Source organism: Hyphomicrobium sp. CS1GBMeth3, assembly GCF_900117455.1.
GTDB lineage: Bacteria > Pseudomonadota > Alphaproteobacteria > Rhizobiales > Hyphomicrobiaceae > Hyphomicrobium_C.
In genome coordinates this window covers 1-222752 of the sequence record NZ_FPHO01000002.1, presented here as the reverse complement: position 1 = coordinate 222752, position 222752 = coordinate 1, and the positions used below count along the sequence as shown (strand labels likewise).

Genomic DNA, 222752 nt, shown 5'->3' with positions numbered 1-222752 from the left:
TCGAGGCCGCGGCTCTTGAGGCCCGCATCGAACGCCTCGGCGTTGTCTCTGATCCACTTGATGTCGAACACGGCTGTTTCCCTGAAGCTCAACGGCAGCGGCCCGTCGACCGCTCAGCGAGAGCGGAATGCTCTCGCCTTGACCCGGACGTATCAACTGAGAGTGGGGCGCCGCTACGAACCGACGGCGACGGTATAGGCTGCCCAGTGCGCGCGGTCCAGAGACCTGGACCACGATCGTTGCGAACCCTACCAGTCTGCAGCGTAAATCCTGAAAAACGAGAGCGGGACTGCGCTCTAAGTCGCGGCCCCACCGGGCGCCGATCCATCCTGCTCGGCGCGCTTCGCCGCCTCCTGCTTTTCAACCCAGGCAACGGCCATGATAGCAAGCTCGTAGAGCAGCACCGTCGGCATCGCCATGATGACCATGCTGATGGCGTCAGGCGGCGTCAGCACGGCCGCCACGGCGAAGATGCCGACAATGGCGAACCGCCGCCCGCGGCGCAGCGTGTCCGCTGTAACGATGCCGACGCGCGCCAGCAGCGTCAGCACGACCGGCAACTGGAAACAGATGCCGAAGCCGAAGATGAGCGTCATGATAAGCGACAGATACTCCGAGACCTTCGGCATCAGCTCGATGGTCGCGGGTCCCGACGCGCTCGCCGTATGGGCAAGCCCGATCGAGAACTTGATCAACACCGGCATGGCGACGAAGTAGACCACAGCCGCCCCAAGCACGAAGAACACCGGCGTCGCGATGAGATACGGCCGAAAAGCCTGCCGCTCGTTCTTGTAGAGACCCGGCGCGACGAACTTATAGATCTGCGCCGCGACCACCGGGAACGACAGGAACGCCGCGCCGAACAGTGCGAGCTTCAAGTGCGTGAAGATCTGCTCGAGGAAGTGCGTCGCGATGAGGCGCACATGATCGCTACCGGACGCCCAGACGTAGGGCCACACCAGTATTTCGTAGATATAGCGTGCAACCGAGAAGCACAGCAGGAACGTGACGAGGAACGCGGCAGCCGAATAGATCAGCCGCTGACGCAGCTCGATCAGGTGGTCGAGCAGCGGCGCTTTCGAAGCGTCAATATCGTCCTGTCCTGGACGCGGCAGGCTTTCCTGCATCAAGCCGCCCCTGCCTTGGAAGTGGAGGAAACCGCCTCAGGCTCTTTGTCGGATTCTGTCGGTGCCGCAACCGGATCGGGCTCCACAGGCGTTGCGGCCGGCGGCGCATCCGATGCCACAGCCGGCACACTCTCCGCAGGCGAGGTGCCATCAGACGCGATCTGAGCCGGGGGAGCAGCGGCGGCAATATCGACCTTGGCCGCGTCCTTGACGCCTTCGACTGAGCGTGTCGCCTGATCCAGCGAAGCCTTCACGCCGTCGCGGACCGAATTGACCTCTTTGCGGATATCTTCCATCTCGGCTTCGCGCATCGCCTGCTCGAAGACCGCACGGAACTCGTTGGCCTGCCGCTTCACCACGCCCGCATACTTGCCAAGCGTATTGAGAAAACGCGGCAACTCCTTCGGCCCCACGACGACAAGCGCCACGAGGCCTAGAATGAGCAGCTCGCTCCAACTCACGTCGAACATCGGAACGTCCCGATTTCCGGCCGCACCGAAGGCGGTCAGCCCGCTTTCGACTTGTCGCGCTCGGCCTGAACCGTGTTGTCGATCACCTTCGGCTCGGCAGCGATCGGCGTCTCGTCCTCATTGAGCCCCTTCTTGAAGCTCTTGATGCCACGCGCAACGTCACCCATGAGATCCGAGATCTTATTGCGTCCGAACAAGAGGACGACGACGACGAGCAACAACAGGAGATGGGTCGCACTCAACCCCATGGAGGGCCTCCTTCTGGGCCAGCATCGACGCTAAGCGCCATTTAATTTTGCTGTCTTTTCGCGTGCACTATCGCAGAAACACTTGTGAGCTGCAAGCGCGCCACGTTCCCGCACGTGGGCATTACCAATTTGAAATTCAAGGTGTTTTGTCGTCATTTGACGGAAAGACGAGCGCCGCGACTGGATCGATGCGCACGGCGACCTCACTGCCCTCTTTGAGCTGCGGCCCCGAGACCGTTCGCGCGTTCAGCGGCGCATCGAAGCCTTCCACCGCCACCTCGTAACGCACGGCATCGCCCAGGAATTTTGCGCTCCGGATGCGCCCCTTGAGCGCCGTTCCCGCGTCCTTGCCGTTGCCGCTCGCTGGCACCAGCTCCACGCTCCGCTCACGGATGCAAAGCGTCGCCCGCGCCCCGTCCGCTAACCCCGGTGCCGACAACCGGCCGATCGGCGTGGCGATTTGCCCAGCCCGCACCGGCACCTCCACCTCGTTGATCTCCGAGAACAGCCGCGCGACGAACAACGCCGCCGGATTGTTGTAGAGATCTTCGGCGCGTCCTGTCTGCACGATCCGCCCCGCGCGCATCACGGCAATCCGGTCGCCGAGCCGCATCGCCTCCTCGGGATGGTGCGTCACGATCATGCACGTTGCGCGCGTCTCGCGGATCAGCGCCAGCGTCTCCTCCTGCATGGCGTCACGCAACTGCACGTCGAGACCGGAGAAGGGTTCATCCATCAGCATGACGGCCGGGCGCGGCACGATGGCCCGCGCCAGCGCCACGCGCTGCTGCTGCCCGCCGGAGAGAATGTGCGGATACTGGTCCGCATACCGCTCGAGCCCGACACGCGACAGGATGGAAAGCGCCTCCCGCCGCGCTTCCTCGCGCGGCAACCCCTTGAGCCCGAACGCAACGTTCTCGAGAATGCTGAGATGCGGGAACAGCGCGAAATCCTGAAACATCAGGCCAACGCTGCGATCCTCGGGTTGCACGAAACGCGCTGGCCCCGCCACCTCACGATCGCTGATCAGAATGCGCCCGCTGGTAAGGCGCTCGATGCCAGCTGCAAGCCGAAGCAGCGTCGTCTTTCCACAGCCCGACGGGCCGAGCAGGCACACGACCTCACCCGGCGCGATCTCGAGCGACAGCGCGTCGACCGCCGGTCGCTCCCCGTAGGTTTTCGTAACTGCGTCGAATGTCAGCTTAGCGGCGAACGTCGCCCCGGCACGCACGCGCGCCTTACCGGGCGCAGGCTCGCCCGAGCGCGTCTTACCCGATGTGCTGATGAACCAATTCGTCACGCGTGAACCCGGCCCGATCCCGAAGCGTGACCTCCCAGCCTCGCGCGCCGTGGCGCGCAAACGATCCGTAACGAGTCTAGACGTCCGTTCGGTGGATCGCGTCCGGATGAGGAGGACAGGACTACGGCCGCAGGAAATCCTGCAAAAGTTGACAAGTTCAGTCTGGCTTACTCTCGCCGTCGCCATCCGGCAAGTCGCCATCGGCGCGGCCCTCGACGGCCTCGTCCTCGGCCGTCTCCTCCTCTTCGGCCTCTTCGCCGGTTTCCGCCTCGTCAGGCGCATCCTCCAGCGGCAATTCGTCCGGCATCAGAGAGGCCGCGATCGAGGGATCGGGCACCGTAAATCCGGGCGGCAGATGCCCGTCGAGCAGACCCTGCGCCTTGAGGTCCGCGAGCCCCGGCAGATCCTTGACGCTGTCGAGCCCGAAATGCGCGAGGAAGCTCTCGGTCGTGCCGTAGGTCAGCGGCTTGCCGGGCGCACGCCGGCGCCCGCGAGGGCGAACCCAGCCCGCCTCCATGAGAATATCGAGCGTCCCGACCGAGGTCGTCACGCCGCGGATCTCCTCGATCTCGGCCCGTGTCACCGGCTGGTGATAGGAGATGATGGCCAGCGTCTCGAGCGCCGCCCGCGACAGCCGCCGCTCCTCGACGGCATGCCGCTCGAGCAGATAGCCGAGATCCTCCGCGGTCCGGAACACCCACTTGCCGGCAACGCGCAGGAGGTTGACGCCACGCGGCGCATAGATCGCCTTGATGTCGGCGAGCAGCGCGCCGATGTCGCTGCCGTGGCGCAAATGCTGTGCAAGCCAGGCTTCGTCGAGCGGCGTGGGAGAAGCAAACAGCAGCGCTTCGACGATGCGCTGATCCTCGAGCCGTTGCTCTGGCGTGGGCGCAAGCCCCGCCTCGGCCGCCTCGACCTCCGACAGCGCGCGCGCAAGCTCGACGGCCTCGGGCGCTTCCGTTTCATCGAGCGCGCCGTCGTCCTCGACGCCGTCGCGCGTCACAACTCTGAGTTTCGGCGGAACCATGTCGCCTTCCCTGTCCGGCGCAGCGGTCGTGCTGTGAAGCACGCGCTCGTCCTGCGCTCATGCTCATCCTACGCGGGCTGCATCACGTCTGCGGCCCGCCGAGAACCACCTCCACGCGCTCCCACTCGGCACCATCCTCGCGCCGGCGCATGTAGATCGGCGAGAACGGCGCCTCTTGTTTGAGCTCGATCATGCCCTCGCGCGCCATCTCGAGCGTGGCACCGAAGGAGCTTGCGAGAACCGTTTTGTCCTCCTCCTCCGTCGCGAGATACGTCTTGAGGCACTGCTCGAGCTCGACCCATTCACCGATCTCGTGCCCGACCAGACCCTCGAGCTTGGTTCGGGCCTGCTTGATCGACCACACCCGTCGCGCCTTGACGACGTGCGTGACCTTGACCGTGCGCCGACGCAGCTCGGAATAGGCTTTGAGCAGGTCGTAGATCTCGGCCGTCCAGCGCACTTCGCTCACGGTCTCGATGCGCTCGGGCATGCCGCGCGGAAACACGTCGCGACCGAGCCGCTTGCGCGTCATCAACTCGCCGATGGCGCGCCGCATCGCCTCGAGCCGCATGAGGCGGAACGCCAGCCGCTGCGCCATCTCGTCGGCGGAAAGCTCCTCGCCCTCCTCCTTCTCCTTGGGCAGAAGCAGGCGCGACTTGAGAAACGTCAGCCACGCCGCCATCACCAGATAGTCAGCGGCGATCTCGATTTTGAGCCGCTGCGCCTCCGCGATGTAGGCGATATACTGATCGACCAGGGCAAGGATCGAGATCTTCGAGAGATCCACCTTGTGCGTACGCGCCAGCGCCAGCAGGAGATCGAGAGGCCCCTCGAAGGTCCCGACATCGACGATAAGCGCTTCGGACGCTGCCGGCGCGAGGTCGCCATCAGGCGCTTCCCAGCCCGGTCCTTCGTCCCCGATCTGCTGTCCGATTTCGTCCGTCATTGGCCCTGCTGAACGGCGCCATCAAAGGCGCAAGCTGCACACCAGCTCTATCTCGTGCGCACACTACACTGATTCAGCATGCCGTCTGTCGGTTCCGATGGCCAGCCCGAGTTGCATCTCAGCCTTGGCCAAATCGTAAGGATCGCGCCGTCTGAGGACAGCCGCAGCCGCGTGGAATCGCCGCAGAGCATCCCCCGCAAGCTCCGGCACGGCGGCAGCCACCTCCTCCATCTCCGCGAGCACCCCGTTGCAGTGGAGGGCCAGATCCGAGCCCGCCGCCAGCACCGCCCGTGCCCGCTCGCCGAACGCCCCCGAGAGCGCCTTCATGCTGAGGTCGTCGCTCATCAGAAGGCCGTCGAAGCCGATCTCGCCGCGTATGATCTCCCGCGTCACCCGGCGCGACGTACTCGCCGGCTGCGCCTCGTCGATGGCGGTGAACACCACATGCGCCGTCATCGCCGCCGGCATATCGGCAAGCGCCTTGAAGGGCGCGAAGTCCGTCGCGGTCAGCACCGCGTGCGGCTCGGTCACGATTGGAAGATCGTGGTGGCTGTCCTTCGTCGCGCGCCCGTGTCCGGGGATGTGCTTGATGACCGGCAGCACGCCGCCGGCCATGAACCCTTCGGCCACGGCTCGCCCCAGCGCCGCCACTTGCTCAGGATCGGTGCCGTAGGCGCGGTCGCCGATGATGTCATGCGCGCCCGGGATCGGCACGTCGAGCACCGGCGCACAATCCGTGTTGATGCCAAGACTCCGGAGATCATCGGCGACAAGGCGCGCAACATGGAACGCCGCTTCGCGCGCCAGCGCCGGATCCTCCGCAAAAAGCCGAGCGTAGGATTGTGCCGGCGGCAGCGCGCGCCCGAGCGGCGGCCGCAGGCGCTGTACGCGCCCACCCTCCTGATCGATGAGCACCAGAAAATCGTCGCCTGCGCCGACGGCCTCGCGCACATCCGCGACGAGGCGGCGGATCTGCTCGTGACTGGTGCAGTTGCGCGCGAAGAGAATGAGGCCCGCGGGCGGGGCGGACCTCAGGAAGCTGGCTTCAGCCGGCGAAAGCGTCTCGCCTGCCAGGCCGGTGATGAAGGCATAGGCCATGGAGTTGGATCAGATCAGTATGCCGTCACCCAGCAGCCGCTGTAGCCTTCGGCCTTGAGCTGCGAGCAGAGCGAGCTGGCCGAATCCCGCGAGCCGGGCGGCCCCACGAGCAGGCGATGATAGGTCCCCTTCTCGCCAAGGTTCGCTTCCTGCACGTCCGGGGTCTTGTTGACCAGGATCGAGCTATACCGCTGCTGCATGTCGGCAAACTGCTTGAGCGCATCGATGCGGCTGCTGTCGGAGGCGGGCACCGAGGCCAGCACGGCCACGTAGCCGGCGCCGGTCGGCCGCGGCCCAGTGGACGCAGGCGTCGCGGCGGCGACCTTCTTCTTCGGCGGCGGATCAGCCTTCGGAGCGGCGGCAGCCGGCGCCCGAGCTTCGACCGCGCCCGTCTCGGCAGGCGCCGTGTCGACCATCTTCTTGGCGGGCGGCGAGACCGTCACCGGCCCGCTGCTGTCTGCCCGCGCCGCCATCTGCACCGGCGGAGAAGCCTGGCCCGGCCCGGCCGAACGCGTCGGCGAGGGGCCACTGCCAAAGCCATCGATCACCGTCAGGCCGGGGACCGAAACCGCGCCAGCCGTCTGCTGCTCGGGCTCCGTCGGTGGTGCCTGGATCGAGCCATCGCGACCGACCGTCATCACCGGCACGCGGCGCACGCCTGCAGGATCGGAGTTTGGCTCGCTGCCGCCGTCGCCGAGACGGCCCATGATCTTGCTGTCGGTATGAGCGAACTGCTTGCCGCCGGGCTCGGACGGCTTGACCTTCGACGGCCCGGACGCGCTCTTGACGAGCGGTGTCGTGTCACTGCCACTCGGCCCCAGGATGCTGTTGTAGGCGATTGTGCCGGCGCCACCGAGAAGCACGGTGCAGGCCACGAGCCCCACGACCTTCTTCCAGCCGCCGCGCCGCGGCTCATCCTCGTACTGCGCCTCGTCGTCGGCGTAGCTCTGGTCGAACGTCGCGTGCTGCTGGCCATTCTCATAGCCAGGCGCCGGGCCAAGCTGAGGATCGAGCTGCGGGTCGCCATAGGGATCAGCGCCCCATTGGTCCTGGGCCCCATAGCCTTGGCCGTAATCGTGCGTGTCGAGACCACCGAGGCTGGGCGAGCCCCACTGGTCGCCGGCAGCGCCATGCTGCCCGCCGGGTGCCGACGCGTATTCGTTGCCGTAGGAGAGCTGCGGGGACGGCGCAGGCGCCGACGTACCACCGAAGCTCGGCTCGTAGCCGCGCGTCTGAGGCTGGGCATAGGCCGACGATGCGCCGCTCGCATGGCCATAACCATTGGCCGAGGGTGCCGGCGAAGACGCTTGCCCCTGCCCGTATCCGTTGAGCGACGGCGCGTATGGATCGGCCGGAGTGCCGTAGGAAGGCTGCGGAGCAGCCGGCGCCTGCGGCGCGCGGGAGGCATAGCTCGGCGCCGGCTGCGGCGCCGTGTAGCCCGCGAGACCATAGGGATCCGAAGCCGGCTGCTGCGGCTGGGAATACCCATAGCCGTCCGGCCTCAAGGCCGCGTAGGGATCGTGGCTCTGCGACCCGCCGGCAGCACGCCCACCGGACTGAAGATCAGCGCCGTAAGCGCCCGCATCCCCATAGGCTGGGGCCGCCGGGCGAGCATTGCGATGAGGAGAAGCCGGCTGCGCGGGCTGCGGCCAGCCCGGCTGCTCGTAATGCGAGGCATGAGGCGCCTGAGGCTGAGCCCCAGCAGGGCGTCCCTGCGTGTTGGGAATCTGATTGTGCGGCAGAGGATTGCTATACCGTGTCATCTCTTCGGAACCCCACGTCGCGCTCTAGTAAGCACGATCTCGGCACCGGCAGCCGCTGCCCCGCCGGCAAGCCATTCGGCGGTAACTTCAACGCCAGCGGCACGGCCGCCAACGCTTCTTCTCTACCCCATGTCGAAGTTCGGTTGACCGATGCGTCTCGACACTGCCCCCGAATCGAGATTCTAGCGCATTGCCTCCGGCGCCCCGACTCCGAGCACCGTCAGCCCTGAGGATAACACCTGCTTGAGCGAAGCCACGAGCCCGCACCGAGCCGTCGTTACCCCCCGATCGTCCGGCTGGATAACGCGCAATTGTGGCAAATCATTGCCACGCGTCCAATGGGCGTGAAAAGCGGAAGCCAAATCATAGAGATAGAAGGCGAGCCTGTGCGGCTCATGCGCGCGCGCCGCGCCCTCGATCAGGGTCGGGAAAAACGCGGCCTTTTTGATGAGATCCAATTCGCCCGCGTCCGTAAGCCGTGACAGGTCGGCGGTGATGACGCCGTCGCGTATTACCTCGAGATCCGGAAACGCTTCGCGCGCGTTGCGCAGCACCGAGGCCGCACGCGCATTCGCGTATTGAACGTAGAACACCGGATTGTCCTTCGACTGCTCGGTCACCTTCGCGAAGTCGAAATCGAGCGGCGCATCATTCTTCCGGTAAAGCATCATATAGCGCACCGGATCGCGCCCGACCTCGTCCACCACATCGCGCAGCGTGACGAATGTCCCGGCCCGCTTGCTCATCTTGAACGGCTCGCCGGCTTTGAAAAGCTTCACGAGCTGGCAGACCTTGATGTCGAGGTCGGCTTGCCCGTCCGAGAGCGCCGCCACCGCCGCCTTCATGCGCGGGATGTAGCCGATGTGATCGGCGCCGAACACGTTGATCAGGTGCCGGAAGCCGCGCTGCAGCTTGTCGTAGTGATAGGCAATGTCGGCCGCGAAATAAGTGTAGCTGCCGTCGGATTTCCTGAGCGCCCGGTCTGCATCGTCCCCGAAGGCGGTCGAGCGGAACAGCGTCTGCTCGCGGTCCTCCCATTCCTCGTCGTCGTGGCCCTTGGGCTTATCGAGCCGCCCCTGGAAGATGAGCCCTTTGGCTTCGAGCGCCGCAATCGCCGCCTCGATCTGGTTCTTGCGACCCGTCGTCAGCGAGCGCTCCGAGAAAAAGACGTCGTGCTTGATGTTGAGAGCAGCAAGATCGTCCTTGATCATCGCCAGCATGGCATCGATGGCGAAGCTGCGCACCAGCGGCAGCCACTCGTCATCGAGCTTTTGCAGCAGCGCGCGGCCGTATCTTTCGGCGAGCGCCGAGCCCACCGGCTTCAGGTAGTCTCCCGGGTAGAGACCGGAGGGTATCTCGCCGATGTCGTCGCCGAGTGCTTCGCGATAGCGCAGGAACGCCGAACGCGCGAGCACGTCGACCTGGCCGCCGGCGTCGTTGATGTAGTACTCGCGCGCGACGTCATAGCCGGCAAACGTCAGGAGGTTGGCGAGCGCATCGCCGAACACGGCGCCACGGCAATGACCGACGTGCATCGGCCCGGTCGGGTTGGCGGAAACGTACTCGACGTTGGTGCGCGCATGCTCTCCGACGTCAGACGCGCCATACTGCGGACCCTTGAGCAGGATCGCCGCCACCACGTCGTGCCAGAATGCATCCCGCATGCGCAGGTTGAGGAAGCCCGGCCCCGCGACCTCGGCCGACACAACGTCGCCGTCGAGCCGAAGCGCCTCGGCCAGCGCCTCGGCAATGTCGCGCGGCTTCATGCGCGCGGGCTTGGCGAGCACCATCGCCGCGTTGCAGGCAAGGTCGCCGTGCGACGGATCGCGCGGCTGCTCGACGGCGACATTGGAGAAGTCGAGCTCCGCCGGCAGCACACCTTTTTCCTGAAGGCCTCTGAGAGCGGCGAGCACCCGGCTCTCGACCTCCGCGAACACGTTCATCGAATAGCGTCCTGATCTGATCATTACCGCGCTACCACCTCAAGGTCGTGCGCGTGGTTCGCCCGGAACGGGCAGAAAGGCATCGGCCCGGCTATCGCAATTCCGGCGTGGCGTCAAACAAGAGCCGGTGCTGGTCGATGGCGTAGCGATCCGTCATGCCGGCCACGAAATCGGCAATGACGCGGGCGCGCGTACGCTCCGAAAGCCCGTCCTGGGCCGCCCGCCACGCGTCCGGCAGCGCCGAAGCGTCCTCCAGATAGCGCTCGAACAGCCGCGCGATCAGCGCCTCCGCCTCATCCATGACGTGCATGACCTTCCGGCTGCGGTAGACGCGCTGCATCAGGAACGCTTTGAGCGCCTTGAGATCGGCCGCGACGCGGGGCGAGAAGGCAACCACCGCGTCGCCCGCCCCGCGAATGTCATCCGGCGAGCGGGGGCCAAGCGCCGCAAGCCGGGCACGGCTTTCCTGCACCACGTCGTGAATGAGCAGCGTGATCATGCGCCGCGTCACTTCGTAGGTGAGGCGGCTGCGTCGGCCCTGCCCCTCTCCCGCCGGCAGCGCCTCGACGATCGAGCCGGCGAGCGGCGCCTTGGCGAGGTCTTCGAGCGTCAACAGCCCGGCGCGCAAACCGTCGTCGATGTCATGCGTGACATAGGCGATATCGTCCGCCAGCGCCGCCGCCTGTGCTTCCCCCGAGGCCCAGCGCGCAGGATCGAGGCTCTGCCAGGCTTCAAGCTTGCGAATGACCTTGCGCACGGGCTCGTGCAAAGCATCCACGATCGGCCCGTTGTGCTTGGCAAGCCCCTCGAGCGCCTCCCAGGTGAGGTTGAGCCCGTCGAACGCCAGATACTTGCGCTCGAGCGCCATGACGACGCGCAGGCTCTGGGCGTTGTGGTCGAAGCCCCCGAAGCGCGCCATGAGCTTGTCGAGCGCCCGCTCACCCGCGTGCCCGAACGGCGGATGGCCAAGGTCGTGCGCAAGCGCCAGCGCCTCTGCCAGGTCCTCATCGAGTCGAAGCTGCCGCGAGATCGTGCGTGCGATCTGTGCCACCTCCAGGCTGTGCGTCAGGCGCGTGCGAAAATGATCGCCCTCGTGAAAGACGAACACCTGTGTCTTGTGGATAAGCCGTCGGAACGCCGTCGAATGTAGGATGCGATCACGGTCCCGCTGAAAGGGGCTGCGCGTCGGGCAGTCGGGCTCGGGAAAGTGCCGGCCCCGCGAGGCGACAGCGCTCGCCGCATAGGGCGCGGGGGAGCGCTCTCCGGGCGCAAGCGCACCGCCATACGCAGCCGGACTATCCGTTTGATCCTGCCTTGCCTTGCTCATACCAGCCTGAAAGACTTACCCAAATTCCGACTTCTCGCCGGCTCGCGACGGCATTTGACTTGAACCGGACGGCCACTATCTTCGTATCAGACTTTGCTTGCACGAGGCGACCTGCGCATGATGCGAAACCCCGCCTCGGAGGATATCGATGTCCGAGACCCTGACCCCGACCGCCAGCGTCACGCTGACCGACCGCGCCGCTGACCGCATCGCCGAGATCGTTGCCGGCGAGCCCGCGGGCACAATGCTGCGCGTCTCGGTGGAAGGTGGCGGCTGCTCGGGCTTCCAGTATAAGTTCGACCTCGTCGATGGGGCCGCAGGCGACGACGTCGTCATCGAGAAGAGCGCGGCAAAGGTGTTGATCGACCCCGTCTCCCTCGAGTATCTGGCAGGCTCCGAGATCGACTTCGTCGACGACCTGATCGGCGCTTCGTTCAAGATCCAGAACCCCAACGCCACCGCCTCTTGCGGCTGCGGCACCAGCTTCTCCCTCTGATCCCTTCTCCCCGCCCGCGGGCGGGGAGCGCGAGACCTCCATGAAGATCACGACCTGGAACATCAATGGCATCCGGGCGCGCATCGAGGGTGCGCTGGCCTACGTGCGCGAGGCGCGCCCCGACGTGTTATGCCTGCAGGAAATAAAGACCGTCGACGAGGGCTTCCCGACCGAAGCCTTCGCCGACCTCGGCTACAACATCGCCACCCACGGCCAGAAGGGCTTCAACGGCGTCGCCCTACTCGCGCTCAATCCGCTCGAGGATATTGTCCGCGGCCTCCCCGGCGACGATGGCGACGTCCAATCCCGTTACATCGAGGCCACCATCACCGACGGCCTGCTGTCGGTACGCGTCGCCTCTATCTACCTGCCGAACGGCAATCCCGTCGGCAGCGAAAAATTCCCCTATAAGCTCGGATGGATGGCGCGCCTCGACGCCCACGCCCGCGCCCTGCTCGCATCCGAGATGCCGGTCGTGCTCGCGGGCGACTTCAACGTCATCCCCGATCCGATCGACGCCAAGCGCCCCGACGCATGGCGCGGCGACGCGCTGTTCCAGCCGGAAAGCCGCGCCGCATTTCGCGCGCTGACCAACGTCGGCTACCTCGACGCCGTGCGTGCCTGTCATCCCGAGCCGGGCCACTACACGTTCTGGGACTACCAGGCCGGCGCCTGGCAGAAGGACGACGGCATCCGCATCGACTTCCAGCTTCTCTCGCCGCAGGCCGCCGACCGCCTGACCGCCTCTGGCATCGACCGTTTTACGCGCAGCTGGGAGAAGCCCTCCGATCACGCCCCGGTGTGGACGACGCTCACCTGAGCGGCGCGACCGAACGAAAAAGGCGGGTCCTTAAAGACCCGCCTTTGTTCATGAGACAAACCCGCGATCGTTCGGCTAGCGCGCGCCACCCGGCGCGTTGACGTCGCGCAGCTTCGGCGCGTCGCCCGACATGGTGCCGTACTCGAACGCGCGCGGCCCAACCGGCAGACGAGGCGTGGTCGGCGAACCCGAGCGGATCTGGATGACGTCCACGGGTTGGCCATCCTTGCAGGTCCGAACCGGGCCGGCAGGAAGCTGCGGCAGCCCGCTGCGATCGTAGGTGGCGGTCGGCTTGCGGCCGTAGCGGTTGCCCCACTGCGCCACGATGCCGGTCGCCTGCTTGCGCGTGCCGTCGGCCGCGCCGCAGAAAATGTTCTGGTAGATGTCTTCGATCCACATGGCGTCCTCGGGAGGCGCATTGTCGACCGCCACGGCGATGAGGGCCAGCGCCCGCGCCGGATCGGGCTCCACATGCTTACCGCGCCACAAGAGGTCCGCGAAGAACGCCTGCGCGCCCGCGTGCCCGTTCTGGCTCAGAACCGACAGCCAATGGCGAGCAAGCGGCACGTTGGCCTCGACGCCCTCACCCTTGAGCTGCAGCTTGGCGAGCTCGAACTGCGCGTCCTCGTCGTTGAACGTGGTCGACGCGTTGTTGAGATAGAACACCGCCCGCTCCGGATCGGCGCGAAGCCCGATCTCGGGCAGCCCGCGCAGCACGTAGCCCGCGAGCGCCGTCAGAGCCTTGCCCACGTAGCGCGCCCGGGGATCGTCGGGATCCACGTCGAGATGCTCGTCGGCAATCTTTTCGAACAGCGCGTAGGCCTTGGCGTGGTCCGTATAGGGCCCGGTGCTGTCCTGGTAGATCTTGGCGAGATAGTAACTCGCCATGAACTCACCCTTGTCGGCCGAGAACGTCAGCGCCGGCATGGCAAGCTCGTAATACCCGCCTTGGTAGGCGCTGACCCCCTGTCGGAGGGCCTCGCGCGGCGAGCTGAAGGACGTGTTTTGTGCCAGCGCTGCGGCCGGCACGCACGCAATCACGATCAATCCGAGTAACAGCCTAGATGTCCGCATAGCAAACAACTTCCGCCTTCCCGCCTGCGTGGGTGACGGCACCGAAACGGGCCGGGCCCACTTGATCCGCGAATTTTCTGATTGCCCCGCTCTGGTACGCGTTCGGCGGAGCTTTCCAGTCCTTGCGACGGCGCTCGAGCTCGTCCGCATCGACCTCGAGGTCGAGCGTGCCAGCCTCCGCATCCATCGAAATGATGTCACCGTCCTTGATGAGCCCGATGGGACCGCCCACGGCCGCTTCTGGCCCCACGTGTCCAACGCAGAACCCGCGCGTGGCGCCCGAGAAGCGCCCGTCGGTGATGAGCGCCACATTGTCGCCCGCGCCCTGACCATAAAGAGCGGCCGTCGTCGCCAGCATTTCGCGCATACCGGGCCCGCCCTTGGGACCCTCGTAACGGATCACCAGCACTTCGCCATCCTTGTAGGCGCGTGCCTCGACGGCAGCGAAAGCATCCTCTTCACAGTCGAAGCAGCGCGCCGGCCCGCGGAACTTGAGGCTTTTGAGCCCAGCGACCTTCACGATCGCCCCATCCGGCGCCAGCGTGCCCTTAAGGCCCACGACGCCGCCCGTCGGGCTGATCGGATTCGAGACCGGATAGACGACCTTCTGCTCGGTGTTGAATTTCACATCCTTCAGATTCTCGGCCATCGTCTTGCCGGTCACCGTCAGGCAATCGCCGTGCAGGATGCCGCCCTCGAGCAGGGCTTTCAGAATCTGCGGCACGCCGCCGATGGCATGCACATCGTTGGCAACGTACTTGCCGCCGGGCTTCAAGTCCGCGATGTACGGCGTTCTCTTGAAGATCTCGGCAACGTCGAAGAGATCGAAATCGATGCCGCACTCGTTAGCCATGGCTGGCAGGTGAAGCGCGCCGTTGGTCGAACCACCCGTCGCGGCAACCACGATGGCAGCGTTCTCGAATGCCTTGCGCGTGCAGATGTCGCGCGGACGGATGCCGCGCGCGATCAGCTTCATGACTGCCTCGCCGCTCGCCCGCGCATACTGGTCGCGGCTCTCGTAAGGCGCCGGCGTTCCGGCCGATCCCGGCAGCGCGAGGCCAATGGCCTCCGACACGCACGCCATGGTGTTGGCGGTGAACTGAGCGCCACAGGCGCCCGCGCTCGGACACGCCACACACTCGAGTTCGTGCAGCTCATCGTCGGACATGCGCCCGACCGAATGCATGCCCACGCCCTCGAACACGTCCTGCACTGTCACGTCGCGGCCCTTGAACGTCCCGGGCAGGATCGAGCCGCCGTACATGAACACGGAGGGAACGTTGAGCCGCAGCATGGCCATCATGGTGCCGGGCAGGCTCTTGTCACAGCCCGCGATGCCGACCAGCGCGTCGTAGGAATGGCCGCGCATGGTGAGCTCGATCGAATCCGCGATCACCTCACGCGAGACGAGCGACGACTTCATGCCCTGGTGGCCCATGGCGATGCCGTCGGTGACGGTGATGGTGCAGAACTCACGCGGCGTGCCGCCGCTTTCCTTGACGCCGGCCTTTGCCGACTGTGCCTGCCGCTGGAGAGCGATGTTGCACGGCGCGGCCTCGTTCCAGCAGGAAACGACGCCGACGAAGGGACGATGGATCTCCTCCTCCGTGAGACCCATGGCATAGTAATACGAGCGGTGAGGTGCGCGCGACGGACCTTCCGTAACATGCCGACTTGGCAACTTAGACTTGTCGAACGTCCTCGCGTCCATCAACTCACGTCCATTCTCTTATGTCTACGCCGGTCCCGCCCGCGAAACACGCAGGGGTCCCGTCAGAGCGGAAAGCAATGTCTTCAGATAAGGCCGCTTCGGAAACTTGGATCTGCGGTCGCCTGAAAATCGCGCAACCGCCCAGTCCGAACCTGAAGCCCCCGCAAGCTTCCGTTCTTCCATCTCTTCGTCGCGCCAATTTGTGGCCCAACCGAGGCACAACCGCCGAAATTCGTTGCACCCCGGCAACAACCTTTATTTCAGCCCTCCGATTTTAGGACTATTTTACCGGAGTGACCATCACACCACAGTACCGCAGCCTAGCCCGGTTTCGATATCCGCTATTTTAGCGTTTACCATCCGATCTCGGCCGATCTCTGGCTCCACTTGGGCCTTACGGCGACCAAGTGCAGGAAAGTTGGGCAGTCACCGCCAAACCAGCAAGCTTGCGCCCGGCCTGAACACGGCCCCAATCCTCCGCTCATGGTAAAGGACACGCCGGGCTCTGGAGGTCCCGACTTCGAACGATGAGGAAGTATCTGATCTCTTTGGCTGGCGCCCTGGTGCTGGCGACTGGCTATGTCGCCTACCCGCTGATAACGGTCTGGCACATCCGCGAAGCCGTTCGCACCGGCAACACCGCCTACATCGATGCCAAGATCGAATGGCCGACCGTGCGCGAGACGCTGCGGAGCTCACTGACCGAGTATGCCCTCGGCCCCACCCCTGTGGTGGCATCGGGTGCTCACCCGCCGAAACCCGGCCTCTGGCAGCGGATCAAGGCCGGCATCAGCCGCCGCGCCGTCGACAACATCGTCGAGAGCTATGTCACGCCGGAGGGACTGCCGCGGCTGTTCGGCGCCCGCGAATTTCATCGCGAGAACATCTCGGGCGAAGCCGCGGCACTCAGAGCCCAGCCCTGGCACGAGCGCGCGAGAGGCTTCTGGTCGCGCGTGAAGCGTGCCGAGTTCCACTCCCCGACTACCTTCGAGATCGAGATGGCCGACAAGAACGACCCGGCGCGCCACTACGTCGGTCTGTTGCGGCTGCGCGGTCTCGAATGGAAGCTCGCCGAGCTGCGCGTGCGCTCTGTGCAAACTGCGCCCGCATAGCCATCCGCATCACTCGAGCGGTGCACCACTATCCCTCGATGCGCTTGAGCGCCGCTTGAAGCCGCGCGATGCGATCGGTGCCCTCCGCGACACGCTCGCGATTGAGTTCCACCACGTGCTCGGGCGAACGCGCGACGTTGGCTTCGTTCGAAAGCCAATTGACCGCCTTCGTGCGGTCACTCTCGGCCTTCTCGATCTCCTTCTGGAGACGCCGCCGCTCAGCTTCCATGTCGATCACGCCCTCGAGCGGCAGCGCCGCTGTCGCCTCGTCGATCACGAGCAGCGCCGCGCCCTTGGGTGCCGTATCGGCAAACGCGATGGAATCGAGCCGAGCGAGCCGCCGGATGGTCTCCTCGTGGCGTTTGGCACGTGCCACCGTCGCCTCGTTGGCGCCCGTCAGCACGAGCGGAATTCGCGCGCCCGCCGGTACGTTCATTTCGGTCCGCACTGAGCGCACCTCCGAGACGAGCTTCACGACCCAGCCGATCTCCTCGTCCGCCGTCGGGCTCGCGAGCCCCTTCAGCTTCGGCCATTCGGACAGACAGAGCAGCGTCAGACGCCGTTCGCCGTGCTCCACCATATGCGCCCACAGCTCCTCCGTGATGAAGGGCATGAACGGGTGCAACAGCTTGAGGCACTGGTCGAGCACCCACGCCGCGCAGGCGCGCGTCTCGACCTTGGCCGTCTCGTCGTCACCGGCGAGGATCGGCTTGATCAGCTCGAGATACCAGTCGCAGTAGACGCCCCAGACGAACTCGTAGATGGCGCCCGCCGCCTCGTTGAAGCGATAGCCTTCGAGCCCCGCTGTCACCGCATTGGCCGCGCGCTCGGTTTCGCCCACGATCCAGCGGTTGAGCGTATGCGTCACCGCCGAAGGATCAAAATCGAACTGGCGAACGCACTCGTTCATCTCGCCGAAGCGCGCCGCGTTCCATAGCTTGGTCGCGAAGTTGCGGTAGCCCTCGACGCGGGCCGGCGCGAGCTTGATGTCGCGCCCCTGCGCGGCCATCGCGGCCAGCGTGAAGCGCAACGCGTCCGCTCCGTAGGTGTCGATGAGCGCCAGGGGATCGATGACGTTGCCCTTTGACTTCGACATCTTCTGCCCGCGCTCGTCGCGCACGAGGGCGTGGATGTAGACATCGTGGAACGGCACCTCCTTCATGAAGTGCAGTCCCATCATCATCATGCGGGCGACCCAGAAGAAGATGATGTCGAAGCCGGTAACGAGCACGCTCGTCGGGTAGTAGAGCTTGAGCTCCGGCGTCTCATCCGGCCAGCCGAGCGTCGAGAACGGCCACAACGCCGAAGAGAACCACGTGTCGAGCACGTCCTCGTCGCGCGTGAGCGTGACCGGCGCATTCGAGCCCGCGTAATGCTTTTCCGCCGCTGCCTGCGCTTCGGTTTCATCGTAGGCAACGAACACGTGCCCGTCGGGTCCATACCAAGCCGGGATCTGATGCCCCCACCACAGCTGGCGTGAGATGCACCACGGCTGGATGTTACGCATCCACTCGAAGTAGGTCTTCTCCCAGTTCTTGGGAACAAACGTCGTCTTGCCACCCTCGACGGCGGCAATGGCGGGCTTCGCAAGCTCTCCCGCGTTGACGTACCACTGGTCGGTCAGCCAGGGCTCGATGACGTCGTTCGAGCGGTCACCGTGCGGAACCGTGTGTGTGGTGGGCTCGATCTTGGCGAGCAGCCCCTGCGCCGCGAGGTCCGCAACGACGCGCTTCCTCGCCTCGAAACGATCGAGCCCGCGATACGCTGCCGGCACCTCCTCGTCGTCCACGATGCGGCCGAACGCATCCAGCACGTTGATCTTCGCGAGGTCGTGCCGGCGGCCGACCTCGAAGTCGTTGAAGTCGTGCGCCGGCGTGATCTTCACCGCGCCCGTGCCCTTTTCGGGATCGGAATACTCGTCGGCAACGATCGGAATCTCGCGCCCGACCAACGGCAAGCGCACCTTCGCGCCCGCCTTGATCAGCGCCGCGTAGCGTTCGTCCTCCGGGTGCACGGCGATGCCCGTGTCGCCGAGCATCGTCTCCGGCCGCGTCGTCGCCACGATGATGTAGTCCGCGTCGTACCCCGGCACCTTCTTCGCCAGCGGATAGCGGAAGTGATACATGTGCCCCGACGGGTCCTTCTTCAGAACCTTCGCCAGCGCATCCGCATCGAACGGCTTCTCAGGATCTCCGTCGACCCAAGCGAACGATCCCTTCTTTTCCACCTGCACGACCTCGAGATCCGAGATCGCGGTCTGGAACTTCGGGTCCCAGTTGACGAGCCGCTTGTCCTTGTAGATGAGCCCCTTGCGGTGGAGTTCGACGAACACGCGCACGACCGCACGCGAAAGCCCCTCGTCCATCGTGAAGCGCTCGCGGCTCCAGTCGCACGAGGCCCCGAGCCGGCGGAGCTGATTGACGATCGTCGACCCGCTTTCCTCCTTCCAATCCCACACGCGCTTGACGAACGCGTCGCGTCCCATTGTGCGCCGATCAGGCTCTTGCCGCTCCATGAGCTGGCGCTCGACGACCATCTGCGTCGCAATACCAGCGTGATCCGTACCCGGCTGCCAGAGAACGTCGCGCCCCCGCATGCGCTCGAAGCGCACCAGCACGTCCTGCAGCGTATTGTTCAGCGCGTGCCCCATGTGCAGCGAGCCGGTCACGTTCGGCGGCGGAATGACGATGGAATAAGGCTCGGCGCCGGCGCGATCCGCGCGCCCGGCGCGGAACGCCTCCGCCTCATTCCATGCCTTTGTAATACGCGGCTCGATCTCTGCGGGCTGGTAGGTCTTGTCGAGCATGGGGCGCGGAAGCCTTTGCGGTGTGGGATCGTCGTCTCGGAAGGAGCCGTCAATATCCGGCGAGACGCAGGGGAAACTTGAGGGAATTGGCGTCCTACGAACCCGCTCCGCCTCTGTCAATGTGCTGAAAATACGGGAGCCACACCCTGATCGGCGAGAGCTGGCCATTTTTCGAAGGCTCGGCGTGCAGCGCGGCCGGGGGATCAGGTGCCCGGCGGCTTCTGGCCCGGCTTTATCGTGTTCGCGACCTCGGTCCGAAGCGCGCGCTCGATAATGCGCGGCATGTTTTCCGCAACCCACTGCTGCAGCATCGGCCGCAACATGTCGGCAACCGCATCCTCGAGCGTACGCGGTGGCGCGTTTGTACCGTAGGACGGCACAGTCGCGGGCAGCGTCGAAGGTGTGGGCGCGCGCTCGGGTGCAGGCTCAGGCTCGACGATGGGCGTCAATGGAATGGCCGGTGAGTGAGCCTCCGGCGATACGGACGCCGACGTTACAGCGGCAGACGCGGCAAGCCCAAGCGCCAGCGCATCGAGTGCCTGGTGCGCGGCAGCGCTGCTCGTGGGATCGGCACCCCCTGTGAAGCGAGATTGCGATGAATAACCCGGTGACTCGGGCGGAATCCCCGTGATCGGCCCGGCGAACGGCCGCGGCTCCGCAGGCTTGCTCGCGGGCTGGTACGTGGGCTGCGGCCTCACGGCGGGCTCATCAACCGGCGCCTGCGGGGCGCCGAAGGGCCGCGACGATCCGAAAGCGGGCGACGACGCGGGCGCTGTGACCTCCGGACGCTCGGGCGTGGCTTGCGCCGTGGGCGCGGGAGAAAACGGTGCCGCGGTCGACGGCGCAAACGCCGCGAAAGGCGAGGCCGGACGGCTCGTATCGGCAGGCGCCTGAGACGACGGCGCAGGCTCCGCGCTACTGTTGCCGGCGGCGAACGTATCCGTGGGTGCCGTGCCCAAAACCGGCCCCGCGTTGGCAGCGGGTGTTGGCTTAGGCTCTGGAGCCGGCTGCGCCGCAGTCGATGCACGGGCTGCGCGCAGCGCTTCTTCGAGGCTCGCCGGTGTCGCCCCCGCACCCGGCGAAGGTGATGCAGTCATGTTGGCGCCGTTGATGACCCCGCCAGCCGGCGGCTGGTTGGCCCGCACGCCTGGCGCAGGCGCGGACGGAGCCGACGACTGCGGCGGGGAAAAGCTAGTCTTGCGCAACGGAGGAAAGCCATAGGAGGGAGCCGGTGCAGGCCCGGCCGCAGGCGATGGCGCGGCAGGTCGCTCGGTGCTGCCAAAGGGCGGCGGAGGAACTGCCGTCTCGGAAGGAGCAAGCTGCGGGGGCAACGCGGCGGCACCATCCGTGAAAGGCTTTGCCACTTCCTCCCGCGGCGGAGGCGACGGGACGAACGACTTGCGCGACATGGGATGCGAAAGCCCGGTCGGAACGCGCAGATCCGGCTTCGGCGCGCCGCCCGCACCACCGTTGACCGCGTCGCCCTCGTCGAACATATCGGCGAGGTCTTGATCGAACGAGAACGGGCGCTTCGAGCCGAACGGACTGGTCGGCGGCAACGGCCCCGACTTCAGCACGTTGCTCAACCGGTCCGAAAGCGGCTGCGGTGCTTCTACCTTTGGCGCGGCCTGAGACTGCGGCACCAGAGGATTGGCTTCGATGGAGGTCTCGGGCGGCTCGGCCGCCGGCTCGTCGGCGATGATCTGGCGGATCGACGCCAGGATCTCCTCCATGCTCGGCTCGCCGGCTTTATCCGGTTTGTTCATGCTGCCCTGCCGCCTTGGCCGCCTTCCAATGCACGCCGCGAGCACATCGGCGTCTGCAGCTCAGCAGCATGCAAATCAGAGCGAACGATTTGATGTTTCATCCGAAAGACGTACCTCGGCGCCGGCCGGGCATCAATGCGTCTCCGCACCTTTCCGCAAACTTCGCGCCATATGCTCAACGAAGCATGCGACGATTTCGAGGCGACGGGCCCAAGTTTAGGCCAGACGCACGAAATCCTGCTTAAGGCTTGCGGGGCGCCTTGATGCTCTCGGCCATCTCGATGTGAAGCGCCTTTTCGACCATGCGCGGCATGTTATCGGCGAGCCACTGGCGCAACATCGGCCGGAGCAGATCGGCGGTCGCATCCTCGATGGTGCCCGTCGGCTCGCCTGTGGGCGCTGGCGGAGCGGCGACGGGGGCAGGTTGCGGGTGCGCCGCAGCAACCGGAGGCAGCGGCGGAGGCGGTGGCATCGCGATCGGCTCTTGAGGCACCGCAGCCGGCGGCGGCGTGAAGACGGGAGCGTGCTGCTCCGGCACCTCGGAGATGATCCCGCTGAAATCCGGCGCCGCATACTGAACGGGCGGCGCCGCGGGCACAGGAGCAGGAGCTGCCGTTGGCTGCGGCGACGGCTCCACCGTTGGACCCGACATGCGCAAGAAATGCGTGTCCTTGAAAGGCGCCATGACACGATGCGGCTCCAGGCCACCGGACGCCGCCGCGGGGAATGGACCGCTTTGCTGACTTGCAGGCTGCGACGGAGTGTTGGCGACGGAAGCGCCATTCGCAGGCGCACTGCCAGCGGGGCGGCCGGGTTCGGAGGGGGCCGCCGCGGTGTGCAAGTCGGGGCGGACGGACTTCAAAGTGCTGAGCCCTGCTGACGGAGACGGCGTCCCGGAACCTGACGACGCCGACGCCTCTGCCGCATGCGCCTCGCCGTTGACGGCAGCCTCGGGCTGGACGGAAGACGTGGCGTGGCGGATCGCATCGGTGAGACGGCCAAGCAGCGGTATCTGTCGCTCGTTTGTAGACGGCGGAGAGGAACGGAAAATCGACGGAAGGTCGAACTCGCTGGCATCCTCCAGCGCGCCATCGCCCTTGAGCACGATCGGCGTACCGCGAAATTCGCCGTTATGCGGGTGAGTTGTAGGCTCCTCGGCAATGATCCTGCGGATCGATGCGAGAATTTCCTCCATGCTCGGCTGGCCGTTTTTCTCTGTCATGTTCATTACGCCACTCCCTACGCACTCCACGACAAGCACATCCGACATCCCACCCGCATAGGATGCCGCCCCGAGTGAGCACCGCGACGAAGTTATGCGGCCACCCCCCAGCCTCGGTGCGCGTAGGCAACGAGGCCTCTTCTGCTGACGTCACCGGCCACCACCCGCCGACCGACCCAGCTCCCGATCATTCAATTGTTGTGTGTGGGACTCCCACCGCGCGCCAAGCTAAGCGCCATAGTGGGCAACGATGTGGCAATGCCACAGGCCGACACAAATCGACAAGCAGGTCAGCTCAGCTAACCTGCCCTGTGCGGCAAGCTCAAGGAGATTATTTCGCGCTTCCGGAGTAATCCGACTCGGCCGGCACCTCTTCGATACGCCCGTCAGAGTGGGTTATCGAAGTGCCCCAAGGCTTACGCCGAACCTCCTGATAATTTGCTTCAGGATCGTAAGAAACTGACGTGAAGCCGAGATTCACAGAATCCAGGCGGCCAACGGCAGCCAACACCGCATAGCTCGCCACCACGAGATTGCGCCGCGTCGACACGAGCTGAACCTGAGAGTTCAAAAGCTCGACCTCAGCGTTGAGCACATCGAGCAGCGTGCGCTGTCCAACCCGCTCTTCCTCGCGCACGCCCGTTAGCGCCGTCGTATTGGCTTCCACCTGCGATTGATCGGACTGGATCTGGGCCCGAGCCGCCAGAAGCTGCGACCAAGCCGCAACAACCTGCTCCTCGGACTCGCTGCGCGCTTGCTCGATTTCCTGCAAACGGCTGACGTGAATATGCTTTTGCTGGCGAACGCGCGCGTAGACCTCGCCGCCCTCATAGATCGGCACGGTCAGACGGCCGGTTACGGTCACGCCTTCGGACTCGTTGATGGACTGGGTCGTCTCGAAGCGATCGGAATAGGAAGCTTCGAGCTGAACGCTCGGCAACAACTCGCCGCGGATCCGATCAACGGCAAACTTGGAGGCCTGCTCGAGATAGAGAGCGTTGACCACCGCCGGGTTCTCGTGCGTGCCGACGTTGACCGCCTCTTCCAGCGAGCGAGGAAGGAAGCGCTCATAGCCCTTCGGCTCGATAAGGTTCTGCGGCGCGTGTCCGACCACGCGCTCGTAGGCTGCGCGGCTGGTTTTGAGATTGGCTTTGGCAAGGTCGAGATTCGACACCGCACCGGCCCGGCGCGCCTGCGCCTGTGCCACGTCCGTGCGCGTCACTTCGCCGACGGCGAAGCGATCCTCGGTCGCGCGCAGTTCGCGCGTCAGCACGTTGACGTTATTCTCACGCAGCCGAACGATCGCCTGATCGCGCACCACGTCCATGAACGCGGTGACCGCCTGCAGGAGCACATTCTGCTCGACCGAGCGCAGCACCTCACGCCCGGCGCGGACGTTGGCCTCCTGCTCGTTCACTGCATTGATGGTGCGAAAGCCGCTGAAAAGAGGTTGCACGGCATTGACCGAGTAGCCGCCCGGCTTGAGCGTGTCCTCGGTCGTCGTGGTGCTGGTACGGTTCTTCTGCCAATCGTAATTGATGTCCGCATTGCCGGTGATCACAGGCCGGAATCCGGAGCGGGCGCGCGTCACCTCCTCATCGGTTGCCCTGAGGCGCGCACGTTCTGCGTCGAGCTGCGGGTTGTACTGGTAAGCGGCCGCAAGCGCTTCGTTCAGCGTCTCTGCCTTGAGCGCGGAAGGCGCACCGAGAACGGCGACACCGGCCACCGCTCCAGCAGCACCAACCGCAAGCCGGCAAATCCTTCTGAGATAGATCAAACCTAGCCCCGAACTTTGCCTGGTGTTTATTTTGACAACCACCCTGCAAGTGACGCCGCCCCGCAGATGCGGCACGGCGACTCGCATCGTTTTTCTAGAACACGGGCTCGATTCGCAGAAGTGAACACATCGTCCTGTCCAAGCATGGACTTGCGAGCGTTGCCGCATTCCCACACACCGGAGCCTGGACTTGCCGTGAAATTCCGAGAGCCGCGCTTACGTGCACGCGTTCAATTCATTGAAATATCGGAAAGAAACACAAAAACCGAGCACGGAGGCTCAGCCCGCCCCATTCTCGAAGAGTAAAAAAGCTCGAGCTATCCGCAAGGGGTAGGCGGCACTATTTTTCAAAATGCGAAGGTCCGCGCTTTTTCGAAACTCGGCAGGATATCGGCCGTAGCGTCGAAGATGCTCGCCTGCCCGAATGTGTTGCCATTGCGGCGCCAGAGCGTCGCCCGCCCGGCCGCAGGGGCACCGACGATAGCCACAAGCCGCCCCCCATCCTTGAGCTGATCGAGCAAATCCGGCCTGATTTCCTCGACAGCCCCCTCGATGACGATGGCATCGTACGGGCTCTCGGGTGACCAGCCTTGCGCGAGTTCGCCTTCGACCACCGTCACGTCGTCCGCACCGAGCTCGGGAAGAACCCTGCGCGCCACACCGAGAAGGCTTGCGTCGCTGTCGAGCGCGACCACGCGCCCCGCGAGACGGCCAAGCAACGCCGCCCCATACCCCGTGCCCGCACCGATATCGAGCACAGCCGCATCCGGGTCGATATTCGCGATCTGGACAAGCTTGGCGAGCGTGCGGGCGGAGAGCAGCGCCCGTCGCGCGCCGTGGCCCGCGGGCGCTGCGAGCGGCACCGGCCCATCCATGTAAGCGAGCGACCGATAAGCCTCCGGAACGAAGCGTTCGCGCGGGAGATCGAGCATGGTGCGAATGATCCGGCGATCGGTTACGTCGCTGGGCCGCACCTGCGATTCGACCATGTTCTTGCGCTGCGTCTCGTAGTCCACTGCGTCCTCCCGCATGCTTCCCTGCTAGGCCGAGATTGCACCGGCCGACGGAAGCCTCGCCTGACCATACTCAAACTCAATCCGGTCGGCCACCGCCCCGATACCTGGATAATACGACACCTGGACATGCGGTCACGACGCGCGCGGCCACAAGGCCCACGCGACCAGCCCCGCCAGGGCCGTCCACAGGATCACGATGAGCACAGCGCCCAAAGTGCTGCGCGGCCGCTCGGCGAGCCGCTCCGCCGCCGCACGCAACTCCGCCATCAGCGCTGGATCGACGAAGCGCGCCACCACCCCGACCAGAATGGGCAGGAGGATCAACTCGTCCAGAAACCCGATCACCGGGATGAAGTCCGGAATGAGATCGATGGGCGAGAGCACATAGGCCGCGACCAGCACCGCGAACAGCTTGACCGTCCACGAGACGCGGGGATCACGGGCCGCGAGGTAAAGCGCGAGGCCATCCCGCTTGGCGCGCTTGGCCAGCGTCTCGAGCTGCCCGAAGGCCCGTTTCAGTGCCTGCCGCATTCCACCGCGCGAGCCCCTGCTTCCTGGTTTTGCACGCCGAATGGCCCGAGTACGACCCTGCGCTTGTGCAAAGCTTTGTCTATATGATAGATGCCTGCGTGCGCACCGCAGTTTTGCGCCTCGGTCCGACGACGGCCGAGGTCCGATGACGAGACCGTCCGGGCGCAAATCAGAGGCCACATGGCGGAGTGGTGACGCAGCGGACTGCAAATCCGTACACGCCGGTTCGATTCCGGCTGTGGCCTCCAACTTACCCTTCCCGCTACGATCCACGACCACCCTCCTCCCCACACAGCGCCCGCCGCGCCACGGCGGCAGAGGTGCCCTAATTCCGTTCCGCCTCGCATTTACAGGATGTCAAAATTCTGTCATCTGGGGGCCTCGCCGAACAGGTGGGAAGAGGGATCGTGCCCAAGCAAACCCTGCTTGCAGTCCGGAACGTCGAAGCGTCGGGAGCCGCCGGATGAGCGCCCCTGCGATCACACCCTCGGCACCGAGCAGCGCAGCCGCGCCGCGCGAGTTCAGCTCATTCCGCGACCCGTCCGGTTTCTTGTTCTGGCAGGACGGAACCATCTACCGCTGGATTGAAGCGGCCTACGTGCCCGTGTTCCGCCGCGCCGAGGAGACGGGCCTGCTCGCCAAGGCAACGCGCGCCGGACTGCTGCTCCCGTTCGAGACCGCTCCCGCAGACCAGTTCTCTCCAGAAGGCGCCGACCCAGCCGGTGCGTTAGTGCTGAAGCCGCGCCAGCTCTCGCTGCTGACCTATCCCTACGAGTGGAGCTTCAGCCAGCTTCAGGACGCGGCGCTGACGACGCTGGATCTTCACCTGCTGGCCCTCGACCATGGCATGCTTCTGAAGGACGCCAGCGCCTTCAACATCCAGTTCGTCGATGGGCGCGCGACACTGATCGACCATCTGTCGTTCGATCCGTTGGAGGGACACAGCGCTTGGCCCGCCTACGGCCAGTTCTGCCGACACTTCCTGGCTCCGCTCCTGCTCATGTCGTACGTGGATCTGTCGCTCGGCCGTCTGCTGCAGGTCCATCTCGACGGCATCCCGCTCGATCTTGCCTCGCGGCTCCTACCGCGCCGCACACGGCTATCACCGGCTATCCAAATGCATCTGCATTTGCACGGCCGCATGACGCAAAAATACGCCGACGAACGTAAGAAAGTGGCGGTGACGCGCACGCTGTCAGCGGCCCAGCACAAAGCCATCGCCGGCTCGCTCAAGCGGCTGATCGCCAAGCTGAAGCCGAAGGCGCAGTTCACCGAATGGGGTGACTACTACAACGACACGAATTACTCGAGCGACGCCTTCGACGCCAAGAAGGCGATCATCCGCGACTACGTCACCCGGGTCGCCCCGCGCACGCTCTGGGATCTCGGCGGCAACAACGGCGAGATGTCCCGCGCCGTCCGCGACCTCGCAGGCGAGATCTTGTGCGTCGACATCGACCCGCGCGCCGTCGACCTGAACTATCGCCAGTGCCGCAAGGAGCGCATCACTAACATCGTTCCGGCTCTGTCGGATCTGACGAACCCGACACCGGCCCTGGGCTTCTTCAATCGCGAGCGTAAGGCGCTGTTCGAGCGGACAGCGCCCGACCTCGCCATGGCGCTCGCGCTCTTTCATCATCTCGCCATCGGCAACAATCTGCCGCTTCCGAAGGTCGCCGCGTTCCTCGCGGCGGTATCCGGGAATCTGATCATCGAGTTCGTGCCGAAATCGGATTCGCAAGTGAAGCGGCTGCTCGCCAACAGACCGGACATCTTCCCCGACTACACGCAGGAAGGCTTCGAGCGCGCGTTCACGACGCACTTCGACGTCGTCGAGCGGCGCGCCATCCCAGGCACCGAGCGCATCCTGTACCTGATGGCGAGAAAGCCGGGTTGAGGGTTTAGCGCAAAGGTTGCAGGGAAATGTCATCCGCCTTGAGCAGGATCGTGAAAGACGGCTGGGCCGGCTATGCGGCTTCGGTCGTTTTGGCCGCGCTCTATCCGACGCTCTTCGTACTGTCACAGAATTGGTACGCGCTGCAGGCCAAGCAGTCCGCGTTCCTGGTCGCGTTCGCGATCGTATCGGGTCTTGTAATCTACGCGATCGTCGAGGGCGCGCTGAGGCTCATCGATTGGATCGCGGCCAAGTGGCAGCGGCCGCCGGTATCTCCGGGGTTGCGCGCCATCGTGTTCGGCGTCGTCTGTACCGTCATCATCTGCCTTCTGCTGGCCAAGACGATCAAGGTCGCGGTCCCCGACCGTATCCTCGTCATCGCCGTCTACATCGCGATCGGCGCCGTGTTCGTGTGGGCGTTCCGCGCCGGGGCGCGGCGCCGCGTGAACGCTTTCCTCTCGGTGCTTTCGGCGGTTGCCGCTACGAGCTGGCTCGTGAGCACAATGGATACGTCTCAGTCCTGGATCGGATCGGTCCGGCAGGATTTCGAGCAGGCAAAGTTCACGCACAAGCCGAACATCTACCTGTTCATCTATGATGCCTACAGCAGCGCCGACGCCTATCAGAAGGTGTTCGACTTCGACAACTCGCAGCACTATGCCGATCTCGCCCAGCGCGGCATCAAGGTCGTGCACACCTTCAGCAACTACAATTCGACGCTACAGACCGCTATCAGCGTCTTCCTCGGCAAGCACCATTTCTACAGCACAGAGACAGGTCTCGCGGACAGCCAGAGCGGCCGCCCGCTGCTCGCCGGCGTCGTGCACAACCCGGTGCTCGCGACGCTCAAATCGAACGGCTACCAGCTCCAGTACATCCACGGTATCGACTACTTCGTAAACGAGCAGGGCGTGCTCGACTACGTGTTCCCGGACAAGCCGATCAGCAGCGCGCTGCGCGTCTTCGGCGCGCCGCTTCTGAGGATGAAGCGCAAGATCGGCCTCGAGCCGCAGATGGAAGTTCTGCGCACGAGGCTGCACGCAACGCCCAAGCCCGGCGAGCCCCCGTGGTTCACCTTCGCGCACGTCAACCTGCCCGCCCATTCCGATATGGACGTCCACTGGAGACAACTTGAGAGCTTCGAGGAGGACTTCCGGCAGAAGACGAAAATCGCCAACGTCAACATGCTCGACACCATCGACCGCATCCGTGCAGCCGACCCGGAAGCCGTCATCCTGATCTTCGGCGATCACGGAGCGCATCGCTACAATCGTCTCGCCGACGTCGACGATCCGAACGCCGCTTTCAAGGAAGCCGGCATTTCGCCCGAGGTCGCGGCTCTCGACGATTTCGGCATCATGATCGCGGTCGGCTCTGGCGGCCGGTGCGACGACGAAGTCTACGATGGCATGACACCCGTCAACATGATGCGTACGCTCTTTGCCTGCCTCGCCGATGACAAGTCGCTGCTCGACAACCGCGTCGAGGACATCGCGCTCTATCGCGGCAAGGAGCGTCAGAACGTCTTCCTCACGGCGCAAGACGGTCGCACGCTGCCGGAGTGGAAGCCCTTCGAAGCGCCGCGCGCTCCCGCCGAGTGACTTTTGGGGTCGACGCTCCTTACGCCTTGGCCGGCGGCACACTGGCAAACGACTTCGCAAGCTCCTTCATGAGCGCACGAACCTCGGGATGCTCGTTGCGGTCCCAATCGGCCAGCATATCCTCGAGATCCGCTTCGCGCCGGCGGAGCAGCCGCTCGTAGGCGGCCGCGCCCTCGGCCGAGAGCGTAAAGAGACCGTCGTCCCCTGCCCCGCTCGCCATGCCGGCGGCGACCAGGCGTTGGAGCAGCGTGCGGCACTGGCCGCCTTCGATCCACGAGCACGCCGTGATGTCATCTACCGTCGCGCGGCCATGCCGCTCGCCGAGCCGCGCCAGCATCCAGAGCGTATCCGGCTCGATCTTGAGGCCGATGCGCTCCGCCGCCCGCTGATAGACGCGCCAGCGGTTCTCGCGCGCCGTCATGCGCGTCACGATGCGCGCCAGCTCCTCAAGCGAGGTCGCATCGCGCGGCATCTGGAACGCATCGCTGACCGGCTCCGGCCGGATCGTCGTGCGGAGCGGCACCTCGCGAATGGAGAGCGTGATGAGGAAGCCGACAAAAGCCATCGCCGTCGCCGTATGAAACACCGGGTGCAGCGCCTGGACGAATTCGGCGAGATAGCGCGACCGCACGGCATCGGGAAGCGCGCGGATGGCATCCGGGTTCAACACCCCTTCGACACCCGGCACGACGAGTTGCGCGCTGTCCCCCAAGAAATAGGCGAAAATGCCGCCGAAGAGCGCCGCCCCCACGGAGCCCCCGATGGAACGGAACAGCGTCGTGCCGGAAGTCGCGACGCCGAGCCGCTCGTAAGGCACGGAGTTCTGCACCGCCATGACCAGGATCTGCATCACCATGCCGAGCCCAAGGCCGAGGAGCAGCAGATAAAAGGCGGCGCGGCTCGCAGGCGTCTCGGCGTCGATGGTGGAGAGCAGGATCAGCGCCGTCGTCATCAGCGCCGTCCCGCAGACCGGAAATAGCTTATAGCGCCCGATGCGGCTGATGATCTGTCCGCTCGTGACCGAGCTCGCGAACACGCCGAGCATCATCGGCGTCATGTAGAGCCCAGCGCTCGTCGGATCGAGCTCCTTGACCACCTGAAAGTAGACCGGCAAGAGCGTGATCGATCCGAACAAGGCCATGCCGACGATGAACCCGACCGACGTTCCGATAGCGAACGCGCGATCGCGGAAGAGTTGCAGCGGCAGCAACGGATCGGCGACGCGCGCCTCGACATAGACGAAGCCCACGAGCGCCACCGCACCCAGCGCCACGATGGCGCCAAGGCTGACGGGCGCAGCCGAAATCAGCGTCGCGCCGAGGCTTGTGATCAGCACGATCGCCGTCAGCGCCAACGCCAGGAAAGCCGCACCCACGTAATCGATATCCGCTGCCCCTTTGCGCGGCACGCCGCGAATGGTGCGGTTGATAACGAACAACGCCAAGAGGCCGAGCGGCAGGTTGATGAGAAAGATCCAGCGCCACGACCAGTTGTCGACGATGAAGCCGCCGATCAGCGGCCCGAGCACGGTCGAAAGCCCGAACACGCCACCGAAGAAGCCCTGATAGCGTCCGCGGTCGCGCGGCGCCACGATGTCGCCGACGACCGCGATGGCCGTGACGATGAGCCCGCCGCCGCCGAGCCCCTGCAGGAAGCGAAAAACGATCAGCTCCGGCAGGTTCTGCGCCAGGCCGCACAGCAGCGAGCCCGCGAGAAAGATGAAGATCGCCCCCTGCAGCACGATCCGCCGGCCGTAGAGGTCGCCGAGCTTGCCGTAGAGCGGCACCACGACGGTGCTCGCCAGCAGGTAGGCAGTAACGATCCACGAGAGATGCGAGAGCCCGCCGATCTCGTTGACGATGACCGGCAGCGCCGTCGCCACGATGGTCTGGTCCAGCGACGCCAAAAGCAGCACGAGTACCAGCGCCCCGAAGGTCGCGATGATCTCGCGCCCCTGGGTCGACGCATCGAAGATTGTGGAAGGTTTATCCTGCATACCGCCTGAATGCGCTTTCCGCCCCGCATGTTCGCGGAGCGGACGATACCTCTGCGATAGTGGACAGTCGACCGCTTCGCGTTCGACTTAAGCATAACCGCATCAACACGAAGATCTTTTCCTAGCCCAATAATCGGCTAAGCTCTCGCCACGCAAAGACGCCGCCGGCAGGTCCGGACAAGGCCCGTCATCGGGGGGAAAGAACGAATGAGTGCCGACATCGGCGCGCTGATCGAGAAGGTCAAGCGCGATCCTGAATTTCTTGCGCTGGAGCGCCGCCGCGCGCGCTTCGCGTGGGGCCTGTCCTTGGCGATGGCCGCCATCTATTTCGGCTTCATCCTGACCGTCGCATTCGCCCCGGATCTGCTGGCAACCCGCATAGGCGACGGCGTCACCACACTCGGCATTCCCCTCGGCGTTGGCGTCATTCTCGCCGCGTTCGTCCTGACTGGCCTCTATGTGCGCCGGGCCAACACCGACTTCGACCTCGCCACCGAGCGCATAATCGAGAGGCTCAAGTGAACGTCGAAGCCATTGTCATGTTCCTGCTGTTCGTGGCGTCCACGCTCGTCATCACACGATGGGCAGCAAGCCGCGCCAAGACAGCCTCCGACTTCTACGCCGCGGGTGGCGGCATCACCGGCACGCAGAACGGCCTCGCCATCGCCGGCGATTACATGTCGGCGGCCTCCTTCCTCGGCATCTCGGGCCTCGTCTTCGCGTCCGGCTTCGACGGCCTGATCTATTCGGTGGGTTGGCTTGTCGGCTGGCCGATCGTGCTGTTCCTGATCGCAGAGCGCCTCAGGAACCTCGGCCGCTACACCTTCGCCGACGTCGCCGCCTTCCGCCTACAGACGACGCCTATCCGCACGCTGTCCGCCGTTGGAACGCTGACCGTCGTCGCGTTCTACCTGATCGCGCAGATGGTGGGTGCAGGTAAGCTGATCGAGCTCCTGTTCGGACTCCCCTACCTTTATGCCCTGGTTATCGTCGGCGGTCTCATGGTGACCTACGTTGCCACCGGCGGCATGGTCGCAACCACATGGGTGCAGATCATCAAGGCCTGCCTCCTGCTCGGCGGCGCGACGTTCATGGCGCTCGCCGTGCTCTACCACTTCGGTTTCTCGTTCGAGGCCATGTTCCGCACGGCGACCGAGACACACCCCGACGGCCTCTCGATCCTCGCTCCAGGCAAGCTGGTCAGCGATCCGATCTCCGCCGTCTCGCTCGGACTCGCGCTCATGTTCGGCACCGCCGGCCTACCGCACATCCTGATGCGCTTCTTCACCGTGCGCGACGCCAAAGCCGCACGCAAATCCGTATTCTACGCCACCATCTTCATCGGCTACTTCTACATCCTGACCTTCATTATCGGCTTCGGCGCTATCACGCTGCTGATGAACGATCCGTCCTATTTCAAGGTCGGCGAAGGCGGCATTTATGATCACATCAACGGCCTGCTCGGCGGCACCAACATGGCCGCCGTGCACCTCGCCAATGCGGTCGGCGGCTCGCTGTTTCTGGGCTTCATCTCGGCCGTCGCCTTTGCGACCATTCTGGCCGTCGTCGCGGGTCTGACGCTGGCCGGCGCCTCCGCAGTCAGCCACGATCTCTACGCCAGCGTCTTCGCACGCGGGCGCAACTCCGAGGCAACCGAGGTGCGCATCTCGAAGATCAGTGCGCTCGTGATCGGCGTCATCGCCATTCTGCTCGGCTACGTGTTCGAGAACCAGAACGTCGCCTTCATGGTCGGCCTCGCCTTCGCGGTGGCCGCGAGCTGCAATTTCCCGGTGCTGTTGATGAGCATCTTCTGGCCGGGGACGACCACCCGCGGCGCCGTCGTCGGCGGCTTCCTCGGCCTCGCCTCGGCCGTCACCATGGTGATCCTGAGCCCGGCCGTTTGGGTCAAGACCTTCGGCTTCGAGCGCGCGCTCTTTCCCTATGACAGCCCGGCGCTGTTCTCGATGACGCTGGCCTTCCTCGGCATCTACATCGTCTCGAAGCTCGACCGCAGCCCCACGGCCCAGGCCGAGCGTGCCTCCTTCGAGGCTCAGTTCGTGCGCTCGGAAACCGGCATCGGCGCAGGGGCCGCCTCGAGCCATTGAATGGGCGGCATGCTCAACGCGATCGCGCTCAAGGCCCACTCTCGGCTGCGCAGTGCGATTGCCACCACCCCGCAGGACAACGCGCCCCTGTCCGCGACCATGTGCCCAGCCCGGGAGCCTGCAAATGTCATCGCGGCACGGGCATTTTTCGGCCAATCTGCCTTGCGCAAAGGGTCGGTGGCGCGAAAAATTCACGGACCCTCTGGCCCTCGCCGCAACCATCTGCTATGAGCGCGGCTCTCGGCATTCCGCGGTAGCTCAGTGGTAGAGCAATCGGCTGTTAACCGATCGGTCGTAGGTTCGAATCCTACCCGCGGAGCCAATGACTTAGTTCTCCGGAGCACCCCTGAAAATTCGATTTGGCCGACGTGCTGGGCTACAAACCCCAGGCAACGCGGTCTACGTACGTCCAGCGCCAGATAAAATTCTTGGTCCTCGCTGCGTGTGAGGAATTGAGCCTGAGACGGCAAAGCGCAGGCAAGGATCTCCAGCCCCCGTCGCGTCCTTCAACTTCTCAGAATGACACGATCGCCGCTTTGATCGCATGGCGGTCGAGAATTGCTGCGCTATCGCTCTCATCACTCGGCACTGCGGCCCGAAACCTGCGTAGCCCTCACTTGCCGTTGACGTTCGGCATTTCAATAATCTGCTTCATACGCGATATAAAATGGCTACGACTGAATTCCTGGGCGCGCTGCTCGCATGCCTTTCGCATCTCTAGAGCCGCCACGGGAGCCATCCGCCGCACGGCCGCAACCACGTCGTCCGCGGTAAAGTTCTTCGGCACGAACATACCCGTTTCGCCGGGAACGATCGTCTCCAACAGCCCTCCCTCTTCGACTCCAATGACAGGCTTTCCTGCCGCCATGGATTCTACGGGAGAAATGCCGAAGTCCTCGTCGATGGGCAAATAAATGGTCGCGATTGCTTCGCCGATAATAGTTTGAAGCGTGACATCATCGACCCAATCGAGAAACGCGATATTGGGTGCACCTTTGGCGCGCGCAATGAGGGCAGCACGGGCCTCGCCTCCAGACACGACGACCAGATGCTGGTCCGACATTTTAAGGAAAGCATCGACGATAAGGTCGACGCGCTTGAGGGCGGTCAAACGCGCTGTAGAAACGTAGTAGTCTTTCTGGCCGAGAAAGCGGAAGCGATCGATGTCGACCGGTGGATAGACGACGATGCTGTCCCGACCGACATACGTCTTGATGCGATTGCGCGTGTTCTCCGAATTCGTAACGATGACATCCATGCGCGCCGTTGCGCGGGCGTAGAGTCCTTCGAATATCCGCATCAAAGGAAGCGCAATTAGCTTTGCGGGGAGCTGGAATCCGGAAAGGAAACGCTTTCGCTGATCGAACAGAAATCGAGGCGGCGTGTGACAGTAGAAGATATTTAGGCCGCCCCCCTTCTTCGGCGCAGCGAACGGCGCAGCAACGCCAGAAAAGATCCTTACCTGGAATTTTCCGGCAGCTTGGCGCTGTCCGAGAAAACCAAGGACCAAGCGGATGAGCTTCAAGCCTGGAATGTTGAGCGTCCGCTCCAGCCCAAGCGACTTTGTGCGCGCAGGAAATAGCGTGTCGTCATGGCTGCTCGCAGTGCGGAACCCGTACACCAGGTGTGCTTGCAGGTCTCGCGCAAGAGTAAGGGCAAGCCGTTCCCCACCGCCGCGGATTGCGAAGTAGTCGTGATAGACGACGATGTCTCGGGGCTCAGCAGCACCTTCGGTTTCTTGTGGCCGCATGGTATCGCGTCGTTCGTTTCTTGACATGGGAAGATCGGCAGGCCGGGCCAACATGATGAGCGCAAGCTATCAGTTTGTTACGGACTTCAAGAACGTGATCAGATCCGCTCTATCCTGAGGATCGGCGATCCCTTGGAAGAGCATCTTGGTGCCGGGCGCAAATTTGCGCGGTCGCTCGATGAAGCGATCTAAAGTAACCGCATCCCACCGGGGGTCGAGCTTCAACATTGCCTCGGAGAACCGATAATCCTCAGTATCCGAGGGGCGACGACCAAACACCCCATGCAACGACGGACCACTACTTTGTCCGCCCTGCTCGAGCGAGTGGCAGTTGCGGCAGCGGTTGAATACGACCGCACCGCGCGCGGCATCCCCATCGAGCAAATTTCCAGAGGCGACTGGAACGTCCGTGCGCTCGGCACCAGCGCCTTTGGGCACGAAGGCGACCCGCACACCGGAGCTTAGAGGCCGAAACTTGCCGGCTGTTCGAACTTGCTCGGGGTAGAGAAACGCCACGACACCTTCATCCGAACCAATGGCAATACGATCATCAAGATCGACGATTGATCGCGGCCGGAAGCCGATATCGAGAGCCTCAGCGGTCAGCACTTTATGCCCATCGAAAACGATCCGATAAAGCGAGCCACGGGCCATTGCACCGACAATGAGATTGGCGAGGCCTGTATTTTCCCTCGGTGCCCAGGCATCAGAGAACGCCTCGCCGTGCACTTGGATGATAGGGCTGGCCGCCGTGCCGGATTCAGCAAAAAAATAGACAGGCCGCGTGCCGCTGGCGTGAAAGCGCTCGGATTTTGCAACGTAGCGATCCCTCTCGTCGTAGCGAGCACCAAATGTGGACTGGGGCCACCCATAGTCTTCGCCCGCGGTTATGATGTTGATCTCATCGCCGGAGTACGGACCTTGATCGGTACCGACCAATACCGGATCGGCAACGCCCGGCACGAAGACATTGGCGAGCCCCTGCGTATTGCGCATGCCCGTTGCGACGATGCGCGAATTACCCGGCGCGGCGACTCTGATCACCGCTGTGAATAGCTGCCGATCCGCTTCCGATAGCGTACCCAACCACTCCGTATCGTGGATCGCATGGAAGTGGCCGAGGCCGAGATAGAACTCAATCTTGGAGGGGTCTCTACGCGCACTGACCGGAACCAGCTCAAGACCGCCGCCGCTTTCCCAAGAGTGATTGGTTCCGATCTCCTCTGGGACGCACGGTGACTTGAACCAATCCTCGACGGCTTCAAACGTCGGCTTCTCATCAAATGTTATCTTGAGAGTTTTGACGAAAACCAACTGGCAGCGCTTGTTCTCGGCGCCGTCGAAGACAGATCCGGATATCAGAATATCAGCGCTAAGTGGGCGCTCGATATCGTCGGCGTCCCTCCCCCACGTGACCGACAATGTGCGAAGGTCCAGAATCCTCGGCCAGACGGACGCTTCGACCCCGCTGACATCAGCGATAGGCAACTTTCCAAGCTGCCACGCGAGCGCGCGGTCGAGATCGATGAGCTGAACATCAGCCTCATTTTGCAGGCTGATACCGAGAAGAAAAGCTCCGCCAAGCGGCGCGATGCGCGCCGGTGTAAACCCGTCCGCGCGCAACTCAACCAGTCTCAGAATATAATCCGAGCTCTGCACCTTTTTCGAGCGACCAGTGAGGGACTTTGGCGCCCGAAGTCTGGAGACAGATCCACCAATGGTCTGTACCGAAAAACCTCGACCGTCGTTTTCTTTAGCTTTCGCCAAAACGGACGTCGCGGCCGTCCATACACATAAGATGCATGAGGCAAATATGCACAGCTTGGTCAAGCCTTATTCCCCCTAACGTTGGACTTCAGAAAGAAATTCGAACGCGACGGGATCTGCCTATTTTCCCACCCGGCCGAACCCGCCCATCGACAAAGTTCATACCTGGCCGCAGAAGATAGAATAACACTCGCGATGTTTCCGGTTCCCATTCACCATTCAACAGAATTATTGAAGTTAGTATAATATCACGAGCATCCAGAATAAGACGCACGTCGTGCACAGAAGACGTCAGCACGCGATGATCGCCGAGATAAACTCCATCACCAACTGTTCGCTGGAAATCAACCAACCTCCCGCAATCGGGAAGCATGGCGTTGCTTTGAAGACGCGCAGCAAGCCTGGGGAAAAGAGCATGCCGAGGCGAGGTCAAATAATGATCAATGGGAAATCTCATCATCGATTTAAAACCTTTATATTTTACGCAGGACCGGCGCTCAAATACGCGACTTCATTGCGGCCCAAGATTCATTCGGAGATCAGAATTATTTGGGCGCCATTGCCGCGTTTATTCAGCGAATTTAACTTCGTTCGGCAATACAGCTCCGAACTCCACCTCGTAAGGCAGTGCCACCGCTCCCCAAAGCGATGCTTGAGCCGACGATGCCGGAACCGTGAAAGCCGCACCCCCGACGCAATAATCGTGAAGCTCGTCGACAAGCCAGATACTCGGATTGACCGGGTGACGGCTAACCGTGCTGCATCCGACAATGACCGCGAAGTCTCCGGGGCAAAACAAATTGACAAGTTGAAAGACGACACTGCCACGGACGCCTGGCGTTGTGCCGGCAAGATCGATGCCCTTATCCAGGGTGTTCATATGCACGAGTTGATTTCCGAGCCTGTCGCAAATTCCCACACCGATAGACGTGTGCGCCGCAGGCACAGACATGACGCGATAGCTGACCCGAACGGTCAGCGGCTCTCCGTGCGCCACCACGTCCGTCTGCCCACCCTCCGCATCGAGCACCTCGATGTTGGTGATCCGTACGGTCCCGTTGCCGCTGCGCATGGCTGCGACGCGACGAGCGAACTCTCGCTCCGATGGGGTCGCGTCGTCGCTCACCACATCCAGCAGGTGGCCGGCACTCGCTTCCCCCGGTTTCGTTTCCGTTAGCGCTTCGCCGTCCGGAGCGGACGCGCCCTGATAGCGGCTTGCCCGAATGAAGGCGCGCCGCTCGTATTCGCGCGCGACATCGATGGATGCGCCGTCGAGGACGACCCGCCCCCTCTCCATCAACACACCGCGCGTGCAGAGGCTCCGCACGCTGTCGGCGCTGTGCGAGACATAGAGAAATGTGATTCCGCGATCCAGCATGCTGCGGATCTTATGCAGGCATTTGGCTTGGAAATAGCTGTCTCCGACCGAGAGCGCCTCGTCGATGATCAGCACGTCCGGGTCCGTGAAAACCGCGCAGGCGAACGCGAGCCGCAGCACCATGCCGCTCGAATACGTCCTGATCGGCTGGTCGATGTACTCCGCGATCTCCGAGAAGCCTATGATCTCCTCGCAGCGCGAGGCGATGTCATCGCGCGTAAGGCCTTGCAGGATACCGTACTGGATGATGTTTTCGCGGCCGGTGAGCTCACCGGCGAAACCGATGCCGAGCTCCAACAACGCCGAGACGCGCCCCGCAACCCGGACCTCGCCCGCTGTGGGTGTCAGGACTTGGCTGATCACCTTCAGCAACGTGCTCTTGCCGCTGCCATTAGCGCCCAGAATGCCGACACGTTCTCCGGCGCCCACAGACAACGTTACGTCGCTGAGCGCACGGATCGTGTCGTGTCGAACGCGGCCATTGGGAGCAAACAGCTCGACCAATCGGTCGACAGACCGATGGTAAAGCCGGTACTCCTTCGTAATACCAACGAGCTCAATGCTGGCCGGGCGTACCTGCGCGTCCACGATCAGGCTCCATCGCTAGCAGCGCCGCGGCCGGGAAACGCGAGGAGGTTCCATTCCACGTCCGCCTCGCCGTCCCAATCGGGCTGGGCGCCGCGGCTCTTCCAAACCGGCGCCTCGCCACGCGATTGCAGCGCCTTGAGCGAGGCAACTCGTTGCCAATCGTTGGCTGAATCTGCCGGCGCGGCATGCGGGCGGGCGTCCGCGCTCAACAAGGTCCTGAAACGGCGAATTCCGCGTTGAATATCCAAGAGCATCACCGTCGGCCTCCGGCCGTCGCCAGAAGCCTTTGACTGTACTGAGGCGCGCATCCCTCCAATGCGCTTTCGAAAGCGTCTTCCACCGCTTCAGCCATCTGCTTGGCCGTGAACATCGACGTGACCGCAGCATAGCCCGCGTCACCGAGCCGGCCGCGAAGCGTCGGATCGGCAATCAGCCGCGATAACGCGGCGGCAAGAGCAGCCGGATCTTCGGATGGGACAAGCAGGCCCGTGACCTCATGCTCAACCACCTCCGGAATGCCTCCGACGTTCGTCCCGACGCAGGCGACACCGTGCATCATCGCCTCGAGGAAGATCAGCCCAAAAGATTCATAGCGGCTCGGCGCCACGAAGATGTCGGCGCGCGCGTACTCTTCGATCAGCGTTTCTCGCGACACGGCCCCCAGCATCTCGACCCTGCCGGGATACCGATCGACGACATGGCGCACGAGGCCGAGGTAGGTAGGTCCACGCCCGTCCTCATCGACGTTAGGATCGCCCACCAGCACGAAGTGCGCCTCGGGGTGGGTCGCCATGACCAGAGGGATCGCCTTGGCGAGAACGTCCACGCCCTTGCGCGTCTCGAACCGCCCGACGTAGAGAATCCGCGAGCCTGACTTCACCGGAGCCACAGCCGGCTTTTCCGGCACCAGACCATGAGGCACGATCCGCAATCGCTCGGGGTCAACGGTTAGCCCGTAGGCCTGCTCGATGTCGCGCACGATGGCATGGCTGTTGCCGAGAATGAGCGACGACCTCTCGAGCATCCATACCTCGGCGGCGATCAGCTTGTTCACGTGCAGCCGGCGATAATTCTCGTCGTTCAGCCACATCTTCTTGGAGGGCAGCACCAGCTGATATGTCGAATGCAGGCTAGTGACCGTTGTAAGGGTCCCGTCAGCGAGGCACGCGGCTCCCTCCACATCCCAGATGGGAGCGGACACGATGTCGAGACTGCGTCTGGCACGTATCCTCTGCACCTCGTCGAAAGCGGAGAAGCACCAGTCGGCGATCAACGGTGGAAGGTCCGGCAATCCTGGAAGGGTGCGTTCGGGGTGATGCCTCTGGGGAATGCGGTGAACCCACACACCGTGCTCGAGATCGACGCGCGGATGCTCCTTCGTGCGGGCGACCACGCTGACCTCGTGACCGAGAGCGGCGAGAGCGGTCGCAAGCGTGTGCGTCCACACGGCGATGCCACCCACGGGACCGGGCGGATAATCCTGGCTGATGAAACAGATGCGGAGCCGCTCGTCCTTTGGGAGCAGGATCGGGAAGGGCTTGAACGTTCGTTCCTCTTCGCAGCCGGGCTCGGCCAAACGGCCGTTGGGCCACATGAACGCTTCGGCGACTCCGCTTTCCGTCCCGCTGGCAATCTCGCGCACGAGCTTGGCATGCTGATCAGCGTCGATCAGTCCATTGTTCGCCAGCCATCGCTTGTCCTGCCGGCGGGCAATTCTGTAATCAGCGAGGTAGTCGACGGCCTTCCCGAGCCCAAAGGCATTTGCAGCATGCCGGATGACGAAATAGGCCTTGCTCCGCGCGGGAACATGGATGCTTGTTGGAATGCGATTGGCATCGCGCAAGTGACTGCTAGCGAATTTATGATGCACTTCTGCCGCCGGCTGATAGGCGACCTTCCATCCGGCATCGATCAGTCGAAGTGCAACATCCGTCTCGTCGAGGAAGTACGCGAAGACCTCATCGAAGCCCCCGATCCCAACGAGAGCGCGTCGTCGGAAACTGCTGTTGGCACCCGTCGGGCTGAGATATCGCGCACTCCCTGGACCGTGCATGACAGCCCCGCTGGCGAGCGCGGCCTCGACGTTGTCGTAGCCTTCGGCATCCCCAAAGCGGTCGCAGACAGTGACCTTGCACTGGAAACTGTAGCCCGTATGGTCGCGGATATAGCCGGCCACGCAGCCCACACGAGGGTCGGCATAAAACGCGCTCAGCGCGTTGAGCCAGTCAGGTTCGGGGATCGCGTCGTCATCGAGATAGGCGACGATCTCGCCCGAGGCCATCGCCAGCCCGACGTTCCGCGACATCGAGAGGTTGGCTTCGGGACAGGAGCCGATCTTGATGCGATCGGCATACGTGTCGAGGACCGCGGCGGTATCGTCGCTGGACGGGCCGTTGACGACAACGACCTCGAACTTTTCATATCGCAACCAGGAGAGGGACTCCAACGTCCGCGCCAGAGATTTGGCGCGGTTGTAGGTATTGATGATGATTGAAACATTCGGAACCATATCAAACTCGTACTGCAGAGACTTGCATATCCCTGCACTTTCCGTTTTTCCGGCCGGTAAATTTATATTCGACTTGATCGAAGCCGCTCTCGTTCAAGATCTGCTTGAGCGACGCTCGTGAAAACATATTGAAATGAAAATCGCCGTCGTATTCCTGCAGGCCAAAGGTGACCTCCCGCAGGTCGTCAAATGATAGCTGTTGGCTGTGAAAGTCAGAAATCATTGCCTCTGCGTCGGGCACAATTGCCTGGAAAATCCCGCCCGGCTTCAGCAGCGAGCGCCAATGGGGCATCAGCACCCTCTGGAGATACTCGACGGGGAAGTGTTCGAGCAGATGTGCGGAATGGATTTCGCAGAGGGTTCCGCTCTCGAACGGCAGAGCCGAGACGTCCGCTATAAGATCGACTCCGGGCAACGCGCGCATGTCGCTGTTGATGTAGCCGTCGAGCGGAACGTGGCCGCATCCCATGTTCAGCCGGATTTGCCCCTCCCGCTCCATCTGAGCAAGCTTGTCCTTGGCAATAAGCTTGCTCTGCAGCGGAGCGGCGGCCTGGGCTTGGCCGGGAATTACCGGAGACGCGCCGCTCATATTGGCGCGCATCTCGAACATGAGCTCTGCGCGTGCGAACTCGACGCGATTGGTCACTCCGTCAAGTCGTTGGCGGGTTTCGGCCAACTTGCCTTCCAAGGCCGATACCGATGCGGAGAGCAACTCGTGACGCTCGGCCGCAAACATGCGCGTCATGCCCATCTCGGAGCGCAAGCCTTCCAGTCCTGCAACGAGCAGGCTCAGCACCTCGTCCGGAGCGTTCCATCGTCTTTCCTGCCTCTCTCGCCACTTTCGCACCGGAACCCGGAGCGACGGACCAACGACAGGAATTCTGAGGAGCCCGCCATAGACCGCGCGGAGGTGTCCTTTTATGTCTTTAGTGCTGATCACAATCCCGCGCCCCATCACAAAACATCTGCGAAACCGGATTTGAGTTTTCTGAAAAGCAGAAGCCCCCCGATACAGACCAGAATGCTCACTGCTCCAACATAGAAAACCCCTCGGGGCTCAATGTCTGCGGCACCTATGATGCAATAGCGATGCGCCTCCACGAGATAGTGCATCGGATTCAGGTCGAGAATAATCACGCGCGCCCACGCAGGTGCATGCTCGACAAGGCTGGGCGGATAGAGGATGGGCGTGAGAAAGAAAGCGAGATTCAAAACCACAGGTATGATCTGCGCAATATCCCGGAAATAAACTGCGAGCGCGCTCAACACAAAGCAGGTGCCCAACACAAGGCAAGCCGTAATCGCCAGCAGCGGCAGGAGCCAAATCAAACGCGGAGTCAGTGGAAGCCCATAGAGCAGCATTAAGAGCATCGCGGTAAAAATCATCACGCCATAAGAGATAAAGGCGGAACCGACGACCTGCATACAGAACGTTTCCATAGGAAAACGGACGCGTTTCACGATTGATGCATTTTCGACGATTACGTTCGTACTTCTCGCAACGGATTCCGCAGATAGCGTCCACGGAGCGATGCCGGCGAAATAGAACACCGGAAACGGAACGCCGTCATAACGCAGCCCCATACGGCCAGCCATGAGCCACGAGAAGACAGTGCTAAGCACGGCAGCGTTGAGCAACGGGACGCCGACGCTCCAGAGCACGCCTGCACGCGACCCCGCATAGCGTACCTCCATATCGCGGCGGACAAGCTCCAACGTGATACGCGCCCAGGTAGCGAGCTTGAATCCTCCGTCGCCGAGTTTCGAACTCAATTGAACCCCCTCGCGGCACTTGGTTTGACGCCTTATCAAGGCACTATGCGATCCCCGAGGCTCGTGCTTTGCAGATTTGATCTCAAAGCCCTCAATGAGGTGGAGCGCATTGCATTCGCATTAGCGGCATATTCCGACCCTTCGACTGAAACAGCGACATGGCTTTGCGCCGCGAGATTGTGGATCTGGTCAGGCTGAACGAGTTGAATGATGCGCCGACCGGACGCGTCCGTCAGATCACCGCGATCCAACGCCGAATCCACACCCTGCCCATGCGGCTCATGAATGCGATCGATCCAATCCGTGTTGAAAAGCGAGGATCGATGCTTGATCTCGCGCACGCTGTAGCCTTTCGACGATGCGCCGAGCGCCACGCCCGGCTCGGGCGCAGGCGCGCGGACGCGGGTAGACGCAGCGCTCTCGGCAACCGTCCGGTAAAGCCGCAGGTACCGCGCACACATCTGCTCGGATCGGAAGTGATTTTCAAAGCGAGCACGGGCCGCCTGTCCCAGGCGCATCGCCATCTCCGGCCGATCGTCGATCGCGCGCATGGCTTGACCGAGCGCATCGGGATCCGCCGGTGGGATGACAAGCCCCGTTTCGCCGTGACGATTCACGAAAGTCGTCCCGGTTCCGATCTCGCAGGAGATCATTGGTCGAGCGGCGCGCGCCGCCTCAATCAACGCAACACCGAAGGCTTCCGAGCGGCGATGAGACGGAAACACGAACGCTTTGCACAAGGACAGTAGAGCGAGTTTGTCTTCGTCGGAAACGTCGCTGAGGTGCGTGACGCTCGGCAGCGCTCGGCGCTTGATTTCGTCCGCGTATTCGCCCTTTCCGACGATGACGACTGGAAGGCCGGTGCGCTCCGCGGCCTCCAGGAGAAATGGCAGTCCCTTGTAGTAGCGCAACGCGCCGACAAACAAAAAGAACCCTTCACCGACTGAGCGACGCCACTTGTCGATCAGGCTCGGATCGGCATTAGACACCTCGGACATCCCGATCGGTATGGTTTCGACTTTGTCGAGGTAGCACTTCAGAACTGGGCTTGTTTGAACGTAATTCGGCGACGTCGCTACGATGGAATCCGCGCTCGAAAGGAAGCGGTGCATAATGGGAAGGTATGGCACGAGCAGGCGGTGCTGGCGCACGACGTCGGAGTGATAGGTAACAACGGACGGACGACGTACACCGCTGCCCAAATGCAGCAAGTCCATCATCGGCCAGGGGAAGTGATAGTGGATGACGTCGAATGATGGAGCGAGAGCGCGGAAGTCCTTGAACAGCGACAGCGACAGCGGGGTCGAAGCGACGTTCAGGCTGCATCGGGACTGGCGGACAAAATGCCGTCCGATCGGACGCGGGCTGGCGCTCGCTTCCTTGCTGACCGTGAGTACGTGAGTTTCGACGCCCTCCGGCGCGAGACCTTCCGCGATCTCCCAGATCACCCGTTCGATACCGGTGAATGTATCGGGCAGATAGGTTTTGAAAACGTGCAATACTCTCATTGGGCGCTCCAAGCTTGGCCGCCCTGTCGAAAGGTGTGCGCTGTAAGCAGAAGATCGGGCATGAATTGTCGTTCGCGCGCGAGGGCTCGCGGCGGTCCCTTCTCTCATTGCTACCGTGGTGGCCGTCAGCGATGCCGTCGGCCGGCTGTTGTCAAAAATTGCTTGCGACCTGAGCGGTCTCGAAAATGAGGGCAGCGCCAATCAACGCCGCCCTTAAAAACGGCGGTCACTCGAAATCGATTGTGGGGCCTAGGGGCGTGCATTCTCGGCTGGATCAAACGCGAACTGGTCATGGCCATGCCGAGGATCTGCCCAACTGAAGTTCATGTACGAGCCGCCGCGAATGCGCGAATTATGTTTGCGACCCATTCTCTGAGTTCCACTCAGTCAGAAATATTCCGCGAGCACAACCTAAGATTTAAATTATATCACAGAACCGCGCAATAATTGTTGCCGACCTGCATCTGACCGTGCCACGCCGTTCCCAGCGCCTCGGAATTCATTGGCGAATTCCGGGTGCCGTACAGATATGTGTAAGATAGAGGACCTCTCGGACGAAGAATGCTGCGAGCCGCGAACAGGCTCGTCGACCTCGAGCGCTACGATGTCAGGGGCGGGACACCGAGCTACAAGTCGATCCCGGTGCGCATTGTAAAGTCTGAAGCCACCGCACCGAGGTATTTTCAGCCAGATTGAGCAACGTAGACCCAGTCGGTAAACGCTGCCGCTTGGCCGATCGGCTGACCGGTCGCGTCAGTCAGGCTCCACACGGACGCATTCGAAATACGAAAGCGCTTGCCCGTCGCGGAGATGCGCACGCCAGCGTAGTCATTGATGACCCCGTCTCGCGTCACACGTTCGAGGAGGCGGGTGCGCTCCTCACGCAGCGGCGGCTCGGCAGAAAAGCGCGAGGGCAGGCGCGTAAAGGCGGCGAAGTCCATCTCGAAAAGCGTCAAGGCGGTGCGATTGCCGAAAAAGAAGATGGGATCGGATTGCGTGCCATGGGCCACGATGGCGAGGGGCGCCGACCACAGTCTTTCGATCAAATCGCCTTCGCCTGATACGAGGGGGTGGCCCGTCAGCCGCTGATAGCTGTCGCCGATGAATTCGATGCTGCAGCGTTGCTCGTCGGTGAAATGCGGAAGGTCCATTGCGAAACTGACGTGGGTTGAGAGGTGTCGTGGTTTCGCCGCCAACGCTACGCCTTCCAAAAGACAACTGATAGATTGTTGGCTGGCATCTCGTGGATATCCGGCGTTCCAAAGCCATGCGTTTGCGCACAACGTGCGACATCCTCGAGATTGCGCACGCCCCACTCAGGGTTCTGTGCTCGCAGCCGGCGATCAAAAGCTGCGTTGCTGTCGGACGTGTGCAGGCCCTGGCGGCGAAAGGGGCCGTAGAGGACAAGCGTGCCACCAGGCTCAAGAATCTCGGCCGCTCCACGAATGAGCGCCTCGCCTGCTGACCACGGCGCTATGTGGATCATGTTCAGGCAGACGACAGCCGCAGCGGACCCAATTGGCCATGGTAGCTCCGTGACGTCGAGATGTATGGCCTCGCGAACGTTCGTAAGGCCCTCGCTCGCCACCCAGTGCGCAATCGACAGCAACGCGTCCGCGTCACGCTCGCTCGGTTGCCAGGTGAGATTGGGCATCGCACGCGCAAAATGCACGACATGCTGCCCGGTGCCGCTACTCACCTCGAGCACGGTCCCCTCACGAGGCAACACCTGCGCGAGGATCTGTGCCACCGGCTCCTTGTTTCGCGCCGCCGAGAGGCTAACGAGGCGACCGCCTGCCAGACTGCTCAAGACTTCACAGCGCATTTCCTCGTCTTTCGATACCTGATGGCTCACCGCCATTATAAGCCGATCGAACGAAACTATCGCGCTCTGCATGTGCGGAGTTTGAGAGCATATCCAATTTTCGTCTTTCTTAATAACTCCCTCAATTCAAGAGGCTGCAGATTGACGTTGGTAGCCCGGACATCACCTAAGGAACAGGTAGGGCGGAGCGGCGTTCGGCTGTGCGGGGACGCGGTGCTTACAGAGCTCGCCGGGGTCGCAACCATAAGGAGACGTCGGATGCATAAGACATCTTTCGCCACGCTTACCACGCTTGCCGTACTCGGGCTCTCAATGCCCGCACTTGCAGGCGATCGTGACAAGACGGCCAAAGATTACGCCCCGGGACAGGTCAAGACCGAGGGACAGAATGCGCGCACACATGCGCCCGGACAATTGAAGGACAGCGGCGAAAGCGCCAAGCAATACGCTCCCGGACAGCGCGCCAATGAAGGGGGTGGCGACGGAGCATCGGGCTCGGACAGCATGGGCTCATCCCGTTCAAGCGGAAGCACGCGTTAGCGCATTCACGCACCAAGGCCCCGGAGAGACAATCTTCGGGGCCTCCACCATGAGGCTTCCCGCGACGCATACCTAGAAACGCTGCAGGCCCTTCGTGAGCAGCCACAGCAGCGGAAACGCCGCCGCGAAGGCGGCCCCCCACACGAGATCTATGTTGGCGAGCGTTTCATGCTCGTCGAAAGCTATGAGATTTGCAGCCGAAATCGAGGCCGCGAGGACAATGAAAAGTCGAAACACCACACACCACGCACCGAAGGAAAAATCACCAAAAATGCATAATGCGGACAAATACCATACTTCGCTCGCTACGGGAACGGCCACTGCGCGACAGAGGCAATCGCGCGGTAGGTCGCGCCGCTAATAGCGACGAGACAGACCGACAAACACGTTGAGATCGTCCGCAGCTTCCGTCACACCGACATTGGCACCCGCATCGAGTTGCAGGTTGTTGTTGACTGCGTAGGTGAAGCCGCCGCTCAAAGTAACGATGGTTTCCGCGCCGCTTTCGGCGCTGCGCTCCACAAAGGCCTCGACATAGGCGCCCCACTTCTCTGTCAGATCAAACCCAAGCGCTGCGGAGTTGATGAATGTTGGCTCGTAACCCCGCCCTTCCCCGGCCCTGAGGATGTCGACCTCTGTCATGAGCCCGAGCCCAACACCGCTGCCGAGATCGATCGCGAGCGGAACGATGATGCCGCCCTCCACATCGTCGTTGAGATCGCTGAACGTGTTCGTCGGCAGCTTGACGAAGGGCATGATGGCGAAAGCCGTCTGTCCACCATCATTGCCCCAAACGTTGTGCTTCACGCGAACAGTGAGATCACCGAAGCCAGTCTCCCTATCCGTGACCCCTCCACCGGAGGTTCGAACACGGCCGTAGGCGCCATAGGCGACCTGAAGATCCGTGCTGTTGGTCAAACCGACTTTCAGATTGAACGGCAGCACGTCGAGAGCACGTGTCGTCACCCCGTCCCGGCTGTCGTACGTGTACCCCACGAGATCCGTCTCGATCTGGATCCGGCCCGCGTCCACCGTGTAGGGACTTTCCGTCTTGTCCGGCCGATCCGTCGACATGTCCCGCAGCAAGGCGTCCGGCGTCGGATTCCAAAGCGTGTAACGCTCTTTATCGCCAGCCCCCGCTGCCGATGTCGCCAACCCCAGCACCGCCCCGCTCACCACCGCAAGTCTCACAAACTTCATTCCCACCCGCCCCTTATTGCAAACAATTCGCATTTGCATAATGCACGCGAGCACACAAACCGCAAGCGTTTTTGCAACTCATTCGCAACTAAAATCGGATGTGCGGAAGCTCGGCGTGTCTGACGCTGGGCTGGGGCATCAGAGCCAAACAGGACTCACGTCGCGAGCGCGGCGAGAAGACGTCGGGGCTGGGTTATCAGACTCGCAAGCGTCACGTCATCGAGCACCGCGAGATAAGCATCGAGCGCTTGCACCAGCGAGCGCTTCAAGTGACACGCGGGCGTCAGGCGGCACGCATCGGCGGCACGGAAGCAGGCGACCATATCGAAGTCTTCCTCCGTCGTGCGGATGACGGCGCCGACCGTGATGCTATTGGGATCGCGGGCCAACCGCAGGCCGCCGCCACGCCCGCGCTGAGCCTCGACCCAGCCGTGCCGCGCCAGATTGTTGACGACCTTCATGAGGTGGTTCTGCGAGATGCCGTAGACGCGGGCAATCTCCTCTATGGTCGCGCGATGATCGGGTCGGGCGCCGAGATACATGAGAACGCGAAGGGCATAATCGGTATGAGTGGTTAGTCGCATGCGACACTTGCTTCTGTTTGACTCTGGGATACCACGCTATAAGATGTGAAAAAAATACATCTTATAGCTCAGCTCCGGAGCCTAGCAAACCATGTCCCGCGAACCACATCCCAAATCACCGGGATCGGCGGTCGGCGTCGATGAAGAGATGATCCGCAAGCTCGTGCACGCATTCTACGGCAAAGTACGAGCAGACGCGACGCTGGGCCCTATCTTCGCGACCGCGATTAAGGACTGGGATCACCATCTCGCCACCATGTGCACGTTCTGGTCTTCCGTCACGCTAATGACCGGACGTTACAAGGGGCAACCGATGCAGGCGCATGCCAAAGTAGCCGGCCTGGAGCTCGAGCTTTTCCCTGTCTGGCTCGCGCTTTTCCGCGAAACGGCAGCGGAGGTCTGCCCGCCAAGCACCGCCGCATTGTTCATCGATCGTGCGGAACGGATCGCGGAGTCGCTGAGCCTCGGGATCGTGATGCATCGTGGCGGCAGCATCGTGCCCGAGCTCAGACCGCATGCGGCAGCACAGCTATCGCAATCGTCCTCGCAGAGGACGCCCTAGCGAGCCGCCTCTTGTTGCGGCGCCGCTTCTCCTTGCACTCAATCCAGCCACGCATGCAGAAAAAGACTGGAACGTCCAAGCCAGCAGCGAGCGATCGCCTGAAGAGTCGCTTGTTTGTGCCGATCCTCGCCGGTGCGACGTTGCGAGAGCGGCTGCTCGCCTGCGTCGGTGCCCTGGCCGGCATCCTCCTCACCAGCTTGATCTGCGGCACGCTCTACGGCCAGATCTACCAGCTTCCTCTGATCGTGGCCCCCATCGGGGCTTCAGCCGTCCTGCTGTTCGCGGTACCGGCCAGCCCGCTTGCGCAACCGTGGTCCATTGTCGGAGGCAATACGATTTCCGCTGTTGTCGGCGTTACGGTCGCTCTTTTCATCAACGACCCGATCCTCGCCGCCGGCCTCGCCGTTTCGCTGGCCATCCTCACCATGTCGTTCACGCGATGCCTCCATCCACCGGGAGGCGCTGCGGCCCTGACGGCAGTTGTCGGTGGTCCCGCGATCACGGGATCAGGGTTTCTGTTCCCGTTTGTGCCGGTAGGCTTGAACTCGATTCTCCTGGTTTTGATCGGCATCGCATTTCACACGCTGTCGCGAAGGAACTATCCGCACGCCGTCACGGCGACACCGCTCAATACGCATGGCACTCAGGACCCTCCGGCGCAGGCCCGCGTGGGCTTTCAGCCTGCGGACATCGACGCTGCGTTGGCGCTGCTCGACGAAACCTTCGACATTGATCCAGGCAACCTCGAACGGCTGTTGCGGCAAGTCGAGCTGGAGGCGCTCGTTCGTGCCCACGCGAATATTCTTTGCGGAGAGGTCATGTCGCGCGATGTCGTTTCCGTAAGCGTAGATGACGAGCCGAAGCTCGCGCGTTCGCTCCTGCTCAAACACAATCTAAGGATCCTCCCCGTCGTCGATGACCGAAGGCGTCTTAAGGGCACCGTGGGACTGCGTGAAGTGATGGACGGTGCCGGACGGATCGGGACACTCATGTCGCCAGCTGTGACGGCATCGGAGACCGATCCAGCTCTCGCGCTGGTCCCCGCCCTGACCGATGGCCGGACGCATGCCGTCGTAACCGTTGACGAAAGCCAGCGCGTTCTCGGCCTCATCACCCAGACCGACTTGCTGGCCTTGTTCGCGCATAGAATGGGCAAACCCCACTATGCAGCGTGATCCAGGAGATAGCTGAAGCGCAATAAAGAAGGCGCTCTGAACGGAGCGCCTTCTTCAAATCAAACGCGAAGACCCGCTTCAGCGGCCCGGCGGATAAAGCCAGCTCGGCCCAACCGAGCTGCCGCGCGTCGGCTGAGAGGCCAGCCCGTTGTTTTGGGAGCCCGGTCCGAAGTCAAAACCCTTGTCGCCGATCGACTCGCCGATGGGCGGCAACACCGAGCGAGGATCCATTCCGGAGAAACCGATCTGAGGCGCGGTCTGCTGGGCATTTGCCTGCGGCGTCGTAGGCTGAGACCCTCCCTGCCCTTCGAAGGTGAATGCCAGGGCAGCCTGCGCACCAACCGCCATCGCCACACCGCCAACGGCGGCGAAAATCATTGATCTCATTGCCAATCCATCCAGATCATCTGGCCATTGCTCGTAACATGGACCATGAATCGAGGCATTCAAAGGGCGCCGCTGAACCCGTCCCGTCCCGGCAGCGCCAATTTGCGCGAGTGTTGCCCCAGCGCAACGCTCGTCACCGGCAAGCCGGTTAAGGCCAAGCACGTCTAGCGGCGACCCCGCCCGCCCTCATCCGGGCAATAGTCGCGCGCTGCAGGACTGCCGCTCAGGAACCGACACACCTCGTATTTCGTGTTCGGGTTCGAGCGCACCTCGTTGCCGGAGACCTTTGCGCCATGCTTGCGCGCAATCTGGGCCAGATACTCGTCGTTGCAATATGGTGTCGAGATCCAGTTGCCGCCGGAGAGCTGGAACCCATCCTTGCAGGCTATCTTGGCCGCCGCGGGTGGAGCCGTGGCCGCGGTGGCAGCCAGGGCGAGCCCAAGGGCGGAAAGGGCGACGAAGGCGACTTTCGACATGACGCGACTCCGCAAAATTTGATCGACGGCAGAGACGATCATGGAGGAGGTGGGGCTCACTAAGCATTCGCGCAAGTGAAACAGCGGCGCGCAGGCCCCTTCCCCCGCACCGCGCGGCACGCCATATTCCGCCCCATGGCATCGCCCCCGAAAAAATCAGGGACCTCTAAGGGTCCGCGGCCCTCCCGCGGCCGCTCCGGCAAGCCCACGCCGCCACCCGCGGAAACCGCCGCCGGCGTGCCGGCCCCGCGCGGCTTTTCCGAGGCGCCTCAGGCGCAGTTTGATGCCGAAAGCCGAGCTCCGGGCGACGGCGCAAAGCCAGCGCTGCCCGCTCTGCGTCAGCAAGGCCCGCTCCCACCGCGTGCGGCGGCAGGCGAAAGTCTCGGTGACAGCCTGACCGCGATCCTGACGCGCCCGCACGAGCGATCCGAGAAGGCCAACTCGATCCTGGCCCGCCAGCCGATGATCGCCTCGCACCCGCTCGTCTCAGGCAACATGCCGATGTTCATGCCGCATCGGCCGGAGCGCCCAGAGAAAAGCGAAGGCGGCCGCATCTTCGAGATCGTATCCGAGTATGAGCCCAAAGGCGATCAGCCGACCGCCATCGCAGACCTCGTCGCAGGCGTGAACGAGAACGAGCGCACGCAAGTGCTGCTCGGCGTCACCGGGTCCGGCAAGACCTTCACGATGGCGCAGGTCATCGCAGCCACGCAACGCCCGGCGCTGGTCCTGGCGCCCAACAAAACGCTCGCCGCGCAGCTCTACGGCGAGATGAAGAGCTTCTTTCCGAACAATGCAGTCGAGTACTTCGTCTCCTACTACGACTACTACCAGCCGGAGGCCTACGTCCCGCGCACGGACACCTACATCGAGAAAGAAGCCGACATCAACGAGCAGATCGACCGCATGCGCCACGCTGCGACGCGCGCCCTGCTCGAGCGCGACGACGTGATCATCGTCGCGTCCGTCTCCTGTATCTACGGTATCGGCTCGGTCGAGACCTACACGGCGATGACCTTCGCCGTGAAGCTCGGCGAGCGCCTGTCGCGGGACCAACTCCTGGCCGACCTCGTCGCGCTGCACTACCGGCGCAACGACGCCGCCTTCGTGCGCGGCAACTTCCGCGTGCGCGGCGACACGGTCGAGGTGTTCCCGGCCCACTACGAGGACCGCGCCTGGCGCATCTCTCTGTTCGGCGACGAGGTCGAGAGCATCACCGAGTTCGACCCGCTGACGGGGCAGAAGACCGACGACCTCGCGCTGGTGAAGATCTACGCCAACTCGCACTACGTGACGCCGAAACCGACGCTGCAGCAAGCCATCAAGAACATCAAGGTTGAGCTCAAGCAGCGCCTCAACGAGTTGTACGACACCGGCAAGCTGCTCGAAGCCCAGCGCCTGGAACAGCGCACCGTCTTCGACATGGAGATGATGGAAGCGACCGGCTCCTGCGCCGGCATCGAGAACTATTCGCGCTATCTCACGGGCCGCAATCCGGGCGACCCGCCGCCGACCCTGTTCGAATATCTGCCCGACGACGCGCTGGTGTTCGTCGACGAGAGCCATGTCACCGTACCCCAGATCGGCGGCATGTTCCGCGGCGACTACCGGCGCAAGGCGACGCTTGCCGAGTATGGCTTCCGCCTGCCCTCGTGCATGGACAATCGCCCCCTACGCTTCGAGGAATGGGACGCCATGCGTCCGCAGACCGTGGCCGTCTCGGCAACACCCGGCGGCTGGGAGCTGAACGAGACCGGGGGCACCTTCGCCGAGCAGGTCATCCGCCCCACGGGTCTCATCGATCCGCCGGTCGAGATCCGCCCGGCCAAGTCGCAGGTCGACGACCTGCTCGATGAGGTGCGCCAGGTGGCCAAGCGCGGCTACCGCTCGCTCGTCACCACGCTCACCAAGCGCATGGCCGAGGATCTGACAGAGTACATGCATGAGGCTGGCATCCGCGTGCGCTACATGCACTCGGACATCGAGACGCTGGAGCGCATCGAGATCATCCGCGACCTGCGCCTCGGCGCCTTCGACGTGCTGATCGGCATCAACCTCCTGCGCGAGGGCCTCGACATTCCGGAGTGCGCGCTCGTCGCAATCCTCGATGCGGATAAGGAAGGCTTCCTGCGCTCGGAAACCTCGCTGGTGCAGACCATCGGCCGCGCCGCGCGCAACGTCGACGGTCGCGTCATCCTCTATGCCGACCAGATCACCGGCTCCATGGAACGCGCCATGGCCGAGACCGAGCGCCGCCGCGAAAAGCAAGTGGCCTACAACGAGGCTAACGGCATCACGCCTGAGAGCATCAAGCGCAACATCCAGGACGTTCTGTCGTCGGTCTACGAGCAGGATCACGTCACCGTCGACGCGGGCCTCGCCGACAGCCCGACCGTGGGTCACAACCTCGCGGCCGTGATCGAGGATATGGAGCGGCGCATGAAGGAAGCCGCGGCGGATCTGGAATTCGAGACCGCCGCGCGCCTGCGCGACGAGATCAAGCGCCTGCGCGAAACCGAGCTCGCCATCGCCGACGATCCGCTCGCACGTCAGTCCTCCGTCGAGGAGCAGGCGGGCAGCTTCAAGGGCGAGCGCAAATACGGCGCGAAAGCGAACATGCCGTCAATCGGCAAAGGTCGGGGTTCCCCCCACCCCGGCCCTCCCCACAAGGGGGAGGGAGAAAGCGGTCGCCATGGTCTTGCTCAACAGAGTTCCTCCCCCCCTGTGGGGGAGGATAGGAGGGGGGGAACAACGCCGTCGCGCATCGCGACCGAGTACGAGCCGGTGCAGCCGACCTACGCGCAGTCCGCTTCGAAGCCGTCGCCGCGTGTCCGCAAGCCGTCACTCGACGACATGGGTCCCGGAACCGACCGCGCCATCCCGCGCCGCCCCGATGTTGATCCACGCACGAAGGCCGGCGCATTCGGCGAAGGCGTGCGCGGCCCGCACAAGCCGACACTCGACGAGATGGGCCCGCACGCGTCGCTCGCGGTGAAGAAGTCCTCCGCACCGCTACCGAAGAAGCCGGATCTCACCAAGCCGGCGCGCACGGTCGAAATTCAAACCGAGGCCGAACAGAAAGCGCGCCGCGGCCGTCCACGCAAAACCGGCCGGCCGGGCAAGTAGCCCCCGACGTCACGCAACCACGGCAAACTCGTAAAAGGACACGCTGAATGTCAGAACCGGTGATCGACCGCGAGGCCATGGGGCGCCTCGCCAAAGCGCTCGCCTTCATCTGCAGTCCCGATCACCCGACCACGGTCGCGCTGCGAACGGCGTCCGAGAGCGGATCGGAGAAGGACATCAAGACGGCGCGCGCACTGTTCCTCAAGCTGAAGCCGTCGGACCGGCACGCCGCCTTGTCGATGCTCAATAATAAAGACTAGACTCCGATCGCTTTAATCCGCTCTTCGTGAGCAGCAACGATCAGTCTTCTAAGCGGATCGCTTAGTTGCAGGCCTTGCGCGACGCCTTGCAATAGGTCGTGAAGGTGTCGTCTTTACAGCTCAGAGCGACCTCTCCCGAGGGCTTCAACCCCTTCGCCTCGATGGCGTTCTTGAGCGCGGCATTGGCCATGAACGTGGCCAGATCGCGCGTGATCATGTCGGCCGAGCCGACCACCGTCCGGCACGCCGCATCGGCGTTCCCCGCAAACGCTGCAGCCATGACAACGGCAAGCCCGATGCGCAAACCCTTCATATCCCACCTCCGATTATTTACTTAGGTAGAAGAAAGCTAAGGGCTCTGTTCGCGCCAAGACAATGGCAACCGGCGGCTGTTTGCTGTGGATCGACGCAATTGCGCCCACGAGTCTCCCGGATGCCACGCCCGCCAGCGCGTCCGCGGCCGACATAAGCCGACGCGAACCATCGAGATTCAAAACCGTGGCCGAGCAGCAGAAGCGCCGCAAAGGCCGCCCCCCGCGAGACCGGAGGGGACGGGGCAGTAGCGGCCTCTGCACACCTCGGTCATTCGGCCATAAGGCGTGCCGCATCAGCGCTCAGTGATGATGCGCCGACACGCTCTTGACGTACTCAGCCACAGCCTCGCGCTGCGCCGTGTGCCCGAGATCGCCCAGGCTCAGGATACCGACCATGCGCTTGCTCTTGTTGATCACCGGCAAGCGGCGAACCTTCAGCAATTCCATATGCGCTATGGCCTTGCTGAGATCGTCGTCGTCGCGACAGCAATGGATGCCGGGCGTCATCACGTCGCGCGCCGTCGACAGTCCGGGATCAAAGCCGTCCTTCGCGAGACCGTTGCAGACGATGTCGCGGTCCGTCACCATTCCGATCAGCTTGTCGTTCTCGCCGATCGGAACGGCGCCGATGTCGTTGCCGCGCATCAACTTCGCAATTTCAGTGATCGGCGTATCTGCGCCAACCCACTCGACGCCCTTATGCATTACATCTTTGACTTTCATGGCGAACCTCCCTTGTTTGAGTGGACGTAACCATGAGCTTCTGGCCATCCAAGCGGCCACTCTCTTCATGTATGGCGGCAAGGCGATTTTTCGAGTTGCCCCGCCCAAGAACCCCGGCAAAAGACCTTGACGGCACCCAGACTGTTGCAGACGCTGCATGGTCCCTGGTCGCACGAATCGTCTGCTGGTTGATGGAGCAAGCATGGGCAAAATCGGACGCGTCTTCCTGACGGGCCTTCTCGCCGCCCTGCCGCTTTTTCTCACGATTTTCGTCACGGGTTGGCTGCTGTCGCTGATCAACCAATACCTGGGGCCGAGCAGCGCCTTCGGTCGCTTCCTCATCTCGCTGGGCTTCGGCGCCAGCGCGTCCGAGCTCACACCCTACCTGATCGGCCTCGCCGCCATCATCGCCGCCATCTACGCCTTGGGCCTTCTGGTCCACTCCCGCCTTGGCACGTGGATAGCCGAGCTGTTCGACAGGCTGATCCGCCGTATTCCGCTGATCTCAAGCGTCTATGACCTCTCGAGCCGCTTCGTCTCCATCGTCGACGCCGGCAATGGCGACAGCATCAAGAGCATGAATCCGGCCTGGTGCTATTTCGGCGGTAAGCCGAGCGCCGCCGTTCTCGCCCTCCTCCCCTCGAAAACGCCGGTCCGCCTGGGCGACCAGGACTACGTCGCCGTCCTGGTTCCGTCCGCCCCGGTACCGGTCGGCGGCGCGCTGATTTACGTTCCCGCCGCGTGGGTCGAGCCCGCCGACCTCGGCATCGACGACCTGATGAGCGTCTACGTCTCGATGGGCATCACGCCGCCGGCCTCGGGCGTCGGCAAAGCGGTGACGAAAACCTCACCGCGCTCGGCTTAAGGGCTCCGACGTCCCACGAGCCAAACGATCAGCAAAAGAACGGTATACCCAGCCGCGAGCCACAGCGACGTCACGATGAGCAACAGTGGCGCCAGGGGCTCGTCGTCCCTCGCGAGTATCACACCCGCGAACGACACCGCATAGATCGCCGCGCCAACTGCCAGCCCGTATGCAAGAAGCCGGGTGGCTCTCGCGCCGCGCGCCAGCACCTTGCCGATCAAGGCCGCCAGAATGGGCGGGATCGCCGTGGCGGAAAATGCGAAGAAATCGGTGTTCGGCAGTTCGGACAGCGCCGTGAAATTGGCCACGCGCGTCACGTAGTAGACCGCGGCCCCGACCAATCCGACGTGGACGAGAATCCCGATCGTTACAATGCGTCGAACATCCATGGAAATGCTCGTTCCGGTTCAACGCCCGCGCCGGCCGATGAGCCAGACGCCGAGCACGATCACCAACAACCCGACCGCCGTTCCCAGAGACACAAAGACATGCCCCAGCGGGGCCAACGGCTCGTCGCTCGAGACCATCGCAAAAAACGAGATGACGTACACGGCAAGCGCAAGAAGAAGACCCACGGCGAGCAGCCGGCCGGCAGCGTCGTTGCGCGCAACCCGCGCGCCGCCCCAAGCCGCCAGAACGGGTGGCAACCCGAGCGCAACCAACCCGAGGTCCGGATGAGGCATCTCGGAAACGGGAGTGTAGTTGAAGATTTGGGTCACATAGTAAACCGTGGCGATCACGAACGCGACGTTCGCCAGCGCGGCAATTTTTGCGGTGCGAACGGAAAGCACGGGTGTCCCCTTTCATCTCTGCTCCTATTCGGACCCGGCAGATTAGGGCCGCGTCAGCGCCCGGCTGTATCCCGTGGAACACTTCAAGGACGGAAAGGGGCTCTCGTTCCCGCCCGTTTCCTCCATCCCCCAAAAGCAACGCTGATACTCGGGCGATGTCCACACCGGCCCGGAGTTGCGGTACTCTCGGGACGCGACGGGGCGGAGCCGACAGCCCAGGAGGCTTCCCATGGCAAGCTATATCGTCCTCGCAAGTTTCACGGACAAAGGCGCCCACGACGTCAAGGATACCGTCGGCCGCTCGGACAAGTTCAAGGAGATGGCCAAGAAAGCCGGAGTAACCGTGAAGGACATGTACTGGACCCTCGGTCCGACCGACGTGATCGCGATCTGCGAGGCCCCAGACGACGAAACGGCAACGAGACTGTCCATGAGCGTTGCCTCGCGCGGCTACGTGCGCACGCAAACCCTCCGCGCCTTCAACGCTGCCGAGGTGGGCCGTATCCTGGACGGTCTCGTGTGAATGAAGTGGTCAGGCCAGCAAGGCACACTGTCTGGCAATAAGGAACGCCGTAGTCCAACGGACCGCAGGTTCAGGAGGGCCTTGGCTGCGAAAGTAAGGCGCCGTGCGTCAGGCAACCTGACCTGCCTCAAGTTCGTTAGGCATGACGACACAAGGAGGTCGTCGTCATGCCCATCGCCCTTGCCGGCTCCTGCCGGTGCGGCGCCGTGCGCTTCACCTGCGACAGCCACACGCCGGTCCCCTACCAACGCTGCTACTGCTCGATCTGCCGCAAGACGGCGGGCGGCGGCGGATATGCCATCAACCTTGGCGCCGACGCGCGCACGCTGAACGTCGAGGATCCCGACAACGCAATCCGCATATTCCGCGCCGAGATCCGCCAGGAGGATGGCACCTGCGAGCTCTCAACGGCGGAGCGCAACTTCTGCTCCCGCTGCGCCACCGCGCTCTGGCTCTTCTCACCCGAATGGCCGGAGTTGATCCACCCGTTTGCGTCCGCCATCGACAGCCCACTCCCAAGGCCGCCGTCGTCGGTTCACTCAATGTTGCGCTTCAAGCCGGATTGGATCGAGCCCGATATCCGCGACGGCCATCTGACCTTCGATCTCTATCCCGAGCAATCGCTCGAGGAGTGGCATCGCGAAAAGGACCTCTGGGTGGACTGACGCAACGGAACGAACGGCGCGCGAAAAGAGTTGCGCACAAATCAGAATAGCGGCCGGGAGGGGGCGGCAATGGAGCCTACCCATGTCAGACGCCGAGCCCCGCAAGGGTATGCCGGCCGTGGACCTCGACCACGACACCTTCCGCAAGCGCTTCCTCTCACACTTCTATGATCCAGCCTTCGGCCCGCTCGCACCCGAGATCGATCGCGCAACCGAGATCGCTTGGCAGGCCTACAAGGAAAGCCGCAAAGCGCCACGCACGCGCAAGGCCGGACCCGGCTTCACCGATCCTGATTACGATCTTTCCGTCGAATGGATCGCGGCGCGCGACGCTATCGAAGCCGCCGCCAGAATGCACGCCGATCCCGAGGCTCCATCACGCGTGCTTCTGATCAACGGCTCACCACGCAGCGAGCACACCTGCCCCGGCGAGATGTCGAAATCCTATCGGTTGATGGAAACGGCTCTTACCATTTTCCGGCAGACTCCCGGCTTCATATGCGATGTCCTCGATCTCTCCCACACGACGGCGGAATACGGCCGTCACATCCACCCGTGCAAAGCCTGCTTCTCGACGTCGCCGGCGCTCTGCCACTGGCCCTGCTCGTGCTATCCGAACCACGCGCTCGACCAGGTCAACGACTGGATGAACGAGATCTATCCGATGTGGGTCGCCGCGCACGGCATCCTGATCGTGACGCCCTGTCACTGGTACCACGCGCCGACCGCGCTCAAGGCGATGATGGACCGCCTCGTCTGCGCTGACGGCGGCAACCCCGATCCGACAACGACCCACGGCAAGAACGCCGCCAAAGCAAAACAGCTCGAACTCGACGGATGGTCCTACCCACGCCACTTGGCCGGGCGCGTCTTCGCCATAGTCGCACATGGAGATTCAGCCGGCGTTGAAAGTTTGCGCCGCGCGCTGACCGACTGGCTTTCGGACATGCAGCTCGTGCCGGCCGGAGATGCGGCACTCCTCGATCGCTTCATCGGCTACTACCGCCCGTACGCCACGAGCCACACCGACTTGGATGCCGACACCGCCACGTTCGAGGAAGTCCAGAACGCTGCCCTGACGCTCATCGAGGCGGTCCGGCGCATGCGCGCGGGCGTAACAGAGGCGGGCTCTGCGCTGCCGGACCCGCGTCCAAAATAGAACGCCGAAAAATAGCGGTTGAAACAAGTCCTTACACGCTACCGCGGGCACGGAACCCCTACTCGCGCCACCCGTTGTCCTAGGTCCCCAAGAGTAATGACAAGGAGGCCCTGATGCCGAAAATATCGAAAGCGAAGATCTTGATCCTCGCCACCGACGGCTTCGAGCAGTCCGAGCTGGAGGTCCCGCGCGAAAAGCTGAAAGCAGCCGGCGCGCTGGTCCATGTCACGGCGCCGAAGGAGCGCAAGGACAAGAACGAAATCCGGGGCTGGAAAAATAAGGACTGGGGCACCGGCGTGCCGATTGATCGCGAGCTGGCCGATGCCTCCGAGAGCTTCTACGACGCGCTCGTGCTCCCCGGCGGCCAGATGAACCCGGACAGTCTGCGCGGCAATGCCGAAGCCATGCAGCTGATCAAAGCGTTCGTTGAATCAGGAAAACCGGTCGCCGCCATCTGCCATGCGCCGTGGCTGTTGATCGAAGCCAACGCCGTGCGCGGCCGCAAAATGACATCGTACACCACGATCAAGACCGACATGACCAACGCTGGCGCGGATTGGCGTGACGAGCCCGTCGTAACCGACCAAGGCATCGTCACGAGCCGTAACCCCGGCGACCTCGACGCTTTCGTCGCCAAGATCATCGAGGAGGTCGAGGAAGGCAAGCACGACCGCGCTGCCCTCGCCGCCTAGCGCTCCCGGCCGGCGCTGCTTCTGCGGCGCCGGCCAATATCACGAACTGTCACGCCATCTCCCGCGCGTAGCAGCCTGGACTAAGCGTTCTCATTGGCCGCCAATCGCGACAGCGCGGTGAGCTCCTCGAAATCGGCGTCGCTCAACTTGATGTCCGCCGCAGCAACGTTCTGCTCGAGATGCTTGACCTTGCCCGTGCCCGGGATCGGCAGCATCACGGGGCTGCGGCGGAGAAGCCATACGAGTGCGATCTGGCTCGGCGACGCGCCATGCCGCTTGGCGATGCTGTCCAGCACAGAGCCCGGCTTGGCGAGCGAGCCGGCGGCAAGCGGAAACCAAGGAATGAAGCCGATCCCCTGCGCCTCACAATAGTCGAGCACGTCCTCGCTTTTGCGGTTGGCGAGATTGTATTCGTTCTGCACGGTCACGACCGTGAACACCTTCTGCGCCGCTTTGATGTCCGCGACGCTGACCTCGCTGAGACCGATGTGGCGGATCAGTCCTTCCTTCTGCATCGCCGCGATGACCTCGAACTGATCGGCCTGGGGCACCTTGGGATCGATACGATGCAGCTGCCACAGATCGATGCGCTCGACGCCGAGACGCTTCAGGCTGCTGGTCACCTGCTGACGCAGATACTCAGGCCGTCCATTCGGCACCCACTGGCTCGGGCCCGGCCGCGTCAGGCCGCCCTTCGTGGCAATGACCAGACCCTTGTACGGATGCAGCACCTCATTGATCAGCCGCTCGCTGACCTCCGGCCCATAGCTGTCCGCAGTATCGATGAAGTTGATGCCAAGCTCCGGCAGGCGCGCGAGCGTGCGCTTCGCCTCGGCCGGATCGGCAGGCTCGCCCCAGATACCGTCGCCTGTGACGCGCATGGCGCCAAAGCCCAAGCGATAGACAGGCAGATCGCCGCCTATCGAAAATTGTCCGGAAGACTGTGCAGAAAGCGTGCTCATGGCTCGTAACCCCATGTTGATGGCCCCGGCTGGCCATGTAGGGGCGCCGTCCACACAGCGCAACTCGGCCTAGACCGATTTCCGGTCCCGCTTTGTCGCATGTTTCCGCTTTGTCCGCTCTTTCGGCAAGGGATGCAGTTGCGGAATGATGGCCGCAATAAGCTCCATGCGCCCGGAGATGACACCGCGGAGTGTGATCATCTCATCGGCGATGCGCTGCAGATCCGCCGGCGGCCCCTGCACAAGGATGACCTCGAGGGTTTGGTTTCCCATCAGATGCACGTGCAGGGAGCTGATCACCTCGTCGATGTTCTCGGCTTGCAGATCCGCAAGCTTCTTCTGCAGTCCCGTAACCGAATTGTCGTAGAACAGCGTGATCGTACCGACCGTGACATCATGCCCGTACTCGCGCTGATGCTCGAGCAGCGATTGATGCAACATGTCGCTGATCGCCTGCGAGCGGCTGGCGAAACCGCGCGCCTCGACCATGCTGTCGAGCGCCACCAGCAGGTGTTCCGGCAGCGACACGCTCATGCGCGCGACAAGATTGCCGGAGGTGCCGTCTCCGCGCGCCATGATGCCTCCTAGAACAAATGACTGTAGCGCTCGATCTCCCATGGGCTGATCGAGAGATGGTAGCTCTCCCACTCCGCCGCCTTGTAGCGGATGAACTCGTCGCGAAGCGCGCGCCCCAGAGTCTCCTCGACGAACGGATCGTCGGCGAACGCGGCTATCGCTTCGTGCAGGTTCTGCGGCAGGAAATCGATACCGCGACCCCGGCGCGCCGCTTCCGAAAGCTCATACAGGTTGTCCTCGTTCGGATAGCCGGGGTCGATCTTGTCGCGGATGCCCTCAAGGCCTGCCGCGAGTGCCAGCGTGGCCGCCAGATACGGATTGACCGAGCCGTCGGCGTTGCGGGACTCGCAGCGTCCGCCGCCCATCGGCACGCGCACCGAATTGGTGCGGTTGTTGGATCCATAAGAGTTGAACACCGGCGCCCAGCTGAACGTGCCCATCGCGCCCTGCCGAACCAGCCGCTTGTAGCTGTTAACCGTCGGCGCGAACGCCGCGCACAGCGCCCGCCCGTGCCGCAGGATGCCGCCGATGAAATGATATCCGGTCTCCGTCAGGCCAAGCCCTCGTGGATCTTCGGAAGGTTTGCAGGCGAATACGTTGCGTCCCGTTTCGAGGTCGCGCAGTGACATGTTGAAATGCGCGCCATTTCCCGTGCGGTTCGAAAATGGCTTCGGCATCATCGTCGCAATCAATCCCTCCTCCTTGGCATAGTGCTTGGCCATGAAGCGGAAGAAGGTCAGCCTATCGCAAGTCGTCAGAGCATCGGCAAAGGTGAAGTCGAACTCGAACTGCCCGTTGGCGTCCTCGTGATCGAACGAGTAGAGGTCCCAGCCGAGACCGTTGATGGCACTCGCCATCTTGTCGAGCCACGGGAACGCATTCACGAAGCCCTGAACGTCGTAGCAGGGCTTTCCGAGCTTATCATCGGGGTCGGGGATCGAGAGCGTGCCATCCACATTCTTGCGCAAGAGGAAGATCTCGCACTCGATGCCGAGGTTGAACCCGAACCCCATCTCCGCCGCCTTGGCGAGTTGCGCCTTGAGCGCCACGCGCGTGCTGAGTGGATAGGGCTTGTCGTGAAAACGGAGATCCGCGGGCATCCAGGCGAGCTTCGGCTCCCACGGAAGCTGGATGACGTGGCCGAGATCCGGCACCGAGGCGAACTCATCCTCATGCGGCTCCTGCCCGAGCCCATCGAGTGCATAGCCGGTGTAAAGCTCCGACCCGCCCGCCATGTGCGCCAGATGCTCGAGCGGCACCACCTTGCCCTTTTGCGCACCGTGGATATCGACGTAAGCACCGATGCAGTACCGGACACCCTGCGCTTTGAGCCGCCGGTAGGTTTCGTCAATCCGCGCCGTCTCGCCGGCGTCGAGCACGATATCGCCCATGGGCAATGTCCCTCCCTGAAAATCCCGATCAGTCCGTCGCCTTGTCGAAGTACGAGGCATCGAGCGGCGGCGTCTCCTTGATTCCGCGCAGCACGATCTCGGACAGATCCTCCACCATCCACGCGAACAGCTCCTCGCCCTGTGCCCGCGTGGCACGGCTTGGAAATCCAGTGACGCCGTTCCGGCTGGTCCGATTGACGGGATGCGCGAAAACGAGCCCTTGCGTGCGGTCGGGATCGTCGGCGGACGCGATCAACGCCTCGCGTACGATCTCGGGCGCGACAGCGAGCATCAGCGCCGTCTCAGCGGCGTTCGCGTGCCAATCCTCGCCGTCAGCGAAATGGGCAGCCCGCACGCGCGCGCTGATCAGCGCCGAATTGATGACGGCCACCATGAGGTCGTCGTGCTCGGCACGCAGCATCTCGAGCGCCGCGCGCAGCGGCGCCGCGTTGGTCACATGCGTGTTGACAATGAACAGCCGCCTGACGCCGCTGTGATACGCCCAGTCGCCGATCTCTTTCACCAGATGGATCAGCGTTGTCGGCTGAAGCGCGATCGTGCCAGGCCAGCGCCGGCTATGGCCCAACGAGCAGCCATAAGGCATCGCCGGCAGCATCGGAACACGCGTACGCCGCGCAACCTCCGCACACAGCCGATCGGCGAGCACCCAATCCATCCCGCACCCGAGATGCGGGCCGTGCTGCTCGGTCGCGCCGACGGGAAGAATGGCAGCACCCTCTACCGCCGAGAGGATCTCGGGAAGCTCAGACCAAGCACGCTCAGACCACAGCATGGGCACCCAATATTACGAATATCAAACTTCGTAATACTAAAGAGCAAGCGCCGTGCCATGTCAAAGGCCGGAAATATTAGGGAAATCGCGCGAGACCGGCAGTCCGATGTGCCCAAAGCGTGAGCGACTGGCCTCGAAACCGATCAGCCTGTAGTCGGAACGCGGCGACATTCGTGCATCGGCACGATGACCACGCTCTTGCGTATGCGAGCCGCGTCAGACCTTGCGATCGAACCACTTGCTCTCGAAATCGTGCACACCAAAATGAAACCGTAACCGTCTTCGCGGACTTCACCCATAATGTCCGAGAGCGGCTTGTCCGGGGAGATGTGAATGTTCGGTGCCTTACGCTTCGCAGCGACCCTCCAGCGCCTGTACCCGTTCTGGCTGGACAAGGAGAAGATCAAAGCGAAGCAGGAGAAGCGGCTGCGCGCCCTGCTGGCGCACGCGGTAGCGCACTCTCCCTATTACCGCCGTCGCTTATCGGGCATCGACATCACACGCTGCGCGATCGAGAACCTGCCCATCCTCACTAAAGCCGAGATGATGGAGCATTATGATGAGCTCGTGACCGATCCGCGCCTCAAGAAGGCCGAGCTCAGCGCTTTCGTCGACGACCTGAGCAACCTCGGCAAACTGTACCTCGGCCGTTACGGAGTCAGCCACACGTCGGGAAGCCAAGGCCAACCGGCTCTCATCGTCCAGGATCAGGACGCCCTCGCGCTCGTCTTCGCGGTGCAATTCGCGCGCGCAACCAAGCTCAAGCGACGCCTTCTTCCCCACCTTGGCCGCCTTTTCAAGCCCGCACGCATGGCCGTTTTCACCATCAAGCCCGGCTTCTACCCAAGCGCTGCCGCGTTCGCCTATCTGCCCCGCTTCCTCGCCCCCGCGTTCAAGGTCCTTCGCCTCTCACACTCCGACCCGGTCAGCCACAATGCCCGCTTGCTCGAGAGCTTTCGACCCGACTACATCACCGGCTATGCGAGCGCACTTGAGGCCCTGGGCCGCGAGGAGGCTTCGGGCCGCATGAACCTTAGCGCACTCGGCTGCCTGAAGCAGATCACCAACGTCGCCGAGCCCATGACCGATGACGCAGCCGCAGAACTCGAGCGCATCTTCGGCGTACACGTAGCGGACGAATACGCGATGGGAGAATGCATGGTGCTGACCTCCGGTTGCATCGCCGGACGCGGCTCCCACGTCAACGCAGACCTCGCCATACTGGAGGTCGTCGACGCCGACAATCGACCCGTGCCGCCGGGCGTGGAAGGCAGCAAGGTTCTCGTCACCAATCTCTACAATCATGTGCAGCCGATCATTCGCTACGAGGTTGACGACCGCGTGACGATGAGCGCCGAGCCGTGCCCGTGCGGCAGCCCATTGCCGCACGTCGCGAGCATTGCGGGCCGCACCAAGGACAAGCTCTGGGTCGAGGAGAATGGAGAGCGGCGCGAGGTGCCGTACTACATATTCTTGGCGCCGCTGCACCACGTGCTGGATCTCGCCGAGCACCAGATCGTGCAAACCGGCCCGCGCCACTTCGTAGTGCGCCTCGTCCCGCTGCCGGGCCGCACTCTATCCACCGACCGCATCCGGTCCATGCTTATCGAGCACGTACGCACCGAAGGGCTCGACTCCATGATCGACATCGAGATCGAGGTTGTCTCGGAGTTGCCGCGCGGCCCATCGGGGAAGTTCTCGCGCGTACGCAACGACTACGCCCTGAAACGCGACGCCGCCGGCAAAGCGCCGCCATCCGCCGAAGCCCCTAGCGAAAAGGCGCCGAGCGCCTGATCGTCGCCCTCATCCCCTGTGCGCCTCCTTGAGGCGTGCGATATCGACCTTTTTCATCTGCAGCACCGCGGCCATGACGCGGTCGGCAGCCTCTGGATCGCCTGTCATGAGCCCGGGCAGTTCGGTCGAGTTGATCTGCCACGAAAGGCCGTAACGGTCCTTGAGCCAGCCGCACGGTTGCTCTCGGCCGCCATCCGCCGTGAGCTTGGCCCACAACGTGTCGATCTCCGCCTGTGAGTCGCAGCCGACGAAGAACGAGACGGCCTCGGTGAATTTGAACTCCGGACCGGCATTGATGGCGGCGAAACGTTGTCCGGCAAGTTCGAACCCGATGACCAGGACGGCGCCCTCTGGCCCCGGTCCCGATTTGCCGTAGCGGGACACACTGACGATGCGCGAATTGTCGAACAGCGAAACATAGAAATTCACGGCCTCTTCGGCATTACCGTTGAACCAAAGGTGCGGGGTGATCTTTTGGATGGTCGCCATGGGCATGCTCCTGACGCGCTTCGTCTGAAAGACGGACGCCGCGCAGAGCAGCCGACACCTCAAACAAAAATTTTACCTCGTCACCGAGAAAGCAGGCGGAAGACTACCGAGGGACCCTCAATTCCAGCAGGATACGGCTTACGTTAAAAAATGGACGTGCCCGCGTCCATGGTTCACGCCTGGGCCTCAGAAATAACCTCAGAAAAAAGGAGAGTGAAGGATGCGTTGGAAAGCTCTCGCCGTCGCCGCGGCCATTGCAGCCGGAGCGGCACTCGCCCCCCATACAGCTAGCTCAGCGGCACTTCCGGCGGCCGGCAAGGCAGTCCAATCCCAGCTCGCGGCCGGTTCGCTACTCGACGAGGTGCGCCACCGCCGCTGGCACCGCCATCACCGCTGGCATGGCCCCCATCGTTTTGGGCGCTGCTCACACGTACGCCGTAGCTGTGCCGCCCAGTTCGGTTGGACCACTCGCGCCTATCGGCGCTGTGTCATCCGCCGAGGATGCTGAACCGAGCGTCGGAACAATGCAAAACAGCGGCGGGAATCGCGGCTGTTTTCGTGATCGGCGACAAAAAGCGATAGGGCGCGCTACTGCACCATCACGCGGCTGCCATCCGAGCCCATGGCCTCGCCACCAACAAGCTCGCCGCAGCTCTCCCCGAGATATTTGCCTATCTGCGTGATCGTGCGCTTCACCGCCACCGTCTGACCGTTGTGATCGCCGGAGGTCGTGCTATCGATCTTGACCAGCAACGCCGACTTGAAATCGCCGGTCATCTCCGTGCGGCTCTTCACGTGCCGGCTCGCAAACTGGCACGACATGTCGACGACCGTCTTTTCACCCTCGCGCTTGACCTCGTACTTCGTGCACTGGTTGGCGTGCTCGACACTGCTCGCTTTGACGGTGTTGTGCTCCATCTCGGCATCGACGCACATCTTGAGCGTCTGATCCTTCGGGCCGAGCCCCTCATCCATCACCGTATGCAGCTCCCAGAGACCGGCCTTGCGCTCCGGAAGGCTGGCCTCGTCCGCGAGCGCAGGCCCGTCGAGCGCGAGCACTCCTGCAATAACCGCAACCGCACGCCCCATAGCTCCCGAGCGCATCGTCGTTCCTCCATAAAACGTTATATCGTTTCTTGCGGGAGACCATACCTGCCGCGGCGCCTCTTGCAAGCGCCGAATTGGGACGTTTGGCATCGCGTCCGGGAAGCCGTGGCAACCGCGCCCGCCGGCGCGCCTCGCGCATCGGCCCGTAAATCGCTTGCAAAACAGTCCGAAATCAGAGACGGACAGTCCGCAGACAAACAATGGTGGTAAACCGCCTGCGCAGCGATACATACACCGCCATCGCGCCGGACTGTTGCCCGGGAAGCATCGCAAATTCATGGGTCAATGCTAATGTTCTATTCGGATCGCGGTGCCAAAACTGACCGTCTCATCCCTTTGGAGGCAAACGTGAAACGGACTTGCTCTGCCGCCCTCGTCGGGGCGGTGCTCACGCTGGCGACCCCGGCGGGGGCCCTTGAAGGCACTTTCTCTGCCCTGGACGGCGCCTGGTCCGGTACCGGGAGCGTCCGCCTCACCAACGGCACGACGGAACGTCTGAGATGCCGTGGCTACTACAATGCCAAACAGAGCAACAGCCTTGGCATGGCCATCAACTGCAGCAATGCTTCGTTCAAGATTCACATGCGCGCCAACCTGAGGAGCGCCGGCAAAGGCATCACCGGCACCTGGGAGGAGCGCGAGTTCAATCAAACCGGCAATGTTTCGGGCCGACAGACCGGAAACGGCTTCAGCCTGACATTTTCGGGAGCCCTCGCCGGCTCGATGAGCGTCACCATGACGGGTTCGCGTCAAACCGTATCCATTTCCACGGGCGGGCCTGGCTTCACGGGCGTCAAACTGCAGTTCGCCAAGAGCGGCTGATCCGCCAAACAAGGGAGAAAGCCAACGATGCTTCGCCGCACCCCCTTCGCTGCCCTCGCCCTCTTTGTGATGGGCGCCGGCCCCCTTTCGGTGTTGGCGAGCCTGCCCGCAGACGCCGGCCGCTTCCTGCGCCGGGCGCCCGAGGGCGACGTTGCCGTCGCGGTCAGCCGTTTCGGCAACGGCACGGTCTCCGGCCCGGTGCGCGAAACACGGGTCGGCTACGAGGTGCGCAAGCCTAACGGCACGTGGATCGCCTGTCGCCGCAGCTGCTCCGAAACCCTGCGCGTCGAGACCGTGGACTTCTACGAGAACGACGGCAGCCTGACCGGCTACGGCACCGCAGCCAACGAGTGCGGCATCTTCGGCTGCCTCGACTTCGGCATCGGCTGGTCGCGCCGCTAGACCTTGACCCAGGGCGCTAGCCGCGCAGGAACGGATTGCTGCGCCGCTCCTCGCCGATGGTGCTGGCCGGTCCGTGCCCGCAGATGAACGTGAAATCGTCACCGAGCGGCAACAGCTTGCTCGTAATCGCGGTGATCAGCGCCTCATGATCGCCGTACGGGAAATCTGTGCGCCCGATCGAGCCGCGGAACAGCACGTCTCCCATCACGATCAAGCGGTGCGGCCGGTTGACCATCACCACTGAACCCGGCGAATGCCCAGGGCAGTGCAGGATTTCGAACGTATGCTCCCCGATGCTGACCGTATCACCCTCGTCGAGCCAGCGATCGGGCGTCACCGGCCGCGCCGGGATGCTGTAGGCCTCGCCCTGCTTGGCGAGGTTGTCGAGCAGGAACTTGTCCGCCGGGTGCGGCCCCTCGACGTCCACCTCAAGTGCCTCCTTGAGCTCGGCCGCCCCGCCCGCGTGGTCGATATGACCATGCGTGAGCAGGATTTTCTCGACCTTGACACCGAGCTCATCGATGGCCCGGCGCACATTCTCGAGGTCTCCGCCAGGGTCGATAACCGCGCCGGCCTTGCTGTCCTCGTCCCAGATCAGCGTGCAGTTCTGCTGGAACGGCGTCACCGGGATGATGGCGGCCCTGAGGCTCAGGGTTTCCGTAGACGATGTGGTCATGGCCGAGCGCTGCCTTTTGCTTTGCGGGTGCCATTCCTTAAAAGGTTTTGTCCCCCGCGGCCACCCCGCCCCCTGCTGACGTTCACCTCGGTAAAGTGTACGGTCCACCGGACGGCGTTCGGGGGAGGGCCTTCAGAGAATGCAGCTGAGAGAGATGCGTTTCGCCCGCATTGAGGGGACGGATGTGCGCGTCGAGGTCAAGTCCGAAGCGGAAGCCCGCGCCGCAATTAAAGAACTGAAACACAAGAAGAAAGAGCTCGCGCTCCTGAAGCGGCGGATCGCCAAGCAGGAGCTGAGCGCTCGCCGCACCGTCGAGCGGGCCGAGGAAGCTGCCGCCCGCGAGGCCCGCCGGCGTGGACTGTTTGCCACGCTGAGAAGAGTGTCTCGCACATTCAGAAAAGGGGATACACTCCCCGACATCGACGCCATCCGTGGCGAACTCGATAAAACCGACGAGATTCTGCATAATCTCGACAGTTGCATTATCCAGCTCGAGGGCCGACTGCTGGGCTGAGCGACCCGCCGAAGACCACGTCCGGACAGATCCGGATGTTAACGGGTTGTTACGAAAAGGCCCCCGACAAAGCACAGCTTCAAAAGGGGGGGCGCCGCCGAGGCACGCACGCCCCAAAATCACCTCTGTCGGGAATAAACAAGTGGGAATTGCGTTGTATCCAACAGTCGCGGGAGGGGGCCGAGGTGGATGAAATCCAGTCGCGGATGATCCAGCTTCTGCCGCGCCTTCGCAGGTTTGCGCTCGCGTTGACGGGCGACAAGGACAAGGCGGACGACCTCGTGCAAGACACGTGCGAGCGTGCGCTCGCACACTTGGACCAGTGGAAGCCGGGAACGAGTCTCGATAGTTGGATGTATCGCATTGCGCAGAACATTTGGGTGGACAACCACCGCGGCCGCAAGGCACAGCGCGACGAGCGTCAGCTCGACGAGGCCGAAAACCTTATGGGCGTCGATGGGCGGAACATTACCGAAAGCCGCCTCACCCTTGCCGCTGTCGTAGAGAGTATTGGGCGGCTTCCACCCGACCAGCAGGTCTTGGTGGCCATGGTATGCGTCGAGGGCATTTCCTACAAAGAAGCAGCAAGCATCCTCAACATTCCCATCGGCACGGTTATGAGCCGCCTTTCCCGCGCCCGCCAGGCGCTGTTTTCGGCGCTGACAGACAGCGCCACAACCTCCGTTCGCTCGGCGTCCGGGCAGGGGCATTGATATGATGACGGTCCCCGACGAGTTGCTGATGGCCTACGCCGACGGTGAGCTCACCGCCGATGAGGCAAAGGCAGTCGAACAGGTCTTGGCTCAGGATCCTGTCTTGCGCGCACGGCTCGAACCGTTCGTCGAGACCCGGATGCGCCTCGCCTACGTCTTCGAGCACACCTTGCACGAGCCGGTGCCGGACCGCCTGATCGCCGCCATCGCAAGGGCATCGACAGTGCCCGCCGAGTCACAGCCGCGTCGTCCTTCGCTTTACGCGCGCTTGCGCGAGGGCGTGGGCAATCTGGCGGAGACCTACCTGCCGAGCGGGGGCATGACACCGGCCTTTGCAGCGGGCGCGATAGCTCTCGTCCTCACGAGCACGGCGATCGGCTGGGCCGTCGGACGCTTCAGCGCTCCATCGGGGCTGATCCAGGTTGCCGGATCCGAGCTTTTGGCGTCGGGCAAGCTCGCGCGCACCCTCGAAACCCGCCGCAGCCGCGTCGCGGCCGCGTCAGACTCGGGCGATGTTTCCATCGTGCCGGTGCTCTCGTTCCGCACCCAGGCCGGAGGTATCTGCCGCGAATACCGCATTACCGGCGAAGCTAGCGGTCCGAATTTTGCGGGTCTTGCCTGCCGCACCGGCGAGGGACAGTGGCGGCTCGCGCTGCATGTCGAGACGCCGAGCACGCCACAAAGCTCCGGCCCCTACCAGACCGCAACATCGGTCAAGGTGCCGGCCATCGACGCGCTGGCCGAAACGATCATCGCCGGCGACGCCTTTGGCCGCGACGAAGAGGCGGAGTTGCTGGCAAACGGCTGGCAACCGCCCCCGCCGGCGGGCACAACGTATACCCCGAACCGTTAGCTCGCCTGAAACGCTTGCTGTGTCGAAAGGCCCGCCGCGCGCGGCCTCAACCTAATTGCGGGCCGGCCGCGAAGTGGCATTGGCATTGGCCAGCTTCTTGGCACGTGACTTGGACGCGCTTTTCGAGACCGTCGCCTTCGCGACCATGTTGCTCGGACACTGTTTCGGCGCCAGCACGAGCCCCACGCCGTAGACCGGATCACGCCCCGATATTCCGAGATCGCGCACCGGAAGCTGATCCAGCAGATGCTGCTCGGTTCCTTCGATGATGCCGCTTGAGATGCGCGTGGCGAGGATGGCCGTCACGAAAGGCGCCGCGAAGGACGTCCCCGTCTGGAAGCCCTGCTTTGCACCCGGCAGTGCCGTCAGCACGTCCACGCCCGGCGCCGCGATGTCGACATATGCACCGCGGTTGGCATTGCGGTAGCTCTCGCCGTCGCGATTGACGGCGGTGACAGCGATCACATGCGGATACGCCGCCGGATAGCTTGCTCCGGCGGCCGGCCCCATGTTGCCGGCGGCCGCAACGAACACCACGCCCTTGAGGCTCATGCGCTCGATCGCCTTCGCGACGGCCGGATCGCGCGGCCCCGCAAAGCTCATGTTGACGATGTCGACGTCGAGCTTGTCGAGCCAGTCCAAGGCTTCGAGCAACTTGCCGGTGTCGGTCGACGCGTTGCCCGCCGCATCGCTGCGGAAGGCCGTCGCGAGCAGGAATGTTGCATCCGGGACGAGCCCCGGCGTCCCGCTATCGGGATCACCCGCAAGTAGCGACAGGATCGCCGTGCCGTGCCAGTCCTCGTCCGAAGGATACACGTCGTCGAGGAATTCCTTGCGGATCGCCTTGAGCTTCTTGAACGCTGGGTGGGAAATGTCGAACGAAGTATCGATGATCCCAATGCGCACGTCCTGCGTGCAGGACCGCAACGCCTTGCTCCACGCTACCAATTCACGCCCGAAGCAGATGTCGCTCGGGCACGGCTCCAGCGAGGCCGGGCTCGCCTTCGCCCGCTCGACTCCGAGGATGACGCTGCCGAAGTCGCCGCCGTTCCCCGGCATACCTGCGAAAATGCTGTAGGCATTACTTGGGGCCTTCTTCTCCGGCGCCGGAAGGCTACTGACGACATGGGCTCCGTGGCCGTGATCTGGCGTCGGCACGACGCCAAAGGTGCGCACCGCAACGCTCTTAACGAGACGCGAGAGACCGAACGTATAATCCGCATCCTCGGTTTGCTTTGCGCCAAACCCACCTCCAACCACGCCAAGGTGCGACGCCTGCTTCTGAAATCCATCGAGCCATCTGACGGGAACGGTCTCGACCGGCAGGTTCGGCCGCGGGCTATCGGAAAAACCGTGTGCGAAGGTTCGTGCGCGCCATGGGTCGGATTCTGAGCCGGGCTCGGCGGCGAACTCGACCTCGGCCACCCACCCTTTACCGGGTGCGGCCGACGCCAACACCTCTCCCGCACGAGCCCGATCGAGTTGTAGCATCGCCGAGGAAGAGAGAGAGAGAACAGCAACGAGACCAGCCCGCCCCCATCCCGGGGCCGACCAGCAGATCGGCGAACGTTCAAGAGTATCCGTCTTCATGAGCTGTCCGGCGTCGGAATGTGACAACAATCGTCGCAAAAAACGACGGAGATGCGGCCAACCGACATCATAGCTGAAAAATTTTGCCCTTTTGCACGTTCTACGCGCCAAAACAGATGCGTTTCCACAGCGCTCAGTTGCAACCAAATCGAGGACAAGGCCGCCATCGGCCGTGAAAAACAAACGGGGCGCCAAAGCGCCCCGTCGAAATTCGATTCATATTGCTCTGCCTCAGGCAGCAGCGCTGCTGTCCTCGCCGGGATTGCGCAGAACGTAGCCGCGCCCCCAGACCGTCTCGATGTAATGCTGGCCACCGGTCGCGACCTGCAGCTTCTTCCTGAGCTTGCAGATGAACACGTCGATGATCTTGAGTTCCGGTTCGTCCATGCCGCCGTAGAGATGATTGAGGAACATCTCTTTGGTAAGCGTCGTGCCCTTCCTGAGCGAGAGCAGCTCGAGCATCTGGTACTCTTTGCCGGTGAGGTGAACGCGCTGTCCATTGACCTCGACCGTCTTGGTATCGAGGTTGACCCTGAGGTCGCCCGTCTCGATAACCGACTGTGCGTGCCCTTTCGAGCGACGCACGATGGCGTGAATGCGTGCGACGAGCTCATCCTTGTGGAACGGCTTCGTCATGTAGTCGTCGGCGCCGAACCCAAGTCCCCGCACCTTGTCCTCGATCTGCGCGAGACCCGAGAGGATCAGAATGGGCGTCTGGACCTTCGCCACCCGCAGCATCTTGAGAACCTCGTAGCCGCTCATGTCCGGCAGATTGAGGTCGAGCAGGATGATGTCGTAGTCGTAGAGCTTTCCGAGATCCACGCCCTCTTCACCGAGATCCGTGGTGTAGCAGTTGAAACCCTCGGACTGGAGCATCAGCTCGATGCTCTGCGCTGTTGCGCTATCGTCCTCGATCAGAAGGACCCGCATTTCAATTCCCTCTTCCTTGCCCCATCACAAGGCGCGCCGCCAATTTGTTAACAGACCCTACCGCCAGCCGATAACCCAGGCCCGCACTCTCATTACAAAAGTAACCATGACTGGTTAACAAACCCTAATTTCCGTTTCGAAACACACCACCGGGCACTGGCACATTTTAACCCACGTGGAACAACATGGCCGCCCCGCTCCGAACGGCTGGGAGCGCCAACTTACCCCGGGTTTTGCAGGCAATCTCTTCGACCCCTAGGTGACCTTCGGCTGGAAACCCCAGCGACGCCCGACGACCACGAATCAAGAGGTAACAGAATTCGCCCGCTAGCCCTAGAGGAGGAAACCCACTACAAGAGTAAGGCAACGTAAATTCTTAGCAAAGATAGCCAAGACGTTGCTTTACCGCAACTTAACATCAGTGTGGCAGGGTAAACTTATGTAGTTGCGGGCTCTGGCGTCGGCGTTCGGGCCGCCAGCGGTCCGGACAGGACGATCGGAACGTAAAACTCGAGCTCGAAAGGCGTGAAGTGGCACGCTTTTTGAGATGCGAGTGCCAGAAGTTCTCGAGTAGGGGTAAGTACGATGAAGGCACGCGAGACGGCGCTGAGACTGAAGCGCTTCGAGTTGAATGAAAAAGCCCGCAAGGTCAGTGATCTGGAAATGATGATCCGCGAGTTCGAGACCATCGCCGGTGATCTCGACCGCCAGATCCAGGCCGAGGAGGAGCGCACGGGCGTCAAGGATGCCAGGCACTTCGCCTATTCCACGTTCGCCAAATCCGCAGCCCTTCGCCGTGACAATCTTCGCGCCTCGATCGCCGAGTTGCGCGCGAAGCTCGAGGCGGCCCAGCAAGACTACGACGCGACCCAGCAGCAGCTCGAGCGCGTGTCCACGGATCAGCCCCGCGAAGTCTCGCGCAACCGCCGGCGTCCCGACCGTCCGACCGGACTGGCCCTGCGCTGACCTGAGATAAGACCGCATTGATCGCCCGGCGCTCCGGCAACGGAGCACCGACTTGCCTTCGCCCCTTTCCCATGCCAAGCGCTCAAGGCCGGGGGAAACGGCGAGTCTGCCTCCCCATCAGGCGCGCCCGCCCGCACGGCGGAGGGGAGCGAGAGGATGCGCCGCGAGCATCGGATTTTTCTGGCGATCGCGCTACCGCTGGCCTGTGCCGGCGGCGGATGCGCAGGCACGGCGCCAATCATCCCTCCGGCCAGCGAAATTCGAGCAACCGACAAAGGCATTCCGAGCGCCGCGGCGGCGCTTCAGGCATCCCTTCTTCCCCAGGATCTGGTTGTAGGCACGCCGACCGAGGTCTACACGCGCATCGCGCGCGGTGTGCTGACCTGCTGGTTCGGCGCCGAAGGCCCGCTGAAACCGCAATACATCTATCACGCCGAGGCGGAGCCAGCTTCGAAAGGCGGACGCGCTGAGATCAAAATCATGACGCGCGACCGCGAGGCCGAGGATCCGCGGGCGCTGCGTGCCTACCGCATCGCGATCCTGCCATCCGAAGGGCGGACCAAGGTCGAGATCGAGAACGTGCGGCTGCCTGAGCCACTCGCAGCCAACCTCAAGACCGACGTCGAGCGCTGGTCGCGCGACGTCGAGGGATGCGGCGAAGGCCCGGTCACGGCCGGTTGGTCAGCAGATCAGGCGCCGGAAATTCAGGACAAGGACAAAAAACAATAAGACCGGCGAAAGCCGGCCCTCATGCCGTTTGTTTCACGCCAAGTTTGCGCGCCGGCAATGGGCCGGTGCACGCAGACTTTCGCAAGGACGCCCGATCAGCCCCGGTAGTCTTGGATGCGGGTAGCCCTAAGCCCGGGAAGACCGTGCTTGTCGATCGAGCGCTGCCAGGACAGAAACTCGTCCACTGTCAGCTTGTAGCGCTCGCACGCTTCCTCGATGCTAATGAGCCCTCCGCGCACGGCCGCCACGACCTCCGCCTTACGGCGGATGACCCAGCGTTTCGTGTCCCGCGGCGGGAGATCGGCAACCGTCAAGGGGCTCCCATCGGGGCCAATGACGTAGCGCACGCGCGCTCTCATCTGATGTTCGGTCATGATACTCAATACTGCTACTGACCAGCCCGGAAAAGCTAACCTATTTCTCTTAAACATGGCCTAAGCCATTGACTAAAAATAGCATAAAGCGGCGCTCAAAATCACGCAAGCTCCGCCGCTATGGTTGACGCTGCCAAGCCCCGGTTTCCGGCCCTGGGAGGCTCCCCGGCTTGCATGGCCCACGGGCTACCCTTTATCATGTAATAAGAAGGCGCCGCGGTCTGCCGCGTTGCATGAGACCGCCTGTTTAAACGCCAGCTCGAACGAGACAAAAAGCACGTGGCATCGCCATCCCTCGAAACTCCGATTGGAGACGGCCGTAAGAAGCGCGTCGTCGTCGCCATGTCCGGCGGCGTCGATTCCTCTGTCGTGGCCGGCCTGCTGGCCCAGTCCGGGCACGAGGTGATCGGCATCACGCTGCAGCTCTACGACCACGGCGAGGCGGCCGGCCGCAAGGGCGCCTGCTGCGCCGGGCAGGACGTGCAGGACGCGCGCCGCGTGGCCCAGAAGCTCGACATCCCCCACTACGTCCTCGACTACGAGAAGCGCTTCTCGGACGCAGTGATGAAGTCGTTCGCCGAGAGCTACGTCGCGGGCGAAACCCCGATCCCCTGCGTCACCTGCAATCAGACCATTAAGTTCCACGACCTGCTCGGCACCGCACGCGAGCTTGGCGCCGATCTGCTCGCCACCGGCCATTACGTGCAGCGCGGCCAGGGCCGCGATGGCCCTGCCCTGTTCCGTGCCAGCGACGTCGAACGCGACCAGAGCTATTTCCTGTTCGCCACCACGCGCGAGCAGCTCGCGAGCCTCTGGTTTCCCCTCGGCGGCATGCTGAAGCCCGACGTGCGCGCGCTGGCTTGCGATCTTGGGCTCATCGTCGCCGACAAACCCGATAGCCAGGACATCTGCTTCGTTCAGAAGGGCCGCTACAGCGACGTGATCGAACGCCTGAAGCCCGGCGCGCTGCGCGCGGGAGACATCGTTCACGTCGACGGCCGCCGGCTCGGCCGCCACGATGGAATCGTGAACTACACCATCGGCCAGCGCCGCGGCCTCGGCATCGCGTCGGCCGAGCCCCTCTACGTGCTGTCCCTCGACGCCCAGCGCAACGAGGTGGTGGTGGGACCACGTGACTTCTTGCGCACGCATACCCTCGTTCTTAGAAACGTGAACTGGCTTGGAGACGGCACGCTTGCCGACGCCGTCGCCGGCGGGGGAGCAGAAGTCTACGCGCGGATCCGCTCATCGCAGGCCCCACAGCCCGCCACGGTCACCATCGGAGACGACGGTGCCGTGACCGTGACGCTGCGCGATGGAGAGCATGGCGCCGCCGCAGGGCAGGCCTGCGTTCTTTATGCCGACGGAACGACGGATTCTCGTGTACTGGGCGGCGGATGGATTGCACAGGCTACGAAGGCCGATAAAATGGCGCGTCTGGAATCGCCGGCATGACGGCGCAGAAGCAGGCTTCGGGGAACTGCGGCACACACGAGCTGCTTCGCTAAAAGACGTCGGTGGGAGAAACAAAGCGTGCAACCTACGAGACCTCAAATGAAACCCCGCTTGCGCGTCGAGGATCTTGAGCGCTCGAACGGCCGCATCGTCGGCATCGGGCGCATCGAGGAGGATGTCGTCAAGACCGCCTACCGCCGCTGGGCACCGATCTACGATCACACCTTCGGCCGCGTCTCGACCGAGGGCCGCAAGCATGCGGCCGAAGTCATCAATTCCAGCCTCGAGCACGGCCGCGTTCTGGAGGTCGGCGTCGGCACCGGGCTGGCGCTTGGCGACTACGGCAATCACCTCGAAATCGTCGGCATCGACCTCTCGCCCGAGATGCTCGAAAAAGCCCACGAGCGTGTCGTCAAGGAAAAGCTCGACCACGTCAAAGGCCTGCATGAGATGGACGCCGGGGACCTGACCTTCCCGGACAACTCCTTCGACATCGTGACAGCGATGTTCGTCATGACGGTCGTGCCGGACCCCGAGCGCGTGATGCGCGAGTTGGCGCGCGTCACCAAACCCGGCGGTGAAGTTCTGCTGGTCAACCACTTCAGCCAGACCGAGGGCGTGCGCGGCTGGGTCGAGCGGCGCATGGCGCCGTTTGCAGAGATCATCGGCTGGCGCTCGGTGTTCGACCAGTCGCGCGTCATGGTCTGCGACAACCTCGTGCTCTCCGAGCGCAAGGCGCTGCGCCCGTGGGGCATCTTCACCATGATGCGCTTCCAGAAGATCGCCGAGGACGAAAGGCCGATTGCAGCCGAGTAGCCGCAGCGACGAGCACCACGCTTGACGCGCTCTCAACCGATTCCTATAGACGTGATCTCTTTGCTTCGGGCCTGCCGGCCCGGGGCCCAATGCCCCTCTCACGAGGTACGACTTTTCGGCGGGATAGCTCAGGTGGTTAGAGCGAAGGTCTCATAATCCTTAGGTCGGCGGTTCGAGTCCGCCTCCCGCTACCAGTCCTAATAACTTGAAATATATAGATATTTCCGACTTCAACCGCCGACTTTTTGATAGCATTTTTTGTCCTCGCGGTTTTCGTGCACCCAAGCCTTTGCGGCGGAGATCAGCAGCAGCAGAACCAATAACGGGATAAGGATCGCAGACGGGACGATCCCGAGAAGCTGGCCCCCAACAAAACTACCGACTATTGATCCAGCAGCCATCGCCACGACGAAGCCAGATTGCTGCCTCAACACCTCGAAACTGCGGTCCCTGCTATAGCGGGCGAACCCTACGATCATCGTAGGAAGACTGACAGCAAGCGACAGGCTCCCTGCCAACTTAACGTCGACGCCGAAAAGCAAGATCAGTGTCGGGATCAGTAGCTCGCCACCGGCCACGCCAAGCAACGCTGCCACCACGCCGATCCAAAACCCTGCGAGAACGCCTGCTGCAATCTGAACTGAGCCGGTGACAACCGCGCCCGGTGACGAAGGGTCGTGTCCCAAAAACAAAACCACTGCGATGACAACGAGGATGATTGCGATCGTGCGTTGGAGTGCTTGCGCAGAAAGACGCATTGCCCAGCCGGCGCCAACCCAAGCGCCGATCAGGCTGCCGCTGAGGAGATTGGCAATTGTGAACCAGTGAGAAGCTAACTCTCCGAAGGGAACGGTGTTCGCCCGGAAGGGCAAAGCGGAGCTGACCACGATCAGACTCATCGCCTTGTTGATGATGACGGCTTGAAGCGGCAGAAAATCAAACCACGCGATCAATAGTGGAAGTCGGAATTCCGCCCCACCCAGACCGATCAGACCGCCGAGCACACCAACGGCTAATCCGGCAATGAAGGCTGCTATCAGACGCAAGGTCCACCCATGACAAGAATGCCTCATACTTCCCTGCCGCTCGGGAACGAGGGCAGGATCGAAGTTGGGTCAGAATGTAAGACAAACCCGACGGGTTACTGTAGATGCTTCAAAGTCACTCGTGGACGATTTTCTCCAGCAATATCAATACGCCTTCTGAGGAAAGACGCCCTCCCGCTACCAAATTTCACACACATCGTCGCGCTTCAGTCGCTCGTCGTTGCAGCGGACGTCACCCACTTGGCCATGACGATCCTGACCACCCCTACGCTCGCCGATCTGCGGCGGCGCGGAAGATGTACGCTCAGCACTCGACGCAACTTTAAGTTGCAGATAAGATAATCAGACACGCAAGGGGGACATCCTTACTGCCCCAGCGGTCACCCATTTTTTTTGTTCACACTCAAAGAACTTTAATGAACGCATTTGGCTTCTACGCGCTTAGCCGCCCCGAAAAATTGGGCATTTTGCTAGCCAGAAATACGTTTGCCGGCCGGGGAAGCATCCGCCCCCTCATCGAAGCGCTTTTTCTTCCGAAACGCGATACCCCGCGGGATTGCGAGATCTGGGGCGGGCAGGCAAAGCTGCGATTACCACCTAAGTCCAGCCTAAAATACATCCTGGCGGACGAGCGCTACAACAAAGCTGAGCTTGAATTCCTCAAGCTCGAAATCCGCCCTCGCGATGTGTTCATAGACATCGGCGCAAACATCGGATTCTACACTTTGTGGGTTGGGACGCTGCGCAGTCCCGACGTTCGTATCATCTCTGTGGAACCCAACCCATCTGTGTATTCGGCCCTATGTGAGAACATAGATCTGAACGGCCTTGCGAATGTTGTCACAGTTCAAGCGGCCATCGGAGAACGAGATGGTGAGACGTCTTTCGGTGTCATACCGGACGGCCCCGGCGTGGGCTCCATACTCGAAAAGAACGGCGAACAGATAACCGTTAAAATGCGGACTCTAGCCAACATCCTTTCAGATCATGGCGCGGAGAGATGTGACATCCTGAAGATTGATGTCGAGGGATACGAGCATCACGCTCTGATGCCTTATCTGACCACAACGCCTACGAGGAACTGGCCTCGCGCCCTTATCATAGAGCAGAACGGCAAATCGAAGAGTTGGCCGACTGATCTCATTGGGTTCATCGTGTCCAGCGGCTACGCAGTTACGCTGCGAACAAACGGCAATGTAATTTTGTCGAAGAACCCCGAACCACATCCGACGAATGAGCGCATGATGCCGGGTGTCTACGAAAGACCCTCTCGAGACGCAGCGCTGAACCGCACGCTCCTCGTGCCAAACCAAGGCGAGCACGATTCAAAATTTCCTCACTGATCCGGAACCTAACGCCAGGCCCGCGCATTGTGGGCCCGATGCGTCGTGAACGGCGCTCGCGTTTAAGGGGCACCCGCCGAAATCGGTGGGTGCCCCGTTGGTTATATGGAGCCCCACCGGATCCTTGATCAGCCCACGACCTTGGGATCCTCGTTGTCGTGCGCGTGCGCCACGGCGCGCAGGAACTTCTCGCTCACCTGGTCGCGATCGAGCAGCACCTTCTGGTCATGCACGGACGTCACTGCCTTCAGTGGCACCAGGAACTCCCCAAAGTTCTCGACATAGACGCTGATCGACTCCGATCCGATATCGTGCACGGAGCCAATTCCCTCCTGGCCTTCCGCAAGGAACACCATGAAGTCGCGCTGAATCTCGTGGCGGACCAATTCTTCGCGCATGTCACTGCCTCCTTAAGCGTTCGGCCGCGAAGTCCCCGTCTATGGAACCGTTTGCGGCGAAGACTGCGAGTTCGGTGGCGGCGAGGCCGGAACGTTGTTGGCCTGCTGCGTTTCAGTAGGACCCAGCAACGTCACCAGCAGGGCCAGCACGATGACCAGGCCGACGATGAACAAGCCGACGGCGCCGAAGCCCTTGCTCGGCTGGCCGCCGCGCGACTCTTCGGGCGTAGGATCAAAGGTCATTGGGACGTCCTCCTTGTTATTCCAAAGAAAACGCCGCCCCCGCTCGCCTGGTTCCGCGCCCGGGCTCGCTATCCCCTCAGTCTGCCCCAATATCACCGCGACGATGTTTATGATGCCGATACCGCCTGCATATTCGGCAAACCTATCTTAAGCTGTGCCACGCGAGAGAAGGGAAACCATGGCAACCTTGCGGGATCTGCTGACCATGACCCTGGTGTTGGCTGCGGCCATCGCCGGATGGTCGCTGTCGGCCACCGCGCAGCAGGCGGATTTGACCGAGGCCCAGCGCCAGGACCGCTGGCGCGCGGCGAAAAACGGCCGCCTGAGCCTGCCACTGCCCGGCACACCGGACACGTCGATTCTGCCCGCGCGTCTTGCCGCCGCGGGTATAGACGGCGGCGCTCCGCTCTTGATCCGTATCTTCAAAGCGGATTCGCAGCTCGAAGTTTGGGCCAAACGGCGCGGAACCTACGTCCTCTTCGAGACCTATCCCATCTGTTACTGGTCCGGCACGATCGGCCCGAAACTGCGGGAGGGCGACCGCCAGGCGCCGGAGGGCTTCTACAGCATCACCATGCGCCACCTGCACCATGGCGGACGCTGGCGCCGCTCGCTCAACGTCGGCTATCCGAACCCGTTCGATCGCATCAACGGACGCACAGGATCGGCGATCCTCGTCCACGGCGGTTGCGATTCATCCGGCTGCTTCGCCATGACGGATCCCGTCAACGCCGAGCTCTACGACCTCGTCTCCGCCACACTGGAGGCCGGCGCCGCCCACGTCCCCGTACACGTATTCCCGTTCCGCATGACGGACGAGAAAATGGCTGCGGCACCCACAGGCCGGTGGACGGATTTTTGGCGCGACCTCAAGCGAGGCTACGACTCCTTCGAACGATCCCGATTGCCACCGCACATCTCGGTTTGCGGCCGCCGCTATCGCACGCGCGACGCCACGATGTTCGAGCGCGAGGCCGAGCCCATCGCCATGTGCCCGGAGGATCGCCATCTGCTGCCGGAAGTCCCCGAGTTCGAGCAGGCAGTTGCGACGACCTCGGGTGCGTCGCGGTCGAAGCCACGTCCGCCGTGCGATCTGTCGCGTCCAAGCTGCCGCAAGTGGGTCGCGCTACGTGATCGCCGCACGGCGAACCGCACCGTCGCGGGCGGCATCAGCAAGCGCTCGCAGGTGCGCTGAGCGCTCACGTACGCGGACGCCGTTGCGGGATGTTGAGCGGCAGGAACTCGACGCCCGACTGCTGAACCGGCTGCGGATAGAGCTTCATCAAGTCCATGACCTCGAGCGGCATACCGACCTTGACCGGCAAACCGAGCGACTTAGCCTCGGTCGCCGTCAGCGCATAGTCGTGCGTCCAATGCCCGCCCGCGAGCTTGTCGGCGATTGCCTCCGCCGCCGCCTGATCGAGCCGCGGCGTCAAAAGCTCGACCGCACCCTGCTTGACTTGAGCCAGGGCTTTCTCGCTGACATCCGCGAGCACCAGCGTTAGATCCCACACCTCCGACACCGGCTTCGAATCGCGCGCCTTGACCAGGCTCGCCGCCGGCAAACCCAGGATTTGCGGATCGATCGGCCCCAACACCGAAAACTCACCGAGCACGATCTCGTCGGCCGCAAGCGCAATCAGCGTGCCGCCCGACATCGCATACACCGGCACGTAAACGGTGACCTTCGCCGGATGCGCCTCCACCGCACGCGCAATCTGCATCGCCGCCAGCACGAGCCCGCCGGGCGTATGCAGGATGAGATCGATCGGCACGTGATCAGGCGTTTCCTTGATCGCCGCGATGATCGTCTGCGCGTCCTCGAGGTCTATATGACGCGCGATCGAGAAGCCGAACAGCCGGCGCTGCTCCTGCCGGTGGATCATCGTGATGACGCGCGTCCCGTGCGCCTTGTCGATGGCACCGATGGCTTGCGCGCGCCGCACGGCGAACCAGCGCCCCATGAGCAGCGGTTGCAGCACCATGGCGATGATCGCGAGCCAGATGAGCAACGTGAAGTCAAACGACATGCGGCACCTCGGAACGTGGGTCGCCCTCTACGGGCCCCTCGGCCGAGTGTAGCGGCCGCTGCCTTCGCCTTAAAGCGAGACCTTCCGCACGCCCGCTTCGTCCAGCGCGGCGAGCCTGCGCCTCAGCATCACGACATAGAACAGCATGTAGAGATACTGGAACGTCTCGACGACCTCGCTCGGCCGCGTGAACAGGGCCTCGCTCGTGAAGCTGCTCTTGCCGAGATCATCGACCAGCTTGAACGTGATCGCGATCGCCGCTGCGGGCGCAATGGCGAGCGACGGCGTCAGAAGTGCAAGCAGCGGCCTACGAAACGGCCCGGTCCAGAGCTGGACTATCGGCACCAGAAGCCCGCCACCAAACATCGCGGCGTCGAAGAGAAGTTTGGGCCGCTGATTGAACCAGGGAGACAGGTTGTGCAGGTTCGTTTCCTGCTGCCGGTTGATCTCGGCCCAGTACGCGGGCGTGTTCCAATTAAAGAAGTGCTGCCCCCAGCTGTGCTCCTCGCCGGCGATATAGAAAGCCGCCAAGCCGAAGAACACCAGCGCCAACCAGAGCAGACGGCTGTCCTTCACCACTTGATAGCCGAGAGCCTGGAAGCAGAGCACCGACGCCGAAGCGGCAAGAAAGAACTGCGTGAGCTCGAGGAAGCCATAGCCCTCGGGCAGCACGTAGGCCTGATAAAATTCGAGTGAGACGGCGTGAATAATCAGGACGCCGGCGATGATCGCAAACGGAATGCCTGCACACCACCAAGCATCGGAACGGACAGGCCACCACGCGCTCGCCGTTACGGCATCGAGCGGACGCGGTAGGCTCTGGACGGAGGAACCGGCCATAGCAATATCCCTCGGGCTGCGTATCGTCAGTCCAGACATGACAAATTTATGACGCACAAACAAGCGCGCGCCGAGCCTTTTCCCCTCCCTGCGCTCCCTGCGCAACGCATTCGCAGGATAGATCCGAAAGACGCGTCAACCACGGGCCGCCTAGGGGCTCATCCGTACGAATATGAAACTTTCTTAAGGTCAGCGTTTTCAGTACTTTCCCCTCTTGAATCACACAGACATCGAATTATTTTCGCGCACGGATAATCGCACCGCGCGCACCGTCGGACTCTGGCGCCCGCCCCATGCGGCGCCGCCGGCAACACGCCACGACAGCGGACTTCGGATATCCGGCGTCCGCCAATAGACGACGACGGCACATCGATGTCGGCGCGGGAGGGGAGACTTGAATGATGTCAGCGCTCATTGAGGCAAAGGACCTGCACAAAACGTTCGGCGCCATAACGGCCGTCGACGGGATTTCGCTTTCCGTCCGCAAGGGCGAGGTGCTCGGATTCCTCGGTCCGAACGGCGCCGGCAAATCCACCACCATGAAGATGATCACGGGCTTCCTCGAACCCGATGCGGGGTCGGCAACCGTCTGCGGCGCCGACGTTCAGACGAACCCCAAGGCCGCCAAGGCCAAGCTTGGCTATCTGCCCGAAGGGGCCCCAGCTTACGGCGACATGACACCGGGCGCGTTTCTCTCTTTCATCGCCGAGATACGCGGCTACGAGAAAAGCGACATCAAGGCCCGCGTCTCGGCCGCCATTTCACGAGCCGGCCTCGGCTCGGTGATCGACCAGCGCATCGAGACGCTGTCCAAGGGCTACAAGCGCCGCGTCGGCCTCGCACAGGCCATCCTGCACGATCCGGCCGTGCTGATCATGGACGAGCCCACCGACGGTCTCGATCCCAACCAGAAGCATCACGTGCGCGAGCTCATCCGCGAGATGGCCTCCACCAAGGCGATCATCGTCTCGACCCACATCCTTGAGGAGGTGGAAGCCGTCTGCACGCGCGCCGTGATCATCAACCGCGGCCGCATCGTCGCCGACGGCACGGCGGAGGATCTCTTACGCCGCGCCCGCAATCATGGCTCCATCTCGATCCGTGTACCGGAAGCGGACGCCGCCCGCGTCTCTGCGGCCCTCGGCACGCTCGCGGAGATAGCCGGCGTCGAGACGGCCGACAAAGCCAATGGGCACGTTCGCCTGCGCGCGCTGCCGAAGGATGCGCCCGCCGCTGCCAAGGCCGTCGGCGAGCTGTTGCGCCGCGAGAGCCTGCCGGTCGAGGAGATCTATGTCGAACGCGGCAAGCTCGACGACGTCTTCCGCGAGATCACCATGTCGGCCCAGGCTTGAGGATGTGAGACAGGACCCATGCGCGACACGCTGAAAACCGCCTACATCATCGCCAAGCGCGAGTTCGCCGCCTATTTCGCGACGCCCCTCGCCGCCGTGTTCCTTACCATATTCGTCGCCGCCACCGGCGCCTTCGCCTTCTACATCGGCGGCTTCTTCCAGCGCGGACAGGCAAATCTCGATTCCTTCTTCGCCTATCATCCGTGGCTCTACCTGCTGCTCGTTCCAGCCGTCGCCATGCGGCTCTGGGCCGAGGAGCGCAAGAGCGGCACCATCGAGTTGCTGATGACGCTGCCCGTTTCGCCGACGGAAGCCATCCTCGGCAAGTTCGCCGCCGCCTGGGCCTTCATCGGCCTCGCGCTGATCTTGACGGTCCCGATCTGGATCACGGTCAACGTGCTCGGCGATCCCGACAATGGCGTCATCGTCACGAGCTATCTCGCGAGCTTCCTGCTCGCCGGCGCGTTCTTGGCCATCGGCGCCTTCATCTCGGCCCTGACCAAGAACCAGGTCATCGCCTTCATTCTCTCGGCGACGGTCTGCTTCCTGCTCGTGACCAGCGGCATGGAGCTGGTGCAGAACACGCTGCGCGTCTGGGCACCCTCCTTCGTGGCCGACGCCATAGCCAGCCTGAGCTTCCTCAATCACTACGAGCAGATCACGCGCGGTGTGGTCGGGCTCGATTCCATCATCTTCTTCGTCTCGCTGATCGCCTTCGCGCTGTTCGCCAACGCGATTGCCGTCAGCCAGAAGAAATCCGCCTGAGGTCCGCGCCGATGACTGACACCAACACAGAGAACACGCCTCCTGAGCGCTCCCGCCTCGCCTCGACCTTCGCCGGTCTTGTCGACTACGCCTCGCGGCTGTCGCCGGCACGCCTCGCCTGGGGCGGCCTCGCACTCGCGGCCATGACCCTGCTGTCCATCAACCTCATCGCCTCCGAGACGCTGAGCAACTGGAAAGCCGACCTCACCGAGGACAAGCTCTACACGATCTCGCCAGGCTCGGTGACGGTGCTGAAGTCAATCGACGAGCCAATCAAGGCCCGCCTCTACTTCTCGAAGAAGCTCGGCGAGATCGCCCCGTCCTACCAGCGCTACTTCGACCGCATCCGCACCATGCTCGAGGACTTCCAGCGCATCTCCGGCGGCAAGCTCGAGCTGGAGATCCTCGACCCCGAGCCGTTCTCCGACGCCGAGGACCAGGCCGTCGCCTCGGGGCTCAGCGGCCGTCGTCTCAACGCCGAAGGCGAGATGGGCTACTTCGGGCTCTTCGCTCAGAACTCCACCGACAACAGCGAGGTGATCGGCTTCTTCTCGCCGGACCGCGAGAACTTCGTCGAGTACGACATCACCAAGCTCGTCCACACGCTGTCGAACCCGAAGAAGCGCATCGTCGGCCTCATGACCTCGTTGCCCCTCGACGGCGGGCAGAACCCGATGACGCAGCAGCAGACTCCGCCGTGGCTGATCATGAACCAGATCCGCGAGTTCTTCGACATCGAGACCATCGACCAGACGGTGAAGGAGATCCCGTCCCGCATCGACGTGCTGCTCGTCGCCCAGCCGACGCAGCTCACGCCTGAAGCTGCCTACGCCATCGACCAGTACGCTCTGAAGGGCGGCAAGCTCCTCGTCCTGATCGACCCGATGTCCGAAAGCGCCCAGTTCGAGCTGATGGCCAAACAGGGAGAAGGCCGAGCAGAGCTCGCCAAGCTTCTGAAGTCCTGGGGCCTCGACTTCGATGCCAAGAAAACCGCGGCCGACATCCGCTACGCGCGTCGCGTGCAGTTCGGTCGTGGTGACCAGGGCATGGTGACGGAATTCGTCGCCTGGCTCGCGCTCGATAAGTCGGCCGTCGACCAGCGCGACGTGCTCTCGAGCGGCATCGACAGCTTGAACCTCGCCTCCGCCGGCGTCCTGACGCCCGAGGCCGGCGCCAAGACGACGGTGACGCCGATCATCACCACCTCAAACGAGGCCATGGAGGTCGACACGAGCCAGGTCGGCATGACGGCCGACCCCGTCGCGCTGCTGCGCACCTACAAACCGGGTGGCAAGCCCCTGCTGCTCGCCGCTCGCATCTCGGGCGATGTCGAGACGACCTTCCCCAACGGCGTCGCTCCAGCAGACGACAGCAAGCCCGAGGAGAAGAAGTACGACGCCAACGCGGTCACGGATGGCAAGAAAGAAGAAGCCAAGCCCGCCGCATCGCCTAAGCTTGCGCCCGGACACGTCGCATCCGGCCGCGTCAACGCCATCGTCATTGCTGATACCGACATCCTCGCCGATCGCTTCTGGGTTCAGAGCCAGCAGATGATGGGCCAGGAATTCGTGATACCGACGGCCAGCAACGCGTCCTTCATCGTGGGTGCGCTCGAGAACCTCTCGGGCAGCGACGCGCTGATCGCACTGCGCGGCCGCGGCATCAAGGAGCGCACCTTCACTCTCGTCGAGGACCTGCGCCGCGACGCCGAGCGCCAGTTCCGCGAGAAGGAGGAGGCGCTGACCGCCAAGCTGAAGTCTGTCGAGCAGGAGCTCGAAAAGCTGCAAAACGCAGGCGCAAGCGGCGGCAACGTCGTCGTCTCGGATCAGGAGCGTGCCGCCATTGAAGGCTTCACGCGTCAGATGATCGAAACCCGCCGTGAGCTGCGCCAGGTCAAACTCGCGCTGAGCCAGAGCATCGATAGCCTCGACGGCTGGCTGAAGTTCGCCAACATCGCGCTTGTACCGCTTCTGATCGCGGCCGGCGGCGTCGGCTGGACGCTCTGGCGCTCGCGCCGCGCACCGCGGAACTCGTGACGAGCTGGAGATGACCCGATGACCCCGAAGCAGTTCGCCACACTGGCAACCGTTGCCGCCGCATCGCTCGCGGCCGCCGTCGTCGTCCACGCCATGCGCAGCCCGTGGACGGCTGAGACGTCAAACGCCGGCAAGCTCCTGCCGGGCCTGGCCTCCGAGGCCGCAAACGTCGCGCGCATCGCCGTCACCCAGGGCGGCACGAGCGTGGCGCTCAAGAAAGAGGGCGACGCGTGGAAAGTCGAGAGCCAAAACGGTTATCCGGCCAGCGCCGAGAAGGTGCGCGCACTCCTGATTTCCCTGACTGAAGCTTCGTTGCTCGAGCCCAAGACGCGCCTCGCCGAGCGCTACACGCTGCTGGAAGTAGACGACCCCGCCGGCAAGACATCGAACGCCCGCCTGATCAAGCTCGAGGACGCGGGCGGCAAGACGATCGCCGAGGTGATCGCCGGCAAGCAGCGTCCCGGCAATGTCACGAGCACCGGCGCAGCCGCCGCCGCGGCCACCTACGTGCGCCGCCCCGGCGAGGAGCAGAGCTGGCTCGCAAGCACGAGCATTCAAGGCGGAGCCGCGCTCAAGGATTGGGTGAACCCTCGGGCCTTCGAGACCCAGACCGAGAAGATTGCGAGCCTGACCGTCGCCGTCGAGGGTGAGCCGCCCTACAAGCTTAAGCGCGTCGACGGCGGCAGCCACGAGCTGGAGAGCATCCCGGCCGGCAAGAAGATCAAGTACGTCAACCTGGTCGACAACATCGTCGAGGCCGCCTCGTTCCTGGATTTCGAGCGCGTGCGCAAAGCAACCGGCAGCACCGGCGGCAAGGCCGGCACAGTGACGTTCGAGACCGACGACAAGCTCAAGATCGCGCTCAACGTGCGCCGCGACAAGGACGCCGTCTGGATCATGGTCGAGCCGTCCGGCGAAGGCGACGCAAAGAAAGTCGCAGACGACATCCGCGCCCGCACCGACGGCTGGGAGTTCGAGGTCATCCCCTCGAAGGCCGACACCATGCTCAAGAAGCAGGCCGATCTGCTTGAGGACATCGCGGCCGAAACGCAGGATGGGCCACAGGCAGCCCCCGGTCCCGGCATGCCACCTGGAATGCCTCCGATACCAGGCATGCCCGGCAGCCCGCCCGCAACGCCTTAGACCGAAGCCAGAGACTAAGACGCGGCCTTGACCGCGTCGAAGCGCTCCCACGCCGGTCGCCCGAACCGCTCCACGAGGAAGTCGATGAAGACGCGCGACTTCGCGGCCAAGAAGCGGTTCGGCGCGTAGAGCGCGTGGATCGTCAAATCCTGCGCCGGATACTTTTCAAGGACCGAAACCAGCCGCCCGGCCGCGATATCTGCACCCACAATGAAGCTCGGCAGCCGCGCGATGCCAATACCTTTAAGCGCCGCATCGCGCAGCGTATCGCCGTTGTTGGAGCAGAGACACGCCGCGATCGGCACCGAGAACGGCGCGCCGTCCTCCGTAAGCTGCCAGCGTGGCACGGTCGTCGAGTGTCCATAGTGCAGGCACTTGTGCGTGGCAAGGTCGGCCGGCACCTCGGGCGCGCCGTGCCGGGCGATATACTCCGGGCCCGCCACCAAGAGCACACGCGCCGTGGAGATGCGCCGCGCGATCAGGCTCGAATCCACCATCGCCCCGATGCGCACCGTCACGTCGACGCCCTCCTCGAGCGGGTCGATCATGCGATCCGTCAGGATCAGCTCCACCCTGAGCTCGCGGTAGCGGTCCATGAAATCCGCCACGGCCTGACCGAGATAGAGCGTACCGAATGACATCGGCGCATTCACCTTGAGTAGACCCTTGGGCTCGTCGTGCAGGCGCGAAATCTGCGCTTCCGTCTCGGCGATCTGCGCCAGGATCGCGAGGCAGCGCTCGTAGTAAGCAAGCCCGGCTTCCGTCGGCGTGACGCGCCGCGTCGTCCGGTCCAGAAGCCGCGCGCCGAGTTCCTGCTCGAGCTGCGTGATGGCCTTGCTGATCGCGCTGCGTGTGACGCCGAGCCGTCGCGCCGCCTCGGCGAAACTGCCCGTTGACACCACCTTTGTCAGCACGTTCATGGCCTCGAGCTTGTCCATCGCAGTCTCTGCTCGCTTCGCTAGATGAGCGCCTTGAAGTTCGTGTAAAGCGTTCGCGCAACGCTCGTGTAGGCTGGCAACCGATCAGCAACGTCCGTTGCGAGCCGGTCCACGCTTCCCGCGCCAAGCGTCGCCTCGAGCGCCTGCGCATACTCGGGGATCGCAGCCCAATCCGCGACCGTATTGCCCGTCGCCTCCACATGACATTGCAGCCCGTAGGCGCGCTCGCCGATGCGGAACGCCTGGAACTCGCAAACGTCGGAACGCGCAAGATGCACCGCGCCGTCGGGCAGCGCCTTGACCTCCGCACCATGCCACTGCAGCACCTCGAGCGGATCGGGAACGCCAGCGAGCACCGGATCGCGGCGCCCCTCCTCCGTGAGCGAGATCGTGAGCGCGCCGACCTCGGGCCGCGCGCCAGGCGCAACATGCCCACCCAGCGCGTCCGCCAAGAGCTGATGGCCGAGGCAGAGACCGAGATACGGACGCCCGAGCTCGGCGACGAACCGGCGGATCGCCGCCTTTTCCGGCGCGAGCCAGGGAAAGAGGTCCTCCTGCCAGACGTCCTGAGGACCACCCATCACCATCATCACGTCGAAGGCTTCGAGATCGGGGATCGGCTCACCCTGGTCGAGCTCGACCGTGTGCCACGCGACCCCATCCTCGCGCAGAAAATCGCGGAACACGCCCGGATGCTCGACACCCAAATGCTGCAAAACCAATACCTTCATCCCCGGAATGCTCTCCTGTTCAGCAGACGGTCAAATTGCCCATTTTACAGGCCGCACGCCTGCGATTTGCGCAGCAACGACCGATGTACTTTCCCCTCTGCCCCGTCGACCAAAGCGAACCAGGTTGGCGAAACGCGCGCTCCTGGCGTCGCTTAACTCCCAATAAACACTTTCAATACGCTGCCTTTCACCTCTGGCACAAGAGTTGCCTCTAGGGAAACGGCGTGGCGCGTCGGTGGCCGTTGGCTCCGACGTGGCACGGGGCTTGCGGGGCTGACGCTACGCAGCGAGTGGCAAGGGGAGATTTATATGACTGATCAAGCGACAGCGATGACCACGCTGTTCACAGAGTTCTACTTCTTCTTCTGCATCGTGTTGATGTTCTTCATCCACATCGGGTTCTGCATGTACGAGGTCGGCGTCGCCCGCACCAAGAACGTGCAGCACACGCTCCTCAAGAACGCGATGGCGATCCCGGTGGTCGGCCTCGCATTTTACCTTTTCGGCATGTGGATTTACATCGCCCTCCAGGCATGGCCGGTCGGCTCGAGTGAGGTGAGCTTCGCAACAGGTTTCGAGCCCTGGTCGCAAACGCTTGCACCGAACCTTGGCGATCGCATCTCGGGCGTCTTCATGGGAGCGTTCATGCTCTTCGCGATGACGGCCGCTTCGATCGTCTCGGGCTCCATCATCGAGCGGTCGAAGACGGCAGGATTCCTCATCATCGCGGTTTACGCAGGCGCCGTCGCCTGGGTCGTTCCGGCTGCGTGGGCCTGGGCCGGAAATGGCTGGATGGCCCAGTACATGGGCTATCATGACCAGTACTGCTCTGCGATCCTGCACAGCGTGTCAGGCTTCGTCGCACTCGGCGTTCTGATCAACCTCGGGCCGCGCATCGGCAAGTTCGGTCCCGACGGTGAGCCGCGCGAGATCCCGGCCCATAATCCCTGGATGGTCACCATCGGCCTGTTCCTGATCTATGTCGGCTTCTTCGGCTTTTATGCCGCCTGCCACATCCCGATCGTGAACATCGCCGGCGAGGGCCAGCCCGAGTATTGGACCGCTACCAATATCTACGGCTTCCCGATCACGCTATCGGGCGTCACTCTCAACTTCCTTCTGGCCCTGCTGGGCGGCATGATGACGGCCTACATGATCTCCGGCGGCAATGCCTTCTGGACGTTCTCGGGCGGTCTGACGGGCCTCATCAGCGCCAGCTCTGGTAACGACCTCTACCACCCCTTCATGGCTCTTTTGATCGCTGTCGCCGGCACCATCGTCGGCTACTTGCTGCACAACTGGGTTGAGAAGAAGTTCAAGTTGGATGACGCGGTCGGCGCTGTGGCGGTCCACGGCTACTGCGGCATCTTCGGTGGCGTCGTTGCCGGCTTCGTACTGTGGGGCTATCCGGCCATAAACCCGAGCGAAGGCACGCTGGTCGCCCTGTCCGAGGGTGCCGGTTGGTTCGGTGCCAACGCCGAGGGCATGCCGATCATCACGCCGATGGGCAACATCCTCGGCACGCTGATGTTCGCCATCGGCTTCGGCTTCATCCCGGGCTATGTGATCTCGGCGATCCTCAAGGGCTTCGGCCTTCTCCGGGTCGACCCGAAGGTTGAGCTCACCGGCCTCGACGGCGATCATTCGAAGTCGACATACCCGAACCTGTCCGGCGCTGAGGCTGCCTTCGAAGCAATGTCCCGCAAGGAAGCCAAAGCCTAAGTGACCACAACGCTCGTGAGCCGGGGCGCATAACCCCGGCTCATCAACATCCAGATCTTTTTCTGTCTTCTTTGAAAGGAGAGCACATCATGTCGACCGGCATCACATCTCTCAGCAAGCTCACCGAAGTGACGACCGTCTATCCTTTCGCTGGCCTTGAAGTGCCGCTTACGCTGGTTACGATCGGCTTTGTCGTTCTTTTCTTTGTTTGGCAGGTCGCCATGGAGGCTAAGCACCACAAGGCGATCATCGGCAGCTTCACGGCGAGCCCCGCCGAGTAAGGTTCGATCTCGCGGAAGATCGGAGCCTCAAACGAGCTTCCGCCAGCCGGAGCTGAGCACCCCCGGCTGGCGGAGCGTACCTCGAGGCCCCAGGACCATTCCGGCCTGGGGCCTCGAGTTGGCTTTGCGCCTACCCTCCTGAGATCGCTGTCAGCACATAGACCCTGATGCCATCTCTGAGGGGCGTATCGAGAGTGGCGCGACGCCCATCGACCACGATATTGATGTGTCGCCGTACCTGCGGCGTTGAATCGCAAAGCCGGTCGCGCATGCCCGGCCAGCGCGCATCGAGCGCGGCGATAGCATCCCCAACGGTGCGCGCATCGAGCCGCACCTCACGCTCCGCATCGGGAAACAGCGCCAGCAGCGCGCGCGGAAGCAGCACCGATACGTTGCCGGGCCCTCCTGCACTCTCGATCGCGCTCTCGCTCATGGTGATCCCTTCAACGCGAGGCATACCCAAAGCGTCTCCGTTACGCCTCTACGACCATCGTCTCCACCGACGAGATGGCCGGCAGGTGCTGCGCAAGGCAGGACCAGCTCTCTCCTTCGTCGGCACTGGCAAACAGCGCGCCGCCTCCGGTGCCGAAATAAACACCCGCAGGCTCCAGTCGATCCGTTGCCAGCGCCTGCCGGAGCACGCCGAAATAGGCATCCTTTTGCGGCAAACCGTTGCGCAGCGCCGTCCAGGACGCGCCGCCATCCCGCGTCCGCCAGACCGCCGCCTTGGCGTCCGGCATGAAGCGCCCCTGAATGTCTCCGTTGAGCGGCAACAGGTAAAGCGTGTCGGCGTCGCGCGGATGCACGGCCGCCGGAAAGCCGAACGACGACGGCAAACCCGCCTCGATGCTTATCCACTCACGGCCACCGTCGTCGCTGCGGTACATGCCGCAATGGTTCTGTTGATAGAGACGCTCGGAGCTGCCCTGCGCCAGAACGATATTGTGCACGCATTGACCGAACTCGGGGTAGCGCTGGTCCTCCGGATTGAAATCGGCGCGCGTGCCGCGGTTGCGCGGCTCCCAAGTCTCGCCACCGTCGTCCGTGTGAAACACCCCGGCCGACGAGATGCCGACCCAGATCCGCTTGGTGTCATCGGGATGCGACACGATGCTGTGCAGGATGAGACCGCCGCCGCCCGGCTGCCAATGCTCGCACGAAGGGTGCGCCCTGAGCCCCGCCACGTGAGACCACGTCTCGCCGCCATCGGTGCTTTTGAACAGCCCGGCGGGCTCGACGCCCGCGTAAAGACCATTCGCCGTCGCGGCAAGACTCCAGGCGTTCGTGACCGGATCCTTACCCTCGCCATAGCTGAGCCCCGCGCTCGAATGCGTCCAGGTCTCGCCGTGGTCGGTTGATTTCCAGACCGCCGGCCCGAACCAGGCGTTCCCGCCCGCGGCGTAGATCGCCCCCGTCGCAGGATCCGCAATCGCATGCTGGATGGGCCAGGTTTCGCAGAACGGCCCTTTGATCTCCAAACCGCGCCGCGCCGCGTCGCTCTCGACGATGAAAAGGCCCTTCTTTGTGCCGACGAGCAAAAGAACTTTCGTCATGGGGTCCTCCCTTGATCCAGTCATTTATGATTGGGCTGGCCCGCCCCGGGCCCCCTCCACTTGGCTCTGAGAGCGGCGAGCCCCACCTCGAAGTCCGCGCCGATCAAGCGGTCATACAGACGAACAGATGAGCGACCTTCGCGATAGCGCCTTCCACATGATGACCTCCAGCATTTGCGCGACAGCTGAACGAAGGACGTGCGAGAAAGACCGAAGCCGACATCCGGCTGCGAAAAATCCTCTGGCTAGGGCGCCTTGCTTCGCACCCGCGTGTCAGGCTTGGCATCTGCCGCCAGCCGGTCGAGGTGCAGGCGGATATGGGCGGCCTCTTGCGGCGTGCGCGCCAGCGCAATCGCCCGGTCGTAAGCTTCACGTGCTTCCCGCGCGCGCCCGAGCTGGCCGAGCAGGGCCCCCTTGAGGCCGAAGAAATGAAAGTACCCCGAAAGCTTTCCCGCCAGCGGCTCGATCATCGCGAGCGCCGCGTCCGGACCAGCAACCTTGCTGACCGCCACCGCCCGATTGAGCGTCACCACAGGCGACGGCTGCATTTGCTCGAGCGTCGCATAAAGCACGTCGATCTCCACCCAGTCGGTATCTGCGTAGCTCGGAGCCGTGGAGTGCAGGGCCGCGATTGCCGCCTGCACCTGATAAGGGCCTGGCCGGCGGTGGCGCATCGCCTTGTCGAGCAGCGCTTCACCTTCTGCAATCATCGCGTGGTTCCACCGGCGGCGGTCCTGGTCCTCGAGCAGCACGATTGCCTCGTTCGCGTCGAGGCGCGCGTCCGCCCGGGCATGCTGGAATAGAAGCAGCGCCGTGAAACCCAGCATCTCGGGCTCAGCCGGGAAAAGCCGCAGCAACAGCCGCGCCAGTCGTATGGCCTCCTCGCAAAGGCCGACGCGCACGTGCGCTTCACCCCCGCTCGCCGAGTACCCCTCGTTGAACAAGAGGTAGATCATGGCCGCGACCGTGCCGAGCCGCTGGCTGCGCTCGATAGGGCCTGGCGTCTCGAACGGCACGCCAGCTTCCGCGATGCGCCGCTTGGCGCGCGTGATGCGCTGCTCCATGGCCGCCTCGCTGACCAGGAAGGCCTTGGCGATCTCGGCGACCGTCAGGCCCGACACGACACGCAGTGCCAGCGCGATCTGCTGCGTGCTCGGCAGGTCCGGGTGACAGCAGGTAAACAGGAGCCGCAGGATATCATCGCGATAGTGCGCATCATCCAGCCGATCGACCAGCGCCCCTTCCGCATCGTCGAGGTCCGACATCCCCGCATCGTCCTCGGGCAACGACTCCGACTTTTTCTCGCGTCGAATGGCATCGAGCGCCACATTGCGCCCAACCATGATCAGCCACGCAGCAGGATCGCGCGGGGGGCCGTTTTGCGGCCAGTTCTTGAGGGCCCGAAGGGACGCCTCCTGGAACGCCTCCTCTGCTCGGTCGAGGTCACGGAAATAGCGGAGCAGGGCCGCCATCGCCTGCGGTCGCGCCCCGGCAATCGCCGCGTCGAGCCAGGAGAGGTCCGTCACTTGGGCACACTCCAATCAATGAAATAGCCGATGGGCCGCACCTCATGCGCGCCGCCGGGATTGGCTTCCGAAAGCTCACGCGCGATCTCGAGCGCCTCCTCGAGGGTCGCACAATCGACCACGTAAAAGCCGAGCAACTGTTCCTTGGTTTCCGCGAATGGCCCGTCGATGACAAAGGCGGGCTCGCCATCGCGGCGCACTGAGGTTGCGGCAGTGGTCGGCATGAGCCGCGCCACGGGGCCGAGCCGGCCGACCTTGGCATGCCGCTCGAGCACGGCTTCGAGTTTGGCCATGACCGCCTCGTCGTGCTCGCGGCTCCAGGCACAAACGACGTCTTCTGCGTGGTAACAAAGGATTGCGTATTTCACGTGCGGCGCTCCCTGCTGTCGCTATCTGAAAGACGAGCGAGCCTAGTCGATCCCGACCTGCACCGCCAAAAGCGCGAAAAAAATCGAGAAGCCTGAAGGCCGTTCCGCCCGGAACAGCGGCACGGTGCGCGATCGGTCATCCTCCTCTCCATCACCCCTGGCGTCGTGCCCAGATTGATGGAGAGAGCCATGACCCCGATCCGCACCATCCTCGCAGCCACCGCAGCCTTGTGTGCCACCGCCGTTGCCACCGAGGCCGGCGCCGTCAGCCTCTCGGTCAAGATGGCCTGCGCCTCCGACTACTACGCCCACTGCAGCCAGCACGACCCCGACAGCCCCGGCGTGCGCAAGTGCATGCGCGCCGTCGGCAAGAACCTCTCCTCCCGTTGCATCAACGCCCTCGTCGCCGCCGGCGAGGTTCCGAAATCTGCCATCGAGAAGAAGCTCGCCGCCCGCTGACGGGCAACATCTCGAGAATTTCCAAGCCCGGCCCACGCACGGGCAAACCCAAGCCGGGGCGCCTCTCCACGCCCCGGGTTTTTTCTGCGAGAGCCGCGGTCGACCGAGGAACCTGATTGTAAGGGGGATTCTGGTGCTGCCGGCGAGGATTGAACTTGCGACCTCTCCCTTACCAAGGGAGTGCTCTACCACTGAGCTACGGCAGCGAACCTAGAATATGCTTTGATTTTAGCGCCTTAGGCTGTTTGACAGCGGCACCGTCACGAGGGCCGGAAAGCCTCCCGCCCGCGCGCTGCGTTCATCTACCCGACCCAGGCGCCAAGAGCAACCTCGCTTAAGCGAAAATCAACGGCACCCGCAAGCCCCAACCACCGTTGATCGGTATCAACGGACGTCGCATGCCTGATGGTCTAAATTTATCTCCAATCGAGGAGGACGGCAGCGCATGTTCAAGCATATCCTGATTGCGACGGACGGCTCGGAGCTCGCCCACAAGGCGGTGGCCCAAGGACTGGAGATCGCCAAAGCCCTGGGAGCCAAAGTGACGGCTATCACCGTCACCGAGCCGTGGGCCGCGGTTGCGCCGGGCGAAGTTGCCATGGCCTTCCCGATCACGGAGTACGAGGAAAGCGTCGCCGTCAACGCCAACAAGATTTTGGCTGCCGTCGCCGACGAGGCCAAGGCAGCGGGCGTCCCTTGCGCGACCCAGCACGTGCGGGATCAGTTCCCGGCCGAGGGCATCATCGAGGCGGCGGAGAAACACGCCTGCGACCTGATCGTGATGGCCTCGCACGGCCGACGCGGCCTGATGCGCATCCTGCTCGGCAGCCAGGCAACGAAGGTTCTGACCAGCAGCTCGGTTCCGGTGCTTGTCTGCAGGTGATGCTGACCACAAAGCCAGAGCCGATTTCGGACAACCCCCGGCATTTTCCCTAGGGCACCTATGACAACCGGGCTCTGACCGCTTACGATTTAGAAACGCTGACCTTTTACGATCTGACGAAGCAGCAGGCACGTTGCGTCTGCGGAGAAATCCGTGGACAAACAGCGTTCATCGGCAGTGTTTCGGACGAGAAGGGCGCATCCTGCGACCATCTTCACACTGATCGAAATCGTCGCATCGACACATTCGAGAGTTCCCCAGGGAACAGACGAGCTTGCGCATAGTTCTAGGGTTAGAAACCACCCCTTAGTCATTGGTCGCTAATAAAAATATGACTTGATTACGACAAGAAGGAAAACTACATCAGGGCACCTTTTCGGAGTAATGCGTTATGGCGATTGTTTGCCAGCCCGAAAATTTTGAGCACGCCGGAACCCAAAACGGGAAACCGTTTTTCGCATCTCCAGACGCCGGCCTTGTGCTCCAGAACGTCGCGACCGGCGCCACGCTTTTTCAGCCTGGAGATCGGCGCACGCTCTATCGCATCGAGAGCGGCGCTCTCTGCCATTACATGCTGTGGTCCGACGGGCGCCATGACGTCATCGAGTTCGCGTTTCCCGGCGACATCGTTGGCCTCGGCCACCTGAGCTATCACGTCAGCACCGCACAGGCGATGGTGGACACCGTCGTAAGCCTTGTCTCCGACGAGGAGTTCGAGTCCGCGAGTGATCGGGACGATCGTCTTTCCTTCCGGCTCGCGTCCGCGGTCGAGCGCGAGTTCGAGCACCTTCGCGACAAGTCGCTGAGCGGTCCAGGACACGTCCCGGCCGCGGCACGCGTCGCGAACTTCCTGCTCGCGCTGTCCGCCATGAACACGCCCGAGGGACGCGATCCCAGAGAGATCTCCGACGACATCACGGCGGGCTTCGTCGCCGAGCAGCTCAACATGAGCATCGAGAAGCTCGGTGCGGCGCTTCTTCTCCTGAAGAAGGAAGGCGCCGTACGCGAGACGCCGTCCGGATTGCGCATCATCGATACGGCCACGCTGCAGAAGGTCGCCGACGCCGCGTAAACGCGCGTCTGCGTATCAGCGCTTGACCGCAATGATTTCCATCGCGCTCGGCCCGCAGTCGCCCACCGTGTAGTCCATTATCTTGAAACCTTCCGATTCGAGCAGCTTCGCCAGCCGCGCCCGCGTGAAGATGTGGCTATGCTCGATTTCGCCCCAATAGGGATTGGCGCCCGACGCGTCGAGGATGCGCCACACGATCGTATCCATGTTCGCCCCAGCGACGAACAGCACCCCGCCGCTGCGTAGCAGTCGCCGCGCCGCCGCAAGTGACTGCCGCGGAAACGCTGCTTGATCGAGCGAGCCGACCATGCTCACAACGCTGAAGCGGTCCGTCCAGTCGAGATCGAGGATATCGTTCCAGACGCCCTTGTAGCCGAGCTTCAGCAGCATCTCGACGCTGTCGATGCGCGGATCGGCGCCGACGACGTCATAGCCCCACTCGGCCGCCGTGAACAGCAAGGCACCCGTGCCGACGCCAACGTCGAGCCACTCCCCAGCCGGCGCATGGCGCGCGATGCGTTCGACGACACGCGCCGCGGACGCCCTGCCCGCCGCAGCATCGGCGCCGACCTGCTGATGCGGCGGAACCGACGCGAGCACGACGTCGCGGGCTTCCTGCGACAGATACCCCTCCGTGAAGACATGCCCGCAGTCTTCGCAGGTCCGCCACTTCACGGTTGGCGGCAGCTCCGGCTTGTAGAGCGGATGATCGCTGACCTTGGCCTCGATCTGGTAGGGGATGTCGGCGCCGTCGCACAGCGGGCAACATACATAGGCTATCCGCGCCTCTGCGACGGACCCCACATCCGGCTGCGGCTCGGCCACGACAAAAGCGCGCGGCGCTTCTCCTGCTCTCATGATGTCCACCATCGTCTCATAGGCCCGTTCGAGATTGCGCGTGTAGCGCGAGGAATCGAAAAGTGGGCCGGTCTCACGCCGCTCGGCAATCCTGCGTCGTATGTCACTGAGCCGCTCCCGGTCACGAGCAAGAGCGAGCGCCGCCTGCTCGTAAGCCTCGAGGCTCTCCGTGATCAGTTCCTCGAGATCCATCGCCGCAAGCAGGCTCGCCGCGACGCGCCCGGCGAACGTTTCGCCAAGGCACGTCAGCACCGGCAACCCCGCCCACAACGCATCGCTCGCCGTCGTATGTGCGTTGCACGGCACGGAATCGACGAAGAGGTCGGCAAGCCGATGCCGCGCCAGATGCTGAGGCCCCGGGCTATGGCTCGCGAACACGAGCCGTCCCGGATCGACGCCGCGGGCCGCCGCTTCACGTATGAGATTCTCCCGGCAACCATCGTCACGTGCGAGAATCCACAACACCGAGTTCGGCACCTGCTGCAGAAGCCGCATCCACACATCGAACAGCGATGGGCCGACCTTGTAGATGTTGTTGAACGAGCAGAAGACGAAGGCATCGTCCGGCAGCCCGAATTGGGCGCGCGTCACCGGGGTCTCTGCGATCACCCGCTGGCGGTCGTTCGGCTGATAGCAGTGCGGCAGGTGCACGATGCGCTCGGAGAAGTGCTCCTGATGCGCCATCGGGGCGACAACCGCGTCCGCCACGATGTAGTCAACGCAATCGAGCCCCATCGTGCCAGGATAGCCGAGATAGTTGACCTGGATCGGCGCCGGCCGATAGGCGAGGATGCCAGTGCGCGCGTTGCGCGTGTAACCCTTGAGATCGACCAGAATGTCGATGCCATCGTCATGGATCCGCTGCGCCGCGTCGCGATCCGACAGATCCCCGATCGGAACGAAACGGTCGAACGCGGCCACGATCCTGCGCCGCATCTCGCTGCCGTCGTCGAGGCTGTGGCAATAGCCGACCAGCTCGAACCGCTCGCGATCCGTCTGCTCGAGCACCTCGACGAGCAAGATCGCCGTCGCGTGCGAGAAGAAATCACCTGAGAGGTAGCCGATGCGAATGCGCTCGCCCGGCCGAGACGGGCGGTGGTCGCGGAACCGCAACTCCTCGGGCACAACCATCGTGCGCCCGATGCGTCGCCCCGCCTCGAGCTGATCGCCGCGCGTTGCCGGCATCGGCAGCAATAGGAACGGTGAGACGAGGTTGCCCAAGGCGCGCATCAGCTCGAGGCTCTCTTGCTCCGCGACCTCGAGCCCCTGCCAATCGCACATCATGCGCAGGAGGTTGCTGAGCTCCACCCGATGCAGAAGCGAATCCGGCGCATACACAATGGCCTGCTCGAAGGCCGCCCGCGCCTCGGCAAAGCGGCCCATGTTCTTGCAGGTGACAGCCAGGTTGTAGTGCGCATCGGCAAACGCCGGATCGAGCTTTACCGCCTGCTGAAACGCCGTCACGGCCGCCGCATGATGGTTCATGCTTCGCAGCAGCGCCCCGACTTTCATGTACCCGTCGGCCCGCTCCGGCTCGAGCGCCAGTGCCGCCTGGTAGGCCGAGAGCGCGTCCCGCTTGCGGCCGGCCCCATCGAGGGCGGAAGCCAAATGGAAATGAAGATCCGCCCGATTAGGCGCCAAGGCGGCCGCCTTCTGGTGAAGCGGCACGGCTTCGGCGAAGCGCTGCTCGCCGGCAAGGATCAACCCAAGCTCGTCGTATCGGCGCGCACCATCGGCCGAATCCTTCGCCTCCGCATCGATCGCGGCCACCGTGGCCTCGACGCGCCCGCTGTTCGCAAGAATGCGGCGCTCAAGAGCAGAAGCCGCGGCCTGGCCGGGCTCGAGCGTCAGCGCACGGCGGCAACACGCAAGCGCGTCGTCCGCGTTGCCGGACTGCAAGAGCAGGTCGCCCATCTTCACGAGCACGGCCGGCTGATCCGGCGCGATCCTGAGCGATTGCGCGTAGGCTGCCACCGCGTCGGCCATGTTGCTGGCTTTGCGCAGCAGGTCGCCGAGCACGGCATGCGGCTTTGCATTCGCGGGCTGCAACGCCAGACACTGCCGGCAGGCCGCGATCGCCTCGTCGAGTTGACGCGCCTCGCCAAGCATAAGGGCGAGGTTCAACCACGCCTGGTGATGCTTGGGATCGACCTCGAGGCTTTGTCGGATGTAGTCGATCGCCTCCCGCGCCGCATTGTTCTTGAACGCGATCAGTCCGAGGTTGTGCAGGCTGGGCGCGTGGCGTGGCGACCGCGCGAGAACGCGCCGGTGCGCCTCTGCCGACTGAGCGAGTCGCCCGGCCTGCAAATGCTGGACAGCTTCGCGAAAATCACGACCGACTTGCGGATCGAGGCCCGGCGCTGGCGCCAATAACGATCTCGCATGCGTAAGCCGCCGCTCTTTCCGGGCCATCGTCCCTCAAGGGAGAGTCTCTATCGCCGATCAGGCCGATCGTATAGGCGCGTAATCCTGCGTGAGGCTTATGCCCGCTGGGGTAAAAACAGGAACCTGACGGTATGTGATGCGAGATCGACGCAGACATCGAACTTTATCAGACGGCGAACAACTTCGAGGCACTCTTCGTCTGCGCACTGACAGGATCGCTCGTCACCAAGCCGAGCATTTGAGGCAACTATCAGATCTCACAGGTGAAGGCGCGGGCGCGGCACTGATAAACAATCGGAGTCGCGAGGGTGCGGACCCGTCCGGGCTGGCCTCGCGGCACGCCGCCTGCTTGGGCCCGATTCCCGAGCGGGCGGCACTCCGTATGCATCCGGATGATTATATCCAGCGAACGGATTAGGCGTTTACGCCGGCAGCATAAGACGCGTTGCCGCGTTAGCCCATTATCAGATGTCCCCCACACCTTATTCGGGAATAAATTCAGCCCGCCTACTACCCACAGACAGCGTTGTTCACTGCACAAATCCACGCTACCTCTACGCTCTATGATGGCTTCTCGCGGCGACGCAGAAGAGTGGAGCGTGAGTTGTTGAAGTACAGCGCAGCGGACGTCGAAACCATCCGCAAATCAGGCCTTTTCGATGAAAATTGGTACCTGAGACAATACCCGGATGTGACACACCTGGGGATGAACCCGATCGAGCACTATCTGTGGCTCGGATGGGTTCTCGGTCGCGACCCCTCACCAACCTTCAGCACGCGATATTACCTGGACGTCAACCCAGACGTGGCCAGGCAAAAACTCAATCCGTTGCTTCATTACGCACGTGTCGGCAAATCCGAAAATCGCACATGCAGACCCTCAACCGAGAGAACCGACTGCAAGCGCATCATAGAGCGATATGTGCCCAAGTGGGACACAACCAGGGAAGCGGAGTTACTCGCCTCCCTTGAACGGGCATCCGTCAACACAGCTCCCACAAAGGTTTCGATCATTATGCCGACGCGCAATCGCGGCGGCTGCATTGGTCGCGCAATAAAGTCGATTCTGGAGCAAAGCCATGACAATTGGGAACTCATCGTCGTTGACGACGGCAGCGACGATGATACGTCCGAGCGCGTTCGTTCCTTCCAAGACGACCGGATCAAGTACCATCGCCACGACAAAGGACGCGGCGTGTCCGCAGCGAGAAACACCGCCTTGAAGCACATAGGTGGCGACTGGGTGTTCTTCCTGGACTCGGACAACACGTGGCGACCGCAGCACATCGAGCGCCTATTGCGGTTTGCGTCGTCTCGCGATCTTTCGGCAGCTTACTGCGCCGCAAATCTGATCGATGACGCGGGCAAAACAAGAGCAGTGCTCTTCTCGGAGTTTGATTTCGAGTCCTGCCTGGAACTCAACTTCATAGACTTGAATACGTTTTGCGTTAAAAGTTCGCTCGCTAGAATTGGATTCGACGAAAGCCTCCGGCGCCTTGTCGATTGGGATTACATCCTGAGGATAGCTGCGCAAACACGTGTTCAAGGCGCGCGCTTCATCGGCGTCGATTATTACGATGGGACCAACCTACCCAGGATCACGAACACCGAGTACGTGACCAAGCCGGACTTGAATAAGTCGATGGAGTACATTCGAGACAGAGCCCGAAGCACGCTCATGTCATCGTCGCGTCCCGCGCGCTCTAATGCGAAGCCACAGATCGCGGTCGTTTTCCACGTCTATCATAAGAATATCGCGCCAGACTGCCTTCAGTACGTCGATAACATCCCGCACGAGTACGATCTCTTCATCACGACCTCGCATCCCGGTGACGATCCGGAGATCGAAGCGTTAAGGCGGGCTCACCCGAGAGCAACGGTCTTCAGGTTTCCGAACACCGGGGCCGACATCGGCCCGTTCCTGTCTTTGACGTCGACACTCTGCAACTACGATCTCGTGTGCAAAGTGCACACGAAACGCAATGTCGGCAAATGGGGTAATCTGTGGCGCGATTACTTCCTCTATTCGATGCTCGGTAGTGAGCATATCTCGGATCAGATCATCGACGCCTTCCGCACCGACCCCGATCTTTGCCTTGCCGGCCCGGCTGAGTTTTTTAAGGAAGGACGGCGCAATTCCGTTGCTCCAACCTGGGAGCAGGTAAAGAAATTCGCCATTGCGTGTGGACACGAACAAGACATCAATAAAACCTGGGGCTTTTTTGCGGGCACAATGCTCTGGCTTCGGCCCGCCATCCTTCTCAAGCTCGCGCGCCACGTTTACGATACACCAAGCTACAATACGGTCTTCCAGAGCGATGGCGCACCCGAGCACGGGCTGGAGCGCATGATCGGCCTCGCCGCCATGCAGAATCCGAATGCGAAGGTCGCGCTCGCCTCTGTTCAGGCCGATGGAGCGATCGACCTCTCCGTGGTGCCGCCGACCAAAAGTGCGCTTGAAGGTGTATCGCAGACGCTGGATCGGCTCCTGCCCCGCAAGCTCGACCTTTCACCCAAGCTTCCTCGAGCACAACGTACCACCGTCAGCCGAGCTGCATCTGCGCCTTGGAGCATGCGGATACCGGCGTTGACAGAGGTTTCGCTCAAGATCTCGACGATCATCCCGACGTATAATCAAGAGGAATATATCGGCGGAGCCATCGAAAGCGCGTTGAAGCAGCGCGGCAACTTTGTGCACGAGATTCTCGTAGCCAACGACGGCTCCACGGATGGCACCCAAGCCGTCATCGACAGTTACTGCCGCCAATACCCAGACATCGTGAGAAGCATAGGCGGCGACGACAACATCGGCATTTCTAAAAATTTTTGGCGATCATTCGATGCGGCCAGCGGCAGCTTCGTTGCCGTGCTGGAAGGCGATGACTATTGGACAGCCGATGATAAGCTGCAAGCTCAGTCGGAGTTCCTGATTTCAAACCCTGACTGTTCGATGGTCTTCTCGATGATCGAGGTTCACGACATCCAGCGCGATACCAGGAAGGTTCTGGAGCGACAAGCCGCGCTGAAGAAATCGAAGCTTGATGGTAGCGATTTCTTGGCCGACCCCAACATGAACCTGATCGCAAACTTCTCATGTTGCATGTTCAGGTCTGGCCTAATCAAAACATTACCAACGGTCCTGTTCGAAAAGCGCCTGAACGAGATTGCACTCGCGTTCCACCTCGACCGCTATGGCAAGATTGGCTTCATAAACCGAGTGATGAGTGTCTATCGCCAGCACCCGCAAGGTGTCTGGACGGGAAGCGATCGGCGCGCCCAGCTTTCGAGCGGGCTGGAAGCCAGAAAGACCGCGTGCGCGCTCGCGCGCGACGAGTACAAAGGGGCCATAAGAAGCGTTATCGAGCAGAAGTTCATCACCCCGTTGGCTCAGATGGAGAGCCGCGAGTCGAACGGATCACCGCGCTCTGATCAGAGCCACGCGTCCACCTTATCGTAGAGGCGAAGCGCGGCGGCCCTCAGCCCTGCCGCTGGCAAGATAATGCACGAGTGGATTGAGTCCGGACTTCGCCACATCGAGATTTTCGCGCAGATAGGCAGCGCTGTCGAACGCACGGGAAGGTGACCGCCCCTCCTGCCCGCCAAACAGAAGGAAGTGGTCAAGCGGATCGGCTCCAGCAGCCGCAACATCGGGGTTCTGAGCCTGATACCAAGGCGCATCGAACAAGCCGGACGCCTTCACCAGCCTGCGCTGGCGCACGATCCGCCAACGCAGCCCGCCAATCGGCTCAAGCGCTTGCCTCAGCCGAGCGGCAGCTTCCTGGGCGCCACCGCTCACGAAAGCCAGACGTTCGCTGATCGACCTGCCATTGACCTCGGTCAATCCTCCCAGGATCGGCGCTCGTCTCCCCTGCTCGGATATCCCGGGCATCTGTTCGCACTCGGCGCGCCCCTGGTCTTTCAACAGCCGGCTCAACGTCGCAATTTCGCGAAAACGCGCGGCAACGTTGGCCTCCAGGCGCTCTATTTCACTCTTGCGGCGATCCGCCAAGGCCTCGGCCTCCTTGGAACGCGCCAGGGCCGCCGCTTCGCTGCGCGAAAGCTTCTCCACTTCGGCCGACCGATCCTTCAGAAGTCGCGACATTGTCGCCAGCTCCTGGAAGCGATCCGCGACGTTGGCGCCGAGCTTGGCGACTTCTGACTTCTCCAACGCGAGCTGAGACTCCGCCTGCGCGACACGCTCATCAACAGCCGCCTCAAGCTCAGCAAGTTTTTGCGTCTCCGCGGTCTTTGCCTGCAGCAGGTGCCCCACCTCGCCAAGCTCACGGAAACGATCGGAAACGTTCGCCTTCAGGCGCTCGACCTCTCCGGTGAGTTGCTGGGCCAGCGTTTCAGCCTCGGCAGCCCGCAGCAAAGCGGCCTCAGCCGCTTCAGCCTCGGCTGTGGCGTCCTCCAACCTTTGAGTTAGCGTCTCAACCTCACGAGACCGCTCGGCGAGGTCACGCTCAAGTTCGCGAACCTTCGCTTCATAGGCGGAAATTTCCTGATCATGAGTTTGCTCGAGCTGTTTTAGCTCAACCGCCGCGATGCCGTCGTTACGCCCGATTGACTGATCGCTGCGTCGCTGTGTCAACGAATAGACCTGCTGCGAGCGATCTCCAAGTTCAAGCTCGAGTTGGGCAAGTCGTGCCTCATAGGCCGCTGTTTCTTGTTCGCGGCTACGCCCAAGCGCTTCGAGGCTGCTGAACAGACGTGTTCGCTCACCATCGAGCTTTGCGATCTGCGCCGCCACCTCCGTGTCGCGTGCGGCTGCAGCGGATTTCACGGCTGTCAGCGCACCCTGCGCTTCTGCAAGCTTTGCCTCGCTTCTCTTCTGCTGTTCGGCGCCTTTTTGCAGGAGGAGGGCTTGATTGCAGCTACTGCCCAAGCGGGAAAAAATTTCCCGAATTGACCGGCGCAGTACCGGCTTGTCGTTTGCCTCGAACAGCCACGACAGCAGCGGCTTCTGTTCTTTGCCGACGCCGAGAACACCAAGCCCATGCCCATGCACGAACTCGAACGAGGGATAGGTCTTTCTCAGCTCCTCGAAACACTGGAACACGCCGAACCCGCGCTCGCGCACGTTCGTATCGTGAAACAAGACAACCGCATCGTCGGTCAGCTTTGGTAACCAGCTTTCAAAGTCGTGAGCGACGGCCTCGAGTGTATGCAGGCCATCAATGTGCAGAAGGTCGATCGTACCGTCGGAAAAATAGCCTAGCGCATCATCGAATGTAGATCTGACAAGTCGCGAAAATCCCGAGTAGCGCGCTTCATTGTGGCCGTTAACGCCGGCAAAGACCTCCTCACCGTAGAAACCCGCGTGCTCATCCCCCTTCCACGTATCGACGGCGTAGCATTTGGCATCCAGCCCCAGCCGATCGACGGCCTGACAGAAGGCAAAATAGGACGCCCCGAACTGGGTGCCAAGCTCGACCAGCGTCGTCGGCCGATGCGCTTCAATGAGCCAGAAGGCAAAGGGAATATGGTCCAGCCACGCCGACCGCGAAATGTAGGCCGGTCGCCAAAACATGGACCTCAGCAACAGCGGCCGGACCTCCTCGAAGGTATCCACCGCAAGACTGTCGCCGTCACTGGAATCTGACACCCACCAACTCCGATACTCGTGCCCCGCCGCCCTACCGGATGCAAGATCCAGCCCCTGGGATATAACCGCAACCGGTATTTGCAGCCGAGCGATTAGCGTCTTGGTTTACGCACACCTTCCCGCTTGCGTTCCCTCCCGACACCCCGTCAAATGCACGCGCCCCTCCGAGGTACGGTCGGCGGCACGTTCAGCTTCGATGTCAACCTCGCGAATAGGCAACATGAGGCATTCCCTAGGCCTCACCATGGCCCTGATTAGCCATCGGATGAGGTCCCCTTCCGACCTGCTCAACAGCAGCCGGAAGGCCATGGCCATCGTCAAGAGCCAGGGTATCCAGGGGCTCGTCAAGGCCCTCCGTAACGCGCTCCGCGGCGAAGAGGAAGCTCTCGACTACCAGACGTGGATCCTGAGGCACGATACACTAGAAGAGGCCGATATCGTGGCTCTGCGCGCGCGCGTCTCGGCTATCGCAGATCCGCCGCTGATCTCGGTGGTTATGCCCGTTTACAATCCGCCAGAGGACCTGCTTCGGGCCGCGATCGAGAGCGTACGCGCCCAAGTTTACCATAACTGGGAGTTGTGCATTGCGGACGATGCCTCGCCCGCGGCGCACGTCAGACTGCTGCTGGCGGACTATGCCGTGCGCGATCCGCGCATCAAACTCGTGATCCGCCCCAGCAATGGCCACATTTCAGAAGCTACGAACTCGGCTTTCGCGTTGGCCTCCGGCGCCTGGGTCGCGCTGATGGATCACGATGATCTGTTGAGCCCGAACGCACTGGCCGAGGTCGCACTCGAGATCGCCCGCCATCCGGACGCCGAACTCATCTACTCCGACGAGGACAAGATCGATCCGACCGGAGCCTATCGCTTCGAGCCGCATTTCAAGCCGGATTTCTCGCGTGAGCTGTTTCGCGCACAGAACTACCTGAACCACCTGACGGTGCACCGCGCGGCCAACATCCGCGCCGTCGGCGCCTGGCGCAAGGGCTTCGAAGGAAGCCAGGATTACGATCTCAACCTGCGCATATTCGAGCGGATCGATCCAAGCAAGATCCGCCACGTTCCCAAGATCCTGTATCACTGGCGCGCAGTCGAGGGATCGACGGCAGCAGGCGGCGAGCAGAAAACCTATGCTTATTCTGCGGGCCTCAGCGCGCTGCAGGAGCACGTGGCGCGCAGCGGCCTGAGGGCCACGGCCGAGCCCGCCCCGCGCGGCCCGTTCTACCGCCTGCGCCTCGGCTTGCCGGAGCCCCAGCCGCTGGCAAGCCTCATCATCCCGACGCGCGACAGGCTCGATATGCTGAGCCGCTGCATCGGTTCGATCCGAAACAAAACAACGTACGCGAACTACGAGATCATCGTCGTCGACAACGGATCGACCGAGCAGGAGACACGCCGGTACCTCGACGCCCTTGCGGAGGAACCGCGCACGCGCGTGCTGCGCTACGACAAGCCGTTCAATTATGCCGCAATCAACAATTTCGCGGTCGGCGAGGCCGCCGGCACCGTCATCGGTCTCGTCAACAATGACATCGAGGTGATCTCTCCCGACTGGCTTGGCGAAATGATCTCCTGGGCCACGCAGCCGGACATCGGTTGCGTCGGCGCCAAGCTCTACTATGCCGACGACACCATCCAGCACGCAGGCGTCGTGCTCGGGGTTGGCGGCGTGGCAAACCACGCCCATCTGATGGAGGCACGCACGGCGTTCGGCTACTTCGGCAGGGCCGTGGTGCTGAACAACTATTCGGCGGTGACGGGCGCCTGCCTCGTCGTTCGTAAAAGCATCTATGAGGAAATCGGCGGCCTGAACGAAAAAGACCTCGCTGTGGCGTTCAATGACGTGGATTTCTGCCTACGGGTGCGCGAGGCGGGCTACAGCAACGTCTGGACGCCTTACGCGGAGTTGTATCATCTGGAAAGCGTATCGCGCGGCAAGGACGATCATCTGAACAGCCGCTTCCAGCGCGAGGTGGCGTATATGCAGCGCACGTGGGGAAAAGCGCTGCAAACGGACCCCTTCTATTCGCCCCATTTCTCGCGACGTTCGCCAAATTTCTCGATCGGGGGATGAGACCGCTATCTCCTGCGTTTGGAAAACGGCAGCGCGTGGTAGACGATGAAATAGAGCCGCGCCATCGAGAGGTAGAGCACAACCACAGCGGCCTTGCCCTTCGTTCGCCAGGCAGCTGGCCGGCGCACCAGCTCGACGAGCGAGAGCACACCCCGGGCCATCGCGCGCGCAATCAGCGGAACGGTGCCAAGCAGACCCGCCCGATCCACTTGGGCGCCAATGACGCGATCCATCTTGTTGGCAAGCTCGGACAGCGTTCGGCGTGCAGGATGCAGAACCTCAGCCGCTCCGTAATAGACGAGGCGGTAGCCTTGCCCGGTAGCGCGACGGCAGAACTCCGCATCTCCGCCCGAGAAATGTGCTTCATCGAACACGCCAACATCGCGGAACGCCTGCGCCGGAACAGCAAGATTTGCCGTCACGGCATAGCCGCGCTGCACATAGGCCTCCTGCGGCAGGCCAAAGAGGCAGTCGTAAGCTTCCGCCAACGTTTCGGCGCCAGGCGTTTGCGCTACTACGGTGACCTTTCCGGCCGCTAATGCGGTTGACTGGTTAGCATCTGAATAGAACGCGTGAAGCGCGGCCAGGAAACCCGGGGCAGGCGTGCAATCAGCATCCGTGAATGCAATCACGCGCCCCTCAGCCATCCCAACCCCGACATTGCGGGCCGCATAGGAGCCGGGCTTGGCGCAGGTCGCAAAGCGCACATCATCCGAAAATCTCGTGAGCGGCACGTAGCCACCGTCAGGGTCGTTGTCGACGGCAATGATCTCGACCGGAAACGCCGCGGACTTCTTCTGCGCGACGAGCCCATCGAGCAGCACCTCGAGCCGGGCCTGATCCCTGAAAAATGGGATGACGATCGTAAGCATCTTCCCCCATCATCCCTTCGTCGACACGCTCATCCATCGAGCGCATGCGGGCCAGTAGCAGGCCTGTCAAACCTATCGACCTTTCGGAGCGCTGCCCTCCCCAGCAGCCACAACCGTGTTCATCCAATCGAGGATCACGCGTCCTCGGCTCTGAGCAGACGTATCCGCGAGCCGCGTGCGAAGCTTGTCCCTCATCCGCGCGAGGCGCTCGGGATCGTCCACCAACTCGGCAAGCGCCGACGCCAGCGCGCCGACGTCACGCGGATCGACCAGAATGCTTCCCTCGGCCGGCACCTGCCAACGCACATCGGAGATATCGGAGGTGATGACAGGCAGCGCGCACGCCAACGCCTCGGCGATGGCGTTGCAGTGTCCCTCGGCGAGCGTCGGCAGCATCATGAGATCGGCGGCATTGAGCCACAGCGGAACTAACGAATTGGAGACCGGCCCGGCGTGGAGCACACGCGCCCCGCTCGGCGCCTGAGGCCCCCGCCCCAGAAACACTCCGAGCACCGGCTTCTCGAGGCGCTCGAGTGCGGCCAACACGCGAAGCGGCCCCTTGCGTTCGGTGAAGTATCCGGTGAACACCACGATGACGGCATCGTCCGGAAGCTTGAGCGTGCGCCGGCATTCGCGCCGATCAAGCGGTCGGAACCGGCGTGGATCCGGACGGTTCGGCGCCAGCAGCACGCGCTCCGGCTTGGCGCCAAGCGCGATGGCTTCGTCTCTCAGACGCTCGGACACGCACACCGCGCCGGCAAGCCCCGCGACGACCGCAGCCGCGCGGGCCTGCTCTTCACCGCTCATCCCTTCCAAGAGCCGCGACTCGCCGAGATCCGCGAAAGCCGGCCGCCCGAGAGCCTTGCCTGCTCTTACGGCCGCGGTTCCGCCTTTGAACAGAAACTGCCCGTAGTAGACATCCGCAATCGGCGCCTTGAGCGATGCGCGGACAGCCGCGCGGTTGAACGACCATTCGCTGAGCCGGCCGAGATCAATTCCGCCGACCGATCGGGCGGAAAAGGTCGGATAATGAGGAGCGATGACGCGGTCGCCTGCGATCGCTACGCTTTGGCGCGGGCGGCGCAAGCCCCTGATCCAGTTCGGCCACGAGATCGGCGCCACGACGTTCACCGCAACACCTTCCTCTTGCCATTGATTGACGAGAGCCTCGATGAAGGCACCACGCTCGATGAAACGCGGCGAGGGATAGTTGGGCGTCATGACCCCGATCGATTTTATTCTTTCTGCCATCAGTCCGCCGCCGCTCTCTGTGATGGACGCCGCGACACACTAGTCTCGAAGCACATTCTCAGCCCTCGCCTGCCACGTATAGCTCTTGCGAAAGGCATCCAATCCGGCCTGCCCCAAACGAGCCCGCAACGCCGGATCATCCCTCAGGCGTTCGAGGCTCCGCACCCAATCCTCTATGTCACGCGGCGCACAGAGCAAAGCATTGCTCTCGTGCCGCAGGATCTCGCGTAAGACCGGCAGATCGGACGCGATGATGGCCCGTCTGGCAGCAAAATATTCGAAGGCCTTGAGCGGGGAGGTCCAGGGACCGATGTCCCGGGCGCCGCTGGCGCCGACGCCAACGAAAGGCTGGTTCGGCAAGAGCGCGACGTCCAACGCCAGCATGTAGCGCACAACGTCGTTGGGAGCGACGTGTCCATGAAAGGTCAAATTCCGCGTATCCGCACAGCGCGCCTGCCAACGCGCACGATCTTCGTCCTTTCCACCGACGACATGAAAATCGGCCCATGGGCATTTGCGCGCGAGCTCGGAAACAACCTCCATACCCTTTCCGGCGTAGAGGTGACCGACGTACCCCACCTGCAAGCGCTCGCCCGCGTTTTGCAGCACGACCGCATGCACGTCATCCCCGACAGGGTCGGCCCCGTCCGGGGCTACGCGTATTTTGCCGACCAGCTCGGGATAACGCTCTTCGTGGTATGCCTTGAGCGCGTGCGTGATCACCACGAGGCGCCGCAAGCACTTTGATGCTGCGATTTTACGGAACATCCACGCCTCGCCGCGCCGCCGATCATCCCAGGGATGGTGCACCTCCAGCACGACAGGCAGCCCGCGCCTCGCCGCAAAGAAGCACCCCGCGAGATGGCGCGCATAAACGAGATCCGGCGCGCTGCGGCCAGCCCGCAATCCAGACAGAAGCCCATAGAGCGCGTTGCCCCCGCGAACGCGCGGCACTGGAAGGTGGACGAGATCGAAGCTGCGCTCAACGCCATGGAAATCGTAAGCGTCCTCGACGCCAGGCTCCCGGCCCGCGACATCATCCATAGCCAGAAGCCTCACCTCATGCCCGTTGCGCGCGAACGCCTGGCACATCTTCATCACATGGATGCTGTTGGCCGAGCGGGACGGAACGGTCGATTGCGAGATGTAGGATATTCTCATCTAAGCCAGGACATCAGGCGCTTCGCCTCGTAGGCGAGCTTCTTCTGCACTTTGAGCGCATAGGGATTCTGGATCACGTTCATCCCCGCCCCGACGCGCGGGTCGTAAATGGTCTCCTTCTTGTTCCCGTCCAGCCCCGCGATACGCTGCCAGCGTTCCGGGTTCCTGCTTCCCACCGCGAGCAGATAGATCGATGCATTGCGATCGTCGTTGTAGTTGACGTAGACCGTTTCGAAGCCGTTTGCCTGAAACAGCTTATCGACCGCCTGCGGCGTAAACCGCCAATAATCGCCGTAGTCCGCGTGCTCCTCCTGCAGGAATGGCACCACGACGATGACGACATCTCGGCTCAACCGGCAGAGATTGGCGAACGCCTTGTTGACCTCGAAAATGTGCTCGAGCACCGTGTGGTTGAAAACGACGTCGAACTTTCCGGCAAGCGGATCGTCGAGATCCTGCACCAGATCCAGAAAGAACTCATTCTCGAGATCGCCCTGGAAGCCGCGCGCCTCGCTACGGAAATTGCTGATCCAGTACTCGCTCGCGCCGGGAAAGTACTCCTTGTATCTCTGCCCTTCCTTGTCGAGGTCTTGCCACCCTGACACGTTTACGACCTTGCCCGACAGATGGGGAGATATGCGTCGCAGCTCTCTGTTGGACCATACTCTGGGCCTTATGAACTTGCGATCGAGGAGAAACATTGAAGCTCCCTGGATAAGCAGCGCGCCGCTTAGACGGATTGAACCTGTTGATCGGAGAGTGCTTGGGCTGACGTGCGCAAACTGTATTCTTTGGCCACGACAAAAAACATCATCGCGGCCCACGCCACGTAGAAGATCACGCAGGCCAGACTGGCGCCCAGAAGCCCGTAGCTTTTCGTAAGCGCAACCAGCAAGGGATAATAGAAGGCACTCGATATAAGCAGGATGACGAGGCTCGCCGTCGGTTTGCCGAATGCCAACACCGCGCCGGACAACGGATAGAAGAAGAACCACACCACATAGGCGAGCATGTAGACGACCATCGGCCAATAGGCCGCCGTGTACTCCGCACCGAATGCAAGCTGCAACGCCGGATACGAACAAACGAATACACCGGCAAAAAGCGCAAGGCCCGCTGCACCGGAAAGCACTGAGGCGCGAAGCGAGTAGGAGCGGAACTCCGGCAGCCGGCCGGAGGACACGAGCCGCGCCATCTCCGGATAGGCCGAGGCATAAAGCGGATCCGCGATTTTCCCGAGCACGGACGCAAAGCTCTTGACGATCCTGAAGAGGCCCGCGCCGGCGGGCCCAAGCAAGGCGCCGGTCACGAGGATATCCGTCTCTCGGATCGCCGAGCGCAGCGCCGTGTTCGCATTCGAACTCAGCGCGAAACCCCAGATGCCGTGGAAAAGAGCCGACACCTCACGTCCTTTTCGCCGGAGGCTGGGAAGCAGCGAGCGCGCACGTAACTCCCTGATCGCCAAAACAACGAGCACCGCGTTGCCGACGATGTCTGTCACCGCCCAGACGACGAGGAACGTCCACAGCCCGGCATCGAACCAAAACGCGGCGGACACGCCAACAAGCTTGATACTCGCCGCGATGACGTTCTGATAAGCGACGAGATGAAATCTGTCGAAGAGACGCAGCACACCCGTCGGCGTGCCATTGACATGAAACAGGATCGTCAGACTGTAGAGGGCGGCCATGAGCACGACCTCCCTGTCCCAACCCTGCCACTGCCCGACGAACCAGGCAACGCACGCAGCCAGCGCCGCGCCCAGCACCGCCGTGCCCGCATCCAAGAGGAAACCGAACCGGACGAGAGCCTTGAAGTCGTCGGTCCGTTTCTCTTCAAGCGCGTCCGCACCAAATTTAATGATGGCCTGCCAGCTCTGAAAATTCACCAACCGATCCATGATGAGAACGTACGTGGTGATGAGCACCAGAACGCCGAGCCGCTCGGCACCAAGCGCCCGCGCCGTCAACGCCAAAGAAACAAGCCCAAGCGCAGAGGCCACCATACTGCCGCTGAACAACATCGCGGCGTTCTTGAACAGCCGACGCAGCAGGTCGTCCTGCAACCACAGGCGAGGCGAGCCAATCAGGCTGGCAGCTTTCGACAGCATTGAGCTTTCGCCTGTCAAACAGTTACCCCTGCAGTACCGCGGCAACGGTCACGGCGACCGCCATCACACGTCCGATCCATTGCTCGCCTTCGCCCCTCGCTCCTGCGGCGCCACGACGACACGCAACAACGGCGGCGCATGAATGATCCGCTCGGCGCTCGCGCCCATGAGACGATCGTAGGCCTCCTGCGGATGGCGCGACGCCGTGATCACCAGGCCAGCAGTCCGGTCGATATCGTGAAGGCCCCGCAGCACCGGGATACCGAGAAAGCTGCCCTCGTTCATCTCAGCATCGAGAAGTCCGACGATGCGTATCTCGTGCTCGCGCGCGGCCAGAAGGGCAATCTCCGCAAGCTCGCCACGTCCGACAAGCACGGCGCGATCAACACCGGCACGGCGCAGGGCCATAAAAATCTGGCCGTACTCATCACGCGCCTTCCGGAAGAACCCCAGAGACGCTTCGAGATATTTCGCGACAAGCCGGCTTTTCTCGGCCAACCCCTTGGGCGTGAGGTAGTAAGCCCAGCGCCGATAGGGCGCCTTGCGCGTCTTGACCAGTCCCTTCCGGATCACCCGCCGCAGAAGCGCATTGACCAGACCGACCGAAACCTCGAGCCGCTTGGAAAGCGCCGACTGGCTGATCACGTCGCCCCTTTCGAGCGCCGCAATAAGATCGAGTTCGGTTTGAATGCTGGCCTTGTCCGGCATGGCGCCCCCCGGCGTTCACAGTGTGAATGAGCGGCGGCGCGAGGAAAAAGTCAAGCCCGTACAAAGCCCCGGAGCGGCGTTGCTACCGAGGTTCTTTATCCCCCTTGTAAGGATTTGAACAAATTGATCTGTGGCTGACTTCCACGAATCCTTGAGCAGGAGCGCCTAGCACCCAGCCGCGACGACAACAGACTGGCTTAGCTAGCCTTGAGAGCATTTCGATATTCGGCTGGGCTGCCTCGGGTGCGGCTCGTCATCGTCAGTCTTGACCCGACGTGGTAAGAGCAGAGTGCTAGCTCCGCTCGGCCCAGGCGGATGATCGTCATCGCGAAGCCGCTTTAGGTCAGCGATCCGGTGTCCCGCCACGTCTTGGATCGACGCTGCGGGAAAGTAGAACGGGCACGCGCCCCTTCGAAACGATCTGTCCGTTCCGAATGAGAGCTTCGCCGCCAGGTCGCACAATCCTCGAGGAACGCCGTGATCGCCAGAGCGCCATCCCTCACCTTCGGAATTGAGGAAGAATTTCACTTGGTCGACCGGGAGACACGGGACGTTGCGGTCGCACCCGAGGCGATGATGCGGGACCTTCAAGACCATATAGGACCTCAAGTCGGCCCGGAATTTCTACGCTCCCAAATCGAAGTTGCGACACAGCCCCTAAGCAGTTTCAAAGACGCGAGACGGGAACTCGCCCAACTGCGGCGGATCGTGATCGATATTGCCGACCAATACGGCCTGGCGCTTCTCGCATCTGGCACCCATCCGTTCGCGCAGCCGGGCGAAACAGGGACAACCGACAAGGAGCGGTACAAGGACCTTGATAGAGAACTCGCGGGCGCAATCCGCGGGCTCGCAGTTTGCGGGATGCACGTGCATGCCGGAATTGAGGACGACGACTTGCGCATCGACCTTATGAATCAAGCGCGATACTTCCTGCCACACCTCCTCACGCTTTCCACGTCTTCCCCCTTTTGGCGTGGCATCGATACCGGCCTCAAGTCGTATCGACTGACCGTCATGAGCCGCCTTCCACGCTCTGGCCTGCCGGGCCTATTTGCGAGTTGGGGCGAGTATCAGCGCACTCTGGCCGTTCTGATCAACGCCGGGATAATCGAGGATGGAAGCAAGATTTGGTGGGACCTTCGGCCGTCGGCGCGGTTCCCCACGCTCGAAATGCGAATCTGCGATGTCTGTCCTCGCATCGACGACACACTGACGATTACCGCTGCTTACTTGTGCATTTTGCGAATGCTATGGCGACGAAAACGAAGCAATCTGAAATGGCGCACGTATCCCATCTCCCTGATCGACGAGAACCGATGGCGCGCCCAACGATACGGTGCCTCGGGCACATTGCTTGATCTGAGTATCGGCTCGTTGGTCCCATTCGCCAACCTCGCGGAAGAACTCTGTGAGCTCATTGCCGAGGATGCGCGGGCACTGGACTGCGAGCGTGAGATCGCCAACTTGCGCGAGATCGCGACCACAGGCACGAGCGCAGATCGACAACTGAAAACTTGGAAACAAGCCTTGGCAGACGGCTGCGATGAGCGCGACGCATTCATCGCCGTCATTGATCAGCTTGTCGCCGAGACCGCTTCCCCGTCAACGCATTGAGCGCTGCTGCCACCACACGCCTCGGGATAAGGGCCCCCCGGAGGCTAACTCCTCCGGGGCATTCTTTATTCCCAAATGAAAGTCTATGCGCTCGCCGTAGATGACCCCGGTCTCCTTGGCGGTGATCTGCTTTTCCAGAGCTGCAATTTGCGAGGACGAGCTTGTGGTCGAACTGTTCGCCAGGAAGTCGCGTTTTCGATTTGCCACGAAAGAGCGAAGACTGTCCCAACCAAAGACGAACTTGACCCCGATCGCAAAGCTCTCCATGTTTTGCGCGTCAACTATGGACTGCGGAAGAGATCAGCCTGCCTTGTGCTAGGCTGGCGCCGAAGGAGCAACCGCCCCGGAATCTCTCAGGCAAACGGACCGCAGTCCGATGACGCTCTGGAAAGCGATGAGACAGTGATCCGTTTCATCCACCGACGATGACAAGGGGCCGATCCCGCCGGGAACTTGGCGGGCAAGGCGCCTAATCTTTCAGGTTTCGCGACAGAGGGGGCTCATTTCCGTGCACGTTTCGTGCGCGAGAGAGAGATGGAGCCCCGACGTGAGCGATACGCCGCACGCCGATTCTTCCGCAGTTCTCAAACGCACGCCGCTCCATGCGCTGCATGTGGCGCGTGGCGCACGCATGGTACCGTTCGCCGGTTACGAGATGCCGGTCAACTATGCTCCCGGCGTCCTCAAGGAGCACCTGCACACGCGCGCCGCTGCTGGCCTGTTCGACGTGTCACACATGGGGCAGATCGCACTCCGCGCCAAATCTGGGCGGCTCGAGGATGCCGCGCGGGCGCTCGAGCGGCTGGTTCCGGTTGACGTGCTCGGGCTCGCCCCGGGCCGTCAGCGCTATGCGGTCTTCACCAACGACGCCGGTGGTATTCTGGACGACCTGATGATCGCGCATCGCGGCGATCATCTTCTCCTCGTCGTCAACGCGGCCTGCAAGGATGCCGATGAAGTGCGCCTCAGTGCGTCTCTCTCGGATGCTTGCGATGTGGAGCGGCTCGACCGCGCCCTTATCGCGCTGCAGGGTCCGCAAGCCGAAGACATTCTCGCGCGTCATGCGCATGCGTGCCGCGACATGATGTTCTTGGACGTGCGGTCGTTCGACATCATTGACGCAACTTGCATCGTCACCCGCTCGGGCTACACGGGCGAGGACGGGTTCGAAATTTCTCTGCCTCTGGAGAAGGCGTGCGAGGTGGCAATGGCCCTGCTCGAAGATCCGGCTGTCGCACCGATCGGGCTCGGCGCGCGTGATTCACTGCGTCTCGAGGCCGGCTTGTGTCTTTACGGTTCCGACATCGATCAGGCGACGACGCCCGTCGAGGCCGGCCTTGCGTGGGCCATCCAGAAGGTCCGCCACCGCAGCGGCGCACGCGCGGGCGGCTTTCCCGGAGCGGACACCGTCCTCGATCAGATTGAAAAGGGAACCGCCCGCCGCCGCGTCGGATTGCTCGCCGAAGGGCGCGCGCCCGTTCGCACCGGCGCTCTGATCTTTACATCCGACGATGCGGGCGAACCTATCGGCACCGTCACGTCCGGCGGGTTCGGGCCGACGGCCGACCGGCCTGTGGCCATGGGCTATGTCCCGCGCGCGATGGCCACGCCGGGCACGGTCGTTCTCGCCGAGGTGCGCGGCCAGCGGCTGCCGATGACGGTCGCATCGCTGCCATTCGTCGCTCCGAGATTCAAACGCGGCGACAGCCGCCTGCCGTGAGAAGGAGATCCGCCGTGACGAAATTCACCGAAGAGCATGAATGGCTGATGCTGGATGGCGATGTCGCCACCGTCGGCATCACTGCACATGCCTCGACCCAGCTCGGCGATCTCGTCTTCGTCGAGCTGCCGAAGGTCGGTGCCAAGCTCACGAAGGGGCAAGGCGCGGCCGTGGTCGAGTCGGTCAAGGCCGCCTCCGACGTCTTCGCGCCGCTCGACGGCGAGGTGGTCGAGATCAATGAAGCCGTCATTCAGGACCCGGCCCTGGTCAACACAGACCCGCTTGGCAAGGGCTGGCTCTACCGCATGAAACTCGCGAGCGCCGCGGACTTCGACAGTCTCATGGACGAGGCGTCCTACAAGGCGCTGATCGGCGACAATACCTAGCGCGGAGAGGACAATGCCCGGCTCCTACGATCCTTATGATTTTGCCAATCGGCGCCACATAGGGCCATCCGCCGCCGAGATTGCGGAAATGCTGGCTGTCGTCGGCGCTGAGAGCCTCGCCGCGCTGATCGACGAGACGGTGCCGGCCTCGATCCGTCAGACGTCGCGCATCGACTTCGGCAAATCGCTGTCCGAGCGCCGCGCACTCGACAAAGTGCGTGCTACGGCCAACAAGAACCGCGTGCTGACCTCGCTCATCGGGCAGGGTTACCACGGCACCACCATGCCGCCGGCCATCCAGCGCAACATCTTCGAGAACCCGGCCTGGTATACGGCCTACTCACCCTATCAGCCCGAGATCAGCCAAGGCCGTCTTGAAGCGCTACTCAACTTCCAGACGCTTGTCTCCGATCTGACCGGACTCGACATCGCCAACGCTTCGCTGCTCGACGAGGCAACGGCGGCTGCCGAGGCGATGGCAATGGCGCATCGTGTGGCGACCGCCAAAGCCGACACATTCTTCGTCGACAAGGATTGTCTGCCGCAGACCATCGCCGTCGTTAAAACGCGCGCCGAGCCGCTCGGCTGGCGCGTCGTCGTTGGCGATCCGTTCCACGACCTCGAGCCCGGGACCGTCTTCGGCGCGCTGTTCCAATATCCGGGCGTGTGCGGTGCCTGCCACGACTTCTCAGATCCGATTGCGAAGCTGCATGCGGCCGGCGCCATCGCTGTCGTTGCCGCCGACCCACTGGCGCTTACGCTCTTGAAGTCTCCTGGCGAGATGGGCGCCGACATCGCCGTCGGGTCCATGCAGCGCTATGGCGTGCCGATGGGCTACGGCGGACCGCATGCAGCCTACATGGCCACGCGCGACGCCTACAAGCGCACGCTTCCCGGCCGCATTGTCGGCGTCTCGGTCGACTCGCGCGGCAATCGCGCCTACCGTCTCGCCTTGCAAACGCGCGAGCAGCACATCCGCCGCGAGAAGGCGACCTCGAATATCTGCACGTCCCAGGTGCTGCTGGCCGTCATCGCGTCGATGTACGCCGTGTTCCACGGGCCGCGTGGGCTCAAGGCCATTGCCGAGCGTGTGCATCGCGACGCCGTGCGTCTTGACGAGGGACTGACCTCACTCGGCTTCAAGGTGAGCCCCGCCGCCTACTTCGACACCATCACGGTCGAGGTCGGCGCCTATCAGGGGCTGATCCTCAAGAACGCCGTCGACAACGCCATCAATCTGCGCAAGGTCGGGAGCGACCGTATCGGCATCACTGTCGACGAGCGCACGCGCCCCGACACGCTGGAAGCCGTATGGCGTGCCTTCGGCGGCTTCGATCTCAGGTACCAGGACGCCTGGCCCGCCTCGCGGCTGCCGCAGGATCTCATCCGCACGTCGGAGATCCTGACGCATCCCATCTTCCACATGAACCGCGCGGAGAGCGAGATGACGCGCTACATGCGTCGCCTCGCCGACCGCGACTTGGCGCTTGACCGCTCTATGATCCCTCTCGGCTCGTGCACGATGAAGCTGAACGCCACCGCCGAGATGCTGCCGATCTCTTGGCCCGAGTTCGGCGAGTTGCACCCCTTCGTGCCCGCTGACCAGGTCGAGGGCTACAGGGAGTTGATCGACGATCTCTGCGCGAAGCTTTGCGCGATCACCGGCTATGACGCGATCTCGATGCAGCCCAACTCAGGCGCGCAGGGCGAATACGCCGGGCTGCTCGCCATCCGCGCCTATCACAGGAGCCGCAGGGAACCCCACCGCGACGTCTGCCTCATCCCGGCGTCCGCGCACGGCACGAACCCGGCCTCCGCGCAGATGTGCGGCATGTCGGTCGTCGTCGTCGGCACAGACGCGGAGGGCAACATCGACGTTGCCGACTTCCGCGCCAAGGCCGAGAGACACAAGGACCGCCTGGCCGCCTGCATGATCACTTATCCTTCGACCCACGGCGTGTTCGAGGAGAGTGTCATCGCGCTCTGCGAAATCACGCACGCCAACGGCGGCCAGGTCTATTTCGACGGCGCCAACCTCAACGCGCTCGTCGGCCTGGCGCGCCCCGGCGACATCGGCGCCGACGTCGGTCACATTAATCTGCACAAGACGTTTTGCATTCCACACGGGGGTGGGGGCCCCGGTATGGGACCCATCGGGGTCAGAGAGCACCTCATCCCGTTCCTGCCCGGGCACCCCGAAACGGATGGGCGCGAGCATACCGTCTCGGCGGCACCTTACGGCTCGGCGTCGATCCTGCCGATCTCGTGGAGCTATTGCCTGCTCATGGGCGGGCGAGGGCTCACGCAGGCCACCCGTATCGCCATCCTCAACGCCAACTATATCGCCAGGCGGCTCGAGGGTGCCTACCCTGTGCTCTACACCGGACGGAACGGTCGCGTGGCGCACGAGTGCATCATCGATACGCGTCCGCTCATGGAGAGCGCCGGCGTCACCGTGGACGACATCGCCAAGCGGCTGATCGACTGCGGCTTCCATGCGCCGACCATGAGCTGGCCGGTTGCCGGCACGCTGATGATAGAGCCGACGGAGAGCGAGACCAAAGCCGAGCTGGATCGGTTCTGCTCGGCGATGCTGGCCATCCGTGAGGAGGCCCGCGCCATCGCGGAGGGCCTCATCGACCGTAAGAACAACCCGCTCAAGAACGCGCCGCACACTGTCGAGGATCTGGTGGGCCCGTGGGATCGGCCCTACTCGCGCGAGGCCGCGTGCTTTCCGCCAGGCGCCTTCCGAGTCGACAAGTACTGGCCGCCGGTCAACCGCGTGGACAACGTCTACGGCGATCGAAATCTCGTCTGCGCGTGCCCGCCGTTGGAGAGCTATAAGGAGGCCGCCGAGTAGATCCGGCACAGCCTTCGCGCGCTGATTACGGGTGTTCGCACGGCAGCGGAGCCGGGACACCCGTCGGCGCATTTTTCTGTTGCGCTGCACCGTCCGGATAAGCAAAAGTCTCGTCGCGAGGGAGAGCGTTTTTCATATGAGGTCAGTCGTATTCCTCGCAGACTGACTGTCGAATGGGACTGCGGGCCATCCCGGCCTTGCTCCAAGCGGAATGCGCGACCGTATCGCGCCGCGAGGTACCCACTCATGCCACACCGATTCCAATCAGTCGTTATCGTCGAGCGCACCCGCAGCCTCCACTGCTCTGTGGCGCGCTGCCATGAGATGCGACGGATCGTTCAACCGCCAACGCCGCGAGTCTGCGCGCATCGCGCGCCTTCGCGCCCTCCGACGGTGTAAGCGGCCGACCAAGCGGCTTCGAGGCAAAGCTTTCAGACGTCTCGATCGCATCGCCCCCCGGACGTCGCACCCAAACATCAAAACAACCGATTGCCTCGTGCCTTCCAGCGCCAATGCATACGCTCCTCCCTCACGGCCGGACGCGGCGATCAAAGAATGGATCTCGAGATGAACACCTCCTATCCTGTTGAGCCGGACACGCACGTGTTCACCGGAACAGTTACCGTCTGGTACGGCGACTACGGCGAGCTTCTCACGGACAGCGGGGTCACGGTCCCGCTGCTCACGCGCGGACTGCCCGCAGTTCCGGTGGGGATGCGTCTGACGCTCGTTGCCCGCAAGTTCAAGCCGCTTTTTCAGATCGAGAAGGTGGTCAAGCGCGGATAGCTTGAGATTTGCTCCAACACGGCCGCACGAGTGGCTATCAACCTCGATCCGGCATCTACTCCAACTTACGTGACACTCGGTGAGACTCGGAGAGTCCAGCGCGACCGAAGCCGAGACAACGGGTGCGTCGATGCACAAGACCCCAAACGCGGCACGGCTCTACGTTAAGCGCACGGAACCCAGAGCGCGGCCACCGCACGGAAACGTCGCGAACTGATCGAGAAGCAAACCTGTGGAAAAGTGGGAATGACAAAACAGGAACGAAATTCCTGAGCAATAACATGGCGGTCCCTACGGGAGTCGAACCCGTCTTTTCAGATTGAAAATCTGACGTCCTAACCGATAGACGAAGGGACCAGAAGCTCGCTGAGGCGAAGCGCCGATGCGCGGCAGCGTGGTATAGGAAGGAATGGCCCCGGGCGCAAGCCGTGCGCGAGCCCATGGCCCGGACGCGCCAATTTCACGCAACACCGCCCGTCATTGTTGGCGCGGATCAGCCGCATCCTCTATCTGAAGCTCGATGCGGTTGCGCCCGCCCCAGGTGTCGCGGCGAAGCTGCCCCACCACATGCACCGGCAACGCCCCCGAGGCGGCCGTCAACAGATCGCCCAGCGGCTGCCCGGCAGCACGGAAAGCAACCGCATCGAGCCGCGAGCCGTCCCCTGCTTCCAGCACGCAGCGAATGTGCGCCGTGCCAACCGGCTTGGCGAACTTCACCCGATGGGCAGGAAACGCGAACCGCGGCTGCGGATTGCCCTGCCCGTAGGGTCCCGCGCGCTCGATGAGATCAATCAGAGTGTCGGTGACAGCCGACGGCGTCAGCGCACCGTCGATCGCAAACGCCGCACGCTCCGAAAGACGCACCGCCGCGTTGCCGAGCACACTCGCGAAGAAACTCTTCAGGTCGTCGAGCTTCGCCTGATCAACCGTAAGCCCCGCCGCCATGGCGTGACCGCCCCCCTTGACGAGATGGCCCGCGGCCACGGCCTGGCGCACGGCCGCGCCGATGTCGATGCCCGCCACCGAGCGCAGCGACCCGGTGCCCGACACGACGCCACCAGCTGCAGCGTTGTCCCATGCGATCACGCAGGATGGCCGCTTGAACCGCTCCGTGATGCGGCTTGCGATGAGCCCGACGACGCCGCGATGCCACTCGGGCGAGCCAACCATGAGCACACTGAGGTTGGCATCCTCTTCAAGCATGCGGTCGGCCATCGCCACGGCCTCCTCGAGCGCGGCCCGCTCGATCTCCTTGCGCTCTTTGTTGAGCCGGTCCAGCAGCGCCGCGATACGCACAGCTTCACCCTCGTCTTCCGTCGAGAGCAGCTTCGCCCCCAGCGCCGCATCGCCGATGCGGCCTCCGGCATTGATGCGCGGCCCCAGGATGAACCCGAGATGATAGGCGTTCGGCGCCTCGCTGAGCCCGGCGGCATCCGCAAGAGCACGCAAACCGACGTTCTGGCGCTCGCGCATGATGGCGAGCCCCTTCGTCACGTAGGCGCGGTTGAGCCCCGTAAGCGGCACCACGTCCGCCACCGTCGCCAGAGCCACGAGATCGAGATCGCGGATGAGCTGAGGCTCCGGCTTACTCGCGCCGTAGAAACCCCGCTGCCTGAGCTCGCGCACCGTCGCCACCAGCACGAGGAAGACCACCCCCGCCGCACAGAGATGCCCCTGTCCCGAGATGTCGTCGAGCCGGTTGGGATTGACGAGCGCATGCACCGCCGGCAGCGTCTCATCGGCCTGATGGTGATCGATGACAACAACATCGGCACCCTGCGCAGGCGCACCGCCGAGCACATCGACGCTGGTCGTGCCGCAGTCCACCGTGACGATCAGATTGGCGCCTTCGCCGATGAGCTGCGCGATGGCATCCGTGTTCGGACCGTACCCCTCGGTCAGGCGATCCGGAATGTAGATGCGCGAGCGCACATCATGGTGCGCAAGGAAGCGCGCCATCAGCGCCGATGAGCACGCACCATCGACGTCATAATCACCGAACACTGCGACGCGCTCGCGGCGCACGACGGCGTCCGCCAAGCGCTTCGCCGCCTTGTCCATATCCGTCAACGTCGATGGATCAGGCATCAGCGCCCGGATCGTCGGATCGAGGAACACCGGCACGTCGTCGAGCCGCACGCCGCGCGCTGCCAGCACCCGTCCCAACAGCTCCGGCAGCGCATGCTGCTGGCTGATCGCCACCGCCTCGTTGAGCCGCCCCGCCTCAAGCGTCTCGCGCCAGCGATAGCCCCGCGCCGACTGTACCACGCCGAGAAACGCCGCTTCTTCCGGCATCTCCGCCGGAACGCGGACCTTCCTGAGTGCCGTCATGTGGAACCCCCCGCCCTGATTCGCCTTCTGCTAAGCGTTTCAGGAGATGCAGGCAGGAGCGACCCCTGCCCATGCTTGTCCACAAGTTGCAGGAGCTTGTCGGGACGCCGGGCTTGTGGCAGAGGAGCGAGACGGTTTCAGAACGAGGCGCCCATGAGCGACCCTAAAAACATCCTGATCCTGCTGCTTCTGATCGGCATCGCCGTGCTTGGCTATCTCTATTACGACAGCCAGCAGACCGCCGTGCGCATCGACGTACCGGGCTTCAAGCTCGAAGCGAAGTAGGCGCGTTTGATCATAAACGAAGCGCCGCATCGCGGCCCTGCCGGGATCAGTCGCGGCTTTGCGCCAGCATGTGGCCGATGTCGCTGAAGCGGCTCTTGATTCGGCGCACGGTGCCAGTCTTCGAGCGCATGATAAGCGTCTCGGTTTCGGCCGAGTTTCCGCTGAGCTTCACGCCGGAGAGCAGCGAGCCACTGGTCACGCCCGTCGCCGCGAAGATCACATCCGACGACGCCATGTCCTCGAGCTTAAACTTCTTGCGAATGTCGCTGACGCCCATCTTCTTCGCGCGCGCGATCTCGTCGTCGTTGGACGGCATCAGCCTGCCCTGGATCTGGCCACCGATGCAGCGCAGCGCCGCCGCGGCCAGCACGCCTTCGGGCGCCCCACCCGAGCCGAGGTAGATGTCGATGCCCGTCTCCGCCGGATCCGTGGTCCAGATCACGCCCGCGATATCGCCGTCCGGAATGAGCTGCACGCCGGCACCCGCTTCGCGCACGGCCCGGATGATCTCCGCATGCCGCGGTCGGTCCAATATGCACGCCGTGAGATTGCTGACCGGAACGCCCTTCGCTTTGGCCAAAGCCGCGAGGTTCTCGCCGACCGGCGCGTCGAGGTCGATGATGCCCTCCGGATAGCCCGGACCGATGGCGATCTTGTCCATGTACATGTCGGGGGCGTGCAGGAAGCCGCCGCGCTCAGCGATGGCCAGCACCGCGAGCGCATTCGGCATCTTCTTGGCGCAGATCGTTGTGCCCTCGAGCGGATCGACCGCGATATCGACCTCCGGGCCGGTGCCGTTGCCGACCTCCTCGCCGATGTAGAGCATCGGCGCCTCGTCCATCTCGCCTTCGCCGATGACGACCGTGCCCCGCAGCGAGACGCGCCCGAGCTCGTGGCGCATCGCATCGACCGCGGCCTTGTCGGCGGCCTTCTCGTTACCGCGCCCGCAAAACTTCGCTGCCGCGATCGCCGCCGCCTCGGTGACGCGCGCAACTTCGAGAACGAGCATGCGATCGAGTCCGACCGCGTCGTTATCTTTTGCCATGGGTCTCGTTCCCCTCGCTGTCAAAGATCCTCGATGCGGATCATCTGCGGCCGCTCCGCCACCTGGCCGTCGGCCTCGATGGCCCAGAGCGCCTTCCGCATCGCGTCCTCGGTTGTATCGTGCGTGATGAGTATAACATTGACCGCCGGCTCCGCTGCGCCGGGCGGCGGTTCGGCGGCCTGTCCGGGATGCACGGGCCCCGGCCTTTTCTGAACGATGCTCTCTAGCGAAACGTTCTCGTCGCTCATGCGACGTGTGATCGCAGCCATGGCGCCCGGCCGGTCGTAAACCGAGAGCCGCACATAATAATTGCCGAGCCGCGTGTTGAGATCGAGGCCCCGCGCCGGCTCAAGAACCTTCGTCGAGCGGATGAACGGCGGCATCACGAGACCGCGCGCGATATCGACAATGTCGCTCGCCACCGCCGACGCCGTCGGCCTCGCCCCGGCCCCCGGCCCGACGAGCATCAGGTTGCCGGCAAAATCGCCCTCGATGCCGACGCAGTTGGTGACCCCCGAGACCTCGGCCAGCGCCGACTCCTCGGCGACCAGCACAGGCGTCACACGCGCCTCGATGCCCTTCTCCGTCTCCGTCGCAACGCCGAGCAGCTTGATGCAGTAGCCGAGCTCCGTCGCGGCCTCGATGTCGGCCTTGGTGATCGTCTGGATACCTTCGACATGGATCTGATCGAACGCGATCATGGTCCCGAACGCGAGGCAGATCAGCAGCGACAGCTTATGCGCCGCGTCGAACCCGCCGATGTCGAACGTCGGATCGGCCTCTGCGTAGCCGAGCTCCTGCGCCTCCTTCAGCGCATCGGCAAAGCTGCGATGCTCATCCGTCATCTTGGTGAGGATGAAGTTGCAGGTGCCGTTCAGAATGCCATAGACACGCTGCACGCCGTTGGCAGCCAGCGCCTCGCGCAGCGTCTTGATGATCGGGATGCCGCCCGCAACGGCAGCCTCGAAGTTGAGCGCGACACCGTTCGCTTCGGCAAGCTTGGCAAGCGCCACGCCGTGCTTGGCGAGCAGCGCTTTGTTGGCGGTGACGACGTGCTTCTTGGCGGTCAGCGCCGCCTCGACGGAAGCTTTCGCCGGCCCATCCTCGCCACCGATCAGCTCGACGAAAACTTCGTTGGAGGGATCCCGCGCCAACGCCACCGGATCGTCGAACCACTGCGCGTCGCCAAAGCCCGCGCCGCGCGCCTTGTCGCGGTTGCGCGCCGACACGCCGGTCACCTTGACCGGGCGACCGAGCATCTTTTCGAGGCGCGGCGCATGGGCCGCCAGAAGTTGGATGAGACCCATTCCGACGGTGCCAAGTCCGGCGACGCCGAGGGTCAAAGGCTCTGACATGTGGACGAACGAAAGCTCTAAAGCGGTTTATCGGCTGGCTTTTTGCGGGATGGGGATGACGTTATGCATGGTTTCCGTCCCTTGGGCGAGAAACTTCTTGATCGAGCGGGCCGCCTGCCGGATGCGGTGCTCGTTCTCGACCAGCGCGATGCGCACGTAGCCTTCACCGTGCTCGCCGAAACCCAACCCCGGAGAAACAGCAACATCTGCTTTTTCAATCAATAGCTTAGCGAACTCAACCGAGCCGAGGGCATGGAACGGTTCCGGAATCGGGCACCAGGCGAACATGGTCGCCGGCGGCGCCGGAACGGGGAAACCCGCGCGGCCGAAGCTCTCGACCAGGCAATCCCGCCGGCTCTTGTAGACGCGCCGGATCTCCTCGACGCAATCCTGCGACCCGTTGAGCGCCGCCGCAGCAGCCACCTGGATCGGCGTGAACGCGCCGTAGTCGAGGTAGCTCTTGACGCGCGCCAGCGCGCCGATGAGCCGCTCGTTGCCGACCGCGAACCCCATGCGCCAGCCGGGCATGTTGTAGGTCTTCGAGAGCGAGGTGAACTCCACCGTGATGTCGATGGCACCTGCCACCTCGAGCACCGACGGCGGCGGATTGTCGTCGAAATAGATCTCCGCGTAGGCGAGGTCCGACAGGATGATGAGGTCGAGCTTCTTCGCCAGCGCCACCGCCTCCTTGTAGAAGTCGAGGCTGGCCGTCATCGCCGTGGGGTTCGACGGATAGGAGAGCACCACCGCAAGCGGCTTCGGAATCGAATGGCGACACGCGTGGTCGACGGCGCGCAGGAAGTCCTCACCGTTGCCGGCTTTGACATGGCGCATGGCGGCGCCCGAGATCAAGAAGCCGAACTCGTGGATGGGATAGGTCGGGTTCGGCACCAGGATCACGTCGCCGGGCGCCGTGATCGCCTGCGCCATGTTGGCGAAGCCCTCCTTGGAGCCGAGCGTTGCTACCACCTGCGTCTCGGGATCGAGCTTCACGCCGAAGCGGCGCGCATAGTAGGCAGACTGTGCACGCCTGAGCCCGGGAATGCCCTTCGATGCCGAGTAGCGATGCGTACGCGGCTTCGACACCGTTTCGACAAGTTTGTCGATGATGTGCTGCGGCGTCGGCATGTCGGGATTGCCCATGCCGAGATCGATGATGTCCGCGCCGTCGGCGCGCGCCGTCGCCTTAAGCCGGTTGACCTCGGCGAATACGTAGGGCGGCAGGCGCTTAATTCGGTGGAAATCGTCGATCACGATCGTCTCTTGCTGCAGTGCGGTGGAGCGTTAGTCCGAGCCCGCGAGGCCGACTTTTCGTGGCGTCGCCTTTCGCGCCGCCATCAGGAATTCGGCAATGAAACCGGTATAATTGGCGTTATTATGTACGCCATGGTGCCCCCCAGCGTCCAGAGGCTGCACCGACACGTAATCGATACTTGTGCACATCGTATCCCCAGTCGCACTCCTCCTTTCATCCTACTAGGCGTTGTCATAGAGACGCCCTATCCTTGGTTCCCATGAACGAGCACAGCCCACCCCCCAAGGCTGCACCGTACCGCATCGAGAACCCGGAGGAGTTCGCACAGAACTTGCTCCGTTTTCTTGAGGAAGGCGGGCGCGCCCTGTCGGAGCTGCTCGAGCGCCCGGACGCGAGGATCAGCCCCTATTCTGCCGCCAGCGAGATGACGCAGGCTGTCGGTACGCTCGGCGATATCGCGCGCCTTTGGCTCACCCATCCGACCAAGCTCGCCGAGGCTCAGGGCACGCTGCTCAGCTCCTATATCGACCTCTGGAACACGTCGATCCGCCGCATGCTGGGTGAGCAGGTCGACCCGGTCGCCGAGCCCGAGCCGTCCGACAACCGCTTCAAGGATCCGGAGTGGTCGACGAACCCCTATTTCGACTTCTGGAAGCAGGCGTATCTTCTGACCACACACTGGGCCGAGGACATGCTTAAGCAGACCGATGGCCTTGACGATCCGACGCGGCAGAAGGCCGAGTTCTATCTGCGCCAGGTCTCGAGCGCGCTCTCACCGTCCAACTTCCCGATGACCAATCCGGAGGTCGTGCGCGAGACCTTCGCTACCAACGCCCGCAACCTCGTGCAAGGCATGGCGCACCTCGCACGCGATATGGAGAAGTCCGGCGACCTGCTGAAGATCAGCCAGACCGACACGGAGGCGTTCGAGGTCGGCCACAACCTCGCGACGACGCCGGGCAAGATCGTCTTCGAGAACGAGATCTTCCAGCTCATCCAGTATGCGCCCACGACGGACAAGGTCCGCGAGGTGCCGGTACTGGTCGTGCCGCCCTGGATCAATAAGTACTACATCCTCGATCTCACGCCGCCGAAGAGCTTCCTCAAGTTCGCCGTCGACCAGGGCTTCACGGTGTTCGTTGTCTCCTGGGTCAACCCGGACGAGCGTCTCGCGCACAAGAGCTTCGAGGATTACATGCTCGAAGGCGTGCTGACGGCCGCGGACGCGGTCAGCCGCGAGACCGGCGTCGAGCGGTGCAACATCGTCGGATACTGCGTGGGCGGCACGCTGGTCGGTGCGACGCTGGCCTATCTGGCAGCCCGCGGCGACGAGCCATTCCGCTCCGCCACCCTGCTCACCACACAGCTCGACTTCTCGAAAGCGGGCGATCTCTTGCTGTTTACCAACGACGCCCAGCTTGCCTCGCTCGAGGAAATGATGGCCGAGCGCGGCTATCTCGACGGCTCGCGCATGGCGAACGTCTTCAACATGATGCGCCCGCGCGACCTGATCTGGCCCTACATCGTCAACAACTACATGCTGGGCAAGAAGCCGTTCCCATTCGACCTCCTGTTCTGGAACCAGGACTCGACGCGGATGCCGGCCGTCAACCACGCCTTCTATCTGAAGGAGTTCTATAACGAGAACAAGTTGGCCAAAGGCGGGATGACCCTCGCCGGCATCAAGCTCGATCTGAAGAAGGTCAAGCTGCCGGTGTTCGAGGTCGCCACCAAGGAGGATCACATCGCCCCGGCGCGGTCGGTGTTCATCGGCTCGAAGCTGCTCGGCAGCCAGGTGGAATTCGTGCTCGCCGGCTCCGGTCACATCGCCGGCGTCGTAAACCCGCCCGACAAAATGAAGTATCAGTTCTGGACCGCCAGCAGGGCCGCCGCCGACACGATCGAGGATTGGCTGAGCATGGCCAAGGAGCACCCGGGCTCCTGGTGGCCCTATTGGGCCGAATGGCTTGCGAAGCAATCGGGCGACTGGACCATTCCGCGCGAGCCTGGCGAAACGCTGGGTGTCATCGAGGACGCGCCGGGCTGCTATGTCAAGGTCCGCTCGTAGACTGCAGAAAACCCTCTCCCAAGCGGAGAACGTCTGCACACCCCCCTTTTTTTGATGCCCTCAGTGCCCCGTCTGATGGTCGAGCCGATTGAGGCTTTCGCGCGGGTCGTAGTGATAGAGCAGCAGATAGTCGCGCCATCCGTGCTCGCCTTCGCACATCGCCATGGACGACACCTGCATCGGACGCCCCACCCGATCACACTCGTAGAGGCGGTCCTGGAGCAACCTCCAGAGATGGGCCGGCCGATCCGTATCGAAAATGAGGTTGATGTGATGCGGCTCTTCCCCCTCGGCGGGTCGATCCAGAAACGCGAACCGCTTGATGAGATCGCGATCGCTCGCAAGGCTTTCGCAAGCGGACCGCACCTGCGCCAGATCGAGATCGGGTGAAAGGTCGGGATGAATTTGAATGCAGAAATCGGTCATGTGGCGGCCTCATCGCGCCAGCGTTTCAGCGGCGATCAAAACTGACCCCATATGCTCCAACCGATCATGGTCCGCCTTGCGATTTTCTCGCACCGGTTAAGGCATCCTTGACGCCGTGATCTGCGCCATGCGCGCAGCTCAAAGCCGCATGGTCTCGAAACCGTCGAATTTACCCCGGCGAATGCGCCTCCAAGCGGCGGATCTCAAGCAGCGTCAAAGCCTTATGGCCGCGCTCCGTCCGCCATCCCACGAACGCTCACCAGATACGGAGATGATCATGACAGTGCAGAGCGCCCTCTATTCGCGCCGTCGCGTCCTTCAGCTCACAGCGGCAACCGGCCTCGCCACCTCCGCCCTCGTCCGCACCACCTCCGTAATGGCGCAAACTGCTTCCGCGCCCTTGAAGATCGCCACCATCGGCGCCGGCAATCTCGGCGCCGCCGTCGGTACGCTGTGGGTCAAAGCCGGCCACGAGGTGCTGTTCTCGTCCCGCAACCCGGACAATCTGAAAGGCCTGGTGGACGGCCTCGGAGCCAAGGCACGTGCCGGCACGGTCGACGAGGCGATCGCGTTCGGCGATGCGATCCTGCTCGCGGTTCCCTATGAGGCCTACCCGCAGGTCGGGGCCGACTACGCGGAGAAGCTCAAAGGCAAGGTCGTGCTCGACGCCGGCAACGCCAACCGCAGCTCGCTCTTTGCGGAGACGCAGGAGAACGGCGTCGGTGTCACCACCGCGAAATACTTCCCAGGCGTCCGCATCGTGCGCGCCTTCAACGCCGCAAACCACCGCCTGTTCACGAGCAACGCCAACCGCCCGGCGCCGCGCATGGCGGTGCCCATTGCAGGCGACGACGCGGAAGCGCTCGAGATCGCAAAGACGCTGGTGTCATCTGCCGGCTTCGATCCGCTTGTGGTCGGCAGCCTCAAGGACGCGGATAAGTTCGCCATGGGCACGGAGGGCTTCGGCCACGTCTTGCCGGCGGTCGAGCTGGCCGCCAAGCTCGGCGTCCTCGCCCCGGCAAACCTCTGATCGAAAGCCGGCTCAGCTGGCCGCTGCGCGCCGCTCCGCGAGCCGTTGCTCCGCCGAGCGCACGATGGCCACGCGCAGCTCGTCTGCCGTGGCCCATCCGGGCCTCACGGCGAGGTTCTGCGCAGCGGCGAGCCGCGCCAGATCCTCGACCCGCCGGATTTCGGAAAGCCGGTCCATGAGGCCGCTCGCGCCGTGCCGATGCAGAGTGACGACTGCGCCAATGGCATAGGGATCGAACTCTGCAAGCTCGACCGTCGGGGTCTGAACCACCGCAGATGGGCTCTCGGCAGCAGCGGCTGCATGCACCGCCGTCGCCTGATCGCGAAGACCCGACGCGATCTCCGCGATCCGCTCGGATTGGCGCAGGATACGGTTGGCGATACGGCGCGCGGCCCCTTCGGGCAGGCCGGCCTCCTGCTGCACAGCCCGCACGACAAGTGCGCGCAGCTCCTTATGCGCTGAGCGCTTGTTGCCTGTCATGAGCATACTCCCTCGCATGCGCTCCCCCATTCAGAACCAAGCCCGAGAACTCCTCGTACAGCCGGCGCAGGTCATGCATCCCGTCGCCGTACTTGGCCTCGATCGTTCGCGCGTTGGGGCTCCATTCGAAGGCATTCGCAATACCGTCGCGATGCGCGAGCTGCACGCCGGTGAGCGGATGCGTCAGCCCCACCTCTTCGACAAGCAGCCGCTCCGCACCGCGCCCGCGCACGAAATTCGGCAGGCATACATAGCGCCGCCGCGACAGCGGCACGGCCGACAGCTCGTCCAGATTGGTCACGCGCTCCGCGATCAGAGAAATGCGGTCGATGGCCATCATCGACACGTAGTCGGGACGGAACGGCACGATCACCCGATCTGCAACGGCGATGGCCGCATGCGTGACGAACGACAACCCCGGCGCACAATCCATGATGACGACGTCGTAGGCATTCTCGAAGCGGCGCAGCAGCATCCCGAAGCGATGCGAAAGATCGATGACGAGCTTCTCGCCGCCCGCCCGGTTGGCGAGATCGAGGAATAGATCGCCCTGCACCTCGTCGATCATCAGCGATCCGGGCAGAAGATCGAGCGTCGGCTTTCGGCCGTTAGTGGCCGTCACGTCGCCCGCGCCCTTAACCACGTACTTGTCGAGGAAGGTATGTGGGGTCTGGAAGCAATCGACGAAGAAGTCTGAGATCGTCTGCCGCCCATCGCGGGCATCGCGCCACCCCTGCCCGCCGAGCAGGATGATCGAAGCATTGCATTGCGAGTCGATGTCGACGAGCAGAACACGCTTGCCGCCCCAGATGCTGAGAGCGTGTGCGAGCATGACGGATACGGTTGATTTGCCGACGCCACCCTTGCGGTTGGCTATGGCGAGGTAAAGTGCCATTGGTCCCTCACATCACGAGACGTGTCGTCTCGTGCCTAGACTGCACATACCCCGCGTTGTGATGAAGTGCCGCGACCCGCCCTAATATCGCGGCTGGCAATCGGCCCTAGAAAGCCGCGCCATCGTTCTTCTTTTTTCGCTTTTCGCTCGTCTCCGCTTTTGGCCGCCCAGCTGCATACTAATATGCTCCGAAATTGACGTTCTGTGGGCAAAATTCTGAAAGCCGGGTCAAATCATGCGACGCCTCATCCCGTCTTCGGCCCTGTCCGCGACCGGTTGCGCCCCTTTACGCCGCACGCGCCTGTGCTAGAAGCCGCTTTTTCCACGCTCAAGGCTGAACATGACCGCCAAAGAAACGGCAAGCACCTCCTCGTCTGCGCCCACGCGCGCGCCGAAACCGGCCCCCAAGGTCGGCTTCGTGTCGCTTGGCTGCCCGAAGGCGCTGGTCGACAGCGAGCGCATTATCACCAAGTTGCGCGCCGAGGGCTATCAGGTGGCGCCCGATTACGCCGGTGCCGACGTTGTCGTGGTCAACACGTGCGGATTCCTCGATAGCGCCAAGCAGGAAAGCCTCGACGCCATCGGCGAAGCGCTGTCGGAGAACGGCCGCGTCATCGTCACGGGTTGCATGGGCGTCGAGGAAGGCCGCATCCGCGAGGTGCACCCGGGCGTGCTCGCGGTCACCGGCCCACACCAATACGAGCAGGTCGTCACCGCCGTGCACGAGGCCGTGCCGCCGCTGCACGATCCCTACCTCGATCTCGTGCCGCCCGAGGGCCTGCGCCTCACGCCGCGTCACTACGCGTATCTGAAGATTTCCGAAGGCTGCAACAACCGCTGTACGTTCTGCATCATTCCGAACATCCGCGGCGATCTTGCAAGCCGCCCCGCAAACCACATCATGGCCGAAGCAGAACGCCTCGTGAAAGCCGGCGTGAAAGAGCTGCTCGTCATCAGCCAGGATACCAGCGCCTACGGCCTCGACCTCAAATACGCCGAAAGCACTTGGAAAGGCGCTCCGCTCAAGGCCAAGTTCCTCGATCTCGCCAACGCCCTCGGCGAGCTCAGCGCCTGGACGCGCCTGCATTACGTCTATCCCTATCCGCACGTGGACGACGTGATCCCGCTGATGGCCGAGGGCAAGATCCTTCCTTACCTCGACATCCCGTTCCAGCACGCCTCACCCGCCGTCTTGAAATCCATGCGCCGCCCCGCGCATCAGGAGAAGACCGCCGAGCGCATCGCCGGTTGGCGCAAAGTCTGCCCCGATCTTGCCGTCCGCTCGACGTTCATCGTCGGCTTCCCCGGCGAAACGGAAGAGGATTTCAACTTCCTGCTCGACTGGCTGCGCGAAGCAAAGCTGAACCGCGTTGGCTGCTTCAAATACGAAGCCGTCGACGGCGCCCGCGCCAACGATATTCCGGGAGCCGTCCCCGAGGAGGTTAAGGAGGAACGCTGGCACCGCTTCATGGCCGCCCAGCAGGAGGTCTCGGGCGAGATCCTCGCGTCCCGCGTCGGCACCGAGATCGAAGTCATCATCGACGAGGTCGACGACGACGGCGCCATCGGTCGCTCGAAGTGGGATGCCCCCGAGATCGACGGCAGCGTGTTCCTGGACGGCGGCGAAACACTGCGCCCGGGCGACATCGTGAAGGCCCACGTGCACACGGCCGACGACTACGACCTCTGGGCCACCGTCTCGACCAATCCCTGACGTCCCCTTCATCCGCGAACGACTTTTGCCCGCTCTCGACGCGTTGACAGCACACAGCACGGGGTGCGACAGTCTGTCCTCGAGGGACCTACGCATATTGCGCGTTCCCCTGTCCGCCTTAGCGCGGTGGGGGTGAGGTGGTCGGGGGACTCCCAGCCGTCAATACTCTGAAATCCCCCTCCTATAAGCCTCCTCGATACGAGGGGAACCAGCGCAGCGTGAACGCAGGCCCTCGCCACAGGGGAGCACGCCGCAATGGTTTCGATCGATCAGACGGCCGGGTCCGCAGCCGCAACACAAAGCGCCGCCGAAATCCGCATCTACGCGCATTCGCCCATCCTCTATTGGTGGGTCATCTGGGCCTACGGCTATGTCTGCGCCGCGCTCACCTATTTTCAGGGTGAGCGCATCACGCTCAGCGAAAGCGCCAAGCCGATCTTCATTCACACGAGCCCGTGGGTCGGCCTCTCCTTCACGCTGCTCTTGCTGCTCGTCATCGTCGCTACCTCGGTTCGCGCCCGTGGCATCAACGCCCTTCTCCTCCTGCTGCTTCTCGGCGGCGCAGCTACCGGCTTCTATGTGGTGATGAACACGCCGGGCCTTTGGACCACCGCGCCGTCGCTGCTCTTGCACATGAACCTGGCGTTCTACCTACTCCTTTCCACGGTGCTGTTCGTGGTCTGGTTCGTCATCGTCTTCACCGTCGACCGGCTGAGCTACTGGCGCGTGCGCGGCACGCAGGTCGAGCGCGTGCAGCTCTTTGGCAGCGCCCTCGGCCGGGCGCCGGAGAGCTGGTCGGCGCTGCACATCCGCCTCACTCGCTACAGTGACGACCTGATCGCGCACAAGATCCTAGCGCTCGGCTTCCTCGGCCTCGGCACCAGCGATATCGAGGCTAAGGTCTCGATCTTTGGGGGTGGCCACGAGCAATTCCGCATCGAGAACGTCTGGCGGGCGGCGACGCCATTGAAAGCGGTGCAGGCCGCCATGGGTCAGAAAGCAACCGTCGTGATTTGACGTGCGCGCGGACCACATCCGGGGTTGAATGCCGCTCATTGTCAGCTCGCCCTCGGAGTAGAACGCAGTGAGCACCCTTCCGGCATCACGCCCCGGACGAACGCGCGCGGGCTCGCAATGACGCTGCGCCACCCACCCCTGCTCATCATCCTGACGGCCGCGGTGCTGGCGCTCGGGGTGGCACTACGCATCTTCGATCCGAGCCCGGTCGCGCGCCTGCGCCTGTCCGTATTCGACACCTACCTCACCCTCAAACCGCGCGCGGCCGACCCAAACTTCCCGGTCCGCATCGTCGACATCGACGAAGCCTCGCTGGCAAAACTCGGCCAATGGCCCTGGCCACGGTCCGAGCTGGCCCGCATCATCGAGCGCCTGGCAGACGCCGGCGCCAAGACGATCGCCATCGACCTCATCCTCGCCGAGCCGGACCGGCTGTCGCCCGCGGCGCTGGCACGGCAGGCCGAGGCCAGAAGCGAGCTTGCCCCCATCGTCGCCGAGCTGGCCGCGCTCCCCTCGAACGACGCGCTCCTCGCCCGCGCTCTGGAACGTGCGCCGGTCGTGCTTGGCATGGCTGGCGATGACTCGACGGCGCGTCGTCCCGCGCCACCCAAAGCGAGCTTCGCCATTGCCGGCGATGATCCCGTGCACTTTGTGCCGCGCTTCGCCGGCGTCATCGAGCCGCTGCCCGAGCTCGCGAAGCCGGCCGCCGGCATCGGCGCCGTGAACTGGCTCCCTGCCGCCGACCAGATCGTGCGCCAGGTTCCCCTGCTCGTATCGATCAACGGCGTGCTGAGCCCGACGCTCTCACTCGAAGCCCTGCGCACGGGCGCCGGCGAGACCACGGCCTTCGTGCGCTCGTCGGGTGGCAGCGGTGTTTTGAGCTTCGGCCAGCAGACCGGCGTCGAAACGGTTCGCGTCGGCAGCACGGTGCTGCCGACGGCGAGCGACGGTCAGCTCTGGCTCAACTTCGCGCCGCCCGATCAGCGCCGCTATGTCCCCGCGCACACGATCCTAGACGACACCTTCAAACCTGAGGACATCGCAGGCCGCCACATCCTGATCGGCGCCAGCGCCACCGGGCTTCTCGACTTGCGCGCAACCCCGCTCGCCGCCTCGGTGCCGGGCGTCGAGATCCACGCCCAGGCCGTCGAGCAGATGCTCTCCGGCGAGCACCTCGTTCGTCCCGCGTTCGCGACCGGCGCCGAGATCCTGTTCTTGCTCGCCGTGGGTGCTCTCGTCGCCGGCTTGATCCGGCGTTCGGGCGCGCTCGCAGCAGCCGGCATCGGCATCGCCGCGGTCGCGCTTGTCGGAGCGGGCTCGTGGCTCGCCTTTTCCCGAGCCGGCCTTCTGTTCGACCCCGTCTACCCGTCGCTCGCCCTGCTCGCGGTCTATCTCACGGGCTCGCTCGTCTCGTTCGTGCGAACCGAAACCGACCGCGCGCGCGTCAAGCGCGCCTTCGGCCATTACTTGGCCGCACCGCTCGTCGAGGAGCTGGCCGCCGACCCGTCGCGGCTGAAGCTCGGCGGCGAGACGCGCGACGTGACGCTGCTGTTCGCCGACGTGCGCGGCTTCTCCGCACTCTCCGAAGGCATGGACGCGGAAACGCTGATCCGCTTCGTCAACCGCCTCTTCACGCCGCTGTCCGACACCATCCTCGAGCACCGCGGCACCATCGACAAGTTCATGGGCGACGCCGTCATGGCGTTCTGGAACGCCCCCGTGCCGGATGCCGCCCATGCCGCGCAGGCCTGCCGAGCAGCGCTCGCCATGCAGGCCGTAATGGATCGCCTGAACCGCGAGCACGCGGCAGAGAACGCCGCCGCGGGCGTGCCGCATCGCCCGATCCGCATCGGCATCGGCCTCAACACGGGGCCGTGCTGCGTCGGCAACGTCGGCTCACCCCAGCGCTTCGACTATTCGGTGCTCGGCGACACCGTGAATGTGGCCTCCCGCATCGAGGACACGACGAAGCTCTACGGCGCACCTATTATCATCGGCGAGCACACGGCCCGCGAAGCAAAGGACTTTGCCTTGCTTGAGATTGACACTGCGGCGCGGCTGCGCGGCAAGGAGCGCACCGAACGGTTATTCGCACTCATCGGCGACGAGGCGACGGCAACTTCGCCAGCCTTCGCACGCCTCGCGGAGCACTATGCCGCCCTACGTAAGGCCCTGGACACGGGCGACTTGGCTGCCGCGGCCGCAAACATCCTTGCCTGCCGCGAAGCCGCACGCGCACTGACGACGCTGCCGCTCGACGGCCTCTTCACCTATTACGAAACAGGCCTCAAGCGGCCATAGCGGCCCGGGCCGCCGCCGTCGGCTCAGCGCCCGCCGTCGGTCAGACTACCTCCTCTACCGCCGGACGGATGCTTGTTTCCGCCGCGATGCTTGCCGCCGCCGATGCCGCGCCCGATCCCGCCGCCGATGCCGATCACGATGTCCATGCCACTCACGATGTTGCCATCGCCGGAATCCCGCTTCTTGGCGGTGCGCGTCTTCTTCTTCGGCTTCGTCTTCTCTTGGGTCTTGGTCGGAGTCCGTTCGGCCCGTTTCTTCGTGGGCTTGGTGGTCTCGGTCCGCCTCTTCGTCGGCGGATCGGCCTTCGGTGGATCGGTCTTCGGTAGCGCGCCGAGAATGATGACATCGCGCGTCAGTGTCGGTGTCGGATCAATGCTCGGCGGCTGGGTCACGAACGGGAAGGCATTGTCGAACGGCACGCCGTCCTTGTCGGAAAGCGACGCCCACCGGCTGGGCGGCCCTACATCGCCGTCCTCGGAAATGCGGATGAGCTTGCCCGGCTCCGTAAGGTCGCGGCACTGACCGCGCGCGTTGCAGACTTGGATGGCGCCTTCAAGCAACAGCAGCCACGACTCGCCGTTATCCTCGACATAGACGTCGAAAATCGTGCCGCGCACGGTGATCGCGGCCGACGGCGTCTTGATTACATAGGTAGGCTTCTCCGCCACGCCGGTGATGAAGCGGAACGAGCCCTTCACCAGATCGAGCACGATCGAGCCCTTGGTCTTGGCCGGATCGTAGACGAACTTGTCGAGCATCAGTCGTGCGCCGGGACCGAGCGCCAGTTTTGTATCGTCGTCGAGCTTGAGCTCGCTCGATGCATCGAGACCGACTTCGATCTCCTCATCCTGGTGCACGCGGTCGCCGTTCTGGAGCGTGCGCGTATCGCGATTGAATGCTGCGGTGACGAGGTTGACCACCACGAGCGCCGATCCGATCGGCTGCTGCGACGCGGCCTGGAGCCCCGAAACCGGCATCAGCATCATGAGACAGAGTACAAGGGCCGAGGCGGATTTCATGACAGCCATCCTTCAATGGGGGACCAAAGGCCGCGAGACCGCATAGCGAAGTGGACTCGCGTAGGCCTGAGGGCCCGAAAGCGGCGTGACCCCGAGCTTAGCCTATATTGCAGTCGGCGGACTATCTCGAAAAGCATTCCGGCCGCACTGCACCACTCTGAAACAGAGCACTTGAGCCACCCCCGCGCTGTTCCCTACGGAACAGGCTGCCCCGCGTCCGCCACGGCCTTACAGCGGGATGGTCCCCCTGGCGTGATCCTTGGCCTTATGCTCCGGCTCCACGTGGATGACGACCTCCGAGCCGTCGATCGCAGCCTCGATGGCAGCTTCCAGCCGGTCGCAGATCTCGTGCGCGGCGTTAACCGTCATGTCGCCCGGCACGACCAGGTGGAACTCGATGAACGTGGCCCGCCCGGCCTGTCGCGTACGCACATCGTGCGCCTCGAGCGCCCCGTAGCCGCTTTGCCGGATCGCGTCGCGAATTCGCGTCTGGATCTCGCTGCCGGCCGCCTCGTCGAGCAACCCGCTCATCGAGGAGACCACGATCTTCGAACCGCTCCAGAGAATGTAAGCCGCCACCGCGAGCGCAAGCAGCGGGTCGAGCACATAGAGCCCCGTAACCGCAACGAGCACGAGCCCTGCGAGGACGCCGACCGAGGTCATCACATCCGTCAGCAGGTGCCAGCCATCCGCCACCAGCGCGGGAGAGCGCCGCGCACGCCCCTGCCGGATCAGGAACGTCGACCAGCCGCCATTGAGCGCCGTGGCGAAAAGGCTGACGGCCATGCCAAGCCCGAAATCCTCGATCGCCCGCGGCCGCACGAGCGCATCGTAGGCTTCACGCATGATCAGGATGGCAGCAACGATGATGAGCGCACCCTCGAGCACGGCGGAAAGATATTCGGCCTTGTGGTGGCCGAACTGATGCTGCCTGTCCGCCGGCTGGGAGCTGACGCGGATGGCGATCAAGGCCGCGATCGCAGTCACGAGGTTGACGATGCTCTCGAGCGCATCGGAATAAAGCGCCACGCTGCCCGTCACCAGGTAAGCCATATACTTGAGGCCCATGACGGCAAGCGCGACCGCAATGCTGCCGGCTCCGATGAGCTGCAGCGTGCGGTTGGAGCGATCATTTGCCGACGGGGCTGACATGCGCGTGCGACCCTTTTTCGGAGACGTCCGGTGGGAGAGTGTGAGTGCCACGGCCTTCTGCCAGAGATCGTCACGGGGCGCCACTCTCGCGTGCCGGCCCATTTTTGCGACACGGGCTCGCCCCGTTATCCACACCGATTGCGCGCCTGAGCCTCCCGCGCAGCAAGCGAATCTGGTCCCAAGAGCCCAGCGGGCGTCGCGGGATGCACGAGGGCGGCGCATGGCCCCTTCCAGGGAGAGCGACGCCATGGCCAATTTCACGACCCACATTGCTGCGGGGACCCTCGTCTCGGGATCGCTCGCGACGCTGACGCTGGCAGCGGACGTCATAGCGCCGGAGAACCTGATCCCGGTGACGCTTGCCGGCGTTCTGGGCTCCGTGCTCCCCGACATCGATCTCCGCGAAAGCCGGCCGAGCCGAGCCATGTTCGCAGGCCTCGCGATCTTCTTTTCGTTCGCGGTGCTGTTCTCAGTCGCCGATCGCTACTCGATCGCCGAACTGTGGCTTCTCTGGCTCGGAACGCTAATCCTGATCCGGTACGGACTGCACGCCATATTCCACAACGCCTCCGTCCACCGAGGCACATGGCACTCGTTGATCGCAGCCCTGTTCGCCGCCGCGGCAACGGCTGTGGTCTTCGGCAACGTGCTCGACCGCCACGCCGGCGTCGCGTGGCTCGCGGCCGCGTTCATGTTCGTCGGCTTTGTCGTGCATCTGATCCTGGACGAAGTCTACTCGGTGGACATCGCGGACCGCCGCCTCAAGAACTCATTCGGCACGGCCCTCAAGATCGTCGACCGCCGCTACCCCTATGCGACCGCGGGCATGGCGGCTGCGCTCGCGCTCGCCGTATGGCTAGCCCCCTCCCCGACCCCGTTCTTCACCGGCCTCTCCTCGCGTGACATGTGGGCCGAGCTCAACGCGCAGCTGCTGCCGAAGGAGCGCTGGTTCGGCCTCGTGAAGCTGCCGAGCTTGGTGGCCGAGACCGAGCCGCCGGCCGAGGCCATCACCACCGGCACCCTCCCGGACAGCGAGCCTCAGCCTGAGGCCCCGCCATCCCGGTAAGAGGACTGGCGGCAGCCTTGCCCGCTCCGTAAGCTCAGTAAAGCAATCACCGATGGGGAATGGCCTCGGCCGACCGCGTGCGCGGCTCGAGCCCGCTGAGGTAGGTGCCGACCAGGTCATCGACGAGAACGCTGGCATCGTCGGCCGTAATCACGGAGAGCTTGTCCGCCGCCGAAAGGGACGCGATGCCGTGGACCCCGGCCCACAACACGCGCGCCGAGCGCTTTACGGCCTCTGGATCGAGCTCCTGCGAGAACGGCAGCAAGGCGTCCTCGATCATGCCCATGAGCGCCTCGAACTTCTGCCGGTACGAGTCCGGCACGTTCTGCGAGGCGGGCACATGGTGCTCGAAGAGCAGGTTCCAGAGCTTGGGCTTGCGCGCCGCGAAGGTCAGATAGCAGTTCGCTAGCTGATGGACCCGCTCGCGCGGATCATCGCTCTCGGGCACGGTCGCAAGCGCAGCCAGCAAATCGTCGAGAAGCCTGCCCTCGATGGTCAGGATCAGATCATCGAGGTTCTCGAAGGAATTATAGAGGGTGCCTGGGGAGTAATTGATGCGTCTAGCGATTTCGCGGGCGGAAAGCCCATCGAGACCAGATTCCTGAATGAGACTGGTCGAAGCATTAATAATTAGCTCGCGCAGCTCTTCCGCGGAGTGAAGAGATCGACGGCCCATTGAGTTTCTCTCGCGCCTATAGTTCGAACGGCTAACGCCGGCCGAATACCAACCTGAGCCGTGCCGCACAGCGGCCCGGCACGCTAAAGACCCTTGAGCTTTCCTTCTCGTTGCGGCCGCATAGTCTACTGGCACGCACCGCCCCTCGATCCACGGAACCGTTAAAAGACGACTTCGTTCCCTGATCGCGGGCGAACGGGACCAAAAACGGGACCCGCCTCGTGGGCAGCATACTGAATGTCGCAGACGGTCGCAACGCTCGGCCGCTGCCGCGAGAAACGAAAGCGTGCGGGCAAGTTAGCTTCCCATCACCCCGAGCAGATCCCTGGAGCTTAAGAGCTGAAGCAGGTCGAGGTCATACAGACCTTCTCGCGCTGGCTCGGACTTTGCGCCTTGTCGTAGAACTCGACGCATCCCTTGCGCGGGCTGGCATAGGCCGTGTCTTTCCACTCGACGCCGCTCATGATGAAGCTCCCGAACAGCGGCGTGAACTGGTAGCTACCTTCGACCACGATCAGGCTGGTGCCCTCCTTCAGAAACCCGGCCGCGAGGGGGTAGGACTGGCACCGGGCGGGCAGCGCCCCGCCATTAAAGGCGGGCCGGTGCTGGGCCGCAGGATAGACGCGCGTGATGCTGGCGTTATCCATGCTCGAGCGCACCGGAATGAGCGAGATCTTAAGCGGCCCCGCATCGTAAGGGCTCATCATGAGCTCTGCGATGTCGTAGATCGCCGTGACATCGTCTGCCGTCAGCTCCTCCTCGCGCGCGACGAGGTCCGCCACCGTGTTGGTGACCACGGTAAGGCGCCGATCGATCGACACCGCCCGCGTGATTTCCACCGCCCCGATCAGCATCAGGATGAGGATCGGCGCAATCAACCCGAACTCGAGCGCCGCCACGCCGCGCGCGTCTCTGCGGAAACGCCTTACCCCTCGCAGAAGGCGAAACGCGAGCACTCGCTTCCGACCGCTTGTCACAACGTCATCGCTCACGATCGGCTCCTCGGGCTCATTCCGGGTAGGGTTCGGACTGGAACGCCGCGACGGCCGAAAGCACGGGCCTGCCCTGCGCGGTCGGCGTCGGAGAGAGCAGGTTCCAGATTTTCTGCCAGAGCACGAGCCCCATGTCCCATTGGTAGCAGGCGCTGACCACGACCCGCTGGCTCGCCCCGCCAGTGCGGGTGCCAAGACCATCGCCATCGTCGCCTTCGGCAGGCGTGAGCTGCCCGTCCGTCACGCAGCTCGTGAGCGGTGAAAGCCCGGCAAACGTCTCGCTGCTCTTGATATGAATGACCAGATGCTCGTCGCAGGAAATCAGGCGCCCCGCTTCACTGCAGAACATTTGGCGGAAGTCGCCGAGCGTCAGCCCGTCCTTGAGCACCTCTCCTGTCCTGATCTTCCGGGAGGCCGCCTCGACGCCATGCTCGAGAAAATGCGAGGTCATGAACTGCAGGCCGATGGTCATGATGCCGAGCACCAGGACGAAGAAAGGCGCAGCCACGATCGCAAACTCGACCGCCGTCGCACCCCGCGCATCGGCTTGGAACCGGCGGCCCATGCCAAGTACATGGCGGCGAACGACCGCAAGATATAAGTTGCTGCTGCGCATGAAGTCCAGACGCCCCGTCGAACGGCCGTCAGGCTAGCTCTGCGCCTATATAGGAATGGTTGACGCCCGCTTGCGGCAACCCACGACGGTAAAAAACCGGTTAGCCCGCCTCGCATGTGGGCCTGCACAGCCAAGCGCTCGATCGAGAAGCTTGAGCAGGAGACGAGCCGCCATGCGGCCTCGCCATCGACATCAATATGGTGCGGTCGAGAAGACTCGAACTTCCACGGGTTGCCCCGCTACCACCTCAAGGTAAAGGGCGGTAGTGAAGTGAATGATTTTACGAGCGTTTTGGAGCCGTCCAAGTGCGCCAGAGTGAGGATGCTACACGTCTCCGCAACCTGTTTTGTCCATCGGGGACAAAGGGGCTCAGACGCAATACCGCCCCCGCCACCGTCCCGGGGGCGGTCGGAACGGCAGCGGGGGCGACAAGCGCTTCAACCGCGGTGCGGTCGCGGGCGCGCTATCCCGTCGGGAAGAGGATCAGAGCCAGGGCGGCACCGGTGGCGAGCGAACAGGCAGCGATGAGCCCGAGCTTTACGGTGTCAGGCCAATCAAGCCCCGCACCGTCTCGGCGTTGAGACCCGCCGTCAGAGCCGCCACCAACCAGATGATCAGCACCGCCAGCGTGCCGAGAGGCGGCAACACCGCTGCCAGGGCCGTCAGCAACGACGTGAGGCCGCTGAGCAAACCCGCCGTGCCCATAGGCGGCTGGCCCGACGGCTGCGTCGTAGAGGCGGACTGTTCCAGGCGCTCCACCCTCCCCTTGAGGTCCGTGATGCGGGCGTGGGCGTGATCCATCTTGCGGGAGCCCTCCTTCACCGCGTCGAGCGTCATGGCCTGCCCCGTCTCGAGGCCGCCGAGGCGGCTCTCGATGCGAAGCAGGATTTCGCCCGGCGAGGGCATGCGCCAACTGTGCTGGCCATTCGGGCTCTGATCGAACATAGGCGTGGTTCCCCATGGCCAGCCTCACGACGTCTTCGGTGTAGGCTTGGTGGGCGGCTCGTCCGTGCAATCGGCGTGATATCGCTTCGGCTTGCCCTTCGTGACGCTATGAATATAGGCCCGCTGCTTGGCGATCTGGCGTTGCTGCCAGCACGGCGCGTCGGGGCTGTTCTCGACTTCGGGCACGTTGCGCAGCACCGAGGCCGCGCTGACGGACGCTTTCTTCTCAGCCGTCGCGATACCCAGGGTCTCGCACGCTGCCAGGAACGGGCTTACCGTCATTATCAGAGCCACGACGGCCCAGCTCTTGAACTTTTGCATTGTTGCGCTCCGTTTCAACGTGCGCGCGATCCTCGCCGCGCTGCTCAGCCCTTTCGATACGCACGTAGTCCCACACAACCAACGCCAAGACGGCCGCCGCCCCTGCCCCGATGGGGATCAGGCGCGCGACGAGCCAGGCAACGATGCTGCCGATCATGCCGCCCTCCGCTTCTCTGCGATGGCATCGACGGCTCCACCGATTGTTGCCTTGATCTTCGGCCAATAGAGCGTGCCGGCAATCCAGCCACCGATCATGACGACGATGGTGGGATTGCCCCAGACCCACGAGCCGAGATCGATGGCGGTCTGACTGAAAACCTTCCACGCAGTGAAAGACGTGAGGTCGGGCGGAGCCGGGATCTTGTCTGCGTTCTCGGCAATGCCAGCGCCGACACCAACGCCCGTCGTGACGACGCCCGGCTTCGACGTGGCGACGTCGACGGCGGTTTCCTTGATCCGCGAGACGAAGCTCATTCCGGTCTCGGGATACGCCTTCCAGTCGAGCTCGAAATGGGGCGTGTCGCGGGATTTCCAATCTCCGCCCCAGGTGATCGGCACGCCGAGCTCGGCCGCGGCGCCTTTCATGACCACCGCGATGTGATCCATGTCAGGGATGTCGTATTTCCCGTCGGGGTCGACGACATCGATCGCGTGGCCGTTGAGGTGCCGGGAATTGAGCGTCCAGCTCTTGCCCGCCGCCTTGAGCTGCTTCTGCCGCTCGATCGTACGCACGCCCTCCGTTACGATGAAGGGCTCGCGCTCGGCGGCCAGCTTCACCACCCGCACGAGGTCAGGATGCACCCCCTGCAGGTTTTTGAGACTTCGCTCGTTCAGAGCCATCGTCACCCCCAAAGAAAAAGGGCCGGCGAGATGCCAGCCCTGACAGAAATGTGTGGAGAACAGCATTGCTACTGTCCGCCTACTGCACCTAATGTTTCCGTATACGAACGCTCCAACACGAGGACGCACGATGCAGCCGCTCAAGGCCTTGGTTCCGGTCAGGCTCAAGAAGGCAATCAAGCGCCTCGTCGCGCCCCGGCAGCCCAGCCGCTCCGTTTCGCTCTACACGTACCGAAAGCCCGACGGAACCTTCGATCTCGACCGCTATCGCGAGGTCCAGATCGCCGGCAACAAGCGCAAGCTCGATTGGGTCTTTGCCGATGAAGACACGATCCGATTCATCAGCAGCTACCTGCGCAACTCCTCAAAGATGCCGGTTCGTGGCCTGTGCCACGGCACGCGGCGCGGCCTCGAGCAACAGTGGTTCGCCGACCACCTAGGCGCGGAGATGATCGGTACCGAGATCTCCGATACCGCAGATCAATTTCCACGCACGGTTCAGTGGGACTTTCACGAGCCGCGCGCTGAGTGGGAGGGCCGCTTTGACTTCGTTTACACGAACTCCCACGACCACGCCTACGACCCGGAAAAGGCGCTCAACACGTGGGTCGACCAGCTCGCGCCGGGCGGCTGCGTCATCATCGAGCACACCTCGGAGCATACCGCTGGCCACTCCAATGAGCTTGATCCTTTTGGCGCCGATCCGGACGTGCTGCCCTACCTGATCCTGCAATGGGGCAAGGGACGATACGCTGCGACCGAGGTGCTCATCCCGCCCTTCACGAAGCCAAGCGGGCATTCGATTTGGCTGTTCGTCGTCCGCCGCGTCGATGTCTAGGCCCAACTCGCGGCCGTCATCATACGCTGAGTTGCGCTGCCGGCCGTGACGATGTGATCTTCATCGCGTTCGATGAGCCCGGTCCACAGGAAGTTGGAGCCACTATTGTTCACCGAAACCGTTCGTCCGGTCTCGGCAGCCATACCCTCGTCACCGGCCGCGATGGCGTAGTACGCTCCGGAGATACGGCCAATGCCGGCCGCAAGGGCAATTCCTCTAGCCGGCACGTTGAGAGACAGGGATGCGACCCCAGAGGTCACGCCAGCGTTATTCGTATGAAATGGGGTCAGGCTAGCAAGATTGTTCAGGCGATAGACGGCTGCCACGAAGCACTGATCAACGTTCCCCGCCATTGTGACGGCAATCGCCCCGCTTTCGGCCGGCACCTCGGCAACGTAGAGCCAAGTCCGATATTGCGTCGCAATGGCTGCGGTTTCGATCAGCGTGGCCGCGACGCCCCCGATAGTGATCGAGTTTACCGTTGGCGTAGACGTTCCAGAGGCGGCAGATAGCCCGACGGCAACAAGGCTGCGACCTCGAGCCTGCCCGAGGTTGATGGCGCCCGTGTTCCAACTTGCCGCCGTAACAGTCGAGAAATACTGATCGAGGAAGATCAGCCGCGCCGGACCATACCGTGAGGTCATACCAAGACCAAACCGGCTCATGCTGCAAGGCTCCCGACCAACAACCACGTATCGGTCCCGGTCTTGACCAGCGTTCCTCCGGAATACTGCGTGGCCAATTTCTTCTGGGCGACCTCGCTGTTGATCGTCACGCCAGAGCCTTGAGCCAGGGTCACTTGGCCCGCGCCCAATTGCGCGATGTCAATCTGTGTGCCGACCGGGAACGCCACGCTGCTGTTTGGTGGCACCGTGACCGTGATGGCTCCTGCGTTCGAGAACGTGCATAGCTTCCCGGCGTCCGCCAGCACGAAGGTGTACGTCGTGCCCGTCTGCGGATTGACCTGCCGCGTTTTGGGCGTATAGACGACTGCTGCGCCGGCTGGATGCACGGCACGAACGCTGTCGGTGCCCGCTGCGGTCTCTGCCGCAGTAGCTAACTCGACGATGCCAGAGAACGCTTCCGTCGCGCCGAGCGCCGCTAAATTGGCCGGCGTGATAGCGCGCGCGGTGTCTGTCTTCGCCTGCGCCTCCGAGTTCGTCGCAAGCTCGACGATGCCCGGCGCGGCATCCGTGGCAAGGTCGACGTTGGCCTGCAGGATGAGCCAGTTCGCGCCGACAGCGGCGTGGTTGCCGCTCGCGGATTCGTCCACAAAGCACTGGATCGCGTCCCCAGCCTGGACGAGAGGGCCGGCCGCACCGCCGATCCGCCCCGCCCCTGTCACACGGTACGTGTCGCCGGCATTTGCTGCCGGATAGTCCGGGTTGGCGGCGCAGTTGATGCCGCCCTTAAGCGCCGCATAGTCGCCGGCCGCGAGCACATCCGAGATATACTTCTTCGTGCTCTGCTGCGTCGGAACAGCCGTCGCGCTGTCCGAGGCGAAATCGTCCTCGTCGAGTATCCTGACGCCGCTGTCGCCGAGCGCTTCGCCGCTGGCATCCGCAAACGTCGCAATGTTACCGGCGACCGACGATCCGGCGCCCTTCGCGAGGCCGGGAACATCGAAGCCATTGAGGTCCAGATCGCCGCCAAGCTTCGGCGCCGTGTCGTCGAGCAGCGCCGCCATACCGTCGGCGCCCGTGTAGTTGTCCCAGGTGCCGCCGGTCTTGTAGATGCGTTCACTTTCTGTCGTGGTGTTGTAATAGCGGGTGCCGACCTGCAGCGCGTTGCCGTTATCGTCCACCGTAGGATCTGCGGCTTTCGGCGTCAGCAGATACGACTGCAGCGCCGTCTGCACGCCCGCCGCGGCCGTGGCCGCGCTCTCGGCGTCCCCCTGGCTGTCCGCTGCAGCATCGGCCGACAGCGAGGCTGCCCCGGCACTGGCAGATGCCGCCGAAGCAGCCGCCTCCGCATCGTCCTTGGCTTCGATGGCGGCATCCCGCGCCGCTTCGGCTTCTGGCGTCACGTCACCGACGAGACCGGAGATGTTGATGTTCCAGCTCGCGCGCGTCTGGCCGGTGCCTGTCGCGAACACCACGTCGACAATCAGCGTCTGCCCGACGAGCGATTTCACGACGCCGTTCATCGTGTGCGATGCTTCTTCGCCGGGCACCGTCGATGAGATGTTGAGCCGAGCCCCCGAACCGATTGGGAGAGCCGTATTGACGATGAACGTCTGTTCTCCCGTGCCGATCTCAACCGACGAGAGCGAGGTCATGGCGTAGCCGCGCTGCACGCCCTCGATCAGCTCGGAAACGCGGGCATTGAGGTTGGCGACGTCGCCCCAGCCCGGCGAGACGCGGTGAATTTTGTAGGCGACGCCACTGTCTGTTGCGCCCTCATAGTCATCGATCAGCTCAAAGCCGGTGTTGGTGATCTCAGCGGCACCGATGGCGCGCAGAATGCCGTCGTCGAGCTGCAGGAGGTCGCCCGGCTTGACGGCAATCCCGAACGCGGTCCCGACGCCCGTCACGACCTTTGAGCCGTTCTCAAGCGAGATCGTGCCCGCGCTATAAGGCAGGAGATAGCTGCTCATCGGTGTTCCCGAGGTTAGGTGAAGAGGCCGGTCTTGAGGTTGAAGGCGATCTGATGCGCGACGATGGTGGCGCTGCCCGCACGCATCGCTTCCATCACGAGGCGCTTTTCAAGGACGACGTCAGTCCCGTCGATGTAGAAGCGATAGGCGACGACGGTCGTGATGTAGTGGCGATAGATGCCGCCCGGCGGGGGTGCGAATAGGTTCGGTCCCGTCAGCGCCCAGATCAGCGTGCCGCCGAGGTAGGTCGTCCAGCGCTCGTAGCCGATGGCGTTCGCGCCGCTAGAGCCTGTGAAGTAGACGGAGCCGATGACGTGCGTGCAGTCGGGGTGGCAGGTGCCGACCACTGACGTCGTGGTCTGGTTGATGCGGCTCGGCTGCGAACTCTGCGACGCGTAGCTGCGCGACCCCGTGATCAGGGGACCAACGCGGTGAAATAGACCGTCGTCGGTGTCGAGACGCAGGTCACCATCCTCATTGGTGATCCGGAAGCGCCCGCTGTTGGCCTCAAGACCCATCTAGAGCACGATGTTCGTTGGCGTGTTGGTGATGCTGGAGGGCGGCGGATAATCCCCGCTATCATCCTCGCCCGTCACTTCGTAGGCACCGACTTTGAACCGCCATCCGACATTGTACGTAAACGTGTCTTGCGAGCGCGCCGCAAACGCGATGCTCGGACCTGCGAGTAGCGTTGTCAAATGCGTCCCTGACGTCTCCCGCAAATAGCGACGGTCGCTGTCAAACTGGCCGGCGTTGAAGACAACGCGCTCGGGCGTCATGAGGATCGTTTGAGTCATGTGGACAGGATCTCGTCGGTTACCCACACCGTGACGGGCAACGTGATGGCAGGCATGTAGATGCCGGAGGCATTCGCGTTGCCACCGCTCGCCCACCGCCCCACAACGCAATATTCGAACAGGGCAACATTGGTCCCATCAGCTCCGAGCGTGACCCACCGCGCCCATGGGTTCTTGCCGTCGCCAGATGGCGCTCCGCTGCTGCTCGACGAGCGAACACCCATTTGCACCGGGACGCTGCCGGTAAAGGCGACATCGACGCCGCCGATGTTCACTGAACCGAGCACCCACGGCTGCCCCGAAAGGCCGTGCGCGAACAGGTTGTGCGTCACCACCCGGACGCTATCGCTCGTCCGCCAGCCGTTGACCGCGCCACCATCGCCAGGGTTCCAACTCGTGCGTGCCGTGAAGTTGACGTTACCCGTCCACTCGCTGATGACCTTCGGATAGCCAAGCTCCGAGTGGTACTTCACCCGGCTCAGATGATCGAGCGGATCGTTGAACGGGTCGTCATCCTCACCCGTCCAGATCGCGACCCGGCCATCGGAGCCGCGCCCGCGGAGCGTAACCCGTGCCATCAGGAGGCCGTCGTAAGTTCGAACTCGATGTTGTCGAAATCGAGCTTGAGGTTGCCGTTGGGATTCTCCGGGTTGCTTTGCAGCACGCCGTCGACGTAGCCGGACCCGAGGTGAGCAAAGATCGCCGTTAGCTCGATGGCGGAGATGTAGCCGGCGCGCAGAGCATCGGCCAGCATCTCGCCGTTGAAGACGGTTCGCGACTTCGGAACACCGTCGATCATCACCGTTTCGATGCTGACGAGGCTAAGCGGCTCGCCGTCATTCAGACCAGGGTCAGGGTTCGCGAAGCGGATGGCACCGGCGCCGAGCGTGATCTCGCTCGCGGTCTGCGTGCCGTCCGCAGAGATAAAGAACGCCACCGTGCCGTCATTCGAGGCACCGATCATCCATCGCGAGTTCCCCTCGCTATCGACCTCCATGATTTCGGCAATCGAGTTCGTATTTCCGTCGACAGTCGTCGACAGCGCCGTCAGCGCCGATGCGCTGGCCTTCGACGGAAGGCCGTCGTCCGGATCGAACACGGATGCCTCAAGCACCTGAATGGCGCTCGCAACGTCCTCATCGACCTGCGCGCGCAACTCCACGATGTCCTGCGCCAGGCTCTCCGTGTCCGTCTGGCGGATGATCTCCTGGCGGCGCACGAAGGCGCCCTGCTCGACGCTATCGAGCTGCACAGCCGCGACCGCCTCGGCGATCTGGATGATCTTGTCGTTGAGCTTCGCCCAGCGCTCATTGACCGAGCCCTGCGCCGCCTCCTGGGCCGTGACGAGGTAGAGTTCGAACCGCGTCTGCTCGTCGAGCATCTCGGGCGTGATGGAGCCGGGAGAGACCCCCTGAGCAAACTGCGCCACGCCAACGATCTGCTGCGCCGCTTCTTCCCCGGTGCTCGCCCATGACGTCCAGTCGACACCGCGCACCGGTTGCGTGACGGGGATCGCACGCGCCTCATAGACGATCCCGCCTTGAATGGCGCCCGTCCATGTGTATTGGCCGGTCGAAGGGTCGAGCACGACCACCTCGCCCAGCACGACGGTATCGCCGGCCTTGCGATACTCGATACGCAGGTTGACGACGGTTGCGTCGTCAATCGGCGTCCATGTTGCTCGGACGCCGGGCAACTGTTGCCCACCAATGCCCTCGATCGTGACCGCTTCGATCACAAAGCCGGGCACCGTCGTCAGCGTCGGCCCGCCGCCCGGAAGATCTGCGACCGTATCGTCGGCGATCTCCATGCCGGCTGACCAGTCGTCAATCTCGGCGTCGACCTCTACGAAGTCGCGGCCCGACGCTAGGTCGGCCGCGATCGTCGTGTCGCCGATCATGAACGTGCGCCCGGACCAGCCGCGACGGTTCGAGTTGATCGTGACCCAATCGCCTGGCTCAAGGATAAACCAACGTGCCCGCAGCGATCCCCGCGCCCGGAGTTGACGGCGCGCCTCTCGACGCCGGATCTCCTGCACCCGCTGACCCTGCGTGCGTGAGCGCACCCCTGAGAGATCGAGCGCGCGCGTCCAGCGATAGCCGCCGTCCGCTTCCTCATCCTCGCTCGACGAGCGTGTCGGAAGGGGCACGATGTTGTAGGACCGGGACGGATCGGAGAACGATGCCGAAACGGCATTGGTCAGTTCTGTGCGCGGGCGCCGAGGATCCGCGATCAGCGGCTCGGTGACGATGAAATCCGCGTCCGTCAGGGTCGCCACGCTCGACCGCGATACGCCCGCCATGATGCGATAGATGCCGCCCGAGCAGATGACGTCGCCCGCCATGCCCTCGATCAACAGCTCGAGAGCGTCGCGCTCGGGATTGAGGCCGGGACCGACGTCGACGATGACCGAGCAGCGGTAGCGCGGCTCCGTGCCGCCAGCCGCAAGCGCGATCGTCTCGTCGCAGGCGTTCGCGGCGGCCTCGAAATCCGACATGCGGATTGTGTCGGCGGGCGCGAGAAGGCCCATGAGGAACGCGCCGTTCTGGTAGATGCCCCGGAGAACGTTGTAGATGGCGACTGCGTTGTTGTCCGAGAACTCCCAGGTTGTCGGGTCATTCCAACGATGCGCACCAGACCCGCCCGCGGTATCGTCCTTGCGGGGATCGTAGAGCTTGGCGCCATCGATGACGAAGATGATCTGCGGAATGCCACCCTTGAAGACCTTCTCGTCTTCGGTGGCTTCGACGACCGCATAGCAGACACCGATGCCGCGCTCGTTGTCGGTCCAGCGGCCACCGGAGGCGTTGCGAACCACCGTGTCGACGGTCTGATCCGGCGTGCCGCGATAGAAGCGGACCTTGAGCTTGCTGTCGAAACCACTGACGACGCCCGTCTCGGCGTTCCAAGACCGGAGCTTGCCATCAACCCACAGCTCAGCAAGGCCGTGGCACTCATGGTCCGCGAGCGCGATGACCATGTGCAGGGTCTGATTGTTCGACCCCGTGCACTGCCAGTAAGCGAGCGTGCCAGCCGTCGCCTGCCGGCCGAGGATGACCTGCCGCGGAGCATCCGTCTCGATGCGCAGCGAGAGGTTTTGGCCTCCCTGCGCAGTGCCGCGCTTCCCTTTCGGGGCCAGCGACCGCGAAAGCGCGCTCAGCCCGAATGCCATGCCGGCGTTCAGAAGCGCCGTTCCAACCGTTGCAGCCGCGCCCGTTAGGCCAATCGCGCTCACGATGAGAGTGCTGATCGGGTCCGCAGCGGCCGGGCTTGACCAGCAGACTGCGAACGCGAGCGCGAGCAGCGCGATCTGCATCATACGGCAAACGCCCTTGCAACGAGGCCGCGGGGGATCTGGCAATAGCCCGACAGCGCCTTCACATGCGCAATCGATCCGTCGATAATCATCGGGCAAACGAGCGGGCCGTTATCCTCGGCGAGAAAGCCGAGATCGCCGCGCTGAGCTGCCGATGGGGGGATTTCCGGGAAGCGCGCGGCGACGAGCTCGAGCATCGAGCCGAACCCGGCTTTGCGCACACTCTGAAGCGCGCCTTGAGGCGTGCGGTAGTTCAGTCGTTCGGGGATAGGATCGAATCCCGCAATCGCCTCGACCGACTGCCCGAACAGCGTGGCGCAGTCGCACTCGCCCCATGCGAAGGGGCTCTCGGCGTGGCGACGGACGACCTCCCGCAAAAGAGCAGGCCAGCGCTCGGCGCGCTGACGCCTATTTAGGTCGGACTGGATATTGCTCACCCTTGCGCCCCCAAGGAATTTGCACGTCGATCGCCGCCGCCGTGGCGTACTTGAAGAAGCCATCTGTCGCCGAGACGCGGCGCTGGTCGTTGTCCGACCGCACCCGCGTCGACGACCGGTAGAGGCCCCGGTTATTGCTTTCGACCTCGACCACGATCTCGCAGACGCCATCCGCCACGTCGGAAATCGTCAGATGGTCGAGAAACCCCGAGAAGCGCGGCAGTACATGCACGGCACTGCCCGCTTCGTTCATGAATGCCACCGACAGCACCGTCGGGCGCTGATGCCACGCCACGCCGTCGAGCACGCCCGTGACGGCCGGCGAGAGACCGGAGACGCGGACCTGCACCCGCTCCGCGTCGAGGTTGACCGAGCCGGGCACTTCCTCGACGACCATATTCCCGGCGAGCGGAGCATAGGTCACGTCCGAGACGATCAGCGGATACGAGCCGTTCCAGAGGCCCTCGGATCCACCGTCAAGATCGACGCGCAGCAGGTGGCGGATCGCGAACCGGCCGCTTTCGACCAGCGCTATAACTTCCGGTGGTAGCGTCAGCATCAGATGAGCGCCTGCTGACCGACGAACGAGATCGTGCCGCCCTTGATCGGATTGCGCGGCATCTGCGCTTCGGTCAGGATCATGTCGCAGTAGGGCGTATCGAGCCGCACCGGCACTGCGCCAGCGACAACCGACGGATTGATGATCGGCTCGCAGTAGACCGTGACATCGCCATCGACCGCGACGCCACCCTCGGTGATGCGATGGATGTGCTGACGCGCACCGACCGGGATCGAGAACAAGTCGCCGACGAGCAGCGTGAAACCATCCGGCAAGCCCTCGATCGTCACGCTGTCACGAGAGGCACCGATCGAGGCGAGGTTTCCAAGGCCGTCAAACGGGTCACCCTCGACCGTGAGGCCCGCGAACCCACGGGGGTATGTCAGGGGCCAGCAGTGCCTGTTCGGCCGGCCCTTGAACAGCCTGAGGCCGCCACGGAGACTGTCGAGCCACGCTGCCCACTCCGCATAGGCCTGGCGCGACGTGACGGACGTCCGCCACTCGCCACGCCAATACGGATCGGCGACATCGGCCACATCCGGGGTCGAGTTGCCCGGCAGGTTGCGCGTCTGGACGCGCACGAGATCGAAGGCGCAATCGCCCGTGAAGACCCCACCAAGCGGAAAGGGCCTTGGAAACGTCGGTGCCATCAGTTGCCCTTGATTTTCCGGAATTCAGCGTTGCGCGAGAAGATCTGCCCGACCTCGGCGCGCACCACTTTCTGGATGGTCGGCACGATGTCCGACTTCATCTTGTCGACGCCCTCGGGGGTGCCGTTCTCGACGTTGAAGACGGGCGCCACGGTCAGCGTGACCGCCTGACCCGCCGCTGACGCCTTCGGCATGTCGGGCATGCGCAGCTCGACCGGGATTCTGCGGCCGTCAGGAAGAGGCACGGCGGCCTCCGGACCAGCCTCGCCAAAGATCGACGCCGTGCGGGAGATGCCGCCTTTGGCAAATCGCGGAAGCGGCACCGGCCGACCATTGGCCGCAATGCCGCCCTTGGCGAAGCCAAAGAGGCTGAGCAGCGCGAGGCCGCCCGATGCCCCTTGGGCATTGCCGCCTCGGCCTGTGAGCCCGCCCAGGGCGCTCTCGACGAGCCCTTCAACGGCCATGTCAATCAGCTTGTTGGCGATGCGGTCGAGAGCGCCGGCCAGAGCGTCAGATGCAGATGCACCGTCCTTCATGTCGCGGATGAACGACGAGAGGAACTCCTGGCTATCGTTCTTGAGATCCTCATAAGCCTTGCGCAGCGTGTCGGCTTCCGTGACGGCGCGGGCCAATCCTTCCGAGAGCGCGTCGATTTTGATTAGATCCGCCTCAGTCAACTCGATGCCAGCCTTGCGGGCTTCGTTCAGAAGCTCCTGCTTGGTCCGCATCTTCTCGATTTCGAAGGCGGAGCGGCCGATGAGATCGGCCTCCTGCTTTTCGAGGGCGATGCGGTTCTCAATCTGCAGCATGTCACGCTCGAAGGCGCGGCGCGCCCGGGCTGCGGCTTTGTCCTCTTCGGTAGAGCCCGGATACTTCGGCTTATCGGGGATGGCCCGATCTACGTCGGTGCCCTGCCGCCACTGGCGGAGCATGGCGTTCTCTCGAGCGCGCTCGGACACGCGGTCAAGCACGCCGTCCATGGCCTTCCCGACGGCGCCCGCAGCTTCTCCGATCCAATCGCGCGACAGGTTACCCGCCGCATCGGAAAAGGCCTTGCCAGCCCGCGCGCCGGCACCCGCATAGGCATTCTCGATTTGGCCAAGGTCAGGCGCCACAAGGAAGCCGAACTCGACACCCGGGATCCGGTTGATGCCGGCGATCAGGTTGTTGATGCCGTCGGTGACCGTATCAAGCATCGTCTGCAAGCCACGCAGCATCGCATTGACGGCGTTGACAAGCACCTCGGAGATCGCGGCCGGAATGGACGCCAAGCCCTCGAAGATAGCATCGCGCGCGAAGGCAACGGCACCGATCAGCTTGTTGACCAGATCGCGCACGATGCTGAGCGTGGTCGATGCCGCACCGCTGAGGCCCTCGGGGATCGCATCGATGAGCGAACGGATCGCCGCGCTCGTATCATCGGCCAACACCGAGACCAGCGCTCGGAACGTGTCCTGTAGCGTCACGCCCTGCTTATCAACCGTGCTGAAGGCCTGCCCCCAGGCCGTCCCGAAGTCGGCGCCCTGATTGATCGCATTGCGCATCAGGTCGATGTTGAAATTCATCTTATCGCCGAATAGCTCGGCATAGCCGCCGGCGCCTGCGAGCGCGCCGCCGATCAGGCCGATCGGCCCGGCCGCCGCGCCGATGCCGACTGTCATGGCCGCGATCGATGCGAGGATCCGCGGCGAGAACGCAGTAACGAGGGCAGCGCCAGCAACGAGCGCGCCATCAGCAATCGGCTCGATGTTGTCAGACAACGATTTGACCGCCGCGACGAGCGCCTCGGTCGTCCCATAGGTATCGTCGAGCTTACCGATGTACTCTTCGATGTTGTTGTTGAGGACGAGGAAGCTTTCCTCGATCGTCGCCGGCATCTGCCTGAAGATGCGGTCAACCTTGTCAGCGCCGTCGACCAGTGCACCGAACAGTTCATTGACGCTGAGCTTCCCGGCCGCGGCCATCTTGACGATCTCGCCCTTCGAGACCTTCAGCCGATCGGCGAGCAATTCCTGAACCACGCCGGCGTTTTCCATGACGGTGCGGAACTCGTCACCGTCGAGCTTGCCCTTCTGAAGGGCCTGGGAGAGCTGCAGCATGGTCGACGTCTGCTCGGAAGCCGAAGCCGTGCCCAACTTTAGGGCCTTGGCTACCGTCGTCGTGGCCTTGGCAACATCCTCCTCGGACGCGCCGAGTTCGCGCGTCGCGGCGGCCGTGCGGATGTAGAGCTTGGCCAGCGCATCGTTGTCGATGCGCGCATCGTTGGCGAGCTTGTTGAGTTCGCTCGCCGAGCGCAGACGAACACCGAAGATCTGCTCGCCCGCCTCGAGCGCGCGCGACACGCTGTTCCAGCTATCGGCGTACTCTCGAATTTGCTTGGCACCGAGGTAGGCACCAAGCCCGCCGAGCGCCGTGCCCATGCCAAGCACATTCGTGCGAACGCTGCGATTGGTGGTCGCGAACCGGCGCTCGATCGTCCCGAGACTGCGATCGGTCGCCCGCTGAGCGCGCAACAGATCGCGGTCGTAGCGATCCATGCGAGCCTGCAGTTCGAGAATGTACCGATCGAGGTCAACGGCCATCGCTATTCCATCCCAAGAGCCGGTTTTCGTCCGCCTCAGACATCGGCGGCGGCTTGTCGTCTTCGCGCTTATGCGCGTCGTTCCAGCCTTTTACGGCTGCTGCCCATTGCCAAAGCGAGAGGCGGTCGAGGTCCGCAACGGAGAGCCCGCTGACGGTCGCGGCGGAGGCGTAGAAGTCGGCGGCGACGAGGCGCTTTGGCTCTCCTCCATCGCCGCTTCCTGATTTCCCAGGTCATCAACCTCGAAGCCGAACAGGGCGGCGCCGAGCACCGCGCGAGCCACGGGCAACGCCTCCGCCTTCGGCCGGTCGTCGAAGTAGTTCCTCAGGAGCTGGAGGGCCTTGACGGGCTCGGCGCCGCCACCGATGAGGCCAAGGCGGAGCGTCTCGCGCAGATCGGTGACGGAGTAGGCACCGGTAGCAAGGCGTCGGTAAACGGTGGCGAACGGGGCGTCGCACTTCTGCTCCAGCTCAAGGAGCTGATTGACGGGCAGACGGAACAGATAAGTCCCGTCTGCCCAGTCGATGCTGATCTCAGCCTTCAGGTTACTCATCAGGCGGGCTTCGCAACGCGGGTCGGCTGCTGCGTGAACAGAATGGCGATCTCACCCTGCACCTTCTGACCACGCTCACCGGTCTGGCTCAGCGTCGTCAGGATGGCCGGGCCGTTCTCGTATTCGGTGTCACCGGTCGCAGCGTTGACGTTGCGGATTTTGACGTTCTTCGGCGCCGCCGAATAGAACCAATCGAGCAGCATCTCGTGGTTCTGCTGAGCCCAGACGCCGGAGCCCGAAATGCTGACCGCGATGCTCGCGACGTCGGCCTCTTCGTAGCCGGGCAGGTCTTCGTTGGCGCAATCGGGCACGACGGTCGTATTCGTCGAGGCCGTGCGCTGCACGCCTTTCGACGTCAGGCCGCAGATGACCGAGAACACCTCAGGGTCCTCGCCGTCGCCGACGAGGACCTGGAACTGACCAAAGGTTTCCGTAATAGCGCGCGCCATGGCTGAGATCTCCCGTTAGATGGCGGTGGTGAGGACGTTGAAGACGGCGATGCCCATCCTCAGACGCGGATTGTCGGCGTCGCCCAAGTAGTCGGTGCGCTCATATGTGATCTCGTCGAGATCGTGCCCGTCGATTGGGAACGCGGCATTGTCGAGGACCGAGCGGACCCGTCCAGCGATTGTGGCGCACTGGATCGGCCCCGCGTGCTCGGCGAAGACGTGAACGCGAAGCGTGATCTGCGCCCCCTCACCACACTCGTCGTCGTAGGGCAGCGCGCGCGGCACGGAGAGCCGAATGAAAGGTGCATCAAGCGGCACACCCCAATCTGAGACGACGCGATCAGCCACGGCCGATGCAATCTGCGCGTCAGCGAGCAGCTTGGTCCGCACGGCCGCGAAGAGCTTGTCGGTCGGGTCGGCGCTCATTGGCCCGCCTCGACGCGGCGGCCCTTGCCCTCGGCTTCCGCCTGAGCGGCAACATCCTCAGACACGGGCAGCACGCCCGGCTTGTAGACGAAGAGCGCCAGCGCCTTGCACAGCACGCACTTGCCGCGCGCCCAATGCCAGAACTCGCCGGTAAACTCGAAGAGCACCTTGCTCATGTGAACCACCTTCCGACCCGGCCGAGGAAGCCGAGCTTGACGGCACGTCGCGCGCGCCGGCGGATTTCACCGATGTTTTCCGCGTAGGCGCGCGAGAGAAACGGGCGCGGCGCCATCTTCGATGTGCCGTGCTCGAGGTAGCTTGCGTATTCGACGTTGGCGCTGACCTGCACCGTGAGTACGTCGGGGCGCTCGGCCACCGTCGCCGTGATCGACTGGTGCAGGCGGCCCGTGTCGGCGGCTGGATACTCACCCGGGGCCGACGCTTGATGCCGCGCACCCCGACGACCGCGCGATCGATAGATCCGACCCGTCTTAGGCGGGTTGATGATGCCCTCGACGGCCGTGTTCTGAATGGCCTGAGCACCGCGCAAGAGCACCTGGCGCACGCCCGCCTGGCTGTTCCGCCTGATGCGGTCCAACTTGATGCCGACCTGACGTCGGTTGCGGATGACGGCCACGGTTAGACGGGCATCCCTGCCACCTGCCACGTTGCATCGGCAGGATCGGATGTGACGTCGACCACGGTATAGCGCTCGACGGTCTCATTGAGCGGCCGTGTCGCGCTAATCTCATCGCCGAGCTCGGGCTTGGGCGTCTCGCCCTGGACGATGACGATCTTGGCTGTCTTCGGATCGTAGCCCTTCGCGGCCATGATCTTATGATCCCACCGAGAGACAAAGCCGCGACCGGCGTGATCCGCGAACGTGCGGACGGCCGCACCGTCTGTATTAAGGGTCATCGACGCCTTATGCAGCGTCGCGGCCGGGAATACGTCGGCCTCGGCACCGAGCGCGTCGCGCAGGGCGCTGCCGATTTCAGCGAGCAGGCTCATACGACGAGCACCCGAGGCGAGTTGCGGCGCAGGAGCGTCAGATAGCGTTTGCCGTAGATCGTCGTCCCATAGGCTGCGTCGAACGCGCCACCGGACGACTTCTGACCTTCGTATTCGATTTCAACGGTGTCGGCTTTCACCCGCTTGATAGCGCCCGCTTTCGAGGCGGCCGACACGCCGCCAGCGGAACTCTCTTCGGCGATCAGGTGCGCGGCGAGATACATCACGCCGTCCTTGTAGTCGCCTTCGGGCCAGCACTGCGAAACGGAGCGTGCGGCCTCAGCCAGCATGGCCGTCACCACCGCATCCGCCACCAAAGTGAACTTCGGATGCCGAGCTTTGAAATCGGCCGGGGTCGGGAGCGCGTAGGCCATGCTGGATAGTCCTTCGATCGAGATCGAAAACGTTACTTCTTCGGCGTGTCGGGCTTGCCGTCGCCGCCCTTGTCCTTCGCTTCTTTGGCCTTGTTGGCCTCGGAGGCGGTGACTTCCTTCAACTCGCCGCGGTCGAGCCAAGCGGCGATGTTCGGCTTCTTGCGCAGCTTCTTCCAAGCTGCGTCGTCGACGGTGGCAACCTCGCCGGGCTTCAGCTTGAGCTTGAGCGAGAGGATGCCGCGCGGGCCGTCGGCCGCGTTCATGATGATCATGTCTGGTTTCCCTGTGTTCTGTGGAGCCGTGGACGCGCGGGAGCGTTTGCCCCCGCGCGGTGCGCCTTAGATGCCGTCGCGATAGCGAACGGCGCCGGGGCGGCGGATGTCAGTGCCGCCGATGCGGTAGGCAGCCGGCACCTTGTAATCCAGCATGATCTGCTGGACCGGGAAGAAGCGGAGCGGCATCGGGCGATGCAGCTTCAGCACGAGCGGATCGCGCCGATAAGCCACCATGCGCTTCGTTCCGCCAGCGCCGGCCGTCTCGAGCTGACGAAGCGCTCGGATCTTGAGCTGCCGGCCCGTCTGCGCCGTGTAGGCGTTGACGCGCATGACGTGCTCAAGGATCGTCGTCGTCATCGTGGCATCGAGGCGGGTCGTCGCGATGTAGCTGTAGCGCGAGGGCGGCAGCAGGAGCGTGTCCGCCAACTCGATGGTGTTGCTGTCGAGGTAGACGTCGAGCAGCGCCTCGTTGATGTCGGCGAGGATCTCGTCGGGCGTCTTGGTGTTCCACTCGGGATCCGTGCTCGCGCCGTCCGCCACGTCCGCCGTATCGACGGCCGAGGTGTTCAGAAGGCCGGAATAGCCCTTCTGCGTATCGCCGACGTAGGCGACTTCCTCGCAATGACGCTCGTAAGCGTCGCGCGAGGCGATGGCGAGGTCTGCCGTCAGGGGGATGCCGAGCATCGCAGCCTGGCTGATCTCCTGCAGGTTGTAGCCGTAGCCGATGCCGCCCATGGCGACTTCGGTCTCGTGCTTGGTGCGGTTCCCGTTCACCATCGGGAAGTCCTGCGCGAAGCTGTGAATCCACGCAGCCTTGCCGGTGTAGTCGGCCGAGAAGTAGGTGACGGTCGTCGCCCAGGGATGAGCGCTCTCGTCGATCGGCACGAACTCCGGATAGGTGATATCCGGATAGAGCTTCTTCCAGACCTGGCTCTCAACGTGCGACGTCTGCGAGATGACGAAGCTGAGCGCCGCCTGGGCGTCGAGCATTTTCATTGCGAAGTTCCTTTCGCTTGAGCGGGGATGGAGGCGGCGGCCCGTTACTGCAGACGGATGAGGCCGAGGTTGCCCGAGGATGTGGTCCGCTCCCAGACCGCGTTCGGGATGAGCGTGTTGTCGGTCGCGACGTTCGTGAGAGCACCGGTCGCCGTGTAGTAGACGGCATCGCCGTCAGCGACGTTCGCGCCCGGGATGGCGAACATCGTGCCGCGGGTCATCACCGCGACAGTGTTGCCCTGCTTGTAGGCGTCGTTGTTCGCTGCCGGCAGGGTGATGTCGCGCATGGTGATGCCGACGAACTTGCCAGCGGCGCCGACTTTCACCTGATTGTCAGCCGTGCCGCGGATGACGGCGCGACCGAACGCGAGAGTGGCGTCCTCGCAGATGCGCGACACGGCCTCGTAGGACCGCATGTCAGCAATCTGACCCTCGTAGCCAATATCGGGCGCAGCGTTGTAGTTGGGCTGAACGTTACCCATGGTTCCTGTCTCCTATGTGCCGAGGTTGTGGGAAACGGGGCGCCTTACGACGCCCAGGCCTCGCGCTGCTTCTTCAGCGTCTCGTCGCGCAGACGATCTGCGTCATTGGTGGCAACGATGCCGCCCTTGAGCGCATCGCGGATCTGATCAGCGCCATCGGTGGCGCCACCGATCAGAACGAGGGTATCGAACTGTGCCGAGATGAACGCGTCGTCCTTGCCCTTCACGGCGTCGTCGCCGAGCTTGGACGTGACGACTGCCTTGCGGACTTCGGCAGCCGACTTGCCCTTGAAGCTGTCGGCAAGGCTCGGAGCGAGGGTCTTCGCCTGGTCGATGAGCGCCGAGCGCTTGTCGAGCATGGCCTCCATCTGATCTGCGGTCGGGATCTTGGCCTCGACGTCCTTGAGCGCCTTGGCGTGATCCTCGACCAGCTTTGCCTTGTCGGCCTTCAGCGTGTCGAGCGCGGCGTTGGCGTCGGCGAGAAGCTTCGTGCTGTCACCGAGCTGCTTCTGCAGCTTCTCGATGGCCTGGGCACCCTGATCGGTGACGGCGATCGTGATCCCGTCCACCGTAATGTTGCGAGTGGTCATGGTCTGGTCTCCAATGGTGGCGGGCTCACGCTCACTCTTCGCATCGGGAGTGCCCTTGTCCCCGATGCGACATGCCGGACCAGCGCGCCCGCGCTCGACGAGCGCCGCATGGTTGATCCGAATGTCTCGCTGAATGGCTTGGTACTTCTGGCCGTTAGGCGTTACGCCGTCGGCAAACTCGAGGCGAACATCGTAGCCCATCGAGATCTCACGCACGCCGCTTTTAACGGCCTCGATGGCCTGAGCGTCCATGAGCACGAGCGGCACCCGAACGAAGCCACCATCGCGGGCCACCTCGCCGCCGACGTTGCCGACGCTGAGTTGCTTCCAGTTGTCCGCCGTGACGGCCGACGTCGGGTGATTGATCGTGACCGGTTTGAACGCGTAGCTGGCGAGGCTGTCCTTGTTGAACACCTCTTCTTCCGGCCGATAGACGTTGACGGTTTCAAGATCGGGACGCCCGACCTCGTGACCTGCGTACTGCTGAATTCCCGAGCGGGCGGCGCGGACATCGGCCACCATGTAACCATCGCGCGTGATGCGCGTGCCCGAGATCTCGGCCTTGTCGAGCATCACGACGGTTCTGAAATCGGGCATGGCGCCATCCTTTACTTTTGCCTTCGGGGCGAAGAGGCCGACGACGAGGAAGTCGAAGACGAGCGGGAATGGAGGTGGCGCAAGGCTGTCCACGGCAGGCTCGCCGGGCCATTTGTAGGAAAGCGAGACGTGCGGCTTGAAATCCGCGAAGGTCGGCTTCGCGCCGTAAGAGGTGATGAAGAACTCCCGCATGGCGGTGAGCGTCTGGTGATCCGCGAGACGCAATACCGGCACGCGGTCATCGACACCGAACACATCGAAGCCCGAGGCCTCGACAGTCACCGGCTCGATCCATCGCGCGCCCTCCGGAATAGAGACTGCATTCTCGGTGGCGAGCAGGGTTACGTGGAAATCAAAGTCCCAATTCGTCTGCGGCCATCCGCTGTGGCTCCAGGCCAGATCGAAGCCCTGAGCGATCGCCCACTCGCGGAGCGCATGCTGCGTATCGGGCGTTGCCCGAAGCATGACGATGCGCCGCCCTTTCGAGACGGTCTGCGTGCGGTCGAGCATGTCAGGACCTCAGCGGTGAAGCGGCGTCACTGTTGATGGTGCAGCGCTGTTCGCCGCGATGAGCTTTGCCGCCCGGTTCATCATGCCTTCCCAAGCTCCCGTCGAGCGGTCGAGGGCGTCGGGCGTCATGCGTCGGCAGAAGGCGGGGAATTGCATCTCGCGCTCGCGCCAGAGCTCAAGGGCAAGCCTTTCGACCTCGGCAGCGCGTATCATTCGAGCACTGCCAAAGCACGGCACCGGCAATTGATCGCGTGACCCGGATGCCCGTCAGAAGGCGGCTTCGACCACTCAAAGATCTTGTCGTTGCGGTCCATATGGTTCTCGCGAGCCCGGGGAGGGTCCATCATCGAACGCCACTTGTATTTCGTGATGCCAGCCTGCCGCTGACGGAACTCGTTCATCGCTGCGTTGAGCTTTGACGCCTGGTCGCGCGCGATGAGCTTTGCCCTGCCCCGCCCGATGCCCTCGATCTGGGTGAGCGATCGAGCGATGTTCTCGTTTGTCCGGCCTTCAGTGATGGCCCGGATCGTTTCCTGCGCGATGCGGGTTCGCACATCCTCGGACACGTTGCGGATCAGCCGGGCGAACTCTTCGCTACGAACCGAGAGCAATTCGACCATATCGGCTTCAGAGACCAACGCCCCGACGTCGATACTGGTCGACGTGCGGATCGATCCGACCCACCGGCGCATGTGCCGAACACTCTCGCGGCGCATCGTGCGGCGAACGGCATCCTCGGCCGCCGCAGCGGCACGCTCAGCGGTCTCACGCAACCCCTCGAGGATCGCCCGGATGCGCCCGCCGATGTCGTCGCCGATTTGGATCGGCACGCCAGCGTTCGCCGCGGCGTAGGCCTCCCGCTCTTGGCGGATAACCTCAGTGAGTGGTCCGCGGGCTTCCTTCAGGATCGAAGAGATCATCAAGCCCAGCGAACGCCTCAGATCGAGCTCGACCCCAATCAATGGCCCGATCTCGCGCAGAACCACCCGACGCTTCAGCCTTGCGCGGACCATTGCCGGAAGGTCGAACGTCATCATCGGGCACGTCCTCCGGGACGATTGGCTCGTCGGATTCGAGAAGGTCGCCTATTTCGGCCTCAAGACCGGGATAGGTGCCGTCCTCGATCAACTGGTTGATGAGTGCACGCGCGAAGGGCTCTTCGGGCATGAGGCCAAGACTGGCGTAGTTCTTGGTCGTCTCCGACTTCAGCTTGGAGATGTCGGCCTTTTCCTTCTCGGTCATCTGCCAGAGCGGATTGAACTCGAAGAAGGCATCGGGGGGCACAGAGCCGATGGCATCACACCAGAGGAAGGGGTCGAGACGGTCAAGGATCGGCTGCAGAACGTCGACGCGCAGGCCATCGAGGAAGTCGTAATAATTGCGAGTGTCGTGCTCGCCCGTCGAGTTGAGACCCTTCGGAGAAGTGCCGAGCAAGCGCGTGACGGGAATGTCGGACGCGCCGGCGACGATCTGCAGATAGGCCTGGATCAGATCCGGCAGGCCAGCGAAGCTCGTCTGCTTCCGGTCCCAGTCGTCGTTCTTGTCGAGCAGCAAAGTGTTGTTGATGCTCTTCAGAAGGCTGGCATTCTGGAAGCGCTTGACGAGCTGAGCCGTGCCCTCGTTGGTAGCCAACATCTCCATCATGTCGTGCATCTTCACGACGTCGACCTTAGCCTCGTGGATCAACTCGGCAACGCCTGTCATCGCAAGGCCGGCGTTCTTAAGGGCATCGCTGATGACTTGCAGTATGCTGTCGCCCCAGCACTCCGGATTGGTCTCGATGTCGTGCCGTGGTGTGCCGACGATGCGGATAACGCGCGAGGGGTGAATGTCGACGGATCCGCGGTCGCTCTTGAGGGTGTAATACTTCGGCAGCCCAAAGTTCTCAGAGAGGGGATCGGTCTCGGCCTCGGCCGGCTGAATATCAATGCGGCGAAGCGGGGTGATGTGCCGAAGCCCGCCACGGGTGACATGCTCGGGCTTCAATTCCGTCATTGGTGACACTAGTCGCCCGCCACCGATGACAATGGCGGCGCCACCGTAAAGGCGATCATAGATGAGCGCGGTCGCTATCTTGACGCGGATGTTGTGCCGCTTCTCGGTCTCTTCGATAGCCGAGATCTGATCGGCCTCGGCCTGCCACCCGCGCCACGGCCGCATAATGTCTTTCACCGGCAGGTCGACGACCTTTCGGGACAGCCAGTCGCCGCGATACATGGCGTTGAGTTGCTGAGGCGGCACCTCTGAGGCGACGAACTGATCGAAGACGCGCTTGGAGTTGCCGGCCGCGAGGTTCGCAACCATGTTGATCAAGCCGTCGATGATCTTCAAAGCCAATCCTCCAGCGGACGACCCTGACCTTTGCAGGGGAAGTAGAGCATCATCACCGCGTCGCCGAGGTTTGGCGATCTGGTACCGGGCGGGTTCTTGTCGATCACCAGCTTGAGCCGCGAGCCCTTGCTAACTGTCGGCTGGCTCAGCTCTTGTTGGAGTTGCCGCAGCATCGGCAAGTCTGACGGCAAGCTGATCAGTTCGGACGGATCGAAGCGAATGCCCTCAGTTCGAGCGCGATACGTCTTCTCAAAGCGTCGGCGAAGCGCCCACCATCCCTGAGCCTTTAGGTTGGCGAAGAAGTCCTCATTCTTCGGCGTGTCCCGGTCGGGCTTTTCGTGACGGGCGAGGACGTATCCCTCGGGATCCTGCACAGCCGCGCCTGCGTTCCACTGCACAAAGCGGACGTTCTTGATCTTCCGTGCCGTCTCAGAGTCTCGCGCCAGACGGTTAGCCTCGCCTTTTACGCCAGCACCGACGCCGATGCAGTCGTATTGCAGGTCGATGCGGCCATGCCCTTCGCAGCCGGCAATGGCCCGCCGCGTGGTCTGCCCGGTATCCTGCTCGCCCCACTCCTCGAGGTACTTCAAAACCACGCCCTTGCGCTTGGCAAAGGCATTGCGATCTCCGCCCTCGTCGGCGACATCGAGGGAAGCCATCCATCCGCCGCTATCATCGAAGCCGATCGCTTTGTGGGCATCGATCGCAGCCTCGACCCACTTGCCGGGGATGACGATATCGGCGACGGCGGCCGAGTAGTTGCGCTTCACCTCCTGCTCGAAGACGTGCATCAGGCCGTCGGCCTTAGCCTTCGCCTCGCGCTCATCGAACCACGCCTGATTTTTGGCCGGGTGGTCCGACCAGTCCATCACGAAGACGTTCGCGACGGTGCGGTCGACGGGCTTGCCGGGCGTCCAGAGCTTGCCGCTCATCCGCCGGCGATGAAACACGTTGCCCACGCCGTTGACCGACGAGATGTCGATCTGCACGCGGGTGTTGTCGGCAAGCGCTGCCTCGATCAGTTCCGGCCGCTCATAGTGGGCGCTCTCGTCCTTGAAGTAGATGCGGGTTCTGCCGCCGCGTCCGATGTTATCGCCAGCCTCGCCGGTGATCGTCGCGCCCGTCTCCGGGTTGACGAACTTCATATAGGTCATGTGGTCTTTTGGACTGAACCCGGCCGGCCAGAACTCGCGCGGCAAACCCATGACGATCATGCGCATCTTTTGGAAGATGCTGTCGGGAACCCCGATCTTGTCGACAAGCTGCTCTTTGCGGGACCCCCACCCGATCGACACGCCCGGCCAGAAGAGCCACAGCCAGACAGAGAACGCGCAGCAAATCCACGTCGCGCCCATGTCGCGACACTTCTCGACGAGACCAGAGGCCTCGCCATCAAGGCAGGCCAGGAGGAACTCGACGAGATCGCGTTGCCGTTTAAACGGGATGAACGGCAGTCGCGTCGGCATGTCGCTGCCGGCGTTGCGGGGATCGTAAGTGTCAATCCAGTGCTCGACGAACTCCACCGGATGAGTGCGGTAGAACTCGCGGGCACCGTAAAGCATCTTCGGGTCCGAGCGGACCCTTATGAGTTGCTTCTGCCGCTTACTGAGCGCCGACACATAGTCGGGCGGCCAGACCTCAGTCCCCATCGTGCAGTGATGCCTGATAGGCGTCGGCTGCGTCCTGGGGCGTCATGTCTGCAGTGATCTCGCGCGGCGTCAGCTTGGGCGGCTCACCCTTCTCATCGAGGTTGAAAGCTTGGCGTTCGAGCGGGATCAGAGCCTTCAGCGCCGTAGCCAACTCTCGGATCACGCCAGCTCGCGCCGGCAACCCCACGGCGCGCAGCATGCGGTTGCGCCGCTCGCTATTCTTGTCGCCCGCCGTCTCTTCCTCAATGGCGGCCTCGATCTCCGCGCGATGGGTCGTCGCTTCCTTTAGCTCGTCGATGAGTTCGGTGACGCGCTCGCGACCCTGAGAGATGTCGTTCCTATGGCTCCGGACGACCTGCACACCACGCTCGGCGGCAAGGGTGACAGCCTCCCGCGCGTTGGTTGCTGAAACCTCGTCTGAAACCAGGCGAGCTGAAACCTCTTTCCGAACCTTCTCGGTGAGGTCGCGGGTCCAGCCGTTTTTCTTCGCCCGCTTGTTGATCGCGGTATGGCTCACCCCGAATTGGCGACCGATCTCCACGACGGAAAGCTGCCCAGCGCGATATTCGCGCTCGATACCTTCCCAATCGATCTCGGGCTTGGTCTTTGCTGCCGGTTTCGTCATTCGTAGTGCTCGATCTCGGAGATGCTGACCGGGGCGCCGTCGGCATCGGTGAGCAGCGGAGGCCAGCCGATGACAGGCATGCGCGGCATAGGGTGCTCGGGCACCTCATGAAGGCCACCGATGGCGGCCGAGGTGGCACCGATCAAGGCAACGATGGCGAGGGCGAGGATGCGCATCAGCGGGCCTGCTTAGGTTGATGGGCCCTTACCTGGGCCAGAGCGAGCTTGGCTTCACAGAGATCGGCTTCGACGTCCCTGAGCTGGCCCATGACCTCGCGCTTGATGTCGCTCAGGCGCTCGACGATGGCCTCGAGGTCGGCAACGGTCATGTGCGCCTCTTGAGATAGCCGCCCGGCCCCGCGATCAGGTGAGGCCGCGAAGATGAAAGCTCGGAGCTTGTCATGGGTGTTCGGCTCGTCGTCTTTTCGGCGAGGCCGGGCGGTTCGAAAGGTAGCGGGGCCGGTCCCCTATTCGAGATCAGTCCCCATCGATCGCCTTTAGCACCGGCAAGGCACCGATCTCGCGCTACCGAAACGGTCGCAGTGCCGGGAAGAGACGACATCAGCCGGTGATCAAACCCGGCAGCGGCCTCGGATCAGGAGGCGGTTGTCCCGCGCCAAGCTTAGGGAACATCGCGTGAGCGGCGGTGCGGATCCGCGCCTGCCCTATAGCTTGGGGTCGTCTCTTCCCGGCACTGCGACCGGAAATGAAAAGAGCCGCCTCGGTGAGAGCGGCTCATAGAAACTCGGAACGATATACGAAGTAGGTGATTTGCCTGGACCCCGGCAAGAGGCCGTCAAAAGTTATCGCGGATTTTGACACGCGAGCGCCGCAATCATCCCGCCTCGGTAATTGCTGCCGTCACCTCACCCGATGGCGTCACGCGACATGCGATGCGGTGCTCAAGTTCCAACCCGAACGAGTTCTTTGCGGTGAAGCTCGCCGTCACGTCGGCGCTGTTATCCGCATTGACAGTGACCCTGGACCCCCACCCCGAGAAGCTCACCGTAGATGGATGCCGAGCCGCGCTCTTTGCGTAACGGGAGCAGAGGGTCAGCGCGCGACTCTTGTAATCGATCCGCAAGGCGTTCGGCGGCTCATAGACGCCCTTGGTCGCTATCGCGTGGCGGATTTCCGCGTCTAGCTTGGCGTTGGCGGTCGCGCGCGGATCCTGCAACCGGCCCGTCGGACCGTCGCCACCGTCCCACCCGGTCATGTAGCCATGCGCCTGCGGCTCGGGTTGTCGCACGTCCGCCAGCCACATGACCACGGCCCCGAAGAGCAAAAATGCTACGATCCCTTTTTTCATCGGCCACCCCCGTGAAACAAGTGTTTCATGATCCGACCCCCCGAAGCCTTATTTTTCAGGCCACGGCGTGATGCTCTGCCCCTGAGCTTGTAGCGTCATCAACACCCGAACCGCCTTCGGCGGCGCCGAAGGCGTGCCGCGTGCCCGGTCTCTACCCGCATCCCAATTTGCCACTTGGCTTTTTGAGCATCCAAGCGCCTCAGCAGCCGCGTCTTGCGTGTACCCCAATTGCATGCGCCAGCGCTTGAAGGCCGTATCTTTCATGTGGCTCGCGTAGCACACATCAGAAAAAGATGCAATGGCTGCATTTAAACCCTGGACAAAGATGCAGCGGCTGCATTATATTAAATCATCAGGCAAGCGATGCACGCCCCTGAAGCTGCGGAGATTTCAAATGGGCATCACGACTGAAACGCTCACGGACGGCAGCATCGCCGTCACCCTCGACGACATGGGCGCTTGGGAGGAATTCGCTCTCGCGAACGCCGACGCCATCGTCGAGCGCTACGGATCTCAGGAGAAGGCCTTTCGCCACCTCTGCGACGGCGGCCTGGTCCTCGGCGGGGGCGCGACGCCTGAGGTCGCCGTGTACTTCGCCCAATGACGCAGCGTTCTGAACTTATCGGCAATCCCGATGAGTTCAGCGCCCTGCGCCAGCAGGAAAACGAAAAGCCCGGCAGCGGCTGTCACCGCTCCGGGCCGTGTCTCAACCCAAACCTCTCACGGAAAGGATCTTTGACATGCCTACATCTATCATCGGACGCGCCGTCGCGCTAGTGGCGGGCGTCATCTTCACGGCCGGGGCGCTGGCCATCCTGCTCGAGGAAGTCGTTCTCGGCAGCGCTGACTTCGCCCTCAAGCATGGCCTGACCGTCGTTATCGTGTCGGGCACCATGCTGACCGGCCATCTCGTCGTCGAGGCTTGGCGCTCGCGCCACTTCCTCGGCGCCCTCGGCTTTGCCGTGCTGTTCCTCACCGGGACGGCGCTCGTGGTCTACAAGAGCACGGGCCGACAGGCCGAGCACACGTTCCAGAGCCAAGCCGAGGCCGATTTTGCCGCCGAGGAACGGGCGCGCATCAAGCCGCTGCTCGCACAAGCCGAGGCCATGCATTCTGGGACGGCCAAGAAGCTCGCCGACGACTGTGTGAACGGCAAGCGGGGAAAGGGCCACTGCGACGGCCTGCGCGCCACGCTGACCGTCTACGACGCCGCGGTGAAGGGCCACAAGGCCGATCTGGATCGCCTCGGCGCTCCGAAGCCTGTGGCCCCGGAAGCCGAGAACTTCGCCGCGCTCGCCGCCGTGTTTGGCGCCGACAAGGCGAAGATCAAGGCAGGCTCGCTGCTCGTCGTCCCGTTCGTGCAGACCATCCTGTTCGAGCTCGGCGGCATCTGGTGCCTCGGTTTCGCGTTCCGCCATCGTCCGGCAACCCGCAAGGCGAAGGCAACCGGGGAAACTGTGACTACGCAACCCCGGCAACCGTTGCCGATCGAGACGGCGCAGACCGATTTCTACGCCGACGACATCGAGGCAACCCGGTCAACCATCATCGGTGACGACCAAGACGACACCGATGCCGGAAACGGTGGCAACTCAGGCAACCCGAGCCGCCCCAAGGGTGGCAACGGTGGCGGCAACCGTCAGGCCTTCGAGGCGGACGTTCTGACCCGCCTCGCCCTTGGCCAGACGATCGAGTGCCAGGACGATCTCGCCCTGGCGCACGGCGTCAACAAGGGCACGGTGTCGAAGTGGCTGAAGGACATGCGGCGCCGGGATCTCATTCCCGCTGCCCAGCGCGTCGGCCGGTGCCATCGCCTTGTTGCCGCAGACTAAAACCATTTTATCGAGTTCAGTAAAATGGTCGAACCCCGGAGGCTCAGGCTTCCGGGGTTTTTTCCTGGTTGTAACAATTCGTGATCTAAATATTATGTATGGCGCTTGACATACAGCGTCAATCTGCTAAATTAGTGTTGTTAGCAAGGCAATGGGCCAACCCGAAAGGACGAGAAATGGCACACTACATCCTCATCGACAATCACTCTGGCTACATCTGGTCGGACACCCGCGATCTCAACGGCTGGTCAAACTCGGAGTGGACCGACGGCAATGGCGGGCCGGAGGAGGCCTGTAAACTGACCGACGAAGATCTCCACGTGTATGGGCGCACATATGAGCGCGCGTATGGTCTCGCATCCAACGAAACCGGATATCACGTATACCGCGTAGACGTGAATGGGTCTGAGGCTGTCGGCGTCGTGGAGGACGGGCAGGATCAGGAGATGATCAGCGCTGTCGAGCGCCACTGCCAGCGCGTCGCGACAATCAAGACAAGAAACGAAGAGTGACCCCACAACAGATGGCCCGAGCGCGAGAGCGTCTCGGGCTTACTCTTGAGCAGATGGCCACGATGTTAGGCTATTCAGGAGTGCAGCGACGGCAAATGCAGTATGACCTGGAAACAGGTCGCCGGGACATCCGGGAGCCGCAGCGTCGTCTAGTAGAGGCATACCTAGCGGGATACCGTCCGAAGGACTGGCCCGCGTAAACTCACCCCGGAGGCTCAGGCTTCCGGGGTTTTCTTTTGCAGAGCGTTTGCCAGCATCTCGTTGGCCTCATCAGCCGACACAGGGTCCGTCTCGTAGCCGTATTTCAAACGCAAGCGTTTGAACTCGGCCCGCTCCGCCGATTCCCTATGTTTGTCTGAAATCTCATTCAGCACCCGCAGGCCTTCGGCTGTACACCTTGCCGTGAAGTCTACCCGCCCAGCGCCGCTCAGATGGGCCAGATCGAGACGCACGCTCGTCCCCATCTCGATGAGGCCCAGATCACGAAGGCCTACGTAGACCTTTGCGCGGTCCTGGGTGCAGGAAATCCTGCATCCTCCAATGGTCCAGACCAGCGCATCGATGTGCTCCTTCGTGAGCGTCATCGCGCCTTCTCCATTGCCTCTATCGCGGCGCGGGCAAGGATTCGCCAGCTTTCCAGATCATCAATAGCCGCGTCGCCATAGAAATCCTGCCCTGGATGCGCTTCTTCCCAACGAAGCCGGGCTTCAGGTTGAACATAGTATTCGACGGGGCTTTGAAATTTGTCAGCCGCGTCGCGGAGGGCGATGGCAACGCGATCAACCCGCTCTAGCGATGAGATGAGCTCTCCCAGCCAATACGCGGCGGGGCCAGCGGCTTCACGCTCCATTGCTGCCCTGGCTTCAGCCAGCGTCATGTTCGAATGAGCGACGATGTTGCCGGCCGCGTCCTTGATCTCAACGCGGTCGGCAGTGATCACGTAGGCCGTCATCGTGCTTTCTCCCCTTTCACGATCTCCCGCACCTTCTTGAGCGTCCGCCGGGCCTCCGCCAGCGCGGATCGCCAGCTCGGCAGGTCGTCCTTGCTGCCGGCGTAGGCTTGGATCGTCTCCTCGAGCCAGGCGATGCGGCCGAGCAGGTAGTCCTCGATTTCGCTGATCTGCTTCTTGCTCATCGCACTTCAATTAATCCTTGCCCGGTTTTCGTCCAGACGCTCGATAAGATACCCCCACCAGCCCTCGAACTGCCGCCGATGATAAGCGACCCGCACCGCGACACGGCGATGAAAATCAGATAGATCGCTCATTGCGGCCCCACTGCCCGCCAGAGCCACTCATGCGGGTCCGACTTTACTGCGGGCTTCCGCCGCTTCAGGCGCTTTCTGGCCGGTTTCTCGGGAGAGATCTTGCCGATAGATCCCGTCTCGATCGCAGCCGCCTTGAGGGCTACTATGGAGGCCCTGAGCTTCGCCGTTTCGACGCTCAGGGCCTTGGCGCTCGCGGCTTCCCTCGCTCGAGCGCTGTGCTGTTTCAGGACGTCTGCACTGTAGCGGCGGACCAATTCTTCCGCGGCCTCAGCCCGACGCAACAACCCTGCCTTGACCTGCTCGACGTAGCGGATCCGATGCTGTGCGCCGGCCAAGTCCGCCCGGCACGTCTCGAGTTTGTCATCCGCAGCATCGAGATCTTCGGAAAGCCGTTCGATCGTCGACGTCCCGACGGCGAGCAGGATGGCCGCGCTCAACCCCAGCGCCGCAACGGCACCGATGGCACCCACGACCCGCAAGACCTCCGACATGCGCCAATTCCCGCATTTTTGACGCATATCTGCCTGATATGTCCGCCGCGCGCCCATATCAGGCCACCCTCACACGGCGCTCGTCGCTCTCGCGCAATGCCACCGATGTCAATCTGTCCGACCTTTTCTGCCACCGATCACGCTCGATCGGTGGCGCAGTGCGAAGCCGGACGGCATCGGTGTCATGACTGGCACGGATCTCGTCCATCTCGCCCTGAGTTTTAGGCAGGCGGCCGTGCCGGTGGCAGAAATCCCACAGCGCGACGATCCATCCGCCATGGGCCGCCCGATGCCCGATGCCCGACCGCATCATGCGGTCGGTTTTCGAGCACTGCTCGCTCTGCCACTGATCATAGGCATCCTTCACATTGGCCAGATGCGCACACGCAAGGATGATCGCTGCGGTTCCAGCGGCTCGGCTCGCCTTCTCGCCGATCAACCCGGTCGTGCGCGCGCCCCACTCGGCCACCGTCAAACACCGCTCGGAACCCTGCTTGATCTCTTCCAGCACGAAGTTGCGGATGCAGGATCGGAACGGCTGCTCGATCCGGTCCATAACCCAGTCCAGATCCCGACCGGCGATCTCTTGCCGTTCAGTGAGCGGCAGGCGCTTCGACGGGTCCGAGGACCCGCCGACTGCCGTCGGATCGGCAACGCGGCTTGCCGGCCGGGTTGCCAGATAGGTCATGCGCAACCACAGGGCAGACTCGTACTGCCGCGCCGACAGGCGGTCTCGCATGTCTTCAAGCGCCCAAGCGAAGCGGTGCGCCTTCGGCTGCCCGGGCGTCACCTCGATCTCCTGGGGCGCCGAGATGGCGTGCGCGACGCGCTCCGGCGTTGGCGCTGTAGGGTGCGTGACCTGCCGCATCCGGGCCGCAGCGGCGTTGAGCGCGGCGATGTTGCGCTCTCCGATGGCGATAGCGTCCCGGTCGGACGCTGGCACGGTCTCGAGATCGACGCCGAGCTGCTGCAGGGCCTTGAACGTGCGCCGCTGAACGGCCGCGGCGCGCCGACGCTCCTTTTGGTTCGCATCCGCCATCAGACAGCCTTCTCGATGACGCGAGCGACTTCGGTAACGGGCACGTTGAGACGCTGCGCGATAATCCACGGAGGCGTTTCCTCGACGTGCAAGGCGCGGATCTGCTCATCAGGGACGAAGCCAAGGTCGGCGCTGCGGCTGAACTTCGGCGACGGGTCGTCACCGGCCGCGTAGGCGCGCGCCAGACGGGCGATCTCGAAATAGGTCTCGTAATCCTTGGCTGATACAAGAACGCGCTCATTGATCACGCGCGAGGCGTAGATCACGGTATTATCGTTGCGGCCAAAGGCGCGGCCGATCTGAGCCCAAGGCTGCTCGGTCAATTGCTTCGCAACGGCCATCGCCATCTGACGCGGCTCAACAAACCGTTGATGACGGTCGCGAGCCTCAAGGTCCCCGTTCGATACGCCGTAGACGGCGCACGTTGCACGCTTCACGTGGTTGATCAGGATTCTGGTCGTCATCCGCTTTCCCCTCAAAAGGCAGACGCTCACTTGGTCGAGACAGCAGCCGCGATCTTCTCGCGACGGCCAAGAACGTGTCGGCCGAGCTCGGCCAGCTTTTTGTGGTTCAGATCCGGATGCGCGTTGATGTCGCCGCGCTCGATCGCTTCAACCTCTCGAACGAGGCTCGCAGCCGCGCTCTTCAGCGCGCCGATCTCTGTGCCGGCCGGCATGCGGGCGTTCCGGTAGATGAAATCGTAAAGCTGGGCGTGCCATTGGCCCTTGATGGCCTCGATGCCCATCGGCGAGCCCAGGAGATCCAAGGCCAGCCGATGCCGTTCCGGTGAGAAGCCGGAAGGTTGCTTGTTGACCGTCAGCATCGGCGTGCGCTCAGCCTCGATGACGCGCTTGGCGCTCTCGCAGGCTGCAATGCATTCCGAGGGCTCGGGGAAGTAGGCGCCATCCTTTTTCTTGCTGCGCGTTCTGACCACGGTGTCGGCAGCTCGCGAGAGCACGTCTGGCGCGTAGTGCCCGAGCTGGCGCACCATCAAGCCGGTCCAGAGCGCCTCGTCGCCCTCATCCTCGAAACGCGGCTTGGGAAAGCACAGCGCGACGATGGAGATGAATTTGCCCACCGCGTCGCTCATTGGCGCCCCCCTGCATTCGAACGCTCAGCCGCCTCACGCGCAAGCCGCATCGTGCGCGCAGTGCTGCCCTCTTTCGTTCCACCTTGTGAGTTGCCTCGAGAATTTCGCTCGACGGCAGCGTTGTATCTCCGGTCGCGATCTCGCGCGTCACGAACGATGCCGGCAAGCTTGCGCTCAACCTGTAATTTGAGACCGGAATTACTGCTCCGCTGAATGCTTCCGGCCGCCTCGATGAGCGCCAGATCTAGCGCAACCTCGTCGCCACCAAACCGCTCGATCCAAGCTAAACGGGTTCCGTTGAGAAGGGTCAGCTTGCCCCCGACGAAGCGAACATCGGGATCATCATCCGCGCCGAAGGCGCTGCGCCAGTCGGTTACAGGCTGGACGTGTGAGGGGGTTGGGGGAGATTCTAACTTAGAAATAACTACTTCCGAAGGAAGTCTATTTACGCGCGCGGGCGCACGAGACGCGAGCAACTGGTCGGGTTCAGTCGGACCAGTCGGGTCAGACCCGACCGGTTGGCGGTATGTGGACCGGTCGGGCCCGGCCCGACCACTCTCATTCTGTGACCGGTCGGTCCCGGCCCGACCAGTTCGCGCGGCGTCAAGGGCGTGAACGATCTCGTCGACGACATGCTGCGGCAGCACCGAGAACTTTCCAGACTGACCCAGCCCACTCTGCTTGGTGATGTCGGCGACCTTCAGCGCCCTAGTGGCTTTAAATATCGTCTCTCTGTCGCGCACACTCGCGGCGCGCTGGAGCTCAGGCGTGCGGACCTCTGCGACACCATCGCGGTCGGCCTCGGCAATTATTTTCGCGCCCACGCACTTTTGCTGCGCAGTCAGATCAGCACGATCGAGTAATGCCTTGATGCGCTCGACCTTTCCTGCCGGCGTCAGCTTCTCATCGGGCGGAGGACCGTTGTGACCAATCATGAAGATGCACCCTCATGAAACAATTGTTCGATCGGGCTCTCGCAATAGGCGAGGAAATATTCAGGGAGCCGTTCCCGCGCCAGGTCCGCAGCCTCGCGGCAAATGCTGATCAGCTTGCCATCGATGGCTTTCGTGTCGATACCACTCATGCCTGCCCCCAGAACTCAGCGGCCTGCCACGGCTCAACAACGACGGCGACAAGGACAGTCCCCTCGCGACGCAGAATGCACTCGAGCGCATCAGCAGCCGCGAGCAGGCCTGCCCATCCACCGAATGGCACGCGCTGGATGGCGCCGCGCTGGATGGCGCCGCGCTGGATGGCGCCGCGCTGCACGAGCAGCACCCATTCGGGATCAGAAGTTATTGAGGGTTTTTGCGCGTTCGGGACATTGCAAGAACGGCGCTGATCTAGTAGTGTCATCGTCGCTGCTCCTACAGCATCTTGCGTCCCGCTCGCTTCCAACGAGCCCGACGCCCTTCCGATAAAAAGGCCCCTGCTTCCAACAGGGGCCTTTCGCGTTATGCGGCGAGCGGCATCGGCTCGGCCTGGATCTCTTCATCATCGGCGACGTCAGCGGCAACCGGGATACTCACGAACGTCGGCCGGCCTTCACCCTTCGAACGCATGTCGCGCTTCTCGCTCACGCAGCCGAGCGCGCACAGCAATTGCGAGAGCGTCTTGTCCTTGATCGGCGGCCACGGGCGCGGCGCATAGCCTTCACACTCGTCAGACTTGGCGCGCCCGCGGCGCATGGCGTCGTAAGACCATGCGAGCCGGCGGAAGCGGATCGATTCACCGCCGCAGAACTCGATCATGTCATCGAGGAATGCGCGTACCGCCTCTTCTGGGGTGAGCATCTGAGGCAACTCGGGCCACGGGATCTCATCGGTGCCGTCGACCGTGGCAACGGTTGCCACCGGTGACGGATCGAGACCCGGCAACACGGGCATCGGTGGCAACTCGGGCGCCACGGATTGGAAACCGGCGTCGTTGTCGGCAACCGGCGGGCGGGGCTTGAACAGGAACGGCGCTACCAGGCCAAGGATCAAGGTCGTCTTTAGCATCGCATCGCGCCCCCGCGCGGTTAAAGAGGCCGGGCACGAGGCCCGGCCAAGTCTAGGGAGGAAACGCCCAAGGAGGGCTCGACAACGCCGGATCTCTCCGACGTCATCGCGAAGCGAAGGAAGACGCTGCAGATGCGCGCCACGCACCTTGTCGGCAGGTGAGCCCAATCGACCCCCGACAATCCCCCTTCGCTCGGCGATGACGTCGAGCGCTACGCACTGAGACTTAAACTCAACTGAGAGCCATCAACTCGTGCGCAGGGGCGCAAAAACGGCTAGACGCTTGGGCGACGTGAAACTATGACGCTACGCGATGCGTGCCCGCAGAGTTCAAACGAAGCGCTTCGTTCGCCCGATAGATCACGTCCGGACCAACCCCCGTCAGGCCGATAATCACCGACCAATGCTCATCGGGAATTCCGTTCCGCCTCCACTTCTGGACCGCCCAATGACTGACCGGCCGATAATGCTGACTCACGGTCGCGAACTTGGCGCTGGCTCGCTCAATTCCCGTTGGCCCGCCCGCCAATCTGATAAGGTCCTCGACCGAACTAGGGTCAGCCGTGAGATCGCGGGGATGGCTGGTCATCGTTTGAACCATGCCCCGCATCATATGGATCATTTTTCCACTTGTCTAGGGCGAACGTTCCAGGCTATGGAAGGGGGAGAGGTTGCCTATGCTATTAGAATGGCATAAGCGCCTCGGGGCGTGGGTTCAGCACGACGGGCGGTCGGTGCCTGAACTCGCGCGTGCGGCGGGCGTCAATGAAGAGACGGTTTATAAATGGTTGCAGGGCAAGGTTAAGAACCCGCGCAACCCGGAGGACCTTGATCGGTTCTTACAGGTTATAAACAGGAAAAGGATCGAGCTCTTCTTCGATGCGTCGGCGGTAGGTGAACCCTCTATCCGCGAGGTTCCTTTGCTTTTGCTGAAGAACTTGAAGGGCCTAGAGCGCAGCCAAGATATTCGCGCCCGCTGGGACGGTGGGTCTGTGGCTCAAGTGCCGGTAACAGTTAGCTCCGACGCGGTCGCCATCCGCCTCGACAACGAGGACGGGATACTGGGTCGGCCGGAAGGTGACACAGAGTTTCACGTCGGCGACATCATCGTCGTGGAACCGCAAAAGCCGCCCGTTCCCGGAAGCTACGTTTTTGCGGTCGTCGAAAATATCAAGAGCGTGATCTTCGGCAGCTTCAAACCATCGAGATTGGGCGCGACAGACGATTTCTCCATTCGCGTGCCGAACCCTGATTTTCCTGACGTAGAAATTTCCGAGGCAAACCCCGGCTTTGTGCTGGGACGCGCAACTAAGCTCATCCGCGACCTGTAAGGCTCCGGCAGCTTCCTCCAATAGGGGAAGCCACGCGCGCGAAAATTATCTGGAACATTTTTCCAGTTTTCTCTTGACGCCAATTCTAACTGGAATATTCTTCCACTGCATCGGCGGCGGACACGCAGCCGGCAGACGAGGGGGAGCCGCCAGCATCGTGCGGGGTTCCAAGGCGGCTTCCCCGTAAGCATCCAATTTTGTGCGCGCGTCAGGCCCGATGAGGTCGCCGTGTCTAATTCAATGATCTATTCGCCTGACACCGATCAGGCTCGCTTTGAGGGCTACCAAGCCGCCCGTCGCGGTGAGTGCTACCGGTCCTGCCCTCACCCTTATCGCACGCCTCTGCGCACCGCCTGGCTCGAGGGCTACCGCTCTTGGCTCGACGGACGTCGCATGGTCAACCCATCCGCGCCACGCGCCGACTTCAAGACGGGGGTGGCGGCATGAGCAGCGTCGACTATCGCGACGGCCGCGATGCCGTCAGCGGCGAGATCATCCCGCTCTTCCCTCAGCACGACACGCCCGAGCATTTCACCGACGCAACGCCTCGTAACGACTTCGCGGCTCAGGCCACGCAAATCCTGACCGGTGAAGAGCGCGAGCGCCGGCTGCGGGACATCAAGCTCCGGGCCTCCATCGGCATGCTGCTGGACCTCATCACCGAGGCTCAGAACGGCAGCGGCCATGCCTGCAGCCGTGTCGTCCAGGCTGCTACGTCGGATCTCATCATCGCCATGCTCGGTGAAAGGCTCAAGGAAGCCTTGAGCCTGATCCCTGGCCACGCCGAGAACGCGCGCGTTCGCACGCGGATCGCAACAGCTCTCGACGCGGCGGGCATCCGATGAGCGACGCAGCCAAGCGAGCACAGCATGACGCCGCGTTCGGCGAGCCGCTTCGGCACGCCAAGGCGCGCGCAGATTGGTGGCTCGAAAAGCTGATGACCTACGGCGACCGGTCGAAAGGCAGCGGGCTTCTCATCGCCCTCGCATTCGACAAGGCCGCCGAAGAACACCAGTTCGCGGCGTCGAGGGAAGCGGCGTCGCGTCGGTATCACGGGCTCGACCCGGAGTGAGTATTTCGAGATCCACGCATGCGGGACACCGGAATTGACCGAGAGCGTGGAGCAGAGCGGCCCTAACGGGTGCAGCTCGTGTCTGATCCGGCAGATGGCCGGTGGCCTCGCCACCCGTGAAATCCAACGTGAGCCCGGAGAGCAGCCGGGCGCGGATTGACAGACCGGAGAGACGGTCACCGATTTCGCCCGCAAGGGCGTCCGAGAAGGTGGGCGGGGTTTGGTGGGATCTGCAGCGCCTTAGTCACGCGGAGAGAACACTCGGAACGTCGGCGAAACGGCGTGGCGGCTCGGAGAGACGAGCAACAATTTTGAGGGGATTTTTCTCAATGATCGAAGCCCAAACCGTCGAATTTGACCCGCCCTCTGAGGCCGTAACAGCGCCTGCGCAGGCCGATAGTTCCACCAACACCGCAGTCGCCACGCGTTCGGAAGCGGAACCACCGGCGACCAGCAATCAAACCGCGCAGATCTTCAGCATGATCGAGCGCCTCACGCTCGATACCAACGTTCCGATCGAGCGCGCCGAGCAAGCATTCGGCTTTTGGCAGAAGGTACAGGCCGAGCAGGCCAAGAAGGCCTTCACGGCCGCGATGATCGACTGTCAGGCTGAGATGGAGCCGATCCGGAGGGACGCGGAAAACAAGCAGACCAAAAGCAAATACGCGACCTATGCGGCCTTAGACCGGGCCATTCGCCCAATCTACACGAGGCACAGCTTCTGCGTCACGCACGACACCGTGCCGAGCCCATTGCCTGATCACGTTCGCGTCCTGTGCTTCATCACGCACCGAGACGGACACGAGCGGGTGCACACCGCCGACATGCCGTGCGACGGCAAGGGCGCGAAGGGCGGCGACGTCATGACGAAGACGCACGCCATGGGTTCTGCGATGAGCTACGGCAAGCGCTATACGCTCGGCAACGGCTTCAACATCGCCACCGAGGCGGACGACGACGGCAACGCCGCTAGCGGCAAAACCGACGCCGGCACGAACTTCATCTCACCGGCTCAGGTGGCCGAGCTCGAGAAGATCGCGAAGGACGTTAACGCCGACGTTGAACGCTTCTGCAAGTACGGCAAGGTCGAGAGCCTCGCGCACATCACCATCGCGAACTTCGAGCGCGCCAAGAAAACGCTTCTGATGAAGCAGAAGCCCGTCGGAGGTGCCAAATGAGCGCCACCGATACGATTGAACGCGAGGCCGCCGACGTCGCCCTCGTTCCTGTTCCCCAGGGTCGGGACGCTTACACCCTCTTCACCGCAACCGACACCACCGAGGCTGATCGCATCGTCGGCATGGTCCGCACGATCGTCGAAGCGTTCGCCGACGGCATGCCCGACATCTCGACGGCGGCTGGCCGCAAAGAGGTGAAGTCGTTCGCCTACAAGATCACGCGATCGAAGACGCTGCTCGACGGCGAAGGCAAGAAGATCGTCGACGAGCTGAAGGATCTTCCGAAGCGGGTGGACGCCAACCGCAGGCACATCCGCGACGCGCTTGACGCGATCAAGGACGCGTTGCTGAAGCCGGTCACCGAGTGGGAAGCGGCCGAGGAAGAGCGCGTCAATCGCATCAAGGACGCCCTCGCCGAGCTGCAAGGCACAATTGAGGACCCGCACTGGCCAACGAGAACGGCCGAGGCGATGCGCGACCGCCTCAGGGAGATCGAGGCGGATTTTGCGGACGTGAGCGAGGCCCGCTTTGGCGAATACGCCCCTGCCGCCGCCGAGCTGAAGTTCAACGCAGTGGCGTCGCTCGCGACGCGCATATCAACAGCCGAGAAGCGCGAAGCAGAAGCCGCCGAGCTGGAACGCCTGCGCGCCGAGGCCGCCGAGCGCGAGCGCAAAGACCGCGAGGCAAAGATCGCCGAGGAAGCTGCCGCGAAGGCCAAGGCTGATGCGCAGCGCGAAGCCAGCGAGCGCGAAGCGCGTCTCATCCGCGAGGCCGAAGAGGCCAAGCGCGCCAAGGAGGCGGCCGAGAAACATGCCGTCGAAGCCGCACGCCGCGCACGGGAGGACGCGGAGGCCGAGGCTGCGCGCCGGCAGGAAGCCGAAGCAGCCGAGCAGCGCCGCCGCGAGCAGGACCGCACGCGCCGCGCCACCGTTCATCGCGCCGCCCTCGAAGCCCTCACGGCCGCCTGCATCTCCGAAGAGATCGGCAAGCAAGTCATCACACTCATCGCGCAGGGCCAAGTCCCTGCGATCCGGATCACATACTGAGGGGGCACCGATCAATGATCGAGGGATTTAAACTAGAGGTCGTCGATTGCGAACAGGGGACGCCCGAGTGGCATGCCGCTCGGGCAGGAATACCGACCGCATCCGAGTTCGCCACTGTGCTCGCAAAGGGCCGCGGCGGCGCTGAGAGCAAGACGCGGAAGACTTACCTTCGCAAGCTCGCCGCAGAGCGGATCACGGGCCTCGTCGTTCAGACCTGGGACGGCAACGCGGACACGCGCCGCGGCCACGAACAGGAGCCGGAAGCCCGCAATCTCTACGACTTCCTGCGCGACGCCGCGCCGGTGCAGGTCGGGTTCCTGCGCCGCGGCCCTGTCGGGTGCAGCCCTGACAGCCTCGTCGGCGAAGAGGGGCTGCTCGAGATCAAAACCCGCGCGCCTCATCTGCAGGTCGAGATGCTCGAAGCCGGCGTGATGCCGCCGGAGCACAAGGCCCAGGTGCAGGGGCAGCTCTGGATCAGCGGCCGGAAGTGGGTCGACTTCATGAGCTACTGTCCTGGCCTTCCGCCGTTTATCTCCCGCATCGAACGCGACCCGATCTACATCGCCGAGCTGGCCAACGCGACGAAGCAATTCCTCGTCGAGCTTGATGAACTCACGGCGCGCATCCGCGCCATGCAGGAGGCCGCATAGTCATGGCCGGCAGCGTCAACAAGGCAATACTCGTGGGAAATCTCGGGCGTGACCCTGAGATCCGCCGCACACAGGACGGCCGCCCGATCGCCAACCTGCGTATCGCAACAACCGAGAGCTGGAAAGACCGCAACAGCGGCGAGCGACGCGAAAAGACCGAGTGGCACTCGGTCGTCATCTTCAACGAGAACCTCGCGCGCGTCGCCGAGCAATACCTGCGCAAGGGCGCCAAGGTCTACATCGAAGGCCAGTTGCAGACGCGCAAGTGGCAGGACCAACAGGGCAACGACCGCTACTCGACCGAGATCGTGCTGCAGGGCTTCAACGGCACGCTGACGATGCTCGACACGCGCAACAGCGACGATCGCGACAGCGGACGGGATAGCCGCCCAGCTTCGAACGGCGGCGGTTTCGGCGCAGGCGCCCCGCGCGGGCGCAGTACCGACCCCAATCAACCCTACGACGACGAGATCCCATTTTAGGAGGCGCCAATGCTCGACCTGATCGCAGGCGTCGCACTGATCGTGGCCTTTGCCACCGGTGGCGTCCTTGAAGTCCGCAACTATCGCAACCGTGACACCGATGGAGGCCGCTCGTGAAATTCAGTGTCACCGTTGGCGAATTTGCTCGAGCTATGAATCTCGTATCGAGTGTGATCGAGGTCCGCACCACCATACCTATACTTTCGCACGCCTTGATCAAGGCGACGCCTGACAGCCGAGTATCAATCACGGGCACGGACCTTGAGCGCGAATGCATTGCTGATGTTCCGGCTGAGGTGGACGAAATCGGCTCATGGGCGCTGCCTGCCGGGATCCTGAAGTCAGTCGTTAGCGCTCTCCCCAAGGCGTCAACCCTAACTGTCTCTGCCATAAAGGACGGACGCATCCAGCTTTCCTCTAGCCGCAGCCGCTTCGCAATGTCGATGCTGCCGGCAGAGGACTTTCCAGAGGCCAAGCCGCAAGAAGGTGAGCCGTTCAAAATCGATGCGAAGAAATTCGCTGCGATCCTAAGTTCGACCGTTGGCGCGGCCTCGACCGAGGAGACGCGATGGCACCTGTGCGGCGTCTATCTTCACATTCGGGATGGCGCGCTTGCCGCCGTGGCAACCGACTATCATCGGTTCGCTCTGCGCAGCATGGACCTACCGGCGGGCGCTGAGGCCATGCCCGGCGTCATCATCTCCACCAAGAGCGTGACAACGATCGTGTCGCTTCTTGACGCCGCGGATGGCGACGTATCGCTCTGGATCACAAAGAGCAGATTGTGGCTCGAAACGGCGCAGATCAAGTTTTCAACTGCCCTCATCAACGGGCAGTTCCCCAACTACCAAAACGCGATCCCGCAGTTTAATGGCGCGTCCGCCGTTTTTTCCGGCACCGAACTTTGCGCTGCCGTTGACCGCGCCGCCGCAACGCTGCCCGAAGCCAAGGTCGTGAGCGCAAGCATCTCTCCCAAAGAGGACGGCCTTCTGATTGAGGTCGGCCCGCGCGGCCACGAGACCGCGATCGAGCATATCGATGCCGAGTACCACGCCTCAGGCGAGGCCACTGCTAACGCTAAGTACATTTCCGCCATGACGAAGGTTTGGGGAAACGCCCCGATCGAAATTCACATTGGCGGACCCGGCGACGCGATTGTGTTCACGAGTAAAGCCCTACCCGAGCAGCTCTACATGATCATGCCGATGAGGCGTTAGGGGGAACCGATGAGCAAGAAAGTCAAGCCATTGCACGACCTCGCCGGCGACCCCGGCAATCCGCAGGACGTCAGCGACCTTCAGCAGATGCTCGCGCAGACGCAGGCGGAACTCGCAGCCGAGCGGAAGAGCAACAAACTGCTCAAGAAGACTGTCGAAACGCTGACTGAGCAGCGCGACAGCAGCCAATCGACCATCGCCGAGCTTCGCCAAAAGCTTGAAACCCTAGAGGACGAATACGAGCCGGACGAAGTGAACCAGCTCCGCGATCGCGTCAATGAACTTGAAGAGTCTGTCGCTCTACAGGGTGACGACATCCTCAACCTCATACAGATCCGGGAGAAGCTTTTCCGTGGCGATGCAGCCATCGCTCGCGAAGATCTCGACATCCTCCTGAACCGCGTGTCGCCATCGTGGCGCTGCGGAGGATGCAACGTCGGTCAGTTGGAGCTTTATTGATGACCGCCCTCGCCTCCTATCAGGAACTCTTGGCGCGCAAGCGCGTGGCCTTCGAGCCCCGCGGCCTCGCCTCGATCCCAACCCTCAACGCCGCGATGTTCCCGCATCAGGCGCAGACAACCGAGTTCCTCCTGCGGTCGGGGTGTGGCGCGGCCTTTCTCGATACCGGCTTGGGCAAATCCCTGGTCGCGCTTGAGTGGGGCCGCGTCATTGCCGAGTATGCCGGCAAGCCGGTGTTGATGCTGGCGCCGCTCGCGGTCGGGCCGCAACATCAGAGAGAGGCGGAGAAGTTCGGCATCGAGGCCGAATACCAACGCGAGCCCGGCCGCCGCGTTCCGATCGTCATCACCAATTACGAGCGCGTCGACAAGTTCGATCCCGACGCCTTTGCTGGCGTCGTCCTCGACGAAAGCTCGATCCTGAAAAGCTTTACGGGCGCCACCACGCGCAAGCTGATCGAGACGTTTAAACGCACGCCGTATCGGCTGGCGTGCACCGCGACGCCGGCGCCGAACGATCACATGGAGCTCGGCAACCATTCGCAATTCCTCGGCGCCATGGAGAGCCGGGAAATGCTCTCGCGGTGGTTCATCAACGATACCTCCGAGGCCTCGCAGGCCTGGCGCCTCAAGGGGCACGCCGTGGCGTCGTTTTGGGATTGGGTTGCCTCATGGGCGCGCTGCGTTTCCAGACCTTCGGACCTCGGCTACTCGGATGCCGGCTTCATCCTGCCGGATCTCGAGGAAACGGTGCATCGCGTCGGTGTCGATCTGACCGATGGAGCCGGCGAAGACCGCGACGGGCAATCGCTCATGTTCCGGTCCGTTGAGGCCAGCGCGACAAGCATTCACCGAGAGAAGAAACTCACCGTCGACGTCAGGGCAGACGCGATCGCCGAGGCCGTTGCCGCCGATGCCGGCGAGCCGTGGGTAATCTGGTGCGACACCGATGCAGAAGCCGAGGCACTGATCGAGCGCATCGGTGGCGCAGTCGAGGTTCGCGGCTCCATGAAGCCCGAGCAGAAGGAAGAGCGCCTCGTTGCCTTCGCCAATGGCGATATCCGCGTGCTTGTGAGCAAGCCGCGGATCTGCGGCTACGGCCTGAACTGGCAGCACTGCGCTCGGATGGCCTTCGTGGGCATGAGCTATTCCTACGAAGCCTATTACCAAGCGGTGCGCAGGTGCTGGCGCTTCGGCCAGACGCGACCCGTCGAAGTGCACATCGCGCTCGCCGATACGGAACGGCCGATATTTGATGCCGTGCGCCTCAAGGCGAAGGCTCACGAGATGATGAAGGCCGAAATGGTTTCGGCTATGCGCCGCGCGCACCAGTCGGCCGACGCCAAGGTTACCTATCAACCCCGCAAGCGCTTGGAGGCCCCCGCATGGCTGGCGGCATGACCATTCTCGACCAGCACACAGGCGACGGGTTCCTGGCGATCCACGGCGACTGCGTGCACGCACTCAGCGATCTTCCGGACGCGAGCGTCGGATTCTCGGTCTACTCGCCGCCCTTCGGAGATCTGTTCGTATACTCGGACAGCGCCGCCGACATGGGCAACGTCTCGGGTGATGCCCAATTCTTCGAGCAGTATTGCCACGTGATCCGCCACATGCTGCGCGTGCTGAAGCCGGGCCGCCTGACGGCCGTGCACTGCACCGATCTGCCTAGCCGCAAGGGTAAGGATGGCTTTATCGGCGTGAAGCCGTTCTCCGACGATATCGTGCGCGCGCACATCGAGGCAGGGTTCATCTTTCATTGCCGGGTGACAGTCTGGCGCGATCCCGTCGTCGAGATGCAGCGCACCAAGGCACTCGGCCTCCTCTACAAGCAAATCAAGAAGGATAGCTGCATGTCCCGCACGGGGCTGCCGGATTATCTGCTCGTGTTCCGTAAGCCGGGCGACAACCCGGAGCGCGTCGGGCACGACGAGCACGAGTTCCCCGTCGACCAGTGGCAGCAATGGGCGTCGCCGGTCTGGATGGATATCCGGCAAGGCAACGTGCTCAACGTCCGCATGGCGCGCGAGGGCGAGGACGAGCGCCATCTTTGCCCTCTCCAATTGGATCTGATCGAGCGTGCGATCCGCCTCTGGTCCAACCCCGGCGACGTCGTGCTCTCCCCGTTCATGGGCATCGGATCGGAGGGCGTCACGGCGCTCAAGACCGGCCGCAAGTATGTCGGCGTCGAGCTAAAGGAATCCTACTTCCGCCAAGCGGTGAAGTACCTCGTCGACGCCGAGGCGCAGGCAAGCGTCGGCACCCTCTTCGGAGCAATCGCATGACCGTAATGGACATCAGAAATGGGGCCGAGACGAATGATCTCGGCGTGAGCGAAACAGAAGAGCGGCTCGGTATCGTCGGCCTGCTCGCCATCACCTACAAGCGCATGACGCTCGTCATCGCTGAAGACGATGAAGGCTTGATGGCCACCGGATGGAATTGCCCATGGCCGGGTCAGGAGAACCGGCCGCACTACGGCTTGGCGATGGCCCGGCAAAAGGCGATCGATGGCCTTCTTCACGCCCGCGCGCGGCGCACCGAGTTTCTTGCGAAGGGCACACGCCAATGACACCCGCAGCCCACGCTCACGCCGCCATCGAGCGCAGCGAGCCCGAGAATCCGCGCAATTCGCTGCTTACCGCCTTCGACGTGCTGGTCGAGAGCCTGAAAGACAACGGGCTTGAAGCCCAGCTTCGCGCCCGCCTGGCGCGTCTTCTGCCACCCGAGGAAGTCGGCACGCTGCCCCTCACGATTGTGCTCACGGCGCTTCGGGATGGCGACAAATGCCGCTTGTCGGATGCTGCCAAGCAGCGCAACGCCGCCGCTCGCAAGGTGGTCATGGCCATGATGGGGGCGGCGCCATGAAATTCTGGAAGGTCGCCTACGTCGACGAAATACATGACCCCGACAGCTGGGCGACGTCCTACGCCCAGGACGCGCACGGTGCCGTCGTCGCGCATTTCAAATACCTCTGCGAGCGGGATCCCTTGCTTGAGGAAGCCGACCTTGCCGCGTGGCCCGAAGGAGGCGGCCCAGCGCGTTCGTTTCGTGTGCACGCCGCTCGCGTGCTGACGTTCTCAGCCGAAGAGATGGAGGGCGCCCATGCCTGAGATGTTGATGCGCCGCGTCGGTCGCGCCCTTCTCCCGGCGAACGCCGAGGCCGAGAGCCGGATGATGAAGCTGCCCGAGGGTCGGCCGCTCAAGAACAACGTGAAACTGCCTCGGTCGTCGCCGGCGCATCGCATGTTCTTCGCTGTGATCGCTGCGGCGGCCGTGCACTGGCCCCATGGCGCCGATCCCGAGCCGGATGGCGACGCCGAACTGTTGCGCGCCTGGTTGCTCGTGCGCGCCGGTCATTGCGACCGCATCGACTTCCCGTTCCCGGATGATGAGCGCTCACGGCAGATGGTCATAGCGTCGGTCAGCGATCTCGTGAACCGCCTGCGGGCCGCTGGGCAGTATCCGTTTATCAGAACGGGCGAAGTTAAGGGCTGCCCCGTGGTCCGCGTCTTCATCTCGAAATCGATGGACTACGACCACCTCGATGAAGCGGGGTTCATCCCGATCCGCCAGCACATCTACGACGACATTAAAGCAATCGTTGGCGCCGAGCCCGAGGATTTGGCACGCGAGACGGAGGCAGCAGCGTGAAACGCAGATACACAGTCGCCGCGCTGGCCGCTGAGCGAGAAGCTCTCCGAGAACGCCAACTGGCCTCACTTACGGCAACGGTTGCACGCCAGCAAGAACAGATCCTCGCGCTTCGGAAGCAACTCGCCGAATCCGTTCGCCGCAACCGGATCAACGCCGCTCGGGAGGCCGCAGAATGAACGAAGCACAAATAAACGAAGCACTCGCCGAGGCCATGGCAAAGGCCGGCGACAGCGATGCTTTGTTGGTGAGAAACGCTCTGGCTCTTTCGGATGAACTCAGATCTCTCGACGAAGCATACCGCGACAAGCGCTCAGCACTAATAGCCTCGCTGAATGACAGCGCTGTCGCGGCAGGAGAGATTGCTGACGGCCCCCTTCGAATAGCATTCGTCAGGTTTATGTACTGGCTTGGACCGAGAGCCGCGCCCGGCGCTCAAAAGCTAGCGTTCGCCCTGATGAAATGGAGCAATCCTCAAAGGATGATGACCGTAATAGGCCCGCTACACCGTCAGGTGGTGTGCTGCGATTGCGGAGAATCCCGATCGGTTGAGATCTGCACTCGAAGCGAGCGCATTCCTGAAGCGTGCGACAGCTGCGCAGACCTCAAGCGAAAACGCGCCCAAGCACTGTGGAATGCTGAGAGCAGTCTAATTCTCTCACATACACTCTCCGTCGAACCGGGGGCCGCAGAATGAACACCCTCTGCAAGCTCGACATTGACGCCGTGACGGCCGTTCTGGCCGGCAAGCGCTTCCCTCTTGAAGACGAGATCCGGACGCAGGCGGCGATCTCTACCGCCCTGCGCGCGAAGTTTGGCGCGCTCGTCGAGCGCGAGGCAATGGCGCCGGGCGGACGCATCGATTTCAAAGTCGCCGACATCGGAATAGAGGTCAAAATCAAGGGCTCGACGGGCGCGATCTTCCGGCAGTTCTGCCGCTACGCTCAGGCTTCGGACCTGGGCGGCCTCATCCTGATCACATCCAAGGCGATCGATCTACCATCCACCATCCTCGGCAAGCCGTGCCGCGTCCTGAATATGGGTGCGGCATGGCTCTAAAGCGCACCTACGGCCGGGCCTGGCACGAGAACGGCGGATGGTGGCTCGATGTGGAGCCGCACGTCGCCCTGAGGCTCAAGGAGCTGTTTCGCAGCGTCCCGCGCACGGCGCGCTCACCCTTCCGCATTGAAGGCGACGCGCAGACGGACGCCGATCTCGCTTGGTTTATGGAGCGCTACCCGCTCGACATCTCCCTAGCCGATCTGCACCACCTCCACGCGCGCAAAACCCTCTTTGAGCAGGGGCAGGCAGAGCTTACCAGCATTCTTTCGGGCGAGTGGTCCCCCTCGGGCAATGCCGGGTTCCGAGACGGCGAAAGCCCCTATCCCTATCAGGCGCAAGCCGCCGAACTGTGCCGACGCAAAGGCCGACTGCTGCTGATGGACGACCTCGGCCTCGGTAAGACGGTATCCGCCCTCGCAACGATCTCCGACCGCGAATATCTGCCCGCGCTGATTATCGCCAACACGCACCTTGTGCGCCAGTGGGCCGCCAAGGTCTACGAGTTCACGACGCTGACGACGCATGAGATCAAGTCGACGAGGCCCTACGAACTCCCGAAGGCGGACGTCTACCTCTGCACATACACGAAGCTCGCCGGCTGGATCGACTTCGCCGAGCAGGCGCCCTTCAAGAGCATCGTCTTCGACGAGGTGCAGGAGCTGCGTCACGGGGAAAACACAGCCAAAGGCCGGGCCGCCCTCGCCTTCCGGCAACGGGCCCTGGTCGCTCTCGGGCTCAGCGCAACCCCCATCTATAATTACGGCTCCGAGATCTTCGAGATCGTCAATGTCCTCGAGCCTGGCGCGCTCGGATCCTTCGACGACTTCAAGCGCGAATGGTGCTCGATGGGTCCGGGCAACCATTGGATTGTCGACGAGCCTCAGGCCCTCGGTACCTATCTTCGCGAGCGCCACATTTCGCTTCGGCGCACCGACGACGACATCGGCAACCAGCGCCCGCCGCTCAACGTCATCACGCACACCGTGCCGTTTGACGATACGGTGATGCAGGCCGACGACGCACTGATCCGCACGCTGGCGCGCCGCGTGCTCAATGCCGAGACCTTCCACGAGAAGGGCAAGGCAGCGCGCGAGTTCGATATGATGCTGCGCAAGATCACGGGCGTCGCCAAGGCCCCCCATGTGGCCGCGTTCGTCCGCATCCTGCTCGACGCCGGCCAGCCGGTGCTGCTTTGCGGCTGGCACCGCGAAGTCTACGAGATCTGGCTGCGCGACCTTTCCCGCTATCGCCCGGTGATGTTCACGGGCAGCGAGACGGCAGCACAAAAGGAGAAGGCCAAGCAGGCCTTCTGTTCGGGCGAGACGAACCTCTTCATCATGTCGCTGCGCTCGGGCGCAGGCCTTGATGGCCTGCAGCAACGTTGCCGCACGATCGTCTTCGGCGAGCTCGACTGGTCGCCTCAGGTGCATGCGCAGTGCTGCGGGCGCCTCCGCAGGCCGGGACAGACGGAGCAGGTCGACGCGATCTATCTCCACGCCGACGATGGCTCGGATCCGACAGTGATCTCAGTGCTCGGGCTCAAGGCGAGCCAATCTCAGGGCATCGTCGACCCGCTCTCGGCGCCGTCCGATCAGCACTCTGACGCAACCCGTATTCAGCGCCTTGCAGAGCTCTACCTTGCCGGCCGCTCGATCGAGGCCGCGCCTGTCGCTGCGGAGCCCAAGGAAGCCCCGCAACCGATGTTCAGCTTCGAGGATGCGTTATGAGCCAACAGATCTATCGGGAACGCGTGCTCGGAAACTTCAAGGCTCCGGTAGCAGCTCGCGGAAAGCGCAAGCCGACAGCCTACCAGCGTCGAGACGGCAACTCCGAGCGTCACCTCGAGGTGCTGCGGCAGCTTCCCTGTGTTGTCACCGGCCAGAGACCTGCCGGTCAGGTTCACCATTTGAAATCCGGCCCCGCGCGGGCTGAACGCGGTGCCGGCATGCGCGCAACCGACAAGTGGGGCCTCCCCCTTAGCGAAGAGGCCCACATCCGCGGCGTCGAGAAGCTCGGATCGCGCCGCGAGCTCGAATGGTTCCGCACAAACGGCATTGCAGATCCGCACGGACTTGCCGCTGCCCTCTACGCAGCCAGTCCGAACCTTGAGCAGATGGAGCGGATCATCATCGCACATCGAAACGGAGCGCCGCATGGCCTGGGGTGAGATCGATGTCGAGCTTGATGCAAACCGCGAGCGGGCCGCGATCATCGTACCTGCAAGCCTCTATGACGCCATCCTGCGCGTCGCCGCGCCCGATGGGACGATCAGCGCAAAGCAATTCGTGTCCGCGTTCAACCGATGGAGCCGAAACGTTGAGAGCGACGATCAAGAGGCCGATGCGACGCGCGTTAGCCGAGCTGATCCTGCTTCTCGTGGCGGCCTACTCACCAAGCTTGAAGGGGGCGAAGACGATGAAGAAGATTTTGGGTGATGGCGGGCCGGCATTCCCGCACACGATGCCAGAATGCTTCGGCGGGGAGGTATCCGTCTCCGTAGTGGGGGGCATGACGCTTCGAGACTACTTCGCTGCGCACGCGCTCGCAGGATACATCGCATCAACATCGCATCCTGAGGCGACCGGTCCATCACATCTGGACGAAAGAGAGGTTGCGGCTGCTTGCTACCTATTTGCCAACGCGATGCTCGAAGCGCGCCGCGGAGGTCAGTCATGACCAAATCTACCGGAGAGGGGACTATGAAAATAACCAGCATCACGGCCGAGCAGGCAGAAAAGTGCGGAGCGTGGGCCAAGCAGTGGATTGAAATTGGTCTATCTACTGCCCCCGCTGATTTCGACCGCGCGACAGATGCCGCTCTCAAAGCCTATGCGCTGTGCAATTTGGAGCGGCCAACGATCATCCTGCGCATGTCGTCCCCGTATGGAGCGACGGTTGGCGGTGCTCTCGCGTGGGCATTGCTTCGCGAAGCAGGGTCGCAGGTCAGGTCGCAGGTCGGGTCGCTGGTCGGGTCGCAGGTCAGGTCGGGCCTATCCAATTATCGTGGGGGTGCGTTCTGGGCTGGTTGGGGCGCATATATTTCATTCATGCGGGACGTGCTCGGGTGGCGAGGCGACACGCTCGACAAATTCGAAATCGACGAAGCGTTGATCAAATCATGCGGGTGGGTCTGGTGGCACGAAGACGTGCTGGCAATTTCGGACAGGCCCAGTGAGATCAATCGTGACGAGCAAGGTCGGCTCCACAACCAGCATGGGCCATCCATCGCTTATCGAGACGGCTGGGCGCTCTACCATTGGCACGGCGTCGCAATCCCCGCTGAGTGGATCACAGATCCTAGCACGCTGACGGCAGCAGTCGCTCTCTCACAGAGCAACGTCGAACTGCGACGCGCGGCCTGCGAAATGCTGGGCTGGGCGACGATCCTGCGCGACCTCAACGCGCGCGCCATTGACGCTGACAGTGATCCGTTGATCGGAACGCTCGTCGAGGTTGATTTGCCCGATGTTAAGGCCCGGTTCCTGCGCGTTACCTGCGGCACCGGTCGTGAGTTTGCAATCTGCGTACCGCCATCAACCAGGACGGCACTCGCCGCCCAGGCGTGGATGGTTGGACTTAACACGAAATCCTTCAAAGCACCGGAGATACGCACATGATGACTTTCGTAAAGTACGCCGCTCAGGGTGAGATCATGATCCGCCGCGTCGGCGACGTCCCCTCGGACGCAGCACTGCCCGAAGGCTACACGGCTCTCGCGCCCGAGCAAGGCCTACTCATTGTTGGCCATTCTGAGACGGGCCATCACCACGTCATTGACGCATCCCACGGGAGCGTCGCGGTTATGGATCGGCCTCCCGAAGGCATGCGCATTCTGCGCGCCATCATCACTGACCAGACGCCGCTCACGCACCTGCGCGATACCGACACGCATCAGCCTTTGATGCTGGAGCCGGGCGAGTACGAACTTCGGATCGCGCGCGAATACGACCCTTACGAGAAGCTCGCGCGCCAAGTTGCCGATTGAGGGGACTATGCACACAGAAGCAGCAGATAACGGAGGCGTGGTGGCGCCCGAGATCCACGACGCGGCAATGAACACAGATCGCCACCTGTGGCCTGATGTTTCAGAGCACGCCGATGCAGACAGCATCCACGTTACGAAAGATGGCGGGATCGGAATTAACGTAGGCGGACATGTAATCGTGATGCCGTTGCGGATGTGGTTTTCTGCCGCTCTCGCCTGCCAAACGCATGACGTAGCCGATGAGATCGACCGCCTCCGCTCCTTACAGGCGGTGCCGGAGGACATGCTTGTTGCCGCGTATCGTCGTGGTTGCGAGTGGTGCATCGAAAACGGCGTCATCAACAAGGATGATCCGACATTCGAATACGTCGCCAAGGCAGGGCGCGACTATGCGGATAAGGCGCTCTCCGCCTCTCCCGCCCCACCCGTTGCTTCGGGATGGCAGTGCAGCGAATGCGGATGCCGTAGCTACGCCATCGTCGATGAGCGGCAACCTAACGGAGTGTTCGCTCCGGGGCACGATAAGCGTTGCGTCGAATGCAAGCTGGTGCATCCCGCCCCACCCGGAGCGGCAGCACCGCAGACGCAACATTCAGCCGAGCAAGTGTGTCACGACGAGCAGTTGTCGGTATGGGCAGAGGAACTGCTTTGCGAACTCGAATGCTGGATCGCGGCCCCGGAGACATGCGATGACGGGGTTCAATGTGCGCAGGCGGTAAAGGCTGAAATCAAGCGGATTGTTACCACCGCATTTGAGCTGGCAGCACCGCAGACGACTGTAAGCAGTGGGGAGCCGCCAACGGGCGCCATCGAGAATGGTCGTGTGCTTCTGCAACGCGTGGTCGCGCACTACGATTTCGAATGTGAAGCGGGCAAGCTAGTGAACTGTTGGGAGTTTGACGAAGCCGTTCGCTGTTTCGAGGCAATGGCAGAGTGGATCTCGTCCCGAGACGCCCTCACCTCCACCTCATCCGCAGAGCGGGATCAAATCCACTTCTTGCAAGCAGTGATCCGAAACGCCCTGCAATGGCACGAGGACCATCGCGGAGAGCTGCAACAGGTAGGCCCCGGCACAATACCTCAGTGGGTGACGGATGGCTGGGCTGTGTTCGCCGCCCTGCGCAGCTTAAAGGCAGGAGGCGGGAATGGGTGAGCGGATCAAAGTTCTCGACCTCTTCAGCGGCATAGGCGGAATGAGCCTGGGCCTCAAGCGCACGGGCGGCTTCAGAACTGTTTCGTTCTGCGAAATCGATCCCTTCTGCCAACGCGTATTGGCCACGCACTGGCCTGAGGTTCCGATCAGCCATGACATCACGACGCGCGAGTTCGTCGAAGGAGAAGCCGACTTCATCACCGCAGGATTCCCATGTCAGGACGCGAGCAGCGCTGGCAATCGTTCGGAGCGCGCCGGAATTGCCGGCGCCCGTACGGGATTGTTCCGGGAGGTGGTGCGTGCCATTCGCGTGGTACGACCGATCGGAGTTCTGCTGGAAAACGTGGCAGCTCTGCTTAACCGGGGGATGGGCACCGTACTCGGATCCTTGGCCGAGAGCGGGTATGATGCGGAATGGGATTGCATACCAGCGGCTGCCGTTGGTGCCCCTTGCTTGCGTGACCGGCTTGTCATTGTTGCCGAGCCCGACAGCGAAGGACGGAAGCGGATCACGCAACGCAACGTCTTCGCGCAAGCCGGGATCTCGCCACCACGGCGGCACCACGTTGACGGATTGGATCTGGCAGAGAACGGGACGTGGTCTGCCCTCCCCGAACCTATCCGAGTGGATTATGGGATTCCCGGAGTTCTGGACCGACTTAGGGCCTGCGGTAACGCGTTCCATCCGACGATCCCGGAAATGATCGGGCGCGCCTCTCTAGGCTCTCAAGGAGGGTCCGGGAATGGGTGACCGGCTTCGAGTTCTCGACCTCTTCAGCGGTATTGGGGGATTTAGCCTTGGACTTGAAAGAGCCGGTTGCGAAACCGTCGCCTTCTGCGAGATCGACGAGCGCTGCCGATCCGTCCTCCGCAAACACTGGCCAGACGTTCCAATCCACGGAGACGTTCGTGCTCTGCGGGGGCTTCCCTTGTCAGGACTTGTCGGTGGCGGGGAAGCGATCAGGGCTGAGCGGCGCGCGGAGCGGCCTGCTCTACGACCTACTTGGATTGTTATCGAGAACACAGGCCATACGTGGCGCCGATGGGTGCCCGAGCTGCGGCGCGAGCTGTGGGCCAGATGGTATGCCTCTCTGCCGCTTAGAGTGCGAGCCTCAAACGTGGGAGCGCACCATGAACGCGCCCGCGTCTTCGTTATTGCCCACGCCGACAGCGAGCTCCTACGGAAGCTGTCGCGGTGGTGGCATGGGCCGGGTCGGGAAGTGGCGGCACAGCTTGCACAGTCTCAAGATTTTGCACCCAGAGGATTGGGAGCGGATGATGGGCTTCCCGGCTGGGTGGACCGACGTAAGCAGTTAGGAAACGCTGTAGTACCGCAAATCGCAGAGCTTATCGGAACAGCTATCCGAGAAACTGAGCGCGCCTCTCTAGGCTCTCAAGGAGGGTCCGGTAATGGCTGACCTCTCAACACTAGAAGCACTGCTGAAACGCGTGGAAGAAGCTAAGGCGCCGGATATTTGGGATGAGGATGAAGTTGGCGGCCCAGACACAGTTACCGACTTCGACGAGTGGCCTGACGTCGGAGGCCATTGGCACAAGCCGGGCGGCAAGTTCGCCAGCGTGCACGAGGCGTGGACCGCATCCGCGCCGATCTAAAACGAGCATTGAAGCGGCTCGGCGTTTCGCCGAGATCCACGCCGCAGACACTCACCGTTCCGACCGGGCGCGCCACGCCCTTCTAGCCGCTGCAAACGAGCCCGCTCACACGAGAAACGGAGGCATCCGGACATGAGCGAGCAACCGGCGCGAGCCTGGAGCGTCAAACGCCTCGCCGAGGCATGGGACTGCTCTACGCGCCACATCTACGACCTGATCGATGAGGGCCGGATCAAGGCATTCGCCATCGGCCCGCGCACCATGAGAATAACCGACGAGGAAAAACGCAGATGCGAAAACGAGCACGTGACGTCTATCGAAGAGGCGACGTCACTCTCGGATGGAGAGGAAAGGTTGCAGTCGCAGACTATCGCGATGAGAGCGGTCAGCGCCGCCGTCGGAAGCTAGGAGTCCTTGGCGAGGCTGCCGCTCGCGCCGCCCTCGACGTCTTCGCCGAGGCGCGATCCGCCGTCAAAAAGCAGCAGGCCACGTATCTCGTGCGCGACCTCTGGCGCCTCTGGCTGGCTGATCGCGAGAAGGACGGGCTGTCAAACAAAATCTATGAAGCCAATTGGAAGGCTCTCGACCCCCATTTTGGAAGCCGAGCGCCGGCCTTGATCACGGCCGACGACTGTCGAGATTACTCAAAAGCGCGGTTCGCGCTCGGCCGCTCGCCCTGGACGGTCAATACCGAGCTGTCGCGGCTCAATGCATGCCTTTCCTGGGCGGTCGAGGCCCGGCACATCCAATCGATCGACAAGCCCAAGATTTGGATGCCGAGCCGGGGCAAGGGCCGCAAGCGCGTGCTGACGTTCGAAGAGGCAGAGGCCCTCGTCAGGGGGGCCGGCGATTTTCACGTTTACCTCTTCATCCTGCTCGCGATCATGACTGGCGCCCGTAAGATGGCCATCCTTGATCTGACCTGGGATCGCGTCGATTTCGAGCGCGGCACCATTCAGTATGACGAGGATGAGGATCGCGACCCGATGTCAAAACGGTGGCGAAAGGGCCGCGCCACCGTTCCGATGGGTGCCGTGCTGATGCGCGAACTTAATAGGGCACATCGAGCTCGCCAGACCGATCATGTTATCGAGCACGGCGGGAGGCGACTGAAGGATATCAAGGACGGCTTCGCGAATGCCGCACAGCGGGCCGGGCTCGGGGCGTGGCGAACGCACCCCCTGACCGGGGAGAAGGTCTTCAAGACTAATGCCACCCCGCACACCATCCGCCACTCCGTAAGCACCTGGCTCCGGGAGCGCGGCGTGAAGGTCGAAGACCGGGCGCAGCTTCTCGGGCATGCCGACACGAAGACGACCGAGATCGTTTACACGCACGCCGGATCAGACGTGCTGAAGCCAGCCGTCGAGATCATCGGGGGAGCGATAGGCCCACTACCTCAAAGGGACGCATCTGCACGAGTTGCGCAGGACACCAAGAGGCCAAAAAAGCGCCGATTGTCCCCTATGGACAAAACCGAAGACCGCTCGATATGAGCTAAGTTATGGTGCGGTCGAGAAGACTCGAACTTCCACGCCGTTTCCAGCGCTACCACCTCAAGGTAGTGCGTCTACCAATTCCGCCACGACCGCATCATGGCTCGAAGCGCCCCCATATAACCAACCCGCGCGGGCGGAACAAGGGGCACCGGAGGCCGCCGAACTACCAGGGCGCGCCGCCAAAGGCAAGCGCAAGCCTGCGCGGCGAAACCGCCCCATTCCCACCTTTGCGACGTTCCGCAAGCGGCATAGTCTCTATCTATGACGAAATTCGATAGAAGCCCCGTGGAATGGAGCGTCAGTCCCGGCCTCGTGGACTACCCGCGCGCGGTGGCCATCATGGAACGGCGCGCCGCCGCGATCCGCCATGCGAGCGCCCCGGAGCTGGTCTGGCTGCTCGAGCATCCGCCCCTCTACACAGCGGGCACGAGCGCCCGCCCCGCCGACCTGACCGAGCCGGATCGACTGCCCGTCTATTCGGCCGGGCGCGGCGGCCAGTACACCTACCATGGGCCCGGCCAGCGTATCGCGTACGTGATGCTCGATGTTCAGCGCCGCTTTGGCACCGACGTCCGCGCTTTCGTGGCAACCCTCGAAGGCTGGATCATCGAGAGCCTGGCGAGCTTCGGCCTTGCTGGCGAGGTGAGGCCCGGCCGCGTCGGCGTCTGGGTGCATCCCGATCCGGCGGAGCCCGAGCGCAAGATCGCCGCCATCGGCATCCGCATCCGCCACGGCGTGAGCTTTCACGGCGTGAGCCTGAACGTGGACCCCGATCTCACACAGTATGATGGCATCGTGCCTTGCGGTATCGCCGATCGCGGTGTCACCAGTCTCGCAGCCCTCGGGCGCCTGGCATCGATGAAAGATGTGGATATGTGCTTGAGGCAGTCCTTCGAGCACGCATTCGGCGCCGAAACGCGCCTCATCACACCCGCTGCGGCGGGCCTCGAAGCCGCATAGACGGCAACACGCGCCGCCTTAAAAAGCAAAACCCGGCCCGCGATGAACGGGGCCGGGTCTTTATGCACTACATCGGCCTCGGCTACGGCCGCGGACCGGATTGAGAAGGCTGGGCGTCGGGGCCTTGGCTAGGCGAACCTGAGCCGGGCTCCAACGGCACCCCCGATCCATCGTCGTAGAGCTGCCCTTCCTCGATCGACGTAACGTCCGAGCCTTCGAGCTCGTACGGGTCGTCTTGATTGTCTCCGAGCCTGATCAAGCACCTTTGCTCGCAAATCCCATCCAGAACCGCGTTCGGCTTGAGAACATGGTCCTTTCGGGAGGATCCCTCGATGACGGTGACCTTGTGGTCCCGTGCATCCCGATTTGTGATCGAGGCCGCCGAAACGGCCGAGGGTGAGAGCAGGACTGCGATCAGGAACCCCGGGGCGACGCGATCGGAAAGCACGGTCAGCTCCGAGAAACCGAGGTAGAAACTCGTTACTTCTTCTTCTTCGCCGCGGGTTTCTTAGCAGCCTTCTTTGCGGCAGGCTTCTTAGCAGCTTTAGCCATCTTCGTTAGTCCTTCCATTGAACGCCCAGCATGCGCTGAGCCGAATCTGACCCGACTCACGTCGAGCCGGAATTCAATGTGGTCAGAATCAATGAGCCCTTCAAACGGAAATTTCCGGTGACGACTATCGAAGATTTCGATAGATAGCGCTCACTGCGTTTCGAGGCGTCGCGAGCTGCGTATGGACATCAATCTCGCACGAACGTTCCTGATGGTCGCCGAGACAGGCAGCTTCATCGAAGCGGCCGAGAAGCTCAACATCACGCAATCCACCGTATCTGCGCGCATTAAGGGGCTCGAGGAGCTGCTCGGGCGGCCCGTGTTCGAGCGTTCGAAGTCGGGTGCAGACCTCACTGCAGCGGGCGAGCAGTTCCGCAAACATGCCCTCGCCCTCGTCCGCGTATGGCAGCGCGCGCAGCTCGAAGTGAGCCTCTCGGACCAGCACCGCGACCATCTGGCAGTCGGGGCACCGCTCGGTCTCTGGCAAGGATTCCTGTTGAAATGGGTGGCGCGCCTGCGCGCGGACAGCCCCGACATCGCCGTCTCGGCCGTCTCGGCGCCTTCGACCGTGCTCACCCAGCGCCTGATCGAGGGCACGCTCGACCTCGCGGTCATGTATCGCCCCATTCAGCCGCCGGGGCACGTCGTCGAGCATCTGTTCGACGAGGAGTTCGTGCTCGTGACCAGCGCCAAGCTAACGGGCCGCCGCGCCGTCAGCGACTACATCTTCGTCGATTGGGGGCCGGACTTTCATCAGGATCACGCGGCCGCCTATCCCGAGCTCACCAACCCCGGCCTGCACCTCGACCTCGGCTCGATCAGCATCGAATACCTGCTCGCCAACGAGGCCTCGGCCTACTTCCCGGTCCGCATCGTGAAGCCCTATGTGGCGCGCGGACGCCTGCGCCAGCCCAAGCGAGCCCGGCGCTTCGTCTATCCGGTGTACGTCGTCTATCCGGAGGATCGCGACGAGGAGACCTACGAGCCGGTGATTTACGGCCTGAGGTCGGCAGCCGCCCGCGTCGGCTCGGCCTAACGCCCACTACGATCCAATACGGCACAGCGAGCGCTTGAAAAAACCTTACGCCGTGTCGCGCACCTCGAAGCCGACGAAGGACTCGTCGACCTCCGCAAGCGTTTCGACCTTCGTCACGGCGGCGCCACTCGGCCCCGCAAGGCAGCGCTTGAGCATATCGGCGACGGCCTCGTCCGGCCCATGGAACACCGCCTCGACCGACCCGTCGCGCCGGTTGCGCACGAAGCCCCCGAGCCCGAGCGCCACGGCGGTCCGCTGTGTCCACAGCCGGTAGCCCACGCCCTGCACGCGACCTTCGATCCGGACATGGGCCGTACGAGCGGAGCCCGTCATCGCATCCTTCGATAGGCTACAGGCCGCGCCTCACGCAAACTCGAGGATCACGGCATCCACCGCCAGGCTGTCCCCCGGCTTGGCGTTGACCTTCTTCACCTTGCCGTCGCGCTCGGCCCTGAGGATGTTCTCCATCTTCATGGCCTCGACCACGGCCAGCGCGTCGCCGGCCTTCACGTCCTGGCCTTCGCTGGTGTGGATCGCCTTGACGAGACCGGGCATCGGGCACAGCAGGAACTTCGACATGTCGGCCGCGGCCTTCACCGGCATCAGCGCCGCAAGCTCGGCCTCGCGCTCGGTGTAGACGTAGACCGGGCTCTGGATACCCCGATAGGAGAGCGTCGCACCGTTCAAGATCGGGCGCACCTGCACGGCAACCGTCTTGCCGCCGACCTCGCCGCGCCACACTGGCTCACCCGCCGACCAGTCGGAGCCGACCGATACCGACTGCGACACGGCCCCATCGGCGCCGATGAAGCTCACGTGCAGCAGACTGCCGTCCGTGCCGCCGACTTCGATCGTCTGACGCTGCCCGCCGACGTCGACCACGCGGCGCTTGGCAAACTCGACCGTGCCATTGGCCATCTGGTGGCTGATCTGACGGCGCCGCACGTTATGGAGGTGATCGATGGCAGCCGCCACGGCAACGAGCACGGAAAGCTCCTCGCCCTCGGCCCGCCGGCTCTTGAAGCCTTCCGGATACTCTTCCGCGATGAAGCCGGTGGAGAGGTGTCCCTCGCGCCAGCGCGGGTGGTGCATCAGCGCCGTCACGAACGGGATGTTGTGCTGAATCCCGTCGATATAGAACGCGTCCAGGGCCTCGGCCTGCGCGTCGATGGCCGCGATCCGCGACGGCCCATGCGTCACGAGCTTGGCGATCATCGGATCGTAGAACATCGAGATCTCGCCGCCTTCCTCGACACCGGTGTCGTTGCGCACCGTGATGCCGTCGCTCGTCCCCTCCTCGGGCGGGCGGTACTTCACGAGCCGGCCGATCGAGGGCAGGAAGTTGCGGAACGGATCCTCGGCATAGACGCGGCTTTCGATAGCCCAGCCGTTGAGCTTGATGTCCGACTGCTTCATCGGCAGCTTCTCGCCCGCCGCGACGCGGATCATCAGCTCGACGAGATCGATGCCGGTCACGAGCTCCGTCACCGGATGCTCAACCTGGAGCCGCGTGTTCATCTCGAGGAAGTAGAAGCTGCGATCCTGGCCGGCGACGAACTCCACCGTGCCGGCCGAATCGTAGCCGACCGCCTTGGCCAACGCGACGGCCTGCTCGCCCATGGCGCGGCGCGTCTTCTCGTCGAGAAGCGGCGACGGGGCCTCCTCGATGACCTTTTGGTTGCGCCTCTGGATAGAGCACTCGCGCTCGCCGAAGTAGAGGACGTTGCCGTGCTTATCGCCCACGAGCTGGATCTCGATGTGGCGCGGGTCGACGATGAACTTCTCGATGAACATGCGGTCGTCACCGAACGACGCCTTGGCCTCCGAGCGGGCCAGCGGGAAGCCCTCCTCGACCTCGCGGCGCGTATAGGCGATGCGCATGCCCTTGCCGCCACCGCCGGCAGAGGCCTTCATCATGACCGGATAGCCGATTTCCTCGGCGATCTTCACCGCATGCTTGGCGTCTGCGATCTCGCCGACGTAGCCAGGCACCGTCGAGACCTTCGCCTTCGCCGCCGCCTTCTTGCTCTCGATCTTGTCACCCATGGCGGCGATCGCCTTGGGATTGGGGCCGATGAACACGATCCCGGCCTTCTCAAGCGCCAGCGGAAACGCCTCCCGCTCCGAGAGGAAGCCGTAGCCCGGATGGACCGCCTCGGCACCCGTCTGCTTACAGGCCTCAACGATCTTGTCGATGATCAGGTAGGATTCGGCAGCCGCCGGCGGGCCGATGTACACCGCCTCGTCGGCCATATCGACATGCAGCGCATCGCGGTCGGCGTCCGAATAGACGGCCACGGTCTTGATGCCCATCTTGCGCGCGGTCTTGATCACGCGGCAGGCGATCTCGCCGCGATTGGCAATTAGAATTTTCTTGAACATTAGCCCTGGCGCCCTGTCTGGATGTCGCGGGGAAGCGGTTGGTGGGGCTCTTCTAGACTAAACCCGGCGAGCCCGTAAACCGCGATAAAACGGCGCCGGTAAGGGCCCGTATGACGGAAGTTCTACGGAATTGTATCGGCCCCGCGCCATCGCGGGGCCTTCAGAGGCCGCCGAAGCCGCCCTCAGGCGGCATAGCCGCTCCAGCCGATCCCGGCGAGCGCCAGCCCGTGATCACCGATCAGGCAGTCCCGCTCGAGGTGAGCCAGGACCGCGGCCTCGACCGCCGACGGCTGCCGGCTCTCGCGCAGCCTCTGGGTCAGCCAGTCCGTGTCGTCGGCGACGATTTCCTCACCGGTCACGATCTCGATGCGCTGCCGCTCGAGCCTGGCCAGCGCCCGCTCCTCGACGGTCTGGAGGTGATAGTCGAGACGCAGGTTGCCGAGCATCGCATCGATCTGATCGGTGAGCGGCATCTCCTCGGCAATCGGGGCCGCCGGCCGCAGGGCAACCACGCGCGGGGGAACCGCGAACCCGTGCTCCGCCAGAAGAGCGTTCGCCATCGCCTTGGCGAAGAGATCGGCCCAGGCCGGCGTCATCGAGCGCGCGCCCACAACTTTGTTCACGCCGATCAGGATCTCGATCTCCGGCCGCGTGAGCGGCAGCGCGCTGTCGCCACCGAACGCGTTGAGGATCACGCGCATCAGCACGACTTCCGAATCTCCGATGCTGCCCGGCATCTGCAGCGGGCCCTGTCCGAGACGCAGCGGCCCGAAGCCGTGCACCACGGCACCCGCCACCTGCGCAAGCGCGAACGTCGCGAGGCTGAGCGGGAACCAGCGCGCGCGACCGAGGATCGCGACCAGGAGATCGAACTCCGTGCGATTGGCGATCCACCCATCGCTCGCGAGCTTGCCGACGAGCCAGCGGCTCTTCTCGGACGTGATGTAGCCCTCGGGGCCACTGTGATTGAGGAGGTAATCGGCGATCGCATCGATCAGGAAGCCATTCCAGCTCGGCGCCTGGATCGGGCACGATCGGTTGAGCCTGAGCAGTGTCTCCGCCTCGGTCTCGTGAATATGAGGGTCTTCCGCGAAGGCCCTTCTCAGCCGGCTGACGTCACTGTCCTTGATGCTGCCGCGGAACTCGAAATCTTCGACCGGAACCGACTTGACCACCCGCATGCAACTTCCCCGCCCCCGCAGACTGCCCTGCCGACGAAGCTAGGCAAGCATTCTTACCAAGAGCCTAATATCTGCCCCACAACGAACACGGAGAAGATCCCGGCGGACCAACATGTTGCGAACGGGCCCCGTACGCCGGTCCGCCACGCAGAACTGGAAAGAGCTGCAATCCGCGCCTCTCGTCTATAGGGTGGCGCCGAATCGCCGAGCCCCTTCGCCCCGGCGTTTACCAACCCAGTCACCCACGCCCGATCTGCCGAGCCCCGCCAACGCATGAAACCGACCGTCCGCTTTGCGCCGAGCCCCACGGGCCGACTCCACATCGGCAACATCCGCACCGCCATCCTCAACTATCTCCTGGCGCGTAGGGCGGGCGGCACGTTCATTCTGCGTCTCGACGACACCGATCGAGAGCGCTCGACGGAAGCCTTCGCCGAAGGCATCCGCACCGACCTGCGCTGGCTCGGCCTCGAATGGCAGCGTGAGGAGCGCCAGTCGGACCGCCTCAGGCGTTACACCGAGGTCGCCGAGACGCTGAAGGCCGCCGGGCGCCTTTATGCCTGCTACGAGAGCGAGGAGGAGCTTGACCGCAAGCGCAAGCGCCAGCTCGCCCGCGGCCTGCCGCCGATCTACGACCGCACGGGGCTCAAGCTCACGGATCTCGACAAAGCCAAGCTCGAGGCGGAAGGCCGCCGCCCGCATTGGCGCTTTCGTCTGCCGAATACCGACCCCGCCGACGGCCTCTTCGGACCGGAGCCCACCATCGTCTCCTGGAACGATTTGATCCGCGGCGACCAGACCGTCGACATCGGCTCGCTCTCCGATCCGGTGCTGATCCGCGAGGACGGCACCCCGCTCTACACGTTCACGAGCGTGGTCGATGATGCCGACTTCGGCATCACGCACATCGTGCGCGGCGAGGACCATGTGACGAATTCCGGCGTCCAGCTCGCGATCTTCGAAGCGCTCGGCGCCGAGCCCCCTGCCCTCGCCCACCACAGCTTGCTGATCGGCGCCGACGGTCACGCGCTCTCGAAACGTCTCGGCACGCTCTCGATCGAGACCTTCCGCAGCGAAGGTCTGGAGCCCATGGCCGTGCTCTCGCACGCGGCGCTGCTCGGCACCTCGGACGCCATCGAGCCCCACGCGCACATCGACGAGCTGGCGGCGCTGTTCGACCTCGGCAAGATCTCGACCGCCCCCGGCCGCTTCGACCCGGCGGAGCTGCACAGCCTCAACGCCAAGCTGTTGCACAAGCGCAGCTATGAGGACGTCGCGGAGCGCCTGGAAGCCCTCGGTATCACGGGTGGCCCGGCGTTCTGGGAGGCCGTCCGCGGCAACGTCACAGTGCTCGCCGACGCGCGCGACTGGTGGCACGTCGTGACCAGCGAGATCGACCCCGTGATCGAGAACCCCGATATGACGGCAAGAGCCGCCGACCTCCTGCCGCCCGAACCCTGGGACGAGTCGACCTGGAGTGCTTTTACTCCTGCAGTCTCGAAGGCGACTGGTCTCAAGGGCCGCGCCCTGTTCCATCCGCTGCGCCTCGCGCTGACCGGCCGCGAGGCCGGCCCCGAGCTAAAGGCGCTGCTGCCCCTGATCGGCCGCACGCGCACCGAAGCCCGCCTCCGCGGCCAGCGCGGCTGACTTCCGAGCCTCCGCATATGCGACATCGGGCGGACCGAGTGTCGGCGTCGCCAACTGTCACGCAGCAAAGTCAACAAGCTATCTGAGGGTTAGGGCGACGTCGCCCACGGTAGCTCCTCGCTCCCGCCGCCGTTGTCGTACTGCTGCGGCGGCTCGGCCGGAGGCGGCTGGACCCGCTGCTCGTGCGTCGAGCCGGTCGGCGTCTGCGCCGTCCAGCCCCCGCCCTGACCAACTCCCTGGTTCACCACGGCACCGGACGCGGGCTGATACTCGGCCATCTTGCAGGAGCACCCGTTGATGTACTCCTTGCGATATTTGAAGGCCGTCTTGAGCTGCTTGTAGGGAGTGTTGTCGCGGGCGGCGACAGCCTGCTCCATGCCCGCACCGGGATTCTGATGGTAATAGAGTGCGGCCGGCGCCGCGCATTTCGAGGCGCAAACCTCCTCGTCGCGCTGGAAGTGATTGGGCAGCGTCGAGAAGCTGACCGGGAAGTAGTAGCCGTCGCAGAGACGAACACAGACGGTGCGATAGGTTGCATAGGGCAGCGCACCGAAGCTCGACCCCCCCCCGCTGTAGCCGCTGCTTTCGCCGTCGTCCCAGAAGCCCGACAAACCGCCGCCGCTCTGGCGCCGCGCCTGCTGCTGGTAGCTGGCACCGCAGTCATTGCGGGCGAGTTCCCGGATGATCTCGTCGCGATACGACCGGCCCGAGGAGCCCTGTAGCTGCGAAAGCTGAACCTCGAGATCGTCGATACGCCGGCGCGTGCTGTCGGCCTGGTTGGCGAGGTCGACGCAACGCCGTGTCCGCCGCAGCGTCTTCGAGAACAGGAAATACTCGTAGCAATCGCTGCGATCGAGCTGCTGGCGCTGAGAGCGATGGGCCTGCTCGGCCTGCCTCAGCTCGTTCTCGACCATTGGAATCAGATTGCGCGATTCACCCCCACGCTGCCCGTCCTGCACGAGCCGCTGCTCGAGCTCGAGACAGATGGAATTGGGCCGACGCGCGCCAGGGGGCGGCTGCGTGTTCGGATCGGCGTAGGGATCGCCATAGACAGATTCGCTCGGAACCGGCGCGCGCGGCCGGGCCGGTTCATCATTGCCGCCAAACGGCCACCAGCTGCTCTGCGCCACGGCAGGCACGGCGGCACTGCCAGCAAGCAGGAGCGCGAACGCGACAGAAAGCGCCCGCCGCGCATCGAGCTTCGGCGCCAGATCAAGAATTCGGCGCTTAAGGCCGTGTCTGCCCGTTCCTGCCATCGACCCCATCGATCATCGGGGGGCCAAGTACCCCGCATCAGGCCATTTGTTCACCATACTATGCGAGGCCCCGCATAAGGGGTCAATGCGGGAGAAATGCGGCGTCTCGCCATGCTCGGGCTTATGCGGAAAATCCGCACGACCGGGGCTCAAATCACGCCGCGCCGCTTGACGCCACAAGCGCCCACCAGCATAAACACGGGCCATGGGAACGCTGCGCAAACTCGCCGCCAGCATTTGCGGCATTATTATCACGATTTCGAGCTAGTCCTGCCCGGCTGGCGCGCGGCCTCGTTCTTTGCCTCATGACAAGACAGAGAAGCGCCCCGCCGGTCGGAGCACCGGTCCGCGCACGGGTACGTCATCGCCCTGCGCCGCATGAGGAGAAGATGCGTGTCACTCACGCTCTATAGTACGCTGTCACGGCGCAAGGAGCCGTTCACGCCCATCGATCCGTCGAACGTGCGTGTCTACGTCTGCGGGCCGACGGTCTACGATTACGCCCACATCGGCAATGCGCGCCCTGTTATCGTTTTCGACGTGCTGTTCCGCTTGCTCCGCCATCTCTACGGGTCGGACCACGTCACTTATGTCCGCAACATCACGGACGTCGACGACAAGATCAACGCCCGCGCCGCGTCCGAGCATCCGGATCTGCCGCTGAACGAGGCCATCCGGCGCGTAACCGGCGCCACCGAGCGCCAGTTCCACGAGGACATCGCTGCCCTCGGCGTGCTGCCGCCAACCGTCGAGCCCCGCGCCACCGAGCACATCGAGGAGATGAAGCGGCTGATAGAAGCCCTTATCGCTCGCGGCCACGCCTACGTCGCCGAAGGTCACGTGCTGTTCGACGTCTCGTCCATGGCCGACTACGGACGCCTCTCCAACCGCTCGCTCGAAGAGATGGAAGCCGGCGCCCGCGTCGAGGTCGCCCCCTACAAGAAGGGCCCGATGGACTTCGTGCTCTGGAAGCCGTCCAAACCCGGCGAGCCTGCTTGGACCTCACCGGCCGGCATCGACACGCCCGGCCGTCCGGGCTGGCACATCGAATGCTCGGCCATGGCCGAGAAGCACCTCGGCACCACCTTCGACATCCACGGTGGTGGCATCGACCTCGTCTTCCCGCACCACGAGAACGAGATCGCACAATCCCGCTGCGCCCACGACCTGCCGGTCATGGCCAATGTCTGGATGCACAACGGCTTCCTGCAAGTCGAAGGCGAGAAGATGTCGAAGTCCCTCGGCAACTTCATCACCATCCACGAGCTGCTCGCGACGAAGAAGTTCGGCGCCAACCAGTGGCACGGCCGCGTGATCCGCTTGGCCATGCTCGGCACGCATTATCGCCAGCCCATCGACTGGACGGCGGAGCGGCTGCTGCAGGCCCGCGCCACGCTATCGGATTTCGCCGACCTGCTGGCCGGCGTCGCGCCCGCGGAGAAACCACACGCCGATGTCGTGGCCGCGCTCTCCGACGACCTCAACACCCCAAGCGCGCTCTCGATCATCCACGGCCTCGCCAAGTCCGCGAAGCGCAACCCGGAAGCCGCTGCCGAGCTTGCCACCACGCTGGCCTTCATGGGCCTCTATGGCGGTGAGACACGCGATGAGCTGAACGTCGGCGTCGAGATTGCAACCGTCGATACCGAGAAGGTCGACGCGCTCGTCGCCGCCCGCCTCGCCGCCCGCAAAGCCAAAGACTTCAAGGAAAGCGATCGTCTGCGCGACGAACTCGCAGCCTTGGGCGTCGCGCTGAAGGACGCCAAGGACCCGAAAACCGGCGAGATCACCACCACCTGGGAGATCGCCCGATGAGCGCGCCCACCTCACTTCTCCTCCCCCCTTGTGGGGGAGGCCGGGAGGGGGGGACGCCCAAACGCCTGCGTTCTGGAGTCCCCCCACCCCTAACCCCTCCCCACCAGGGGGAGGGGAATAGCTGCTTCTTATCGGGGCGCCAGCCATGACCAACATCATGAGCGAGCGCGCCCGGCAGATGCGGCGAGAGAAGACACAAGCGGAAAAGAAATTGTGGCGTGAGCTACGAGAGCTCAATCGCCAAGGCTTTCACTTTCGACAACAAGCTCCCATAGGCCCATTCATCGCCGATTTTGCTGACCACACGGCCAAGATCGTCATCGAAGTTGATGGAGGCCAGCATGCCGAACCGAAGGGCCTGAAAACTGATCAAGAGCGTACACGTTGGTTGGAAGCGAACGGCTATCGCGTGCTGCGGTTCTGGAACAACGATGTTCTAACAAACACGTTATCGGTCATGGACACAGTCGTCCGCGACGTCGGTCTTCACGCGTCGGACAAAAAGGAAGCAGCCCGATGAGTAATGACTGGAAAAAGGACGTCCCGTTCCCGCGCCACTGGCTGGTCTACCTGATCATCAAGATCGCGCTCGTGCTGTTTGCCGTCTATCTCGCATTCAAGCTCGGCTTCATCTGGCAGTAGTCCCATGATGACCACGTCCTACCCGCTCCGCCCCTTCCTGCGCGCCGACACCATAGCGCTGCGGGAGCTGTTCGCGCAGTCGATCGAGGAGCTGACCGCCGAAGAGTACGACGAGGATCAGCGCGTTGCCTGGGCCGCGACCGCCACCGACGCCAACGCCTTCGCCGACCGCCTCGGCGCCATGACGACCCTCGTCGTGCAGGTCGAGGGCGAGTACGCGGGCTTCGCCTCGCTCAAGGGCAACAACGTCTTCGAGATGCTTTACGTGCATCCCTACTTCGCCGGCCAGGGCGTCGGTACGGCGCTCGCGGACGCCATCGAACGCTTGGCCCAGGGCCGGGGCGCCAAGGAGATCACCGTTGAGGCCAGCGATACGGCCGAGCCGTTCTTCGAAGCCCGCGGCTACGAGGCCGCCCAGCGCAGTATGATCCCGCGCGACGACCTCTGGCTCCCGAACACGACCATGAAAAAGCGTCTCGGCGCCGACAACGACGCTTGAGGCTGGCTCAAGAGATCCACGATGAGCACGGAACGCCTCTACCTCTTCGACACCCCGCTGCGCGCCCGTTCGCGCGCAGGCGTCTCGCTACATGAGCGCGTGGTGATCTTGGAGCGCCGAGCACGAATAAAACCGGAAAAATGCTGTCGCGCAGCAAACAAGCGAGCCGCGAATGTCTAAGGAACGCCTCTACCTCTTTGACACCACGCTGCGCGACGGCGCGCAGACGACGGGCGTCGACTTCTCGCTCGAGGACAAGCGCCGCGTCGCGGCCCTGCTCGACGATCTCGGCCTCGACTACGTCGAAGGCGGCTATCCGGGCGCCAACGACACCGACTCGCAGTTTTTCAAGGCGAAGCCCGCTTTCAAACGCGCCCGCTTCACCGCCTTCGGCATGGTGAAACGCGCCGGCCGCTCTGTCTCCAACGATCCTGGCCTGCAGGCCCTCCTCGCGTCCGCCGCCGACAGCATCTGCATGGTCGCCAAGTCCTGGGACTACCACGTGCGCGTCGCCCTCGGCATCTCGAACGAGGAAAACCTCGCCGCGATCGGCGAGAGCATCCGCGCCGTCGTCGCCTCCGGCCGAGAGGCCATGCTCGATTGCGAGCACTTCTTCGACGGCTGGAAGGGCAACCGCGACTACGCGCTCGCCGTGGCCAAGACCGCCTACGAGGCCGGCGCCCGCTGGGTCGTGCTCTGCGACACCAACGGCGGCACGCTGCCCCACGAGGTCGAGCGCATCGTGGCCGACGTCGTGCAGCATGTGCCGGGTGACCGCCTCGGCATTCACACACACAACGATACCGACAACGCCGTCGCCAACACGCTTGCCGCCGTGCGCCAGGGCTGCCGCCAGATCCAGGGCACGCTGAACGGTCTCGGCGAGCGCTGCGGCAACGCCAACATGACGTCGATCATCCCGACGCTGCTCCTGAAATCCGCCTTCGCCGACAACTTCGAGACCGGCGTCACACCCGAGCGCCTGCGCACGCTGACCCACGCCAGCCGCGTCCTCGACGAGCTTCTGAACGCAGCCCCGAACCGCCACGCGCCCTACGTCGGCGAGAGCGCCTTCGCTACCAAGGCCGGCATCCACGCCTCCGCGATCCTGAAGGATCCCGGCACCTACGAGCACGTGCCGCCCGAAGCGACCGGTAACGAGCGCCGCCTCCTGGTCTCGAAGCAGGCCGGCCGCTCGAACGTCATGGCGTCGCTCGAGAACCTGGGCCTCGCCGTCGACAAGGACGATCCGCGCGTGCAGACCCTGCTCGACGAGGTGAAATCGCGCGAATCCTCAGGCTATGCCTACGAGACCGCGGAAGCCTCCTTCGAGCTGCTCGCGCGCCGCCACCTCGCCAACGTGCCGCGCTATTTCTCGGTCGACAGCTTCCGCGTCATGGTCGAGCGCCGCCACAACGCCATGGGCGAACTGGTCACCGTCTCGGAAGCGACCGTCAAAGTGTTCATCAACGGTGGCCAGGATCCGCTGTGGTCGGTCGCCGAGGGCAACGGCCCCGTCAACGCGCTCGATCGCGCGCTACGCAAGGACCTCGGCCCCTACCAGCGCCACATCGAGACCATCGAGCTGGTCGACTACAAGGTGCGTATCCTGACCGGGGGCACCGAGGCCGTTACCCGCGTGCTTGTCGAAACGTTCGACAACGCAACCGGCGAACGATGGATCACCGTCGGCGTTTCCCCCAATATCATCGACGCCAGCTTCGAGGCGCTGCTCGATTCCATCAACTACAAGCTGTTAAAGGACGGCGCCGAGGCGGCCTGAGATCGAACCAATCGGGAGAAACGGAGACATGCGCGGCACGACGGCTTCTCTGGCCCTGATCCTCATCGCCACCGGTGTCCTAGCGACAGTCGCCGCCGCGGGCGATGTGCCGAGCTACACCGCTCCGGACGCCGGCAACACGGAAGCACAGGCCGACAGGCAGCTCACCACGCGCGAGGTGATCGCGCGCGTGTTCCAGACCGCACCAGGCGCACGCCCCGATCTTGTGGAGCTGAACCTGACGCGCATGGACCTCGCCGAGCTCGACTTCAAGCGCGCGCGCCTCGACAAGGCCGACCTCTACGGCGCCGAGCTTTCGCGCGCCAACTTCTCGGAATGCTCTCTCATCGGCGTGCGCCTCAACCGTGCGACCATCACCGCAGCGGATTTCTCCGGCGCCGACCTCACCGACGCGCAGATCCTACGTCCGACGACATTCACAAGCCTTGAGGTCGTCACAGCAGAAGCGCCAAAATTCAAAGGCGCCAAACTCGTGCGCATCCGCTCCGACGGCTGGCTCGATCGCGCCGATTTCACGGGTGCCGACCTGACAGGCGCCGTGTTCGGCGGCGGCGCCTCGCGCGAGGAGACGCTGTTCACTCCCGCGAGCCTGATCAGTGCCAACTTCACCGGCGCCACGCTGAAGCAAGCGAAGTTCCCGGACGCGCATCTGAAATACGCCCGCTTCAACGATGCGGACCTCACTGACGCCAACCTGCGCGGCGCAAATCTGTTGCAGGCCGATTTCAGGGGCGCGAACCTCGCCGGCGCTGACTTCACCGGCGCCAACCTCGACGAAGCGGACTTGCGCGGCGCCCGCGGCCTCGATCAGGCCATCGGCCTCAAGCACGCCGAGAACGTCGGAAGCGCCCGGTTCACAGTCCCTTCCCCGTAACCTGCAACGGCTCCCAGGAACCCGCACGCATAACGTCGGGAAATTTGCCCTTGTAATCATGAGAGCAACCGGCAACACAGAACCAAGCCGTTTGCACACCACCTTTGCAGTCCGCGCGTGCTGCACGGCATGGGAGAACTGCTCATGCGCTTCGCAAACGGCCTCGCCACCTTGTTGCTGCCGGTTCCCGTTGCCATAGCCATCGCGGCAACAGCCGCGGCCAACGACCTTCCGAGCTATCTCGCGCCGGAGAAAAAAGAGGCCGCGGGCAAGCGCCTCACCGCGCGCGACGTTGTCCAGCGCGTATTTCAAGCGCCCCCCGATGCGCGCGCCGACTTGCAAGCATCAGACCTCAGCAAGCTCGATCTTGCAGACCTCGACTTCAAGGCCGCCTTACTGACCGGCGCCAACCTCTACGGCACCGACCTCACGAACGCACGCCTCGCCGGCGCCTCGCTGGTGGGCGCGCACCTCGACCGGGCAACGATCACCGCCACCGACTTTTCGCATGCGGATCTGACGGACGCTCGCATCATTCGCCCCACCGTGTTCACATCACTCGTGGTCATAGCGAAAGAGGCCCCGAATTTCGCCGGCGCCAAGCTGGTTCGCTTCCGCTCAGATGGACAGCTTGACCGCGCAAATTTCACAGGCGCCGACCTCACCGACGCAGTCTTAGGCCGCTCCGCTGTGCGCGAGCCAGCCGTAAACGCGCCGGCCAGTCTGATCATGACGAACTTCACCCGCGCCATCCTGAAGCACACGCGCTTGGCGCAGACCTCCCTGCAATACGCCAGCTTCGTAGACGCCGACCTCAGAGGCGCGGATTTGAGTCAGTGCGATCTCCTCAGAGCCGACTTTTCCGGCGCCGACCTCACCGGCGCCAATCTGACCGGCGCCAACCTCGACGGGGCGAACCTCAGAACCGCCCGCGGCCTCGACAAGGTCATCGGCCTCGAGAAGGCTGTGAATCTCAACCTGGCCCACCGCGCCTCCATGCCCTGATCACGACCGTCGGCCATCGACAGCCCTACCTTCGGAGCGCTATGTCCTGTCGCGCATCCCTGACGTCCCGCGCGTCTGAACTCCAAAGGCCCCGATGTCCGACACCCTGAGCCTCGCGTCCCTCGCCGATGGCACAATCCTGTCGCCGTTCTCGCGCCTGCGCCAGTTGCTGGACGGCACGCCGCCGGGCCACTCAAGGCCGATTGACCTGACGCTCGGCGAGCCGCGCGAGACGATGCCGCCGTTCGTCGCCGCCAAGATTGCGGAAGCCGAAGCGCTGTTTGCAAAGTATCCGCCCATCCGCGGCTCCGACGAGCTGCGCCAGGCCATCGCCGAGTGGATAGGCCGCCGCTTCGGCTTCACGGGCCAAGCCGCCATCGATCCAGCGCGCGAGATTTTGCCCTGCAACGGCTCGCGCGAGGGGCTGTTTTACGCCGCCTTTCCGGCCGTCGGCCACAAACAGCAGCAAGGCCTCGCGCCACGTCCTGCAGTCCTGATGTGCAATCCGTTCTACCAGGCCTACCTCGGTGGAGCGCTCGCCGCCGGCGCCGAGCCGGTCTTCCTCAACGCCACTGCAGAGACTGGACACCTCCCGGACCTCGACGCCCTCGAAGCCGACACGGCGCTGCTGACGCGCACCGCCGCGCTCTATCTCTGCTCGCCCGCGAACCCACAGGGCGCCGTCGCCGACCCCGCCTACATCGCCCGCGCGCTGGCCCTCGCCCGCGCCCACGACTTCATGTTGTTCTTCGACGAATGCTACTCCGAGATCTACGGCGGCGCGCCACCCACCGGAGCGCTCGAAGTTGCAGCAAAAACTCCGGAACGGTTCCGCAACCTCGTCGTGTTTAACTCGCTTTCCAAGCGCTCGAACCTGCCGGGCCTGCGTTCGGGCTTTTCGGCGGGCGACGCGGATTTCCTCGATACCCTCTTCGAGGTGCGCAACCTCATCGGCCCGCAGATGCCGGGCCCTACCCAGCACGCATCCGCCGCCGTCTGGGCCGAGGAGCAGCACGTCACCGCCAACCGCCTAGCCTATGCTCAGAAGTATGACATCGCCGATACTGTCCTCGGCACTCGCTTCGGATACCGCCGCCCGGCCGGAGGCTTTTTCTTGTGGTTAGATATGGAGGTTCTTAAAGACGGTGAATACGCTGCGCTAACCTTATGGAAACGTTTCGGAGTCAAGGTCATTCCTGGTGCCTACCTGGCCCGAAACGGATGTGACGGGACCAATCCCGGCGCGCGCTACGTGCGTGTCGCCTTGGTCCACGACGCCGCGACGATCAGAGAGGCTCTCGAACGGTTCGTCCATGTATCTGCGTAAGAGACGTTCGCCACCATGTCATCCGTCACGGGTCCGTCCGCTTCCGGGCTTGATCGCCAGCGCCTCCTTCCGGCGGCCCTCGAGGCGCGCCTGCTCGGCACGCTCGGCCGCAGCTCTGGCCTAGCGCTTCTCCTCGTCATTGCCGCCGTCTGGACGAGCCTCGTCTCGTGGACGATCACGGACCCGAGCCTAACCCACGCCACCGATGGCGCCGTGCGCAATGCCCTGGGCTCGCCGGGCGCAATCATTGCCGACTTGATGCTTCAGACGCTCGGCCTCGCCGCCGCCGTTGCGCTCCTGCCGCTCATGATCTGGGCCTTCGCGCTCGTTCACTCCGAGCACGTCACAACTCTTCGCACCAAGGCCATCTATTATCCGTTCGCCGTCCTCGGCATCGCTGGCGCCGTGTCCGCCCTGCCGCACAGCGCCTCCTGGCCGATTTCGCCGGGCTACGGCGGCATCCTCGGCGACGTGACCTTCAATTCGGTCTCGTGGGTATTGGGCGTCGTCAGCACCGACACCGCAAACCTAGCCTCCGCCGTTCTGCTCGCAGGCCTCGGCATGTCTGCCCTGAGCCGCGCCCTCGGCCTCAAGCGCGAAGACGTGTTCCCTCACCGCCATTACGCGCAGGCCGCATCCTGGAGCGTGGGCGCAGCCCATCACCTTGCGTCTCGCCTGTCGCGACCGGGAAGCCTCAATGCTGCCTTGGGCACCTTGCGCACGCTGGGGCAACGCCCCCTGCCCGCCTGGCGTCCGCACCGCGACACGTTCGAGCCCATGCTGCCCGGCATCTTCGCGCGCCACCCCGAGCCTACGCACGCGCCCGCATCGCGCCCGCATCCCGCTGCACCGGTCTATGCACGGCGCCGGTCCGTCGACGACGGACGCGTACTCCATGACCTCGACGCCATCGACGACGAAGACGACGTCCCCAATACCGAGGACAGCGCGCTCGAGATCTCGAGCCGCGCCATCGCCGAGCGTTTCGCGCCGGCCAACGTGCGCCCGCTACCGCCCGAGCCTGCGCTCGAGCCGCACGAGCTGCCGCGCTTCCTGACGGGCGCCCGCGAGCGCGAGACCACGCCGCCGCCCCCTCAGCCTGCTCCGCCACCGCCCGCGCCGGCCCAGCAGCACCCGCCCGAGCCCCCGCGTCGCGCGCAGACGAGCCTGCTGCGCGCCGTGAACGCACGCCGCGCCGAGGCATCCGCCTTCAAGCGCCCCCTGCCCGCCATGCTGAAGAAGAGCCCGCCGTCGAAGACAGGCAACGAGTTCTCGCAGACCGTGCTGCGCGGCACCGCGCGCCTGCTCGAGGACGTGCTCGCCGACTTCGGCGTCAAGGGCGAGGTCCGCGACATCAAACCCGGCCCCGTCGTGACGCTTTACGAGTTCGAGCCTGCACGCGGCACCAAGGCGACGCGCGTCATCGCGCTCGCCGACGACATCGCGCGCCTCATGAGCGCCACCAGCGCCCGCGTCGCCGTCATTCCCGGCCGCAACGTCATGGGCATCGAGCTGCCGAACAGCCGCCGCGACATGGTCGGACTGCGCGCGTTGCTCGAGAGCCAGGCCTTCACCGCCGCCGAGGGCATCCTGCCTCTGACGCTCGGCCGCTCGATCGGGGGCGAGCCGATCGTGGCAGACCTTGCGCGCATGCCGCATCTTCTGGTCGCCGGCACCACCGGCTCCGGCAAGTCGGTCGGCGTCAACGCCATGATCCTGTCGATCCTGTTCCGTCACACGCCCGAGACGTGCCGCTTCATCATGATCGACCCCAAGATGCTGGAGCTGTCGGTCTATAACGACATTCCGCACCTGCTGACGCCCGTCGTCACCGACCCGCAGAAGGCCGTTGGCGCCTTGAACTGGGTCGTCTCCGAGATGGAGGAGCGTTACAAGCGCATGGCGAAGCTCTCGGTGCGCAACATCGAAGCTTTCAACGCGCGCGTCCGTACCGCAGCAGGGCGCGGCGAGAAGCTCGCCCGCACTGTGCAGACGGGCTTCGATCCCGAGACCGGCCAGCCGCTCTATGAGCGCGAGGAGATGGACCTCGACCCTATGGCCTACATCGTCGTGGTCGTGGACGAGTTCGCCGACCTCATGATCACCGCCGGCAAGGACATCGAGACCGCCGTGCAGCGCTTGGCACAGAAGGCGCGCGCAGCAGGCATCCACTTGATCATGGCCACGCAGCGCCCATCCGTCGACATCATTACCGGCACCATCAAGGCCAACTTCCCGACGCGCATCAGCTTCCGCGTCGCCTCCAAGATCGACAGCCGCACCATCCTCAACGAGCAGGGTGCCGAGCAGCTTCTGGGTCAGGGCGACATGCTGATGACCTCGGGTGCCGGACAGCTCCTGCGCGTGCACGGACCGTTCGTCTCCGACGACGAGGTCGAGGCCGTAGCAACGCACCTACGCGCACAAGGCGCGCCACGCTACGTCACCGCCATTGAGGCGCCGCCCTCCGACCTTGACGACGGCGCCGACGGCCCGGATGGCGCCGACGGCGGCGAGAGCCTCTACGATCGCGCCGTCGCCGTCGTGCTGCGCGATCGCAAGGCCTCGACCAGCTACGTGCAGCGCCGCCTTTCCATCGGCTACAACCGCGCCGCCGATCTCATCGAGCGCATGGAGCGTGAAGGCCTGATCAGCGCGCCGAACCACGCCGGCCGCCGCGAGATCCTGGTCGGCGACACGCCGAGCCGCTCCGTCGCCTGAAGCCGTCCACGGATATCCCCTAAGGATGCTGTCGGCCACTGGACGCACGAAGCAGCGCCCCCTATCAATTCTGCGGGCGCAGGCCGTGCGCGACCGGCAAGGGGTCGCGCTCAATCGCGATCCCGGGCGGATCGCAGTTGCCCACTTCTGGACGCAATGTCCGGTCAGACAGCAGGGGGCGCCTCTCGGGCTTCAGAGGCGGGGGCTTAATGAGACGGAACATGAAGATACTGGATCTGGCCGCTACGGCCGGCGTTGTGCTCGCGATTCTGTCGCTTCCAGCCCATGCCGGCGGCAGCACGGCTCCTGCCGGCGGAGAGCCCGCGGTCGCAGTCCCAGCGCCTGTTCCGGCAACGCGCCCGAATCCCACTGCCAACAACGATAAGGACAAGGAAGCCGCGCCCGCCGCAGCGGCAGCGGCCGAGCAGCAGGGCTCAGAATGGAACGCCGAGGTCGCGACACCAGGGGGCGGCCTCGTGCTCAACGACGTCCAGACGGAGGTCGTCAAGAAGGTCAACACCTACTTCAACGATCTGGGCGACCTGAAAGGCAACTTCGTACAGATCGACGCCAACAATAAGCGTATGCGCGGCAAGTTCATGGTCAAACGGCCCGGCCGCTTCCGCTTCGACTACGCACGCCCCTCGCGTCAGATCATCATCTCCGACGGCAGTTACCTCGCCATCCAGGATCTCGACCTCAACAACGAGGACCGCGTGGAGCTGGACCAGACGCCATTCCGCCTGCTGCTGCGCAAGGATGTCGACCTGCTGCGCGACGCCAAGATCGTCGAGGTTCAGGAGAGCGACGAGCAGATCATCGTCGCACTGCGGGACAAAAGCCCGGACGCGCCCGGCAAGATCAAGCTCTTCATGTCGACGAAGCCCAGCATCGAGCTCAAGGAATGGATTACGACGGACGCTCAGGGCCTTGATACCCGGATCGAACTGTCGGCCCTGGAGAAGGGCGAGACGCTGGACGCCAAGCTTTTCAAGATCGAGGCCGTCAGCTTGAATAAATTCCATCCCCTAGGACATAATTAATGGGATTGGGCTGCCTCGCGGCCTGTTTCTGCCCTTGCTGGAAGCCCTGACCAAAATAGTGGCAGCAAGCCGAACGGTTTAAAACATAGGCATTTTTTGGCCCTGAGAGGCGTCCGAATCAGGGTCATCCTGGGATATTGGGGATAAGTAAATCACTTTTTCGTGATCTGGCACTCTCCCCCCTATTGAAAGCTGGCGTGTTGCGCTTATGTCATCGCTACACAGGCGAGACCATTCAAATCGGTAGCTCCCCCCGTCTAACCGAGGTCATCGTCTGGGACGCCGGCTTCCCTCCCGGCGTTTGCGCGCGAGAGCGCTTGAGCGCCCAGCCCCTCCCCCCGGGGTTGGGCGTTTCTCTGCCTGCATCCCTTCGTCCGTTTGGCGCGTCTCATTTTTACCCTCTCGGGCGCCTCGAAGGCGTCCCAAAGATGAACCGCGACTGAAAGCACCATTCAGTACCGGTTCAAGGCGCCTCGCCTATTCCTTCTGCCATCACGCCCCGGCCAGTGCCGGATGCGAACGGAATAGGAGCACGACACATGTACCGCACCATCCCCCTCGCCCTGATGCTTTCGATTGCGGCGCCAGCCATCGCCTCGGCCGACGTGATCTCCGATCGCCAGGACCGTCAGGCAGAGCGGATTGAACACGGCCGCAACACCGGCTCGATCACCTGGACCGAGGGCATCAAGCTGCGCGCCGAGCAGAACCGGATCGCGCGCACGAAGGCCGCGATGGAATCCAAAGGCTATCTGACGCGCAGCGACCGCGCGAAGCTCGCCGAGATGCAGAACCAGGCATCAAAGAACATCCGCGCAGAATCGCGTGATGGTTGGCATCGCCTGTGGGGCCTGCCCCGCGTCGGCAAGTAAGAAACCACACTCCCCACCAACCCTGCACCTCCCGCTGGGCCGGTCGAAAGACCGGCCCCTTTTTTGTGTTCCGCACGCGGCGCGAACATGAACGCAAGCTGTCACGATCATTCAAAGGCGGTTCAAGCGCCAGCGCACATGATCGATCTTGAGGTCCGGCAACTGACCGTGATCCGGGCCGTCAGTAGAATAGGGAGACAAAACATGACGACCTCGCTGCTCACAAAGCTGTCGATCGCGGCCGCTGCCACCATGCTGACTTTCTCATCGCCTGCCCTAGCAGATCGCGGCGGCAAGCACCACGGGCATGGCTATGGTTACCATCACCACTATGGCCACGGCCATTACAAGAAGCACAAGTACAAGCGGCACTATGGTCACCACCACCATCGCCGCTGGCACCGCCACTGGAAGCCGCGCTTCTACGGTTGGAACAGCTACCGTCGCGGCTGGTAAACCTACTCCACATCGCACCAGGGGGCCGATCGCAAGATCGGTCCCTTTTTTTGTGCGCGAGGGCTTGCACGCGATGCGCGATGGCGCGAAGCTCCAGAAGCACGACCAAATGGACGATGTTCCAAGGGGCGCCGGAACGACCGGCTGAGATCACTGTGAGTGCGTTTGGAAACCGACGCACGACGAAAGAAACCAGTGAGCACCCTTCGAACCTGATCCGGCTCATACCGGCGAAGGGATGGACACATGACGAACGCTGAGCTGATTGCCGGCTTTGCCGGTCCCATCATGATGGCAGTGGCAGCCGCCATGCTCATCAACAGGCGGGCGATTGTCGGGACGATCAAGGACGTTTCGAACAATCCCGGCTTCATCTTCTTCGCCGGCATCCTGACCTTGCTCGCTGGCCTTGCCATCGTACGCACGCACAACGTCTGGTCCACTGAGTGGACGGTGCTCGTCACTGTCATCGGCTGGCTCGCCATCATCGGCGGCATCGTCCGCATCGTCTGGCCGAAACAGGTTGCTAGCTTCAGCAACAAGGCCATGAGCACCGAGAATGCGATCACAGCGTGGGCACTCGTCGCGCTGCTACTCGGCGCCTTTCTGACCGCCAAGGGCTACGCCCTCGTTTAGGCACTAGCCCTCGCACCGGCCCAGCACCCTTTTTCTTGGAGCAATTGGATGAACAAGCCGACACGCACGGCCGACATGACGCCCGTTAAGGTCACCACGGGCGCGCTCCCGAGCTCGCGCAAGCTTTACGTCGCACCGGAAGCCGCACCCGACCTCGCCGTACCGCTTCGCGAGATCACGCTGACACCGGAGAGCGGCGAAGCCCCGGTAAGGGTCTACGACGCCTCAGGCCCCTACACGG

Annotated in this window: 226 protein-coding genes, 6 tRNA genes, 3 pseudogenes and 2 riboswitches (1 of these 237 running past the window's edge); of the genes and pseudogenes, 103 read left to right on the top strand and 132 right to left on the bottom strand. The window is 63.4% G+C overall.

Annotation, left to right across the window (positions count from 1 at the left end):
- From serS to CS1GBM3_RS01125, 11 genes are all read right to left on the bottom strand, one after another.
- On the bottom strand, positions 1-71 hold the 5' end (the start) of the coding sequence (gene serS, locus CS1GBM3_RS01175; protein WP_072390253.1) for a serine--tRNA ligase. The gene continues 1228 nt to the left of window position 1, outside the view; the window shows 71 of its 1299 coding nt (coding positions 1-71); it begins with the start codon at positions 69-71; its stop codon lies off the left edge, out of view.
- Positions 72-296: 225 nt separating this feature from the next.
- Positions 297-1127 carry a twin-arginine translocase subunit TatC gene (gene tatC / locus CS1GBM3_RS01170; protein WP_072390250.1) on the bottom strand — a complete coding sequence of 277 codons (831 nt, stop codon included), beginning with the start codon at positions 1125-1127 and terminating at the stop codon, positions 297-299.
- Positions 1127-1597: a Sec-independent protein translocase protein TatB gene (gene tatB, locus CS1GBM3_RS20005; RefSeq protein WP_072390247.1), complete on the bottom strand. Its 471-nt coding sequence runs from the start codon at positions 1595-1597 to the stop codon at positions 1127-1129. The genes tatC and tatB overlap by 1 nt, the downstream gene beginning before the upstream one ends.
- A gap of 35 nt (positions 1598-1632) precedes the next feature.
- Positions 1633-1845: a twin-arginine translocase TatA/TatE family subunit gene (gene tatA, locus CS1GBM3_RS01160; protein WP_072390245.1), complete on the bottom strand. Its 213-nt coding sequence runs from the start codon at positions 1843-1845 to the stop codon at positions 1633-1635.
- 136 nt (positions 1846-1981) lie between these two features.
- On the bottom strand, positions 1982-3145 hold the full coding sequence (locus CS1GBM3_RS01155) for an ABC transporter ATP-binding protein (protein WP_244534514.1): 1164 nt from the start codon (positions 3143-3145) through the stop codon (positions 1982-1984).
- Between the two features lie 157 nt (positions 3146-3302).
- The gene (gene scpB / locus CS1GBM3_RS01150; protein WP_083566936.1) at positions 3303-4172 is read right to left on the bottom strand and encodes an SMC-Scp complex subunit ScpB; all 870 of its coding nucleotides are present in this window, start codon (positions 4170-4172) and stop codon (positions 3303-3305) included.
- Positions 4173-4254: 82 nt separating this feature from the next.
- Complete coding sequence (locus CS1GBM3_RS01145) at positions 4255-5118, bottom strand: segregation and condensation protein A (RefSeq protein WP_072390242.1); 864 nt, start codon at positions 5116-5118, stop codon at positions 4255-4257.
- Between the two features lie 63 nt (positions 5119-5181).
- Entirely contained in the window at positions 5182-6216 is a 1035-nt protein-coding gene (gene nagZ, locus CS1GBM3_RS01140) for a beta-N-acetylhexosaminidase (RefSeq protein ID WP_072390239.1), read from the bottom strand.
- A 14-nt stretch (positions 6217-6230) separates the two neighbouring features.
- Positions 6231-7979, bottom strand: coding sequence for an SPOR domain-containing protein (locus CS1GBM3_RS01135; RefSeq protein WP_072390236.1), 1749 nt, complete (start codon positions 7977-7979; stop codon positions 6231-6233).
- Positions 7980-8161: 182 nt separating this feature from the next.
- The gene (gene argS, locus CS1GBM3_RS01130; RefSeq protein ID WP_072393409.1) at positions 8162-9922 is read right to left on the bottom strand and encodes an arginine--tRNA ligase; all 1761 of its coding nucleotides are present in this window, start codon (positions 9920-9922) and stop codon (positions 8162-8164) included.
- A 91-nt stretch (positions 9923-10013) separates the two neighbouring features.
- Positions 10014-11249 carry a deoxyguanosinetriphosphate triphosphohydrolase gene (locus CS1GBM3_RS01125; RefSeq protein ID WP_072390233.1) on the bottom strand — a complete coding sequence of 412 codons (1236 nt, stop codon included), beginning with the start codon at positions 11247-11249 and terminating at the stop codon, positions 10014-10016.
- A gap of 148 nt (positions 11250-11397) precedes the next feature.
- Here CS1GBM3_RS01125 and erpA point away from each other — a divergent pair, with 148 nt between their 5' ends.
- Together erpA and xth are read left to right on the top strand one after the other, a co-directional pair.
- On the top strand, positions 11398-11745 hold the full coding sequence (gene erpA / locus CS1GBM3_RS01120; RefSeq protein ID WP_072390230.1) for an iron-sulfur cluster insertion protein ErpA: 348 nt from the start codon (positions 11398-11400) through the stop codon (positions 11743-11745).
- 40 nt (positions 11746-11785) lie between these two features.
- Positions 11786-12565, top strand: a complete 780-nt coding sequence (gene xth, locus CS1GBM3_RS01115; protein WP_072390227.1) for an exodeoxyribonuclease III — start codon at positions 11786-11788, stop codon at positions 12563-12565.
- Between the two features lie 75 nt (positions 12566-12640).
- Here the strand turns inward: xth and CS1GBM3_RS01110 are convergent, their stop codons facing one another.
- Together CS1GBM3_RS01110 and ilvD are read right to left on the bottom strand one after the other, a co-directional pair.
- Positions 12641-13639 (bottom strand): tetratricopeptide repeat protein, encoded by a 999-nt coding sequence (locus CS1GBM3_RS01110; RefSeq protein WP_072390223.1) that lies wholly within the window; start codon positions 13637-13639, stop codon positions 12641-12643.
- A complete protein-coding gene (ilvD, locus tag CS1GBM3_RS01105) occupies positions 13626-15350 on the bottom strand; it encodes a dihydroxy-acid dehydratase (RefSeq protein WP_072390220.1) in 1725 nt (574 codons plus the stop codon). Before ilvD ends, CS1GBM3_RS01110 begins: the two co-directional genes overlap by 14 nt.
- Positions 15351-15877: 527 nt before the next feature.
- Here ilvD and CS1GBM3_RS01100 point away from each other — a divergent pair.
- On the top strand, positions 15878-16462 hold the full coding sequence (locus tag CS1GBM3_RS01100; RefSeq protein WP_072390217.1) for a DUF2939 domain-containing protein: 585 nt from the start codon (positions 15878-15880) through the stop codon (positions 16460-16462).
- A gap of 28 nt (positions 16463-16490) precedes the next feature.
- On the opposite strand, the gene CS1GBM3_RS01095 is transcribed toward CS1GBM3_RS01100, so the two are convergent.
- The 6 genes from CS1GBM3_RS01095 to CS1GBM3_RS01070 all read right to left on the bottom strand — a co-directional run bounded on the left by CS1GBM3_RS01095 (position 16491) and on the right by CS1GBM3_RS01070 (position 25580).
- Positions 16491-19268 carry a valine--tRNA ligase gene (locus CS1GBM3_RS01095; RefSeq protein ID WP_072390214.1) on the bottom strand — a complete coding sequence of 926 codons (2778 nt, stop codon included), beginning with the start codon at positions 19266-19268 and terminating at the stop codon, positions 16491-16493.
- A gap of 203 nt (positions 19269-19471) precedes the next feature.
- Complete coding sequence (locus CS1GBM3_RS19700) at positions 19472-21034, bottom strand: DUF2497 domain-containing protein (RefSeq protein ID WP_072390211.1); 1563 nt, start codon at positions 21032-21034, stop codon at positions 19472-19474.
- 241 nt (positions 21035-21275) lie between these two features.
- A complete protein-coding gene (locus CS1GBM3_RS01085) occupies positions 21276-22256 on the bottom strand; it encodes a DUF2497 domain-containing protein (protein ID WP_171946405.1) in 981 nt (326 codons plus the stop codon).
- A 331-nt stretch (positions 22257-22587) separates the two neighbouring features.
- Positions 22588-24033, bottom strand: a complete 1446-nt coding sequence (locus CS1GBM3_RS01080) for a TolC family outer membrane protein (protein ID WP_244534513.1) — start codon at positions 24031-24033, stop codon at positions 22588-22590.
- A gap of 347 nt (positions 24034-24380) precedes the next feature.
- Positions 24381-25064: a protein-L-isoaspartate O-methyltransferase family protein gene (locus CS1GBM3_RS01075; protein ID WP_072390202.1), complete on the bottom strand. Its 684-nt coding sequence runs from the start codon at positions 25062-25064 to the stop codon at positions 24381-24383.
- A 117-nt stretch (positions 25065-25181) separates the two neighbouring features.
- Positions 25182-25580 carry a YkvA family protein gene (locus tag CS1GBM3_RS01070; RefSeq protein ID WP_072390199.1) on the bottom strand — a complete coding sequence of 133 codons (399 nt, stop codon included), beginning with the start codon at positions 25578-25580 and terminating at the stop codon, positions 25182-25184.
- Between the two features lie 174 nt (positions 25581-25754).
- Between CS1GBM3_RS01070 and CS1GBM3_RS01065 the strand changes: the two genes are divergently transcribed.
- The 3 genes from CS1GBM3_RS01065 to CS1GBM3_RS01055 all read left to right on the top strand — a co-directional run bounded on the left by CS1GBM3_RS01065 (position 25755) and on the right by CS1GBM3_RS01055 (position 29075).
- Positions 25755-25828: transfer RNA gene (locus CS1GBM3_RS01065), tRNA-Cys, on the top strand.
- Between the two features lie 215 nt (positions 25829-26043).
- A complete protein-coding gene (locus CS1GBM3_RS01060; RefSeq protein ID WP_072390197.1) occupies positions 26044-27477 on the top strand; it encodes a hypothetical protein in 1434 nt (477 codons plus the stop codon).
- A gap of 38 nt (positions 27478-27515) precedes the next feature.
- Positions 27516-29075, top strand: coding sequence for an LTA synthase family protein (locus CS1GBM3_RS01055; protein ID WP_139247720.1), 1560 nt, complete (start codon positions 27516-27518; stop codon positions 29073-29075).
- Between the two features lie 19 nt (positions 29076-29094).
- On the opposite strand, the gene CS1GBM3_RS01050 is transcribed toward CS1GBM3_RS01055, so the two are convergent.
- A complete protein-coding gene (locus CS1GBM3_RS01050; protein ID WP_072390191.1) occupies positions 29095-31071 on the bottom strand; it encodes an MDR family MFS transporter in 1977 nt (658 codons plus the stop codon).
- A gap of 207 nt (positions 31072-31278) precedes the next feature.
- Here CS1GBM3_RS01050 and CS1GBM3_RS01045 point away from each other — a divergent pair, with 207 nt between their 5' ends.
- The 3 genes from CS1GBM3_RS01045 (at position 31279) to CS1GBM3_RS01035 (ending at position 33498) form a co-directional block, all read left to right on the top strand.
- Positions 31279-31593 carry a DUF485 domain-containing protein gene (locus CS1GBM3_RS01045; RefSeq protein ID WP_072390188.1) on the top strand — a complete coding sequence of 105 codons (315 nt, stop codon included), beginning with the start codon at positions 31279-31281 and terminating at the stop codon, positions 31591-31593.
- Positions 31594-31610: 17 nt separating this feature from the next.
- A complete protein-coding gene (locus CS1GBM3_RS01040; RefSeq protein WP_210186199.1) occupies positions 31611-33176 on the top strand; it encodes a cation acetate symporter in 1566 nt (521 codons plus the stop codon).
- 247 nt (positions 33177-33423) lie between these two features.
- A tRNA-Asn gene (locus tag CS1GBM3_RS01035) sits at positions 33424-33498 on the top strand.
- A gap of 291 nt (positions 33499-33789) precedes the next feature.
- Here the strand turns inward: CS1GBM3_RS01035 and CS1GBM3_RS01030 are convergent.
- The 10 genes and pseudogenes from CS1GBM3_RS01030 to CS1GBM3_RS00980 all read right to left on the bottom strand — a co-directional run bounded on the left by CS1GBM3_RS01030 (position 33790) and on the right by CS1GBM3_RS00980 (position 46259).
- Positions 33790-34953: a glycosyltransferase gene (locus tag CS1GBM3_RS01030; protein ID WP_171946404.1), complete on the bottom strand. Its 1164-nt coding sequence runs from the start codon at positions 34951-34953 to the stop codon at positions 33790-33792.
- 42 nt (positions 34954-34995) lie between these two features.
- Positions 34996-36693: a PQQ-dependent sugar dehydrogenase gene (locus tag CS1GBM3_RS19205; protein WP_139247719.1), complete on the bottom strand. Its 1698-nt coding sequence runs from the start codon at positions 36691-36693 to the stop codon at positions 34996-34998.
- Between the two features lie 568 nt (positions 36694-37261).
- Positions 37262-38659 carry an ABC transporter ATP-binding protein gene (locus CS1GBM3_RS01015; RefSeq protein WP_072390180.1) on the bottom strand — a complete coding sequence of 466 codons (1398 nt, stop codon included), beginning with the start codon at positions 38657-38659 and terminating at the stop codon, positions 37262-37264.
- Positions 38660-38912: 253 nt separating this feature from the next.
- The gene (locus CS1GBM3_RS01005; RefSeq protein ID WP_072390174.1) at positions 38913-41168 is read right to left on the bottom strand and encodes a glycosyltransferase; all 2256 of its coding nucleotides are present in this window, start codon (positions 41166-41168) and stop codon (positions 38913-38915) included.
- A gap of 1 nt (position 41169) precedes the next feature.
- Positions 41170-42123: a class I SAM-dependent methyltransferase gene (locus CS1GBM3_RS01000; RefSeq protein WP_072390171.1), complete on the bottom strand. Its 954-nt coding sequence runs from the start codon at positions 42121-42123 to the stop codon at positions 41170-41172.
- On the bottom strand, positions 42123-42941 hold the full coding sequence (locus tag CS1GBM3_RS00995; protein ID WP_072390168.1) for an ABC transporter permease: 819 nt from the start codon (positions 42939-42941) through the stop codon (positions 42123-42125). The genes CS1GBM3_RS01000 and CS1GBM3_RS00995 overlap by 1 nt, the downstream gene beginning before the upstream one ends.
- Before the next feature lie 90 nt (positions 42942-43031).
- Positions 43032-43315: pseudogene (locus CS1GBM3_RS20000) on the bottom strand (GDP-mannose 4,6-dehydratase); the annotation flags it as partial.
- A 129-nt stretch (positions 43316-43444) separates the two neighbouring features.
- Positions 43445-44449 (bottom strand): annotated as a pseudogene (locus tag CS1GBM3_RS00990) (glycosyltransferase); the annotation flags it as partial.
- A 683-nt stretch (positions 44450-45132) separates the two neighbouring features.
- Entirely contained in the window at positions 45133-45600 is a 468-nt protein-coding gene (locus CS1GBM3_RS00985; RefSeq protein WP_072390162.1) for an MEKHLA domain-containing protein, read from the bottom strand.
- 47 nt (positions 45601-45647) lie between these two features.
- The gene (locus tag CS1GBM3_RS00980) at positions 45648-46259 is read right to left on the bottom strand and encodes a DUF938 domain-containing protein (protein ID WP_348533595.1); all 612 of its coding nucleotides are present in this window, start codon (positions 46257-46259) and stop codon (positions 45648-45650) included.
- Positions 46260-46532: 273 nt separating this feature from the next.
- On the opposite strand from CS1GBM3_RS00980, the gene CS1GBM3_RS00975 reads away from it, so the two are divergent.
- Positions 46533-46814 carry a hypothetical protein gene (locus tag CS1GBM3_RS00975; protein ID WP_072390159.1) on the top strand — a complete coding sequence of 94 codons (282 nt, stop codon included), beginning with the start codon at positions 46533-46535 and terminating at the stop codon, positions 46812-46814.
- 72 nt (positions 46815-46886) lie between these two features.
- Here CS1GBM3_RS00975 and CS1GBM3_RS19695 read toward each other — a convergent pair whose 3' ends face one another.
- From CS1GBM3_RS19695 to CS1GBM3_RS00965, 3 genes are all read right to left on the bottom strand, one after another.
- Positions 46887-47054, bottom strand: coding sequence for a hypothetical protein (locus CS1GBM3_RS19695; RefSeq protein WP_171946403.1), 168 nt, complete (start codon positions 47052-47054; stop codon positions 46887-46889).
- A 117-nt stretch (positions 47055-47171) separates the two neighbouring features.
- A complete protein-coding gene (locus CS1GBM3_RS00970) occupies positions 47172-48014 on the bottom strand; it encodes a transporter (protein ID WP_171946402.1) in 843 nt (280 codons plus the stop codon).
- A gap of 155 nt (positions 48015-48169) precedes the next feature.
- Complete coding sequence (locus CS1GBM3_RS00965) at positions 48170-48598, bottom strand: RrF2 family transcriptional regulator (protein ID WP_072390153.1); 429 nt, start codon at positions 48596-48598, stop codon at positions 48170-48172.
- A gap of 91 nt (positions 48599-48689) precedes the next feature.
- Between CS1GBM3_RS00965 and CS1GBM3_RS00960 the strand changes: the two genes are divergently transcribed.
- On the top strand, positions 48690-49160 hold the full coding sequence (locus CS1GBM3_RS00960) for a group III truncated hemoglobin (protein WP_072390150.1): 471 nt from the start codon (positions 48690-48692) through the stop codon (positions 49158-49160).
- A gap of 53 nt (positions 49161-49213) precedes the next feature.
- Entirely contained in the window at positions 49214-50335 is a 1122-nt protein-coding gene (locus CS1GBM3_RS00955; protein WP_072390147.1) for an HPP family protein, read from the top strand.
- Between the two features lie 78 nt (positions 50336-50413).
- On the opposite strand, the gene CS1GBM3_RS00950 is transcribed toward CS1GBM3_RS00955, so the two are convergent.
- Entirely contained in the window at positions 50414-50722 is a 309-nt protein-coding gene (locus tag CS1GBM3_RS00950) for a hypothetical protein (protein WP_139247718.1), read from the bottom strand.
- Between the two features lie 164 nt (positions 50723-50886).
- Positions 50887-51198 (bottom strand): hypothetical protein, encoded by a 312-nt coding sequence (locus tag CS1GBM3_RS00945; protein ID WP_139247717.1) that lies wholly within the window; start codon positions 51196-51198, stop codon positions 50887-50889.
- A gap of 135 nt (positions 51199-51333) precedes the next feature.
- On the opposite strand from CS1GBM3_RS00945, the gene uvrB reads away from it, so the two are divergent.
- A complete protein-coding gene (gene uvrB / locus CS1GBM3_RS00940) occupies positions 51334-54324 on the top strand; it encodes an excinuclease ABC subunit UvrB (RefSeq protein WP_072390139.1) in 2991 nt (996 codons plus the stop codon).
- Positions 54325-54371: 47 nt separating this feature from the next.
- Entirely contained in the window at positions 54372-54584 is a 213-nt protein-coding gene (locus CS1GBM3_RS00935; protein WP_072390136.1) for a hypothetical protein, read from the top strand.
- A 61-nt stretch (positions 54585-54645) separates the two neighbouring features.
- On the opposite strand, the gene CS1GBM3_RS00930 is transcribed toward CS1GBM3_RS00935, so the two are convergent.
- Complete coding sequence (locus CS1GBM3_RS00930) at positions 54646-54897, bottom strand: hypothetical protein (RefSeq protein ID WP_072390133.1); 252 nt, start codon at positions 54895-54897, stop codon at positions 54646-54648.
- A 301-nt stretch (positions 54898-55198) separates the two neighbouring features.
- Positions 55199-55621 carry a CBS domain-containing protein gene (locus CS1GBM3_RS00925; protein WP_072390130.1) on the bottom strand — a complete coding sequence of 141 codons (423 nt, stop codon included), beginning with the start codon at positions 55619-55621 and terminating at the stop codon, positions 55199-55201.
- Positions 55622-55823: 202 nt separating this feature from the next.
- Here CS1GBM3_RS00925 and CS1GBM3_RS00920 point away from each other — a divergent pair, with 202 nt between their 5' ends.
- The gene (locus tag CS1GBM3_RS00920; RefSeq protein ID WP_072390127.1) at positions 55824-56486 is read left to right on the top strand and encodes a DUF502 domain-containing protein; all 663 of its coding nucleotides are present in this window, start codon (positions 55824-55826) and stop codon (positions 56484-56486) included.
- On the opposite strand, the gene CS1GBM3_RS00915 is transcribed toward CS1GBM3_RS00920, so the two are convergent.
- The gene (locus CS1GBM3_RS00915; RefSeq protein WP_072390124.1) at positions 56483-56875 is read right to left on the bottom strand and encodes a hypothetical protein; all 393 of its coding nucleotides are present in this window, start codon (positions 56873-56875) and stop codon (positions 56483-56485) included. The two genes, CS1GBM3_RS00920 and CS1GBM3_RS00915, sit on opposite strands and share 4 nt — an antisense overlap.
- Before the next feature lie 18 nt (positions 56876-56893).
- Positions 56894-57277 (bottom strand): hypothetical protein, encoded by a 384-nt coding sequence (locus CS1GBM3_RS00910; RefSeq protein WP_072390121.1) that lies wholly within the window; start codon positions 57275-57277, stop codon positions 56894-56896.
- Between the two features lie 229 nt (positions 57278-57506).
- Between CS1GBM3_RS00910 and CS1GBM3_RS00905 the strand changes: the two genes are divergently transcribed.
- From CS1GBM3_RS00905 to CS1GBM3_RS00890, 4 genes are all read left to right on the top strand, one after another.
- On the top strand, positions 57507-57800 hold the full coding sequence (locus CS1GBM3_RS00905; protein ID WP_072390118.1) for a GYD domain-containing protein: 294 nt from the start codon (positions 57507-57509) through the stop codon (positions 57798-57800).
- 167 nt (positions 57801-57967) lie between these two features.
- The gene (locus CS1GBM3_RS00900) at positions 57968-58465 is read left to right on the top strand and encodes a GFA family protein (RefSeq protein ID WP_072390115.1); all 498 of its coding nucleotides are present in this window, start codon (positions 57968-57970) and stop codon (positions 58463-58465) included.
- 82 nt (positions 58466-58547) lie between these two features.
- Positions 58548-59624 carry a flavodoxin family protein gene (locus CS1GBM3_RS00895; RefSeq protein WP_072390112.1) on the top strand — a complete coding sequence of 359 codons (1077 nt, stop codon included), beginning with the start codon at positions 58548-58550 and terminating at the stop codon, positions 59622-59624.
- Positions 59625-59737: 113 nt separating this feature from the next.
- On the top strand, positions 59738-60316 hold the full coding sequence (locus tag CS1GBM3_RS00890; RefSeq protein WP_072390109.1) for a type 1 glutamine amidotransferase domain-containing protein: 579 nt from the start codon (positions 59738-59740) through the stop codon (positions 60314-60316).
- 80 nt (positions 60317-60396) lie between these two features.
- Here CS1GBM3_RS00890 and CS1GBM3_RS00885 read toward each other — a convergent pair whose 3' ends face one another.
- The 4 genes from CS1GBM3_RS00885 to CS1GBM3_RS00870 form a co-directional block, all read right to left on the bottom strand.
- Positions 60397-61278: an aldo/keto reductase gene (locus CS1GBM3_RS00885; protein WP_072390106.1), complete on the bottom strand. Its 882-nt coding sequence runs from the start codon at positions 61276-61278 to the stop codon at positions 60397-60399.
- A gap of 69 nt (positions 61279-61347) precedes the next feature.
- On the bottom strand, positions 61348-61854 hold the full coding sequence (nikR, locus tag CS1GBM3_RS00880) for a nickel-responsive transcriptional regulator NikR (RefSeq protein WP_072390104.1): 507 nt from the start codon (positions 61852-61854) through the stop codon (positions 61348-61350).
- Positions 61855-61862: 8 nt separating this feature from the next.
- Complete coding sequence (glnT, locus tag CS1GBM3_RS00875; RefSeq protein ID WP_072390101.1) at positions 61863-63245, bottom strand: type III glutamate--ammonia ligase; 1383 nt, start codon at positions 63243-63245, stop codon at positions 61863-61865.
- Between the two features lie 28 nt (positions 63246-63273).
- Entirely contained in the window at positions 63274-64038 is a 765-nt protein-coding gene (locus tag CS1GBM3_RS00870) for a creatininase family protein (protein ID WP_072390098.1), read from the bottom strand.
- Between the two features lie 333 nt (positions 64039-64371).
- Between CS1GBM3_RS00870 and CS1GBM3_RS00865 the strand changes: the two genes are divergently transcribed.
- A complete protein-coding gene (locus CS1GBM3_RS00865; RefSeq protein WP_072390095.1) occupies positions 64372-65832 on the top strand; it encodes a phenylacetate--CoA ligase family protein in 1461 nt (486 codons plus the stop codon).
- Positions 65833-65841: 9 nt separating this feature from the next.
- On the opposite strand, the gene CS1GBM3_RS00860 is transcribed toward CS1GBM3_RS00865, so the two are convergent.
- Both CS1GBM3_RS00860 and CS1GBM3_RS19690 read right to left on the bottom strand, forming a co-directional pair.
- Positions 65842-66321 (bottom strand): VOC family protein, encoded by a 480-nt coding sequence (locus CS1GBM3_RS00860; RefSeq protein ID WP_348533594.1) that lies wholly within the window; start codon positions 66319-66321, stop codon positions 65842-65844.
- Between the two features lie 588 nt (positions 66322-66909).
- Entirely contained in the window at positions 66910-67425 is a 516-nt protein-coding gene (locus CS1GBM3_RS19690; RefSeq protein WP_171946401.1) for a DUF3617 domain-containing protein, read from the bottom strand.
- A gap of 351 nt (positions 67426-67776) precedes the next feature.
- On the opposite strand from CS1GBM3_RS19690, the gene CS1GBM3_RS00850 reads away from it, so the two are divergent.
- Together CS1GBM3_RS00850 and CS1GBM3_RS00845 are read left to right on the top strand one after the other, a co-directional pair.
- Entirely contained in the window at positions 67777-68250 is a 474-nt protein-coding gene (locus CS1GBM3_RS00850; RefSeq protein ID WP_139247716.1) for a hypothetical protein, read from the top strand.
- A gap of 27 nt (positions 68251-68277) precedes the next feature.
- Positions 68278-68652 (top strand): hypothetical protein, encoded by a 375-nt coding sequence (locus CS1GBM3_RS00845; protein ID WP_139247715.1) that lies wholly within the window; start codon positions 68278-68280, stop codon positions 68650-68652.
- 16 nt (positions 68653-68668) lie between these two features.
- Here the strand turns inward: CS1GBM3_RS00845 and CS1GBM3_RS00840 are convergent, their stop codons facing one another.
- Entirely contained in the window at positions 68669-69328 is a 660-nt protein-coding gene (locus CS1GBM3_RS00840; protein WP_072390089.1) for an MBL fold metallo-hydrolase, read from the bottom strand.
- A 154-nt stretch (positions 69329-69482) separates the two neighbouring features.
- On the opposite strand from CS1GBM3_RS00840, the gene CS1GBM3_RS00835 reads away from it, so the two are divergent.
- The 3 genes from CS1GBM3_RS00835 (at position 69483) to CS1GBM3_RS00825 (ending at position 71408) form a co-directional block, all read left to right on the top strand.
- Complete coding sequence (locus CS1GBM3_RS00835) at positions 69483-69842, top strand: hypothetical protein (protein WP_139247714.1); 360 nt, start codon at positions 69483-69485, stop codon at positions 69840-69842.
- 185 nt (positions 69843-70027) lie between these two features.
- Positions 70028-70555, top strand: a complete 528-nt coding sequence (locus CS1GBM3_RS00830) for an RNA polymerase sigma factor (RefSeq protein WP_083566930.1) — start codon at positions 70028-70030, stop codon at positions 70553-70555.
- Position 70556: 1 nt separating this feature from the next.
- Positions 70557-71408, top strand: coding sequence for an anti-sigma factor family protein (locus tag CS1GBM3_RS00825; RefSeq protein WP_072390080.1), 852 nt, complete (start codon positions 70557-70559; stop codon positions 71406-71408).
- Positions 71409-71459: 51 nt separating this feature from the next.
- Here CS1GBM3_RS00825 and CS1GBM3_RS00820 read toward each other — a convergent pair whose 3' ends face one another.
- Together CS1GBM3_RS00820 and CS1GBM3_RS00815 are read right to left on the bottom strand one after the other, a co-directional pair.
- A complete protein-coding gene (locus CS1GBM3_RS00820; protein WP_083566929.1) occupies positions 71460-72998 on the bottom strand; it encodes a S8 family serine peptidase in 1539 nt (512 codons plus the stop codon).
- Positions 72999-73229: 231 nt separating this feature from the next.
- Positions 73230-73928 (bottom strand): response regulator transcription factor CtrA, encoded by a 699-nt coding sequence (locus CS1GBM3_RS00815; protein WP_072390074.1) that lies wholly within the window; start codon positions 73926-73928, stop codon positions 73230-73232.
- A 585-nt stretch (positions 73929-74513) separates the two neighbouring features.
- On the opposite strand from CS1GBM3_RS00815, the gene CS1GBM3_RS00810 reads away from it, so the two are divergent.
- The gene (locus CS1GBM3_RS00810; protein ID WP_072390071.1) at positions 74514-74894 is read left to right on the top strand and encodes a flagellar export protein FliJ; all 381 of its coding nucleotides are present in this window, start codon (positions 74514-74516) and stop codon (positions 74892-74894) included.
- A 156-nt stretch (positions 74895-75050) separates the two neighbouring features.
- Complete coding sequence (locus tag CS1GBM3_RS00805; RefSeq protein ID WP_072390068.1) at positions 75051-75623, top strand: hypothetical protein; 573 nt, start codon at positions 75051-75053, stop codon at positions 75621-75623.
- A gap of 95 nt (positions 75624-75718) precedes the next feature.
- Here CS1GBM3_RS00805 and CS1GBM3_RS00800 read toward each other — a convergent pair whose 3' ends face one another.
- A complete protein-coding gene (locus tag CS1GBM3_RS00800) occupies positions 75719-75997 on the bottom strand; it encodes a CtrA inhibitor SciP (RefSeq protein WP_023787187.1) in 279 nt (92 codons plus the stop codon).
- Positions 75998-76276: 279 nt separating this feature from the next.
- Between CS1GBM3_RS00800 and mnmA the strand changes: the two genes are divergently transcribed.
- The 3 genes from mnmA (at position 76277) to CS1GBM3_RS00785 (ending at position 78462) form a co-directional block, all read left to right on the top strand.
- On the top strand, positions 76277-77452 hold the full coding sequence (gene mnmA, locus CS1GBM3_RS00795) for a tRNA 2-thiouridine(34) synthase MnmA (RefSeq protein WP_072390065.1): 1176 nt from the start codon (positions 76277-76279) through the stop codon (positions 77450-77452).
- A 99-nt stretch (positions 77453-77551) separates the two neighbouring features.
- A complete protein-coding gene (locus tag CS1GBM3_RS00790) occupies positions 77552-78268 on the top strand; it encodes a class I SAM-dependent methyltransferase (protein ID WP_083566928.1) in 717 nt (238 codons plus the stop codon).
- 117 nt (positions 78269-78385) lie between these two features.
- Positions 78386-78462: transfer RNA gene (locus CS1GBM3_RS00785), tRNA-Met, on the top strand.
- A gap of 36 nt (positions 78463-78498) precedes the next feature.
- On the opposite strand, the gene CS1GBM3_RS00780 is transcribed toward CS1GBM3_RS00785, so the two are convergent.
- Entirely contained in the window at positions 78499-79314 is an 816-nt protein-coding gene (locus CS1GBM3_RS00780) for a sulfite exporter TauE/SafE family protein (RefSeq protein ID WP_244534512.1), read from the bottom strand.
- 416 nt (positions 79315-79730) lie between these two features.
- Here CS1GBM3_RS00780 and CS1GBM3_RS00775 point away from each other — a divergent pair, with 416 nt between their 5' ends.
- Complete coding sequence (locus tag CS1GBM3_RS00775) at positions 79731-80657, top strand: FkbM family methyltransferase (protein WP_072390059.1); 927 nt, start codon at positions 79731-79733, stop codon at positions 80655-80657.
- A 128-nt stretch (positions 80658-80785) separates the two neighbouring features.
- On the opposite strand, the gene CS1GBM3_RS00770 is transcribed toward CS1GBM3_RS00775, so the two are convergent.
- Both CS1GBM3_RS00770 and CS1GBM3_RS00765 read right to left on the bottom strand, forming a co-directional pair.
- Positions 80786-81055, bottom strand: coding sequence for a hypothetical protein (locus CS1GBM3_RS00770; RefSeq protein ID WP_072390056.1), 270 nt, complete (start codon positions 81053-81055; stop codon positions 80786-80788).
- A 39-nt stretch (positions 81056-81094) separates the two neighbouring features.
- Positions 81095-81298, bottom strand: coding sequence for a hypothetical protein (locus tag CS1GBM3_RS00765; RefSeq protein ID WP_072390053.1), 204 nt, complete (start codon positions 81296-81298; stop codon positions 81095-81097).
- Positions 81299-81476: 178 nt separating this feature from the next.
- Here CS1GBM3_RS00765 and CS1GBM3_RS00760 point away from each other — a divergent pair, with 178 nt between their 5' ends.
- Entirely contained in the window at positions 81477-82493 is a 1017-nt protein-coding gene (locus CS1GBM3_RS00760; protein ID WP_072390050.1) for a L,D-transpeptidase family protein, read from the top strand.
- A 4-nt stretch (positions 82494-82497) separates the two neighbouring features.
- Here the strand turns inward: CS1GBM3_RS00760 and CS1GBM3_RS00755 are convergent, their stop codons facing one another.
- The gene (locus CS1GBM3_RS00755) at positions 82498-83328 is read right to left on the bottom strand and encodes an SDH family Clp fold serine proteinase (protein WP_072390047.1); all 831 of its coding nucleotides are present in this window, start codon (positions 83326-83328) and stop codon (positions 82498-82500) included.
- Between the two features lie 69 nt (positions 83329-83397).
- The gene (locus CS1GBM3_RS00750) at positions 83398-84168 is read right to left on the bottom strand and encodes a hypothetical protein (RefSeq protein ID WP_072390044.1); all 771 of its coding nucleotides are present in this window, start codon (positions 84166-84168) and stop codon (positions 83398-83400) included.
- Between the two features lie 398 nt (positions 84169-84566).
- Between CS1GBM3_RS00750 and CS1GBM3_RS00745 the strand changes: the two genes are divergently transcribed.
- Genes CS1GBM3_RS00745 through CS1GBM3_RS00730 form a run of 4 tightly spaced genes read left to right on the top strand, consistent with a single transcriptional unit; the run spans position 84567 to position 89464 of the window.
- Positions 84567-85520 carry an ABC transporter ATP-binding protein gene (locus CS1GBM3_RS00745; RefSeq protein ID WP_244534511.1) on the top strand — a complete coding sequence of 318 codons (954 nt, stop codon included), beginning with the start codon at positions 84567-84569 and terminating at the stop codon, positions 85518-85520.
- Between the two features lie 18 nt (positions 85521-85538).
- On the top strand, positions 85539-86285 hold the full coding sequence (locus CS1GBM3_RS00740; RefSeq protein ID WP_083566927.1) for an ABC transporter permease: 747 nt from the start codon (positions 85539-85541) through the stop codon (positions 86283-86285).
- Positions 86286-86296: 11 nt separating this feature from the next.
- Positions 86297-88321, top strand: a complete 2025-nt coding sequence (locus CS1GBM3_RS00735; protein WP_072390041.1) for a GldG family protein — start codon at positions 86297-86299, stop codon at positions 88319-88321.
- Between the two features lie 18 nt (positions 88322-88339).
- Positions 88340-89464 carry a DUF4340 domain-containing protein gene (locus tag CS1GBM3_RS00730; protein ID WP_072390038.1) on the top strand — a complete coding sequence of 375 codons (1125 nt, stop codon included), beginning with the start codon at positions 88340-88342 and terminating at the stop codon, positions 89462-89464.
- A gap of 14 nt (positions 89465-89478) precedes the next feature.
- On the opposite strand, the gene CS1GBM3_RS00725 is transcribed toward CS1GBM3_RS00730, so the two are convergent.
- Together CS1GBM3_RS00725 and CS1GBM3_RS00720 are read right to left on the bottom strand one after the other, a co-directional pair.
- Entirely contained in the window at positions 89479-90402 is a 924-nt protein-coding gene (locus CS1GBM3_RS00725) for a LysR family transcriptional regulator (RefSeq protein WP_072390035.1), read from the bottom strand.
- A gap of 20 nt (positions 90403-90422) precedes the next feature.
- The gene (locus tag CS1GBM3_RS00720) at positions 90423-91133 is read right to left on the bottom strand and encodes a type 1 glutamine amidotransferase (protein WP_072390032.1); all 711 of its coding nucleotides are present in this window, start codon (positions 91131-91133) and stop codon (positions 90423-90425) included.
- Positions 91134-91442: 309 nt separating this feature from the next.
- Between CS1GBM3_RS00720 and CS1GBM3_RS00715 the strand changes: the two genes are divergently transcribed.
- Both CS1GBM3_RS00715 and CS1GBM3_RS00710 read left to right on the top strand, forming a co-directional pair.
- A complete protein-coding gene (locus CS1GBM3_RS00715; RefSeq protein WP_072390029.1) occupies positions 91443-92855 on the top strand; it encodes an ammonium transporter in 1413 nt (470 codons plus the stop codon).
- An 89-nt stretch (positions 92856-92944) separates the two neighbouring features.
- Complete coding sequence (locus CS1GBM3_RS00710) at positions 92945-93136, top strand: hypothetical protein (protein WP_072390026.1); 192 nt, start codon at positions 92945-92947, stop codon at positions 93134-93136.
- Positions 93137-93266: 130 nt separating this feature from the next.
- Here the strand turns inward: CS1GBM3_RS00710 and CS1GBM3_RS00705 are convergent, their stop codons facing one another.
- The 4 genes from CS1GBM3_RS00705 to CS1GBM3_RS00690 form a co-directional block, all read right to left on the bottom strand.
- A complete protein-coding gene (locus tag CS1GBM3_RS00705; RefSeq protein WP_072393383.1) occupies positions 93267-93569 on the bottom strand; it encodes a MoaD/ThiS family protein in 303 nt (100 codons plus the stop codon).
- 40 nt (positions 93570-93609) lie between these two features.
- Positions 93610-94689, bottom strand: a complete 1080-nt coding sequence (locus tag CS1GBM3_RS00700) for a WD40/YVTN/BNR-like repeat-containing protein (RefSeq protein WP_072390023.1) — start codon at positions 94687-94689, stop codon at positions 93610-93612.
- A 245-nt stretch (positions 94690-94934) separates the two neighbouring features.
- On the bottom strand, positions 94935-96215 hold the full coding sequence (locus CS1GBM3_RS00695; protein ID WP_072390020.1) for an RNA polymerase sigma factor: 1281 nt from the start codon (positions 96213-96215) through the stop codon (positions 94935-94937).
- Entirely contained in the window at positions 96212-96583 is a 372-nt protein-coding gene (locus tag CS1GBM3_RS00690; RefSeq protein ID WP_072390018.1) for a YciI family protein, read from the bottom strand. Before CS1GBM3_RS00690 ends, CS1GBM3_RS00695 begins: the two co-directional genes overlap by 4 nt.
- A gap of 189 nt (positions 96584-96772) precedes the next feature.
- Between CS1GBM3_RS00690 and CS1GBM3_RS00685 the strand changes: the two genes are divergently transcribed.
- Entirely contained in the window at positions 96773-97042 is a 270-nt protein-coding gene (locus tag CS1GBM3_RS00685; protein WP_083566926.1) for a hypothetical protein, read from the top strand.
- A 131-nt stretch (positions 97043-97173) separates the two neighbouring features.
- Here CS1GBM3_RS00685 and CS1GBM3_RS00680 read toward each other — a convergent pair.
- Positions 97174-97248 (bottom strand) — tRNA-Thr (locus CS1GBM3_RS00680).
- Positions 97249-97487: 239 nt separating this feature from the next.
- Here CS1GBM3_RS00680 and CS1GBM3_RS00675 point away from each other — a divergent pair.
- Both CS1GBM3_RS00675 and CS1GBM3_RS00670 read left to right on the top strand, forming a co-directional pair.
- Complete coding sequence (locus CS1GBM3_RS00675; protein WP_072390012.1) at positions 97488-97925, top strand: universal stress protein; 438 nt, start codon at positions 97488-97490, stop codon at positions 97923-97925.
- 478 nt (positions 97926-98403) lie between these two features.
- Entirely contained in the window at positions 98404-98997 is a 594-nt protein-coding gene (locus CS1GBM3_RS00670) for a Crp/Fnr family transcriptional regulator (RefSeq protein WP_171946400.1), read from the top strand.
- A 15-nt stretch (positions 98998-99012) separates the two neighbouring features.
- Here the strand turns inward: CS1GBM3_RS00670 and CS1GBM3_RS00665 are convergent, their stop codons facing one another.
- A complete protein-coding gene (locus CS1GBM3_RS00665; RefSeq protein ID WP_072390007.1) occupies positions 99013-102225 on the bottom strand; it encodes an O-linked N-acetylglucosamine transferase family protein in 3213 nt (1070 codons plus the stop codon).
- Between the two features lie 619 nt (positions 102226-102844).
- Here CS1GBM3_RS00665 and CS1GBM3_RS00660 point away from each other — a divergent pair.
- The gene (locus CS1GBM3_RS00660) at positions 102845-105697 is read left to right on the top strand and encodes a glycosyltransferase (protein WP_139247713.1); all 2853 of its coding nucleotides are present in this window, start codon (positions 102845-102847) and stop codon (positions 105695-105697) included.
- Here CS1GBM3_RS00660 and CS1GBM3_RS19995 read toward each other — a convergent pair.
- Positions 105689-107845, bottom strand: coding sequence for a class I SAM-dependent methyltransferase (locus CS1GBM3_RS19995; RefSeq protein WP_244534510.1), 2157 nt, complete (start codon positions 107843-107845; stop codon positions 105689-105691). The two genes, CS1GBM3_RS00660 and CS1GBM3_RS19995, sit on opposite strands and share 9 nt — an antisense overlap.
- A 307-nt stretch (positions 107846-108152) precedes the next feature.
- On the opposite strand from CS1GBM3_RS19995, the gene CS1GBM3_RS00645 reads away from it, so the two are divergent.
- Positions 108153-109922: a glycosyltransferase family 2 protein gene (locus tag CS1GBM3_RS00645; RefSeq protein ID WP_083566925.1), complete on the top strand. Its 1770-nt coding sequence runs from the start codon at positions 108153-108155 to the stop codon at positions 109920-109922.
- Between the two features lie 5 nt (positions 109923-109927).
- On the opposite strand, the gene CS1GBM3_RS00640 is transcribed toward CS1GBM3_RS00645, so the two are convergent.
- The 6 genes from CS1GBM3_RS00640 to CS1GBM3_RS00615 all read right to left on the bottom strand — a co-directional run bounded on the left by CS1GBM3_RS00640 (position 109928) and on the right by CS1GBM3_RS00615 (position 116024).
- Positions 109928-110794 carry a glycosyltransferase family 2 protein gene (locus tag CS1GBM3_RS00640; protein WP_072389996.1) on the bottom strand — a complete coding sequence of 289 codons (867 nt, stop codon included), beginning with the start codon at positions 110792-110794 and terminating at the stop codon, positions 109928-109930.
- 72 nt (positions 110795-110866) lie between these two features.
- Positions 110867-112045, bottom strand: coding sequence for a glycosyltransferase (locus CS1GBM3_RS00635; RefSeq protein ID WP_083566924.1), 1179 nt, complete (start codon positions 112043-112045; stop codon positions 110867-110869).
- Between the two features lie 39 nt (positions 112046-112084).
- Positions 112085-113206, bottom strand: coding sequence for a glycosyltransferase family 4 protein (locus tag CS1GBM3_RS00630; RefSeq protein WP_072389990.1), 1122 nt, complete (start codon positions 113204-113206; stop codon positions 112085-112087).
- Positions 113203-113811, bottom strand: a complete 609-nt coding sequence (locus CS1GBM3_RS00625) for a methyltransferase domain-containing protein (protein WP_139247712.1) — start codon at positions 113809-113811, stop codon at positions 113203-113205. The genes CS1GBM3_RS00630 and CS1GBM3_RS00625 overlap by 4 nt, the downstream gene beginning before the upstream one ends.
- A gap of 125 nt (positions 113812-113936) precedes the next feature.
- Positions 113937-115316 (bottom strand): lipopolysaccharide biosynthesis protein, encoded by a 1380-nt coding sequence (locus tag CS1GBM3_RS00620; protein WP_072389984.1) that lies wholly within the window; start codon positions 115314-115316, stop codon positions 113937-113939.
- 63 nt (positions 115317-115379) lie between these two features.
- Positions 115380-116024, bottom strand: coding sequence for a winged helix-turn-helix transcriptional regulator (locus tag CS1GBM3_RS00615; RefSeq protein WP_072389981.1), 645 nt, complete (start codon positions 116022-116024; stop codon positions 115380-115382).
- A 477-nt stretch (positions 116025-116501) separates the two neighbouring features.
- Here CS1GBM3_RS00615 and CS1GBM3_RS00610 point away from each other — a divergent pair, with 477 nt between their 5' ends.
- Positions 116502-117641, top strand: coding sequence for a carboxylate-amine ligase (locus tag CS1GBM3_RS00610; RefSeq protein ID WP_139247711.1), 1140 nt, complete (start codon positions 116502-116504; stop codon positions 117639-117641).
- On the opposite strand, the gene CS1GBM3_RS19385 is transcribed toward CS1GBM3_RS00610, so the two are convergent.
- Positions 117630-117908: a hypothetical protein gene (locus tag CS1GBM3_RS19385; RefSeq protein ID WP_139247710.1), complete on the bottom strand. Its 279-nt coding sequence runs from the start codon at positions 117906-117908 to the stop codon at positions 117630-117632. The two genes, CS1GBM3_RS00610 and CS1GBM3_RS19385, sit on opposite strands and share 12 nt — an antisense overlap.
- A gap of 14 nt (positions 117909-117922) precedes the next feature.
- A riboswitch (glycine riboswitch) is annotated at positions 117923-118020 on the top strand.
- A 168-nt stretch (positions 118021-118188) separates the two neighbouring features.
- Between CS1GBM3_RS19385 and gcvT the strand changes: the two genes are divergently transcribed.
- The 4 genes from gcvT to CS1GBM3_RS00590 all read left to right on the top strand — a co-directional run bounded on the left by gcvT (position 118189) and on the right by CS1GBM3_RS00590 (position 123393).
- On the top strand, positions 118189-119361 hold the full coding sequence (gcvT, locus tag CS1GBM3_RS00605) for a glycine cleavage system aminomethyltransferase GcvT (protein ID WP_072389978.1): 1173 nt from the start codon (positions 118189-118191) through the stop codon (positions 119359-119361).
- Positions 119362-119375: 14 nt separating this feature from the next.
- Entirely contained in the window at positions 119376-119747 is a 372-nt protein-coding gene (gene gcvH / locus CS1GBM3_RS00600) for a glycine cleavage system protein GcvH (protein ID WP_072389976.1), read from the top strand.
- A 13-nt stretch (positions 119748-119760) separates the two neighbouring features.
- Complete coding sequence (gene gcvP / locus CS1GBM3_RS00595) at positions 119761-122607, top strand: aminomethyl-transferring glycine dehydrogenase (protein ID WP_072389974.1); 2847 nt, start codon at positions 119761-119763, stop codon at positions 122605-122607.
- 555 nt (positions 122608-123162) lie between these two features.
- Positions 123163-123393, top strand: a complete 231-nt coding sequence (locus tag CS1GBM3_RS00590; protein WP_244534509.1) for a hypothetical protein — start codon at positions 123163-123165, stop codon at positions 123391-123393.
- 282 nt (positions 123394-123675) lie between these two features.
- On the opposite strand, the gene CS1GBM3_RS00585 is transcribed toward CS1GBM3_RS00590, so the two are convergent.
- Positions 123676-123750: transfer RNA gene (locus CS1GBM3_RS00585), tRNA-Glu, on the bottom strand.
- Positions 123751-123870: 120 nt separating this feature from the next.
- Positions 123871-125724: a single-stranded-DNA-specific exonuclease RecJ gene (gene recJ, locus CS1GBM3_RS00580; RefSeq protein ID WP_072389972.1), complete on the bottom strand. Its 1854-nt coding sequence runs from the start codon at positions 125722-125724 to the stop codon at positions 123871-123873.
- 153 nt (positions 125725-125877) lie between these two features.
- Between recJ and CS1GBM3_RS20200 the strand changes: the two genes are divergently transcribed.
- Entirely contained in the window at positions 125878-126009 is a 132-nt protein-coding gene (locus CS1GBM3_RS20200) for a hypothetical protein (RefSeq protein WP_280172539.1), read from the top strand.
- Between the two features lie 46 nt (positions 126010-126055).
- On the opposite strand, the gene glpX is transcribed toward CS1GBM3_RS20200, so the two are convergent.
- The 3 genes from glpX to CS1GBM3_RS00565 are packed head-to-tail and all read right to left on the bottom strand — an operon-like array spanning position 126056 to position 129663.
- A complete protein-coding gene (gene glpX, locus CS1GBM3_RS00575; protein WP_072389970.1) occupies positions 126056-127054 on the bottom strand; it encodes a class II fructose-bisphosphatase in 999 nt (332 codons plus the stop codon).
- Positions 127055-127074: 20 nt separating this feature from the next.
- Positions 127075-128409 (bottom strand): homoserine dehydrogenase, encoded by a 1335-nt coding sequence (locus CS1GBM3_RS00570; protein WP_072389968.1) that lies wholly within the window; start codon positions 128407-128409, stop codon positions 127075-127077.
- Between the two features lie 27 nt (positions 128410-128436).
- Positions 128437-129663, bottom strand: a complete 1227-nt coding sequence (locus tag CS1GBM3_RS00565; RefSeq protein WP_139247709.1) for an LL-diaminopimelate aminotransferase — start codon at positions 129661-129663, stop codon at positions 128437-128439.
- Positions 129664-129923: 260 nt separating this feature from the next.
- Between CS1GBM3_RS00565 and phaC the strand changes: the two genes are divergently transcribed.
- Positions 129924-131732: a PHA/PHB synthase family protein gene (phaC, locus tag CS1GBM3_RS00560; protein ID WP_072389965.1), complete on the top strand. Its 1809-nt coding sequence runs from the start codon at positions 129924-129926 to the stop codon at positions 131730-131732.
- Positions 131733-131792: 60 nt separating this feature from the next.
- Here phaC and CS1GBM3_RS00555 read toward each other — a convergent pair whose 3' ends face one another.
- Positions 131793-132158 (bottom strand): hypothetical protein, encoded by a 366-nt coding sequence (locus CS1GBM3_RS00555; RefSeq protein WP_072389962.1) that lies wholly within the window; start codon positions 132156-132158, stop codon positions 131793-131795.
- Positions 132159-132429: 271 nt separating this feature from the next.
- Here CS1GBM3_RS00555 and CS1GBM3_RS00550 point away from each other — a divergent pair, with 271 nt between their 5' ends.
- Positions 132430-133188: an NADPH-dependent F420 reductase gene (locus CS1GBM3_RS00550; protein ID WP_083567224.1), complete on the top strand. Its 759-nt coding sequence runs from the start codon at positions 132430-132432 to the stop codon at positions 133186-133188.
- Between the two features lie 12 nt (positions 133189-133200).
- On the opposite strand, the gene CS1GBM3_RS00545 is transcribed toward CS1GBM3_RS00550, so the two are convergent.
- Positions 133201-133668 carry a hypothetical protein gene (locus tag CS1GBM3_RS00545; protein ID WP_139247708.1) on the bottom strand — a complete coding sequence of 156 codons (468 nt, stop codon included), beginning with the start codon at positions 133666-133668 and terminating at the stop codon, positions 133201-133203.
- Positions 133640-134563 (bottom strand): ParA family protein, encoded by a 924-nt coding sequence (locus tag CS1GBM3_RS00540; protein ID WP_072389957.1) that lies wholly within the window; start codon positions 134561-134563, stop codon positions 133640-133642. The genes CS1GBM3_RS00545 and CS1GBM3_RS00540 overlap by 29 nt, the downstream gene beginning before the upstream one ends.
- A gap of 340 nt (positions 134564-134903) precedes the next feature.
- On the opposite strand from CS1GBM3_RS00540, the gene rimO reads away from it, so the two are divergent.
- From rimO to CS1GBM3_RS00525, 3 genes are all read left to right on the top strand, one after another.
- Positions 134904-136277 carry a 30S ribosomal protein S12 methylthiotransferase RimO gene (gene rimO, locus CS1GBM3_RS00535; RefSeq protein WP_072389954.1) on the top strand — a complete coding sequence of 458 codons (1374 nt, stop codon included), beginning with the start codon at positions 134904-134906 and terminating at the stop codon, positions 136275-136277.
- A 255-nt stretch (positions 136278-136532) separates the two neighbouring features.
- The gene (locus CS1GBM3_RS00530) at positions 136533-137294 is read left to right on the top strand and encodes a hypothetical protein (protein WP_072389950.1); all 762 of its coding nucleotides are present in this window, start codon (positions 136533-136535) and stop codon (positions 137292-137294) included.
- 117 nt (positions 137295-137411) lie between these two features.
- Complete coding sequence (locus CS1GBM3_RS00525) at positions 137412-139595, top strand: CHASE2 domain-containing protein (protein WP_072389947.1); 2184 nt, start codon at positions 137412-137414, stop codon at positions 139593-139595.
- A 23-nt stretch (positions 139596-139618) separates the two neighbouring features.
- Here CS1GBM3_RS00525 and CS1GBM3_RS00520 read toward each other — a convergent pair whose 3' ends face one another.
- Both CS1GBM3_RS00520 and CS1GBM3_RS00515 read right to left on the bottom strand, forming a co-directional pair.
- Complete coding sequence (locus CS1GBM3_RS00520; protein ID WP_171946398.1) at positions 139619-140614, bottom strand: FecR family protein; 996 nt, start codon at positions 140612-140614, stop codon at positions 139619-139621.
- 228 nt (positions 140615-140842) lie between these two features.
- Positions 140843-141766 carry a cation diffusion facilitator family transporter gene (locus CS1GBM3_RS00515; protein ID WP_072389940.1) on the bottom strand — a complete coding sequence of 308 codons (924 nt, stop codon included), beginning with the start codon at positions 141764-141766 and terminating at the stop codon, positions 140843-140845.
- 220 nt (positions 141767-141986) lie between these two features.
- On the opposite strand from CS1GBM3_RS00515, the gene CS1GBM3_RS00510 reads away from it, so the two are divergent.
- On the top strand, positions 141987-142832 hold the full coding sequence (locus CS1GBM3_RS00510) for a metal-dependent hydrolase (protein WP_072389937.1): 846 nt from the start codon (positions 141987-141989) through the stop codon (positions 142830-142832).
- Positions 142833-142878: 46 nt separating this feature from the next.
- Here CS1GBM3_RS00510 and CS1GBM3_RS00505 read toward each other — a convergent pair whose 3' ends face one another.
- The 6 genes from CS1GBM3_RS00505 to CS1GBM3_RS00480 form a co-directional block, all read right to left on the bottom strand.
- Positions 142879-143508, bottom strand: coding sequence for a TetR/AcrR family transcriptional regulator (locus tag CS1GBM3_RS00505; protein WP_072389935.1), 630 nt, complete (start codon positions 143506-143508; stop codon positions 142879-142881).
- Positions 143509-143840: 332 nt separating this feature from the next.
- Complete coding sequence (locus CS1GBM3_RS00500; RefSeq protein WP_171946397.1) at positions 143841-144500, bottom strand: TadE/TadG family type IV pilus assembly protein; 660 nt, start codon at positions 144498-144500, stop codon at positions 143841-143843.
- 16 nt (positions 144501-144516) lie between these two features.
- On the bottom strand, positions 144517-145116 hold the full coding sequence (locus CS1GBM3_RS00495) for a TadE/TadG family type IV pilus assembly protein (protein ID WP_083566920.1): 600 nt from the start codon (positions 145114-145116) through the stop codon (positions 144517-144519).
- Between the two features lie 537 nt (positions 145117-145653).
- Positions 145654-146061 (bottom strand): hypothetical protein, encoded by a 408-nt coding sequence (locus CS1GBM3_RS00490; protein WP_072389926.1) that lies wholly within the window; start codon positions 146059-146061, stop codon positions 145654-145656.
- Positions 146062-146085: 24 nt separating this feature from the next.
- The gene (locus CS1GBM3_RS00485) at positions 146086-146382 is read right to left on the bottom strand and encodes a hypothetical protein (protein WP_072389923.1); all 297 of its coding nucleotides are present in this window, start codon (positions 146380-146382) and stop codon (positions 146086-146088) included.
- Between the two features lie 153 nt (positions 146383-146535).
- A complete protein-coding gene (locus tag CS1GBM3_RS00480) occupies positions 146536-147222 on the bottom strand; it encodes a M15 family metallopeptidase (protein WP_210186190.1) in 687 nt (228 codons plus the stop codon).
- A gap of 130 nt (positions 147223-147352) precedes the next feature.
- Here CS1GBM3_RS00480 and CS1GBM3_RS00475 point away from each other — a divergent pair, with 130 nt between their 5' ends.
- Complete coding sequence (locus CS1GBM3_RS00475; RefSeq protein WP_072389918.1) at positions 147353-148060, top strand: class I SAM-dependent methyltransferase; 708 nt, start codon at positions 147353-147355, stop codon at positions 148058-148060.
- Here CS1GBM3_RS00475 and CS1GBM3_RS00470 read toward each other — a convergent pair.
- From CS1GBM3_RS00470 to CS1GBM3_RS00335, 29 genes are all read right to left on the bottom strand, one after another.
- A complete protein-coding gene (locus tag CS1GBM3_RS00470) occupies positions 148057-148725 on the bottom strand; it encodes a hypothetical protein (RefSeq protein ID WP_139247707.1) in 669 nt (222 codons plus the stop codon). The genes CS1GBM3_RS00475 and CS1GBM3_RS00470 overlap by 4 nt on opposite strands.
- Positions 148722-150656, bottom strand: coding sequence for a hypothetical protein (locus CS1GBM3_RS00465; RefSeq protein ID WP_072389912.1), 1935 nt, complete (start codon positions 150654-150656; stop codon positions 148722-148724). The genes CS1GBM3_RS00470 and CS1GBM3_RS00465 overlap by 4 nt, the downstream gene beginning before the upstream one ends.
- Before the next feature lie 14 nt (positions 150657-150670).
- The gene (locus tag CS1GBM3_RS00460; RefSeq protein WP_072389909.1) at positions 150671-151174 is read right to left on the bottom strand and encodes a hypothetical protein; all 504 of its coding nucleotides are present in this window, start codon (positions 151172-151174) and stop codon (positions 150671-150673) included.
- A complete protein-coding gene (locus CS1GBM3_RS00455) occupies positions 151175-151453 on the bottom strand; it encodes a hypothetical protein (protein ID WP_072389906.1) in 279 nt (92 codons plus the stop codon). It lies immediately after the preceding gene.
- On the bottom strand, positions 151450-152031 hold the full coding sequence (locus CS1GBM3_RS00450) for a hypothetical protein (protein ID WP_072389903.1): 582 nt from the start codon (positions 152029-152031) through the stop codon (positions 151450-151452). Before CS1GBM3_RS00450 ends, CS1GBM3_RS00455 begins: the two co-directional genes overlap by 4 nt.
- Positions 152031-154772 (bottom strand): phage tail protein, encoded by a 2742-nt coding sequence (locus CS1GBM3_RS00445; RefSeq protein WP_072389900.1) that lies wholly within the window; start codon positions 154770-154772, stop codon positions 152031-152033. Before CS1GBM3_RS00445 ends, CS1GBM3_RS00450 begins: the two co-directional genes overlap by 1 nt.
- Positions 154769-155206 (bottom strand): DUF6950 family protein, encoded by a 438-nt coding sequence (locus CS1GBM3_RS00440; protein WP_139247706.1) that lies wholly within the window; start codon positions 155204-155206, stop codon positions 154769-154771. Before CS1GBM3_RS00440 ends, CS1GBM3_RS00445 begins: the two co-directional genes overlap by 4 nt.
- Entirely contained in the window at positions 155178-155765 is a 588-nt protein-coding gene (locus tag CS1GBM3_RS00435; RefSeq protein ID WP_072389894.1) for a hypothetical protein, read from the bottom strand. Before CS1GBM3_RS00435 ends, CS1GBM3_RS00440 begins: the two co-directional genes overlap by 29 nt.
- The gene (locus CS1GBM3_RS00430; RefSeq protein WP_072389891.1) at positions 155765-156415 is read right to left on the bottom strand and encodes a hypothetical protein; all 651 of its coding nucleotides are present in this window, start codon (positions 156413-156415) and stop codon (positions 155765-155767) included. The genes CS1GBM3_RS00435 and CS1GBM3_RS00430 overlap by 1 nt, the downstream gene beginning before the upstream one ends.
- Positions 156415-158997: a tape measure protein gene (locus CS1GBM3_RS00425; protein ID WP_072389888.1), complete on the bottom strand. Its 2583-nt coding sequence runs from the start codon at positions 158995-158997 to the stop codon at positions 156415-156417. The genes CS1GBM3_RS00430 and CS1GBM3_RS00425 overlap by 1 nt, the downstream gene beginning before the upstream one ends.
- A gap of 90 nt (positions 158998-159087) precedes the next feature.
- The gene (locus CS1GBM3_RS00420) at positions 159088-159549 is read right to left on the bottom strand and encodes a gene transfer agent family protein (protein WP_072389885.1); all 462 of its coding nucleotides are present in this window, start codon (positions 159547-159549) and stop codon (positions 159088-159090) included.
- Positions 159549-159998 (bottom strand): phage tail tube protein, encoded by a 450-nt coding sequence (locus tag CS1GBM3_RS00415; protein WP_072389882.1) that lies wholly within the window; start codon positions 159996-159998, stop codon positions 159549-159551. The genes CS1GBM3_RS00420 and CS1GBM3_RS00415 overlap by 1 nt, the downstream gene beginning before the upstream one ends.
- 15 nt (positions 159999-160013) lie before the next feature.
- Positions 160014-160424, bottom strand: coding sequence for a DUF3168 domain-containing protein (locus tag CS1GBM3_RS00410; RefSeq protein WP_072389879.1), 411 nt, complete (start codon positions 160422-160424; stop codon positions 160014-160016).
- Positions 160421-160600, bottom strand: a complete 180-nt coding sequence (locus CS1GBM3_RS00405; protein WP_072389876.1) for a hypothetical protein — start codon at positions 160598-160600, stop codon at positions 160421-160423. The genes CS1GBM3_RS00410 and CS1GBM3_RS00405 overlap by 4 nt, the downstream gene beginning before the upstream one ends.
- Positions 160597-161061, bottom strand: coding sequence for an HK97-gp10 family putative phage morphogenesis protein (locus CS1GBM3_RS00400; protein ID WP_072389874.1), 465 nt, complete (start codon positions 161059-161061; stop codon positions 160597-160599). The genes CS1GBM3_RS00405 and CS1GBM3_RS00400 overlap by 4 nt, the downstream gene beginning before the upstream one ends.
- A 2-nt stretch (positions 161062-161063) precedes the next feature.
- A complete protein-coding gene (locus tag CS1GBM3_RS00395) occupies positions 161064-161435 on the bottom strand; it encodes a hypothetical protein (RefSeq protein WP_072389871.1) in 372 nt (123 codons plus the stop codon).
- The gene (locus CS1GBM3_RS00390; protein ID WP_072389868.1) at positions 161432-161809 is read right to left on the bottom strand and encodes a DUF4054 domain-containing protein; all 378 of its coding nucleotides are present in this window, start codon (positions 161807-161809) and stop codon (positions 161432-161434) included. The genes CS1GBM3_RS00395 and CS1GBM3_RS00390 overlap by 4 nt, the downstream gene beginning before the upstream one ends.
- Before the next feature lie 32 nt (positions 161810-161841).
- Positions 161842-162081, bottom strand: coding sequence for a hypothetical protein (locus CS1GBM3_RS00385; RefSeq protein WP_072389865.1), 240 nt, complete (start codon positions 162079-162081; stop codon positions 161842-161844).
- A gap of 66 nt (positions 162082-162147) precedes the next feature.
- On the bottom strand, positions 162148-163080 hold the full coding sequence (locus tag CS1GBM3_RS00380; RefSeq protein ID WP_072389862.1) for a DUF2184 domain-containing protein: 933 nt from the start codon (positions 163078-163080) through the stop codon (positions 162148-162150).
- Positions 163081-163124: 44 nt separating this feature from the next.
- Positions 163125-163562: a DUF2190 family protein gene (locus CS1GBM3_RS00375; RefSeq protein ID WP_072389859.1), complete on the bottom strand. Its 438-nt coding sequence runs from the start codon at positions 163560-163562 to the stop codon at positions 163125-163127.
- A gap of 44 nt (positions 163563-163606) precedes the next feature.
- Positions 163607-165259, bottom strand: a complete 1653-nt coding sequence (locus tag CS1GBM3_RS00370; protein ID WP_072389856.1) for a DUF2213 domain-containing protein — start codon at positions 165257-165259, stop codon at positions 163607-163609.
- A 9-nt stretch (positions 165260-165268) separates the two neighbouring features.
- Positions 165269-165472 (bottom strand): hypothetical protein, encoded by a 204-nt coding sequence (locus CS1GBM3_RS00365; protein ID WP_072389853.1) that lies wholly within the window; start codon positions 165470-165472, stop codon positions 165269-165271.
- The gene (locus CS1GBM3_RS00360) at positions 165469-166179 is read right to left on the bottom strand and encodes a phage minor head protein (RefSeq protein WP_072389850.1); all 711 of its coding nucleotides are present in this window, start codon (positions 166177-166179) and stop codon (positions 165469-165471) included. Before CS1GBM3_RS00360 ends, CS1GBM3_RS00365 begins: the two co-directional genes overlap by 4 nt.
- On the bottom strand, positions 166136-167590 hold the full coding sequence (locus CS1GBM3_RS00355; RefSeq protein WP_072389847.1) for a DUF1073 domain-containing protein: 1455 nt from the start codon (positions 167588-167590) through the stop codon (positions 166136-166138). Before CS1GBM3_RS00355 ends, CS1GBM3_RS00360 begins: the two co-directional genes overlap by 44 nt.
- Positions 167587-169152: a TerL protein gene (locus CS1GBM3_RS00350; protein ID WP_139247705.1), complete on the bottom strand. Its 1566-nt coding sequence runs from the start codon at positions 169150-169152 to the stop codon at positions 167587-167589. The genes CS1GBM3_RS00355 and CS1GBM3_RS00350 overlap by 4 nt, the downstream gene beginning before the upstream one ends.
- Positions 169153-169228: 76 nt before the next feature.
- Positions 169229-169864, bottom strand: a complete 636-nt coding sequence (locus tag CS1GBM3_RS00345) for a hypothetical protein (RefSeq protein WP_072389841.1) — start codon at positions 169862-169864, stop codon at positions 169229-169231.
- Positions 169861-170040: a hypothetical protein gene (locus CS1GBM3_RS00340; RefSeq protein ID WP_072389838.1), complete on the bottom strand. Its 180-nt coding sequence runs from the start codon at positions 170038-170040 to the stop codon at positions 169861-169863. Before CS1GBM3_RS00340 ends, CS1GBM3_RS00345 begins: the two co-directional genes overlap by 4 nt.
- Entirely contained in the window at positions 170040-170192 is a 153-nt protein-coding gene (locus tag CS1GBM3_RS19685) for a hypothetical protein (RefSeq protein WP_171946396.1), read from the bottom strand. The genes CS1GBM3_RS00340 and CS1GBM3_RS19685 overlap by 1 nt, the downstream gene beginning before the upstream one ends.
- 506 nt (positions 170193-170698) lie before the next feature.
- Positions 170699-171172, bottom strand: coding sequence for a hypothetical protein (locus CS1GBM3_RS00335; protein WP_072389835.1), 474 nt, complete (start codon positions 171170-171172; stop codon positions 170699-170701).
- Positions 171173-171566: 394 nt separating this feature from the next.
- On the opposite strand from CS1GBM3_RS00335, the gene CS1GBM3_RS00330 reads away from it, so the two are divergent.
- From CS1GBM3_RS00330 to CS1GBM3_RS00320, 3 genes are all read left to right on the top strand, one after another.
- Positions 171567-171776, top strand: coding sequence for a hypothetical protein (locus CS1GBM3_RS00330; RefSeq protein ID WP_072389833.1), 210 nt, complete (start codon positions 171567-171569; stop codon positions 171774-171776).
- Positions 171777-171912: 136 nt separating this feature from the next.
- The gene (locus CS1GBM3_RS00325) at positions 171913-173004 is read left to right on the top strand and encodes a hypothetical protein (protein ID WP_072389830.1); all 1092 of its coding nucleotides are present in this window, start codon (positions 171913-171915) and stop codon (positions 173002-173004) included.
- Between the two features lie 176 nt (positions 173005-173180).
- Entirely contained in the window at positions 173181-173516 is a 336-nt protein-coding gene (locus CS1GBM3_RS00320) for a hypothetical protein (protein ID WP_072389826.1), read from the top strand.
- A 215-nt stretch (positions 173517-173731) separates the two neighbouring features.
- Here CS1GBM3_RS00320 and CS1GBM3_RS00315 read toward each other — a convergent pair whose 3' ends face one another.
- From CS1GBM3_RS00315 to CS1GBM3_RS00270, 11 genes are all read right to left on the bottom strand, one after another.
- Positions 173732-174100 (bottom strand): hypothetical protein, encoded by a 369-nt coding sequence (locus tag CS1GBM3_RS00315; protein WP_072389823.1) that lies wholly within the window; start codon positions 174098-174100, stop codon positions 173732-173734.
- Positions 174097-174468, bottom strand: a complete 372-nt coding sequence (locus tag CS1GBM3_RS00310) for a hypothetical protein (RefSeq protein ID WP_072389821.1) — start codon at positions 174466-174468, stop codon at positions 174097-174099. The genes CS1GBM3_RS00315 and CS1GBM3_RS00310 overlap by 4 nt, the downstream gene beginning before the upstream one ends.
- Complete coding sequence (locus tag CS1GBM3_RS00305) at positions 174465-174650, bottom strand: hypothetical protein (protein WP_072389818.1); 186 nt, start codon at positions 174648-174650, stop codon at positions 174465-174467. Before CS1GBM3_RS00305 ends, CS1GBM3_RS00310 begins: the two co-directional genes overlap by 4 nt.
- A gap of 128 nt (positions 174651-174778) precedes the next feature.
- Complete coding sequence (locus CS1GBM3_RS00300; protein ID WP_139247703.1) at positions 174779-175273, bottom strand: hypothetical protein; 495 nt, start codon at positions 175271-175273, stop codon at positions 174779-174781.
- 58 nt (positions 175274-175331) lie between these two features.
- Entirely contained in the window at positions 175332-176312 is a 981-nt protein-coding gene (locus CS1GBM3_RS00295; protein WP_072389812.1) for a hypothetical protein, read from the bottom strand.
- Positions 176312-176776 (bottom strand): helix-turn-helix domain-containing protein, encoded by a 465-nt coding sequence (locus CS1GBM3_RS00290; RefSeq protein WP_072389809.1) that lies wholly within the window; start codon positions 176774-176776, stop codon positions 176312-176314. The genes CS1GBM3_RS00295 and CS1GBM3_RS00290 overlap by 1 nt, the downstream gene beginning before the upstream one ends.
- A gap of 26 nt (positions 176777-176802) precedes the next feature.
- Entirely contained in the window at positions 176803-177402 is a 600-nt protein-coding gene (locus CS1GBM3_RS00285; RefSeq protein WP_072389806.1) for a hypothetical protein, read from the bottom strand.
- On the bottom strand, positions 177399-178337 hold the full coding sequence (locus tag CS1GBM3_RS00280; protein WP_072389803.1) for a hypothetical protein: 939 nt from the start codon (positions 178335-178337) through the stop codon (positions 177399-177401). Before CS1GBM3_RS00280 ends, CS1GBM3_RS00285 begins: the two co-directional genes overlap by 4 nt.
- Positions 178334-178486, bottom strand: a complete 153-nt coding sequence (locus tag CS1GBM3_RS19680) for a hypothetical protein (RefSeq protein WP_171946395.1) — start codon at positions 178484-178486, stop codon at positions 178334-178336. Before CS1GBM3_RS19680 ends, CS1GBM3_RS00280 begins: the two co-directional genes overlap by 4 nt.
- Positions 178483-178758 carry a hypothetical protein gene (locus tag CS1GBM3_RS00275; protein ID WP_139247702.1) on the bottom strand — a complete coding sequence of 92 codons (276 nt, stop codon included), beginning with the start codon at positions 178756-178758 and terminating at the stop codon, positions 178483-178485. The genes CS1GBM3_RS19680 and CS1GBM3_RS00275 overlap by 4 nt, the downstream gene beginning before the upstream one ends.
- Before the next feature lie 98 nt (positions 178759-178856).
- Positions 178857-179402 (bottom strand): hypothetical protein, encoded by a 546-nt coding sequence (locus CS1GBM3_RS00270; RefSeq protein WP_072389797.1) that lies wholly within the window; start codon positions 179400-179402, stop codon positions 178857-178859.
- Between the two features lie 734 nt (positions 179403-180136).
- Between CS1GBM3_RS00270 and CS1GBM3_RS00260 the strand changes: the two genes are divergently transcribed.
- The 27 genes from CS1GBM3_RS00260 to CS1GBM3_RS00125 all read left to right on the top strand — a co-directional run bounded on the left by CS1GBM3_RS00260 (position 180137) and on the right by CS1GBM3_RS00125 (position 199800).
- Positions 180137-180733: a hypothetical protein gene (locus CS1GBM3_RS00260; RefSeq protein ID WP_139247701.1), complete on the top strand. Its 597-nt coding sequence runs from the start codon at positions 180137-180139 to the stop codon at positions 180731-180733.
- A gap of 228 nt (positions 180734-180961) precedes the next feature.
- Complete coding sequence (locus tag CS1GBM3_RS00255; protein WP_139247700.1) at positions 180962-181180, top strand: ribosome modulation factor; 219 nt, start codon at positions 180962-180964, stop codon at positions 181178-181180.
- Positions 181177-181578 (top strand): hypothetical protein, encoded by a 402-nt coding sequence (locus tag CS1GBM3_RS00250; RefSeq protein ID WP_072389789.1) that lies wholly within the window; start codon positions 181177-181179, stop codon positions 181576-181578. Before CS1GBM3_RS00255 ends, CS1GBM3_RS00250 begins: the two co-directional genes overlap by 4 nt.
- A complete protein-coding gene (locus CS1GBM3_RS00245; protein ID WP_072389786.1) occupies positions 181575-181805 on the top strand; it encodes a hypothetical protein in 231 nt (76 codons plus the stop codon). Before CS1GBM3_RS00250 ends, CS1GBM3_RS00245 begins: the two co-directional genes overlap by 4 nt.
- A gap of 329 nt (positions 181806-182134) precedes the next feature.
- A complete protein-coding gene (locus CS1GBM3_RS00240; RefSeq protein WP_072389783.1) occupies positions 182135-182983 on the top strand; it encodes an ERF family protein in 849 nt (282 codons plus the stop codon).
- The gene (locus CS1GBM3_RS00235; RefSeq protein ID WP_072389780.1) at positions 182980-184029 is read left to right on the top strand and encodes a hypothetical protein; all 1050 of its coding nucleotides are present in this window, start codon (positions 182980-182982) and stop codon (positions 184027-184029) included. Before CS1GBM3_RS00240 ends, CS1GBM3_RS00235 begins: the two co-directional genes overlap by 4 nt.
- Positions 184030-184043: 14 nt before the next feature.
- The gene (locus CS1GBM3_RS00230) at positions 184044-184679 is read left to right on the top strand and encodes a lambda exonuclease family protein (RefSeq protein ID WP_072389778.1); all 636 of its coding nucleotides are present in this window, start codon (positions 184044-184046) and stop codon (positions 184677-184679) included.
- A gap of 2 nt (positions 184680-184681) precedes the next feature.
- Positions 184682-185161 (top strand): single-stranded DNA-binding protein, encoded by a 480-nt coding sequence (locus CS1GBM3_RS00225; protein ID WP_072389774.1) that lies wholly within the window; start codon positions 184682-184684, stop codon positions 185159-185161.
- 113 nt (positions 185162-185274) lie between these two features.
- Positions 185275-186378: a DNA polymerase III subunit beta gene (gene dnaN, locus CS1GBM3_RS00220; protein WP_072389771.1), complete on the top strand. Its 1104-nt coding sequence runs from the start codon at positions 185275-185277 to the stop codon at positions 186376-186378.
- A 9-nt stretch (positions 186379-186387) separates the two neighbouring features.
- Entirely contained in the window at positions 186388-186837 is a 450-nt protein-coding gene (locus tag CS1GBM3_RS00215; RefSeq protein WP_072389769.1) for a kinetochore Spc7 family protein, read from the top strand.
- Positions 186837-188237, top strand: a complete 1401-nt coding sequence (locus CS1GBM3_RS00210) for a helicase-related protein (protein ID WP_072389766.1) — start codon at positions 186837-186839, stop codon at positions 188235-188237. The genes CS1GBM3_RS00215 and CS1GBM3_RS00210 overlap by 1 nt, the downstream gene beginning before the upstream one ends.
- Positions 188222-189121 carry a DNA-methyltransferase gene (locus CS1GBM3_RS00205; RefSeq protein ID WP_244534508.1) on the top strand — a complete coding sequence of 300 codons (900 nt, stop codon included), beginning with the start codon at positions 188222-188224 and terminating at the stop codon, positions 189119-189121. The genes CS1GBM3_RS00210 and CS1GBM3_RS00205 overlap by 16 nt, the downstream gene beginning before the upstream one ends.
- The gene (locus CS1GBM3_RS00200) at positions 189118-189408 is read left to right on the top strand and encodes a hypothetical protein (RefSeq protein WP_139247699.1); all 291 of its coding nucleotides are present in this window, start codon (positions 189118-189120) and stop codon (positions 189406-189408) included. Before CS1GBM3_RS00205 ends, CS1GBM3_RS00200 begins: the two co-directional genes overlap by 4 nt.
- Positions 189405-189704, top strand: a complete 300-nt coding sequence (locus CS1GBM3_RS00195) for a hypothetical protein (protein WP_072389760.1) — start codon at positions 189405-189407, stop codon at positions 189702-189704. Before CS1GBM3_RS00200 ends, CS1GBM3_RS00195 begins: the two co-directional genes overlap by 4 nt.
- Positions 189701-189949 carry a hypothetical protein gene (locus tag CS1GBM3_RS00190; RefSeq protein ID WP_072389757.1) on the top strand — a complete coding sequence of 83 codons (249 nt, stop codon included), beginning with the start codon at positions 189701-189703 and terminating at the stop codon, positions 189947-189949. Before CS1GBM3_RS00195 ends, CS1GBM3_RS00190 begins: the two co-directional genes overlap by 4 nt.
- On the top strand, positions 189942-190490 hold the full coding sequence (locus CS1GBM3_RS00185; RefSeq protein ID WP_072389754.1) for a hypothetical protein: 549 nt from the start codon (positions 189942-189944) through the stop codon (positions 190488-190490). The genes CS1GBM3_RS00190 and CS1GBM3_RS00185 overlap by 8 nt, the downstream gene beginning before the upstream one ends.
- 175 nt (positions 190491-190665) lie before the next feature.
- Complete coding sequence (locus CS1GBM3_RS19375; RefSeq protein WP_139247698.1) at positions 190666-191187, top strand: hypothetical protein; 522 nt, start codon at positions 190666-190668, stop codon at positions 191185-191187.
- Positions 191184-191549: a hypothetical protein gene (locus CS1GBM3_RS00180; RefSeq protein ID WP_072389751.1), complete on the top strand. Its 366-nt coding sequence runs from the start codon at positions 191184-191186 to the stop codon at positions 191547-191549. The genes CS1GBM3_RS19375 and CS1GBM3_RS00180 overlap by 4 nt, the downstream gene beginning before the upstream one ends.
- A complete protein-coding gene (locus CS1GBM3_RS00175) occupies positions 191540-193279 on the top strand; it encodes an SNF2-related protein (protein ID WP_072389748.1) in 1740 nt (579 codons plus the stop codon). The genes CS1GBM3_RS00180 and CS1GBM3_RS00175 overlap by 10 nt, the downstream gene beginning before the upstream one ends.
- Positions 193276-193719, top strand: coding sequence for a DUF968 domain-containing protein (locus CS1GBM3_RS00170; RefSeq protein WP_072389746.1), 444 nt, complete (start codon positions 193276-193278; stop codon positions 193717-193719). Before CS1GBM3_RS00175 ends, CS1GBM3_RS00170 begins: the two co-directional genes overlap by 4 nt.
- A complete protein-coding gene (locus tag CS1GBM3_RS00165; protein WP_072389743.1) occupies positions 193706-193987 on the top strand; it encodes a hypothetical protein in 282 nt (93 codons plus the stop codon). The genes CS1GBM3_RS00170 and CS1GBM3_RS00165 overlap by 14 nt, the downstream gene beginning before the upstream one ends.
- A gap of 237 nt (positions 193988-194224) precedes the next feature.
- Positions 194225-195169 (top strand): DUF6745 domain-containing protein, encoded by a 945-nt coding sequence (locus CS1GBM3_RS00160; RefSeq protein ID WP_139247697.1) that lies wholly within the window; start codon positions 194225-194227, stop codon positions 195167-195169.
- On the top strand, positions 195166-195537 hold the full coding sequence (locus CS1GBM3_RS00155; protein ID WP_072389737.1) for a hypothetical protein: 372 nt from the start codon (positions 195166-195168) through the stop codon (positions 195535-195537). The genes CS1GBM3_RS00160 and CS1GBM3_RS00155 overlap by 4 nt, the downstream gene beginning before the upstream one ends.
- Positions 195538-195604: 67 nt before the next feature.
- Positions 195605-196690: a hypothetical protein gene (locus tag CS1GBM3_RS00150; protein ID WP_139247696.1), complete on the top strand. Its 1086-nt coding sequence runs from the start codon at positions 195605-195607 to the stop codon at positions 196688-196690.
- Complete coding sequence (gene dcm, locus CS1GBM3_RS00145; protein ID WP_072389731.1) at positions 196683-197441, top strand: DNA cytosine methyltransferase; 759 nt, start codon at positions 196683-196685, stop codon at positions 197439-197441. Before CS1GBM3_RS00150 ends, dcm begins: the two co-directional genes overlap by 8 nt.
- A 659-nt stretch (positions 197442-198100) precedes the next feature.
- Entirely contained in the window at positions 198101-198304 is a 204-nt protein-coding gene (locus tag CS1GBM3_RS00135; protein WP_072389726.1) for a hypothetical protein, read from the top strand.
- Between the two features lie 290 nt (positions 198305-198594).
- Positions 198595-199800: a tyrosine-type recombinase/integrase gene (locus CS1GBM3_RS00125; protein ID WP_083566915.1), complete on the top strand. Its 1206-nt coding sequence runs from the start codon at positions 198595-198597 to the stop codon at positions 199798-199800.
- Positions 199801-199809: 9 nt separating this feature from the next.
- Here CS1GBM3_RS00125 and CS1GBM3_RS00120 read toward each other — a convergent pair.
- Positions 199810-199896 (bottom strand) — tRNA-Leu (locus CS1GBM3_RS00120).
- Between the two features lie 168 nt (positions 199897-200064).
- Here CS1GBM3_RS00120 and lipB point away from each other — a divergent pair.
- Entirely contained in the window at positions 200065-200763 is a 699-nt protein-coding gene (gene lipB, locus CS1GBM3_RS00115; RefSeq protein ID WP_072389718.1) for a lipoyl(octanoyl) transferase LipB, read from the top strand.
- Between the two features lie 82 nt (positions 200764-200845).
- On the opposite strand, the gene CS1GBM3_RS00110 is transcribed toward lipB, so the two are convergent.
- Positions 200846-201211, bottom strand: a complete 366-nt coding sequence (locus CS1GBM3_RS00110; RefSeq protein ID WP_072389715.1) for a hypothetical protein — start codon at positions 201209-201211, stop codon at positions 200846-200848.
- Between the two features lie 285 nt (positions 201212-201496).
- Here CS1GBM3_RS00110 and CS1GBM3_RS00105 point away from each other — a divergent pair, with 285 nt between their 5' ends.
- Positions 201497-202351 (top strand): LysR family transcriptional regulator, encoded by an 855-nt coding sequence (locus CS1GBM3_RS00105; protein ID WP_072389712.1) that lies wholly within the window; start codon positions 201497-201499, stop codon positions 202349-202351.
- Positions 202352-202396: 45 nt separating this feature from the next.
- Here the strand turns inward: CS1GBM3_RS00105 and CS1GBM3_RS00100 are convergent, their stop codons facing one another.
- The 3 genes from CS1GBM3_RS00100 to CS1GBM3_RS00090 form a co-directional block, all read right to left on the bottom strand.
- Complete coding sequence (locus CS1GBM3_RS00100; RefSeq protein ID WP_072389709.1) at positions 202397-202684, bottom strand: acylphosphatase; 288 nt, start codon at positions 202682-202684, stop codon at positions 202397-202399.
- Positions 202685-202714: 30 nt separating this feature from the next.
- On the bottom strand, positions 202715-204733 hold the full coding sequence (locus tag CS1GBM3_RS00095) for an acetyl-CoA carboxylase biotin carboxylase subunit (RefSeq protein ID WP_072389706.1): 2019 nt from the start codon (positions 204731-204733) through the stop codon (positions 202715-202717).
- A gap of 182 nt (positions 204734-204915) precedes the next feature.
- Entirely contained in the window at positions 204916-205914 is a 999-nt protein-coding gene (locus tag CS1GBM3_RS00090) for a hypothetical protein (RefSeq protein WP_072389703.1), read from the bottom strand.
- Between the two features lie 273 nt (positions 205915-206187).
- Between CS1GBM3_RS00090 and gltX the strand changes: the two genes are divergently transcribed.
- Positions 206188-207561: a glutamate--tRNA ligase gene (gene gltX, locus CS1GBM3_RS00085; RefSeq protein ID WP_072389700.1), complete on the top strand. Its 1374-nt coding sequence runs from the start codon at positions 206188-206190 to the stop codon at positions 207559-207561.
- A gap of 89 nt (positions 207562-207650) precedes the next feature.
- Here the strand turns inward: gltX and CS1GBM3_RS00080 are convergent, their stop codons facing one another.
- Positions 207651-208817 carry a DUF2865 domain-containing protein gene (locus tag CS1GBM3_RS00080; RefSeq protein WP_072389697.1) on the bottom strand — a complete coding sequence of 389 codons (1167 nt, stop codon included), beginning with the start codon at positions 208815-208817 and terminating at the stop codon, positions 207651-207653.
- Between the two features lie 393 nt (positions 208818-209210).
- Here CS1GBM3_RS00080 and cysS point away from each other — a divergent pair, with 393 nt between their 5' ends.
- From cysS to CS1GBM3_RS00010, 14 genes and pseudogenes are all read left to right on the top strand, one after another.
- Positions 209211-210632: a cysteine--tRNA ligase gene (gene cysS / locus CS1GBM3_RS00070; protein WP_171946393.1), complete on the top strand. Its 1422-nt coding sequence runs from the start codon at positions 209211-209213 to the stop codon at positions 210630-210632.
- A gap of 145 nt (positions 210633-210777) precedes the next feature.
- Entirely contained in the window at positions 210778-211152 is a 375-nt protein-coding gene (locus CS1GBM3_RS00065) for an endonuclease domain-containing protein (RefSeq protein WP_072389688.1), read from the top strand.
- Positions 211149-211274, top strand: coding sequence for a hypothetical protein (locus tag CS1GBM3_RS20195; RefSeq protein WP_280172527.1), 126 nt, complete (start codon positions 211149-211151; stop codon positions 211272-211274). The genes CS1GBM3_RS00065 and CS1GBM3_RS20195 overlap by 4 nt, the downstream gene beginning before the upstream one ends.
- A gap of 7 nt (positions 211275-211281) precedes the next feature.
- Positions 211282-211773: a GNAT family N-acetyltransferase gene (locus CS1GBM3_RS00060; RefSeq protein ID WP_072393359.1), complete on the top strand. Its 492-nt coding sequence runs from the start codon at positions 211282-211284 to the stop codon at positions 211771-211773.
- Between the two features lie 172 nt (positions 211774-211945).
- Positions 211946-213556, top strand: a complete 1611-nt coding sequence (gene cimA / locus CS1GBM3_RS00055) for a citramalate synthase (RefSeq protein ID WP_072389686.1) — start codon at positions 211946-211948, stop codon at positions 213554-213556.
- 28 nt (positions 213557-213584) lie between these two features.
- Positions 213585-214451, top strand: a complete 867-nt coding sequence (locus CS1GBM3_RS00050) for a pentapeptide repeat-containing protein (protein ID WP_083566913.1) — start codon at positions 213585-213587, stop codon at positions 214449-214451.
- A 144-nt stretch (positions 214452-214595) separates the two neighbouring features.
- The gene (locus CS1GBM3_RS00045) at positions 214596-215456 is read left to right on the top strand and encodes a pentapeptide repeat-containing protein (protein WP_072389684.1); all 861 of its coding nucleotides are present in this window, start codon (positions 214596-214598) and stop codon (positions 215454-215456) included.
- Between the two features lie 94 nt (positions 215457-215550).
- Positions 215551-216783 (top strand): aminotransferase class I/II-fold pyridoxal phosphate-dependent enzyme, encoded by a 1233-nt coding sequence (locus CS1GBM3_RS00040; protein WP_072389682.1) that lies wholly within the window; start codon positions 215551-215553, stop codon positions 216781-216783.
- 15 nt (positions 216784-216798) lie between these two features.
- Positions 216799-219504: an FtsK/SpoIIIE family DNA translocase gene (locus CS1GBM3_RS00035; RefSeq protein ID WP_072389680.1), complete on the top strand. Its 2706-nt coding sequence runs from the start codon at positions 216799-216801 to the stop codon at positions 219502-219504.
- A gap of 221 nt (positions 219505-219725) precedes the next feature.
- A complete protein-coding gene (locus CS1GBM3_RS00030) occupies positions 219726-220547 on the top strand; it encodes a LolA family protein (RefSeq protein WP_072389678.1) in 822 nt (273 codons plus the stop codon).
- A gap of 539 nt (positions 220548-221086) precedes the next feature.
- Positions 221087-221419, top strand: coding sequence for a hypothetical protein (locus CS1GBM3_RS00025; RefSeq protein WP_072389675.1), 333 nt, complete (start codon positions 221087-221089; stop codon positions 221417-221419).
- Between the two features lie 204 nt (positions 221420-221623).
- Positions 221624-221875 carry a hypothetical protein gene (locus CS1GBM3_RS00020; RefSeq protein WP_072389672.1) on the top strand — a complete coding sequence of 84 codons (252 nt, stop codon included), beginning with the start codon at positions 221624-221626 and terminating at the stop codon, positions 221873-221875.
- Between the two features lie 114 nt (positions 221876-221989).
- A riboswitch (TPP riboswitch) is annotated at positions 221990-222131 on the top strand.
- The gene (locus tag CS1GBM3_RS00015; protein WP_072389669.1) at positions 222122-222511 is read left to right on the top strand and encodes a hypothetical protein; all 390 of its coding nucleotides are present in this window, start codon (positions 222122-222124) and stop codon (positions 222509-222511) included. Its footprint overlaps the riboswitch before it by 10 nt.
- Positions 222512-222559: 48 nt before the next feature.
- Positions 222560-222752 (top strand): annotated as a pseudogene (locus CS1GBM3_RS00010) (phosphomethylpyrimidine synthase); the annotation flags it as partial.

Excerpts from the sequence above, each read along its gene's own strand:
- tatC (WP_072390250.1), bottom strand. The coding sequence starts at position 1,127 with ATGCAGGAAAGCCTGCCGCGTCCAGGACAGGACGATATTGACGCTTCG.
- tatB (WP_072390247.1), bottom strand. The coding sequence starts at position 1,597 with ATGTTCGACGTGAGTTGGAGCGAGCTGCTCATTCTAGGCCTCGTGGCG.
- tatA (WP_072390245.1), bottom strand. The coding sequence starts at position 1,845 with ATGGGGTTGAGTGCGACCCATCTCCTGTTGTTGCTCGTCGTCGTCGTC.
- scpB (WP_083566936.1), bottom strand. The coding sequence starts at position 4,172 with ATGGTTCCGCCGAAACTCAGAGTTGTGACGCGCGACGGCGTCGAGGAC.
- CS1GBM3_RS01145 (WP_072390242.1), bottom strand. The coding sequence starts at position 5,118 with ATGACGGACGAAATCGGACAGCAGATCGGGGACGAAGGACCGGGCTGG.
- nagZ (WP_072390239.1), bottom strand. The coding sequence starts at position 6,216 with ATGGCCTATGCCTTCATCACCGGCCTGGCAGGCGAGACGCTTTCGCCG.
- CS1GBM3_RS01135 (WP_072390236.1), bottom strand. The coding sequence starts at position 7,979 with ATGACACGGTATAGCAATCCTCTGCCGCACAATCAGATTCCCAACACG.
- argS (WP_072393409.1), bottom strand. The coding sequence starts at position 9,922 with ATGAACGTGTTCGCGGAGGTCGAGAGCCGGGTGCTCGCCGCTCTCAGA.
- CS1GBM3_RS01125 (WP_072390233.1), bottom strand. The coding sequence starts at position 11,249 with ATGAGCAAGGCAAGGCAGGATCAAACGGATAGTCCGGCTGCGTATGGC.
- erpA (WP_072390230.1), top strand. The coding sequence starts at position 11,398 with ATGTCCGAGACCCTGACCCCGACCGCCAGCGTCACGCTGACCGACCGC.
- xth (WP_072390227.1), top strand. The coding sequence starts at position 11,786 with ATGAAGATCACGACCTGGAACATCAATGGCATCCGGGCGCGCATCGAG.
- CS1GBM3_RS01110 (WP_072390223.1), bottom strand. The coding sequence starts at position 13,639 with ATGCGGACATCTAGGCTGTTACTCGGATTGATCGTGATTGCGTGCGTG.
- ilvD (WP_072390220.1), bottom strand. The coding sequence starts at position 15,350 with ATGGACGCGAGGACGTTCGACAAGTCTAAGTTGCCAAGTCGGCATGTT.
- CS1GBM3_RS01100 (WP_072390217.1), top strand. The coding sequence starts at position 15,878 with ATGAGGAAGTATCTGATCTCTTTGGCTGGCGCCCTGGTGCTGGCGACT.
- CS1GBM3_RS01095 (WP_072390214.1), bottom strand. The coding sequence starts at position 19,268 with ATGCTCGACAAGACCTACCAGCCCGCAGAGATCGAGCCGCGTATTACA.
- CS1GBM3_RS19700 (WP_072390211.1), bottom strand. The coding sequence starts at position 21,034 with ATGAACAAACCGGATAAAGCCGGCGAGCCGAGCATGGAGGAGATCCTG.
- CS1GBM3_RS01085 (WP_171946405.1), bottom strand. The coding sequence starts at position 22,256 with ATGACAGAGAAAAACGGCCAGCCGAGCATGGAGGAAATTCTCGCATCG.
- CS1GBM3_RS01075 (WP_072390202.1), bottom strand. The coding sequence starts at position 25,064 with ATGCGGGAGGACGCAGTGGACTACGAGACGCAGCGCAAGAACATGGTC.
- CS1GBM3_RS01070 (WP_072390199.1), bottom strand. The coding sequence starts at position 25,580 with ATGCGGCAGGCACTGAAACGGGCCTTCGGGCAGCTCGAGACGCTGGCC.
- CS1GBM3_RS01060 (WP_072390197.1), top strand. The coding sequence starts at position 26,044 with ATGAGCGCCCCTGCGATCACACCCTCGGCACCGAGCAGCGCAGCCGCG.
- CS1GBM3_RS01050 (WP_072390191.1), bottom strand. The coding sequence starts at position 31,071 with ATGCAGGATAAACCTTCCACAATCTTCGATGCGTCGACCCAGGGGCGC.
- CS1GBM3_RS01045 (WP_072390188.1), top strand. The coding sequence starts at position 31,279 with ATGAGTGCCGACATCGGCGCGCTGATCGAGAAGGTCAAGCGCGATCCT.
- CS1GBM3_RS01040 (WP_210186199.1), top strand. The coding sequence starts at position 31,611 with ATGTTCCTGCTGTTCGTGGCGTCCACGCTCGTCATCACACGATGGGCA.
- CS1GBM3_RS01030 (WP_171946404.1), bottom strand. The coding sequence starts at position 34,953 with ATGTCAAGAAACGAACGACGCGATACCATGCGGCCACAAGAAACCGAA.
- CS1GBM3_RS01005 (WP_072390174.1), bottom strand. The coding sequence starts at position 41,168 with ATGGTTCCGAATGTTTCAATCATCATCAATACCTACAACCGCGCCAAA.
- CS1GBM3_RS01000 (WP_072390171.1), bottom strand. The coding sequence starts at position 42,123 with ATGGGGCGCGGGATTGTGATCAGCACTAAAGACATAAAAGGACACCTC.
- CS1GBM3_RS00985 (WP_072390162.1), bottom strand. The coding sequence starts at position 45,600 with ATGGACCTTCCGCATTTCACCGACGAGCAACGCTGCAGCATCGAATTC.
- CS1GBM3_RS00975 (WP_072390159.1), top strand. The coding sequence starts at position 46,533 with ATGCATAAGACATCTTTCGCCACGCTTACCACGCTTGCCGTACTCGGG.
- CS1GBM3_RS00970 (WP_171946402.1), bottom strand. The coding sequence starts at position 48,014 with ATGAAGTTTGTGAGACTTGCGGTGGTGAGCGGGGCGGTGCTGGGGTTG.
- CS1GBM3_RS00965 (WP_072390153.1), bottom strand. The coding sequence starts at position 48,598 with ATGCGACTAACCACTCATACCGATTATGCCCTTCGCGTTCTCATGTAT.
- CS1GBM3_RS00960 (WP_072390150.1), top strand. The coding sequence starts at position 48,690 with ATGTCCCGCGAACCACATCCCAAATCACCGGGATCGGCGGTCGGCGTC.
- CS1GBM3_RS00955 (WP_072390147.1), top strand. The coding sequence starts at position 49,214 with ATGCAGAAAAAGACTGGAACGTCCAAGCCAGCAGCGAGCGATCGCCTG.
- CS1GBM3_RS00950 (WP_139247718.1), bottom strand. The coding sequence starts at position 50,722 with ATGAGATCAATGATTTTCGCCGCCGTTGGCGGTGTGGCGATGGCGGTT.
- CS1GBM3_RS00945 (WP_139247717.1), bottom strand. The coding sequence starts at position 51,198 with ATGTCGAAAGTCGCCTTCGTCGCCCTTTCCGCCCTTGGGCTCGCCCTG.
- uvrB (WP_072390139.1), top strand. The coding sequence starts at position 51,334 with ATGGCATCGCCCCCGAAAAAATCAGGGACCTCTAAGGGTCCGCGGCCC.
- CS1GBM3_RS00935 (WP_072390136.1), top strand. The coding sequence starts at position 54,372 with ATGTCAGAACCGGTGATCGACCGCGAGGCCATGGGGCGCCTCGCCAAA.
- CS1GBM3_RS00930 (WP_072390133.1), bottom strand. The coding sequence starts at position 54,897 with ATGAAGGGTTTGCGCATCGGGCTTGCCGTTGTCATGGCTGCAGCGTTT.
- CS1GBM3_RS00925 (WP_072390130.1), bottom strand. The coding sequence starts at position 55,621 with ATGAAAGTCAAAGATGTAATGCATAAGGGCGTCGAGTGGGTTGGCGCA.
- CS1GBM3_RS00920 (WP_072390127.1), top strand. The coding sequence starts at position 55,824 with ATGGGCAAAATCGGACGCGTCTTCCTGACGGGCCTTCTCGCCGCCCTG.
- CS1GBM3_RS00915 (WP_072390124.1), bottom strand. The coding sequence starts at position 56,875 with ATGGATGTTCGACGCATTGTAACGATCGGGATTCTCGTCCACGTCGGA.
- CS1GBM3_RS00905 (WP_072390118.1), top strand. The coding sequence starts at position 57,507 with ATGGCAAGCTATATCGTCCTCGCAAGTTTCACGGACAAAGGCGCCCAC.
- CS1GBM3_RS00900 (WP_072390115.1), top strand. The coding sequence starts at position 57,968 with ATGCCCATCGCCCTTGCCGGCTCCTGCCGGTGCGGCGCCGTGCGCTTC.
- CS1GBM3_RS00895 (WP_072390112.1), top strand. The coding sequence starts at position 58,548 with ATGTCAGACGCCGAGCCCCGCAAGGGTATGCCGGCCGTGGACCTCGAC.
- CS1GBM3_RS00890 (WP_072390109.1), top strand. The coding sequence starts at position 59,738 with ATGCCGAAAATATCGAAAGCGAAGATCTTGATCCTCGCCACCGACGGC.
- CS1GBM3_RS00885 (WP_072390106.1), bottom strand. The coding sequence starts at position 61,278 with ATGAGCACGCTTTCTGCACAGTCTTCCGGACAATTTTCGATAGGCGGC.
- nikR (WP_072390104.1), bottom strand. The coding sequence starts at position 61,854 with ATGGCGCGCGGAGACGGCACCTCCGGCAATCTTGTCGCGCGCATGAGC.
- glnT (WP_072390101.1), bottom strand. The coding sequence starts at position 63,245 with ATGGGCGATATCGTGCTCGACGCCGGCGAGACGGCGCGGATTGACGAA.
- CS1GBM3_RS00870 (WP_072390098.1), bottom strand. The coding sequence starts at position 64,038 with ATGCTGTGGTCTGAGCGTGCTTGGTCTGAGCTTCCCGAGATCCTCTCG.
- CS1GBM3_RS00865 (WP_072390095.1), top strand. The coding sequence starts at position 64,372 with ATGTTCGGTGCCTTACGCTTCGCAGCGACCCTCCAGCGCCTGTACCCG.
- CS1GBM3_RS00860 (WP_348533594.1), bottom strand. The coding sequence starts at position 66,321 with ATGGCGACCATCCAAAAGATCACCCCGCACCTTTGGTTCAACGGTAAT.
- CS1GBM3_RS19690 (WP_171946401.1), bottom strand. The coding sequence starts at position 67,425 with ATGCGCTCGGGAGCTATGGGGCGTGCGGTTGCGGTTATTGCAGGAGTG.
- CS1GBM3_RS00845 (WP_139247715.1), top strand. The coding sequence starts at position 68,278 with ATGCTTCGCCGCACCCCCTTCGCTGCCCTCGCCCTCTTTGTGATGGGC.
- CS1GBM3_RS00840 (WP_072390089.1), bottom strand. The coding sequence starts at position 69,328 with ATGACCACATCGTCTACGGAAACCCTGAGCCTCAGGGCCGCCATCATC.
- CS1GBM3_RS00835 (WP_139247714.1), top strand. The coding sequence starts at position 69,483 with ATGCGTTTCGCCCGCATTGAGGGGACGGATGTGCGCGTCGAGGTCAAG.
- CS1GBM3_RS00825 (WP_072390080.1), top strand. The coding sequence starts at position 70,557 with ATGATGACGGTCCCCGACGAGTTGCTGATGGCCTACGCCGACGGTGAG.
- CS1GBM3_RS00820 (WP_083566929.1), bottom strand. The coding sequence starts at position 72,998 with ATGAAGACGGATACTCTTGAACGTTCGCCGATCTGCTGGTCGGCCCCG.
- CS1GBM3_RS00815 (WP_072390074.1), bottom strand. The coding sequence starts at position 73,928 with ATGCGGGTCCTTCTGATCGAGGACGATAGCGCAACAGCGCAGAGCATC.
- CS1GBM3_RS00810 (WP_072390071.1), top strand. The coding sequence starts at position 74,514 with ATGAAGGCACGCGAGACGGCGCTGAGACTGAAGCGCTTCGAGTTGAAT.
- CS1GBM3_RS00805 (WP_072390068.1), top strand. The coding sequence starts at position 75,051 with ATGCGCCGCGAGCATCGGATTTTTCTGGCGATCGCGCTACCGCTGGCC.
- CS1GBM3_RS00800 (WP_023787187.1), bottom strand. The coding sequence starts at position 75,997 with ATGACCGAACATCAGATGAGAGCGCGCGTGCGCTACGTCATTGGCCCC.
- CS1GBM3_RS00790 (WP_083566928.1), top strand. The coding sequence starts at position 77,552 with ATGAAACCCCGCTTGCGCGTCGAGGATCTTGAGCGCTCGAACGGCCGC.
- CS1GBM3_RS00775 (WP_072390059.1), top strand. The coding sequence starts at position 79,731 with ATGAACGCATTTGGCTTCTACGCGCTTAGCCGCCCCGAAAAATTGGGC.
- CS1GBM3_RS00770 (WP_072390056.1), bottom strand. The coding sequence starts at position 81,055 with ATGCGCGAAGAATTGGTCCGCCACGAGATTCAGCGCGACTTCATGGTG.
- CS1GBM3_RS00765 (WP_072390053.1), bottom strand. The coding sequence starts at position 81,298 with ATGACCTTTGATCCTACGCCCGAAGAGTCGCGCGGCGGCCAGCCGAGC.
- CS1GBM3_RS00760 (WP_072390050.1), top strand. The coding sequence starts at position 81,477 with ATGGCAACCTTGCGGGATCTGCTGACCATGACCCTGGTGTTGGCTGCG.
- CS1GBM3_RS00755 (WP_072390047.1), bottom strand. The coding sequence starts at position 83,328 with ATGTCGTTTGACTTCACGTTGCTCATCTGGCTCGCGATCATCGCCATG.
- CS1GBM3_RS00750 (WP_072390044.1), bottom strand. The coding sequence starts at position 84,168 with ATGGCCGGTTCCTCCGTCCAGAGCCTACCGCGTCCGCTCGATGCCGTA.
- CS1GBM3_RS00745 (WP_244534511.1), top strand. The coding sequence starts at position 84,567 with ATGATGTCAGCGCTCATTGAGGCAAAGGACCTGCACAAAACGTTCGGC.
- CS1GBM3_RS00740 (WP_083566927.1), top strand. The coding sequence starts at position 85,539 with ATGCGCGACACGCTGAAAACCGCCTACATCATCGCCAAGCGCGAGTTC.
- CS1GBM3_RS00735 (WP_072390041.1), top strand. The coding sequence starts at position 86,297 with ATGACTGACACCAACACAGAGAACACGCCTCCTGAGCGCTCCCGCCTC.
- CS1GBM3_RS00730 (WP_072390038.1), top strand. The coding sequence starts at position 88,340 with ATGACCCCGAAGCAGTTCGCCACACTGGCAACCGTTGCCGCCGCATCG.
- CS1GBM3_RS00725 (WP_072390035.1), bottom strand. The coding sequence starts at position 90,402 with ATGGACAAGCTCGAGGCCATGAACGTGCTGACAAAGGTGGTGTCAACG.
- CS1GBM3_RS00720 (WP_072390032.1), bottom strand. The coding sequence starts at position 91,133 with ATGAAGGTATTGGTTTTGCAGCATTTGGGTGTCGAGCATCCGGGCGTG.
- CS1GBM3_RS00715 (WP_072390029.1), top strand. The coding sequence starts at position 91,443 with ATGACTGATCAAGCGACAGCGATGACCACGCTGTTCACAGAGTTCTAC.
- CS1GBM3_RS00710 (WP_072390026.1), top strand. The coding sequence starts at position 92,945 with ATGTCGACCGGCATCACATCTCTCAGCAAGCTCACCGAAGTGACGACC.
- CS1GBM3_RS00705 (WP_072393383.1), bottom strand. The coding sequence starts at position 93,569 with ATGAGCGAGAGCGCGATCGAGAGTGCAGGAGGGCCCGGCAACGTATCG.
- CS1GBM3_RS00700 (WP_072390023.1), bottom strand. The coding sequence starts at position 94,689 with ATGACGAAAGTTCTTTTGCTCGTCGGCACAAAGAAGGGCCTTTTCATC.
- CS1GBM3_RS00685 (WP_083566926.1), top strand. The coding sequence starts at position 96,773 with ATGACCCCGATCCGCACCATCCTCGCAGCCACCGCAGCCTTGTGTGCC.
- CS1GBM3_RS00675 (WP_072390012.1), top strand. The coding sequence starts at position 97,488 with ATGTTCAAGCATATCCTGATTGCGACGGACGGCTCGGAGCTCGCCCAC.
- CS1GBM3_RS00645 (WP_083566925.1), top strand. The coding sequence starts at position 108,153 with ATGGCCATCGTCAAGAGCCAGGGTATCCAGGGGCTCGTCAAGGCCCTC.
- CS1GBM3_RS00640 (WP_072389996.1), bottom strand. The coding sequence starts at position 110,794 with ATGCTTACGATCGTCATCCCATTTTTCAGGGATCAGGCCCGGCTCGAG.
- CS1GBM3_RS00635 (WP_083566924.1), bottom strand. The coding sequence starts at position 112,045 with ATGGCAGAAAGAATAAAATCGATCGGGGTCATGACGCCCAACTATCCC.
- CS1GBM3_RS00630 (WP_072389990.1), bottom strand. The coding sequence starts at position 113,206 with ATGAGAATATCCTACATCTCGCAATCGACCGTTCCGTCCCGCTCGGCC.
- CS1GBM3_RS00620 (WP_072389984.1), bottom strand. The coding sequence starts at position 115,316 with ATGCTGTCGAAAGCTGCCAGCCTGATTGGCTCGCCTCGCCTGTGGTTG.
- CS1GBM3_RS00615 (WP_072389981.1), bottom strand. The coding sequence starts at position 116,024 with ATGCCGGACAAGGCCAGCATTCAAACCGAACTCGATCTTATTGCGGCG.
- CS1GBM3_RS19385 (WP_139247710.1), bottom strand. The coding sequence starts at position 117,908 with ATGGAGAGCTTTGCGATCGGGGTCAAGTTCGTCTTTGGTTGGGACAGT.
- gcvP (WP_072389974.1), top strand. The coding sequence starts at position 119,761 with ATGCCCGGCTCCTACGATCCTTATGATTTTGCCAATCGGCGCCACATA.
- CS1GBM3_RS00590 (WP_244534509.1), top strand. The coding sequence starts at position 123,163 with ATGGATCTCGAGATGAACACCTCCTATCCTGTTGAGCCGGACACGCAC.
- recJ (WP_072389972.1), bottom strand. The coding sequence starts at position 125,724 with ATGACGGCACTCAGGAAGGTCCGCGTTCCGGCGGAGATGCCGGAAGAA.
- CS1GBM3_RS20200 (WP_280172539.1), top strand. The coding sequence starts at position 125,878 with ATGAGCGACCCTAAAAACATCCTGATCCTGCTGCTTCTGATCGGCATC.
- glpX (WP_072389970.1), bottom strand. The coding sequence starts at position 127,054 with ATGGCAAAAGATAACGACGCGGTCGGACTCGATCGCATGCTCGTTCTC.
- CS1GBM3_RS00570 (WP_072389968.1), bottom strand. The coding sequence starts at position 128,409 with ATGTCAGAGCCTTTGACCCTCGGCGTCGCCGGACTTGGCACCGTCGGA.
- phaC (WP_072389965.1), top strand. The coding sequence starts at position 129,924 with ATGAACGAGCACAGCCCACCCCCCAAGGCTGCACCGTACCGCATCGAG.
- CS1GBM3_RS00555 (WP_072389962.1), bottom strand. The coding sequence starts at position 132,158 with ATGACCGATTTCTGCATTCAAATTCATCCCGACCTTTCACCCGATCTC.
- CS1GBM3_RS00550 (WP_083567224.1), top strand. The coding sequence starts at position 132,430 with ATGATCATGACAGTGCAGAGCGCCCTCTATTCGCGCCGTCGCGTCCTT.
- CS1GBM3_RS00545 (WP_139247708.1), bottom strand. The coding sequence starts at position 133,668 with ATGACAGGCAACAAGCGCTCAGCGCATAAGGAGCTGCGCGCACTTGTC.
- CS1GBM3_RS00540 (WP_072389957.1), bottom strand. The coding sequence starts at position 134,563 with ATGGCACTTTACCTCGCCATAGCCAACCGCAAGGGTGGCGTCGGCAAA.
- rimO (WP_072389954.1), top strand. The coding sequence starts at position 134,904 with ATGACCGCCAAAGAAACGGCAAGCACCTCCTCGTCTGCGCCCACGCGC.
- CS1GBM3_RS00530 (WP_072389950.1), top strand. The coding sequence starts at position 136,533 with ATGGTTTCGATCGATCAGACGGCCGGGTCCGCAGCCGCAACACAAAGC.
- CS1GBM3_RS00525 (WP_072389947.1), top strand. The coding sequence starts at position 137,412 with ATGACGCTGCGCCACCCACCCCTGCTCATCATCCTGACGGCCGCGGTG.
- CS1GBM3_RS00520 (WP_171946398.1), bottom strand. The coding sequence starts at position 140,614 with ATGAAATCCGCCTCGGCCCTTGTACTCTGTCTCATGATGCTGATGCCG.
- CS1GBM3_RS00515 (WP_072389940.1), bottom strand. The coding sequence starts at position 141,766 with ATGTCAGCCCCGTCGGCAAATGATCGCTCCAACCGCACGCTGCAGCTC.
- CS1GBM3_RS00510 (WP_072389937.1), top strand. The coding sequence starts at position 141,987 with ATGGCCCCTTCCAGGGAGAGCGACGCCATGGCCAATTTCACGACCCAC.
- CS1GBM3_RS00505 (WP_072389935.1), bottom strand. The coding sequence starts at position 143,508 with ATGGGCCGTCGATCTCTTCACTCCGCGGAAGAGCTGCGCGAGCTAATT.
- CS1GBM3_RS00495 (WP_083566920.1), bottom strand. The coding sequence starts at position 145,116 with ATGCGCAGCAGCAACTTATATCTTGCGGTCGTTCGCCGCCATGTACTT.
- CS1GBM3_RS00490 (WP_072389926.1), bottom strand. The coding sequence starts at position 146,061 with ATGTTCGATCAGAGCCCGAATGGCCAGCACAGTTGGCGCATGCCCTCG.
- CS1GBM3_RS00485 (WP_072389923.1), bottom strand. The coding sequence starts at position 146,382 with ATGCAAAAGTTCAAGAGCTGGGCCGTCGTGGCTCTGATAATGACGGTA.
- CS1GBM3_RS00480 (WP_210186190.1), bottom strand. The coding sequence starts at position 147,222 with ATGGCTCTGAACGAGCGAAGTCTCAAAAACCTGCAGGGGGTGCATCCT.
- CS1GBM3_RS00475 (WP_072389918.1), top strand. The coding sequence starts at position 147,353 with ATGCAGCCGCTCAAGGCCTTGGTTCCGGTCAGGCTCAAGAAGGCAATC.
- CS1GBM3_RS00470 (WP_139247707.1), bottom strand. The coding sequence starts at position 148,725 with ATGAGCCGGTTTGGTCTTGGTATGACCTCACGGTATGGTCCGGCGCGG.
- CS1GBM3_RS00465 (WP_072389912.1), bottom strand. The coding sequence starts at position 150,656 with ATGAGCAGCTATCTCCTGCCTTATAGCGCGGGCACGATCTCGCTTGAG.
- CS1GBM3_RS00460 (WP_072389909.1), bottom strand. The coding sequence starts at position 151,174 with ATGGGTCTTGAGGCCAACAGCGGGCGCTTCCGGATCACCAATGAGGAT.
- CS1GBM3_RS00455 (WP_072389906.1), bottom strand. The coding sequence starts at position 151,453 with ATGACTCAAACGATCCTCATGACGCCCGAGCGCGTTGTCTTCAACGCC.
- CS1GBM3_RS00450 (WP_072389903.1), bottom strand. The coding sequence starts at position 152,031 with ATGGCACGGGTTACGCTCCGCGGGCGCGGCTCCGATGGCCGGGTCGCG.
- CS1GBM3_RS00445 (WP_072389900.1), bottom strand. The coding sequence starts at position 154,772 with ATGATGCAGATCGCGCTGCTCGCGCTCGCGTTCGCAGTCTGCTGGTCA.
- CS1GBM3_RS00435 (WP_072389894.1), bottom strand. The coding sequence starts at position 155,765 with ATGCTGACGCTACCACCGGAAGTTATAGCGCTGGTCGAAAGCGGCCGG.
- CS1GBM3_RS00430 (WP_072389891.1), bottom strand. The coding sequence starts at position 156,415 with ATGGCACCGACGTTTCCAAGGCCCTTTCCGCTTGGTGGGGTCTTCACG.
- CS1GBM3_RS00425 (WP_072389888.1), bottom strand. The coding sequence starts at position 158,997 with ATGGCCGTTGACCTCGATCGGTACATTCTCGAACTGCAGGCTCGCATG.
- CS1GBM3_RS00420 (WP_072389885.1), bottom strand. The coding sequence starts at position 159,549 with ATGAGTAACCTGAAGGCTGAGATCAGCATCGACTGGGCAGACGGGACT.
- CS1GBM3_RS00415 (WP_072389882.1), bottom strand. The coding sequence starts at position 159,998 with ATGGCGCGCGCTATTACGGAAACCTTTGGTCAGTTCCAGGTCCTCGTC.
- CS1GBM3_RS00410 (WP_072389879.1), bottom strand. The coding sequence starts at position 160,424 with ATGAGCGCCGACCCGACCGACAAGCTCTTCGCGGCCGTGCGGACCAAG.
- CS1GBM3_RS00405 (WP_072389876.1), bottom strand. The coding sequence starts at position 160,600 with ATGAGCAAGGTGCTCTTCGAGTTTACCGGCGAGTTCTGGCATTGGGCG.
- CS1GBM3_RS00395 (WP_072389871.1), bottom strand. The coding sequence starts at position 161,435 with ATGAGCCTGCTCGCTGAAATCGGCAGCGCCCTGCGCGACGCGCTCGGT.
- CS1GBM3_RS00390 (WP_072389868.1), bottom strand. The coding sequence starts at position 161,809 with ATGGCCTACGCGCTCCCGACCCCGGCCGATTTCAAAGCTCGGCATCCG.
- CS1GBM3_RS00385 (WP_072389865.1), bottom strand. The coding sequence starts at position 162,081 with ATGATCATCATGAACGCGGCCGACGGCCCGCGCGGCATCCTCTCGCTC.
- CS1GBM3_RS00380 (WP_072389862.1), bottom strand. The coding sequence starts at position 163,080 with ATGAAAATGCTCGACGCCCAGGCGGCGCTCAGCTTCGTCATCTCGCAG.
- CS1GBM3_RS00375 (WP_072389859.1), bottom strand. The coding sequence starts at position 163,562 with ATGGGTAACGTTCAGCCCAACTACAACGCTGCGCCCGATATTGGCTAC.
- CS1GBM3_RS00370 (WP_072389856.1), bottom strand. The coding sequence starts at position 165,259 with ATGCTCGACCGCACGCAGACCGTCTCGAAAGGGCGGCGCATCGTCATG.
- CS1GBM3_RS00365 (WP_072389853.1), bottom strand. The coding sequence starts at position 165,472 with ATGATACGCGCTGCCGAGGTCGAAAGGCTTGCCCTTGAGCTCTGGCGC.
- CS1GBM3_RS00360 (WP_072389850.1), bottom strand. The coding sequence starts at position 166,179 with ATGATCTCTTCGATCCTGAAGGAAGCCCGCGGACCACTCACTGAGGTT.
- CS1GBM3_RS00350 (WP_139247705.1), bottom strand. The coding sequence starts at position 169,152 with ATGCTTTACGGTGCCCGCGAGTTCTACCGCACTCATCCGGTGGAGTTC.
- CS1GBM3_RS00345 (WP_072389841.1), bottom strand. The coding sequence starts at position 169,864 with ATGACGAAACCGGCAGCAAAGACCAAGCCCGAGATCGATTGGGAAGGT.
- CS1GBM3_RS00340 (WP_072389838.1), bottom strand. The coding sequence starts at position 170,040 with ATGCGCATCCTCGCCCTCGCCATCGTTGCCTTGATCGGTGCCACCTCG.
- CS1GBM3_RS19685 (WP_171946396.1), bottom strand. The coding sequence starts at position 170,192 with ATGACCGTTGCCGACCTCGAGGCCATCGTCGAGCGCCTGAGCGACATC.
- CS1GBM3_RS00335 (WP_072389835.1), bottom strand. The coding sequence starts at position 171,172 with ATGAAAAAAGGGATCGTAGCATTTTTGCTCTTCGGGGCCGTGGTCATG.
- CS1GBM3_RS00330 (WP_072389833.1), top strand. The coding sequence starts at position 171,567 with ATGGGCATCACGACTGAAACGCTCACGGACGGCAGCATCGCCGTCACC.
- CS1GBM3_RS00325 (WP_072389830.1), top strand. The coding sequence starts at position 171,913 with ATGCCTACATCTATCATCGGACGCGCCGTCGCGCTAGTGGCGGGCGTC.
- CS1GBM3_RS00320 (WP_072389826.1), top strand. The coding sequence starts at position 173,181 with ATGGCACACTACATCCTCATCGACAATCACTCTGGCTACATCTGGTCG.
- CS1GBM3_RS00315 (WP_072389823.1), bottom strand. The coding sequence starts at position 174,100 with ATGACGCTCACGAAGGAGCACATCGATGCGCTGGTCTGGACCATTGGA.
- CS1GBM3_RS00310 (WP_072389821.1), bottom strand. The coding sequence starts at position 174,468 with ATGACGGCCTACGTGATCACTGCCGACCGCGTTGAGATCAAGGACGCG.
- CS1GBM3_RS00305 (WP_072389818.1), bottom strand. The coding sequence starts at position 174,650 with ATGAGCAAGAAGCAGATCAGCGAAATCGAGGACTACCTGCTCGGCCGC.
- CS1GBM3_RS00300 (WP_139247703.1), bottom strand. The coding sequence starts at position 175,273 with ATGTCGGAGGTCTTGCGGGTCGTGGGTGCCATCGGTGCCGTTGCGGCG.
- CS1GBM3_RS00295 (WP_072389812.1), bottom strand. The coding sequence starts at position 176,312 with ATGGCGGATGCGAACCAAAAGGAGCGTCGGCGCGCCGCGGCCGTTCAG.
- CS1GBM3_RS00290 (WP_072389809.1), bottom strand. The coding sequence starts at position 176,776 with ATGACGACCAGAATCCTGATCAACCACGTGAAGCGTGCAACGTGCGCC.
- CS1GBM3_RS00285 (WP_072389806.1), bottom strand. The coding sequence starts at position 177,402 with ATGAGCGACGCGGTGGGCAAATTCATCTCCATCGTCGCGCTGTGCTTT.
- CS1GBM3_RS00280 (WP_072389803.1), bottom strand. The coding sequence starts at position 178,337 with ATGATTGGTCACAACGGTCCTCCGCCCGATGAGAAGCTGACGCCGGCA.
- CS1GBM3_RS19680 (WP_171946395.1), bottom strand. The coding sequence starts at position 178,486 with ATGAGTGGTATCGACACGAAAGCCATCGATGGCAAGCTGATCAGCATT.
- CS1GBM3_RS00275 (WP_139247702.1), bottom strand. The coding sequence starts at position 178,758 with ATGACACTACTAGATCAGCGCCGTTCTTGCAATGTCCCGAACGCGCAA.
- CS1GBM3_RS00270 (WP_072389797.1), bottom strand. The coding sequence starts at position 179,402 with ATGCTAAAGACGACCTTGATCCTTGGCCTGGTAGCGCCGTTCCTGTTC.
- CS1GBM3_RS00250 (WP_072389789.1), top strand. The coding sequence starts at position 181,177 with ATGAGCAGCGTCGACTATCGCGACGGCCGCGATGCCGTCAGCGGCGAG.
- CS1GBM3_RS00245 (WP_072389786.1), top strand. The coding sequence starts at position 181,575 with ATGAGCGACGCAGCCAAGCGAGCACAGCATGACGCCGCGTTCGGCGAG.
- CS1GBM3_RS00240 (WP_072389783.1), top strand. The coding sequence starts at position 182,135 with ATGATCGAAGCCCAAACCGTCGAATTTGACCCGCCCTCTGAGGCCGTA.
- CS1GBM3_RS00235 (WP_072389780.1), top strand. The coding sequence starts at position 182,980 with ATGAGCGCCACCGATACGATTGAACGCGAGGCCGCCGACGTCGCCCTC.
- CS1GBM3_RS00230 (WP_072389778.1), top strand. The coding sequence starts at position 184,044 with ATGATCGAGGGATTTAAACTAGAGGTCGTCGATTGCGAACAGGGGACG.
- CS1GBM3_RS00225 (WP_072389774.1), top strand. The coding sequence starts at position 184,682 with ATGGCCGGCAGCGTCAACAAGGCAATACTCGTGGGAAATCTCGGGCGT.
- CS1GBM3_RS00215 (WP_072389769.1), top strand. The coding sequence starts at position 186,388 with ATGAGCAAGAAAGTCAAGCCATTGCACGACCTCGCCGGCGACCCCGGC.
- CS1GBM3_RS00210 (WP_072389766.1), top strand. The coding sequence starts at position 186,837 with ATGACCGCCCTCGCCTCCTATCAGGAACTCTTGGCGCGCAAGCGCGTG.
- CS1GBM3_RS00205 (WP_244534508.1), top strand. The coding sequence starts at position 188,222 with ATGGCTGGCGGCATGACCATTCTCGACCAGCACACAGGCGACGGGTTC.
- CS1GBM3_RS00200 (WP_139247699.1), top strand. The coding sequence starts at position 189,118 with ATGACCGTAATGGACATCAGAAATGGGGCCGAGACGAATGATCTCGGC.
- CS1GBM3_RS00195 (WP_072389760.1), top strand. The coding sequence starts at position 189,405 with ATGACACCCGCAGCCCACGCTCACGCCGCCATCGAGCGCAGCGAGCCC.
- CS1GBM3_RS00190 (WP_072389757.1), top strand. The coding sequence starts at position 189,701 with ATGAAATTCTGGAAGGTCGCCTACGTCGACGAAATACATGACCCCGAC.
- CS1GBM3_RS00185 (WP_072389754.1), top strand. The coding sequence starts at position 189,942 with ATGCCTGAGATGTTGATGCGCCGCGTCGGTCGCGCCCTTCTCCCGGCG.
- CS1GBM3_RS19375 (WP_139247698.1), top strand. The coding sequence starts at position 190,666 with ATGAACGAAGCACAAATAAACGAAGCACTCGCCGAGGCCATGGCAAAG.
- CS1GBM3_RS00180 (WP_072389751.1), top strand. The coding sequence starts at position 191,184 with ATGAACACCCTCTGCAAGCTCGACATTGACGCCGTGACGGCCGTTCTG.
- CS1GBM3_RS00175 (WP_072389748.1), top strand. The coding sequence starts at position 191,540 with ATGGCTCTAAAGCGCACCTACGGCCGGGCCTGGCACGAGAACGGCGGA.
- CS1GBM3_RS00170 (WP_072389746.1), top strand. The coding sequence starts at position 193,276 with ATGAGCCAACAGATCTATCGGGAACGCGTGCTCGGAAACTTCAAGGCT.
- CS1GBM3_RS00165 (WP_072389743.1), top strand. The coding sequence starts at position 193,706 with ATGGCCTGGGGTGAGATCGATGTCGAGCTTGATGCAAACCGCGAGCGG.
- CS1GBM3_RS00160 (WP_139247697.1), top strand. The coding sequence starts at position 194,225 with ATGACCAAATCTACCGGAGAGGGGACTATGAAAATAACCAGCATCACG.
- CS1GBM3_RS00155 (WP_072389737.1), top strand. The coding sequence starts at position 195,166 with ATGATGACTTTCGTAAAGTACGCCGCTCAGGGTGAGATCATGATCCGC.
- CS1GBM3_RS00150 (WP_139247696.1), top strand. The coding sequence starts at position 195,605 with ATGAACACAGATCGCCACCTGTGGCCTGATGTTTCAGAGCACGCCGAT.
- dcm (WP_072389731.1), top strand. The coding sequence starts at position 196,683 with ATGGGTGAGCGGATCAAAGTTCTCGACCTCTTCAGCGGCATAGGCGGA.
- CS1GBM3_RS00135 (WP_072389726.1), top strand. The coding sequence starts at position 198,101 with ATGGCTGACCTCTCAACACTAGAAGCACTGCTGAAACGCGTGGAAGAA.
- CS1GBM3_RS00125 (WP_083566915.1), top strand. The coding sequence starts at position 198,595 with ATGCGAAAACGAGCACGTGACGTCTATCGAAGAGGCGACGTCACTCTC.
- lipB (WP_072389718.1), top strand. The coding sequence starts at position 200,065 with ATGACGAAATTCGATAGAAGCCCCGTGGAATGGAGCGTCAGTCCCGGC.
- CS1GBM3_RS00105 (WP_072389712.1), top strand. The coding sequence starts at position 201,497 with ATGGACATCAATCTCGCACGAACGTTCCTGATGGTCGCCGAGACAGGC.
- CS1GBM3_RS00100 (WP_072389709.1), bottom strand. The coding sequence starts at position 202,684 with ATGACGGGCTCCGCTCGTACGGCCCATGTCCGGATCGAAGGTCGCGTG.
- CS1GBM3_RS00095 (WP_072389706.1), bottom strand. The coding sequence starts at position 204,733 with ATGTTCAAGAAAATTCTAATTGCCAATCGCGGCGAGATCGCCTGCCGC.
- CS1GBM3_RS00090 (WP_072389703.1), bottom strand. The coding sequence starts at position 205,914 with ATGCGGGTGGTCAAGTCGGTTCCGGTCGAAGATTTCGAGTTCCGCGGC.
- gltX (WP_072389700.1), top strand. The coding sequence starts at position 206,188 with ATGAAACCGACCGTCCGCTTTGCGCCGAGCCCCACGGGCCGACTCCAC.
- CS1GBM3_RS00080 (WP_072389697.1), bottom strand. The coding sequence starts at position 208,817 with ATGGCAGGAACGGGCAGACACGGCCTTAAGCGCCGAATTCTTGATCTG.
- CS1GBM3_RS00065 (WP_072389688.1), top strand. The coding sequence starts at position 210,778 with ATGACCAACATCATGAGCGAGCGCGCCCGGCAGATGCGGCGAGAGAAG.
- CS1GBM3_RS20195 (WP_280172527.1), top strand. The coding sequence starts at position 211,149 with ATGAGTAATGACTGGAAAAAGGACGTCCCGTTCCCGCGCCACTGGCTG.
- CS1GBM3_RS00060 (WP_072393359.1), top strand. The coding sequence starts at position 211,282 with ATGACCACGTCCTACCCGCTCCGCCCCTTCCTGCGCGCCGACACCATA.
- cimA (WP_072389686.1), top strand. The coding sequence starts at position 211,946 with ATGTCTAAGGAACGCCTCTACCTCTTTGACACCACGCTGCGCGACGGC.
- CS1GBM3_RS00050 (WP_083566913.1), top strand. The coding sequence starts at position 213,585 with ATGCGCGGCACGACGGCTTCTCTGGCCCTGATCCTCATCGCCACCGGT.
- CS1GBM3_RS00045 (WP_072389684.1), top strand. The coding sequence starts at position 214,596 with ATGCGCTTCGCAAACGGCCTCGCCACCTTGTTGCTGCCGGTTCCCGTT.
- CS1GBM3_RS00040 (WP_072389682.1), top strand. The coding sequence starts at position 215,551 with ATGTCCGACACCCTGAGCCTCGCGTCCCTCGCCGATGGCACAATCCTG.
- CS1GBM3_RS00035 (WP_072389680.1), top strand. The coding sequence starts at position 216,799 with ATGTCATCCGTCACGGGTCCGTCCGCTTCCGGGCTTGATCGCCAGCGC.
- CS1GBM3_RS00030 (WP_072389678.1), top strand. The coding sequence starts at position 219,726 with ATGAAGATACTGGATCTGGCCGCTACGGCCGGCGTTGTGCTCGCGATT.
- CS1GBM3_RS00025 (WP_072389675.1), top strand. The coding sequence starts at position 221,087 with ATGTACCGCACCATCCCCCTCGCCCTGATGCTTTCGATTGCGGCGCCA.
- CS1GBM3_RS00020 (WP_072389672.1), top strand. The coding sequence starts at position 221,624 with ATGACGACCTCGCTGCTCACAAAGCTGTCGATCGCGGCCGCTGCCACC.
- CS1GBM3_RS00015 (WP_072389669.1), top strand. The coding sequence starts at position 222,122 with ATGACGAACGCTGAGCTGATTGCCGGCTTTGCCGGTCCCATCATGATG.